We start from the raw sequence: 230,686 nt of genomic DNA, 5'->3' as shown, positions 1-230,686 counted from the left end.
TCGCCGATGTAGGGGACTGGCGGTCTCGGTCACCGGATCGCTTAGGTGCCAGGTCCCCGGATGGGGCTCCTAGCTATTCGATTAGTCACTCCGGGCCAGACAATCGTTCAGGTACTGGACAACCGAGGGGTTGGCGATCGCGTGTCTGCCGTCCTCGCCGACATGTAATTCCCACCGGGACTTCTCCCGCTCAACGACAACGGTATGTAACGGGTCGATGCCGATGAGCATGCCTCGAGTAAAGAGCAGGCGCCCGTGCTCACGTGCTTCCTGACGGGTTGGGGGCCGCATCGACGTGCACGCGTGGCAGAGATACGTTCCGCTTGAGGGTTCGCGAACGCATCGTCTGCAGATCGGCGCGGCGCAGCAGTCACACACCACCATCCCGTCATTGCACGCGCTGCAGCTGGTTTCGTTGCAGTAGCCACAGACAGCATGGGTGGTGCCGAAATGGCCTTCACGGTCGATTCCGCCCCAGTCTGCTAGCTGTCGAGTGACGTGATCGATGCGTCTCGCATCGGTGTCGCCAGGGGCCAGCGCCACCTCGTACCGCCATTCGTGGCCGTTGTGGACCGTCACGTTCTGTACAACCGACGCGCCGATTTCGAGCACTTGTCGCTGCGCCGGGGCAACCAGTTTCTGTAGCGCGATTCGCATCGCGTCTGGCAGCACACGGAGCGGAGGAACGGTCACGGTCGCATCGGAGGACCATGCTTTGAAGGCCGCTTCTGTGGAGTGATCAGCCCGTCCCGAGGCGGCCGGCTTGAGTTCCCCGCGGGGCGTGACGGTGTGGGGAGCGTTCGTCGCATTCGCGACCGCCGACAGTCGGATTTCTCCCGGGTCGGTGAACGTACCGACTTCATCAGCGTCGCCGAGACCCATGGACCGAGCTAGCAGCGTCGCCGCAGGTGCATGCTCTGACGCCGCGATGACGTACCAAGCGGTGTCGTCCGACGTATGAACGCCAAGTGCGACCAACCCGGCCATGCTGACCAGTGCTGCTTCGACGCCGCCACCGTCGGTCGTCATGCGGACCGCTGGAACGGGATTCCAGCACTGTGACACCCAGTCCAGCGAATGGTCTCCATTGCGCCATTCGGTGATCGTTTCCTGCTCGCTGGCACCATCGATCGTCACCACACTGATACCAGCGGGGACTATCGCGACGTCCGAACCCACACGTTCCCACCTCATCAGGATCGGCGTCGTCGAAGGCTGGTCAAGAGACACGAGTAGCGGCCTGAGCCGAGCGGGCGCTTTCAAGGTCCCCTCGGGATAACGAGAGGGAACCGGGAACTCACGAGCGAGCAGCGTCGGTAGGTCCTCGTCAGGAGTCGGCTGTCCGTCGACACTTCGGGCCGCTGCGTTCAACGCCGGAGCCGTCCACGCGGGATGGAATCTTCGGTCAGAGCGGAGGGTGACTCTTGGAGCGGTGCGCGGTGCTTCAGCTTCGAGGGCTTCAGGCATCGGTACCACTTGAGCTTTCAGTGCCCGGCTGGCAGCCAACCTGAGCCGGTAGCGGCTGTCTATTGGCGTTCTATCGAATGCACGCCATCGAACTACCGACCCACCGCGAACGATTGCCTGTTCGTAGGCGTTGCCGCGGTTGATGAGTGCAACTGTCGCATCCTTGTCGCTCGCGATGAGGACGGAAGCGCCGTCGGTCGCGAGATCGCGCGGCAGCGCGCGTGTTTGATCGTCGGTCGCTGGAGAGTATTGATTGCAGGCAGGGCACAGATCTTCAACTCGGCATGAACCACACATGGTTCGCTCACACATCGCGCAGCCGGCGACGTCAGGATCTCGGCCGCAATCGACGCAGGCGTGGTCTCCGCACAGGCGGCACGACGTATCTGGCACCGAGTGGGTAGCGGAAACACATCGCCGGCACACTGCATGAGCGCATCCCGGGCAGTCGACCGAAGCCCGATGCTCGACGTCGTCGCAGGAAGGACATGCCCACGAGTCACATGCTGGGCAGAAGGCGGCGGTACCAGCCGTGTAGAAGTGCCCGTCGCGGCACACTCCGAAATCGCTTGACCGTGTGCCAGTGTCGTCGAGCAGCGGGCTCATCGGTTGGCCGTCGAAGGTGCGGTAGATATGCGTTGCGGTGCCGTATCCGTGCCACACCTCCCTGACTTCCAGACCGTTTCGGAGGGCTGCGGTGAAGGGTCTGGTCGCGCGTGCGAGCACGCTTCGAGTAAGGCCCGGAGGCGCCAACGGTATCGAAGCTGCCTCTCGGTTCTCTGGAATCTCGATCGCCGCGAGCGACTCACTGGTGGCAGGGACGACCTCTGTGTCGCTGATGGTCTCGACAAGGCCTACGACTGAGCGGAAATCGCGTTCGGTTGCGGAGCACTCGGAAGGTGATGGGAAGCTGCCGACCATGCCTTCGATCGAGTGAACCTGCTGTCCCAGTCGTCCGCCCGGCGCGCCCAGAGACCTCAGGTGCTCATAGCACCCCACCTGCTCTGCAGCCGACATCCCGTCGGGGCACGCGATCCACTGGCCGACTGGTTTGTCTGCCCTGTAGGCATCGATCAAAACGGCTTCGTTTCGGCGTAGCAGGGTGACTCGTAGATCAGAGATGCCGGCTTCAGCGATCGTTTCATCTTCGAGGGACGGCCTCCGCCAGCAGAGGTCAACTGTCTGGGAATCATGGGTCAGCAAAGAGCCGTCGTCTTGAACGAGATTCTCCTCCCGCACCAGCCGCTCGGCTTCGAGGAGAAAATCGACGAACTCTGAGCGGTGAGTGACCAGCACTGCAGGACGCGGCGGTGGAGGGACCTCACTCCGGAGCTTTTGCAGAGTGAGGTCGAGCCCGAACTGATCCTCACGCGACACGTCGACATCTGGATGTTGGGGCACATCCGAGATGGCATCGGCAACGATCGCCGCGCCCGCTGCTGGTTCTACCGACAGTCGTACGAGAACAGTTTCGTCGCTGGTCAAGCGGACACGCGCGTTGTCGTTCTGTTCCTGACGCGCGGTCAAGTCGCGCAGCGTCAGCCCACAGTCCAGGGGGAGGTTGTTCTCGCGTGCGTACGCTCGCAGCCTTGCTCGCCTCGAATCGTTGTAGTCCTCGGTGCTGACAAGGAAGGCTGGAGGAGAGCCATCGGGCCGGATGAGCTCTGCGACTCGCTCACCGACCCGAATGACGTTGCCCCCGCCGAGTGTCCAGGCGATGAAGAACTCGTCGTCGAGTTGTGGTGCTCGCTGCGGTGATGCGCAGGTGCGACAAAGCCCTCCGGTTTCACGGCGACACCTGCCACAGCTCCACTGTCCGCACACCGCACAAGCGGAAAAGACAGCGTCGTCGCCACAGGCTTCGCACAACGACCGGTCGCAGGAGCCGCAATGGGTCACTTCGGACTCGTCGATCCAATGCATATCGGAGCACAAGGCAAGTACGCCAATGGCGCGTCCCGAGACCGCGCTGTCGACGACTGGCGGCTCGACGCCCCATTCGTAGGTCAACGTGATTTCGTCACCACTCGGGCCTGCCCAGGTTTCCTCGATCAGCCAATCGTCTTCATCAAGCGTCACCGCCAACACCTTCGCGCGGGCGCGGACATCGGGTCGTCTGGTCAGGCGGCGTTCCTCGGTACGCAAGGCGCGGTCCAGCCGCGCCCGGTCCTCGCCCGTGGCTTCAGCGATCTGTGCGCGGTAGCCGCTCGTCACTCGTTCCAGTTCCAGTGCTTGTTGCCGCTCAACAGATTCGAGGCGTTGGCGTCGAAGGGACTCGAGCTGGGGGATCGCGGCACGCTCGAACTGTGCGATCACTTGCGGCGGAGTTCCGAAGGCAGGCGGCAAGGATTCGCCATCGTCCAGAGGGCGGCGCGGCAATCGCTGCTCACGATGTCCATCGATCTCAGCGGTTATGAGGTGCTCGGCAGTCTCTGCCTCGCCAACCGTCGCCCGGAAGGTCGCTTGGCCGCTCCAGGACCCGGAGGGCACCAGTCGGCGGCGGACCAGCCGGATGGACTCCGCGTGCCGGTACGGCGTGGGCCCGATGTCATCGGGGATGACCGGGATGGTGGCGTGCATGTCGCCGCGGACCCGCAGCAACCCGAGTAGCTCGTCGAAAACAGGGGACCCCACGGCGCATAGCTCGGCCTCTGGATGGTGTTCGAGGCCGAAGCGGTCGAACGCCAGGTGCATGGTGGTCCGACCACCCAGCTCCTGTTCGAACTCCTCGTTGAACACCGCAGTGATGAATGCCCCGTCACCGTTACCGGTGTCATGAATGATGTCAGCGTCCAATGCCTTCAGGACCTTTCGGACCCACGTCTGGACTCGACGTTGCCGCATGCGCGCACGCCGGCTCGCTGCGGGCGCCAGGTCGCTGCTCCCGGCCTTGGTGAGACCCTTTCGGTGATCGAACGCCGCAGCCATCCAACTGCTCATGTTGCTGTCTGCTGCGATCAGCTCCGATGCTTTCTCGCGTGCATGGACCAGCTCGGTGCCGAGTTGGTTCAGAAGCCTGTTCATCTTCGTGTCGCTTTCGGCGAACAGTGCCTCCATGACGCGTGTCTCGAAGCTCGCCGCCTTGGACTCGTCGAGCTCGCCCAGGATTGTCGTGACTTGTCCGAACAACAACTCGAACATGCGGAGTTTCTCGGCGAGCAGCCAAAAGACCTTCTCGTCGATCGTGTTCTGGGCGTAGAGGTTGGCGACGAACACTTCGTCCTTGGGCTGAGTCAGCCGGTCGACGCGGCCGATCCGCTGTTCGATGCGCATCGGGTTCCACGGCAGGTCGTAGTTCAACACGCAGTTGCAGAACTGAAGGTTCTGGCCTTCGGCGCCCGCATCTGTTGAGATCATGATCGGCGCTTCTCCGGACCGGAACGCTGCGATGGTCTTTGCGCGCTCCGTCGGTGACATCGAACCATGAAAAGATCTCGCGGTCAGGCCTTCGAGCTCCATGCGGCGGAGAAGGCCGGTGACTGTGTCGGTGTGTTGGGTGAAGATGAGTACTCGCCCGTGCTCACGCAACCACCCCTGAGTGATCTGCAGCGCGCGGTCCTCGCGGGCAGATGCGGTGATGTCCATGGCGAGGTGGCCGACCTCATGGAGGACCTCACGTACCCGAGGATCGGGATGGCGGTCTGCCATACGCAATGCGGTAGTGCCCATCGAGAACGGGCTGGCAGTGAGCCGCAATGCAAGACTGCGTCGCCGCATCGCATCGCCGGGGTCGCGCATCACATTGCGAAGCAGTTCGGTTGCCAGTGCGTACAGTTCGTGTTCGCGGTTACCCAGCGTGATAGGTACGTCGACGGCGCGCCGTACGACTCGGTCGACGCCGGCCTGTGCTCTGGTGGTCCGAACCATGACGCTGCTGATGAGTCGGCGCAGCGCAGCAGGATCATTTGGCGTGCGTGGATCGTAGCCCGACATGAATTGTCGTCTGAAGTCGGTGACAGAGGTGAAGGTTCCCGGCCGGAGCAGCTCGACGAGTCGGTACAGCTCGAGTAGATCGTTCTGCACAGGTGTCGCAGTCAGGAAGAATGCGTAGCGGCACGCCGTGGTCAAGGAGGTAATGAGATCGCGAGTTTTGTGTGACTTGTAGCCCGCAGCCCGGTGCGCCTCATCAAGAATGACAATGTCCCAGGGCTTTTCCGTGAGTTTGTCCGCGTTGCTGCGGGCGAGATGCAGGCTGAGGATCAGCTTGTCTTGCTTCTGGACCTCTGGGCCGCGGGTGGCAACCTCGAAATTGAGGTCGAACTTGTGGCGCATCTCCTCGCGCCACTGTTCGCGCAGGGGAGCGGGGCACAGAATCAGCACACGCTTGGCCAGACCACGAAGTGTGAGTTCTTTTACGGCGAGTCCGGCTTCGATGGTCTTGCCGAGACCGACCTCGTCGGCCAGGACAGCGCGTCCGCGCAATCGCGACAAGGCATGCCGGGCTACCGCCTCCTGATGGGGCATCTTGTCGACATTGGAAACGTCTACTGCGAGCAGTTCTTCGAAGTCGTCGAGCGTCGCCAACTCCTCCCCCTGTAGGCGAAGCTCGACGAGTTCCCGGGCATCGAACCCGGCGGCCTTCAGTTGTTCGGCGAGTAACTCTCGTGCTTGGCTGAGGAATCCGATCGTCTGAGAGGAGCGCTTGCCCCAGTCGTATTCAGAATCGGCATGGAACTGGCGATCGACAGTGGAGCGGCGACGCTTCGCCTTGGCCCCTTTGGTCCTGTCGACGGGCGGCGGCGGCTTCGCAATCGTGATCTTGCTGGGTGTTCCGGGCGGCAGTAGCTGCACTCGGTACACCTGCTCGACGAGCCGCAAGCGGAGCAGTCCGCCGACCTGGCCGTAGTCCTGCAGTCTTTCGGTCAGGAACTCGCCGCTGAGCTGCCGGCCGCGGCCGTTCCACTGCGCCGTGAACGCTTCTCCGTCGAGCTCCAGCTCAACAGCGGAACTGTGCTCTGGGAGAGCGAGCGCTGCGGATTCTCGTTCAGTGAGTGCGAGCTCACCATTTTCCAGAAGCTGTTCAGTGAGTCGTTTTTCGATCATTGCGGCTCCGTGATGCCAAGTGTTTGCGCACCGAGTGCGGTCAGGGCCAGTGACTGATAGGGGATCTGGGTGTTTTCTCGAACGACCGTGCGACGTTCGACGAGGCCCTGGGCGATGATTTTGTTGACGGCATCGTCCCAGCGTCTCTCTCCGCCGCGGACGTGACGGAGAGCGCCGAACTGTGGACAGCTGAGCACGCCCGCACCCAAGGGGCGGTTGTCGCCCAAGGACTCGCGGCCCAGGACGGCTGCTTTCAGGCTGGCCTCTCCGTAAGCGCCGCGACGGAAGGACGAGGCCCACGCGATTGCCTGCAGCGCAGTGAGTTCGGCGTTGACGAGCAATTCCGGGTCAGCCACCACGTGGTCCGGCAGTGCCTCCCAAGGGGTGGGCTCACGGCTGCAGACGTCGCATGGTTCGACGTCGCGGCTCTTGCAGTCGGCGACAACGTCACCGAAGTGGTTCCCGATGACGGTGCGCCGGCATTGTGAGTCGTCGGTGGCGTAGTCGATCATCGCTTGCAGCCGCCGCTTCTGCCACCACTTCCAGCGCGCCGACTCGCCTTCTAGTGCGTCGCGCGGTGCGTGACGGGTGAGGAGGCAGACACGGCGCAGGCGCCGAGAGCTGGAGAAGGTGATGAGGCGGTCCAGCGACCAGTCGATGAGCTGCTGCTCCAGCTCGTCAGGATCGTAACGACGCTCGTCCTTGAGCTGCTGGAAGTCCAATTGGATACGGACGTTGGGTCGGGCTTTGTGGTCCTTGTAGAAAAGCTGCCGGAACAATCGACGTTCGTCTTCGTCCTGTGGTTCGCGGAAGCCGACGTCCACGGTCCCTCGGGCTGAGCAGTCCAGTCCCTGCTTGATCGAGTTGACGCGCTCGAGTTGAGCAAGGTGAACGTTGATCTCGTCATCGTCGATTCCCAGCTTGTCTGCCATCTCGTCGATGTCGAAGACGCGGTAGATGCCCCGCTCTGGGCATTCCCATAGTGCGGTCAGGAGTTGTTGGGTGACCTCCGCGTCAGCCTTGGTGTTGTGGGTATCTATCAGTTTCCGGCGGCGGGCGATGTCGGCGTTTGTATAAAGGAGCAGACACTCGCCGGTGAGATCGCGGGAGCGCGCAGCGCGACCGGATTCCTGGGCGTAGCCGTCAAGGGAATCGGGTAGGTCATAGTGCACGACCCACCCGATGTTGGGTTTGTTGATGCCCATGCCGAAGGCTTTGGTGGCCACGATGATTCTCGTGGTGTCGGAGTCAAAGTCTTCTTGGACGGCGTCGCGCTGTTCGGGCACCATGCCGGCGTGATATGCCCGGGCCGCGTGACCGGCGCGACGTAGGAGGGCCGCAATCTCCTCGGCCAGGGCGCGTTTGGTGACGTAGACGATCCCAGGTCTGTCAGCAGCCCACGTCGCAAAGCGAAGTAATTCCCGGGCGCGATCCCGCTCATCAGCTCTCTTGACTACCCGGAGCCGGAGGTTGGGCCGGTCACTCGGTTCCCGGATGGCGGTCGGGTCCTGCATATCCATCGCCCGGGTGATGTCGGTCTCGACCTCTGGTGTCGCTGTCGCGGTGAGGCCCGCGCGTGGAGGGCGGGTGTCGAAGGTCGCAACCGATGCTGGAACCTGTCGAAATTCCGGCCGAAAATCGTGTCCCCACACTGAGATACAGTGCGCTTCGTCGACGATGACTCGATTGAGTTGCTGTCGGCCAAGCGCGCCGCGGAGCACGGGGTCGCGTGCCAGACGCTCCGGTGAGACGTAGAGCAAACGCACGTGACCGTTGGCGGTGTCACGGAGAATCTCTGTCTGTACGACACGGGACGTAGTGCCGGTGATGCCGTGCACGGGCCGGATTCCGCGGCGGCCGCGAAGGTCGTTGACTTGATCTTTGATCAGCGCGATCAAGGGCGAAACGACGACGGTGGCGCGTGCCTGCGGCGCGAGTAGCGCGGGTAGTTGGAAGCACACCGATTTCCCGAAGCCGGTGGGAAGAACGGCCACGACATCTTTGCCGTCGACGATCGCGCGCATGACCTCGAGTTGTTTGGGATGCAGCTTCGTGATGCCGAACAGCTTCTCGGCGGCTTCGGTGAGTTTGGCGGTGGGGTCTTCACCTTCGATGAGTCGGAGTTCCTCGAGGAGTTCTGAGACGTCATCGCGGCCGAAGGAAATTGCGTCGTAGAGATCAGGTGGGTTGCCCGTGACGAATTCGATGGCCCGGATCCAAGCGTCGTCGCGGTCGACTGCCTCATGGATTGCCGGTCCTGGGAGCGAGTTCAGGATCACCCGTTGCGCCTGGGTAGGTGAGTGCAACCGACGGTCGCAGACGAAGGCTGCGCCCCTGTCGGTTTCGGACCGAATGAGCCGCCCGAAGCCCTGGGTGAAGAGCATGGCGGTCATCGGTAGGACATAGTCGAGAAAGGGATCACCACCGCGTTCGGCGATGGCGCGCTGCCGCGCGGAAACGAGCGGGTCGTCGGGATGGGGGTATGGCGGCTTCTCGAGAAACAGATAGGACAGCGTTTCGCCGGGGGCGTCGAAACCCTCCCAATACGACTTGAGCCCGTACAGCACGGTTCCCGGTTCGGTGTTGAACCGGTGCGAGATCTGCGAGCGGCCGAGTTCGCCCTGAACCAGGAGCTCAACACCGCGGGCTGCGAGTTCGGCCGCCTTCGTGCGGACACCTTCGGCCACCGCCTCCATGCGCTTTCGGGCAGCGAAAAGCGTGAGTGTCTTGCCGCCGGACAGCGACAGGAATCCGGCCTGGTCTGCGGCCATCTCCTCGCAGAACTCACGCTCGTTCACCGGGATTGGGATGGGCAGGTGGTTGGTGAGGACGACGAGCGACTGATTCTGATAGTCGAACGGGGAGTTCAACCGCAGCGGCCGGAAAGCGTCGTCGTCCGGAATGTCGTCGACGCGAATCCCCAGGCGGGAAGCCAGGTAGTCGAAGCGGTGCTCGACGGTGAGGGTGGCCGAGCACAGCACGGTCGAGTGGGTGCGGTCGACGACGTGTTGTTTGAATTCGGGGAAGACATGAATCGGTAGGCGTTCGTAGGTCCACGCCGCGGGGTCGTCTTCCTCAGCGGCGAGCCGGTACACCCAAAGTGGGTGTCCGGGAGCGTTCCGAGGGTCTCGAGGAGGTCGACGGCGTTGTCCAGCCGTTCGATGTAGCCGCGCAGACGCTGTATCGCAGATCCGAGACCTTTGATACCGGTCAGCGAGTTGCGCAACGCATTAACGGCTTTGGCAAGTTGGATCAGCCAGTACCGCACGGCCGATGCGGTTTGACGAAGGGTCCGAAATTCGGGTCGGTTGTCCACGACGCCCGACTGCAGGACCACCGCATCGGCTTGGCCGGCGTACTCATGCAGATACGTCATGATCGCTTCGGTGAGTTCGCCTCCGGCTGAGCGAACTTGGGGCAGCGCGGCGGCAAGTGCCTGCATGGCTTCTGTCGTGGCCGGATCTGTGGAGGCCCGCCGCTGTATATCGCGCATCAACCGGGATCGCCGGGACAAACTGTTGACGAGAATCTCCAACTCAAGCGCATCGATCTGCTCAGTCCAGGCTGCCGTCAGGGAATCCTCGAGCGCGTGGGCCTCGTCGAAGACAAGGTCGGCACGGCCTTGGGCGAGGACGTCACCCGGGGCCGCCACGCCCTGCTGTTGGAGCTTGATCCAGCTGGCGATCAGGGCGTGGTTCACCGACACGACACCGGGCGTCTTGTCGAGGCCCTCCAACTGTTGCATCAGAGGGCAGACGGACGCCCATGTGCAGTTCCTGCGATCGCAGCCGCCGGAGTTGGTGCGTAGCCGGGCGCGAGTCTGGGCGTATCGGGCGTCGGCGCTGCGCAGCGTGTAGTCGGTTACGTCATCCCAGGTGCCCGACGGCGATGCGGCCAAGGCGCGGATCGCGACCGCGATTGCGAATCCAGAGGCGTCGGAGTCCGACAGGACGCTTTCGAGTTCGCGGGCACAAACGTAGTTGCCGACGCCTTGAAGCTGTCGAAACGGCGCCCGAAGGAGCCCGTCCTCGTGGAGGCGTGTCGCGTCTCCGCGCAGCTGGTTCTGGAGAGCTTTGGTCGCGGTGGCGACCAGCACGGATCGACCGGCCTGGGATGCGCGGCCGAGCGCTGGTAAGAGATAGGCGAGAGATTTGCCGGTACCGGTGGGTGCTTCTATGGCGAGCCGACCACCGCCGTCGAACACACCTGCAACGGCGTGCGCCATCTCCTGCTGAGCTGGCCGGGGCCGCAGTCCGCGCTGCTGGTGGAGGACGGGGAAGTCGTCGCGAGTGGCCGACCACGCATCGGGAGCGGGGGATCCAGTTGCCGTGAGCAACGGATCGGCCGGCCTGCCGAGCGCCGCCAGGTCTGGTGGCTCGGTCAACGAGGGGAACAGCTTGGCCAAGGGGTGATCGAAGGTCTCGAGAGCAGCGATCGCCAGTTGCCAGCTGGGCTCAGCCATATCGACATTGGCGAGCATTTCTGAAACAACCGCTGCCGTTGCCGTCGCATCCGGTAACGCGCGGTGCGGCTGATCGTTGCTGAGCCCGTAGGCCATGACTAGGTCGGCGAGCTGGCGGTTCGGGATCGCGACGTCGACCAGCAACGACAAATGGATGCTGTCGCAGGCCGTCGGCATCTCTAGTGCCGGCACCTCGGCGCGCGTAGCGACTTCCCGTAGAAACGGTAGATCGAAGCTGAGCAAGTTGTGGCCGACGAGTAGATCGACGTCCGCCAATGCCTCGGTCAGAGCTCGTAGCGCGTCGTCGAGGGCGACGGGCTCACCGCCGGCGGGGGTCGGCCGTTCAACTCCGTCAGGCAGACGAACAGTCAGATTTAGAAGTGGAGTGCCGTCCAAGCGGACTAGCGCAATCTCGGTGACGAAGTCCGCAGCACGGTTCAAACCGGTGGTTTCAAGATCCAGCACAGCCACCCGGTCGAGCGCGACGCGACCGAGGCGTGGGACGTACCAATCGGGCTCATCCGAGTCGAGTTCGTCCTGGTCACGTAGGTTCTCGGTTTGCGCGGTGGCGATAGTGAGTCGCCCATCGGTGGAGATCTGAAAGCGGTGCGGAAATCGGTCGGGCAACTGGAGTAGGCGCTCGAGGCTTTGAGTCCAACCGGCTGGTCGGAGGCGTTCCCGCAGCTCGGACGCCGACAAAGGGCCCTGGTCAGCGAGGATGCGGTGGGCGGCTTCCGCTGCAGGGGGCAACGGCCGATTCGCGGTACTCACCGCCAGTCCGCGGGCGTCGGCCCTGACGCCCCGCAGGCGGGCACAGATTGCCTAGCGAGTAGCTCCAAGAACACACCCCCACGGCCCGCCAGCAATCTATCGCACAGGTTAATACTTCCCGGTTGATTAGATGATGCAAATGGCTGAGCAAATGTGCCAGCGGCCCGGTTGACCGCAGCCTCGCCGAAGCGACCTTTTCCTTGAATCGCCGCAGCTAATTAACTGGGCCAGGAAGCAGTGTGATGGGCCCGGGGAGTTGAGCCGGTGGCTGAAGGGTGGACGACCAAGCTTGCCGGCGATAAGTCCGCCTGCGACGCCATAAGCGTGCGTGAGACGCCTCGGCTCGGCTGGCGACAGAGTCCTGCGCCGAGGTGAAGCTCGCCGGCATGTTTGGTCGCACCCGCGATGTGCGAATCTGGGTCATGTGACTGGCCGCCAAGCTGCACCGATCGAGAGACGGCCTGGTGCTTCATCTGCGTCTGTGCGAGCCCGAATGGCGAAACAGCGACGTCGCGATACGGACCCGGAGCTTCGTATCAGGCAGTTACTCCACGCTCGAGGTATCCGCTACCGCGTTGACGCGAAGCCGGAGCCAGACCTGAGATGTAAAGCGGACATACTGTGGCGTACGCTCCGGCTCGCTGTCTTCGTCGATGGGTGTTTCTGGCACGGATGTCCCGAACACGCCACCTCTCCGAAGGCAAACGCGGACTGGTGGGCTGAGAAGTTGGATGGCAATATTCGGCGTGACCGCCGCACAGATACAGAGCTTGTCGCCCGCGGCTGGACGGTACTGCGGTTCTGGGAGCACGAAGAGCCAGAGGCAGTCGCGGACGTCATATGTACGCGATTGGGCGAACTCCGGTGCGCACCCAGGTCAGCTCGCTAGTTCAGCGTCTCTACCGGTTGTGGCCGAAGGCGTCCGCTCGCCCATCCTGATTGGGTTTCGAGACGAATCGCTCCACGTAGCTTTCACGACCCGGTCGAGTTCTGCTTCATCGATTCCAATCGAAAGAGTATGGGCGATAATGTGCACCGCGAGGCGCGGCGGTATCGCGTTTCCGATCTGCTGGCCGATGTCACCGCCTGACCACGGGAAGTCGTGAGGGAAGGTCTGCAGAGCACCGGCTTCGTTGTGGGTGAAGCGGCTCCATTGCCCGTCGGGAAGGTGTATTCGGTTGCGCGTTATTTTCCCGGTAACAGTGGCCGCCGGCTCGTCGGACGTACGGCGTCCTCGATTGCGGGGGTCGCCGCCGCTGCCGTAATTGGACACCACCGTGAAGCTCGTGTCGCGTCGGAGCGCATCCCCCATCGAGACCCATGGCCTCCGTCCCATCGACTGTTGGCGCACGGCACCTTTACGGAAGGCGTCATGGGTTGGCGTCGGAAGCGAGGCAGCCGCTCGACCGCGTCGCGCGATGAGGATCGCTCGACGTCGAGTTTGAGGGACGCCGAACTCTTCAGATCGCACAATGCCGACTGCGCACCGGTACCGGTGTTCCTCGAGAACCGTTGCGAACGCCTGCCATACCGGCAAGACTGCGGGCACCTGCTCCAGAATAATCGCCTCAAACGGCTTGTTCTTCCTCAACGCCAGTAGAGCCCACCGCAACGGCTCAAGGATGAGCTCGGTGCGTTCGTCGCTGGACCAACCCCTGACCGGGTCAGCCTCTGGATGGTCCACCATGTCGGCGATGCTTCCGATTACCTTCTCCAGCGCACGCCGACCAGTTCCAGTGCCCGCGACTGTGAACGTCTGGCATGGCGGTCCTCCGGTAAGGATCGTCGCTTCTGGGAAGTTGGCCGGTTGGAAGTCGCGAACGTCGCCGCGAACAGTGTCGAGTTCGGCGGCTTCGCGTGTGAAGCACGCGTCGCGGTCGAGTTCGACGCCGGTCACAGGAATCCCCAGCCACGTTGCCCCTACGTCCAAGCCGCCCGGGCCGGCAAAGAGATCGACGATTCGGTGTTCAGGTTCTCGCGATCGATCTACCAGCGGCATGGCAGTGATGCTAGCCGGCCGCGACGACCCTAACCAGTAGTTGGGGGCCGAGTTGTGGAGGGGCTTGGATGTCCACCTCCCGCCCAGCGATTCTCCTCGCGGTCTGCAGTCATCCTCTCCGATTTACGCATAGCGCTGACGTCGTCCGTAGTCCGTGTGACGATCGGCCCAGAAAATTGTCGGTAGCGGATGATAATACTCTCTAAGGAGTTCACGGCAACCCAAATCTGGTTTGCTGGGGGTAGTACCGCGGAGGGGAGACGGTGGTGTATCGGGTCTGGACGGAAGCTGATCCTGCTTTGGAGGGGTTGGTCGACAAGTTCCACGACCAGTGCGTCCGGGTCTACAAGGAGGATCCCAACCGAGTTGAAGAGGACGCCGGCAAGGAGCGCGGCATTGCCGAGGGTGGTTACGGCAGAAAGCAGATACAAGAGCTCGTACAGAATGCTGCGGATGCGCTCCAAGGTTCTCCCGGACGTATACAGGTCAATTTGACTGAAGACGCCCTCTACGTCGCTAACGAAGGGCGGCCTTTCGAGGACTCGGGTGTACGTGCTCTCCTGTACACCCATCTGTCCAACAAAACCGGGGCAGAAATCGGTCGCTTTGGACTCGGCTTCAAATCGATCAGCGGCATTTCTGAAGGTCCCCAGATTTTCAGCCGCTCCGTGTCGTTCGAGTTCAGTCGCCAGCAATCCGCGGCTGAGTTGTCAACGGAGTTGAATCGTCACTTCGAACCATCGGAAGTTCCGTCCCTGCGCCTTGCATGGCCGGTCAACCCGACTGTGGAGTTCCGTTCCGACCCTTTGCTGGCGGATCTCGCGTCCTGGGCGACGACCATCGTCAAGGTGCCTCTCAAGATGGGCGCAGCAACACACCTCTCTGAGGAGATCAAAGAATTCGACGAGTCTTTCAACCTCTTCGCGTCACACGTGCGCATCCTCGACCTGGTCGATGGGGTTTCCGGGCGTGAACGGCATTTCAAAGCGGCGAAGAAGGGCAATCGTGTCGTCCTCACCACCGAAGATGGTGAGCGGGAGTGGCTGGTCGTATCCGCTGAGCACAAGCCGTCGAACAAGGCTCTCACATCTGCTGGACATGCCGCTCGACGCGAATCGGTGACTGTGAGCTGGGCGCTGCCATTGACGGGCCGCGTCGAACTCGGCCAGCTCTCTGCGTTTTTCCCGGTCAAGTCGGATCTGACCCTGAGCGGCAGGATCAATGCCCCGTGGAAGCTGTCCGATGATCGCATCAACGTGATCGAGTGCGAATTCAACTACGAGATCCTGACAGAAGTGGTTCCTAAGCTCGTTGTCGCTGCCCGTAGAGACTTGATTGCGGACGGAGCCTTCAGTCGGTACATCGATGTCCTACCGGCCCGCGGCAAAGAGTCCCGCAGCTGGGCCGACAAAGTTTTGAATGACCCTGTGTTCATAGCACTTCGAGAATCGCGATGCCTGCCGGACCTCGACGGTGAGTTGCGCGCACCCAGCGCGCTGCAACGTATTCCGGACGATGCCGCGGAACTCGCGGGCAGGTGGTTGGCCGTAACGGGGAACCGAGCGGCCTGGGTACACCCCGACTGCACAAACAGCACTGAGCGCCGGTCCAAGGTCGACCGCCTATTGCAGGACGATGATCGGCTCAAACCGCCGGGCCGGGTCCTGCACTGGCTCCAGTCGGTTGTGGCGGATCCGCAACCCGGACAGTCGGCTGCCGCTATCGAACTCGCAGCCGAACTGGTACGCAAAGGTGGCAACACAGAGAAGGACGTTCGTGATGCACGGATTGTGCTGTTGGAGAATGGGTCGCTGGCACAACCCGTACGCGGCCGGTGCTTCCTACGCACCGGCCCGGAACAGAGTGGAACCTCGTTCGTCGACGGAACCGTAGCTGGCAGCCTGTCAACCGCGGAAGCGCTGAAGTACCTCGGGATCACCGCGTTTGAAGACGGCGGTGAGATGCTGCAGCTACTTACGGAACTGAGACGTACCGGAAAAGTCGACTGGGACGCACTCTGGATCGCGATGCGCGGCTCGGGGGTGCAGCTCGTACACGAGGCTTTCGACGGTGTGCTCGATGGCCACGCGGCGAAGGTGGTTCGCGTTCGAGATGGTCACGGCCGCTGGGTACTGCCAGAGGGTCTGTACTTCGCGGGTGAATGTCTCAAACCGCTGAAGGAAGATGGCGCCTACCTGGTCGACGTCGACTATCACGCAGCAGACCACCAGATCCTGTACCTCCTGGGCGTGAGGTCTCGCCCATCGAGATCGGCGGTGAACTCGAACGAGAAATGGGTGACGAAATACCTGAGCGCGGTTCGCGAAAATCTGGGCGATGAAATGGGGTTGGGTCTGCAGGCGCGACACGGCATCGAGGTCGACGGCATCGGATCTGTCCTCGGACCTCTGGAATGCTTGCCGAACCTCAGCGTTACGAACAATCTGGCGCTGAGTGCTGCCGTCATCAACGACGTCGATGTCCCGCGCGTCCGTGTCAGTCACCCCAACGCGCCCAGGACGGGTCGCTATACAGCGCCAGAGCTTTGGTGGGTTCGAAAGCACGGATTGTTGCAAACCACGTTGGGGGCCGTGCCCGTCACCGATGCGTTCATCGCAGAGGTACCGGGGGTGCCAGAGGGGCTCGTCCCGAGTGTGAGTCACATGGTGCTCAGTTCCCAAGCCGAAGTGGTGTTGGGGCTGAAGCGGGAGATGGCAGACCTCGATCCCTCCGGATTCACTTCGCTTGTGATGAACCACGTCAAACGCGATGACATGCTGCGGGTGGGCCAGGCCTACGCCTGGTGGTGTTGGACGCACCAGGAGGCCGAGCCACCCGATCGCCTGTGGGTCTATCGCGACGGTGAATGGACCGAGGAGGAGCGGAAGGCTGTGGCGGTGGTCCACCGCAAAGAGGCCTATGACGAACTCGGCGAGTTCGGTGTCCCGTGTGTGCTCGTCGACAGCATCGACGATGTCCACACCTTGAGTGAACTTTGGGGTTGTTTGGAAGGGCGCGACCTCCCGGTCGCATACTCGTACGAGACGAGTGCGGAGCCAGAGCTCCTCATTGACGTGTTCCCGGTGCTGGCTTCTCTTCCCGGCGCGGACGACCTCGAGGGCCTGATCCTCCAGAAGTGTCTGTCCATCAGCAAGGTTGCCGCGGTGCCTGGCCAGCCGGCAGTACAGGTGGTCTGCGACGCCGGACGCGAATCCAACAGGATTCTGGTGACGGGTACCACGGACCGAGAGGTCTTGAGGCAAGCACTCGAGTGTTTGCTCTACGAAAGTTCTGACCGACATGTTGACTTGCTTCTCAAAAATATGGAGCGACGTCGTAATTCGGAACGCATCCGAGCGATCAGGAAGGCTTCCAACGATGCTGAACGTCTGCTCATGTACGCGGGTGAGGAGCGTCTGAGAACCTTGGTGCCGAAGGATGCGCTTACATATCTGGTCAACGAAGGCATGGTCGAACCGCATGGGCTCGATCTCGCCAACCTTTGTGTGACGATGCTGGGGGTCCGCGCGCTGGAACGCGCTTGCAAGGTCGATCCGCTCGGGCTGCCTGTTCCCCCTCCATCGACGTGGGCTGGGTCCTTCAACACGCGAGATTGGGTAAAGCGCCTCGGATTCGGTGATGAGTGGGCGGGGCAGAAGGCAAGGCGACGGAACAAGCCGACGGAGTACATCGATGGTCCCACCCAGCTCGATGAACTTCACGACTACCAGAAGGTGGTTTCGCAACGCCTCGCGAACTTGTTGCGTGGTGTCGGCCCGAGGAGAGGGATCGTTTCGTTGCCTACCGGCGCCGGAAAGACCAGGGTCGCAGTACAAACCGTCATCCAGTCCATCCGCGACGGCAGCCTCGACGAGTTGGCGCATGGAACGTCGTTCTCCGGGCCCATCTTGTGGCTGGCCGACGGAGAAGAACTATGTGAGCAGGCCATCGACGCGTGGTCGTATCTGTGGCGAGCACTCGGTCGGCAGGACACGCAGCTGATCCTCAGCCGGTTCTGGGCAAATTACGAGATGGAAGAGGAGGCGGCCGGAGTTCAAGTCGTCGTGGCAACGTGGCAGAAGATTCTCGCCCGTGCTGTCGACAATGATTCTTTCGCATGGTTGGCTGAGGCGCCGGTAGTCATCATCGATGAGGCACACGGCGCCTACACCCCGTCGTACACCACGATCCTGGAATGGCTGGGGCGCGGTACGAGACAACGGGACAAGCCTCTGATCGGGTTGACCGCTACACCCTTTCGGGGGCGTCGCGACAGGGCGGAAACGGAACGCCTGCTTGCGCGGTTCGACGACAACCGACTCGACGAGGGTGTCTTCGGTGATGAGCACCCACAGGTGAGATTACAGCGGGACAGAGTCCTAGCCCGGGCGCGCTTGGAGATTCTCGACGGTGTGTCCATCGATCTTTCAGCGAAAGAAGTCGACGAGTTCAGGTCGATGGGATGGCTGTCCAAGAGCGCAGAGATTCGGCTCGGTCGAGACGAGGACCGCACACGCACGATTGTGGACTCGATCATGAGTAAGCCGGATAGTTGGCAGATTGTAGTTTTTGCTGCGTCGGTTGAGAACGCTCAGACGCTGGCAACATTGCTGACGCTCCATGGTCGGCCGGCCGCGTCCATCGACCAGGACACCAGTCCGGAAGATCGCCGTGTGGCGATCGAACGCTTCAAGTCGGGTGACCTGAAGGTCTTGACGAATTACGCGGTGTTGTCCCAGGGCTTCGATGCACCGAAGACCGACGCCGTGTACATCACTCGTCCGACGAGCAGTGAGGTTCGTTATCAACAGATGGTCGGACGGGGGCTCCGCGGGCCGAAGAACGGCGGTACCGAAGAAGTCTTGATCGTGAACATGCTCGACAATCTTCTGGAATTCGGTGACAGCATCGTGTACCAGAGTGTCAAAGACATCGTGGAGCCAGAGGGCGCCGCCGAGAGCGAGCGGCTCGACGGATTGGCCGTCGGTTAGTCACTATGCCAGATCGCAGACAAGCACCGCACGACTGCGGCGGTGCTCCGTTGCAGAGACAGAGGCCGCGGGGATGAGCGATCGAAAAGAGGATCCGTTCATGGCGGTCGACGGACAACGGTGTGATAGCCGCAAAAGTAAGCCCGAGTCGAATGGTTACGGCTCGGAGACCGACAGGGGCACGCGGATGGGTCGGGTCGGACAAATCGGACCACCCCTGAACGCTGATCAGTTGATCGAACGGGGGTTGTCTGGCCCGGAAGGCGGCCGCTACAGGGAGGTGTCGTTCGCGAATGCCCGAGAACGCAGTGACGCGCTTAAGGCGCAGCATGAACTCCCTGCTGTCGACGGTCTTTCGGCGGAGAGCCGATAGCGTGACCGCCGTAGATATAACGCTCAACGATGCCCAACGAGATGTGGTAGAGGCACCGATAGACGAACGTCTGCTCGTGATTGCTGGTGCTGGGCAGGGAAAAACTGAGGTCGTCGCTCTTCGTATCGATCACCTCGTGAAGGAAGAAGATCTCTCCGCCTCGGCTCAAGTCCTCGTGTTGAGCTTCTCCCGCGCAGCAGTCACAGCTGTCAAGACCCGACTGAGTGCACGAGAGGTGCCGGCGGCTAACGTCCGGACATTCGACTCGTTCGCAGGCCAGATCATCCTGGACGCCGAAGAAGAGCCGACGGGCAGCTTTGAGGCCCGAATCCGCAGGGCTACACAACTGATCCGCGAATCAGACGACGCCCGTGATTCGATAGCCGACCTCCGGCACATCGTGATCGACGAGGTCCAGGATTTGGTAGGAGACCGGGCCGACCTCGTGCTCGAGATCTTGCGTGCAGCAAGCGGTGACGTCGGGATCACCGCACTAGGCGATCCGTTACAAGGTATATACGACTTCCAGTTGGCCGAGTCGCGCAGCAAGACGGCATCGACCGCGGTCATCGATGCTCTCAAGGGCGAGTTTGGTTGCACTGAAGTCCAGCTCGGCCAGAATTACCGCGCCAGAGGGAAAGGCCCGAAGAAAGTCGTCAAGCTGGGTGAGCGACTACGAGCGACTGACGATCTGCGAACTGCTGAAAATCTCATCTCTGAGCTGCAAACCACGCTGTTGGATCTCGGGGAAATCGACGAGTGGGTCGACACGGTCTCGAAGCACGGAGTAACGACAGCGATCTTGTGCGCCACGAACTCTGATGTCCTGCGGGTCTCGCGCCATCTCAGCGGCTACGACATTCGCCATGCCGTACGCCGGCAGGCCCAAGACTTTGGCGCAGCCAACTGGATCGGCAGAACACTTACATCTGTGTCAGGCCAGACCGTCGACCGATCGGAGGTTGAAGAGGCACTGGCCCGATTGCTCGATCAGGCTCAGATCGATCAGGCGTGGTACCTGCTCAAGTCCGTTGCCGCCGACAGACGCGGCAGGGATGCCCTGAACTTGGGGCGATTGCGCCACTCGATTCGAGCGAACATGTTGCCGCTCACGCTAACTGAGCCAGATTCCGCGAACGTCATAGTGTCGACCGTCCATCGCGCGAAGGGCCTTGAGTTTGACCGTGTGTTTCTGGTTGCTCCCAACTACGAACACGAGGACGAAGACGAATGGGCGATTATCCGGCGTGAGTACGTAGCACTGAGTCGTGCCAGGGACGACATTTATATCTGCTGGTTGCCGCAGCCCCGCTCGTCGTTCGAAAGGATGCGATGGCTACCGGGACGTCGAGTTGAAAGAGTGTTCAACCGAAAGACCGGCAAGAAGCGTGTCAAGGCATTCGAATTTCTGTATGACGATGTAGACGTCAGTGAGCCGGCTGCTGGTGGCGGACTCGACGCCGCCGATGTCCAGGAAAACCTTCGACGCGACGATCTCGTGGGTGCCAAGGTCGAAGCCGTCCTGGATCACGAGTTTAGCGCTCCGGATCTTCCGTCCTACCTGCTGACCACCGAAGAGGGCTACCTCTTGGGTCGCACGAGTGAGAGTTTCAATACGGCATTCAACACGGTATTCGGTCGTAGAGACGGGGCGGTTTTTCCCGGACGCTTGTTCGGACTGACGCTCGTTTCAGTTGAGACCGTCGCCGGTGAGCCTCGGAGGACCGAGCGTCTCGACATCGGCCGCTCTGGGTTGTGGCTGGCACCCCGCATAACAGGACTAGTGGAACCAGATTGGAAGACGATGGAGGAAGTCGAATGATCACTGCGAGTGATCCGCTGAGTCTTAAGTATGCCTTTCGTGACGGAATGGTCGGTGAGCTTCGTCGTGACCTGATCGGGCCGGATGATAACAGCGAGGACGCACATGAAGTAATCACGGAGTTGCCGCTCGATCGCTACGTGGTGGGCGTATTGTGGCCTGCGAACGAGGATTTGCAGGAAGCGCCGGACCCTGACAGCGATGACTCGGGAGACTCTGAGGGGTTCGACGACACACCCGTTTCTCAGGCACTGATGCGGTATCCGAGTTCGGTGGGTATCACCTTTACAGTCGACCTAGGGCGAACCAACGAGGTCAACGTTCGTTTGAGTGCGGCCCGCTATATCCCATCTGACGCCGAAGCTGAAGTCGAGGAATCTGGCCGGTCGTCGAAGCGTCGCCAGAAGTCGCGTCCCGCCGAGTGGCTCCGTGTTCCGTCGGTGATCGACCCCATAGCCCTGAATGTAAGCGAAAGCCGTACCGAGTACCTCCCGGTGGCGCCCGACCTCCAGCTCTATGTGTATGTACGGCAACCCAAAGATGGTGCAGTCACGGTCTCGCTCGCACTCAGGAACACCAAGGTCGCGAAACAGAAGGATGGGCTACGCGACGCCTTTGCCTGGTTTCAGGTTGGAATAGCCGTTTCGACTGTCCAGCCGGCAATCATGGATCGAACACAGCCGCAACTGTCGAGTACCGATCGAGATTTGAATTCGGCCGCACTTCTGTATCGCAATGCGAGGGTATTTGCGATCGGTCACGGATGCGCCGCGACATGGGATCCGACGACGGAACCCCACGTGGCCGCCATCGCCAGCACATTCCTTCCCGAGGTCGAGGTTCACCGTGCACGGCCGGCCCAACTAACCGATATCGACCTCCGAATGTCGACCCTCTCAGAGGGTCCTGATGCCACGGTGCTGCGGAACCTCCGGGCGATGGTCGCCGCGTATCGGGAATGGATTGATTCACTCGATCGGTCAGTAGTCGATGGTCAGACCGACGTACCGCCGAGACTCCGTGATGTCGCAGCAGAGCATATGAATGACGCTCGATCAGCCGCCACCAGGATTGAGGCCGGAATTGACCTGTTGGCGAGTGATCCTCAAGTGTTCAAGGCATTTCGTCTCGCGAACCGCGCGATGCAGATCCAGCGAGCGCGGCAGGATTGGGTGCGTAAGGGACATCAGGGTGCCATAGATCCAGGTATGGAACAATCCTGGTACCCCTTCCAGATCGCATACATCCTGCTCAACCTTCCGGGGTTGGCTGACCGTACGCATCAAGACCGTGACATCGCGGATCTGTTGTGGTTCCCGACCGGCGGCGGCAAGACTGAGGCGTACCTCGGTCTGATCGCGTTCACCATCATCCTTCGCCGACTGCGAGACATCTCCGTAACAGGCGTCGCAGTCATCATGCGCTATACCCTGCGGCTGTTGACCATTCAGCAGTTCGAACGCGCTACGACGCTTCTGTGTGCGCTGGAGCGTCTACGCCGAGACGGTCATGAACTTGGAACCAAGTCATTCTCGATTGGCTTGTGGGTCGGCTCCAAAGCCACACCCAACAACCTCGATGACGCTCGGCGAGCGCTGAACAGTCTTCGGGCGAACCAGGAACTCACCGAAAACAATCCTGTTCAGCTGACGCAATGTCCTTGGTGTGGTGAAGATCTGGACTACTCCAATTATTCGGTGGTGAAGCTGCCCGAGCGCCATCTCGTAGTTGCCTGCGGGACTCCCTCCTGCGATTTCCGAGATGGTCTGCCCGTCCACGTGGTGGATGAGGACATCTACCGCGAGCGTCCCGAACTCGTGCTGGGCACGGTCGACAAATTTGCGATGATGGCCTGGAACGAGCAGGTGCGCGCACTGTTTTCTCGAGACGAGCTGGGCGATGCGCCGGACCTGATTATCCAAGACGAGTTGCACTTGATCTCAGGTCCGCTCGGATCGATCGTCGGGCTTTATGAGATCGCAGTTGATGCCGCATGTGGTGTTCGACTAAGTGTTGCGGGGCCTGCCACGAGCCGACCCAAGGTGATTGCCTCGACCGCGACGATCCGGCGCGCAGATCGACAGATCGAGGCTGTTTTCGACAGAGATGCACGTCAGTTCCCGCCGCCTGGCATAGATCCCGACGTTTCGTTCTTCTCAGAGCCGGCACCACGAGACACGCTCGGCACACGTTCCTACGTCGGTGTGATGACCGCCGGAGCAAGCCACGCAACGCTCATGGTTCGTACATACGGTGCGCTGTTGCAAGCTGCCCAGGATCTCAAGGGCGACGACCAGAGTCGCGATCCGTACTGGACCTTGTTGGGATACTTCAACAGCCTGCGCGTCTTGGGAAGTGCAACGCTCCAAGTGGACGCTGACGTACGTGACCGGTTGAAGGTGGTGGCGGGGCGAAACGAGACGTCACCGAGGAAGATCACGAAGGTTACTGAGCTGACAAGCCGTGTTCCGTCCTCGGAGATACCAGACGCTCTCAAAGGTTTGGAAATCGCCCTGCCGGACGGAGACGTCGATGACGTTGTTCTTGCCACAAACATGATCTCGGTCGGACTGGACATCGACAGATTGGGTCTCATGGCGGTGATGGGACAACCCCAGTCGAGCGCTGAATACATCCAGGCGACGAGCCGGGTCGGGCGTAAGCACCCAGGACTCGTGGTCACTATCTTCAACTCGGCCCGTTCGCGAGACCGCTCCCATTACGAGAGCTTCCTTCCTTTCCACCAAGCGCTCTACCGTGCCGTGGAAGCGACGAGCGCAACACCTTTCGCCGCACGTGCACGAGATAGAGGCCTGCAGGGCGTGCTCGTTGCCCTCGCGCGATTGCTCATCGACGAACTTGCTCCTGACACCGCGGCACATCTCGCGGACGCCAACTACGACTCGCTCACCGAACTGGTGAGGATCATCGATCAGCGGGTGCGAAGCACGGCTCCAGAAGAAGCGGACGCGACACTTGACCAGATCGACGCTCTGATCGATGTATGGAGCAGAGAAGCGGCCGCAAAGCCGAACATGCGATACAACAATTCCCAAAATGTTGAGGCCTCACTCTTGGTCGAAGCCGGTAAGGCTTTGGTGGACGAGTACACCCAAGAAGCCGCGCCCTGGCCGACTCTGCAGAGTATGAGAGATGTGGACGCTGAAAGCAGCCTCTACCCGATTGCCTTCTTGAGGAAGACGAAGTGAACAATCCCAAGGCGCGCCGCAGCCAGTTGATCAGTACTTACGGAATCGGAGGTCTGTTCCCAGCGTCGACGACCAGCTTCATGATCGCTGGTCTACATGAGTGGAAGGAAGATCGTGCCGAGCCGGTGAGTGAACCCAGGTTGGCGCGTTCCCTGAAGGTGAGTGCGCTAAAGCAACCGCCGGCCGGTGGACGCAAAGATGTTCCGGTCATCCGATTCCCGTACACCCAGGTATGCCCGACTTGTCGTCGCATCGGTCGGCTCCACGATCTGTCCAAAGATTGGAACGTGGCCGAATGCAGCAAGTGCAAACAACCACTGAATCCCTTCCGGTTGATTGTCGCCTGCAAGCGGGGTCACATCGACGAATTCCCGTACTTCCAATGGCTCCATCGCGGCCAGGGAAAATCCGGTTCCGACCATCTCATGAAACTCGAAGCGCGGGGGCGGACGTCGTCGCTTGCCGACTTGGTGTTGACATGTACGTGCGGAGTCGAGAAACGCAATCTCGACGGCGCGATCGGTCCTCTCGCGGAATTCGGTTCGTGCAGAGGAGCCCGCCCGTGGCTCGGGAGCGAGTTGGAGCAATGCGAGGAGATTCCCCGCGTGCTCCAGCGCGGCGCCTCGAACGTCTGGTACCCGGCGGTTCGGTCATCCATTTCAATCCCGCCGTACTCAGAAGCGCTTTCGAAGCATGTCGACAAGTATTGGGCACTTATCGAAGATCCGGACGTCACCACGCCCGCACTGCTGGCCAAGGTTGCGGATCTCTCGAATGGCAAGTACACCGTGGATCAGGTCATGGCAGAGGTCGAACGGCGCCGTGGGGAGGAAGAAGGAAACGAGGACCTCTCTGAGGCAAGACTGCGTTCGGGTGAATACGGTGCTCTCATCGAGGGGCGTGATGAGGACGATCCGAACGCTGACTTCGTTGCGCTGCACCGAGACGTCCCAGACGCGTTCGAAGGCGTGATCACGGATGTTCGTAAGGTGACCAGGTTGCGTGAAGTGCGTGCGCTGTACGGATTTTCAAGACTTGACGGGGGAGGAGGAAGTTCGGAGAGCCTTTGCCAGCTTGCGCCCACCCGAACGAACTGGCTGCCCGCCATCCAGGTGATCGGTGAAGGTATCTTCATGGCATTCAATCGAGACGCCCTCTCACCATGGGCTGAGAAGCCTTTCGCCCGGGAACGTGCTCGAATGCTGAAGATCGCCGCTGACCGGAACGCAGAAGAATATGGTCACGCTCCTGCCCACGTCGACATCGTCGAGGTGGCCTTGCACACCCTCGCCCATGTCATCATCGACCAGTTGTCGCTCGATGCAGGTTATCCAGCAGCGGCACTTCGCGAGCGGCTTTATGTCGACGAAGACATGGCTGGGTTGTTGGTCTACACCGCGAGTTCCGATTCTGCCGGGAGCCTCGGCGGCGTTGCGGCGATGGCTGAATCGGACCAGCTCGGTCGAGCGCTATCCGAAGGCTTGGTGCGCCTCTCGTGGTGCTCGTCTGACCCGGTCTGCATCGAATCACGAGGCGCAGGGAGCGATGCGATGAACCTTGCAGCGTGTCACGCATGTGTGCTCGTGCCGGAAACATCATGCGAGAAGAACAATTCTTTCCTTGATCGCGCGCTGCTGTTCGGTACCCGCGAGGGAGGTAATGAAGCCGAAGGGATCTTCAGCGAGTTCGTCGCGAACGCCGTTGGCGCATGAAAACTGGGATTGGAATCGGGTGTCTGAAGTAGCCGCCGGCGAGCGCTTCGTCGTCCGCGACGAAGAGTGGCTCGTCCGCACCGTTCGGAACACGGAGCGAGACGGGGTGCGCGTCGAGGTGACCGGTGTCAGCCCCTTGGTCCGTGATCAGGACGCAGTGTTCTTCGGCTCGTTCGACACCACCGACCGCCTCGACCCGCGAGACGGCAATCTGGTCGCGGATGACTCTGCCGGCTTTCGAAGCTCGCGACTCTGGCTGGAATCGATCCGTCGCAGTAGCCCCGGTCCAGCAAGCGAAAGTCGGATCACTGTGGGCCATCGCGGGCTGCTCGGTCGTATGGACTACCGACTCCGTCCGGCGTCGCAGGCCCTGCTGAATCTCAGACCGCGCATCCTGATCGGCGACGCACTCGGACTGGGCAAGACCCTGGAGATCGGAATCCTGCTGTCGGAGTTGATCCGCCGCGTTCGCGGCGAGCGGATCCTCGTTGTCATTCCGCGCGCGGTGCTGGAGCAGTTCCAACGTGAGTTGTGGACGCGGTTCGCGATCCCACTCATCCGGCTGGACTCGAGCGGCATCCTGAAGGTCGGTCAGACCCTGCCCAGTTCGCGCAACCTGTTCAGCAGCTACAAGCGGGTTATCGCATCAATCGACAGCTTGAAAAGCCCAGCTCGCTGCAAGCATCACCTCAAGATTCAGAAGTGGGACGCCGTCGTCATCGACGAGTGCCACAACCTGATCAACCGGGGTACGCAAAACAACGAGCTGGCCAGGCTCCTCGCCGCGCAGACCGATTCACTCATTCTCGCCAGCGCGACGCCGTACAACGGCAAGCCTGGAAAGTGGTCTACGCAGGCCGCGCGAATGAGTCCGAGTCGCTGGCGGACCTCTTGTCCCAGCACGTTGGAGGTAACTGATGAAAGCCACCGTCCTCATGCACGATCTGTTCGAGAACTCGTACAACGACCTCGATGGAAGCGTGAAGGGCCGCGTGCTCTCGTTCATGGTGAAGCTGCAACAGGACCCCAACGGGACCGGTCTGGACTTCAAGCATCCGAAGGGTGCCGCCAACAAGCACGTACGAACGGCACGGGTGAACGATCAATACCGCGCTGTCCTGGTCAACGCGGGCGCTGATGACGACAACAGCACGCTCTGGCTTGTCGCCGTCAAGAAGCACGACGATGCATACAAATTTGCCGAGACCCTGACCCTCCAGGTCAACCAGAAGACCGGTGCTGCAGAGCTTTTCGATCCGATAGCGCTCGGTGAAGCTCTGGACCACGCACGTGTCGAGCCGCCGTCGAGCAGCGGCGCGGAGCCTGTCATGCCGTCCGCCGTCAGCCAAGCAGACCTCGAACGGTTCGGCGTGGCGCCTGAGGTAGCTGTCGAGCTCAAGCAGGTCACGACCGAGGATGCGCTTCAGAAGATCGTCGAAGCGCTTCCGGCATCGCAGGGCAACGCCGTGCTCGACCTCGCGTTCGGTAAGGATCCCCAAGACGTTTGGAATGACCTCGTCATCGACGAGCCCGGTCCGATCGATCCGAGCGATATCGAGACCGCACTGAAGAGGCCGCTGTCGCGCTTGAGCTTCACTGCCGCCGACGGCGACAACGAAGAGGAATTACGGGCTGTTTTGGAAGGAGACTTCGCCAAGTGGCGGGTATGGCTGCACCCGCTACAGCGGAAGCTCGCAACCCACAGTGGTTGGAACGGCCCGTTCCGGGTGACCGGCGGTGCCGGCACCGGCAAGACGGTCACGGCCATCCATCGGGCGCGCTTCCTCGCCAGGCGATTGGATTCGAATGGAGCCGATCCAAAGGTGAAAGTGTTGTTCACCACCTTCACTCGCAATTTGGCTCAAACCATCGAGGGCCAGCTAATCAAGCTGGCAGGCCCATCGATCACCGACAGAGTCCATATCATCAATCTGGATGCGCTGGCTCGCGCAGTTGTTGCGGCGACCGACAGCGGGCGGAAATTCGTGAACTCTTCGAAGGTCACTCCTGAGTACCAGTTGGAGCCGCTTTGGCGCACCGCAGCCCAGTCCTCGAAGGGCAGTTGGGACCCGGGATTCCTCAACGACGAATGGTCGGAAGTGATCCTCGGTAACGGAATCGTAGACGAAGCCGAGTACCTTCGAGTCGCACGTAGCGGCCGGTCCCAACCGTTGACTCGTCCGCAACGGGGTGATGTGTGGCTGGCAATGGAACAGTTTCAGTTGCTTCTGCGTGCGCAGGGAAAGACGACGTTCAGAGAGCTGGCTTCGCGGGCTGCGATGGCACTCGAAGCCGACCCGTCGCTGCGCGATCAGTTCGGATACCACCATGCGGTGATCGACGAGGCACAGGATCTGCATCCTGCACACTGGAAACTGTTGCGTGCGTTGGTGCCGGTGGGCACCGACGATCTTTTCATCGTGGGGGACGCGCATCAACGGATATACGGTCGACCGGCGCCCTTATCCCGATTCGGTATCGAGACGCGGGGACGGGCCCGACGACTGACAGTCAACTACCGCACGAGCCGCGAGATCCTTAGTTGGTCTCTATCGATCGCCGACGCAGATGCTGACGACCTCGACACGTCGTCCGACACCCTTGCCGGTGCTCGGTCCGTGTTCCGGGGACCCGAGCCGGAATCACTCGGCTTCAAGTCGAAGTCCGAAGAGGACCAGGGACTTGTGGTCAAGATCGGCCAGTGGACAGCCGACGGCTTTTCGAAGTCGGACATTGCAGTGTTCGTCTACGAGAAGAACGACGTTCGCAAAATAGTCGACACCCTGGAAGCGGGCGGAGTCGCTGCCGAGGTGGTCAACGAGAGCACCAAGGAAGAGAAACTTGGTGACGTCGTTCGCGTCATGACAATGCACCGGGCCAAAGGTCTTGAGTATCGCGCTGTGGCGATAGCGCGGCTCGGATCGAAATCTTTCCCGCCGTACTTCGTGCAGCAGAAGCACGGTGACGAACGCGACCAAGAGGATAAAAGGCTACTTCGGGTGTTGTACGTGGCCGGCACGCGGGCGCGGGAGCGGTTGGCCCTCTTCTGGACAGGCGAACCATCAGCGATCCTAACGTAAGGGCTATCCACCACGCTATCCCAAGCGAGTAACCACCGGCCAGCACTCTTTCCCTGAATCATGGCCGCTATCCTTCATGTCAGATTCATCCGCACGGGTACTGGAGAATTGATGACCCCCGAAGCGGTGCGCATCCTCGAGGTCTTCCGCTCACGCAATGTCCGAGTAGGGCAGATAAGCCATCCGGCAGATTGTGGCGACGCCATCGTCTGGAAAGACGGCTTTGTGCGCGATGAGCCGGTTCAGAACGCCCCCTGCAATCTTTCGACAAGGGTTACTTGATGGAACTCAACAAGCGGCTTCGAGCTGACGGTGACCGGCGAACCCGAGGCTTACGGTGACCGATGAGCTCCAGCGCTTTCGGCATCGAACTCCCTCAGCCTGCGGCGCATGCAATTGGCCGCTCACTTGAGTGAGCCCAATAAGCATCACGGTGGAACAACCGGCCCGACATCCTTACCAGCCGTCGTGTTCTTTAATCTCCCGCCGTGGACTGCGGCACGGAGGTCTATGTCGTCATCCGTGATCCGTCCTTTGCGTTTGATCAACTTTCCGGTACCTGCTTGTATGTCCAGCGCATAAAACACCCACAGTGAATACGATGCAGCATGCGCTGACGCGTAGGCGACCTCGCCCTCCGATAGATGAATGCGTGGTTCGTCCTCTTCGGTCGACTTCACGGATACATGGTGCTTATCGCCATTCGGGTGGCGCACGATGAGTGAGAAGTACTGCCCCGGAGGGGCTCGGAAGATTGTGGCCGAAGGCCACTGGTCCTTCACTTCGGATATTGCGAGTGCAATCGCGAGAGCATCCATGCTGTCATGTGTATTCACCGGTAGGGATACCTTCGTCACTCGCTTTGCGGTGACCTTGTTTTTGATCTGATGTTCGATGCCTGCGGCATCGAGGATCTCGTTGAAAGCATCTTGATCGATCGTGCGCACCCCCGTGCGAAAGTGCAGGCCGACCTCCTTCGGGGACCGCCCATTGGCGCCGGGTTCGAAGTAGCGACTTTCGCGCTTGAAGGGCACGGTGAGGCTGAAAGCGCGGTATTTTAGGATGTTGCAACGCAATCGCCCGTCGCCGGTAGGAGAAACGGCTCCAACTATGCCTGTTCCGAAATAGTGCGGAATCTGAATAGCGCCAGAAGCGGATCGTTTACCGCGGTAGTAGACAAAGGCCTCGCCGGGCACAACAAGCTTCTTGTACCTCGTCGGAAACTCGTAACTGGTGCCGAGTTGGTCGTCGTAGCTTATTGCTGCAGCACTCTTCTCGTTCTGCGTCAACACGAGCGGCATATACCCTCCGACTGATTTGATCGGGCTGAGTTAGCCTACGTCCACCCACGTCCTACCGGGAGGCGTCGCCAGCCCTGGTTCCCGCGTCGCCAGCGACGCGTAGAAATGCTCACTCACCGATTGGACCTCACCACTCAGAAAATGAGGGTGGCCGGCGGTCGGGGAATTTCTCTCGCTCAACACAGGAATGGGCCGGAAGTTCTCTCGTGCTAATCACAGCTGCTGCATGCTCCGGTCAGGGACAGTTCCATACCGCAATCGCAGAACCCGGCCTTACGACGGACATCCCGCGAACGCTCACCGCCAACACGAGCCTGATTCAAGGGGTGTAACACATACCAGGTCCCCTTTCGCGAGCTGGGACCTCGGCCGACCGCGTCAGGTGCGATTCTGATCGTCTCTTCTTCTGACGCGAATCCGTTCGTGGCGCCATAGTAGATGTGGAGATCGCGGGATCCATCGTGTCGCGTGGCTGCTACGTACGGTTTGCCGGCTTGGTCAACGACGCGGTAGCTGTCGACGCCGGCGGCTTGGGTCATCGCGCGAATGAAGCTATGGTTCTCCGTCGGTATACGTGCTTCGGTCAAAGCGGAGATGAGCGAGTCGGATATGTGATTCGGTGTGCCCACAAGTTCCCTATCGTGAGGTGTCGTGAGTTATTTTCAACGGTAGAAGACGACGCCGCTCGTGTGAGCGAGACAGAAACCTCATTTTTCCAGACCGGCATAGTCCCAAGCGCGTTCGACAATTCGTGATGCGCCTTGTATCGAGTCGCTGTTGGTGTCGATGGCCTGCGGCCCTGGCGGCAAATCGTCCCAGCTAGCTGGAAGTGCCGGTGCTGAGCTGCACCAGTTGTCGTAGGCATCGAAATCATCTGACTGGTAACCAGTCTCGACCTCGGGAGGGGTACCGACTGTGGCCAGATTCAGGACCCGAGCCAGATCATTTACCTGATCTGAACTTGGCGTTCCCGACTTGTCGATTCGATCGACAATCGCGATCGCCAGCGACCGACACCTGACTATCGGCCGGTGTAGATAGCTATTCGGTAGATCCTGGAACCTGAATGCTTTCTCGACGGGCCGGTAGTCCGCACCATCACGAAAGATCTCGGTCCCCCACCACAATCGGGCGAAGACCTGTTTGTGAATAGGACCCCACCAGCGATCATCTGCGACAGTCCCGTCTGCGCCGGCCCACCGCCACTCGACGTACCAGGCAAAGCGCAGTGCGAGCCACTGCCAGACTCCGCGGTCGGCGGCCTCCGAGCGCAACAGTCGAAGGGCGTAATGCACCCGAGGGGCGAGCCATCGGTCGCTGTGAGTCCTGTCCTCCCAGAAGTCCTCGGTTGTTCGTGTCTTGACCTCGGCCATCAGGGCGTCTAGCACGTCGAGCGAGACCGAGCTGCCGTCCGGCCGCCGTAGTTCTGTGGCTCGTGAATCCTGCTTGTCTTCGAACTGGTGGCGTTGGACTGCGTCGAGGCGTATAGCGAGCGTGTGCAGTGCATCAGACATGTTTGACGTCCTTGCATACGTTCATGACCGTGTCTGACAGGCCGGTCATTCGGTCCAGCACTAGATCTGCCTCGGCCCAGAACTGAGCTGTGGCCGTAAGATTGCCGTCCAACGCGGCGACCTTCTCATAGAGGTCTTCCGCGGTGTTCGTGTCTGGTAGCTCCCGTGCGAGCGCCTCACAGGTGTTCTGGAGGATGCGTGTCGCCGGCCCGGTGGCCGGTGCGCCGTGCTCACCGGGAGTGATCTCCTCGACCGCGGCACGCAGCAGCGAGTTCGTGACCTGGCGGGCGATCATCGCACCCATGAGGTCGCGATGTCGGCGACGCTCCAGCTTCGCATTCTCAGCTTTGATCAGCGTCTCGAATCCGTCTATGCCGCTGTTCAGATACAGCAGCGGCGGCGCTTCGTTGATGTCGAGGTAGCAGTAACTCATCGGACTGCGTCGAGCCTCCGGCGGAGCGTCATCACTCTTGAAGTCGAGCCAGGCACTGCTTATGGGAGGGGCCCCTGCAGGTCGCGGGGCTTCACCAGGATCCACGACCAGCGTCCATTCGACGCCGGTGCCGATTATCCGCTGCCGTTCACCGTGCGTGGCGACCAACTCGACCGACAGCGATGCTTTCTGCGTCAGGGCCGACCGTGGGATGGAGATCTGGGCGTCGAACCGAGAGCCATCTGGGTGCTCGACCATAGGGTATGCGCGACGCAGTTGCGTTGTCGCGCACGCAAGCAGAACATGGGCCGTCAAAACGCTCAACCCGGTGGGGAGGGGCTCATCCGTGGTGGCCGAGAGTTCGATGTCGGCGGTCGCCCACACCCGCTCCGGGGTTTTCAGTCGTAGGTAGTCCGAATCGATGGCATCGTCGTCGGGTTCGCCATCGAGCTTGAACCCTGTTACCTGGCAATCCCATTGATCTCGGTAGGTGGGCCAGGCGAACCGCGGGGTCACTGGATGTCCTTCGCTTCTGCTTGTGCGGAGGCCGGGGCGACATCGGCACGACCGATACGTATGTCCACTGCAGACTCCGCCGCTGGTATGGGAAGCGTCGTCGTGCTCACTCCACGGACAGTGGTTGTCAGAAGCCGCCCGCGGGGCTTGTGGAGCAGGACCACTGTCATTCCGAACTGCTCGGCCGGCGGGTCGGCATCCAGTTGCTCCCATGCGATGTCCTGATGGCCGCCATCGAGCCCGACCAAAGCCAGGCGCGGCTCCACCGACCATCCTTCAGGACGGTTGCGGGCGCGGATCTCGAAGTCGAGATGCCAGGCCCCGTCGATGACCGTGGCATTGTGGATCCGTATCTCCGGCTTGCGGGCCGGCGCGATCCCACGCCCCCCACCTCCGCCTGGCTCGCCCTGCAGGAAACCCAGATTCTTGAAGATCGACTTCGGCGGCTTGTCCCCGGATGGCGGTGGGGCACCGAAAATGTCGGACAGTTGATCCAGGATCGCCTGGCGAATGTTCTTGAGATTCGGTACCCACGGGGCCTTGTAGTGAGCGGTGAGGTTGGCCTGCGAGGTCTTCGTGCGGCCGGACCCAGGGATCCACTGGTCGTGTGCGGGCGGCTCGGCGAATCGGAGGAAGTCGTCCGCCCGTTCCTCCTCCAAAGACGGTGACTCCGGGTTGACGGCTGCACCCGCCATCAAGAACGCATGGTAGGTGCGGCCCTCGAACTCCTTGTCGACGGTCTGCACGACCATCTCGGGGCGCCGGAAGAGGCAGACCTTGTTCTCGAGAGAATCCTTCTGGTCATCGGAGAGGGTGACGACCAGCTTCGCGGTGTGCTGAAAAGCGATGTGCCGCTCGTTGACATCGGTGCGTGCAGAGATCGCAATCGGCACGTCCCTGACGACGACATCACCTAGTTCATTCAACTCATCATCGATCTGGCCCGAATCGACCTTCCGTAGGGCGCGGACGAGTTCGGTGTATTGCTCTTCGGGGTCGACGGTGTGTTGGTAGATGATCCGGTCACCATCGAGGACTTCCACGCGCACCCGCAGACGATTTCGTGTGAGCAGCGGCCAGAATTCCTCTTCGATCGCGGCTTCCAGACTCTTGGCGAACTCGTTGACCTGCCCGATGTCGCCAAGTCCCTTGTCTGGTTCGTCCGGATCGTAGAAACCGAGCAATAGCGCGGAGGTCCCGGGACGGTGGTCTTCGCGGCGGAGCCAGAGGCGATCCGCCAGGTCGGTGTCTTCCCAAACAGAAGCAACGTCACCGTTGCGTTCCTGAACGCCGAAGAAACCCCGGCCCTGAAAGTTCTTACCGGAGAGTTGATGCACGACACCCTGATTGACCCCGATGATCCTGTTGTGCCAGTAACCGTTCACGGCGTCGGAGGCCTGCAGTGTCGAGTTGAACAGTACCGTCTGGAGCCGTGAGAACCGCCAATAGACGGCCTTGCCCAGGCCGAACGAGCCGCCAGAAGTCTTGTCCTTACCGCTGTACAGATCCAAACGACACAGTTTGACGAAGTTGCCGTAGGCATCGGCGTCGCCCTCGGCGAACTCGGGGCCGGTGAGCCCTTTGGCGCCATAGTCGGCAATCCGTAGCAAGGTGAGGGAGTCCGCGGATTTGAGTGCTGCGAGCCCTGAATGAAGCTGGCCGGCGGTCACGGCGCCTGTCGCCGCGCAGGCCATCGCTGCGAGGTGTGGCTCCAGCTGGTCATGCCAGGCGACCGCGTCTTCGAAGCGTTTCCGGTCTTCGCCTGTCAGAACGATGAACGAGTACACGAGGTCGGCCCCGGACCCCGGCAGCCGTGCATCATTGCTGTTCTGTGCGCTCTCGCGGGCGAGCGACGACAGGCCGGCGTTCACCGTCCACTGGTTGGCGTTCCCGTAATTCGCGTAGTTGCGGCTCTGTTCTTCCCATCGCCAGGTAACGGTCAACACTCTCCCTCAACGCTGTACATCGGTTGTCACTCATCTTGGGCTGTCCAGGGCGCGGATACGGTCATTTCGTGGCGGCGTGGCAGAGCTCACCTGGCATGCCGCATCTCCCGCTCAAGGGCAGAGTAATGAACTGTTGCCGGCAGACTGCGCCATTGGATGTTGTCTTCGACATCGATTATCAAGCACTTTTCAGTGCCGCCGAATGCGGGACCACGCATCCCGCGACCGACCATCTGCTCATACAGCACATTGCTCGTCGTCGGGCGCGCGACCACCACGCAACGCACGGACGGGGCATCGAAGCCCGTGGTGAGCACACCGTAGTTGCAGAGCACGGAAAGTTCGTTGTTGCGGAACTGTTCGACGATGGCTCGCCGTGTTGCGGGTCTGGTCGTGCCGAGGACGCACGCGGAGGATCTGCCGCGGCGTCGCAGCAGACTGGACAAGGCCTGGGCGTGCTGAACGGAACAGGCGAACACGAGCACCGGCCACGTCGGATCTAGGTCGAGGAGTCGCTCGATCAACCGCCGATTACGTCGGTGCTCTTCGCCGAGTCTCGTGAGCACATCTGGGTGCACATCGTCGAACGCCTCGTAATGTTCGGCATACGCCGTAGTCGTTGACAGTTCGACTCGGTCGGCGTCGTAATCGAGGCACTCCTCCTCGATCCGGGCAAGGACGCCTCGGCCGCGTAGCGTCTGCACGGGGTCGGCCCCGAGGCTGGGTGCGGTGAGGATGTTGTTGTGGAAACGCCGGCGTAGTCGTGCGGTCTCGTCCTGGCTGCTGCGACGGGGGGTTGCGGTGAGACCGATCAGAGCCGTAGGTCCATGTTTCTGACGGAAGTTGAACCCGAGTGCGCTGAGGACATCACCGTAACTGGGTGCGAGGGCGCGGTGGGCTTCGTCCACTACGACGACTCCCACAGTCTCTTGCAGACTCTCAAGTTGTTCCCCTGTGAAGGTTCCGCGACCTGCAGCTGCAGCACTGAGCTTCTGGATGCTGGACACGACGACGCCGCATCCCGATGGTTCCGCGTTCTTGTCACCCCACAGCCGACCGATCGTCAATGTTTCCCGGAATGACCGGTCGCCGTGGCCGAGGTCGAACCATACTTCACGAAACGCTTGTACTGCCTGCTCGCATAGCTCGTCGCTCTGTGCGATCCAAAGGATGAGCGGTCGATCGTCGCGTGACTGTCGCCACTTCAGGAGCGCTTCCACAGCGGTCCTCGTTTTCCCGGCACCGGTCGGAAGCGAGAGTATCGCTCGGTTGGCATCGTCGGGACCGACCAGCACTTCCACGAGTCTCTCGAAGAGTTCCAGCTGGAAGTCGGCCAGACCCGGCAACTTGACGCACGGCTCGACGTCGAGTGTGTCGGGCAGGTTCGTGCTGCCTCTTGAACCCGCGAAGGACAGCGGCATATTGATGGTTCGAACAAAGTGCACAGCCCAGGATTTTCCTGGGTGCCACTTACGTTGCGCGACGGCGTTTGCCTTGGAACCGTCACCTCCACGGCCGCGCGTCGCGGAGGGGTACTCGTGGAGCTTGTCGAGTATGCGGGGATGACTGTTGCGAGCGATCAGCCGCCGCAGCTCACGGTCTGCGAGCAAGTCGGGTCCGGCGAGTTCGACGAGCAACTCGTAAACGCCGTCGTCTGACAGTCGGAGAGTCTTGGGTGGTGGGGTCTTTCGCTCTGCGGCCGCCACTATCCACTCGATCGATCTGCCGCGGCTGTCGGTGGAGAATCGTGCCAATGCCGCACGCGCCTCGCGAGGGGCGAGGGTGCGTTGCAGGAACCGCACCATCTTGGCTTGTTCACGGCGGCGCAAGTCGCTCAGGTTCGAAGTCGCGTTTACCTGCGATTCCGTCGTCACCATTCCGGTCCCGTCTCTGTGGTGAGCTGTGGTGGGGTAAAGGCGAGTGGCCGTTCAGTGAGTCAGCCGTCGGCCTGAGATGACGTGTGATCATCTCTGAGGGCATCCACACACGTGACCTGTTTGTCCGACCGAACGGTGCGATCCGTAAGTCCACGTGCGGATCCACGCCGCCCTCCCCGGTCAGTGCACTTCGACTGGCCGCAGTTTGCGGTGATCCGTCGTCGCAAGTACATATGGGGAGGATGCCATGCGCCCGGACCCTCGGTCGGCAGATCGCCGAAGGTGCAGGGTGACGGCGTGGTTGTGGTCGCCCTAGCAGGCAGAGTTGAGTCGTTTCCAAGGCGTTGAGCCTTTTGCTGACTCGAAGTGGATGCCGCTTAACGGATTCGAACTCTCACCGGTGGTCCACGTTTCTGTTGATCAAATCCACGGCGGGGGAAAGCCGATATCGAGTCGCTCACGCTTTTTGTAGCCCGACCACGTCGGCACACCTGCGGGCTGGCGCGATAAACCCCCCGTGCGGCGGCGACCACCCTCTCATGCTGAGTGGGCCACTGCAGGGTAGATGCGATCTGCTCCAACGCCTTTCGATTGCGCTGCAACACTCGCTCGACGATGCTCAACGCCAGCAGAGCTCCGCTCTTATTGCCATTGCAACGAGCGCACGCCAGCACCAAGTTCGACAACCCGTCGATGCCCACAAGCGACCACGGCAGAACATGATCGATCGGGTTGTTGGCCGGCAGATGCGTTCCGCAATAGAAGTAGTGCGCTCCGAACGCGTCTTTGAAGGGCTCACGGACCGAGGCCAGGGCCGCGCGCTCACGCCAGAACAGGTGCCCGGCCACGTCGGGGACCTCCGCATCGAGGAACTTATTCATTCGTCGCACATCCTCAACCCACATGATCTCCAGGGTGGGCTTCAACAGTCCGGCCAGTCGCGCCAGACCGGCCGCAACGCCGGGCTTGAGCTCGATGCCGTCGCCATGGGACCGCAGGGTCCAACGTGACACCTGGTCATGCAGAAACGAGTCGTCGTACAGGAACGGGTCACCGGCGGAAGACCCTGGGAGTCGCTGAAGCTGATGCAATGGCTGCTGTGCCAGGCACAACGCGACCTCGTCTATCGCCTTCTGGTAGGCGTCGGGCGCACGCAGGCGAGCGACGTCCACCGATTCGGCGCACCTGAAGGCTGCCGCGCGAAGCTCATTCGTCGCGATCAGTATCGCGCTCGGGGCTGGGTTGACTGCCGGAGTTCGCGACCGTCGAACGGCCTGACCTGACGCCAGTAGGTCTCGAGTACACGGTGCGCCAGCTCAGGTAGCGGGACATGAAGGCCGTCGCCCGGCTCGGTCGGTAGGTTCTCGATGCAGTGTTCGACAAGCGCCGTCAGCGTCGCCAACTTGTATGTTGCCGGCCGAAGGCCGGTCTCCAGGATCGCGACCACGCGTTGGCCGAGAAGCAGCGGATCGACGGGCTCAGCGGGCATCCAACCCCCTCGATGTCACCCGGTACCGGTACAACTGCACTATCGCGATATGCCGAGACCGGGGAGATCGCGTGGGCAAACTCGTTCGAGACAGAATTCCGGAGCTCATCCGAGAGTCGGGCCGAACGCCCCACGTTGTGACGTTGTCTCCGAACGCCTATCGCCGCGCCCTGCTCGACAAGCTGCGCGAAGAGGCCATGGAGCTCTCAGCTGTGCAAACAACAGAACCGATGCTGGAGGAGGCGGCGGACGTTCTCGAAGTCCTCGCTGCGATCGCCGTCGAACACGGCGTCACCCTCGATACCATCGGCGAGGTCGCACGAACGAAGCGTGAGAAGCGGGGAGGCTTTGCGATGCGCCTGTGGCTGGAAGCGATCGATCCAGGTCCCGAGGCCCGATGACGTCGACGACTACCGACGAGGCCGGCGCCGTCTCCGACGCCCGCCTGAAGAACTACGTCCTCGCCCGCGCCGATGACGACCCCGACCTCAGCGAGGAAGCTCGACTCGTCGTCCTGGCCGCCCTTGAGGGCTCGAGCGATCTGTCCGAAGTGCTCGGCGACCAGACCACACGAACCGAACTCGTCGAATCGCTCACCACACCCGCGGCCACCACGACCGAGCCGACCGGCGCCTATCTGACCTCGATCACCGTCGAGGGTTTCCGCGGCATCGGCCCGGAGGTGACGTTGCCGCTCAAGCCCGGTCCGGGCCTGACCGTCGTCGCCGGCCGCAACGGCTCCGGCAAGTCGACCTTGGCCGAGGGGCTGGAGCTGGCCCTCACCGGCACCAACTCGCGCTGGAAGAACAAGCCCGCGATCTGGTCGCAGGACTGGCGCAACCTGCACGCCGGCCAGACGTCCAGGATTCGCGTCGGGCTGGCAGAGGAGGGTTCCGGCACCGCGGTCATCGGTGTCGACTGGCCCTCTGGCGACGTCCCGGTCGGCGACTGCAAGACCTGGGTCCAACGCGCCGGCAAGAAGCAGGAAGACATCGCGACGCTGGGCTGGGAGACAGCGTTGGAGATGTACCGTCCGCTTCTGAGCTACGACGAGTTGAGCGGCATCCTCGAAGGCACCCCCAGCGCCTTCTACGACCAGCTCTACAAGCTCCTCGGCCTCGAACAGCTCAACGGCGCCATCACGCTTCTCGATGTCGAGGTCAAGCAGCTGCGCCAGCCCGCCGCCGACCTGCGCAAGACCCGTGATGCACTTAAACCGATCCTGGAGTCTCACGACGACCCCCGCGCCGCCACGGCGCTGGCGCAGCTCCGCAAGACCAAACCGGACCTGAACGCCGTGCGCCCCTTGATCACCGACGGCACAGACGGGGCTGTCCCGCAGGCATGGCTGCGCGCCGAGCGACTGTCCGCCCCTGATCCGGACGATCTCGCCCTCAAATGCGAGGCACTGCGGTCCGCCGCCGAGAGTCAACAGCAGGAAGCGCAGCGATCTGACGCGCTGGCGGCCGAGCGCGCTCAGCTGCTGGAGCGGGGACTCGACTTTCACGAGCACTTCGGCGACCAGAAGTGCCCGGTCTGCGCACACGGGACTCTCGACGAGACGTGGGCCGTCGCCGCCCGCGCCGCACTCGAGCAGGATCAAGAGGCAGCGCAGGCCCTCACCGCCGCCCGCGCCGCGACCGCCCAGGCGCGTTCAGCGGTCATGACCGCGGTGCGGGAAGTCGCCGCGCCTCCTCCACCTGATCCTGAACTGACGACGCTCACCGCTGCGCGCGAGGCATACGACGCCTTTGTGAAGTTACCTGCGGACGGCGAAATCGCACTCGTAGAACACATCTCAGAAACTCTCGGCACGCTGCGCGAGACCTACGCGAGCCTTCGTCAGGAAGCTGCACAACTGATCCAGCTCCGCGCCGATGCTTGGGGGCCGGTTGCTCTCGAGCTCGCCGAGTGGGTTCGCAAGGCGGAACTGGCCGCCGAAGCCGCACCCAAGCTCAAGGTCGCCGACGAGGCGCTCAAGTGGCTGCAGAGAAACGCCGGCGAACTCCGCAATCAACGGATCGCCCCGCTCGCCGAGGAGGCCAAGGGCATCTGGGCGGCCCTGCGTCAGGAGAGCAACGTCGACCTCGGGGAAATCCGCCTCGAGGGTCAGAAGACGTCGCGCCGCGTGGTGCTGAAGGCTGATGTCGACGGCTCCGGCACCGACGCGTTCGGGGTGATGAGTCAAGGTGAGCTGCAGGCGCTTTCGCTGGCGATCTTCATCCCTCGCGCGACATCCCCGTCGAGTCCCTTCCGGTTTCTGGTCCTCGACGATCCGATCCAAGCCATGGACCCGTCCAAGATCGACGGCTTCCTCGAGGTGCTCGTCCGACTCGCCGAGACCCGCCAGGTCATCGTCTTCACGCATGACGATCGACTGCCCTCGGCCATCCGCGTCTCGCGAGCTCCGGCGCGGATCGTCGAGCTGACACGCGCTCCCAACTCCGTTGTCTCGGTGACGGAGTCGACACACCCTGCTGATCGATTGTTGGACGACGCCTATGCGATCGCCGTCGACGACGCGGTGCCCGACGACATCAAGAAGAAAGCCGTCCCGGTACTCTGCCGCGAGGCGATGGAGGCCACCGCATGGGACGTGTATTCGTCACGCCTGCTGACGGCGGGCCGGACACGTGCTGATCTCGAGGAGGCGTGGGAGAACGCGACGACGACCAGACTGCGCGTCGCGCTCGCCGTTGATCCAGCCAACGACAACGCTATTGAGAAGTGGCTCGCAGGCGGATCAGCGCGCCGCGCCGCGATGCTGGTAACCACCAAGGGTGCACACAAAGGCGTGCAGGACTACACCGAGGCGGTCAGACAGACGCGCCTGGCGACTGACGACCTGCGGAAGCTCTCGCCGTGACATCACGCGCCGCGTTCCTCGACTACGCCGACCGACTCCTCGATGGCCAGTTCGGTCTCGGTGCACGTGGTCCGCGTACCGCTGCGCTGCTGGCCCGCTCGGTTCTGGAAGAGTGGATAGAAGAACAGAGTGCGTCGTGGTTGTCGCCGACGCTGGGCTATCCGACCATGAGATCGAAAATTGTTGCGCTGGGCGCGGTTCGAGGTGCCGAGGCCGGTGAGCGGACGCGACGGGTGTGGCACCGACTCAGTCGAGCGGTGCACCACCACGCTTACGAGCTTCAGCCCACCGTCTCGGAAATCCGGCAGTTGATCGGGGCGTACGGGATTTACAGCAGAAGTGACAACGTGTCTGTGTCGGAACATCGGTTGGCAAAAAACTAGGAAGCCGATTGCCAACATGAACGATGATCGTCGCGATCAGCCCTGAGACGCCTCGTCCCCGGCGTCGTCTGCCTGAGGTTCGGGCGCTGGTTGACGTGTCCGACGCATCACGAAGTTCCCCACCCGGGAGATGCCGCCCCCCGCGGCATTGAGTGCCCGACCAGCAGTGTCCGCCGCTGCGCCAAGTACTGCCGAGGCAGCCTCCAAGAAGTGCGGAGCGTGGAAGTCTCTCCAGTCCTCCGCCTGCGTCCTCCGGGCGCGCGCGAAGTTGTCCAAATCCGCGCGCAGAAAGGGAAGGTCACGACTCAATCCGGCCACCGCCCAGAACGCTAAGCCATCGGTGGTCTTGGTAGTTGCGACACCGTCGAGGACATCGCGAGCGCGGCGGTAGAGTGCCCCGTCCTCGGCCATTTGGTGAGCGATGAGTTCACGCGCGTCGTCTAGGACTTTCGGCAGGTGCTCGGGTTGTGTCGATTCCACCCGGGCGATGCGGAGTCGCTGCCACTTGAAGAGCGCGTCTTGTGCGACAACGAGGAGGCTCAGAGTCTCACCCAGCTGGTCGTTGGCCACAGCGCGGTTGATGAGTCCGGCACGTTCTCGGATCGGAAGATTTGCGTCAAACGCCTTCAGGGTGCGAACCGCGTGATTCCTCAACTGTTCAACAGTCCGGCTCAGGGCCGCTCCGACGGCGGCAATGGACTCCCAGTCGGCGTCGGACAAGGACCCGTGCTTCTCGAGGTAGGCGATCATTCGGTCTACCGATGCTCGGTCGCCCAGCACATCGCCGGAGCGGTTGGCCTGGGCCAGTTGGAGCACTTGCTCGACTTTGCCCTCCACGCGTAGCACGGCAACTTCGACCTCATGAATAGCAGCCTTGAGTGCGAACTGAACAGCCATCATCTGTGCAGGCACCAGCTGCGACGGATTGACGCTTACAGGCTTCCACTGCAACTGTTGTAAGAACTTGCCGTCGGCGCCGCGCGTCATCATCCGGTAGTAATCCGAGCTGTCACCCGGGACGAGGTTTTGGGTTCGGATGGCCTTGAAACTGTCGGGATGCAGTTGAACAAACTTGCCCGACTGACCCAACAGAGAAGTCACGCCGGCGAGTAGACCGGTTGCGTTACCAACCGAGGCACGGTTCACACCGACCACATCGACGGCGTTACTCGTCGCTTCCTTGATCCGCTGAAGGTAGGAACCGACTGCTTCAGGATCGCCACCGACCAGTAGGCCTTCTGATTGGAGCAAGACAACGACTTCCCCCCGCTCACCATCGGTATTGGAGTGCGGTGTCGCGGATGTTTCGTCACTGAAGCCCTCGTGTTTGCCGGTCGACGCGTCGTTACCCATGTTCTCCTCCCCTAAGTGGCTCCGCAGAAGTGTAGAAACTCCTTGCGACGTATGTGTCACCTCCGGTCGAAAAGTGAGCAGGTAGTTCCGGTGTCGATGTCTGAGGTGGCGCGGGTGATGGGGGTGGCTCGCAACACGGTGAAGGCGGCGTCGGCCAACGACCGGCCGCTTAAGTATGAGCGGGCGTCGACGGATGCGGTAGCTGATGCGGCCGAGCCGCTGATCCGGGAGCTGCTTGCGGCGTATCCGCGGATGCCGGCGACGGTGATCGGGTGCGGATCGGCTGGCAGTATCCGATCCGCACCCTCAGTGAGCGGGTTCGTGACTTGCGGCGGCTGTATCTGCCGCCTGATCCGGCCTCGCGCACGACGTATCAGGCCGGGGAGATCGCGCAATGCGACCTGTGGTTTCCCGACGTTGAGATCCCGGTCGGGTATGGCGAGGTGCGTACTGCTGCATCGTTGCCGGTGATGACGATGGTGTGCGGGTATACCCGTTGGACTCAGCGGTGCTGATCCCGTCGCGCGGTAGCGTGTTCTGCTAGAAATAGGGCTCGAGAACTTAATGACAAGCGCACTCGCGCACCTTGTGTCCGTAGGAGGTTGGGCCAATGGCAACTCATTTTGCGGCCTGCTTCGCCGGCGAATGCACGTGAGTGCCGTGGAACTCGACGACGAGCTTTACGATCGGATCGCATCGGTCGTAGAAGCCGGGGGCGAGATAGCGACGCTCAGTATCAAGCGTCCCAATTGGATTTCCTCATGCGATCGCTCCGGGGTTCGGGTAGAGACTGAACGTTCCCGCGCTAAAGGATCGGGTCCACAACTCGTTCCTGCGTGGATGATTTCGATCGCGTGGGAGCGTCTGTCTCGACGGGGTGTTCTCAGCCATGCGGAGTTACTCGAGGAGATGAATGTCAAAAGGTCGGCCTTCGTATGCGCGTTGCTTGCCCAGTTCCCAGACGTTGTCGTGCGGCAGGACCGGCCGACTGTGCTTGAGCTGGCTACCAAACCCAGCCCCTGAAACAGCGGAGCAGACGGCTAACAGCGACCGGAATGAATGATCCCAACCGCGGCGCAGTCGGGGCAGGGATCGGTGATCGTCGCCGACGGTCGTTTCCGTTTCCCGACGCGGTACTGATGAGTCCGCGTCTTGAGCGGGGCGGAGCTGACTTCCGGATTGACCTCCTTGAGCTTCTGAAGTTGTGCTCCGACGTAGCGGCTGAGAGCAGTTGATAGCGGATGGTTGAGCAATTCGCGGTAGACATATGAGTTGCGTAGCGCTGCAGACTTGGTGGTCGGGATAGCGCCGTCGAGGAGCGCCTCCAGGCTCTTGAGGAATTCGCGGGTGGAACTGACGCTTACCCCGCGCTCGGCTGCGATCTCGGTGAGGCCGAGGCCCTTCTCGCGGAGCCGGAAGACCGCGCCGTGAGTGAGACCCTCACTGCTTCGGCGCAGAATGTCTTCGATCTCGGCTCGTAGCTCAGGTGTTAGGCCACCGTCCCATCGTCGGGGCTTCTCCGAGCACGAGGCGCCGTCATCGTGGGTGCCGACGACGTCTCTCTCTTCAGAACAGGGTGTGCGTGATGTCGATTTTGCACGTGTAGACGATGTCGAGGGACCGGAGTAAGACAGACGGCAGACTACGCCAGCGTGGTCGCTGAGCCGGCCGCATTGATCCGAGCTCGGCCAATCATCGACCCACCTGAGAACCAGGCGGTGATCGGTGGCGATGTGGTCGATGTGTGGGCCGTTGGGGAGCGCGCCGGCCGTGTGGATCGTCCAGCCGGTGAGAGCCTCGGCGAGTCTGGTGGCGACGTGGATCGGTTGACGCTTGCGCGGGACACGTTGATTGAAATCGCCGGCGATGATCGTGGGGGTTCCGTCATCCACTGTGGGCAGCCATCGTTCGAAGCGGTCGAGGTAGTCCAGATGCTCTGACCACCTCTGGGCGTCGCCGCGTCCGGTTCGCACATGTGCGTCCGGCCAGGGAACGCAGACACCGACGATGCGCACAGGACCGTGTGGGAATGCCGCCGTCGCGGCCACGAGCCGCCCGCGGGTCGCTCCCGCCTCACCGGTGTGTTCCGGTGTCAACGGGTGGCGGGACCACACGATCACCTTGCGGCGGGCTGGCTCCTGGGAGTATCCCCAGTAAGGCCCGGCATCAACGGTGTATCCGTCGGCCGGCAACAGCTCGGAGACAGCCTCAGTAACAACAATGACATCGGCGCCAGTCGCCTCGAGAATGGACGCGATCCGGCGACCGGGCCCACTGGACGGGGTCCTCCATGCGGTGTTCCAGGTCGCAACTGTTATGTCCATTGCTGTTCTGCCATCAAGGAATTCCTTCTTCTGCGGTAGCCAGCGTGCTGGTTCGCGGAACCGGCTTTCCGGCTTTCCGCCAGGAACTAGTTCGAGGCGCCGAGATCTCTGAGGAATCTTTCGACCATATGGCTCACGCTGTCGACGGGACTGCCGGCGGTCTTGGTGGCCAGCGTGGCCAGTGCATCGCGTAGCTCCGCTTCGTTGTCCGACAGATCGCTGTAACTCTCGTCGAGGAAGAAGCTGGCGGATGTGGTGGAGAGGTACCCGACGAGGTCGAGGAAGAGTTCCAGCTCTCGGGCGGCTTCCGGGATCTTGATCCCGGGGTCGGTGACCATCGGCACGATGTCCAAATCCTTCGCCCATAGTTGACGATCCAGTGGATTCTCGCAGAGTGTCAATGCGACACCTCTGCCGATCTCCATGGTGTCTCCCCGCGCGGCGCGCACCTCATCGATGAGTTCGTGGAAGTCCTCGTCCTCCAACGAGTACCCGACGAACACCATGCGGCGCATCAGCAGCAGGCCTTGCACCAGTCCCATCAAGGCGCCGTACTGCCGCGGCATGTTCAGGTAGTCCGAACGGGTAAGGGTGATCGTCTCCGGAGCATCAACAGTGCCGTGCAACTTCAGCAGCCAATGCCCGTCGGTGGTGCGAGGGTTATTCGGTAGGACCGCGACTTCGCGGCCGCGGGTCTCGTATGCCGTTTCGAAGAGCTTGTCGTAGTTGGTGGTCACTGCTTCGCTGCTCGGCAGCGACGCAAGCAGCCCATGGGTCAGCGAGAAGCGCTGATAATTGCCTAGCCTCTCAGCGACACTGCGCTTCAGGTTACCGCCTCTGCGCTTGAGTTCTCGTTCGATCAAGGTGGCCTGGTCGCGAAGGTCTCGCTCCGCCAGTCGCTTTCGCATCTCATCATCGAAGCCCGCCTCGATCGCGAGGTCGTCAAGCAGTTTCTTCCAGGTAGGTAGACCGGCACCCGCGCTGGCACCCGCACCGACAAACAGCACCAGGTGCCGGTCAATCGCGTCATTCGCGAGTCGGTGCGCTTCTTCGATGAGAGGCGAGTTGGACTGGATGAACCCCCAAGTCTCGCTCTCTTTCTGGACGACCTGACGTCGGGCCCGTTGCGCCGCCGCATACGATTTCGGTCCGAATGTGACCAACACGATGTCGGCGTCGTATTCTGCGGCCAGTTCTGTCAGCGTCTTCACCAGGCCGCGGATCAGGTTGCCCTTCTTCTGAGAGCCTCCGCCTTGTCCAGAGCCCACCACATTCACGGCCAGCCTGGGCTTCGGCCACGCGTAGATGCGATCGGTGTCGTCATTTCGTCTGGCTTCTGCGGCGGCCTCGACGACGAAGTCGCGGACGATCGGTTCGAATGCTGAAAAGTCGGAGCTGTGACCGACCTGGCCGACATTCCCCAACCAGATGCGTGGTTCCTTGCTCCGCGGTGGAAGCGCGATGACTCGTCGGCCTCTCCAGCTGTCGGGTCGTTCGTCCTTCCGGCCTGCGAGGAGTCGATCCCAGGGTGCTTCGATCGTGAACGCCGAGTCCGTCGGCACCAGAATCGCATCGCACGCAATCTTGGTGAGGTCGCCGTTGATGATGAAGAGGTGCCCGCCCATGCGCGATAGGTTAGCCAATTTGCTGCGCGTTCGGAGGCAACTCGTGAGTGTTTTCAGTCGCAATTTGTTTGTCGGCCTGCCGTAGTCAAGTGCCGACCGTCCCATCGCGACGCCCATCCTACGGCCCGGCGCAGCACAGTCTGGGCTGACCTAGGCCTTTAAAAATGCGTTCCGTGGGTGCGGAGCCTTGGCCCGTGTTCCTCTTGAGGGGCCTACGGTGGAATGTCCACCATCGGATGAAAGGTGGAGTCTCCCCTTAGGTCGAGGATGCAGCGCACGTGAGACAACTCCCTAAGATTTGCCGGCACGGTCACAGGTGCTGGCTGAGCGGCCGTCCAGTCCCGCTGCTGACCCCGCAGAGATACTCGCGTGCCGAGTGGGACGAACCTGACCTCTGGGGGTGCCGGTACGACCCCCATGCGCGGAACTCACACCCGAGTTTCGCCAGTAGCGCTCCGAGCCGGGTGGCGCATCCGTGCACATCCCCCATGGCACCGGAAGCGGACGGCTCGCGATCTCGATGCGTGCCAAGCACATCTTGATTCCCCTCGTGCCTATCTGTGCACCTCAGTCCGGGGTCACATAGTTCTCAGCGTTGATCGTGGTTTCGCCGGACCATCGGTACGCGGTCAGCTTTCCGCCCTTGACGGCACTGAAGTCGACGCATGCCGTGTAGTCGGTCCAGTCATGTCGGTGCTTGGGTGAGCCTTGCCGCCAGTAGTGCCCATAGAAGACGGGAACTTCGGCGGTGTAGACGTAAGACCGTTCCGTACCGGAAAGCTCCAGTTCGGGCAGCGGCGAATACGGTTCACCATCGGAAGTCGTGAATCCACCGCCCATCTCGGCGATGTCGCGAAGCGTTCGTGCTTCACTGTGCCACCACTGAACGCGCGCGCTGTCTCGCGCAATGCCGTCCTTGTCGAGGTACTCCCGCTGACCATGCGCGACCAGGCTGATCTCGGGTCCCTTCAGCAGGGTTTCGACAGCCTCATACAGCGGGTCATCTTCGGTGCTGGCCGCTACCAGATGCGCCAGCTCGGCGAAAGGCGCACTCGAACCGCAACGGCTTTCGACGAGCTTGATTGAGTCGTCGTGCCAGCACGCGTGCACAACCCGCAGCCCGCCGAGATCCAGCCACAGGGGGAGTGTCGCGAACCAGTCCAGATACCGACGGCGATAATCGCCCTGGACCTGCTCAAGGAACGCGGCATGCTGTCTCGTGTTCTTCGCTGACCAGGGGTTGTCGGGATCGTCGTGCGGGCGTAGGTACTTGCCGCTACCGGAGGGCCATTCCGTGTGATAGGCCAGCGCGTTGAACTCGTGGTTGCCCATCACGATTTGGGCGCTGCCGGCGTCGACCATCGCCTTGACGATCTCGAGCACCCGAAGCTGTTCGTCTCCCCGGTCGATGAGGTCACCGACGAAGATCGCCTGTCGAGTCGGGTGTCGGTAAGCCGAATCGCCGATCTGATACCCGAGCGTGTGCAGCAGCGCCTCGAGTTGCGTTCCGCATCCGTGCACATCGCCGATGACGTCGTACCCGCTCATTCCAGGATCTTGCACCCGTCGCTCCCTTCTACGCCCACCGACGACTTCACGGCACTGCCAAGCATCCAACTCGTCGCAACGCTTCTCGAAACGCCGGGTTCGGATAGGCGCCCGGCAGCACCGCCGTCACGTCCCGTACCGCGTCGTCCACGCCGACACCTCTAAGTCGTGCGCCGTACAGCGCGCCGACAGTCGGTGTGCGGCTGTAGGCGGCGACGCAGTGCACCAGCACCGTGCGCCCCTCGCGCCGCAACTGCTCGATCACCCGCACCGCATCCAGCAGCACGAAATCCAGGTGCGGGTTCTCATCCCGATCCACCCGGTCGATCAACCGCACCTCGACATGCGGCATATCCCGACGCATGTCCTCGTCGCGAATCCGGCACAGCGACACCACCGCATCCACGTCAGACGGCAAGTCCCGCAACACCCCAACGCCGCCGAGAACCACCCCGTCGTCGTACGGATGCGGCGCGCAGGTGTCTACCGCCGAGCCCGCATACGAGAAGTCGAACAGATCCGGCTTACCCCCGCGCTCGATCGCCGACGCCAGCGCCGCCAAGTCGTGCGCCGTGTACCCGGGCCAGCCATGCAGCACCTGCCGCCACTCACCCGGAATCGCCGACGCCCCATACGCCGCGCCCAGCAGACCGCCTGCGATCGCCGCCACCGTGTCCGTGTCGTACCCCGCGCGCACCGCCGCATCCAACGCCAACCGCAAATGGTCCGCCCGGAACACGCCCGCCTGCGGATCATCCGCCGGTATCGGCGTCGTCGCAATCGCCGACCACGCCGCCTGCATCGCCGTCACCACCCAGCCGTTGTTCGGAAACGACGCCGGCGCCGCCGACTCCGCGTCCGCCAGACGCTTCACCCACAGCTCGCGTCGGTAGGCAGCGATGTGCGTCAGGCCCACTCGTGCATCGAGCTCACCGGTCAGCACCGCGTGCCGGATCGTGCAGCACCACAGCATGCACGCGTCGCCGGCGTCGTCGTCGTAATGGGTCAGCTCGCTGATCGAGCGTGCCGCCTCCACCAGGGCGTCCTCGTCGTCGAGATAGGCCAGCGCCACCGGAGCGGTGCGCATCAGCGAACCGTTGCCCGCGGTGCGACCGGTCTGCCGATGCAACGCTTCCGATGCCCGCCGGGCGTCGGCCGCCGTGATGTTGCCGCCGCGCGACGCGGACCGCAGCACGGAGCCCGTCTGTATCCCAACATCTTTGGCTGTCCGTGACCACTCCAGCCAGCGGCGCACGATCGCGTCCTGCGCGGAATCGTCCCGCAGGTCCGCGCCGGTCGCCGCGACCCCTGCGATCGCGATCGCCATCGCCGTGTCGTCGGTCCACTCGCCGCGCTCCCACGGTCCGCCGCCGACCATCGCCACCTCGAGCTCAGGCCCGCGCGGCGGCGCGAACTCGTACGGCGCCCCCAGCGCATCTCCTGCAGCGGTGCCCAACAGCACACCCTCGACACGATCGTTGTAAGACGCCATTTCCGCCTCCTCCCGGAGATAGTTTGCGCAAAACTGCGCTAATTGTCAATCGGCGGTAAGCTGTGCCCTCGAGATGGCCGACAACGCGTACCGAGACACCAGCGGGCGGAAGCTGACCGACTACCCGCGGCCCTCTGTTGCCGTCGACACCGCTGTGCTCACGCTCGACCCGGACCAGGGACTGGTCGTACTCGAAGCGCGTCGTCAGAACGGAACCGGCTGGGCCCTTCCCGGCACCTTCATCCACGAAGGGGAGACCCTCGCCCAGGCGGTCGACCGGTCACTGCGCGTCAAAGCCAATGTGCGCGGGCTGCATCCGCGTCAGCTCTATGTCTTCGACGACCCGACACGCGATGACCGCGGGTGGGTGCTGTCGGTGGCCCACGTGCAGGTGGTCCGTCTCGACCAGTTGGCCGACCGCTTTACTGACACCACCCGGCTCGTGTCGGTCGACACGCCCGGACGGCTGCCCTACGACCACGCCGATATCATCGATCTCGCGGTCGCATACGTTCGTGCCCATTATGTGGACAGGCCCGATCCGGACCGGCTGCTCGGCGACGAGTTCACCCTCCGCGAGTTGCGCATCGCCCACGAGGCGATCGCGGGGCACCCGCTGCAACGCGACACGTTCCGTCGGGCGATGGAGCCGCATCTCGTCGCCACCGGTGCGATCAGCGCCAGGGGGCGGGGCCGGCCCGCGGAGCTGTTCCGTCGCCGCGACTGACCGACCACCCGCCGATGAGCGTCGAGCACCTACAGCGGCTGGGCGTAGCCGATCTCGCGGGCCCACTCGACGACCGCCGGCTTGGCATCAAGACACATCGTGTTGACCGCCGACAGCAGCACGATCGCCGATTCCGCCGGCGCGAACCCTGAATTGTTCAGCTTGCCGAGCACCGCCGGCGGCGGCACCCCGAAGCGCAGCTCGTGGCAGAGCTCCTTACCGATGTCGATCATGTCGAGCATCGAGCTGTAGTACACCCCCATGCCGTCGAGCTGCGAGATGAAGTCGTACTCGTCAGCCGCGGCCGGACCCGCCAACGCCACCGCTCCGCACACCGCCAGCGCACCGGCGATCACCCCACGTCCGCGCATCATCCCCCCTCGAAGTCGCGCTTCCTCTGCGACCGTAACCCCACCCACCGACATCGAGGTCCGTGGCGATCGACACGGAACCGACGGGCTCTCGCTAGCATCCGGTGAGAAGGCGAGGGGAGGGCCGAGCATGCGGCTCAGGTTTCGGCAGGGGGATACGGCGTCATGAGCATCACGCCCGACGAGCATCCGCGGCTCAACGCGTCGGAGCGCAGCACCTACCAGGCGCTGATCGACCAGCTCGAGCCCAACGACCTCGTCGTGCCGGGTCAGCGGGTCACCGATCACCTCAAGGACCACGAAGTCGACTTCGTCGTCGCCATCGAGGGCGCGGGCATCGTGTGCATCGAGGTCAAGGGCGGCGAGGTCTGGCACGACGGCGACGCGTGGCGGCAGATCCGCGGCGGGCGCACCCACACCATCGAACCGGTGCGTCAGGCGCGCGAAGCCTGTTATGCGCTACGCGATTTCGTCGAGAAGGATCCCCGCTGGACGCAGAACCGACTGCGCTGGGATCACGTCGTCGTGCTGCCGAATACCGAGCTGCCGGCCGACTTCGGGCTGCCGGACTGTCCGCGGTGGAAGGTCGTCGACCGCACCGACCTGCCCAAGCTCGTCGCCAAGCTGCGCGAGGTGCTGATCAAGCAGGAGCTGGACCGGCCGCTGCTGAGCAGGGAGGGCATCGAGCAGCTGGGCACGGCGCTGTCCGGTCGCGGTCTGCCGCAGCGTGATGTGGTGGCCCGCGCGCTGGCCAACGAGGACGCCGCCGACGCGCTGACCGAACACCAGGCTGTGATCCTCGACGCGATCCGGCTGCTCAACCGCGTCGAGGTCCGCGGCGGCGCCGGTAGCGGCAAGACGTTCCTGGCGATGGAGCAGGCCCGACGGCTGGCGCAGCGGGGTCAACGCGTCGCGCTGGTCTGCTACTCGCACGGCCTGGCGTCGTACCTCGAACGGATCGCCGCGACCTGGCCGCGTCGCCAACAACCGGCCTACGTCGGCGAGTTCCATGCCCTCGGCGTGCAGTGGGGTGCGCCCGAGGGGCCCGACGAGGCGGAACGCAGCGAGGAGACCGTGCAGTTCTGGGAGCACGACCTGCCGCTGCAGATGGCCGATCTGGCAGCACAACTCGAGCCCGGGCACCGGTTCGACTCGATTGTCGTCGACGAGGCCCAGGACTTCGCCGACGCGTGGTGGGACCCGCTGCTGGCTGCACTGAAGGATCCGGTCGAGGGCGGTCTGTACGTGTTCACCGACGAGGGGCAGCGGGTGTTCGACCGCTACGGTGCTCCGCCGGTTCCGTTGGTGCCGTTGATCCTTGACCACAACGTGCGCAACACCCGTCAGATCGCCAATGCGTTCCAGCCGTTGGTCGACCATCCGATGCGCTACCTGGGCGGGGAGGGTCCGGCCGTGAAGTTCGTCGCGTGCGCGCGTGAGGATGCGCTGGAGGCTGGCGATGACCAGATCGACGCCCTGCTCGAAGAGGGTTGGCGGCCCGAGGATGTCGCGCTGCTGACGACCGGCAGCCGCCATCCCGAGCAGGCAGAACGCCAGAAGGACGGGCACAAGGCTTATTGGGACACGTTCTGGGACACCGATCAGGTGTTCTACGGTCACGTGCTCGGGTTCAAGGGCCTCGAGCGCCGATGCGTCGTGCTGGTGGTCAACGAGACGAGCATGTTCGAGCGCTCGCGTGAACGTCTCTACGTCGGGTTGTCGCGTGCCCGCGACCAACTCGTCGTCTGCGGCGATCCGGAATTCATCCGTGAGGTCGGCGGACCGGATCTCGCGCGACGGTTGAACGTGCCGCAGAGCTAATTGGTGCAAGGAACCCCTGTCGCGGCCGCTTAACCTGGGTTCGTGACGGCGCTCGACGCGTTCTTGGCGACGTGGTCTCAGGCTCGAGCTACCTTCGGCGCAGGCATGCCGCGAGGCGGCGAGTGGCTCGACGGCCACCGACTCCAGCAGTTGCAGGAATTTGTCCACAGCGCGCGGCCGGGGGAAAAGTGGAGGGGCGCAGCGGCCGACGCTTATGGCCGTAAGAATATCTACCAGGCACGCCGCCTCGGACAACTCGCCTCGTTGGACCAGCAACTCGGCTCGCACGTGACAGCGTCGTCGCAAGCCGTACTTGCGGGGCGGCAGAACCTCGAAGAAATCAGGCACTGGGCGTTGAGTGCCGCACAGTCCGTCCCGCCCGGCATTCATCGCGATCGCGTCCTGGCCTCGATCGCGCTGCATGGCTTGACGCAGGTTCAGCGGGTCGTGACGGCTTCAACGTCCGAGCTCCGCGACATCGCAAGCAAGATCCGACTACTGGGCGATGATTACGCCGCGTTGCGGGGTAGCGAGGACGGCCGCGCAGAAAAACAAGATGATGAGACGCCGATCATTCAATCGGTCGACTTCAAACACGGAACCGGCGACGGTGATGACACGGAACGCCGCAAAAATGAGACGGCCGCGTTCCGCGAACTCTTCGGCCGAGATCCGATGTCGGCAGCAGAGTGGACGACAGCGGCTGCCCTCGATCCACATACCTATGACCCCGACGCAGACGGGGTGCCACCGGAGGTCCGTGTCGCGAGGATCGTTCCAGTCCCCGGCCAAGGAGTCGTCCGGGTGGGCCAATGGATCGAACAACGCGATGTCATCAGCGGTCCGTTCAAGCGAGACTTCGGAAACATCAGAGCACCGGACCCGCAATTCGACCCAGCCAATACCAAGGTGACGACGTACATCGACTACGAGAATGGGCTTGTGGTGATGCGCCAGAATCCATCGGTGGAATTGAACACGGACGGCGGCCCGGGTCAGGTCAAAGTGGGTGTCCCGGAGGCGGCGATCCAACAATTGCCGGACGGCTCAGTCCGAATCCAGTACGACGCCGCCAATCCGTTCGCGCCCGACATCGCGAAGAACCCGCCGTGGCCTCTGCAGGACAATCCTTGGACGGTCAACGGTGATTTGGTCTTTACCCCAACGCAGAACGGTGTCCATGTCGACGGGACTCGCACCGACTATCCCTCGATGGAGGTCTACCAAGACCTTCCCGACGGTACGACTCGCACGGTACTGGTCGACCACGCAGCTGCCGGCAACTCCACCGGACCGATGGTCAATCTGCCGCAGCACCACGACATCGGCGAGGGTGGCAGGGCGTTCACTCCGTTCGATACTGGTGCGTGGAACCCGGATTATGACGTGCGAGTAGCGCTTCCCTGGACAGAGTTTGGGCTGATCGCAGATCCGCCCCGCGTTCCCTCGCCGCAGACTCCCGGAGTGGAGCACGTCTGATGTCGGCATCAGCAGCGACCTCTGGGCAGTCCACGGTCTGGCGCATCGCGACCTGGGCGGCACCCGTTCTCACTCAACTGATCCTGGGTTTCGTCCTCGCCGTCGCCTGGCTCGTCGGAAAGTGGCTTCCCGGTACTAGCGGTCTCGTTCTCTTTCTTATAGGCGCTGGCGTAACGTTCCTTGTCTCCGCCGCGGTGTCCAGTCTATTGATACGGTCCGCTGCGGCGCGAGAGCGGGGCTTGGCTTACGCCGTTCTCGGTTCGTACGCTGTCGTCCTCATCGGTGGGGCCATCTACGGATTCTGGATCCTGCAATGGTGAAAGACGTTTCGGGTCAGCAGCATCGAGAACCGTATGGCCCACCGACCTTGGTGGCAGCGCTGGTGAACATACTCGTCGTGGAGCTGGCGGTATGGACGACGGTGCCGTACGTGCCGCTCGCCATCTACGTCGTGCCGCTGATCATCGTTGATCTCATCGCGGCCGTGGCCCTCAACTCTCAGGCTGGCAATCCCAGGCAGGTCGGCCGAGGGATGTTGATCGGATTGCTCTGTGTACCAGCAGGTTTTCTCGTTCTGCTGCCTGCATTTCTCATCGTGCAGGCAGCCGGCCTCGTGTAGTCAAACCGAGAGCGTTGCGTACCCTGGCTCGAGTGAGCGAGCAGGATCGCGTCCGCTGGGATGAGTGCTACCTAAACCAGGCGCCGCCGGACGTCTCGGCAGTCAGGCGCCCGCAGGTATTCGCCCCGTTCGAGGCCGAATTTCCCGCTGAGGGGCGCGCACTCGACATTGCGTGCGGGCTGGGTGCCGCCAGTGTGTGGCTGGCCCGCCGTGGACTCGACGTCTGGGGCGTCGACATCTCGAGGAAAGCCATCGATCACGCGCGCGAACTGGCGAACCGCGTCGGGGTCGGGAAGCGGTGTCGATTCGTTGTCGTCGATCTCGACGACGGCCTGCCAGTAGGCCCGCCCGTCGACGTTGTTCTCTGTAACCGGTTTCGCGACTCTCGACTTTACGCGCCGATCATCGACCGGTTGGCGCCAGGCGGACTGCTAGCGATCTCGGTACTGAGCTCCGTCGGCGTCAAACCCGGACGCTTCCAGGCCGCACCCGGCGAATTAACCACCGCTTTCGCGCAATTGGAAGTGATCGCTGCAGGCGAGGGTGACGGCGAAGCATGGTTGATGGCGCGAAAGCCTAATCACGAACTGTAGTCGGCTGAGTCAACGGCGCGGATCCAAGTAGGGGCGAAGGCGATGTCGAGTCTTACGGTGCTCTTGTACCCCGTCCACGTCGGTACACCTTTAGGCTGGCCGAGATAGATTCCGCGCGCTGCGGCGGCCACCCGTTCATGCTGTGAAGGCCATTGAATCGCGGCTGCAATCTCCTCCAGTGCATCTCGGTCTCGCGACAGGACGCGATCCACGATCCCGAGCGATGGCAGCGCGCCACCCTTGTCACCGTTGCACCTCGCACAGGCCAGCACGAGGTTGGACAGTCCGTCGATGCCGACCAACGACCATGGAAGCACGTGATCGATCGGGTTGTTGTCAGGCAGATCCCTACCGCAGTAGAAGCAGTACGGCCCGAACACGTCCTTGAACGGGCCCCGCACCGCGGCCAGGGCCGTACGCTCGCGCCCGAACAGATGTCCCGCCACGTCGGGCACCTCCGTGTCGAGGAATTTGTTCATCCGTCGCACGTCCTCGACCCACATGATCTCCAGCGCCGGACGCAGCAGACCGGCGAGTCGTGCGAGGCCGTGCGCAACCCCGGGACTGAGCACGATCGTGTCGCCGTTTTCGCGCAGCGTCCGACGAGAAACGTTCTCGCCCAGAAAGGAGTCGTCGTATAGGAACGGGTCGCTGTTCGCCGATCCCGGCAGCTTCTGCAGCCTCGGAAGTGGTTGCTTGGCCAGCGCCAGCACAATCTTGTCGATTGCCCGCCGATAGGCCTCCGGTGCCCGCAGCATCGCTACCTCGAATGACAGCGCGGAATGACCGGTGCGCACCACCTCACGTAATTCCTTGGTCGCATCGGTGATTCGGGTGTTCTTCCCGGTCCTGCGCTGGACGAGTTCACGACCCTCGAATGGGCGGACCTGACGCCAGTAAATCGCGAGAACTCGGTGGGCCAACTCGGGGATGGGCACCCTGAGTGAGTCAGCGGGATGGTCGGGCAGGTTCTCGATGCAGTGCTCGATGAGCGTCATCAGTGTCGCGAGCTTGTAGGTGGCATCGCGCTGACCGGTCTCCAGGATCGCCACGATCCGTTGACCGAGTAACAGCGGGTCGGCCGGCTCAGCGATCATGGACGGACAATAGCTATGTTGGCCTGCGTCAGAAGAGTATTTCGCTATGCGCCAGGCACGTCGCGTAAGACGATGAGGTCGCGTTATCTTGGTGTAGCGGGCGGCAACCTGTCGAGGGAGTCACTGGCAAGATTCCAGCTCGGAGGTGAGGCATGCCGGCGCAGCCGCGTTCAGCGGAGCTTGACGACGACCTGCTGGAGCGCATCCGAGCCGTCTTCGAGAGTCACCCCGAGATCGAAACCCTCTCCAACAAGCGGCTCAACCGGATCGTCCGATATGACGCCAGGGGCGTCTGGGTCGAGACGTCACGGTCGGAGCGGCTCGGAACCGGTCCGCAGCTTGTGCCAGCGTGGATGATCGTGGTTGCCTGGAAACGGTTGAACGACGCAGGCCATTTGAGCCACGACGAGCTCCTCAACGAGTTGAACGTCAAACGCTCTGCCTTCGTCATGGCATTGCTCGCCCGATTCCGTGACGTCGTAATCCGATCCAGCTATCCGATCGTCATCGGGTTGACCAAGCGGCCGCAGTGAGAGGTGTGAATCCTCAACTCGACGGCATGATCACGACCGGCTGCTCGCTCAGCGGTTCGATGACCACCCCGGCATTCTTCAGGAAATCGATTGTGCGATTCGTTTCCAGCACGGTCTGCACGCCACCCTCGATTATCACGAACGCCGCCCGATTCATCCGCTCGTAGAACGCTTTCATCGACTCCACGCTGCGGAAGGCCGGTACGTATTGAACACCGTCGCGTTGCAGTAAGAACAGTTGTTGTCGACCGTCTTTCGTGTCACCGAACGGCGTGGAGTAATAGACCTTGCCATCGGCGGTGGTGCTGCCCCGCGCATCGGCAGTCGTCCGGTTCGATTGATCATTCGGATGCGACACCGTGCCCCCTCTGCACTACTAGTCGCACATTAACACCGCTTCCGAGTCGACCCACGCGGCAGTTTTGAGGGGCGGACCACGCGCGACCACCCGCCCGGCCGCGCGTATCCGTTTGGCGCCGTTAGGCCGCCCGACGCTCCATCAGCTTTGTCGCGTCACCGCCCGGGGTTCCCGCGACCTCGAGCAACTGCTCGTGGTTGTCCCGGACCCCGCGGTACATCTCCATGTAGCGATCGATCTGCTCGCGTCGCAGCGGTGTCGCCAGGATGTTCTCACCCGGGATGTCGATACCACTGTCGTTGGACTCCGCGCGGATCCGCGCACCGGCGCGGAAGCCGAAGATCGACACTGCCATCAGAATCACCATGCTGACCGCGATCATGCCGGCTACGGCGCTTCCTGCCGCCAGGGCGTAGATCGATGTCCCTAAAGCGAAGAACGCCAATAGCAAACTCACGAACCCCAACAACGTCAGAGGAACCCGCTTGAGCAGGCTTCTCATGTCACTCACCTCTCAAAAGCTCGATTACAAAACGCTACGCGTAGCGTAGCGCTACAGTTAGTGTAGCGTTTTTCCGGCCGTTTGTATTCCCGCAGCTCAGAGGAGCCCCGATGCCGCAACGGGCCGAGATCGACGCCGGTATCGCCGACGCCACCCTGGCGCTGCTGCGCAGCCGCGGGCCTCGGGCCGTGACCGTCGAGGCGGTGGCCGCGACCTCCGGCATCGCGAAGACCACCATCTACCGGCGCTACCGCGACCGCCGCGACATGCTCGCCGTCACACTGTCGCGGGTCACCACTTCTGAACCTCTAGGCCCCGACGCCGACCCGCCCGACCGGCTGCGCTGGCTCATCAGCGAGGCGGTCAAGGCCATCGACGCCGGCATCGGCTTCGGCGGCTTCGCGGCGATGCTCACCGACGAAGACCCCGAATTCACCAAGCTGTTCCGCCGCATCCTCGACGACCAGCGTGCCGAACTCGAGTCGGTCATCGAGGCGTCCAAGGCCGACGGATCCTTTCGCGCCGACCTCGACGGCGAGACCTTCGTCGACGCCGTGGTCGGCGCCCACATCGCTGAACGCGCCCGCACCGGCCGCCTCGCGCCGAAATGGGAAGCGCGACTGTTCGACCTCTTCTGGCCGATCGTCAAGCCGTAAGTGCCCGGGGTTGCGTCGAAACCTGCAGCAGAGCAGTGATTTCGCCAAAACAACGACCCTCGTGCAGAAGTCGCGATCGTCGAGGCCTCGAGTGCTACCGGTGCTGGTGAATCCCCGTCGTCCGAAACCTGCTGCGATAGGTGCTCGGTGACACCCCGAGCGCGCGGCGAAACGTCCGTCGCATCGTGTCCGCCGACCCGAACCCGGCCCGCCGCGCCACCGCCTCCTGGCCGTGATCACCGGTCGCCAGAAGCACTTTCGCCGCTTCCAACCTCGCCTGCTCCACATACCGCGCCGGTGTCATCCCCACCTGCATCCGGAACATGCGCACCAGATGCCGCTCGCTGACCGCCGCTCGCGCCGCCATCGCCGCCAACGAGTGGTCGGCCCCCGGATCGGCCACCACCGCGTCCAGGATCTCCCGCAGCCCCCGCGACACCGGCGCATCCGACTCCGTCCACACACTGAACTGCGCCTGCCCGCCGGGTCGCTGCAGGAACACCACCAGCCACCGCGCCACCCGTCGCGCCACGTCCGGACCGTAGTCGCTCTCGACCATCGCCAGCGCCAGGTCGGTGCCGGCGCTGATACCCGCGCCCGTGATGAACGGGCCGTCCTGCACGAACAGCGAATCCGGGTCCACCTCGATCTCCGGATACGCCCGCGCCAACTCCGCGCAGTGCGCCCAGTGCGTCGTCGCGCGCCGCCCATCGAGCAACCCCAGCGCCGCCAGGACAAACGCTCCGGTGCACACCGACGCCACCCGACGCGCCCGCGGCGCCAGGTCGTCGACCATCTTCAGCGCCGCCGCCACGACGTCAGGCGTCTGCTCCTCGGGGATGTCGTGCTCGCCGGGAGTGAAATCGAAGTCCGGCGGCACCCCACCCGGCACGACCAGCGTGTCGATGCGATCCGGCACCTCGGCCAAGGCCATGTCCACCTTCATCGTCACGAACGACGTCGTGTCCACCGCCTCACCGTCCAGCGACGCCAGGATCACCCGGTAGTGCGCGCCGAAGTCGTTGGCCCGCGCGAAGATCTCCAGCGGCGCCGCCACATCCTGCAGCGTCACCTTGTTGTAGAGCGCGAAGACGACGGTCTTGGGTTGCCGCCGTGCGCCGCTGTTTCCCTCGGACATATCGCTGCCCCTTCGTGAGACCAGCAAATTAGCGCCCGTGTGTTACGTCCGCGTTGCGGCTTAGCTGTGGTCCGGATCTGCGTGGTTCGTGTCCGCTCGCGACGGTCGCCGACATCCAGCCGTTACGCAGGCGAAACTTCCTGCCGCGAACCTGAATCCACTGTGTTTCAGCCGTTCTCCTCAAGGAAGTGAGCCCATGGATTCTCGGACAGCCCTGACGCTGAGCATCGGCGTCCTCGGCGGGCTGGCGGTCGCACTGACCGCCGAAGTCATCACGGTGCCCATCTGGGTGGTGTTCCTGGCATGGGCGTCGTTCTTCTTCGTCGGCGGCGGCACCGCCGGCTGGGTGCGGTCGGTGTCGTCGAACCTCGTCGGCGTGGTCATCGCTTCGGCGAGCCTGTACGCCGCGCACCTGATGGGCGGCAGCCTGCTGGTCACCGCGATCGCCGTCGGGGTCGGCAGCGCGCTGATGGTGCAGGCGTCGTGGGTGCCGCTGCTGTCGACCACCCCGGCCGTCGTCGTCGGATTCGCCTCCACCGTCTCGACAGTGGCGGGCACCGGCAACACCATCACCGTCACCAGCATTTCGCACCCCGGCTTGGTCGCCGCGGTCGCCTGCATCCTCGGAGCCTCCTTCGGGATCCTCTCCGAGTACGTGGCCACCGCGACGACGAAGAAACCCGTCGCCACCGAAGCCCCGGAAGGAACCCCGGCCTGATGAAACTGCAGCACTATCTCGGCGGCCTCGAAGGTCTGCCCGAACCGCTGACGCTGGAAAGGCGTGTGTTCGTGGAGGATTGGGAGAAACGCATATTCGGCATCCACGTCGCGATGATGGGCCTGTCCAACCACCTCGGCTCGGCGCTGCCCGCCTATCCCATCGACGAGGTGCCGACCGCGTTCAAGGATGAGTGGACGTGGGCCGACCTGCGCACCGGCGCCGAGGCGATGAACCCGTTCGACTACTTCAAGTTCCGCTACTACGAGAAGTGGCTCGGCGGCATCACCCAGTTCTTCCTCGACAAGGGCTACGTCACCGAGGAGGAGCTCGCCGAACGGATGGCCTCGCTGTCGCCCGCCGACGCCGACGGGCCACCGGAGATCGACGACCAGGTGATCGCGTATCTGCGCTACGGCGACAGCCCGCGCCGCGACGTCGCGCACCCCAAGTTCGCCGTCGGCTCCGCGGTGCGGATCACCAACGTGCCCGCCGACGCGCACAGCCGCCTGCCCGGCTACCTGCGCGGGCGCACCGGCACCGTGGAACGCGTCTTCGAAGGCGACTACGCCTACTTCTGCCACACCGGCGACGGCATCGGCGACCCCATGCCGATCTACATCGTCGAGTTCGACCCGGCCGAGATCTGGGGCCCGCGCGCCGAGGGCGGCCCGCTGTCCCTGTACGCCGAGTTGTTCGAGGCCTATCTGGAACCGATCGAGGAGGAGTCATGACCGACCAGTTCGCCTACCCACGCGACCGGGAGGAAGCCAGCGCGAAAAAGGTTGCCGCGCTGGAATCCCTGCTGATCGAGAAGGGCGTCATCACCCCGCAGACCGTCGACAAGGTGCTCGCCTACTTCGAGACCGAGATGACCCCGCTCAACGGCAAGAAGATCGTCGTGAAGGCCTGGACCGACCCGGAGTTCGCCGAGAAGGTCGTCACCGACACCCCGGCGGCCATCGCCGAACTCGACTTCCCCGACGGCATGGCCGGCGCCGAAGGCGAGCACCTGCAGGCCGTCGCCAACACCCCCGGCGTGCACAACCTGGTGATCTGCACGCTGTGCTCGTGCTTCCCGTGGCCGGTGCTCGGGCTGCCGCCGTACTGGTACAAGGACCCGACGTTCCGGTCACGCGCCGCGCGTGAACCGCGCAAGGTGCTCGCCGAAGTCGGTCTGGAACTGCCCGCCGACACCGAGATCAAGGTGTGGGACTCCAGCGGACACTCCCGCTGGTTCGTCATCCCCGAACGGCCCGCCGGCACCGAGGATTTCACCGACGAGATGCTGATGGACCTGGTGACCACCGAGTCGATGATCGGTGTGGCGGCGGCGGGGCCGGCGTCATGAAGCTGCACGAGACCTGCACCACGGATCAGGCCGCGCCGCAGTTCGACCATGAGTGGCAACGCCGCGCGTTCGGGCTGGCGCTGGCGCTCTCGGAGTTCCGGCACTACGACTGGAGCGAGTTCCAGCAGGAGCTGATCGCCACGATCGGGGACTGGGAGAGCAAGCCGGAAAGCGAACGCGGACAGTGGGAGTACTACGACCACTGGGTCGCCGCGCTCGACAAGCTCGTCGACCGTCACCAACTGCTGACCGCGCCGGTGCTCACCGACGCCAACGACCACGCCCTCGCGCACGACCACGACCACTAGGAGAACCCGTCGATGACCACCCTCAGTATTCCGCGCGTCAACGTGCGCGGCGCCGCCCTGGCGAGCGCGTTCCGGCTGGCGGCGATCACCATGCTCGCGCTGATCGCCTACTACTTCGTCGGATTCGACCAGGGCGCGGTGTCGGTGTTCGGTGCGGACACCCACATCCACGAGTTCCTGCACGACGGCCGTCACCTGCTGGGCTTCCCATGCCACTGAACTCGGTGGTCCGCTATCTGCTGCCCGGCTTCGTCGCCGGCGTGGTGGCGTTCGTGTTCAGCCGGGTGATGATCGCGCCGCTGATCGCCGCCGCGATCGATTACGAAGGTGAACGTGAGCACGCCGAAGAGCATCTCGGCGGCGGGCACGCGCACGGCCACGAGCTGTTCACCTGCTCGGTGCAGGAGAACCTCGGCGCGGCAACGGGAATCATCGCGTTCGGCGTCATCATGGGAGTGTTGTTCGCCGTCGTGCACGGCGTCCTGCCCACGGTGCTGGAACGACGCGGGTTCCGGCCCGACCCGGCCGCTCTGGCGCTGCTGAGCGCGGCGGGGATGTTCGTGACCGTCGCGCTGATGCCAGGTCTGAAGTACCCGGCCAACCCGCCGAGCGTCGGGCTGGACGAGACGGTGCCGGAACGCAGTTCGGCGTTCCTGACGATCACGGCGCTGTCCGTCGTCGGCGCCGCGGTGGCGGTTGGGGTGGGGTTGGCGTGGGCGCGGCGATGGGGCGCCTGGCGGGCCGGCGCGGCAGCGGTCGGCGGCTATCTCGTCGTGATGGTGGGCGCGATGGCGCTGCTGCCGAGCTTCCACGAGGTGCCCGGACCGGTCAGTGGGCCGGCCGGACTGCTGCTCGACGGCTTCCCGGCCGAGGTGCTCGCGGACTTCCGGGTCTACTCGCTGGTGAACCAGGCGATCGTATGGGCGGTGATCGGCGTCATCACGGCCGTCATCGTGTCTCGTCGAGGCGCCCGGGAGCACGAACTCGAACGCGTCGGCTGAGCCGCGACCGGTGCCGGGGACGAAAGTGGTACTGGAGTCGGTACTGAGTTCGGTACCGTCGAAGAATGCCGGCCTTGAACATCAGCTTCAGTGACGAAGAGATGGAGCAGTTGCGCACCGCGGCCGCCGCGGGCGAGTTGTCGCTGCGCGCGTTCGTGCACCGCGCCGCTCTCGATGCCGCGAGCGATCACAAGCGCCGCGTGCGTGAAGGGGCGCGAATCGTCGCAGAACGCAGCGCAGAGCTCAATCGCCGCCTGGCGTGACCGAGTACCTGGACCGCGACGACGTTCTGGTCGCCGGCGCTGCAGCCGTGGGAGTCGAGCTGAGGGTGTCCGACTATGGCTTGCTCGACGCTGCGGTGGCCCGGCCACAAGCCACCGCTTTCGGAGTTGATGCCTACCCCGGCCTGTTCACCAAGGCGGCGGCCCTGTTGCAGTCCCTGGCGCGCAATTACGCGTTGGTCGATGGCAACAAGCGCATTGCGTGGGCCGCCACGTGGACGTTCCTGTACATAAACGGTGTGGAGTTGAACCCCGGTTTCGACGTCGACGACGCCGAGAACTTCATGAATGCCGTCGCTGTTGAGGGAGATCTCGAGCTGACAGAACTCGCGGAGAAACTGCAGGCATTCGCATCCGGGTGACCCGCCTCAGTCCGCCCGGCATAGAGCTGCGTCGAAATCTGCACCAGGGCAGTGATTTCGCCCGAACAACGACCGCAGTGCAGAATTCGCGGATGCCGAGCTAGGGCGATAAGGCCTTAACGGGTTGATCGCACGCAAATAAACGAGTGCGTTCGATCGGGTGCTTTCGCCCCTGCCCGTACGATGAGGTCGCATCGACGGGAGCAAAGGGGCTTCGTATGGCATTCGAACGGATCGACGAACTGCTGAACGGCGTGACCGCCGACGGCTCGCTGCACGGCCTAGCCGCCACGGTGGTCGGGCGCGACGGCGTTCTGTACGAGGGCGCGGCCGGCGACGCGCGACCCGACTCGCTGTTCCGGAACGCGTCGATGACCAAGGCGGTGGCGACCACCGGAGCGCTGCAACTCGTCGAGCAGGGACGCGTCGACCTCGACGCACCCGTGGCGTCGATCGTGCCCGAGTTCGGCGAGCTTCAGGTGCTCGACGGCTTCGACGGCGACCAACCGGTTCTGCGCGCACCCAAGACGCAGGCAACCGTGCGGCAACTGATGAACCACACCTCGGGCTGCGGCTACCACTTCCTCAACGAGAAGCTCTACCGCTTCTGCACCGAAAACGACTTCCCCGACCCGTTTTCCGGACAGAAGAAGAGCATCAGCGCGCCGCTTGTCCACGACCCCGGCACGGTCTGGGAGTACGGCGTCAGCACGGACTGGGTCGGCATGGTCGTCGAGGCGGTCAGCGGTCAGACGCTGGGTGAGTACCTCGCCGAGCATGTCTACGGCCCGCTCGGCATGACCGAGTCGAGCTTCGCGCCCAACGACGAGCAGCGCTCGCGGCTGCTGCCCGTCCGCTTCCGGGCGCCGGACGGCAGCCTCGTGGAGACCGATCTCGACCTGCCGGCGGAGCCGGAGTGGGACGCGGCCGGCCACGGCTCGTACGGGACGATCGCCGACTACGGCCGCTTCGTGCGGGCCTGGCTCAACGGTGGCGAGCTCGACGGCACGCGCATCCTCAAAGAGGAGACCGTCGAACTCGCGCTGCAGGATCACCTCAACGGCGCGCCGCTCCCGAAGAAGATGGAACCGACCATGCCTGAGCTCGCGAAAGCCGTTGAGCTGCTGCCTGTTCCGCAGGGATGGGGCCTCGGCTTCCACGTCTACCAGGTCGACCTGCCCGGTATGCGCAGCGCCGGATCCGGCGACTGGTCGGGGCTGTTCAACAGCTACTTCTGGATCGACCGCAAGGCGGGTATTGCCGCCGTCATCGCGACGCAGCTGCTGCCGTTCTTCGACGACAAAATGGTCGAGACGATCCTCGGTTTCGAAGCCGCGGTCTACGCGTCGCTCTGAACGCGCGGCGCCCAAACGAGCTAGGCAGCGACCAGTGACCCGAGCTTGATGTCCGGGTTGTCGCGCTGGAAACCCTCCAGCCGCCACGGCGTCGAGAACAGCACCAGCATGACGCCGTCGCTGCGGGTCAGCACCTCCGCGGAAACCTGCCTGTCCATGAACTCCGCGTCGGCCGGATCGACGACGCGCGCCACCTGATACGGCAGCGATTCCAACGCGATCGGTGTGCCGAACTCCGCGGCCATCCGGTGTACGGCCACCTCGAACTGCATCGGGCCGACCGCGGCGAACACCGGCGCCTGCTCGCCGCGCTTGTCCGAGCGCAGCACCTGCACAACGCCCTCCTGCTCGAGCTGTTCGATGCCGCGCCGGAACTGCTTGTGCTTGCTCGGGTCGGTGCCACGCGCGACCGCGAAGTGCTCGGGCGAGAAGCTCGGGATCGGCGGAAACTTCACGGGCACATCGCGATACAGCGTGTCGCCGGGACGCAGCGCCTGAGCGTTGGCCAGGCCGATGACATCACCCGGCCAGGCGTCGTCGAGCGTGGACCGCTGCTGACCGAACACCGACTGCGCGTACTTGGTGACGAACGGCTTGCCGGTGGCCGCGTGGGTGAGCACGTCGCCGCGCTCGAATGTTCCTGAGACGACGCGCGCGTAGGCGATGCGGTCGCGGTGCGCGGAGTCCATACCGGCCTGCACCTTGAACACGAACGCGCTGAACGGGGCGTCCGGGGTGCGTCGCTGACCGTCGACGTCGACCGCTCCGCTGGGCGACGGCGCCAACTCGACGAGCACGTCGAGCAACTGGTTCACACCGAAGTTCAGTGCGGCCGAGGTGAACAGCGTCGGCGAGGCCGTCCCGGCGAGGAACTCCTCGCGGTCGTAGTCGCCGCCGTCGGCGCTCAACAGCTCGGACTCCTCGACCGCGGTGTCCCAGTCGTCACCGGCAGCCCCATGCGCGTCCTCGGCCGCGATGTGCTCCTCGGGCGCAGCGGTCGCCCCGCCCGCGGTGCGGGTGAACCGGATGAACTGGCCGCCGCGGCGGTCCAGCACGCCCTTGAAGTCGCCGGCGATGCCGACCGGCCAGGTCAGGGGAGTGGGACGCAACCCGATGCGGGTCTGGATCTCGTCGACGAGCTCGAGGGCGTAGCGGCCGGGGCGGTCCCACTTGTTGATCACCGTGATGATCGGAATGCCGCGGTGCTTACACACCTGAAAGAGCTTGAGCGTCTGCGGCTCAAGGCCTTTGGCGGCGTCGATGAGCATCACCGCGCAGTCGACCGCGGTGAGCACCCGGTAGGTGTCCTCGGAGAAGTCGGCGTGGCCGGGGGTGTCGAGCAGGTTGATCACGCAGTCGCGGTACGGGAACTGCAGCACCGTCGACGTGATCGAGATGCCCCTGGCCTTCTCCATTTCCATCCAGTCCGACACCGTCGCCCGCCGACCGGCCTTGCCATGCACGGCGCCGGCCTCGGTGATGACGCGCGCGTGCAGCGCCAGCGCCTCGGTCAGCGTCGACTTGCCGGCGTCGGGGTGGCTGATCACGGCGAAGGTGCGGCGGCGCGCCGCCTCGGCGGAGGTACGGGCAGGTGGAGCGGCGGGGGCGATGTCGGTCATGCTTCCTGCGATGGTATTGGCCGCGGCGTTCAAACCAGTAATCGACGCCCGCCAGCCCTGTGAGCGATGTCACACCCCCTCCGTAGCCTCGGCGGCATGGGAGACAAGCGACGAGCACGCAAGGCCAAACAAGCCCGACGGGATCTGCGACGGGCCAGGAAGCGAGACCCCGTCGAACGTTCAGTGAGACGCCTGATCCGCGACGCGATGAAGGGCGGGCATCCGCTCGGCCTGCTCACTCTCGCGAGCGTCCTGATCAACCTCGTGAAGTCGCGATCCGACAACTGCGTGAGCTGGCTTCTCCGTACCCGCACGCACGAGACGACGGCTCTGCTCGCGGTCGCCGCGGAGCTTCTCGTCGACGAGCCGTCGCTCCAACAGCGATGCCGCCGCGAACTGGCCGCACGCGACCGGCACCTGGCGCGATGGATCAGCGCTCTTCCGGACGTCGACGTGTACCGCGCCGTGCACAGAACCGATGTCCTCGGTGACTTCGACGAACTGTGGATGGGCGCGCGTATCGGCGACCGGCATGAGATCACCCTTATTGTTCGCGTCGGGCACGTCGCACTGCCGGGCGTCAGGGATGCGGTTGCGCTGGGCGCGCCGATCGATGAGATCGTCGCGCGGGGTGCCGCGAAGTGGCCCGACGACGTCTTCGTAGACATGTCCTTGGCCGATGCCCGGGCATGGACCGAGGATGCGCTGGCGGGATACGCGTTCAGACGCGAGTCAGACCGCGTGCCGCACTACCGTGCGCTCGTGAAGTGGTGGGTCAATGCGATGCCCGAGGGCGGCCGAGAGCGGTCGCTGACCATGTACAGCAAGGACGCGGAGCGCGTCTGCGACGAGTTCTTCGCAACCGAGCTTGCGGCGCCATTCACGCACGAACGCCACCCGGAGTTACTGGTTGACCTCGTCATGGGCTTTCAGAATCCGTTGCGGTGGAGCGAGACTCGCGTTCGGTTCGCGCTGCGGTGCCCGGATCTCGAGGAGGGTTACCACGACTACCCGCTGGAGGTCGCGCTCGACGCACCGGATCCGTTGCGGGCGTTCATCCCCTACGCGCACGCGCGGGTCGGGATTCGCGAGGAGTTGACGCTAGACACGATCGCGATGGTCGACGCGTTGCGGTCGGGCTACAAGCGCGGATTACTCGAGCAGGTCACGGGGTGGGACTTGGACGACGCGGTCTAGTTGCCGGCGTCCGGTTTCCAGTGCGCCAACTCGCCGCCCGGCGTGCAGACGATCAACGCGCCGTTCGGCTTCGCGAGGTTCCACGACTCGTAATGGGCGTCCGGCTCGACGACCAACTGTGTTCCGTTGCGGAAAGCCACGCGCAGCGTACCGGTGTCTGCGGCGGTCGCGGTCTCGATCGTCTGCCCCACCAACTGTCGTACCGGGGTGAACGCCTCGACGGGATCAGTCTCTGGCGAGAGCGCGAGATCATCGAGGGTGAACGGTGATTCGACGGAAACGAAGTGACCGCCCGTCAACTTCATGCGCACCGTGTAGTCATTTGCGACCGACACCACGGCTCGTCCGTCCAAGCCCAGGTTCACGGCCACGCCCTCATCGCCAGATCCGCGACGGCGTGCAGCTCGGCGCGGGTAGCTCCGCTGCGCGCCTGGATCGCGATCCCCTGGCACACCGCAGCGACCCACCGCGCCACCACCACCGTGTCGACCCCTGACGGCACGTCGTCGGCCGCATCGAAGCGCTCCGCCAAACGATGCACCGTCTCGTCCCGCCACTCCGCCAGACCCGGCGCCTCGCCGACAGTCAGGCAGCCGGGCACCTCACCGCTGACCGTGTCGGCCGCGCCGTGCATCATCGCCTCGGCCACCTCGCGAGCCGTCGACCGGGTCAGCGCCTCGGCCGTATAGCTGCTCGGGCCGGCGAGGTAGCGCTGGAAGGCCCGCTCGAAAAGCCTTTCCTTCGAACCGAACTCGGCGTAGATGCTGCGCCGGTTCACCCCGGTAGCCCCGGTCACGTCGGAGATCGAGACTCCGTCGAACCCGCGCTCCCAGAACAGCCTCATCGCGGCATCCTCGACCTCGATCGGGTCGAACTCGCGCGGACGTCCGACGGCCACCACCCCACCAACCCTTCCTGTGATGCCGGTCACACACGGGAATGTCCCGCGTCGTGACGAGCTTGACCTCAGCGTACTAAGTAACACGTCGGTTCGTAATTACAGAGAGGCCTGGACCATGAGCTCAGCACCGCTGACCGGACGTCGCGCATTCGTCACCGGAGGATCGCGCGGCATCGGCGCCGAAATCGTGCGGCGACTGGCCGCGGAGGGCGCCGCCGTGGCATTCACGTACTCGGCCTCGAGCGCGCACGCCGACAAACTCGTCGGCGAGCTGACCTCCAACGGCGCCACCGTGCTGGCCATTCAGGCCGACGCCGCCGACCGCGAGCAGAGCATCGCCGCCGTCGAGCGCGCCGCCGCCGAACTCGGCGGGCTGGACATCGTCGTCAACAACGCCGCCGTCGCGCACATCGCGCCGATCGACGACTTCCCAGCCGAGGAGTTCGACCGCCTCGTGAACATCAACATCGGCAGCATGTACTGGACGACACGCACCGCCGTCAAACACCTCGGCGACGGGGCCCGGATCATCAACATCGGCAGCATCAACGCCGACCGCATCCCCGGCCCGGGACTGTCTGTCTACGGCATGACCAAAGGCGCGGTCGCGTCGTTCACCCGCGGGCTCGCCCGTGACCTCGGCGACCGCGGCATCACCGTCAACAACGTGCAGCCGGGACCGATCGACACCGACGCCAACCCGGACCAGGGCGACTTTGCAGAGAGCCTCAAAGCCGTTACAACACAGGGACGTTACGGCCACACCACCGATGTCGCCTCGTTCGTCAGCTTCCTGGCCGGCCCGGAGTCCGGATACATCACCGGCGCGAATCTCAACGTCGACGGCGGCTTCACCGTCTGACCGACGGGTGAGCGTCGACGCGGTACCCGTGTCGCAGCGCCCCGACGGACAACGCCGGCGTCAGGACGGTCGCCCTCTCGATACCGGCGTCCGCGTCGACGTAACCCTCGGGGGTCCAACGGTGCAGGGCGCCGGCCCATTTGAGGCAGCAGTCGTCGCCGAGGCGGACGAACACGCCGTCGGGTAGGTCCACGATCGGGGCAACCGCGTGTGGGGCCCGCCGCGAGGCGTGGAGCCGGCGGTCCAGTTCTGTTGCGCTGGCGATGGATAGGGCCTCACCGCGATTGAGGGCGTCGACGAACGAGCGGTAGATGAGCCACGCGCGGTTGCGCGCCTGACGGACGATCCGTTGATTACCGTCGTGCAGGATCCCGCGGTTGCCCATGTACGTGCCGCGAGCGGCTGTCGGATGATCTCCCCGGTTGGCGCGACCCGGTTTCGCAGCGGCATCCGCCGAGATTAAACCGGGAATCCGACAGATCCGCGCTAAGCTCGGCCCATGGAGCTACTACGCAACGTAGTTGTATTGCTGCACATCGTCGGCTTCGCGATCACGTTCGGCGGTTGGGCCGCCGAGGCCCTGGCTCAGCGCTTCCGCACCACCCGCGCCATGGACTACGGCCTGCTGCTCTCCCTGCTGACCGGCCTCGCCCTCGCGGCGCCGTGGCCCGCCGGGGTCGAACTGAACTATCCGAAGATCGGCGTCAAGCTCGTCATCCTCATCGTGCTCGGCGGCGTCCTCGGCATGGGCAGCGCCCGTCAGAAGCGCACCGGTAACCCGATCCCGCGCCCGATGTTCTGGACGATCGGCGTGCTGTCGTTCACTGCCGCCGCGATCGCTGTGCTCTGGTGATCTAGCAAACCTCCAGGGCGGTGAATTGTCGTACCCGCCTGGAATAATGGCGTAGTGACGCAAACGGAAATCGAACGTCTGCACATCGTCGTCGGCAGCGACTGGAAAGACGCGGTCATCACGCTGCTCGAGGACCGGTCGTCCTACCGGCCGTGGCGCAGTGGCTTCGGGGAGGCCCACATCGGCGACCCGGTGGCCATCGTGTTGAACACCGATCCGCCGTCGGTCATGACGCGCCTCGGCCGCATCGGCTCCGACGGCTGCTTCAACCGCGCCGAGATCACCTGGGGCCTGCCGAGCCCTGGCCTGGTAGACCTCGGCACCCTGGCGAAGGTCGTCGGGTTGGCCCGCGAGCAGGACCCGCGCCACGCCTGGCAGCTGCGCGGGGACGCCGCGACCCGCATGCGGCTTGCGCTCACCGATTGCGACGGCGGCTCCGCCCGCGACGCACGCCTGGGTCACTCCACCACGGCTGCCGCGGCGACGTTGCTGCATTCGCGCGGCCGCTGCACCGGGTGCGGCGCGGTCCTCGACCTGATCGGCGACGACGCGCGCAACGCCTTTCGCATCCGCACCGTCGACTACCCGGAGCGCGAGCGGCCGGAAGTGGTGATCATGGAGCCGACGAACGTGCCCAGCTACTACTTCGGGCCGATTCCCGACAAGTGTTGGCTGCCCAAGCTTCCCGCGGACTGGCCGGGGGTGCTGTGCCCGCGGTGCGACACGGCCATGGCCGACGGCGGCTTCACCAGCCTGATCGACTACGTGTTCTCCCAACATCCGCGCTGTCCGTTCTGCGGCGCCCAGCGGACGCAGAGCGCGCAGTTCGGCCACACGTTCCACCTGGACTTCCCGCCGTGGGACAACTACCGCGGCTGCGCCCGCGGCCGAGGCGACGACTGGACCTGCACGGTGTGCGGATCCCAGTGGTGATCAGCTGCGCCTGAGGCCTTCGAAGACGTTCCACGACCGGTCGCCCTTGACGGCGTGGAGGTAGTAGGCGTAGTTCGCGGTCGTCATCGCGAACACCGGCACGATCAGCGACAGCGCGCGGTCGATGATGTCCGGCACGTCGAGCCCGATGGCGATCGTCGCCAACACGACCACAGCGCCCAACAGCACCAGGCCTTTTCGCCACATGCCCTTCACGAAGAAGTAGATCGGCCCGAACAGCAGACCCCAGATGTTGTTGGTCAGCCGCAGCTTGTCCATGAAAGACAGTTGCTTGTAGGCCTCCCGGCTCTCCGGTGAGGTATTCGGCACCCCGTAGTGGTCGTAGAACGTGAACCGCTGCTGCCAAGACCGCGCGAAATCCTCGTAATTCTGCGACATGCGGCAGAGTCTAGGGCTCGCGCTTCGGCGCACCGGAATAAACCGCCCAACGCTGAACTTGAAGCCCTCATGACCCTTTCCGGCAAGACCGCACTCGTCACCGGCGCCACCGCGGGCATCGGCTACGCCGTCGCCGTACAACTGGCTGCGGCCGGGGCCGAAGTCGTCGTGCACGGCCGCAACGCCGAGCGCGGCGCCAAAACCGTCCAGGACGTCGAAAACGCTGGCGGTAGCGCATGTTTCGTCGCCGCCGATCTCTCCGATGCCGACGACGTGCGCCGGCTCGCCGACGAGGCGGGTGAGGTCGACGTTCTCGTCAACAACGCAGGCATCTATCCCGTCATCGCCACCTTCGACGCCACCGACGCCGACTTCGACGAGCAGATCAACACCAATCTGCGCGCGCCGTTCGTGCTGGTGCAGAAGTTGGTGCCGGGCATGCTCTCGCGCGGCGACGGTGCCGTCGTCAACGTGTCTTCGGTCGCGGCCAGCCGGCCGGCCGCCGACGCCGGAATCTACGGTGCCAGCAAGGCGGGCCTCGAACTGCTCACCAAGCTCTGGGCTGATGAGTTCGGCGCCCGGGGCGTGCGGGTCAACGGGGTTTCGCCCGGCCCGACACGGACGGCGGGCACCGCCGACTTCGGTCCCGACGGTATCGAGGGGATGGGCCGCACGACGGCGCTGGCCCGCGCAGCCGACGCCGACGAGATCGCCAGTGCTGTCACGTTTCTCGCGTCGCCGGCGGCCAGCTACGTCAACGGCACCATCCTCGATGTCGACGGTGGCAGGCCCGCGATCCGTCCCGTCGCCTGACTAGCGGGTTCGGATGCGCTGCGCCACTTCGCCGTAACGCTCGAAGCGGTCGGGATCGGAAAGCGCGTTGTAGAGCACGATGCGCGTCGCGGTGTCGCCGTACCGGTCGATCAGCGCGTCGGCCAACCCGTCCCACGTCGACTCGGTGACGAACGTCGCGATGTGCTCGTCGGTGATCTGCCCGGCCATCGCCTTGAAGTCGCCGGCCTTCTGCTTCTCGCGGATCCGCGCCGTCGTCCCCTCGAAGCCGGCCTCGTCCCAGATGAACGCGTAGTTCGGGGTGCTGCCGTAGAAGCTCATGCTGGCGCGCACCAGTTCGCGTTCACGCTGACGTTCCTCGTCGGTGTCACCGACGATCGTCATCACCGGCACGATCACCGCGATGTCGTCGAGCGACCGCCCCGACTTCGCCGCTCCCGCAGCGACGTTGGGCACCACATGGCGTGCGATGTAACCCGGCTCGCCGAGGGGGTGGACGTGGACACCGTCGGCGACCTCGCCGGCCATCCGTAGCATCCACGGGTTCACCGCTGCGACATCGACTTTGGGATCCGGCGCGTCGATCGGGCCCGCGCTCCACTGCGGGGTGATGAAGTCGAGGTTGTAGAACTCGCCGTGGTGGTCGAGCGTGTTGGTCCGGAACGCCGCGAAGCACGCCTTGACGGCCAACACGTAGTCGCGCAGCCGCGGGCCCGGGTGTTCGAAGTCGACGCCGTAGCGGCGCACGACGTGGGTGCGCACCTGCGTGCCGAGGCCGAGCCGGAACTTGCCGCCCGTCGCCTCCTGCAGCTCCCACGCCGTCGCGGCCGTGATGAACGGGCTGCGCGGAAACGCCACCGCCACGCCCGTCGACAATTCCAGGTCCGGCGCCGCCTGCGCCGCGAGTGCGGCGTTCATGTACGGCGTGCGGCCGGTCTCGGTGAACAGCATCCCCGAGAAGCCTGCGTCGTGCGTCCGGCGGGCGAGGCCGCCGATGTCCTGGAGTGGCTGCGGGGTGGTCATCACGTCGACGTGCACGGCTCGCACCCTACGCCGCCTATCCCCGCGGCGAGTGTGGGCTCGTGTCACGCCGATGCGCCGATTGGCGTGCGGGTAACCCACGTTCGGCGCAGATTTAGGTGATGTTGAGGAACGGGCTCATCGCGTCGCGCGCGAACTGCGCGACGTTCACCGACGGGTTGCCGTCCGGGTAGCTCACCGTGGCCAGCACGTTGCCGCCCGCGTCCGCGAAGTTGCCGTCGGCGCGGTCCTGATGCGTCGACGACGTCACCAGGATGATCCCCGACGCGCCCGCCTTCTTCGCCAGCGGCACCGAGAACCGCGCGTTCTGCACGGTGCTGTTCGCCTTGTCCTCCACGATGATTCGATTGTCCGGAAAGCCGAGCATCATCAGCATCTTGCGCATCTGCCCCGCTTCGGTGTTACCGCCGCGCGGGTTGCCGCCCGTCACGATGATCGGCGACTGCGGGAAGAACTGCGCGACGGTCAGCCCGGTCAGCACCCGTCGCCGCAGCACCGGGCGCATCGTCCCGTTGTCGATGAGGCCATAACCCAGGATGACGATCGCCGGCTTCGAGAAGTCCTTCGCCGCGACGATCGGTGGCTGCGCGCTTGCAACCCCCACGTCGGCGAGCACCGCGGCCACCGCCACGATCACCGCACCGAGCATCGTCTTCCACTGCCGTCGCATGCGACCTCCCCGACTGAGGTTCATGAGGTTGATGTTGCTGCCGGTGTTATCGGGACCTCTGCGCCGATCGTTACGCTCGTGTCGATTTGCGTCGGCGGAGTCGTTAACTTGGCAAGGGTGGGTGTCGCACCGTCTGACCTGACCGGAACCGAACGAGCCGTCCTTCTCGTGCTGATGGCCCGGTCCCGGCCCGTTCCCAACCCCGACCTCGTCGCGCTCGGGCCCAAGCTCGACAAGCCCGGCCGCGACAAGCTCAACCGCCTCGGCCTGATCGAGTCGACCCGCCAGGGCAACCGCCTCGTGCACGAGCTGACCGACAAGGGCTGGCGCACCTGCCGCGACCTCGTCACCGCCGGCCCGCCGCCGCGCGCCGCCGGCGCCGCCAAGACGCTCTACACCGTGCTCGGCGCGCTCGGCCGCTACCTCGACGGCGCCGACCTCAGCCTGGCCGACGTATTCGGGTACACCGACGACGTGCTCACGCTCGACGACCGCATCCGCCGCGCTTACGTCGACCTCGCACCGCGCCCCGGCGGCTGGGTCAGCCTGACCACGCTGCGGTCCGCCGTGCCCGACGCCGACCGCGCCGACGTCGACGCCGCGCTGCGCACGCTGTACCGCCAACCTGGGGTCAGCCTGATCCCCGAGGAGAACCAGAAGGTGCTCACCGCCGCCGACCGCGACGCCGCCGTCGACATCGGCGGTCAGCCCAAACACCTCATCGCGATCGAGGGCTGATGCGCGACGCGGAACGGGAAGCGCTCGCCTCGCTTCGGCTGACCTGGGCTCCGACCACCGACGACCTCTGGCGCCCGCAGGCCCGCACGCACGTGCCGGGGCTCAACGAGTACGCCGTCGACGACGTGATGGACGCGTTCGGCGACGCTGCCAAGGATCCGGTCTCCGCGCCGCTCGGCGTCGTCGTGCGCGGCTCGGCCGGGTCCGGCAAGACGCATCTGCTCGGGCAGGTCCGCGAACGCGTGCAGGCCGAGGGCGGGTTCTTCTTCGTCGTCGAACTGCTCGACGCCGCCAGCTTCTGGGAGTCGGTGCGCAGCGGTGTGCTGGAAAGCCTCGGCCGCCCGGGCGCGGCGCGCGAGACCCAGCTCAAGGATCTGCTGTGGGAGCTGTCGTCGATCGCGCATGTCAGCCGCGCCGAGCGCCGCGCGATCATCGGCGACGACGACCTCGAGCCCGAGACGCTGACGAAGTTCGTCAACGCGCTCGCCAAGGCCCGTCGCGACCCCGTGCGCGACTGCCACCAGACGCTGCGCGCGCTGGTGCTGCTGGCCGCCACCGACCTCAGCGTGCACGACATCGGTGAGGCCTGGCTGCAGGCCAGCGACGAGTTCGGCGGCGACGACCGCAGCACCTGGGGTCTGCGCGCGTCACCGGAGTCGGCGCAGGAGTGCGTGCGCGACGTGTCCCGGCTGGTCGCACTCGCCGGGCCCTCGGTGCTGGCGCTCGACCAGATCGACACGCTTCTGGCGCAATCGGTTTCGCGTACCGACGCTCCGGGTGAGCACGACGACGACGTGTTGCACCAGGTCGCCGACGGGTTGATGTCGGTGCGGCAGACGATGCGGCGCACGGTCGGCGTGGTGGCGTGCCTGCCCGCGGTGTGGGAGCGGATCCGCCGCGACGCGACGGCCAGCGTCGCCGACCGCTTCCGCGAGCCCACCCCGCTCAAGGGCCTGCCCAGCGCCGACCTCGGCCGCGCCATCCTGGAGCGACGGTTCGCCGCCGCCTACGCCGAGGTCGGCTTCATTCCGCCGTATCCGAGTTGGCCGATCCGGCCGGAGGCGTTCGCCGACGCGCCCGACCAGACGCCGCGGCACCTGCTCAAGATCGCCGACGCGCATGTGCGGTTGTGCCTCAAGCGCGGTGCGGTGACCGAACTCGACCGTCTCAGCATCGAACCGGTCGATCCGCCCGACCCGGAGCCCGGGCCGGTCTCTTCCGCGCTGGACCGCCGCTTCGCCGACTACCGGCAGCGCGCGGTCCCGGCGGCGGCCCTCGACGCCGAGGGCGAGGACACCGCGATGCCCGAACTGCTGTCCGCCGCGCTTACGGCGTGGATCGCCGAGCGCGACGAGGACTACCAGTCGTACTCGTGCGACCCGCCGCCGGGCAGCCACGTCGTGCTGCACGCGCGGCTGCGCCAGAGCCTGGACCCCACCACCGAGGACGAGCGGCACTGGGCGTTCCGCGCGATCGCCGCCACCAACGCGTTGGCCGCGCAGAACCGGATCAAGAAGACTTGGAGCGCAACGGGAATGGGGGAGGGATCCAACCGCCGCCGACTCTTCCTGCTGCGCAACACGCCGTGGCCGACGGGCCCGAAGACCGCCGCGCTGGTCGAGGAGTTCCACCGCGCCGGCGGGCGCACCGTCGCGCTCACCGACGACGACCTGCGGTCGATGATCGCGCTGCGCGACCTGATCGCCGAGGACGACCCGGACCTGCCCGGCTGGCTGCGCGCGCGTCGTCCCGCGCACGGTCTGGCGCTGCTGCAGCAGGTGCTCGGCGACGACGGCCGGGTCGCGCCTCCGCCGCCGGCTGAACCCGAACCGGTGGCGCCCGTCGTCATCGACGACACCCCGGACTTCGTGCCCGACGACGAACTGCCGCTGGGCGCCGATCTGCGCAGCGACGCGACCGTGTCGGTGGAGCTGTCGACGTTGCGTAAGCACGTCGCGGTGTTCGCCGGATCGGGGTCGGGCAAGACGGTGCTGATCCGGCGGCTGGTGGAGGAGTGCGCGCTGCGCGGGGTGTCGTCGATCGTGTTGGACCCCAACAACGACCTGGCCCGGCTGGGCACCGCGTGGCCCGAACCGCCGAACGGGTGGCGGCGCTCCGACGGCGAGCGCGCGGAGGCGTACCTGGCCAACACCGAGGTGGTGGTGTGGACACCGCGGCGAAACAGCGGGCGGCCGTTGGCGTTTCAGCCGCTGCCCGACTTCGCCAGCGTGCTCGACGACGACGACGAGTTCAACGACGCGGTCGAGTCGGCGGCGGCGGCGCTGGAACCGCGGGCGTCGATCACCGGGCAGACGCAGAAGGGCCACCGCGCCCGAGCCGTGCTGCGAGAGGCGTTGCAGCACTACGGAAGACAACCGGATCCCACGTTGGCCGGATTCATCGGTGTGCTCAACGACCTGCCCGACGACGCCAGCGGCCTGGCCGACGCGCGGAAGATCGCCTCCGATCTCGGGCAGAACCTTCGCGCGTCGATGGTCAACGACCCGCTGTTCGGCGGAGCAGGCACACCCGTCGACCCGGCTGTGCTGCTCACCCCGTCGCCGGGTTACCGGGCGCGGGTGTCGGTGATCAGCATGATCGGGTTGCCGTCCGATGAGCAGCGCCAGGGGTTCGTCAACCAGCTGCAGATGGCGTTGTTCGCGTGGATCAAGCGCAACCCGGCGGGTGACCGACCGCTGGGCGGGCTGCTGGTGATGGACGAAGCGCAGACGCTGGCGCCGTCGAAGGGCTACACCGCGTGCACCCGCAGCACGCTGGCGCTGGCGTCGCAGGCCCGCAAGTACGGGCTGGGCCTGGTGTTCGCGACGCAGGCGCCCAAGTCGCTGCACAACCAGATCCCGGGCAACGCGACCACGCAGTTCTACGGGTTGCTCAACGCGCCGGCGCAGATCGAGTCCGCCAAGGAAATGGCAAGAGCGAAAGGCGGTTTGGTGTCCGACATCAGCCGGTTGCGCTCGGGCAACTTCTACGTCGCCACCGAAGGACAGGCCTTCCACCGCATCGTCGCGCCGTGGTGTCTGACCTACCATCCGCCCAGTCCGCTGTCGCCGGAGGAAGTGCTCGCGCTGGCGTCGGGTCAGGTGCGTTGATGCCAGTAGGCATATAACAGTTCTGTTATAGTGGGCCAATGTCCTATGGCGGCGATCTGATCCGCGAGGCCCGCAAACGCGCAGGTCTGACACAGGCAGAGCTCGCGGACCGCGCTGGCACCGCGCAGCCGGCGATTGCGCGGTGGGAGTCTGGCCGTACGGCAGTGAGCCTCGACGACGTCATACGGCTTGTCCGCCTGTGCCACCTCGATTTGGAACTCCACCTCGTCGAGCGCGACGACAGTGATCTCGCCCAGGCGGCACGGCTCGCTCGATTGTCCGGGCAGCAACGGCTTGACCGGCACGCTCGAACAGCCCGCCAGCTCAGCGATTTACGTGCAGCCGGCGAACGAGGATGATGTGGAGCTCGATCTTCCGCGGCTTCTAGCCACACTCGACCGCCATGGTGTGACCTATGTACTCATCGGTGGCCTCGCCGCGGTCTACCACGGTTCGCCATTTCCCACCGAAGATGCCGATATCACCCCGGATACTGACCCTGTGAACCTCGGCCGGCTCGCCTCCGCGCTACGCGAACTCAAGGCCCGGATCAGGGTTGACGGTATGCCGGAAGGGCTCGAGTTTGCCTGTGACGTGGAAGCATTGGCGGCTGCGCAGACCTGGAACCTCGTCACCGATGCCGGCGACATCGATATCGCGTTCCGGCCATCCGGAACCCGCGGATACGCGGATCTACGCCGCGATGCCATAGCAGCGGAAATCTACGACGTCACCGTCGAGATCGCGTCGCTGGCCGACGTGATTCGTTCTAAGCAGGCCGCCAACCGACCGAAAGATCTACGGGTGTTGCCGACGCTCCGAGAGATTCTCGCCCGCAACAGCTGACGGATCAGCACCTAGTCGAGGCCCAACGCTGACCGCAACCGCTCGGGGCTCATGCGCCCGGGTGTGCCGTCGTCGGCAGGAAAGCTGTCCAGGAGTTTGATCAGGTCACCGCGACGAGTCGGGTCGTCCGCTGCTTCGCGCGGCGTGTGACCGTCGAGGGCGGGGATGTTTTGGTCGAGCCACTTCGCCTCGTATTCGCGAATGTACGCGTTGAGCATCGCCGCGACTTCCGGGTCGTCCGGCTCAAGTGCCCCCGGGTTTTGGGCTAGCTCGGCGGCATCTTTCGGGTCGGGCATTGCGCGGCGCGACTCATCGATGACCCGCATCGTCGGATCGATCTTCAGAAGTGTGCTCAGAACCCGGTCCATCCGCGGTTCGCTGTTGGTCTCCACCTGCAGTGTGTCGCCCTCGCGCACCAGCGTCGCACGGACGTGCGGCATGCCCTTGGTTTCGATCTGCTCATGCCATCGCGGCGGCTCCGCGCCCGTGGCCCGTTCGTACACGTCGTCCAACGCGGCGTCGACGGCGACCGGATCACTGACGCGCAGCGTGGTTTCGCAGGCGGTCAGCGGCTCCCCTTCGGTGTTGGTCAGCGTCGGCGGGGCGAACCGTCGGCTCAGTGCCGCCACCAACTCGACCGGGTCCGGATCGACATCGAGAAGGTCCATCAACGCGTCACGTTCGTGGAGGGGGACCATTTCGATGCCGCCATAGAACTGCGGGGAATCAGCGGTTGGAAGCACCCGCGCGCAGATCAACTGCCCGGGTTTGAGTTGGCGACTGGCGATCCGCTCGCGCACCTCGTGCGTGTCCCCGGTCCGCAGGTCGCGAACGGTCACGCCGGCCCCGGGCTCCACCGCCTCCACCTCGAACACCGAGCGGTCGGTGAGCAGCCACTGCTCGGCCAACAGCCGTTCGTCGTCGGGCAGCAACGAGCCGCGCGTGTCCAGGAAGTCGGCGAACGCGCCGCCCTCGAACAGCACGACGTCGTGGATGAGCGGGTCAGCCATCCCCAGTTCGAACACTTCCGTGAGCTCGTGTGTGTGACGGTATCGCTCGTACGACGCTTCTGCGTACACATCCCGCCATCCGCCGCCGAGTGCGTGGTGAATTGCCTTCTCGTACAACCAATTGACTCGCTCCGCCAGCGCCAGCTGCTCCCGGCCCAGGTGGCACTTCTTGAACTTGCGACCGGACCCGCACCAGCACGGTTCGTTGCGGCCGAGGTCGGTGCGCGGCGGGATGCGATGATCCTGCAACAGGAGCATCAGCGGATGGTCCGACTCGACGCCCGCGCGGCGCAGGAGGCTCAACCCCCGCTCAGCGTCGCCGCGGTCGGACGCGATGCGAGCCAGCTCGAGCAACGGCAGCGGCCATTCGGGGTCCAAGGATTCGGCGGCGTCCAGTTCCTGCTCGGCCTCGGCGATGTCACCGATCCGCTGCAGGATCACCGCGCGTATCCACTTGCACGCCACCCGGGCAGTACGCGGCACCCCGCGCTCGAGTGTGGTGGCCAGCACCTGCAGCGCATCCGGACCGCTGGAGTCGGTATCAATGGTTTCGGCGACCAGTATCTGAGCCAGGTGGGGGTCGGCGAGCACGGCGCCGAGTTCCGCGAGCGGACCGAAAACCTGCTCGAAGGAATCGAATTCGGCGTTGACCGCACTCACCGGATCGTCCGATTCGGCCAGTTGCAACTCTATCCGGTCGTGCAGCTGGACAAGTGCGTTGATCGCGAACGCGTCATCGGCATCGATGCCGTGCCGCTCCGCGAGCAGCTCGCATCGAAGCTCGAACTGCCAGCGATCGATGTCGAATCCGCTCGGGGCGACCCATTCGTCGCGGCGCGGGAGGCCAGCGGCATCGACGATCTCAGCCAACGGCGGCAGCGGCTTTGTGAACAGGTCCGGGTCGGTGGCGCATGCGGTCCACACTGCCGCGTCGAGGAGAGTTGTTTGGTGCGGGCGGAGAACTGCGGCCAACCGCTGCCCTGCGGTGTGCTCGGCGGTCACCTCGACTCTGTCCAGCACGAATCCGTCGGCGGTCAACCGCAGGCCCACGAGGTTGCCGGTTTGCGCGTTCAGTCCCGACAGCGTGCCGGGATCGAGCAGCAACACAGTTGAACTGAGGACCTCCGGCGGAATGCCGCGCTCGTCGAGCAGCTCGTCGTCGTAGCCGAGGACGGCGATCTGTGCGCGCGATCCATCGGCGAACCGCTGATAGTCCGCGCGCTCACACAGCGTGGCGATCGGGCTCAGGTCGGGTACCACTGTGAGCATGTCGTGGCGTGCTTCTGGGGCCGTCAGCCGGTGGGTGAAGACCCGCCCGGTCAGCAGCGCAGGCAGCCACACCCACCGGTCATCGACCAGCTGCGCCGCCGGACTGTCCATGTCGATCAGGTTCCACGGCACTACGGAATCGTCGATACTGTCGGCCCGCAGGCGCGCGATGATCTGGTCCTTGTCCAGAGGACTGTCTTGCGCGAGTATCCGCGTGATCGCCTCAATCGCGTGTTGCGCCGCCGTCACGGCGATCACCCTACGCGGGCCGACGCGTCACGGGTCGAGCATCGCGACCCCGTCGCGCCAGGCGCTCAGGATCGCCGCGACGCGGTCGGCCACCTGCGCCCGCGCCTCGTCGCGGTCGGCCCCGGACATCAGCAGGTCGTCGTAACCGGTGTCGACATGCAGCACCGACGCCTCGACCGCCTCACAGACCTCGTCGGGTGCGACTTTCACGACGAACCTCCGCTGTCGCCCGCGTCCACCCAACCGGGCGGCGGTATGCAGGGCGATCGCCTCCGCGCGCTCGACCGGACAGCCCGGGAACTGCTCCCGAATCACCGCGGCGACCTCGTCGCGCCCCGGCACGTCGGCATCGACGAGGCTGTCCCGTGCCGCCGCCTCGATCACCGCCGGTTCGGCCAGAACGCCCTGCCGTTCGTAGCGACTCCACCGGGTGTTCCACCGCATCACGACGACAGGCTCTTGGCTGGCTCTCACCGCGCGACGTGTCAGCGGTGCGCTGGCGGCAGGCAGGAACTGCAGGTGACCGATCCCGAGGCAGTCGAGGCACATCGACTGGCTGCCACGGGTCTGCAGCAGCATCTCAGCCGTGCGGTGACACTCGGCGCACTCGAACGTGTGCGGTGATTCCCTGGCGTGCTTGACCCCCATGACCCGACGTTACTTCCGCGGTCCGACACGTTGCGCGAGCCAGCCGAAGAACTCCTCGGCGGTGAACACCGGCTTGCCGTACTCCTGCGCCTTGCGGGCCTTGCCCGACTGCGTGCCCGCCTCCGCGGTCACCAGCACCTCGCACCGCGTCTTGGTCACCGAGCGCACGGGTGTGAGCCCCGCCGACTCGGCCATCCGCTCGATCTCGTCGCGCTCGACCACCCGGCCCGACGGGTCCAAAGCCGTTCCGGTGAAACAGATCCGCGCGCCGGGCACCAACGTCTCGGCGATATCGTGGCGCGCGACGGTCGCGATGTCACTCATCACGTCGGCACCGAGCAGCGCCGACGCCTCGTGCAACCGCGCCACCACGTCGTCGGGCAGCAGCGCCCGGCTCGCGGCCGCCCGCAACTGATCGGCCACCGCTGTGCGCGCCGCCGCGTCCCACGACGAGTCGAGATCCCGGCGCACCGACGCGCCCAACAGCACCGCCCCGACGTCGCGGCTGATCCGCAGCAGCGCCGACAGCCCGGGCAGATGCTCGGCGCTCGGCGTCGGCACCTCCGGGTCGCGGCTCACCAGCAGTCCCGAAACCGATTCCGCCGGTTCGGGTTCCTCGAACGGCGACGACCCCTCCTCGACCTGCGCCGACCCCATCGCCGCCAGCGCCGACTGTGCCCGCTCCAACGCCGTGCGCCCGAACACCGGAGCCCGCCGCAACTCGACACCCAGCGGCATCGGCGTGACGTGACCGAGGCGTTTGAGCTCGAAATCGATCAGCCCCAGCGTCTCGTCCACCCCGGGACCCACCGGCGTGCAACCCGCGAGCATCGGCGCGATCACCGCCCACGCCTCCCGCAGCGTCGGCGCCAACAGCACGTCGGACACGCTGATGCCGTACGCATTTCGCGCGTCGGCCAGATCCCGCTGCGGGTTGATCAACGTCGACACCGCGGTGCCGTCGTCGAACGCCACCGCCAGCTCCACCGGCCGCGGCCGCGACATCCGGCCCTCGTCGCCGACGGTCAGCATGCCGATCGCGCAGTACCTGCGGGCGCGCGCATCGCTGGTCGACGTGCGCAGGAACCGCGCGATCCGCCGGTCGGTCTTCAGATCCTTCGGCAGCACAGGGCGTTTGAGTACCAGCCCCGCCAGCGACGTGCACCGGCTCAACGCCACGTACAGCTGGCCGGTCGAGAACATGCCGCCGGTCAGGTCGACCACCACCCGGTCCAGCGTCTGGCCCTGGCTCTTGTGGATCGTGATCGCCCACGCCAGCTTGAACGGCAGCTGCGTGAACGTCCCGATCACCTCGCGCCGCAGCGACCCGCCGTCGACCACCGGTCGGGTCGCCTCCCACGTGAACGGTGTCACCTCCGCACAGGTGCCGTCGGCGAACTCGACCTCCACTACCACGCCGTAACGGTCGTAGCCGACGCCGACCACGCGGCCGATCGAGCCGTTGACCCAGCGGTCGCCCTGGTCGTTGTTGAGCATCATCACCTGCGCGCCGACCTTGAACCGCAGCTCGTCCTCGATCGGCTTGTCGAACAGCGACAGGTCACCGGATTCGCGGGCGCGATGCAGCAGCTCGTCGCCGTCGAGCCGCTCGAGGGCCTGCCGGTTGCGCGCGGTCACCAACCGATTGGTCGGCGCCAGCGTCAGCCACAGCTCGTCGTCCGGTGGCACGAAGTCCTTGTCCGCGCGGGCGTTGAGCTGTTCCTGCGCGTGACCCAGCAGCACACCCTCGCGGATCTCGTTGAGAATGGCGGTCATTCGGTCGTCCCCGAGCTGGCGGAACACCGTCGTCAGCGAGATCGTCGGGAAGTCGTCACGGTCGAAGTGGCGCGCGGAGAAGAAGTACGGCGTCTCGTAGACGCTGGCGAAGTAGGACTCCTCGCCGTCGCCGACCACCGGTGGCAGCTGGTACAGGTCGCCCACCAGCACGATCTGCACCCCGCCGAACGGCTCACCCGGTTGCGGGCCGAACCGCTGCAGCGCGGTGGCCACCATGTCGAAGACGTCGGCGCGCACCATCGACGCTTCGTCGATGATCAACGTCTGCAGCGACGCCAGCGTCTTGGCGAACCGGCCCGGCCGGTACTCGCCGCCGGTCACGTCGCTCAGCGTCGTCGTCGTGCGGAACCCGAACAGCCGGTGGATGGTGTAGCCGTCGACGTTGAGCGCCGCGATCCCCGTCGGCGCCACCACCACGACATTGCGGTCGGTCTCGGCCATGAACCGCCGGATCAGCGTCGACTTGCCGGTCCCGGCCTTACCCGTCAGGAACAGGTGCCGACCGCCGGCCAGCAGCGCCAACGCCTCCCGGAACTCGTCGGTGAGGATCAACTCGCTCACGAGGTGCACGTTACCGGGCCGCCGAGTGTGAAACTGTTGCGATTTTCCGGCCGAATTTTCGCTGTGGTTTCACAGTCGGCGCGCAACTAGACGCCCGCCGGCACCTTCTCCCGCATCTCGCGGCGCAGCGCGCTGAACTCCGAGATGGTCCGGGTGGCGACGGTCGCGACGGGTCGCGCATTGCGGCCCGTCGGCTCCGTCTTGGACACCATCACCACGCTGTCGATGTAGGGCTGGATCGTCGTCGCGTTCTGCACCGTCGCCACGATCACCAACTGGAACCCGAACTTGCGGAACGCCGACAGCGCCTGCTGCGCGAACTGCGGGTCGGACTTGGAGAACGCCTCGTCGAGCATCAACTGCGCGAAAACCGGTCGGTTGTCGTCGCTTTCGGGGCTGGCCAGGTTGAAGCTCAGCGCGCCCGCCAGGCAGAACGCCATCAGCTTCTCCTGCTCGCCGCCGGAATTGTCACCCGCGTTGGAGTGCGTGCGGATCAGCTCGTCGGTCGCGACATCCCATTCGGCGCAGTCGAACGTGAACCGGTTCCGCACATCCAGCGCGTCGCGCGTCCACGCCTTGTCCTCGGGCGTCGTCGACGCCAACCGGTTGCGCAGCCGCAGGATGTCGGCGTACTGATCGAGGATCGCCTGCTTGTCGCCCAGGCCCACCTCGGCGATGCGCCGCGAGATCGCGCGCACGATCTCGGTCAACTCCGACACCGCCGTCAGCGACCGCGGGGTGGCCCGCAGCGTCAGCCGGGTGCCGCGGTTGAACTCCACCGCGCCGAGCCCCGTGTTGACCCGCTCGATCTGCTCGGCGATCCGCCGCGCCTCCTGCTCGGCGACCCGGTGCAGCGTGAGGATCGCGTCGGGCGCCTGCTCGGTCACCAGCCGCATCATCCGCTCGTAGGCCTCGGGCAGCTCGCGTTCGTCGATGTGGCGGCACAGCGCGACGTAGTCGTGCACCCGCTCGTCGAAGTTGTCGCTGTCGTTGGGGATCGAGTCGGGGAACGCGGTGTCGAAGGTGTTGAGGATGCGCGCCAGCTCGTCGTAGGAGCGACGGCGGCTCTCCCGCAGCTGTTCTCGTTCCTTCTTGATCGCGGTGAACAACGCGTCGCGGTGCGGTTCGGGGTCGAGCAGCTCCAGCGACACCGGCAGCTGCGCCGCGTACCGCGTCAACAGCTCGGTCAGCGGCTCGGACACGAACGCCGGCGACAGCCGCTCCGACAGCTCGAGAACCGCGGTGCGTCGCGCGTCGAGGTCGTCGCGGCGGGTCTGGATCGCGCCCCGCCGGGTCATCAATGTCTGGATCTGCGCCCAGCATTCGTCAGCGCGCGCGTTGAGTGCCTCGATGTCGGGGTGGTCGGCCATCAGCAGCTCGTACTGCTCGCGCAGCCGGTCGGCGTGCCCGTCGGCGGTCTCGATGTCGATCTGGCTCCACTGCGGGAACTGCTCGCAGATCGCCTTGCACGCCGCCGCCCGGTCGCGCCACTGCTGACGCTGCGCGGCGATGTCGTCGGCGACGCGACGGGCCTTCTGGTAGGCCTCCTCGGCGGCGGCCAAGTCGATGGTGAGCGCGTTGATCTTCGCCGACACGTCACCCTGGTACAGGTAGTCGGACTGCTTGAGCGGACGACGGTCGTCCTTGACCGCCAGCCGGTCGCTGTCCTTGTACAGGCCGGTGTCGGTGACCGCGCGCCGGAACCGCGCGAACACGTCGGGGGTGTCGACGCAGATGTGGTCACCGGCGGCCGTGATGACGTCGACGGCCTCGGCCGCACACGGATGTCTCGGGTCCACCGCGAACAGCTTGCCCGCCAACGTGTTCGGCTCGGGGTCGACCGGCTCGGCGCCGAGGAACCGGGCGCGGACGTGATGCAGCTGCAGCCGTCCGCGCATATTGGTCTCGTTGACGAACCGCAGCACCGCGTCCCAGTGCTGATCGGGCACCAGCAGCCGCAGCCCCGCGCCGCGCAACACCTTCTCCACCGCGGTGCGCCAGCGGGTCTGGTCGGGCCGCAGGTCCAGCAGCTCGGCGATGTACGGCAGCTCTCCGGTGTCGACACCGACGGCGGCGCTGATCTGTTCGCGCATCGCCAGCGCGAACTCCGGCAGCGCGGAGCCGACGTGCTCGACGCGCTTGAGTTCCTTGGCGGCGTCGTCGCGGGCGATCCGCGCGGCCTTCTGCGCATACTCGGCGTCGGTCGAGGCCTCCCGGTTACGTTCCACCTTGGCCAGCAGCTCGGTGGCCTCAGCGAGCAGTTCCTCGCGCAGGTTCCAGAAGTCCTCGGCGGTCTCGGGGGTGTCGAGGCCCTGCGCGGTCAGCATGTCCTCGTAGGCGCCGCGGCGGCGCGACACCTGCTCGGCCTCGGTCTCGGCGGCCGTCACCTGCGACTGCAGCGGCCCGATGCTCGAGCTGGCCCCGCTGATCTGCGCATTGAGCGAATCCGCCTCGGCCTTCGCCAGATTCAGCGACCGGGTGACATCCTCGTACTCGTTGTCGAGCTGCTCGATCGTGGTGTCGAGCTGGGAGATCTGCGCCGGGCACTGCGCCAGCCGGACATGGTCGGTGTAGGCGCGCACCATCGGCAAATCGACCAGGTCGATGATGCCCAGGTCGGTCGACTCCGAGGCGTAGCGCTGCTGGATCTTGTCGATGTCGCCGAGGATCTTGCGTTTGCGCTGCGCGACGGCCAGCAGCTCGCGGGCCTCCACCAGCGGGTCGATCTGCTTGAGCGCCTCAGGCAGCCGGGCCAGGCTCTCGGGCTCGTCGAGCATGAAGTCGCGGACGAATTGCTCCAGCCCGCCAACGCTTTTCAGCGACTTCGCCTTGCCGAGCAGCTGCTGGGCGGCGTCGGACGCGCGGATGCCGATCGTCGCGTACAGCTGCGCGAGGTACTGCGACTCCACCTTCGTGGTGAACCGCCAGCCGCCATCCTTGAACACCCCGGTGTCGAAACGCCCCGCCGCCCAGCGGTTGCAGACCTCCTCGATGTCGAGGTCACCGTCGCCGATGACGAACCGGCTCGACGAGTCGTTGCGCGACTCCCCGGTCAGCCACTTGAGCACCAGGCCCGTCACGGTGCGCCCGCTGTCGCCGGTGTAGGTCACGGCGACCGCCGACCATGCGGTGCCGTCGCCGCGCAGATACATCACCCGGCTGGTGCCGCCGTCGCTGCGCTGGCCCCACGCGCCGCGCACGTACTTGTCGACGGTGCGCCGGCCCGCGCTCGACCCGGCCGCGGTGTTGTCGCCCGAGGCGTTGAAGTTACGTCGGTTGAACGGCAGGAAGCCCAGCGAGATCGCATCCAGCAGAGACGATTTACCGCTGCCCGACGCGCCGGCGATCAGCGCGCCGCCTGCGCTGATCGGGATCGAGTGGTAGCCGTCGAACACGCCCCAGTTGATGACCTGCAGCCGGGACAGGTGGAACTGTTCAGGCACTGTCGACCTCCTCGGCGGGCACTCCGCCTGTGAGCAGCTGCTCGAACTGCTGCTGCAATTCGGTGATCACCGACGCCGTCATGATCGCGGTGATCACCGGGCTGATCGTGTAGCTGTCCTCGTCGTCGCGGCTGCGGCGCAGGATCTCCAGCCCGGCCAGCCGCGCGATCGCGCCGTCGATGCGGGCGGCGAACGTCACCGTGTCGCGGTCGGTGTCGTTGAGCACACCGGAGAACAGCCCGTGCATCTCCTCGCGGCTGATCAGTACCGCCTGCCCACCCGATGCCCGCATCATCTGCGCCAGGTGCAGCGCCAGGATCGAGTCGTAGGTGCCCAGCGGTTCGCGGCGCAGAAGCTTGATGCCCCTGGCGGATTCGTAGCGGGCCTGCTCGACGAACGCCACGTCGGTGCCGTCGACGATGCGCAGGATCAGGTCCAGCTCGGAGAGCCGCACACTGAGCTGGTCGCGGTACTCCAGCACCCAGGAGTAGATGTCGCTGTCGGCGTCGGCGCTGATGTAGCGCCGCGTCAACAGGTGCTGCAGCGCCCAGCAGGCGCGGTCGGGCAGTTCGGAGACATCGCCGTCGAAGCGGGGCCGACGCTGGTGCGGGGGACGGGCGTTCTGGTCGACCTCGGGCAGCGAGCTGAAGTCGACCTCGGGTTCAGCGGTCACTGCGTGACTCCTGCCAGGGTGGTGATCGGTTCGGTGAACAGTAGGTCGGGCACGTCGATCTCGCGGTCGGGGCCGTCGAGGGACCGGAACCGCACGGTGGTGGAGCGGGCTGCGGCGTCAGAGTCGTTGGGCTGCTTGAGCGCCCACGACCACAGCACGATGACGTGACCGAGATAGGCCCCTTGTCCTGAACGGCCGAGCATGGCGACCGCGTCGGGCAGCGACACCGGCCCGGCACTGACCGCGGCGTTGAGCATCTCCGACATCGCGGGCGCGTCGACCTGGGTGGTCAGCGCCGCGAAGCTGGTCAGGTCGACGTCGCCGTCGGCGGCGACGGCCGGTTTCGGGTTGGACAGATCGCCGATCTTGAAGCTCAGCGCGCCCACGGAACTGATCGCGTGCCGGGCCAGCGGCACGTCGATGTCGAGCCGCGAGTCGGTCAGGCTCGACTTGAGCAGGGTCCGTGCCGCCCCGATCGCCTCGTTGAGCTGGCGGGCCACCCCGCGGCTCTGCTCGAGGGTGCCGAACGCGGTGAACCGCTTGACCCGCTGGGCGCAGCGCTGCTGGATTCGCTCGACCTCGTCGATCTGGTGGCCGACCAGTTCGAAGAAGCCGGCCATCACCTTGCGGAGCGCCGGGTCCAGCGCGGGCAGCGCCTCGGCGACCGCGGCCACGTCGGCCTCGAACTCGGCGCGCTGGTCGGGGTCGTTGATCATCCGCAGGAACGCGCGGTGGCTGTCGCGGCCCTGTGAGTCCCACGCCGCCTGGTAGTCGGCGTACATCTGGCGCTGACGGTCGCGGTAGGCCTCGTTACTGTCGATCGGCTCGTCGAGGGCCGCGGTGGCCTGCTCGATCATCGTCCCGTACTGGCCGATGTCGGTGATCAGCCGTTCCATCTGTAGCGCGATCGCGCGGGCCTCGTCGTAGGCGTCGGTGACGTCGGGCTGGGGGCGCTCGCCGGCGTCGAGTTCGTCGAGTTCGGCTTGCAGCGCGGCGATCTCGGCCTCGATGTGCTTGCGCACCCGCGCCGGGTCGCTGCCGACGCGGATCGCGACCTGCTTGAGCCGAGACGCGATGCCCTGGATGGAGCCGCCGGTGGCGATGGTGTCCTGGCGGCGCATCCCGCGCAGGAAGTCCAAAGCGCGGCGGGCCTCCTGGGTCAGGTAGCAGACGTTCTGGTCGGTGCGTGGGTCCACGATGCGGTGCAGCCAGCCCTGGCTGGCCCACGACTTGATCAGCGCCAGCCCGGACTGCCCGTCGGGATGCTCGAGGTCGCCGAGGTCGCGCTCCAGGCGCACGACCAGTTCGGTCTCGGTGGTCACGCCGTCGGACAGGTGGCGCTCCATCAGCGTGGCGTACGAGCTCAGGTTGGTGGTGGCCAGCAGCCGAATGGTCGGGCTGGACTGCAGGTCGCGGTTGAGTTCGAGCAGGTCAGCTGCCGCAAGCCCCCCGATGTCGGCGGTGTCGTCCACCTGGTGTCCTCGATGCCCCTCAATTGTCTCCACGCGATGGTCCAACATAAGGCACGGCGCCGACCGCCGCGCGAGGCGGGGCGGGGGCTGTGGACAACCTCCGGGTTATCCCCAGGCCGGGTTCGGCAGGCGTGATTTTGTCGCGGTCGCATCCGACACTCGCAGAAGCGACGCACCCGATGGGGAGAAGATATGGGGAACCGAGCAAACGTTGTCGTGGTCGAGGACGGTGACTGGCGGCTGTACTACTCGCACTGGGGTGGGTGTCGTCTGCTCGACGCGTTGATCGGCGGCCCGGATCTCGCGCGTCGGTACGTCAATTCGCTCCGTAGGTGCCCGAAACACGAATGGACCGACGCCGCCTGGGCCGACGGCGGCGCTCTCATCGATTTCGACGAGCCCCGAGTGCTGTTCTTCGGTGACGGACTCATGGTGGAGATGCCGATGCGCCGCGCGATGCTGGCCGTACTGGCCGAGCTGTGGCCGGGGTTCGACGTCCGATGGGCCTACGACGGAACCTCGGAGCTCGCAAAGTATGTCGGTGCGAAGTTGCGGCCGTCGCAGTGGGGTATGAAGCCGACGTTGCGGTTGGCGCGCGGGCGAAATCACCTGTGTCACTTGATCTCTGTGGTCGATAGCGACGGTCGACTGCGGTTCTGGCCGTTGTGGTGGCATCTCAGCAAGTCCTGGCATGGTCCGGCGCTTCTGGACAGGCTGCCCGGTCCAGGGATCAGCCGAATCCGGCTGAAGAAAATCCCGGAGGGCGGTGCACACATCGATGTGCCCGCCCAATCGATCGGCGCGTGGCAGACCGCCGACACGATGGGCTTCTTCGAGGCGCTGCCGGAGCTGTGGCCGGGCTGGCGCACAGAGCGATGGGACGATCGCTACGAGAACCACGTTGCCGCGTGCGGACCTGCATTGGGCGTGCCGGGTCTGGATCTTGTCGAGGGCGTGGACGTCGCCGAAGCCTGGATCCGGGAGCGGGTGTTCGAGAGTTATGCGGACAGTCCCGCCGGGCAGCTCGCCAACCTGGCAGGGATGCTGGCGCCGCTAGCGCCGGGACTGGAGGTGGGCGCGGACGCGTTGACCGACTTCGCTGTGAGACCGACGACCGCTGAGTGGGCGCGATTCGAAGAGGCGTGCGCGCGGTTGCGGGACTCCCGTGCAGCCTGAGCGCTTCCGCATCATCGCATCATGATGCGGCGATGCTACGGTGGAGCCATGCGTACCACCATCGATCTGCCGGAGGACCTGCATAAACAGGCGCTCGCGATCGCCCGCGACACCGGTCGGTCGTTGAGTCAAACCGTGGCTGACCTGATGCGTCGCGGTCTTTCGTCGGGGGACGCGACGTCGGTTTCGCGTGACCCGCGGACGGGGTTGCCGCTCGTCACCGTCGGAACGGTGGTGACCTCCGAGGATGTTCGCTCTTTGGAGGACGAGTGACCACGCTGCTCGACGCGAACGTGCTCATTGCGCTCGTCGTCGCTGACCACGTGCACCACGACCGGGCCGTGGAGTGGTTGGCCGCAGGCGATTTCGCCTTTGCAACCTGCCCGATCACCGAGGGAAGTCTGACTCGGTTTCTGGTACGCGCCGGCCAACCGGTGACTGCGGCCCGCGAGGTCATCAAGACTTTGGCCGCTGCAGAACGGCACGCCTTCTGGCCAGATTCACTGTCCTACTCCGACCTTGACCCCACCGGGGTCGTCGGGCACCGCCAGGTGACAGACGCTTACTTGGCCGCGCTGGCGCGGAGTCGCAAGGGCCAACTCGCCACCTTCGACGAAGGGCTCGCCCAGCTACACCGCGATGTCGCAGTCCTCGTAAGGCCGTGATCAGGCGGATTTGCGGCGGTTGAACTCCGCTGCGAAGGTCTCAGCGAGATCGTCCGCGCGACAGCGGTATTCGGTGCCGTCGAGGCCGCTGTCGCCCAGTACGTACCGCGACGCCAGCCGAGCCAGCGCGTCGGCGCCCTCATTGAGCGGCTCTCCGGCGTGCGCCTTGACCCACACCGGGTGGATCCGGTCGCGCTCGGCGAAGATCATCCGCTGGGCGGTCACCAGCCCGGGGGTCCTGCCGTTGTCGCGGACGCGGCTGTAGCCGTCGGGCAGCACGTCGTCGCCGGCCATCCAGCGCTGCACCATCGCGACGGCCAGCTTGCTGTCGCTGAGCACCGTGATGTCGCGTCCGCGCAGATACTGCACTGCCTTGGCGATCGCGCGCAGCTCGGCGACCAGCACCACGTTCGGCCCGATCTGCTTGCGCGAGTGACGAAATCCCATCAGCCCGTACTCGCCCGTCGACGCCAACCAGCCGTAGCCGGTCACCTTGCCGCGCACGGAACCGTCCGTCGCCACCCACACCGGCTCCTGCGTGACCGGCCTGCGCAGCAGACCCCGGCGGGCGGCCGTCATCAGCGGCTCGTCGACCAGCGTCGGCCGCTCCACGAACACCCCGGGCATCAGCACCGGGATCTCGTCGCGCAGCGCCCACAGCGTGCTGCGCGGCGGCAGCTGCACGACGAACCGCAGCCGCGGCGCGTCGGACTGCGCGCGCACCCGTTTGATCACGTCGAGGATCGCGGTCTCGGCGGAGTCTGCCGTCACCGTGCCGGTCCAGTTCTGATCCGCCGAGCAGGCCGAATAGCGGAACGCGGTGTCGCCGGGCCCCGCGACGACGATCGCCACCGTCGTCACCGGGCGCGGCCGCGCCGGCACGACGTCGGCCGGGCGAGGCCTGGCCACCGGCTTGGCTGCAGTCTTCTCGATGGTGTCCATGTCCGGGACTGTAAGGACCGGGTCCGACATGTCATCCGGTCTTTGCGGCGAGCGTGGGGTTGTGTCACGCCGTCGGGCACTTTCGCGTGTCCCAATCCCACACTCGCGGCCTGGTCGGGGCACACTGGGCTTCGTGGCCGAACTGCTGATCGCGGTCAATCCGCAGCGGGACTCGCGGCTGCCCTACCTGGTACGGCTGCCGCAACCCGGCGGTGACCTGCTGTTTCGGACCTCAGGCACGTGGCCGCGAGTCAAGGCGCTGTACTGCCATCCGATGAGCCTCGACGAGTGGCCGGCCGACCCTGAGATCGTCGAGCGGCTCCCGCTGCAGTCGTGCCAGCGCCGCGGTGCCGCGATCGACGTGATCCTCACGCGCGGGCGGGAGAACCGCTCGCAGATCGTGTTCACCACCACGCGGGGACGCGAGACGGTGTTCTGGCAGTCGCCGCGCACGCGTAAGCAGGCGCGACCCAATGTGCGCACGCCGACCGCCCGCGCGCAGGGCATCGAGCGGTTGCAGATCCTCGTCGACGCGCATGAGCGGTACGCGTACACGTTCAACACGCAGCAGGTCGACCTCGTCAAACAGGCGCTGCCGTGCGGCGACTACGCGGTCGCCGTCGACGGAACCCTGGTCGCGAGCGTCGAACGCAAGTCGATGTCGGATCTGACGTCGAGCCTGACCAGCGGCAAGTTGCGGTATCAGGTCGGGCATCTGGCGTCGCTGCCGCGGGCGGCGGTGGTGGTGGAGGACCGTTACTCGCAGCTGTTCCGCAACACGTTCATCCGGCCGGCGATCGCCGCCGACAACCTCGCCGAGTTGCAGATCCGTTGGCCCACAGTGCCGATCGTGTTCTGCGAGACACGTCAACTCGCCGAGGAGTGGACCTACCGGTTCCTGGCGGCCGCGCATACCTGGGCGGTCTCCGAAGAGGCGGCGCTGCAGCGTATCTCGCCGGTCCCGGTCGCGGCTCCTGCGATCGACACCGGGCCCAGCACCGCCGACGTGCGAGCCTGGGCACGCGACGCCGGGCTGCCGGTACCGGATCGCGGCCGGCTGCGGCCGGAGATCTGGCAGGCCTGGCGTGAGGCCAACGACGCCGAGTAGACGGAGTGAGCGGGCGCGATCTGCCACGATGTAGCGATGTCCGACGACATGGCCGCCGAGCGCGACTTCAACCAACGCAACATCGAGGAGTTCCGCCGCAATGGCGGCAAGGTCGGCGGGCCGTTCGAAGGCTTCCCGCTATTGCTGCTCACCTCGACCGGCGCCAAGAGCGGGGAGCAACGCGTCAGCCCGGTGGGGTACTTCGACATCGACGGCCGCATCTACATCGTCGGCTCGGCAGCCGGGCGCGAATCCAGTCCCGGGTGGGTCTTCAACCTGCGGGCCAATCCGACTGCGTCGGTGGAGATCGGCGCCGACCCGCCGCGTGCCGTCACGGCCCGGGAGCTGCCGCGCGACGAGCGCGACCGGATCTACGCGACCGTCGTCGAACGTGCCCCCGGCTTCGGTGAGTACCAGCAGCGCACCGACCGCGTCATCCCGGTCTTCGAACTGGTCTGAGCGCGGCGACTGCACCACCGCCGATTTCTACGCCAGGGTCGCGATTCCTCGAGAATCGCGACCCTCGCGCAGATCTCGGCGAAACTACGGCGAAACTGTGGCGAAAGACGCACCTACAGCGGCAGCAGGATCCCCTTGACGCTCGGATCGGTGGCCAGGAACTGCTGCACCGCCGGGTCTTTGAACGCCGCGACGAGCTTCCTGATGTTGTCGGCATCGGCCCAGCGGCTGCCGATCGTGAGCTGTCCGGCGAACTCGTCAGGCGCCGGCGGCGCGAAGATCTGATGCTCCAGCGGCACCTTCGCCGCCAGGTAGTACTCCGTGTACCCGACCGCGGCGTCCAGGTCGGGCAGCGACCGCGACTGCGCCGCGAAGTCCAGCAGCGTGAACTTCAGGTTCTTCGGATTCGCGACGATGTCCTTCTGCGTGGCCGTCCACTTGTCGACCGCCGGGTCCAGCGTGATCAACCCCGCGCGCTCCAGCAGCCACAACCCCTGCGCCTCGTTCGCCGGATCCGAATACAGCGACACCGTCGCACCATCCGGCAGCTGCGCGGGATCCTTGTACTTGTCCGACCAGATGCCGAAGCCCCACCGGAACACCGGGGTGGCGGCCTCCTCGCGGAAGTCGGGATTCGCCTCGAGCACCTGCCCCAGCCACAGCTTGTGCTGATAGATCGTGCCCGCAACCTCGCCGTCGCTGACCGCGCGGTTGATCGTATTGCTGTCGGCCAGCCCGCGGAACGCCACCGTGATCCCGTGCCGCGGCGCCACTTCCCGCGCGATGAACTCGATCAGAGCCTGCTCGGCGGTGTTGCCCTCATTGGTCGCGACCACCAGCGTCGCACCCGGAATCTCGTTCGCCGACTGCGCCTTATCGAAGAACACGAATCGTGCCGCCACCACCAGCGCCACCACCACGAGCAGGCTCAGCGCGATCCACACCCATTTCGGGCGCCGCTTGAGCTCGAATCCGTGATCACCGTCGACCGGCGTCGTTGTCGTTGTCATGACTACCTCTTTCAGGCCGCCGCTGCGCGGATCCGCGCACGGGGAGTGGTGAATCGGACCAGCGCGTCGCCGCTGAGCTGAACGACCGCGACGGTGACGACGAGGATGACGATGGTGGCCAGCATGACGCCCTGGTCGAACCGCTGATATCCGTATGTCACTGCGACGTAGCCGATCCCACCCGCGCCGATGGTGCCGGCGATGGCGGAGTACTCGATCATCGCGATGACGTTGATGGTCAGGCCGCCCAGGATCGACGGCACGGCCTCGCTGACCTGCGCGGTGCGGATGATCTGCAACCGCGACCCGCCCGAGGCGCGCGCCACCTGCACCACCGACGGCGGGACCGACCGCAGCGAGTTCTCCACGATCCTGGTGAAGAACGCGATACCCGCCAGCGACATCGGCACCACCGCCGCGGCGATGCCGATGTTGGTTCCGGTGATGAACCGGGTGAACGGCATGATCGACGCCATCAGGATCAGGAACGGCAGCGACCGCCCGATGCTGATGATCCAACTCAGAATTGTGTGCAGTGTCGGGTTCTCGAACAGTCCACCCGGGGCGAGGTTGTGGATCAGTGCGCCGAGCGGGACACCCACGAGCACGACGATCGTCATCACGATGCCGACCATGATCAGCGTGTCCAGCAGCGCGGGGAACAGCAGAGCGGGCAGCTCGTTGGCCGGAACCTTGGCGTTGGCCAGGACGGTCTCGGTCATGCCACGCCTTCCAGTTCCTGCGCGGCTCTCGCTCCGACGGTGGCAAGGCCGTAGCGCCGCAACACCTCCGGCACCCGTGCGCTCAACGCCTCGGTAATACCGAGCGTCGCGCTGCCGACCGTCACCCCGCCGACCGACTGCACCGAGGCGCCCAGCACCGCCACTGGGGCGCCGAGATCGGTCGACGCGCGAGAGATCCAGTCCGACGGCACATCCGGCGCGTCGTACACCACCTGCCAGATCCGTTGCCCGTCAGCAGCATCGGCGGCGACGCCTTGCGGGCGCAGCTCGGCGCCCAACGACGACGCCGGGTCGGTCAACAGGTCGACCACCCGGCCCGATTCGACGATGCTGCCGTGGTCCAGCCGCGCGACCGAGTCGGCGATCTTGAGCACGGTGTCCATCTCGTGGGTGATGAACACGATAGACAGGTTCAGATCGTCACGCAGTTCGCGCAGCAGGTCCACCACCGACGACGTCGTCGTCGGGTCCAGGCCTGCGGTGGCCTCGTCGCTCAGCAGCACCGACGGCCGCAGCGCCAGCGCCCGCGCGATCCCGACCCGCTGCCGCTGACCCCCCGACAGCTGAAACGGGTAGTGGTTCGCGCGCGACGTCAAGCCGACCCGGTCGAGCAGTTCGGCGACCCGCCTGCGCGACTCGTCGGCGGTCACCCCGAGGTAATCCAGTGGCAGCGCGACATTCTCGGCCGCCGTGCGCCGTTCGAACAGCCCCGACGACTGGAACACCGTGCCGATCCGCCGACGCGCGACGCGCAGCTTCTGCGACGACAACGTCGTCAGGTCCTCGCCGTTGACGACGACCGACCCCGCGGTCGGCAACGTCAGCAGATTGATGCACTGCGCCAGCGTGCTCTTGCCGGCGCCGCTGGGGCCGACGACGGCGAGGATCTCGCCCTGCTCGACGCGGAAGTTGATCCGGTCGAGCACCACCGTGCGGTCGTCGCCGCGTCCGTAGACCTTGGTCAGGTCGGTCAGTTCGATCATGGGGAAGGAAAGTCCTTGCGGGAAGGGTTCGGCGCGCAGGGAGCATCGCCGCCACGACCGTGCCAAACGGCGGTCCCCGTCAATACCTTTGCGCTCAGCATGAATCAATGACCGACGATTCACCCTGATTCAAACCGTGGTCTGCGAAGGGGTCGGACCGCACGCTTGCGCCATGAGCATCGACGAGTCTGTCTCGGTCAGCGGTGAACCCCACGGCTTCACGATCGGCAAGCGGCGCAAGTGGCCCTACCTGGTGATCGGTGCGATCGTGGTGGTGGCCGTCGTCGCCGCATTCGTCGTCGCGCGCATCGGCAACAGCACGTCACCGATCGAAACCGCAGGCGCCACACTCGACGTCGTCTACCTCGACTCCAACCCCGCCGAGAAGCTGATCATCGAGTACATCGCCGAAAACATCGCCCCCGACTACGGCGTCAAGGTCGGTGCTGTCGGACTCGGTGACAGCACCCAGATCAACCAGGCCGTCAGCGACGGTCGCTACGCCGGAACGATCTTCCAGCACCGGCACTGGCTGCAGCAGGTGCTCGACGCCAATCCGGGCTTCCGCGAAGAAGCCGTCACCGGGCCGTTCTTCCACTGGGTGTTCGGCATCTGGTCCGACAAGTACAAGACGCCGCAGGACCTTCCGGACGGCGCGAGCGTGTCGCTGCCGTCGGACCCCGCCAACAACGCGCAGGCGCTGTGGTATCTCAGTCAGGCCGGGCTGATCACGCTGCGACCGGACGCCGACATCACGGCGCTGACGACGAAAGACATCGTCGACAACCCCAAGAACCTGACATTCACGCTGCTGGACCTGGCGGCCCAACCGCGCGCGCTGCGCGATCTCGACGCGATCGTCGGCTACGCCGAATCGTTCCTGGCCGCCGGGGTGCCCGAGGACAAGCTGATCTTCGCGCCGACCTCGCCCGACGAGTTCGCCTCGGTGCTGACCGTCGGCAGCGACTACGTCGACTCCGAGAACGTCCAGAACCTGATCAAGGCGTTCACCGACCCCCGCGTGCAGATCTACATCGCCGAGGACCCCGAGGTGAAAAAGCTCGCGCTGCCGGGCGATCCGACATGACCGAACGCGAGCTGCATCTCGGCGTCAACGTGCTCTCCGACGGGATGCACCCGGCGGCGTGGCAGCACCCCGACGCCGACCCGAACTGGTTCACCGATCCCGCCTACTGGATCGAGTTGGCCCGCATCGCCGAACGCGGCACGCTCGACGCGCTGTTCCTGGCCGACAGCCCCTCGCTGTTCCAGCCGCCGGACGCGCCGCTGACCGCGCCGCCGCTGGCGCTGGATCCGATCGTGCTGCTGTCCACGCTGGCCTCGGTGACCACACATCTCGGGCTGATCGGCACGGTGTCGACGTCGTTCGAGCAGCCCTACAACCTGGCGCGACGGTTCGCGACGCTGGACCATCTGAGCCGCGGCCGGGTGGCGTGGAACGTCGTCACCAGCAGCGACCCATACGCGTGGAACAACTTCGGCGGCTCCGGGCAGCCCGACCGGCGCGACCGGTACCGTCAGGCCGCCGAGTTCATCGATGTGGTTCGCGCGCTGTGGGATTCATGGGACGACGACGCCGTGCTCGCCGACAAGGCCAGCGGCGCGTTCAGCCGGATCGGCGCGATCCACACCATCGACCACCGCGGCGAGTTCTACCGCGTCGACGGGCCGCTGACCCTGCCGCGGCCCCCGCAGGGGCATCCGGTGCTGTTCCAGGCCGGCGGGTCCGCCGGCGGGCTGGACCTGGCGGCCAAGTACGCCGACGGCGTCTTCGCCGCGCAGGCGTCGCTGCCGGACGCGCTGCGGAACGCCGAGGAAATCCGCACGCGGACAGCGGCATACGGACGGCCGCGGGACGCCGTGCGGATCATGCCGGGACTGTCGTTCGTGCTCGGCAGCACCGAGGAGGAGGCCCGCCGGCGCAACGACGAACTCAACGACCTGGCAGGCGAGCGCCGGCTGGCGCACCTCGCGGGGCAGATCTCGGTGGACCCGTCGGAGCTGTCGTGGGACAAACCGCTGCCGCGGTATCTGCTCGACGGCGCGGTGACCGACACCGGATCACAGGGCGCCCGCGACATCGTGGTGAACCTGGCGCGGCGGGAGAACCTGACCGTGCGCCAACTGCTCGACCGCGTCATCACCTGGCACCGGCTGGTGATCGGCGGCCCCGAACAGATCGCCGACGCGATCGAGGAGTGGTTCGTCGCGGGGGCGGTCGACGGGTTCAACCTGATGCCCGACGTGTTCCCGTCGGGACTCGAGTTGTTCGTCGACCACGTGGTGCCGATCCTGCGCGAGCGCGGGCTGTTCCGTCGCGAATACCGGCACACCACGCTGCGCGGTCACCTGGGACTTTCGCGGGTACCGGACCGGCGCGGGAATGTGACCGGCGTCGCAGCGGTTGGCTGAGTCATGGCCAAGATGAGCAAGGACGACCGGGAAAAGTTCCTCGCCGACGTGCACGTGGGCGTGATCGCGGTGGAACGGCCCGACCGGGCGCCGTTGAGCGTGCCGATCTGGTACGGCTACGAGCCCGGCGGCGAGGTGCTGCTGTGGACCGAGGAGGCCACGGTCAAGCATCGGCTCATCCGGGACGCCGGCCGGTTCGCGATCACCGCGCAGGACGAGGCGCCGCCGTACCGTTACGTCACCGCCGAGGGCGATGTCACCAGCATCGGCCCGGCGGTCGACGCCGACGTGCGCGGACTGGCGATCCGGTACCTCGGCGAGGAAGAGGGCAACACGTTCACCGACGAGAACCTCACGCCGACCTCGATCGCGATCCGGATGCGACCGCTGCGCTGGCTCAGCGCCGACTACACCGACGGATAACCCGCCCCGCACGGCCAATTTCCGCGAAGCGACCCTCCGCCGTGGCAGAATCTGCGACGGTGTCAATTAAGTAGGGAAGCTAGGGAGTGGTCATGCGTCGTGGCATTGTGTCGGTGGGAGCGCTCGCGCTGGTGGTCGCCGGATGTGCGGGCCCGCAACAGCAGCCGCCGGCCTCGCCATCTCCCCAGGCGCAAGTCACCGAGGAGGAGGTCGCCGGCATCGAGGACGCCGACGTCGAGGACGGCGGCACCATGATCGTGACCTACGAGGATGCGCAGAGCCCCGAAGCGGTGCGAGGTCGAGAACTGGTGCAGGACAACACGCTGCTCGAAGACCTCGCCGCCGGCATCAACGAGTCGCTGATCCTGCCGCGCGACGTCGCGCTGCTCGGCTCGGAATGCGGTGAGGCCAATGCGTTCTGGGACTCCTCGGAGGACAGCGTCACCATCTGCTACGAGGACGCCGACGAGGCGCTGCGGACCTTCACCGACGACGGTGTGGCCGACCCCACCACCGCGATGCTCAACGCCGAGACCGCGACCTTCTACCACGAGGTCGGGCACATGGTGATCAGCCTCTACGACCTTCCGGCCACCGGCCGCGAAGAGGACGTCGCCGACCAGCTCGCCGCCTACGTGCTGCTGCAGCCCGGCGACGACGGCAAGCCCGACCCCGAATCTGTCCAAGCGGTCAAGGATTTCGCCCGCACCTTCCAGGCGCTCGGAGAACAACGCGGCGAGCTGGGCGCCGAGGACTTCGCCGACCCGCACTCACTCGACGAGACCAGGGTCTACAACCTGCAGTGCTGGATCTACGGCGCCGATCCGGACGGCAGCGCCGAGCTCGTCGGCGAAGGCGGGCTGCCGCAGGACCGCGCCGACGGCTGCGAGCACGAATGGGAGCGGCTCGACAACGCGTGGTCTCAGCTGCTCGACCCGTACCTGCGGTCCTAGAGCTGGCCGTGGCGCGGCGGCGGAGTACCCGAGAGTGTGTAGCGGCCGATGTGCTGCACCTTCCACCGCGTCGGGTCGTGCAGCGTGTGTGTGCGGGCGTCACGCCAGTAGCGCGACAGATTGGCTGACGCCGAAGCGCTTCTCGTACCGCCCAATTCGAACAACACGTTCGATGCCTCCAGCGACGCCCGCACCGCCGCGACCTTCGCCGCGGCGACGGCGATCGACGCCTCGGCCGCCGACTCGGCGGTCAGGTTCGCCGACGCGTGATCGACTGCCCTCGCCGCCGACTCCAGCAGCGCCTGCGCACCGCGCACGGTGATCGCCAACTCCCCGGCGACGGTGATCAGCGTCGGGTCCTCGACCGCGGTCGCGACCCCGGCCTCGAAGTGTGGCCGCGCCCGCTCGGCCTGGCGGATCCCTGCCGCGAGCGCACCGGTGGCGATGCCGACGTCGATCGCGCTGTGCAGCAACTGCGCTCGCGCGCCGTACACCGACGGCCCGTCGAAGATCGGGGAGAACGGCACGACGTGCTCGACGGGCACCGCGACGCCGTCGAGGGTGACGGTTCCTGACGCGGTGGTCCGCTGGCCCATACCGTCCCAGTCGTCGACCACCTCGACGCCGTCGGCGCCGCGCGCCACGAACGCGACGGCCTTGGGCGTCGTCGCGGTCGGGACGGTCGCGCCGTCGGTGAGGGAGGCCCGCACCAGCACCCAGTCGGCGAACAGCGCTCCGGTCGAATAGAACTTGCGGCCGGTGAGTAGGTAGTCGCCCGACGGTTGGGGGACCAGCGTGGTGGTGTCGACGTCGATGGTGTGCGGCCCGCGCTCGGACTGTGCATTGGCCAGCAACGCGCCGCCGAGCACCTGACCGTAGAAGTACGCCCTCTGAGTGTCGGTGCCCTGCAGCCGCAGCGCTTCGAGAAACACGAAGTGCGAGTGCGGAATCTGGCTCAGCGACGGGTCGGCGTGCGCGATCAGCCGGAACACCTCGGCCAGGACCGTGGCCGGTGCTTCGATCCCGCCGTACGCGACGGGCACGGTCAGCGCCAGAAGCCCCGACTCCTTGAGCGCGGCGACCTGCTCGTGCGGCAGGCGCCGTTCGGCGTCGCGGGTGGAGGCTTCGGCGTCGAACTCGGCCGACAGCTTGGCCGCGACGTCGAGCGCCTCGTCGGCCGTCGTGATCACCGCGAGCCGCTCACGAACGGGATCGACGCCGGAGTGGCCGTCGTCGCCGCACCCTTGTACAGGCCGCGTTCGCGCAGGATCGGCACGACTCCCTCGCCGAACCAGTAGAGCTCCTCCAGGTGCGGGTAGCCCGAGAAGATGAACTCGTCGATGCCGATGTCGGCGTACTCCGCGATGCGTTCGGCGACGTCGGCGTGGCTGCCGACCAGCGCCGTGCCTGCGCCGCCGCGGACCAGTCCGACACCGGCCCACAGGTTCGGCGCGATCTCCAGGGACCGGGCGTCGTGCCAGCTGCCGTCGCTGCGGGCCTGCTCGTGCAGCGCCAGCATCCGCTTCTGCCCCTCGGACTGGCTGCGGTGCAGGCCCTTCTGCGCGTTGGCGACCGTCTCGTCGTCCAAGGCGGCGACCAGTTTGTCGGCCTGCGCCCACGCCTCGTCGGCGGTGTCACGCGAAATCGTGTGCAGGCGAATGCCGAACCGCACCTCGCGGCCCTGTTCGGCGGCAAGACCCCGGATCCAGTCGATCTTCTCGCGCACCGCGGCCGGCGGCTCACCCCACGTCAGGTACACGTCGGCGTGCCGGGCCGCGACCGGACCCGCGGCCGCCGAGCTGCCGCCGAAGTACAACGGCGGCACCGGGTTCGGCAGCGTCGGAATCGTGGCGTCCTCGACGCTGATGTGCTCGCCGTTCACCGTCACCTTCTCGCCGGCCCACAGCCGGCGGACCACCTCGAGGAACTCGTCGCAGCGGTGGTAGCGGCCGTCCTTGTCGAGGTGGTCGCCGAACGCGCGCTGCTCGTGCGCCTCACCGCCGACCACCACGTTGAGCAGGATGCGGCCCGGCGCGTGCCGCGCGAACGTCGCGGCCATCTGCGCCGACAGCGTCGGGCTGACCAGACCGGGACGGAAGGCGACGAGGAACGCCAACGACGTTGTCTCGCGGGCCAACAGCGCGGCGGTGATGAACGCATCCTCGCACCAGGCGCCGGTCGGGATCAGCGCCCCGGTGAACCCGAAGCTCTCGGCGGCGCGCACGATCGAACCGAGGTAGTCGATCGACGCGTCGCGGTCACCGTGTGCGGCGCCGATCGGCGTTCCGTGACCGCCGCCGACGATGAGCCGGCTGTCGCCGTACGTGGGCAGGAACCAGTGCAGTTGGATCGTCATGTCAGCGCCCTCCGGTCGGCTGCGAAGCGGTCGATGCCGAGGACGACGGCACCGTGGATGGCCGGTCGATGATCGTCGAGCGATGCCCGCCGACCCGATAGCCGGAACCGCGGTGGTCCTCGGGTAGGCGGTCGCCGTTGCCGAGCAGCTTGTGGCGCAACGTGCCCGGCGTGTACGACGACTGGTAGGCGCCGCGCTCGGTCAGCACCGGCACGACATGGTCGACGAACTCGGCGAACGAACCCGGTGTGATCGCGTACGCCAGGTTGAAACCGTCGACGTCGGTCTCCTCGACCCACTCCTGCAGCGAATCCGCCACGCTGACACCGGAACCCACGAACCGCGGGCCCATCCCGCCGATCTTGCCCCACTCGGCGATGTCCCGCACCGCCCATTCGCGCCCGTCGGGATCGGCGGACTGGAAGGCCTTGACCGCCGACAGGATCGCATTCGAGTCGACGTTGCCGACCGGTTCGTCGAGCCCGTAGCGCGACAGGTCGACACCCATCCACCCGGACATGAACGTCAACGCGCCCTCGGGATCGCCGTAGGACAGGTACTCGGCGAGCCTGGCGTGCGCCTCCTCGTCGGTGGCGGCGGTGACGATCGTCGAGAGGTTGAAGATCTTCACCGAATACGGGTCACGGCCGGCGATCTCGAGTTCCTGGCGGATGGTGCTGACCGTCTGGCGCAGAATGGCTTTCGTCGGCGACGCGGTGAAGATCGCCTCGGCGCTCTCGGCGGCGAACCGCACACCGCGCGGGGACGAGCCGGCCTGGTAGATGACCGGGGTGCGCTGCGGCGACGGCTCGGACAGGTGTACACCCGGCACGCTGAAATGCGTTCCCTGGTGGCCGATGTGGTGCACCTTGGCCGGATCGGTGAACACCCCGCCGGCGGCGTCGCGCACGACGGCGTCGTCCTCCCACGACCCCTCCCACAGCTTGTAGAGCACCTCGAGGTACTCGTCGGCGTGGTCGTAGCGGGCGTCGTGTGCGGGCTGGTCGGTCTGGCCCATGTTGCGTGCCGCGGCGGGCAGGTATCCGGTGACGACGTTCCAGCCGATGCGGCCCTTGGTGAGGTGGTCGAGCGTCGACATCCGGCGGGCGAACGGGTACGGGTGCTCGAAGCCGGTGCCGGTGGTGACGCCGAAGCCGAGGTGTTCGGTCACCAGCGCCATCGCCGACACCAGCAGCATCGGATCGTTGACCGGGATCTGGGCGGCCTGGCGGATGGCGGCTTCGTCGCCGGCGCCGTAGACGTCGTAGGTGCCGAGCACGTCGGCGATGAACAGCCCGTCGAAGCGGCCGCGCTCGAGCAGCTTGGCCAGTTCGGTCCAGTACTCCAGGTCCTTATAGCGCCACGACTGGTCGTCCGGGTGCTTCCACAGACCGGGGGACTGATGGGCGACGCAGTTCATGTCGAAGGCGTTGAAGCGGATCACACGAGTCACCCGGAAAGGCTGCCCGGCGATCGCGGCGGCGTCACCGGTTAGGTTCAGCGCGATTCGAAGCGCGTGCACAAGCGGTGGAAACACCGCGGCGCACGCTCGCGGCCCCGACTGGGGGTTAGCTGGTGGGCTCGGGTTGGCCGGCGCAGACCGCGCGGGCGGCCTCCACGATGTCGAACGCCGCCAGATAGCGCGCCGAGTCGTAGTGGCGGCTGTCGACGGGCAGGCCGGCGGCATGCCGCAGCACCATCACCGCCAGCGCCGGGGTGGTGTGGCACGGCACGACCAACAGCTTGGCCCGCGCCTCCTCACCGACCACACACATCACCCGCTGCGGGCGGTCCTTCCACCCGGGAAGCGCGCCGATACCGCGGCGGGTCAGCATGTCGAGATCGGGAACGGCGTTGGCCGACGACCAGTTGATGTTGATGTCGACGACCTGTCCCAGCGAGGCGCGCAGCGCGTCGATCAGCTGGGGGAGTTCGCGGGCGATCGACGGGGTCCGCGGCCACCAGGCACCGTCCAGGCCCTCGCCCGGAGCGCTGACCATGGTGAGCCGGATCGGACTGGCGCTACGCCGCTGGGTCGCCTGTTTCACTGAAATTTCCTTCGTTGCAAGACGAATCGGATCGCTCGGTGATCAGGTCAGCCCTGCCGGGGCGGGAACACCTCGACAAACGAAACGGTTCATTGCTGACACTACACCGGCATTTCCGGCCGGCCGTGCTAGCCTTCAACGGGATGTTCTTCGACATCCAGTCAAGATGAAAGAAGTTGGAAAAGTATGGCACAGGGAACTGTGAAGTGGTTCAACGGCGAAAAGGGCTTCGGCTTCATCGCTCCTGACGGCGGCGACAAGGACGTTTTCGTCCACTACTCCGAGATTCAGGGTGGCGGTTTCCGCTCGTTGGAGGAGAACCAGCGCGTCGAGTTCACGATTGAACAGGGCGCTAAAGGACCTCAGGCAGTCGGCGTAAGCGCCGTCTAGTCACGATCGAACATTTGTGGGCTGGTGGGTTTACCCACCGGCCCACATTTCGTTTTGCGGGTACGTATTCAGAAGCGCCGTAACGGAAATGCCGTCCGGTGATCTGTGCCGTAGGCTGGACGTATCGGCGGCTCCTCGTATACGGCCATCTGGGATCGTGTCGTCGCCGATTCGATTGATGAGCCGCGCGTCGGCTCAGGCGGGATCAACCCCATGGCACGACAACAAACTTCCACCGACTCCGGGCACCGCCACGACGGCCCCCACGACGGGCCGGACAACACCCCGCGGCTTCGGCTCAAGCGCAAAGCGCCCGCCAACGGGCACGTCGACGGCGCGTGGTGGCCGCACAGCGAGGATCTGCCTGTCGAGCTGCCCGATCTGCTGAGCGTCCTGTCAATCCGCCTCGGCGGGGTGGCCCGGGTGACCTACAACCTCAACGAGTGGACCGAAGCGCCACGAAAGATGCTGGTCAACGAGCGCTTCGTCAAACTCGACGGATATCAGCGGCAGCCGGCCAACACGATCGGCGTCCTCGACAACCTGGGCAACCAGTTGCTTCTGCTCGTGGTGCCGTCGCGCACCGACGCCGACCTCGCACACGCCATCACGATGGCCGCGGCCGCCCCCGACAACACCTCGACCGTCGACTCGCTGCTGTCGACAGGCAGCTGATCCTCCAACGATGAGACGAGAGGTCGGCGTCGAGCTGCAGGTCGAGATCACCGAGCCGACGCACCTGGAACTGCAGATCGCGGTCGCGCAGCAGCCCGGCGTCGAGGTCACCGAACAGCTGTCGGTCGCCCTGAACGGCCAACAGGTCGAGCCCGTCGAGATCGCCGGTCCGCACGGCACCCGCATCCACACGCTGCCCGCCGGTGGCGGCACACTGTCGGTCCAGTACACCGCGACGATCCTCGGCCGGGCCGAGCCGCCGCCGGTCACCGCATACGACCTGCTCGCCTACCTGCGGCCCAGCCGCTACGCCGAAGCCGACAAGTTCTACGGTTTCGCCGCAACGGAATTCGGCATCTTCGCCGACTCCGCCACGCTGTTGGAGCGGGTGTCGTCCTGGGTCGGCACGCGGCTCAACTACGTGCCCGGGTCCAGTGATCCGATCGACGGGGCGGTCGACACCCTGCTCTCCGGTGCGGGCGTGTGCCGCGACTTCGCCCATCTGGTGGTCGCGCTGCTGCGCGCGGTCACCGTGCCCGCCCGGATGGTGTCGGTGTACGCCCCGGGCCTGTATCCGATGGATTTCCATGCGGTGGTCGAGGCATTCGTCGAGGGCCAGTGGCGGGTGGTCGACGGCACCCTGCTGGCGCCGCGCTCGTCGCTGGTGCGCATCGCCACCGGACGCGACGCCGCCGACACCGCGTTCCTGTCCAACCACAGCGGCACCATCGCGCTGGACAAGCTGGCGGTGACCGCGGTCGTCGACGGTGAGCTACCCGGTGACTCGGTCGACGAACTGGTGTCGATCGGCTGAACAGGTCCGTCCGCCACATCGACACCGGCGCGGTACCTCATTACAGTGGTGGTACGCCGAGCGCTGCCGTCATTTTCGGCCGGTGGTCCGCCCTACCCGGTTTGCACACAAGCCCCACCCGCACCATCCGCGCGACGACACAGGGAATCCATTGGCAATCACCGATATCGGTGCCTACACCCATCTCACCCAGGCCGACATCGAGGCGATGGGCGCAGAGTTGGACGCCATCCGCGCCGACATCGAGGAGTCGCTGGGCGAGAAGGACGCCGCCTACATCCGGCGCACGATCGTCTTCCAGCGTGCGCTCGAGGTCGCCGCGCGTCTGCTCATCGCCGGCACCCGGTCGAGGGCGGGCTGGCTCGCCGGCACCGCGGCGCTGGCCTACGCCAAAAGCGTCGAGAACATGGAGATCGGGCACAACGTCGGCCACGGTCAGTGGGACTGGATGAACGATCCCGAGATCCACTCCAGCACCTGGGAGTGGGACATGGTCGCGGTCTCGGCGCAGTGGCGGTACTCGCACAACTACCGCCACCACGTGTTCAGCAACGTGGTCGGAGTCGACGACGACCTCGGCTTCGGGATCATGCGGATATCGCGCGACATCCCCTGGCAGCCGGTACACCTGCTGCAGCCGGTTCGAAATATGTTGCTGGCATTGATCTTCGAGTGGGGTATCGCGCTGCACGGGGTGCACTCCGAACGCGACCGGGCCGAGGGTGACACCGAGCGCATCACCCGCGAACGGCGGCGGCTGGTCGGCAAGATCGCCCGCCAGGCGGTCAAGGACTACGTCGTCGTCCCGGCGCTGACCGGTCGACGGTGGCGGCGCACCCTGGGCGCAAACGTCGTCGCGAACCTGCTGCGCAACCTGTGGGCGTACGTGGTGATCTTCTGCGGGCACTTCCCCGACGGCGCCGAGAAATTCACCGCCGATGTGCTCAAAGAAGAATCCCGCCCCGAGTGGTATCTCCGTCAGATGTTGGGCGCGGCCAACTTTCACGCCGGGCCGGTGATGGCGTTCTCGAGCGGCAACCTGTGCTACCAGATCGAGCACCACCTGTTTCCCGACCTGCCGAGCAACCGCTACGCCGAGATCGCGGTGCGGGTGCGGGCGATCTGCGACAAGTACGGCCTGCCCTACACGACGGGTCCGCTTGCGCGCCAGTACCTTCTGACGCTGCGCACGATCCACAAACTCGCGCTTCCCGACAGCCTCTTGATCGCGACGAGCGACGACGCGCCGGAAACCGCGTCGGAGCGCAAGTTCGCGGCGGGCTGACGCCTCAGCGCTTGTTGCGCTCCATGGTCGACTCGACGGCCGACAGCTTGGCTGCGGCTTTCGCGTGCTTATCGGCCCGTTTCTCCTTGAGCGACTTACCCGATTTCTTGGTCATGGACTGGCGAGGAGACTTGTCAGACACGGCTGGCCCCTTGATCAGATCGTGGGGGCCTGAATGGTCCCGATGCCACGACCCTACCCCGGGTGTCGGAGTGAAGAGGGTGTACCGTCGCAGATGTTGGAAACCCAGCTAATCCGCAGATGATCAGCCGAACATCCGTTGATCTCGCCGAGCATCCGCTCACGCCGGACACGCCGGAAACCAACCTTCAGTTGGGACAGCATTGAACGCGATGCCCACGATCCAGGCCGTCAAGCCCGTTGCCCGGCAACGCGTTCGCCGCTTGAGCATCCTCGACACACCGACCCCGGACGCATGTGCGCTGGCACGGTTCGGCGCCGGGCTGTCGCGCGCGATGGAACGTGCGCATGTGGACACCCGCGTCGTCGACGCCTCGCTGCTCGGCCATGCCGACGTCGCGATCGTCCAGCACGACTGCGATGCCGCGTCCGGTGAGCTCGCCGACCACGTCGGCCGCTTATCCGTGCCGTCGATCGCCGTGCTGCATTCCGTGCCGAAAAGCCCGACCGCACAACAACGCTCGAGTGTGCACGCGATCGCCGCAGCGGCCGACCGGCTCGTCGTCATGTCGCGGGCCGCGTACGCGTGCCTGAGCCGCGAGTACGCGGTGGACCGCGGCAGAATCGCCGTCGTCCCCTACGGCGCCACGATTCCCGGTCCCATGCGGATGAAGCGGCCCAGCAGGCCCACCATCCTGACCTGGGGGTGGCTCGCTCCCGGCGACGGCGTCGAACGGGTCATCGACGCGATGGCCTCGCTGAAGGACGTTCCCGGTCAGCCCCGGTACGTGGTCGCCGGACCCACCCATCCGCGGGTGCTCGCCGTCGACGGTGACAGCTACCGCGACGCCCGGATCGAACAGGCGCGCCGCACCGGCGTCACCGGGTCGGTGTCGTTGGACGCGCGCCACTACGACGGGGTGATGCTGTCGACGCTGCTGCAGCAGGCCGCGGTGATCGTACTGCCCTACGACACCACCGAGCAGACCGCGTCCGCGGTGCTCGTCGAGGCGATCGCGCACGGTCGGCCGGTCGTGGCCACGGCGTTCCCGCACGCGGTGGAACTGCTCAGCAACGGCGCGGGCGCGGTGGTCGACCACGACGACGCAGATGGCCTCGCCGCGGTGTTACGCCAGGTCGTGACGCAGCCGCGGCTCTCGGGCGCGATGGCCGCCGAGGCGCGGCGGCTGGCACCTGACATGGCGTGGTCGGCGGTGGCCGCGGAGTACCTGCGGTTGGCGAACGAGCTCGTCGCGCAGCTGGCGGGGGCGTCGGCGGCGCCCGACTGATCATGGTGATCCGCGAGCAGCTCCTGTCGGCCGTCGACGGCCTACACGGGGTGGCCGCCGCGGACCGGCTCTGTGAAGCGTGCGTGAGCGCGTTCGACGTCGACGCCGCAGCGATCTCGCTGGTCTTCGACGGCGTGAACACCGGCACGCTGGGGTGCAGCGACGCGGCGGCGCGCAGGTACGACGAGATGCAGTTCAGCCTCGGCGAAGGACCCTGTCTGGACGCCGTCACCGAGCAGATGCACATCCTGGTCAACGACCTCGCCGACCTCGAAGAGCGACGGTGGCCGATGTACGCGTTGGCGATGGTCGACCTCTTCGTCCGCGGGGTGTTCGCGCTGCCCGTCGCGGTCGGCGGTGAATCGGTCGGCGCACTGGACCTGTTCCGGGCCCGGCCCGGCCCGCTGAGCCGAGACGATCACGCGGGTGCCGTCGTGGCCGCTGAGATCGCCGGTGCCGCTCTGCTGGACCTGCTCGACAGCGATCTCGCGGCCGCCGTCGCCAACCCCGACAGCAGCGCCTGGGCCGACCTGCACGCGGTCTCGCGTGCCGACGTCAGCCAGGCCACCGGGATGCTCGTCGCGCAGCTGGGGATCGAGCCGGCCGCCGCACTGGCGCGGCTCCGCGCCCACGCGTACTCGAGCGGGCGCAGCGGCAGCGAGGTCGCCCGCGACATCCTCGGCGGACAGCTGACGCTGGAGCCCTGATCACGGCTGCTGACGGGCCCGGGCGCGGCGAACGGCCTCGTCCACCAACCGCTCGGCGACCACGTAGAGCTTGATGTTCTCGGCCTGGCTCAACCGGGTCAGCCGGTCGAACGCCTCCTCGGCCGTCACGCCCGACCGGCTGCGGATGATCCCGATCGCCTGGTCGATCACCGCGCGACTGGCCAGCGCCCGCTGCAGCTGCGCCGTCCGTTCCCGGGCGTGCGCGAGCAGTTGGCCGTGGTACACCGACACCGCCGCCGGCCCCGCGAACTGGGTGCCCAGCTGCACGGCGTGCTCGCCGAACGCGTCGCGCTGTCTGGCGTAGGCGTTGATGACGCCGATCACCCGGTCGTCGACGACCAGTGGCAGTGACAGCGCCGAATGGACATCCATGCGCGCCACCCGCCCACCGAAGTGCGGCCACCGCTGATCGCTGCCCAGCGAGCCGCTGACCGTCGGCCGTGCGGTCTGCATGGCCGTCAGACACGGTCCTTCGTTCAACTCGTCGTACTGGACGCCGTCGATCTCCCACACGAAATCGGCTGTGGCGGCGCGGGTCTCCAGGTTTCCGCGACCGTCGAGTGATGCGAGCGCGACACCGGCACCGTCGACGTCCGGTATGGCGCGTGCGGCGAACCCGGCCACGTCGCCGAGGAGATCGACCACCGGGCGGGCGCCGGCCACCAGCCCCGCCACACCCGCGAGCCCGGCATGCAGATCGGCCTCGTCGGCGTCGCGTTGCGCGCTGGACAGATCCGTGTCCGGGACCGACTCGCGACCCGTTTGGGCGTCGTAATCAGCCATGCTGTGCCCGAATGTACCCGGCGTGCGGCGCCGACAGTCAGCTCACGAGCGACAACGCGTGCGCGCGCCGCAACTTGCCCGACGGAGTCTTGGGGATCATGCCCGGTTCGAGCACCACGACGTTGCGCGGCCGCACGTCGACCTCGCTGAAGACCTCGTGCGCGACCTGCCGCTCTATGCGGCGGACTTCGTCGCTGTCGGCGTAGTTCTTGCATTCCACCGCAACCGCGAACGTCTCGCGTGACAGCCCGGCGTCCAGGCGCACCGCGACCGCGCAGCCGGGCCGCACGCCGTCGACGCGGCCTGCCGCCCGCTCGATGTCGGTGGGGTAGATGTTGCGCCCGGCCATGATGATCACGTCCTTGAGGCGCCCGCACACCACCACCTCGCCGGTCTCGGTGAGGTATCCCAGGTCGCCGGTGTCGTACCAGCCACGCTCGTCCTGGGCGGGGATGAACCCGGCCACCGTGATGTAACCCCTGGTCACCGGGTCGCCGCGGACCTCGATGACACCGACGCCGCGAGGCGGCATCTCTGCACCGTCCTCGTCGACCACCCGCACCTCGAGGCCCTCCAGCGGGCGGCCGAGCTTGACGAGGCGACGGGTGTGCCCCTTGACCGCGGGCACGGCGCGATGCAGGACAGCCAGCAGGTCGGCGTCGACCTCGTCGACGGCCATTCCGCGCCCGCATTCGGAAAAGGACACGGCCACCGTCGTCTCGGCCATCCCGTAGGCGGGAACGATGGCCTCGGGCCGCAGCCCGAACGGTGCGCCGGCTTCGCAGAGGTCTTCGACGTCGAGCGGGTCGACCTGTTCGGCGCCGGACAGCGCCCACCGCAGCGACGACAGGTCGTACTCACCCGGGGTGGCCTGACGGCGCAGCCGCTTGGCGAACAGCGTGTACGCGAAGTTCGGCGCGGCCGTCATGGTGCCCTTGTACTTGTCGATCAGCTTGGCCCACAACAACGTATCGCTGAGGAAGTCGACCGGCGTCACCTTCACCAGCTCGGCGCCGAAGAACATCGGCACGGTCAGGTAGCCGGTCATGCCCATATCGTGGAAGCACGGCAACCAGCTGACGATCACGTCGGTGTTGATGTCGAAATCGCAACCGACGGTCATCGCCTCGGCGTTGGCGACGATGTTGGCGTGCGTGATCTGAACGGCCTTGGGGGAACCCGTCGATCCGGACGTGAGCTGCATCAGCGCGACGTCGTCGTCGGTGGTGTTGACCGGATCGATGGACGGACCGGTCAGCAGTGATTCGATGGTCAGCACGGTCATTCCGAGATCGGCCAACACGGGCGCGGCGGCCATGAACGGATCGGAGATGACGACGGCCTTCGCCGCGATCATCGTGATCACCGCGGTGGTCTCGGCGGCCCAGCGCACCAGGTCGGTGCGAGGAGTCGGTTGGTGCAGCATCGTCAGGCTCGCGCCGCGCATCCAAATGCCTTGTGCGGTAGGCGCAATCTCGACCGGTGCACCGGCGAGCACGGCGATCGCGTCACCGTGCCCGATACCCGCGGCGGCCAGCCCGCCGGCGATGCGGCTGGCGCGTTCGTTGACCTCGGCCCAGGTGTGTTTGACGGGGGCGCCCGGCTCACCGGTCACCATCCCGTTGGTGCTCCACCGGGCATTGCGATACATGGTCTCGGTAAATTCGCTCACTACAGTCCTTCAGCGGTACGTGTCACACGACGACGCGCAGTGGGTTGTCCGGCGGGGCTTTCGCCGCCGCCGGAGATGATGCGTCGCTTCGGCCGAAACGAGCTGTAGTGCTGATCGAGCATCCCGACTGTACCCACCCGGCGCCGCTGGATCGTGGCAGCGCGCCGGGCAGATGCCCTCAAGCGGATTCCCGGACATCAACCCCCAACACGTCAACCAGTGGTCGGTCGGCTGACGTCGAGGTCCGGTGTCCTCCGGCGGGGAGTCAGATCGCCGCCGTGACGTTTCCGCGAGGCTGGGGAATCAACCTGGTCGAACCGTACCGCGTTTGGCGGTCAGGGATCAAAGTTTGGCGCGCGACACGTACGGCCACGGATGGTGGCGTTCGGGCACTGAGGCCGCCCGCACCTGCTTGAGCTGCATACGAAGGTGCTGACGAAGCTCGTGCAGATCCGGATCGGCCCAGCGGTTGGTGCTCTCGGCGGGATCGTCGGTCAGGTCGTAGAGCTCCCACTGGTCGTCGAGCGGCGACGACCGGTAGGCGTCGCCGCCGAGACCGTTGGCCGCGTGGTGCCGGACCCCGGGTTCGGTCCACGTCGCCGGGTCGTCGAAGGTGCGCACCAGCTTCCACAGATGCCCGTCGACCTGCACCACCAAGCCCTCGAAGTTCGACGCCACATGCGCCGGGATCCGAATCCTCAGGGGCGCAGGCGGATTCGTACCCCGCTTGAGCTTGCGCGCCAGACCGGAGGCGCCGGTGTCGCCCTCGAGCACATTGTCGCGGGTCATCAGGTAGACCGCGCGCGACTCGTCGGCCGGTGCGCCGTCGACCACCGGCATCAGATCCTGCCCCGGGAGTTCGTGCACCTCGGTGAACTCCTCGGCCAGCTTGGCGGCCGTCGCCTCGACGTCGACGCCGGCCGCGTCCAGCAGCGTCGGGACGATGTCGATGTGCGAGGTGGGTGCGGTCACGGTGCGCGGTTCGGTCTGGCGGGCGCCGATGCGGACGACGACGAACGGCACCCGGGTGGCCTCGTCGTAGAGGTTGAACCACTTCTGGTGCAGGCCGCCGTGCGCGCCGAGCAGATCCCCGTGATCGGCCGTGCGCACCAGCACCGCGTCCGTCGACCCGTCGGTGACCGCCCGCCGCACCCGGTCCAGCGGCCCGTCGACCTCCGCGTGCAACCGGTAATAGAGGTCGCGGTACTGCTGGGCCTTGCGGGTGTAGGTGCGGTCGACCGCGGGGGCCGGGCCGTAGCCGGAGTAGTAGGCCTCGCGGTAGGCGATCTGCGCGGCGGGTTTGGTGGACAGGTCCTCGTCGGCGGTCGGTGCCGGCGGCACGTGCGGCGGGTCCAGCGGCGACGGCCGCACCGGGCTGCGGCGCTGCCAGGCCGGGAACAGCACGATGTCGTGGGGGTTGACGAAGCTGGCGACCAGCAGGAAGGGGCGCATCGCCTCGGGGTCGCCGGCGCGGCGGCGCGCGTAGCGGTCGGTCAGCCAGGCGACGACGCGGTCGGCGATCAGGCGGTCGCGTCGCATCCCGGAGTTGGCCAGCAACGCGCCGTGCGGCTCCGGTCCGACCCATCCGGAGAAGCCGTACGGGTCAAGGGGATTCGCGTCGAGGTAGCGTTGCACCGCGTCGGGGTCGACGACGCCGTCGTCGTCGTTGGTGGCCAGCGGCCGGCCGGTGGCGGGGTCGGTGAGGTCGGCGTGGGAGATGTGCCACTTGCCGTCGTAGTGGGTGTCATAGCCGGCCGCGCGGAACCAGTTGCCCAGCGTCGGCACCTCGCCGGCCCGCAGCCAGCGCATGCGGGAGTCGTCGGCGGACTTGCCGAGCCCGTCGGTCTGGGTGACGCCGTGCAGGTCGGGGTAGTGGCCGGTGAAGATCGTCGGGCGGCTGGGCACACACGCCAGCGATCCGGTGTAGTGCCTGACGAAGCTGACGCCGTGGTCGTCGAACCACTTGCGGCCGCTGAGCGTGTAGTTGCGCCAGGCCAGGACCTCGGGTGCCTCGTACGGCGGGATCGCCCGCTCCTCGTCGGTCATCACGATCACGATGTCGGGGCGGTCGGTCACGGGTTCTCCAATCGCTGAGCGAGCCCGGCCAGCATGGCGTCGGACTCGCGGGCCACCAGCCGGCAGGCCAGGCGCTCGACGAGTCGCTGGGTCTTGCCGGCGCCGAGGCGGGCGCTGCTGGTGATGGTCACGACGGTCTCGCCGGCGCCGGTGGCCTCCAGGGTCCAGCGGTTGCCGAGCCGGCCGAGGAACTTCGGCAGCCCCTCGATGTCGTAGGCGAGCACGAACTGCGGGTCGCACTCGGTGACGCGTTCGACCACGGTGTTGCGGCCCATCTGCACGCGGCGCGTGGTGCCGACCATCTCGCCGTCGGGGCCGCGGGTCAGGATCGACGAGTGGTCGATCTTGTCGACCCACCCGCTGAGCCCACCGAAATCGGACAGGACGGCCCAGATCTGGGTGGGAGTTGCGGCGATGGTACGGCTGCGGTCGATTTCGGCCACGCGCCCACGATAGGTGAAAATGACGTCGCCGTCAGGCGGTTGGGCTCTCGGTGTTCGCGGCATCGGTGTGCAAGGCGCGGCGGTGCGCCGAGTGTGAATCCTTGGCGAGAATCAGCGGGATTTCTCGCCGTCATTTCACACTCGGCGCGCTTCGCGGCCTAGGAGAGATGCGCGACGAGCGCGTCGGTCACCTGGGTCGTCTTCGCGCGGCCACCGAGGTCGCCGGTGCGGGTCTCGGGGTCGGCCAGCGTGGCCTCGATCGCGGCCATCACCTCGGCGGCGGCCTGCGGGTGCCCGAGGTGGTCGAGCATCAGCGCCGCCGACCACACGGCGCCGATCGGGTTGGCGATACCCTGGTCGGCGATGTCGGGCGCCGACCCGTGCACCGGTTCGAACATCGACGGGTACTGCTTGGTCGGGTCGAGGTTCGCCGACGGTGCGATCCCGATGGACCCGGCGACCGCGGCCGCGAGGTCGGACAGGATGTCGCCGAACAGGTTCGAGCCCACGACGACGTCGAAGCGCTGCGGCTGCAGCACGAATTTCGCTGCGAGCGCGTCGATGTGCTCACTGTCGAACCGGACGTCGGGGAACGCCGCGGCCCGCTCGGCGACCACCTCGTCCCAGAACGGCAGCGTGTGCACGATGCCGTTCGACTTCGTCGCCGAGGTCACGTAGCCGCGCCGGCTGCGGGCGAGCTCGAACGCGAAGTCCGCGATGCGGCTCACCCCGACGCGGGTGAACACCGACTCCTGCACCGCCATCTCGTCGGGGAAGCCGCGGTTGAGCCGTCCACCGATCTCGCTGTACTCGCCCTCGACGTTCTCCCGGACGACGACGAAGTCGACCTCACCCGGTGTGCGCAAAGGGCTTTCGACGCCGTCGTACACCCGGATCGGCCGCAGGTTGACGTACTGGCGGAAGGCCCGGCGGATCGGGATCAACAGTCCCCACAGCGACACGTGGTCCGGCACCCCCGGCCAGCCGACCGCGCCGAGGAGGATCGCGTCGAACCCGCTCAGCGTCTCGATCCCGTCGGCGGGCATCATCGCGCCCTCTTGCTGGTATCGCTGGCACGACCAGTCGAACTCGGTGTAGGACAACGAGATACCGTGCTTGCGCGCGACCGCGTCGAGCACCGCGCGCGCCGACGTGATGACCTCGGTGCCGATACCGTCGCCGGGGATGACCGCGATTGACGATGAGCCGCTTGCGCGAAGAGCATCGGGCACCGTCATGCGCCCAACCCGAGCAGGCTGATCATCATCGGCAGCAGAATGATGATGAGGATGGCGCCGGCGATGTCGAAGCTGATACCGGAACGGATCATCTTGGTGATCGGTACCACGCCTGAACCGTAGACGATCGCGTTCTGCGGTGTGGACACCGGCAGCATGAACCCGAACGACGCGGCGAACGTCGCCGCCAGCGCGGGCACGAACGGGTTGACGCCCGCGGCCACGGCCACCGGGATCACGATCGGGACGACGACGGCCGCCGACGCGGTGTTGCTCGTCGTCTCGGACACGACGATGGCCAGGATCACCGCGAAGATCGTGATCGGGATGACGCTGGAGAGGCCTAGCGCGTCGTTGACCGAGGTGCCGATGGTCTCGGCCAGCCCGGTCGACGAGATCAGCGACCCGAAGATGATGCCGGTGCCGAACAGAATGATGGTGCCCCAGTCGATTTCGGCGGCGTCCTTCCAACGCAGGGTGAACTCGCGGGACTTCCAGTCGGTGGGCAGCAGGAACAGCAGGGACGCGCCGAACACCGCGACCACGCCCTCGTCCAACCGGTCGCTGACGAACTCGTAGGTGCTCGACTCGGTGCCGGTGATCAGCGCGAAGATGCCGGGCAGGATCCACAGAGCCACGGTGATGCCGAACGCGATCAGCGTGTTCTTCTCGGCGCGGGAGAGGTTTCCGAGTTTCTCGCGTTCGCTGGCGACGTACTCGGTGACGCCTTCGATCTGCTTGATCTCGGGCCGGTTGAGCCGCAGGAGGATGAGCGTGAGCAGTGCGAACATCACCGCGCAGATCGGGACCGCCATCACCATCCACTGGCCGAAGCTGATCCGCTCGCCGGTGGCCTCTTCGATCAGGCCGCGGCCGATCAGGTTCGGCGGGCTGCCCACCGGGGTCAGTAGGCCGCCGACGCTGGCGCCGTAGGCGAGCATCAGCATCAGTGCGGTGCCGACGCGCAGGCGTCGCGGGTCGAAGTCGGGTTCGACGTCGCCGCGCTGCTGCAGCAGTTTGGCGACGACGGACAGGATGCCGATGGCCGTCGGCAACAGCATGGCGACGGTCGCGGTGTTGGAGACGAACGCCGACAGCAGGCAGGTGATCGCGCCGAACGCGATGATGACGCCGGTGGTGGAGCGGCCGACGCGCGGCAGCGAGAGGATCCGGAACGCGAAGCGGCGGGCCAGGCCGTGTTTGAGCATTGCCTGGGCGAGGATGAACGCGCCGATGAAGGTGAAGACCGTCGACGAGCCGAACGGGCCGAGCACGTCGTCGACCGGGGCCACCCCGAGGAAGACCGCGATCGCGACGCCGAGCAGGCCGCCGATCGGGATCGGCACCGCTTCGCTGATCCACAGCGCGATCACGCCGAGCAGTACGGCGGCCAGCACCTGCTGTTCGCGGGGGATGTCGATCGGCAGGACCAGGAACACGACGGTCAGCAGCGGGGCGAGGAACAGGCCGATGGTGCGGCGGCCCTTCTCGAAGCGTTCCTCCTGCGGCGAGAGTTTCTGCTCGCCGAGACTTCGGTATGTGGCGCTGCCGAGCAGGGCCTTGTCGACGTCGGTCGGTTTGACCCGGTTCTCCGTGCTCATTGCTCGCTCCGTCCACCCGGTGGTGTGTACTGCGCCACAATCGCCGCACGAGAGTGCCCGGTCCCCACGTGGGCTTAAACATCGCCTGAGTCCCCGCCGAACGTGGATTACCCGCACGCAAAAGTCGCCGAAGACGTGCGGGTAACCCACGTTCGCGCGGCTAGGAAAGGCGGAGGCGGCGGGCCAGGCCCGAGGCCCTCACCACCCGGCGGGCGACCGCCGCACGCACCGACGCCTCCGGGCCGACCACCCGGATGCGGCGCTTGGCGCGGGTGACCGCCGTGTAGAACAGCTCCCGCGAGAGCAGTCGCGAATCCTCGGGCGGCAGCAGCACGGTCACCTCGTCGGCCTGGCTGCCTTGGGACTTGTGGATCGTCATCGCGTGCATGGTGTCGACATCGGCGAGCCTGCTGGTCGCGAACTCGTAGCGCTGCGTGCCGGCGATCACCGCGCGCAGCACGCCGCCGCGCACCACGGTCACCCCGGTGTCGCCGTTGTACAGTCCGAGCCCATAGTCGTTGGCGGTCACCAGGATCGGACGCCCGGCGTACCAGGCCGACCAGATCGGCTCGCCGGTCGCCTCGGCCAGCCACCGCTCGACCTGATGGTTCCAGTACCGCACCCCGAACGGGCCGCGCCGGTGCGCGCACAGCAGCCGATGTTCGGCCAGCATCGCCAGCGCCGCCTCGTGGTCGCCGAGCAGCGCCGCCTGCCGCAACCCGACCGCCTGCGGCAGCACCACCTTGCGCAGCTCCTCGGCCGGCGTCTCGGTGTCGATCCACGAGATGTGCTCACCGCCGGCGCGCAGCACCTCGACCACCCCGTCCGCATCACCCGAGCGGATCGCGGTGGCCAGCGCGCCGATCGACTCGCCGAACCGGTGCGACGTCGTCAGCTGCGCGATCCGGTCGGCGCCCAGCCCGTCGACCAGATCTGCCAGGACCGCGCCGGCCTCCACCGACGCCAACTGGTCCGGGTCGCCGACCAGCACCAGCCGGGCGTCGGGGCGCACCGCTTCGAGCAGTCGCGCCATCATCGTCAGCGACACCATCGACGTCTCGTCGACGACGATCACGTCGTGCGGCAACCGGTTTCCCCGGTGGTGCCGGAACCGCGCGGACGTTTCCGGCAGGCTGCCCAGCAGCCGGTGCATCGTCGTCGCGTGCATCCCGGACAACGCCTCCCGGTCGGCCGCGCCGAGCTTGTCGACCTCCAGTTGCACCGCCTCCTGCAGCCGCGCCGCCGCCTTGCCGGTCGGCGCCGCCAGCGCGATCCGCAACTGGGTCCCGCTGGCCAGCAACGCCAACAGTCGCGCCACCGTCGTCGTCTTACCGGTGCCGGGTCCGCCGGTGAGCACCGTCAAACCCTGCGCCAGCGCGCGTTCCGCCGCCGCCCGCTGCTCCTCGAAGCCCGGCGGGAACAACCGGTCGACGTCCGGGGCCGCCGCGACGGGCCTGGCCGCCACCATCGCCAGGATGTCGTCGCACACCTGCTGTTCCTCGAGCCAGTACCGGTCGAGGTACAGCAGGTCCCCGTCGAGGCGCAGCGCAGGCGGCGTACCCGACAACGGATGCGCGACGACGGCCGCCCGCCACTCGTCCAGCGCCGGCCACGGCAACCCCTCGACTGCGACCTGCTCCTCGATCGCCGCGAGGTCCACGCACACCGACCCGTTGCGCAGCGCTCGCACCGTCAACGCCACCGCCAACGCGACGACATCGTCGGGTGCCTTCGCCATCTCGCAGAGCCGTTGCGCGACATGCACATCGGCGGCATCGAGCACCTCGGCGTCGGTGAACGTCCGCAGCAGACCCGTCGCGCTGACCGACCGCCGCCACTCCAGGCTCGTCATGCCGCCGCCCGTCCCGCGTCGAGCAGATCCGACAGCGCGGTGATCAACGCCGCGGGCGGCCGCCAACTGAACACCCCCGCCGGATCGCCGTCGACCACCGGAGTGTCCGCACCGCACATGCCGCGCAAATACAGGTACAGCACCCCACCCAGATGCTGCGACGGGTCATAGCCCGGCAGCCGCCAGCGCAAGAACCGGTGCAGCACAACGCTGTACAGCAGGGCCTGCAGCGGGTAGTCCGAGTGCAGCATCGCCTCGACGAGCCGCGGCCGCGCGTAGTCGGCGGCGGTCAGCGGCCGCGCCGGGTCACCCAGCCAGTTGGTCTTGTAGTCGACGACGAGATAGCGCCCGCCAGAATCATCGGGGACGCGCAGCACCGCGTCCACCGATCCCGACAGGTAGCCCTTCAGCGACTGCGTTCCCAGGCCCGCCTCGGCCAACCGGTCGGCGTACACCCGCATCGGGTCCCCGACATCGAGGTGCTCACGCAGCAGCGCCCCGACGTGCGCCAGCCGGATGTCGGGCGCCGAAGTCCGCAGATCCCCACCGGCCAGCGGGAACTCGAACTCCATCTCCCGCATCCGGTCCTCCAGCCCGATCTGCCGCAGCGTCACCCCGTCGGCCAGCGGCCCGAGGGGCGTGTCGTGCAACGGCACGAGCGCCGCCGCCAACTCCTCCGCTGAGACGTCGACGGGCCACCACACGGCGTGCTCACGGATCCGGGCCTCCAGTTCGGCGGCCAGGTCGGTGGCGAACGGGTCGGCGTCCTCGAGCACCGCGTGCACCAGCGTGCCGAACTTCGCCCCGGTGGGCAGGTCGGCCATCGGCGAGGGCACATCGGCGCCGGCGGTCTGCGAGGTCAACGCGATCTCGGCGACCTCGTCGTCGAGTTCGACCACCTCGGGTTCGCTGCTGACCGGTGTCGCCTCGACGGCGCGGATCAGCCCGCTGTACGACGTGCGCCGCCAGGCCGCGTCGATGGGCCGGTGGAAGTGCCGGACGTCGAAGTCCCCGGACTCGGACACCCGCGGGCGCGCGGGTATCGGTCGCGGCACCGAGTCCTCGAGCGACGGGCCACCGATCGCCGCCCACTCCTGTAGCCGTGCCATCGCGTCGTCGTCGGAAACCCGCAACGGCGCAACGGTATCGGGCACCATCGCCTCACCGGGCCGTCGACCGCGCAGCAGCCGCGACAGGCCGCCGTGGGGTTCGCCGTGGGCGGGCGCCCACCACGTCACCAGTTGCGACTGTGCGCGCGTCATCGCCACGTACATCAGCCGACTGTCGTCGCTGGCGTCCTCCTGGCGGCCGAGTTTGGACACCGCGTGGAAGTCCGGGCTGTCGTTGCCGCCGATGTGCAAACAGCGGGTCTCGCCCTCGTGGTACAGCACGATCTCGGGTTCGCGGACGTGCCGGTTGAACGCGAACGGCAGGTAGACCACCGGGAACTGCAGGCCCTTGGCGACGAACACCGTCATCACCTGCACCGCGGCGGCGTCGTTGTCGAGGCGGCGGAACCGTTCGGCGGTGCCGCTGCCCTCCTCACACTGGGCGCGCAGCCAGTCGCGTAGCGCGGGCAACGTGAAGTGCTCGCGGTGTGCGGCCTCCTGCAACAGCTGGGTCATGTGCGCGAGGTCGGTCATCTGCCGCTCCCCGTTCTGCCAGCCCAGCACGCGGTCGCTCATGCCGGCCAGCTGCGCGGCCTCGAAGATCGCCGCGACACCGCGCTCGCGGGCGTGACTGGCCCACTCGCGCAACGTCTCCGCGATGCGGTCGGTCAGCTCGTCACCGCCGGCGACCAGCGTTGCGGCGGTCTCACCGAAGAACATCGTCGCGGCGGCCGCGCGCACCACGCCGGGCCGGTGCGGCTGGTCGAAAGCCTCGAGCAGCGCCAGCCAGTCCTTGGCGGCGTCGGAGGTGAACACGTCCGAGTCGCCGGTGTAGACGGCGGGGATCCCGGCGTCGCACAGCGCGCGGTAGCAGGCGCGGGCATCCTTGTGGGTCTCCACGATCACCGCGATGTCGCCCGCCCCGAGCGGCCGGCCGTCGAACGTGGCGTCAGAATCCAGCAGTAACGCGACGTCGGCGGCCAGGTCACGCGGAATGTGGGTGCGCAGCTGGTCGATCGGGATGACACCGGTTCCGCTGCGCCCCAACGTCTCCCGGCGCACCACCCGCAGGCGGAACGGATCGGTGCACGGGGCGCCGGCCAGCCGGGAGCCGGTGTGCTTGGCGGCGACATCGTGCACGACGATCTTCGAGTGACCCAGTTGCGCGCCGCGCAGCACCGCCTGCAGCCGGTTGACCAGCGCCGCGTCGCTGCGCCAGTTGGTCGCCAGCGTCTTCTGCACGTCGGCCTTGGACGCCGCGCTCAGATACGTGACGATGTCGCCGCCGCGGAACGCGTAGATCGCCTGTTTGGGGTCGCCGATCAGGATCAGCGTGGAGCGCCCGGTGAACGCGCGGTCGATCACCTGCCACTGCACGGGATCGGTGTCCTGGAACTCGTCGACCATCACGATCGGCCAGCGCTGCGGCATCCGCACCTGCGCTGCCGAGCCGTCGGCGGCCAGCGCGTCGGCCAGTCGGCTCAGCAGATCGTCGTAGCCCAGAATTCCCCGCTGGCGTTTGCGCTTCTCCAGTTCGGCGAGAACGTCTTTGGCGAACCGGAGGCACACGGCGGCGCGTGACTCCGGTTCTGGGTCGGCGGGCCGCAGCTCGGTGGCCGGGTTCTTCACGACCTCTTTGGCGAGCCGCAGCGCGTCGGGATAGGTCAGCAGCGGGTCGTCGCGCTGGCGGCCGAAGTGGTGCAGGTACAGGTCGTCGACGATCTCGGTGACCAGCTCGTCGAGGCTCTCGACCAGCGTGACCCCGGAGTCGCTGTCGCCGGCCACGCCCAGTGACCGCAGCACCAGCTGGCAGAACTGGTGGGTGGTGGCGATCGTGGCGGCGTCGAACGCGGCCAGCGCGTCGCGCAGGTTGCGTTCGCGCACCTCGATCTCCTCGGGGGAACCGCGGCGCAGGTAGTCGATGATCTCGTTGGTCTCGACGCCGGCCGGGTCTCCGAATGCCTGTACGGCGTCGACGATCTGGCGGCGCACGCGGTCGCGCAGCTCCTGGCTGGCGGCGCGGCTGAACGTGATCAGCAGCATCTGGTCGAGCGTCGCGACGCCCTCCGCGAGGTAGCGGGTGACCAGACCCGCCAGCGCGAACGTCTTTCCGGTGCCCGCGCTGGCCTCCAGCACCGTGGTGGTGCGGGGCGCGGGCAGATCCCCCGACAGATCGAACGGTTCCATCAGCTCTCCAGCGCCCGCAGCATCGGCAGCCACAACCGGCCTGCGTAGGTGTCCAGTCCGCGGTCGACGAGGTGCTTGAGCCACGTGCGTTCGCCGAAGGCCTGCCGGTACGCCGGTTCTTCCTCTTCGCCGGGGTAGTTGCCGGAGCGCCACCGGTATCCGGCGCGCTGTTCGGGATCGCCGTGACCGTGCACGGCCTCGGCCCAGGCGTACGACGTCTTGACCGGCAGCGGCAGCGGATGACGGCGGCCCTCGTCGTACATTGCGACCAGGTCGGCGAGCAGCGCGCGGGCCTGTTCGTGCGGGCGGCCGATCACCTCGACACGCGGATCGTTGCCGCGGCGCGGGCGCCCGATGCAGACCGCCTTCCACAGTCGGCCCGGGTCGTGAGCGTGCAACGCCAGCAACGGAATCCACGGCTGCAGCAGATGACGGCCGTCGAGCTTGGAGTAGGTGACCGACATCAACCGGTCCCCGTAGACCGGGCCGACGGTTCCGGTGACGCGACGGCCACCGCCGATCTCGACGTCGACGTCGACCGCGCCCGCACGCTCACCTCGGTACGGCCGGGCGGCCTCGGCGATCAGCGTGGCCCGCTCGCAGATGTCCTTGGCCCGCCGCCACCCGAGGTTGCCCGGCGGCAGGGTGCCTCGGCGCCACTCGGCGTTCCGGGCCTCCTCGGAGGACATGCCGCGCAACATGTCCCCGAGCATGCGGTCACCGACCGTCCACTCCTCGAGCGCGTCGATCTCCACCGGCATCGCGTCGTCGACGCCGTCGACCTCCCACGGCAGCGTGTACTCGAGCGCCCGGAAGAACCCCTTGACCGGATCGCGGAAGAACGAGACGAGGTCGGCGAGCACCACGTCGTCGGGCGGGGGAGCGGGCAGCATGCCCGACACGAAGCCGGGCCGCGGGCCGCGGTCACCGGCGCGGGCCCGGGCGGCGTGCACGACGGTCGAGTCGAAGGTGAACGGTTTGTCGGGAATCAGCTTGCCGGGCAGCACATTGCGGTCGTCGAACGGTTGCAGCGGGTGTTCGACGACGACGTCGTCACGCACCGGCGCGTCGGTCGTCCGGTCGAGGGTGTCGAGCAGTTCGGCCAGCGGCACCGCGGGCGGGCGCTCCTGGCCGGTGTACTCGTTGGCGCCGGTGTAGGTGATCACCAGCGTCTCGGTCGCGGCGCCGATCGCGTCGAGCAGCAACTGCCGGTCCTCGGAACGGATGTCGCGCTCGCCGGTCATCGGTTCGCGGGCCAGCGCGTCGTCACCGTCGACGATCCCGATGCGCGGGAACACACCGTCGTCGAGGCCGACGAGGCACACCACCCGGTGCGGCACCGACCGCATCGGCACCATCGTGCAGACGGTCAGCGTGCCGGTGCGGAAATTGGCCCGCGTCGGGCGGCCCGCGAGGTGGCGGTCCAGCAGGGCGCGCACATCGGACAGCCGCATCAGCGTGTCGGCGCGCGGGCCGGCGGTGGCGAGCACCTCGGCGAACTCGCGTTCCAGTTGCGCGCGCTGCCAGACGTCGTCGTCATCCACCCGGGTCAGCAGCGCGACGCTGTCGGTCAGCGCCGCCAGCCAGTCTGCGAGAGGCTTTGCGCCGGTGAGGGATTCGACCGAGCGCCGCAGCCGTTCGACGTACTCGGCGAGCTGACCGGCCAGGTCCACCCGGTTGCTGCTGACGTCGTCGAGGGGCAGCGTGGTGTCGATCCAGGCGTGCGAGTCGTCGGACATGGCCACCCCGGCCAGCACCCGGTCGATGCCGAACCGCCACGTGTTCTGGATGAAGTCGACGCCGTAGGGCCGGCGGTGCTCGGTGTCGAAGCCCCAGCGGATGTTGGCCTGGCGCACCCAGCGGGTGATGTCTTCGAGGTTGTCGTCGGTGAACCCGAACCGGGCGCGCACCGGCGCGGCCTGCGCGAGGTTGAGCACCTCGCTGGCGGTGGCGCGCCCGCCGGCCAGCGTGAGCAGTTGCGCCGCGACGCCGAGCAGCGGGTTGGTCTGCACCAGCGAGCGGTCGGCGAGACGCACCCGCAACTGGTGCGCCGGGTGCACGCCGTTGATCATGTCGCCGAGACCGAAACCCGCGACGATCAGCGGTGCGTAGGTCTCGATATCGGGGCACATGACGAGGATGTCGCGCGGTTCGAGGGTGGGGTCGTCGGCGAGCAGGCCGAGCAGGACCTCACGCAGCACGTCGATCTGGCGGGCCGGCCCGTGGCAGCAGTGCACCTGCACCGAGCGGTCTTTCCGGTCGTGGACCCGGCCTTCGCGGCGGACCTCGTTGGCGGTGATGTCGGACTGCAACCAGCCGAGCAGGGTGTCCGGGTGGTCGCGGCCGCCGAGATACTCATCGGTCCGCGCGTCGGCGGGAAGGGTGCGCTGCAGTTCGCGAAGGTCGCGGCCGAGCGTGGCCAGCAGCGGGTGGCCGACCTCGCGGTGGCTGGTGTCGGTGCGGCGCGGGATCTGGCCGTGGGTGTCCGCGAGCTTTCGCCACAGGTCGTCGCTGGGGTGCGGCAGCCACAGGTGCAGGTCGTGGTGGGTGGCCAGCGCGTCGAGCAGTTCGACCTCGGTGCTGGGCAGTCGCGTGTAGCCGAAAAGCGACAGCCGCTGCGGCAGGTTTGTCGGCGACTCGGCAAGTCTGGTAAGGGTTTTGGCGTGGCGGATGTGCGGGGTGTCGGCGTCGATACGCTCGATCAGCGCACGCCACAGCGGCGGCTGCCAGTTCAGGTCGGGAGCAACGTCGCCGTCGTCGCCGTTCTCCCAGTCGATCAGCAGACCGGGCCGTTGACGCGCATAGGAGGCGAACAATCCGGCCAGCCTCCGAGCCACCGCGTAGCGCCTGCCCTGCCGCAGTTCCTTCTCGTCGCCGGCCTCGAAGTGGCCGAGATGAACCGCCAGCGGCGTGCACCACGGCTGCGAACAGTGCGCGTCGATGACCTCCATCAGCGGCCACACCATCGCGTCGGGCGACCACGGGTCGTCACGCTCGGTTCCGGTGAGTTCGGCGATCAGCGAGCGCGGGTTGCGGAACGCGATCCCCGCGCACACCCCGTCGGCGCCGGTGCCGCGGCCCAGGACGTGGCTCAGGCGCTGGCTCAACCACCGCTCGACGCCCTTGGCCGGCACGATGACCAGTTCCTCGGCGAACGGGTCGGCCAGCGGGCTCGCGAGCAGCGCACCCAGGCCGTCGGCCAGCAGGTCGGTGCGCTCCGCGCGATGAATATGAAGCGCCATCACCGTTCACCATAGGAGGTCGGTCCGACGTGAGGGACGTTTGTCCAGCACCCGCCGCGGGAAGCCGGGACACATGAACCGATGGTTCGCCGCGACGACCGCTGCCGCGCTGACCGGCCTGTCGGTGATCGCGAGCCCGGCCGCCGCCGCGCAGAACTGCGGCGGTCCCGACGAGCCCGCCGCCATCCGGTTCGCGTTCGCCCAGCTGCCGTTCGAACCGCTGACCGGCGCCAAGTGGGACCCGACGCCGGTCGCGAGCAACTACGACCCGTGCGCGACGCTGTCGACGATCCTGGTGACCGTCGAGGGCGCGACCGGCAGCTCCCCGGTCCAGGCGCTGATGTTCCACCACGGCGAGTTCGTCGGCACCGGCACGGCCAAGGCGCACGGTTTCACGTCGCTGGACGCCGACGCCAGCAGCGACGACACCGTCGTGCTCACGTACAAGACGCCTGACGAGTCGACCGTGCGCTACCGGTGGCACGACGACCGCGTCGTGATGCTCGATCCCGCGCCGTCGGCGGAGTAGGCAGGTGAGATGACGACACCGCGACTGGGCCCGAAGTTTCAGGAGGCGCTCGGCTACGCCGCCGAACTGCACCGCACCCAGACCCGCAAGGCCAGCGACGTGCCCTACATCGGGCACCTGCTGTCGGTCGCCGGGCTGGTGATCGAGGCCGACGGCACCGAGACCGAGGCGATCGCGGCGCTTCTGCACGACGCCGCCGAGGACCAGGGCGGCGAGGCGACGCTGGCCGACATCGACGACCGCTTCGGCGCCGAGGTGGCGGGCATCGTCGAGGAGTGCAGCGACACCGTCATCACCCCCAAGCCGCCGTGGCGGGAGCGCAAAGAGAACTACATCGCGCACCTGAACACGGTTTCCGACAGCGCGATTCGCGTGTCGATGGCCGACAAGCTCGACAACGCCCGCGCCATCCTGCGTGACTACCGGCGCTACGGCGACCCGGTGTGGCAGCGCTTCAGCACCGACGACCCGCACGAACACCTCTGGCACTACCGGTCGCTGCTCGAGGTGTACCGGCGGCGCAGCGACAGTTGGATCGTCGACGAGCTGGCCCGGGTGATCGACACCCTCACCGATGAGATCGGCCCGCCGGTCGCCGCCACCGTCTGATTTTCCGAATCCCTTGCCTGCTGTGAGTGTCACACACATACTGTGTAAGTGACACCTACAGCGGCGCCCTGAGTGTCCGCGTGAGAGAACGGTGGTCGGATGCGGACACGAGGCGCCATCCTGCACGGAGTCGGTAAGCCCTGGTCAGTCGAGGAATTCGAGCTGGACTCACCGCGGGCCGGTGAGGTGCTCGTCCGCAACGCCGCCGCCGGGATGTGCCACTCCGACGAGCACATTCTCACCGGTGACCTCTCGGCGCCCAACGACGTCATGAAGGCGATGGGCATGCCGGAGATGTTCCCGCTCATCGGCGGTCACGAGGGTTCGGGTGTCGTGGTCGAAGTCGGGGACGGCGTCACGGATCTCGAGCCCGGCGACCACGTCGTGATGTCGTTTGTCTCCACCTGCGGGCGGTGCCGCTGGTGCGCGTCGGGCGCACAGTATCTGTGCGACAGCGGTTCGTTGACGATGGTGCCGGGCATGCCGACCGACGGCACATTCCGCCACCACACGCTGTCCGGTCAGGGGCTCGGACATCTGTCCAAGGTCGGCGCGTTCGCCGAGCACACCGTGGTGGCCGAGACGTCGCTGGTGAAGATCGATCCCGACATCCCGTTGCGCGCGGCCGCGCTGGTGGCCTGCGCGGTGCCGACCGGTTTCGGGTCGATGGCCAACCGGGCGAACGTGCGCGGCGGGGACACCGCGGTGGTGATCGGATGCGGCGGCATCGGGATGTGCGCGGTGCAGGCCGCCCGGATCCGCGGTGCGGCGCAGATCGTCGCCGTCGACCCCAGCGAGTTCAAACGGCAATCGGCACTCGAGTTCGGCGCCACCCACACCGCGGCGTCCGCGGACGAGGCCGTCGAACTGGTGCGCGACCTCACCCGCGGGGTGATGGCCGACGCCGTCGTCCTGGCGCCGTCGCTGGTGCAGCACGACACCCCGGCCGCCGGACTGGCGTTGACGCGCAAGGGCGGAACGTGCGTGATCACCGGGATGTCGTCGCAGACGCTGACGTCGATCGACTTCAACGTGCAGGACTTCACGCTGATGAACAAGACCCTGGCGGGCACGATCCTCGGGTCGATGAACCCGCGCTCGGACGTCCCGATGCTGTTGGAGCTCTACGGGTCCGGCCAGCTCAAGCTCGACGAGATGATCACCACCACCTACTCCCTCGACCAGATCAACGAGGGCTACGAGGATCTGCGCCGGGACCGCAACGTTCGCGGCGTCATCGTGTTCGACGAGGAGGTCAGCGCATGACGACCGCGACTGTCGACCTGTCCGATCCGGCGCTGTGGGCCAACGGATTCCCGCACGAGCTGTTCACCCGGCTGCGTCGGGAAACGCCGGTGTTCCACCACCCGTCCAACGACCGGGTGGCCGAGCAGGTCAAGCGCGAGTTCTGGGTCACCACCAAACACGAGCACTGCCTGCGGCTGCACCGCGACACCGAGAGCTTCACCGCCTCGGAAGGCCCGCTCATCCAGCCGCTGGAGACCTTCTCCGCGTTCCCGAGCATCATCAACATGGACCCGCCCGACGTGAACCGGCGGCGCAAGATCCTCAGCGGTGCGTTCACCCCGCGGGCCGTCGCCAAGCTGGAGGAAGGCATCCGGCGGCGGGCCAAGAAGATGGTCGACGAACTGTACGACGCCGGCGGCGGGGACTGGGTCACCCAGGTGGCCGGTCTGTTGCCGATGACGGTGATCGGCGACATCGTCGGCATCCCCCAGGAGGACCGGCCGCGGATCTTCACACTGCTCGACGACATCCTCATGACCAAGGCGCCCAACTCCGGCGTCGCGCCCGAGGACGAGCCCGCGATCTACATGCAGATCTTCGAGTACGCCATGAATCTCACGGCCGAGAAACGCAAGAACCCCACCGACGACATCTGGAGCGCGCTGACCACGGCGACCGCCACCGACGATGATGGCACCAGATATGCGCTCGAGGAGAACGAGCTCGAAATCTTCTTCTTCATCCTCGGTTTGGCCGGCGCCGACACCACGAAGAACGCGCTGACGGCCTGCCTGCGCGCGTTCGAGGACAACCCGGACCAGCTGGCGCGCTACCGCGAGGACGAGTCGGTGCGCTCCTCGGCCGTCGAGGAGGTGCTGCGGTGGACCTCGCCGGTGGCGTTCTGGGTGCGCGGGGCCAAAACCGACATCGAGATCGACGGCGAGCCGATCCCCGCCGGGGCGCGGGTGATGTCGATCCTGGCGTCGGCCAATCGTGACGAGGACGTGTTCGCCGACCCGTTCCGGTTCGACATCACGAGGTCGGACAACCCCCACGTGACGTTCGGCGGCGGCGGCCCGCACTATTGTCTGGGCGCGATGCTGGCCCGGGCCGAGATCCGTGCCGCCCTCGATGAGATCCTCACCCGGCCGGCGTCATTCACGGTCGGTGAGCCGACGGTCACCCACCCGAACCTGACGCTGAACATGAACGTCTTCGAGCACCTTCCCATCGAGTTCACGGGGTAGCCGACCGTGCCGATGACAACCCCGCCCGTCGATGTCCTGCCCGACCCGGCGCTGCTGATCGGCGAAGACCGCTTGACGACCAGTTCCGGCGGCACCCTGCAGCACCGCTACGCGGCCACCGGTCAGACCACCCGGGAGTTCCCGCTGGCCGGCGCGCAGGAGGTCGACCGCGCCGTGCAGGCCGCGCGCGCCGCCGTGCCGGTGTGGACGGCGCTGCCGCGCGATCAGCGGCGACGGCTGTTGTGGCGGGTCGCCGAACTCCTGCGCGAGAACGCCGAGGAACTGGCGCTGATGAGCGTCGTCGAGAACGGCATGCCACTCATGCTCGCCACGCACAACCCGGCGGTCACCGCGGACCTGTTCGAGTACAACGCGGGCTGGGCGGACAAGGTCGGCGGCGCGGTGGAGCCCAGCTGGCCGGTGCCCGCGCTGGACTACAGCACCGAAGAGCCGTACGGCGTTGTCGGCGTGATCATTCCGTGGAACGGGCCGCTGGCGTCGATCGGCATGGTGGTGGCGCCTGCGCTGACCGCGGGCAACTGCGTGGTGCTCAAACCGCCCGAGTTGACGCCGTGGACCAGCCTGCGGTTCGGGGAACTGGTGGCGCAGGCCGGATTTCCGCCGGGGGTCCTCAACGTGGTGCCCGGCGGGCCGGAGGCCGGCGAGGCGTTGACCCGGCACCCAGGCATCGACAAGCTGCACTTCACCGGCAGCGGTCTCACCGCGCGCCACGTGCTGGCCGGCGCACAGCAGAACCTGACCCCGGTGTCGCTGGAGCTGGGCGGCAAGAGCGCGAACCTGGTGTTCGCCGACGCCGATCTGCCCGCCGCCGTGCAGCAGGCAGTCGGGGGACTGGTCCAGCTGTCCGGCCAGACATGTCTGTGCGGAACGCGGTTGATCGTCGAAGACTCCGTGTACGACGACGTCGTGCAGATGACCGCGAGCTTCCTCGACCATGTCCAGGTGGGCGATCCGCTGGACCCGCAGACCGTGATGGGCCCGGTGGTCAGCGCGACGGCCGCCGACCGGATCATGGGCGTGGTCGAGCGGGCGCGCGGCGAGTCGCGGCTGGTCACCGGCGGCACGCGACTGGACGGTGACTACGCAGACGGCTACTTCATCGCGCCGACGGTGTTCGCCGACGTCGACAACGGTTCGCATCTGGCGCAGAACGAGGTGTTCGGACCGGTGCTGTCGATCATGCGGTTCTCCGACACCGAGGACGCGGTGCGGCTGGCCAACGACACCCCCTACGGCCTGGCCGCCTACATCTGGAGTTCGGATCTGCAGCGCACCCACCGGGTGGCCGCACAGCTGCAGGCCGGAAATATCTGGGTGAACGGGTTTTTCGGGATACCGCCGTCGATGCCGTTCGGCGGGGTCAAGCAGAGCGGCTTCGGCCGGATCGGCGGCCGCGACGGCATCCGCGAGTTCACCCGCCCGAAGAACGTCTGGATCGCCCTGTAACGGAAGGTGGGTCATGCACGACGAGCTCGCGGTGCGCCGCGTCATCGAGGGATACGCCGACGCGGTCACCCGTCGGGACTCCGCGGCGTACGGGGCGATGTACGCCCCCGACGCGGTGTGGATCGTCGGGCCGCCGATCGACCGCCGCGTCTCCGGACGCGACGCGATCGTCGCCGAATTGAGCGGTGAAATCGCGCGATTGGACTTCTTCGTGTTCACCGCCGCGAACATCGTGGTGCACGTCGACGGCGATACGGCGACGAGCCGGTCGACGGTCCACGAGGTGGGCCGCGCCGCCGAGGGCGCACCGCCCGGGATCCCGGCGATGGAGGTGCGCGCGCTCTACGAGGACGAGCTGCGCCGCGACGGCGACGGCTGGGTGTTCACCACGCGGCGATACTCGGTCCTGTACCTGGACACGACAGTTCCTGTCGGACAGGCATTTCCGCTCACGATGTCATAGGAACGACGACTCGGCGTCCATCCCGAGGCCGGCCGGTGCGCCGATCACCATCGTCTGGGCGTTGCCGCGGCCGCGCGCGCCCGTGGCGTGGTCGACGACCTCGACCACGCAGTCGCGGAGTTGATGGATGCGGCGCGCCACCGCGGGGTCGTCGCAGTCGGCGATGTGCTCGCCGGTGACGTGCAGCGGTCCGTGCCACACCCCGTGGATGTCGCCCTCGAATCCGAAGTACAGCCCGGTGCCGAGATGAAAACCGGTGTCCGACATCGGCTTGACGGTGATCTCGCGAGTCTCACCGCCGGCCAGCGTCAGCGTGATGGTGCCGCCGAGGAGGCGGCGGTTGTCGGGTTGGTACGTCAGGTCGGGGACGGCGCCGATCACGGCGTCGCGCCGGCCGTCGGGGTATTCGATCCCACCCTGCACCTGCAGCGAGGACCCCACCGCCTCCGACGTGCTGGCCTGGTAGTACAGGTGCAAACCGTACTGCGACCCGTCGCTGTTGCGCATCAGCGCAGGCATCCAGATCATGTGGTTCGCCGCGTCGCCGGGGTGCGGTGGCGGCGGGATGTCGGTGAGGGGCTGGCCGACGAAATACCGCACCCCCCAGGAGTGGTCGCGGGTGGACACCCACGTCCGGTCGTCGAACTCGGTGCGGTGGCCGTCGACCTCGACCCAGCCGGTGGCCGTACCGATCTGGTGGTAGCGGACCAAGTCGGCGTCCAGCCGGGTGCCGCCGAGCGACCGGTGTTGCTCCCGGTTCTCCATCACCGGCGGGACCACCTTGGTGAAGGTCCACTCGAAGCTGATCGGCACGATGTCGTTCTCGTCGAGCGCGAACCGGACCTGCTTCATCGGTTCGACGATCTCGTAGTGCAGCGGCCCGACCGACACCGAGTCGACCACCGGGGACAGCTCCCGGCTCGCGCGTACCGTCCACTGGTCGGTGCCGCGGCTGACCCCGCCGAACGCGTCGATCACCCCGCGGTTGGTGTACTTGCCGCACCCGAAGAACATGTGCAGGTCACCGTCGGTGCTGTAGGCCGAAGCGGCGACCTTCTCGGTCCACGCCCGGTCGGTCTGCGCGACGGTCGCGAATGTGTCGGCGATCTGGTGGTTGAGGTGATCGTCGGCGGGCACCAGCGGTCCGGTGTAGGTCACGTGCGCCCTTCCATCAGGTCGTAGATCCAGTCCTGCAGCGGCGGGATGGTGTGGACGATGTGGTCGGTGATGCCGCGCTCGGTCAGCAGCCGCGACAGCGACTTGAGCACCGCGCCCATCCGCAGCATCGCGAAAACCTCGTACCAGTCCAGGGATTGGAGTGGACGCCCGAGGCGCTGCGCGTAGCGGTCGAGGGTCTGAGCGCGGTCGGGGAAGCCGGGGAGTTCGGCGTCGAGCGGCAAGCCGTTGCCCAGCTGGATCGAGCGGCGGATCGCGAACGACCAGCCGAGGTCGACTTCCGCCGGGCCGACGCCGGCCATCTCCCAGTCCAGGACCGCCCGCACATGGAAGTCGTCGTCGACGATCATGTTGCCGAAGCGGGCGTCGCCCCAGATGAGCGCGTCGGGTGCGGCGGGCGCCGGCAGGTGGCCGCGCAGCCAGTCGGCCACCTCGGCCATCTCGGCGGGCGGCGAACCGTCGGTGGCCCAGTCGAGGTAGTCGAGCCACCAGGCGAGTTCACCGGCCAGTCCCGGACCCTGGGGTCGGTGCAGGAAGTCCAGGGCGCCGTCGGTGTCGGCGACGGCGCCGATGTCGGCGAGCCGGTCGTGGAAGTCAAGGTAGAACTCGCGCTGCCGGTCCGGGCCGGCCTCGTACAGCCAGCCCGCGACGCAGTACTGCGGCGCCTCGTCGGCGGGGATGCGACCCGGCACCAGGTCCATGGCGAGAAACGGTGCGCCGACGTACGACGGATCCTCCTCGACGGCGAAGACCTCGGGGGCGGGGATGCCGTGCTTGCGGGCCAGCTCCATGGTGCGGGCCTGGCGAACGAGGTCGTAGGTGGGGAACACGCCCGCGCCGGCGGGCGGCAGTCGCAGGACGGCGCCCTGGGAGTGCTCGCCCTCAGAAGTGCGCCAGGAGACCTCGATCAGCGCGCTCTCGCTGGAGAAGCCGTTGGTGCGGACGGCATCGGTCTCTGAGGCCATGCGGACCACGACGTCGTGCGCGCCGGGCCAGCGCTGGTAGTGCCAGCGCTCGAAGCCGCGAAGAACGTTGTCCCAGTCACGATCCGCGCTGCTGACGGTTGACATTCGGCCTGCCTCCGCATCGGCGCGTCGAACCCGATGGTAGGCAGGCCGGCTCGCCGATTGCAATAGAACGGCCGCTTCGATGTCAGTGTCACTCACTTCTACGGTAAGTGACACTCACGTCCGAGTCAGGGCTTCTCGCGGTGGGTGGTGCCGTCGATGATGAGGCGGATGAGCTCCTTTACCATCCGCTCGCGGCCGGGGATGCGACGTTGGGCGGGGTACACCCAGTCCTCGAGCACCACCGATCCGATGACCATCGCCGCGACCGCGCCGATGGTGGCCGGCTTGTCGTCGCCGGGAATGCCGTACTTGTTGGCCACGTCGAACGACGCGTCGTGCACCGCGCGCAGACCCTTGCGTAGTTCGGCGCTGACCGAGACCGCGGCCGGGTAGAGGTCGCTGCGGGGGTCCGAACGCGCGGCGATGAGCTCCTGGAAGATCCGGTGGTCTTGGCGGATCAGCGGGTAGAGCCCCTCGACCAGACGGGTCGCCATCTCCTCGAGCGACGCCTCGGTGGAGAAGTCGACCCAGGAGCGGCTCCACTGCTCGATGTAGGACTTCAGCGGCGCGAGGACGCTGGCCTCGAACACCTCGACCTTCGAACCGAAGTGGCGGAACAGGGTCAGTTCGGCGACCTGCGCCCGGGCGGCGATCTCCTTGGTGGTGGTCGCCCGGTAACCGAGGTCGGTGAACAGTTCGTGGGCCGCTTTGAGTAACCGGTCCCGGACACCCTCACGCTCGGGCCCCACCTGCTGGATGCGTGCGGCGCGGGTCGGCATGGCGACAGTCTACTGAACGCGGACACCATGCACAGTGTCCTGTCGGCGATCACGGGATTTCCGATGCGACAAGCCACGATTCGACTCGGGCCGTTTCCGTTGTGTTTGTGGCACTTACATGGTAGGAAAGCATCACTAACATCCGGGACGGAGGGCCGATGACGCAGACACACCCGGAACCCGCCGTGGACCCGTCCGATCGCGAGTTCGGATCCGGCATCACGCTGTCGACGTACCGGTTCCCGACCGGCTGGTTCATCGTCGGGTTCGACTCCGACGTCGCGCCCGGCGATGTCAAGCGACTGCACTACTTCGGTGAGGAACTCGTGCTGTTCCGGACCCGGTCGGGCCGGCTGCAGGTGCTCGACGCGTACTGCCAGCACCTGGGCGCGAACATGGCCGTCGGCGGCACCGTCGAGGATGAGCACCTGGTGTGCCCCTGGCACGGGTGGCACTGGAACGGCGACGGGGCCAATGTGCTGATCCCGTACAGCAAGATCGGCTGCAAGCAGAATGTGCGCGTGCGGGCCTACCCGTGCATGCAGTGGTACGGCTTCATCCTGGTGTGGCACGAGCGCCACGGCCGGCCGCCCTACTGGCATCCGCCGGCGATCCCCGAACTCGAGACCGACGAGTACTACCCGCTGCACCCGCACAGCCGGATGGTCAACCGGGTCAAGGTGCACGCGCAGATGATCATCGAGAACGCCGCCGACCCGTACCACGTGCAGTACGTGCACAAGGCCGACCGGGCGGCCCACACCGCCGACTTCGAGGTGAACGGCTACCGGCTGCACGCCACGGTCAACGCGAACTTCGGCGGCGGGCGGCCCAAGACCTGGCTGACGCCGAACGGGCCGGTCGACGCCAAGATCATCTACGACAACTTCTCGCTGGGGCTCGGCTTCGTCCGGTTCCCGTCCGAGCTGCTGGCCACCGTCCAGGTCACCGGGCAGACCCCGGTCGACGAGGACTACACCGACTACTTCTACACCCAGGCCTCGATCCGTGAGCCCGGCGACACCGGCGACGTCCCGAGCGGGCGCGCGGCGCGGTTCATCCAGCTGCAGCAGGAGGTCATCAAGCAGGACTTCTTCACCTGGGAGAACATGAAGTACCTGGAGAAGCCGAACCTGGCGCCCGAGGAGGCCCGCGACTACGCCGCGCTGCGCCGGTGGGCGCACCGCTTCTATCCCGGTGCCGAGCCGCGGCCCGACGACTTCGGCTACACCGAGGGACCCGAAAACGGGGTCTGATGGTCGAGACAGCCGACGTCGCAACGCTTCTCGACCGACGTGCGGCCGAGCATCCCGATCGGGTGATGATGGTCGTCGACCAGACCCCGGTGACATTCGCGCAGATGCGCGACCGCGCGGGGGCGGCCGCTGCCACGCTCGTCGAGTTGGGTGTGCAGCGCGGCGAGACGGTGGCGTTGTTCGCGCGGACCTGCCCGGAGTGGGTGTACTTCTGGCTGGGCGCCGCGCACATCGGCGCGATCAGTGCCGCGGTCAACGTCGCCAACAAAGGGGAGTTCCTGTCGCACGCACTGCGGGTGGCGCGGGCCAAGGTGGTGCTGACCGACGCCGAGCACGAACCGCGGGTCGCCGACATCGCCGCGGACGTGGACACGTTGGACACGGTGGTGACCCTCGACGGTTCGCCCGGTGCGCAGCGCTTTTCGAGGCCGCTCGACCCGCCCGGCGCCGATCAGGTCGGCGTGCTGTTCTTCACGTCGGGCACCACCGGCCCGTCGAAAGCCGTGGCCACGACGTGGCGGTACCTGTTCTCGGCGGCCGACGCGGTCGCCGATGCGTGGCAGCTGGCGGCGGGGGAGGTGTTGTGGTCGGCGATGCCGCTGTTCCATCTGAGCGCGGCGCCGATGGTGCTCACGCCGCTGCTGCTGGGTTCGACGACCGTGCTGCGGGCGTCGTTTCACCCGGGGGAGGTGCTCGACGACATCCGGTCCTGTGGCGCAGCGGGTTTCGCGGGGGCAGGTGCGATGGTGTCGATGCTCGCCAACCAGCCGGCGGATTCGGCGGACAGCGACAACCCGCTGCGGTTCATCTCGGCGGCGCCGATCGACGCGGCGATGTACCGCGGCATCGAACAGCGGTACGCCGTGCGGGTGGTGACCATGTACGGGCTGACCGAGGCGTTTCCGATCGCGTACAAGGGAGTTCGCGAGCCGGGTGTGCCGGGCGCCTCGGGCCGGGTGAACCCCGCGTTCGAGGTGTGGATCGTCGACGCTGACGGTCGGCCGGTGCCGGCGGGGGTGGTCGGTGAGATCTGTTGCCGGGCAATGCGCCCCGGGGTGATCAGCGATGGCTACGTGCGTGTGGACCCGGCCGCTCTGCGGGTGGAGCCACACCCGGAGTGGTTCCGGACCGGCGACATGGGGGTCCTCGGCGCGGACGGTCAGCTGTCCTACGTCGACCGGGTGAAGGACTCGCTGCGGCGGCGCGGCGAGAACGTGTCGTCGGTCGAGGTCGAGACGACGGTGATGAAGCACCCGGCGATCCTGGAGGCCGCCGCGGTCGGGGTGCCCAGCGATCTCGGCGAGGACGACATCCTGGTGGTCGTCGCGTTGCGGCCCGGCCTGACAATGGATTTCGCAGATCTTCTGGACTTCTGCTCGGCGCGGATGCCGTACTTCTGTGTGCCGCGGTATGTGGAGGTCGTCGACGAACTGCCCAAGAACGCGGTCGGTCGGGTCCGCAAGGATCTGCTGCGGGCGAAGGGTTTGACGCCCGGCGCGTGGGACCGGGAAGCGCACGGCTACGAAGTGGTTCGGTGAAGGAGGGTCATGACGCTGACGTATCAGCAGCAGTACGTGCTCGACGGGTTGCAGGCCAGGGCGGAGATCCTGAACCTGACGGCTCGGCACAACCGGTTGTACGCGGCGGGCGACCTGGCCGGTTGGATCGCCACGTTCCGGCACTCCGGAGCCACCTACCGGCGAGACGGTCAGGAGTTCAGCGATCTGCGGGCGGCGTTCGACGGCGGTGACGCGCGACGGTTGGTGACCGCGGACAACGAGATCGTCGTCGACGGTGTGCACGCCACCCAGCGCTGCGTGGCACTGTTGTTCGTCGACGGTCAGCCACGGTCCACCGGCGTCTTCGACGACCGGCTGATCTACGAGCGGGGCGGCTGGTACTTCACGTCGCGGGAGCTGACGTGGGATCCGGTGCCGGTCGCGCTACCGTCGGAGGGATGACACGCTCCAACGTCTTCGTCACCGCCGCGGAGTTGGCCCGGATGCTCGACGCCGGTGAGCCGGTGACACTGCTGGATGTCCGCTGGCAACTCGCCGAGCCCGACGGTCGGCCCGTCTACGAGCAGGGGCATCTGCCCGGGGCGGTGTACGTCTCGCTCGACGACGAGCTCAGCGACCACAGCGTGACCGGTCGCGGCCGGCATCCGCTGCCGTCGGGTGCGGCGCTGCAGGAGGCGGCGCGGCGGTGGGGTGTGCGCACGGGTGTGCCGGTCGTGGTCTACGACGACTGGAACCGGGCGGGCTCGGCGCGGGCGTGGTGGGTGCTGACCGCCGCGGGCATCCCCGACGTGCGCATCCTCGACGGCGGGTTGGCGGCCTGGCGCGGTGAGCTGGAGTCCGGAGCCGTCACGCCGGTGCCGGGTGATGTGACCGTTGCGCACGACGACCTGTACGCCGGCGCGCTGCCGACCGTGACCGCGGAGTCCTTATCGGAGAAGGTGCTGATCGACGCGCGGGCGCCGGAGCGGTTTCGCGGTGACGTCGAACCGGTCGACCCGGTCGCCGGGCACATCCCAGGCGCGGTCAACGTGCCGAGCACCAGCCTGCTGGCTGACGACGGCACCCTGCGCGCCGACATCGAGGTGCCCGGCTCAGACGTCGCGGTGTACTGCGGGTCCGGGGTGACGGCGGCGGTGGTGGTCGCGGCGCTGATGGCCGACGGTGTGGACGCCGCGCTGTTTCCCGGCTCGTGGTCGGAGTGGAGCGCGGACCCGTCGCGCCCGGTGGAGCGCGGTTCTGCGCCGAGTTCTGCGCCAGGGTCGTAGATTTCGCGATTTCACGACCCTCGTGCAGATTTCGGCGGGTTCCAGCCGCGCCGGGCGAACGCTTCATAGACCCGATGCAAGATGTATGCGCGGCTGTGCTCCTTGACCACGTGGATGTCGATCCAGCCCTGGCGCTCGACGAACGCGTCCCGTCCGATGTCGTAGACGTATTGCCGTCGGTCCTCGCTGTGGTGCAGCCCGTCGTAGTCCAGCCCGACCATCGGTTCGTCGTAGCCCATGTCGAGGAAGGCCTCGTCGCGGCCGTCGCTGACCCTGATCTGTGTACGCGGTCTGGGGAGTCCGGCGTCGATGAGGATCAACCGGACGCGGGTTTCCTCGTGTGACTGCGCTCCGCCGTCCATCAGGTCGAGCGCGGTGCGGGCGCGTCGGACTCCGCGCGCTCCGCGATAGCGGTCGATCAGGCTGAGGGCGTCATCGGCGGTCACGCCCGTCGCCCGTGAAAGGGCATCGAGATGCGCGACGGCCGCACCGCGAGGCAGGTGTCGTCCCAGGTCGAGCGCGGTGCGGGCGACGGCGGTCACGGGTAGACCGTTGACATGGGTGATCTCGTCGTCGGCGATGCGTTCCTCGTGCACGATGATGCCCGAGCGGCGGCGGGTGTGGGTTGTGATGATCTCGACCGGCGTGGACGCGTCGACCCATTTGGCGCCGTGCAGGGAGGCTGCCACTCTGCCTGCGATGATGCCTTTGCGCCCGGTGTGCAGCCAGGCTGCGACGGCATTGGTGTAGACCGTCGGTTTGGCGTCGTTGGGAGCGTAGACCCGCGGCAGGATCGCGGTGTTGTTCCAGCGGAGTTGGCCGCGGGTGAGTCTGCCATCGGCGATCGCCTCGGGGCCGAGAAATGGTTGCCACATGGCCGGAGCGTCACTGCGACGACCGACAGATAAGCACTCGGTCGGCGGTTTCCACGCCAGGGTTGTGGATAACTCGACTGCGGGGTGGGGAGGGCCGCGGGTGGGGGCCCGTCGCGCGCCGATTTCTGCGCCAGGGTCGTCGATCGCGTGAAATCGCGACCCTCTCGCAGAAGTCGGCGATTGTGGGGCGGCGACGACGACGGCGCGAGCAACGAAGCGAGGCCCTCCCCGAATACGCCACCCGGGGAGGGCCTCTATGTGGAGGGTTCTACGGCAGCAGGCCCAGGTCCTGGACGTGGAAGTAGCCGTGACGGTGATGCGTCGTACCGGGGCCGACCGGCTGGGCGTGGGTGTCGGGCGTCGCGACGATGCCCGGCCGCGGGGTGTGGTCCGGCGAGTAGGTGCCGGCGTGCGCTGCGGCGGAGAAGCAGAACGCGCCGGCGAGCAGTCCGGCGGCGACGAAGGGGACGGCGAAGATGCGGGCGATGCGGCTGGTGGTGGTGGTGGTGGTGGTGTTCATGTCGTTAGCTCCTCGGTGAGTTCGTGCTCCGGTGATGACTCAACGATGCGGCACCGCGGCGACGAAATCTGTCGGGCAACCGGTGGATCAGGGGGAGGAATCCGATGTCCTCCGATCGGGGGACCCGCAGGTCTACGCTGCAGACACATGGACGTGCTGCGCACCCCCGACTCCCGGTTCGACAACCTCGCGGGCTACCCGTTCGCGCCGCACTACGTCGACGTCGCCGCGACAGACACCCAAGACGTGCGCATGCACTACGTCGACGAAGGCCCCGCCGACGGCCCGCCCGTCGTCCTTCTGCACGGTGAACCGACGTGGAGTTACCTGTACCGCACCATGATTCCGCCGCTGGCCGCCGCCGGTCACCGCGTGCTGGCGCCCGACCTGATCGGCTTCGGCCGCTCCGACAAGCCCACTCGCACAGCGGATTACACCTATCTGCGCCATGTCGAGTGGGTGACCGCGTGGTTCGAGGCGCTCGATCTGCGCGAGACGACGATCGTCGTGCAGGACTGGGGATCGCTGATCGGCCTGCGGATCGCCGCCGAACAGGACCACCGCGTCGCCCGCATCGTGGTGGCCAACGGATTCCTGCCGGCCGGCCAGATGGAGGCGAACCTGCCGTTCCGCATCTGGCGCGCGTTCGCCCGCCACACCCCGGTTTTTCCGGCCGGGCGGATCGTCGCGTTCGGCACCGTCACCGACGTCCCCGCCCGCATCCGCGCCGGATACGACGCCCCGTTTCCCGACAAGCGATTTCAGGCCGGCACCCGCGCGTTCCCCGCACTGGTGCCGACCGATCAGGACGACCCCGCGCTACCCGCCAACCGCGCCGCGTGGGATGCGTTGGGGCGCTGGGAGAAACCGTTCCTGTGCATCTTCGGCGCCAAGGACCCGATTCTCGGCCGCGCCGACCGCCCGCTGATCGCGCACGTCCCCGGCGCGGCCGGCCAGCCGCACGCCCGCATCAACGGCAGCCACTTCGTCCAGGAGGACTGCGGCCCGGAGCTGGCGGCGCGGATCCGCGACTGGCGGACCTAACCTTTCGCGACGATATTGCGCGACGTCGCGGCGACCTCGGGCTCGCCGCTGTGGTAGATCACCTCGTTGTCGAAGCCCGACGCGCTGATCCGGTCGGCGCTGTCGAGCTCGACGTTGTTCTCGACACCCGAGACGTTCACGCTCAGGCAGTGGCCGAGCAGCGTCACGGTGTTGTTGACCCCGCTGATGCTGATCTCGCTGCCGTTGCATTCGACGGTCTCCACGTTGTCGACGCCGGAGATGCTGTAATTCTCGCCCGCCGGGGCCACCGCCACCTGCGGAGGCTGCTCGGTCGGCACCACCACCGACGGGAAACTCGGCGGCACCCACGTCGGCACGTCGTCGAACGACCCGCTGCCGACCGGCCGCGCGCTGGTCCCGGGGTTCGACGACGACACCATCCAGACGACGGCGCCGATGCCCGCGACGATCAGAACGGCGACCACGCCGATCATCGCCAGGACGAGCCCGACCGGCACACCGGACTTCGCTACCTGCGGATAGGCGACACCGAACGGCGGCGCCGCGTAGGGCGACTGGTCGTAGGGCGGCTGATACGGGCCGGCGTAGACCGGTGGCGGCAGCGGCGACGTCGGCGGTGTCGCGGCCGGGTCGGTGGTGCCGAGTTCGACGCCCGAGTTGGCCAGCGGTTGCTCGAGCTGGCGGATCCGGGCCTCCGGGTCGTCCTCCGGGTTCATGGGCAGATGCTGCCACAGCACAACGCCCCAGCTCAATGCCCACCTCGAGGCGATGTCAGTCGAACGGTCGATACCCAGGGCCCGCCGTGTCGGCGACGATGAGATGTTCCGTGTAAGCGGAGCGGTCGATAACTGGGAGCACTCGCCGCGATGAGCATCAGCACCAAGAATCTGGGAACTGACGCCGACGCGATCGGCCCGTTCGTCAGCGGCCTGGTCACCGCGGTGGCTTTCGGCGCCATGGTGTCGTCGGCCGGCTCGACCGACAGCGGTGTGCTGATGGTGGCGATCGGCATCGGCATCGCTTCGGCGGTGTTCGCGATCTCCAACTTCCTGCGCGGCCCGGCGATGTGGCTCTACGACGGCATGGCGATCTTGCTGGTCTTCCCCGCCGCGCTGGCATTCGCCACCGGGGTGTGCGGCAACGGAGTCGCGACACCGCTGCGGTGGGCCGCGTTGATCCTCGTGCTGGCGGTCGCTTCAGTCGCCGCGTTCGCCTCGTTCGTCACGCTGCACAAGCCGTTCCGGCGCGGTCTCGGCGTGGCGCTGCTCGGATCGGTGGAGACGCTCCTGACCGTCACGTCGTTTCTGACCTACGGCACCACCTCGGATCTGGTGGTGCTCGCCGTGCTGGTGCCGACCGCATTCGCGTTGGGGCTCCTGGTTGTCCGGTTACCGATCGTGGTGACCAGCCTGGCGGCCGTGGCGCTCGGCGCGCACGCGGTGTTCGTCTCCACGGTCGACGGCGGCACGTGCGGCGGCAACGCGGCCGGTCTGACGGTGATCCTGCTGTACTGCGGTGCCTACTTCGCCACCCGCGCTGTGACCGCGGCCTTCGGTGGGCGGGGCCGGCTGTGAGTGGACCCAAGGGCGGCGCCTACCACGTCGAGACCGCCGAACAACGCGAAGCCCGGATGCTGCGCGACGCCAAGGCCGCTTACGCGGGGGCCGAATCGCGTTGGCAGGACGTCGTTTCCCGCCGGGCGGTGCTGCTGCAGGTGGCCGGCAGCGCCCCGGCGTGCGAACGGCCCGCCCCACCGTCGGCGCACGCGGACTCGACGGCGTACACCGCCGCCGCGCAGGCCCTGCAGGCCGCGACCGAACAGGCGGCCACCGCGCTTTCGGCGGCCCGCGAGGAGGCCGCGCAGAGCGCACACGCCGCCCAGGTCGCCGGCCTCGTGGAAAGCGTTCAGGCACAAGCACAACCGACGACGACGCACCGCGCGTCACGATGGGAATCGACACGCCCCCAAACGCCTGAACCGGCGGCCGTCGACCGGGACCGCGTCAACGAGCGTCTCGGCCGTCGCATCCGTGACCTCGCGACCCTCGACCACGACCCGACCCGGGTGCAGGAACTCGTCGCCGACATCAAGCGCGCCGGGTCGGAGACGCGAATCGACCTGTTGCTCAACGAACTCGACCTGGTCATCACCGGGAGCCGCGCCGCCACCGCGCGCCGGGAGGCGGTCGCGGCGACCCGCGCCGAGTTGACCGCCATGCGGGCCCGCCTCGCGGAGGTACCCGCCGCCGACGCATTGCGTGACCGCATCTCCGCACTGATCGCCGCCGACGCGACCGCGGTGCCCGACGACCTCATCGCCGCCGTCGACGCCGCGGTCGCACAGGCCGACGCCGAGGCCGACCGCCAGCACGTCGTGCGCGTCATGCACCGGGCGCTGCAGGAGCTGGGTTACGTGGTGGGACCGCAGTTCTCGACCGACCTGTCGGGCGCAAACGCGGCGCTCGCGCGCAACGGCTCGTCGCACTACGGGGTCAAGGTGCGGCTGGAGCCGGGATCCAACCGGTTCACCGCGCAGGCGGTGCGCTCCGACGCCGTGATCACCACCGCCGACGAGGACGCCGCGGCCGAACGGGTGTTCTGCGACGCGCTGGACAAGATGGTGGAGCTGGCCAAGCGCGACGGCGTCGACCTCGACGTCGATCTGCGGCACGCCCCGGGCGCCTACGCCGTGCAGAAGGTCGCCGACGACAAACTCGTGAAACCCTCGGCCGCCAGGGCTGCCAAGCCCGCCGAGAAGAGGCGGACGCTGTGACCGCGCCGCAGCAGCGGCCGGCCTGGATCCGCGAGATCGACCTCGCCACCCGCATGCACCCGCAGCTCATCCTGACCGGGAACCTGCGCGACATGTATCTGCTCGACGACCCGGCCGGGCGGCGGTGGCCGATGTCGATGACCGACGCGCTGTGGTTCGTGCTGCGCGAGCAGGGTTTCGCGGCGATGCTGACCTACACGCATTCGGCCGGGCTCGCCGTCGTCGCCGACAAGACCGGTTCCTTCACCCCCGACGCCAGCCGGATCCTCGGCGCGGTCAACAACCTCGAACTCGGGGCCCGGCTGTCGTGGGACATGCTGCGGCAGGTGCTCGAGGCGCTCACCGCCGTGCAGCCCGGCGTCGACCCCGGCGCACCGATCGCGCTGATGTTCCCCGACGCCGGACGGTTGTTCGACGATCCGCTGACCGAGGAGCAGCGCACGTTTCTGGCGGCGGCCAACCAATTGGCTTACGACGCTGTGCGTTTCGGTGGCAGTTATCCGGTGATCGTCTGGCTGATCGACCAGCCCGGCGACCTGCCGGCCTGGTTCAGCTCCGGCAACCACGCGATCCGCACCACCGTGGTGCCCACACCGGATCTGGGTGCGCGGTTGCAGATGTGCGACCTGATGCTGCGCCGGGTGCCGGGCTTCCCGGCCGACGACGGCGACGCCCTGGTCGAGACGTTCGCCGAGTTGACCCACGGGCTGCACTGCCGCGCGATCCGCGACATCTGCGCGCTGGCCGCCGCCAGCGAGGTGCCCGCCACCGAGATCGCCGACGCCGTCCGCGCGTACCGCATCGGTGTGCCGGACAACCCGTGGGTGAAACCCGAACTGCGCGAACGTATCGCGGGTGCCGACGTCGAGCTCGCCGAACGGGTGCTCGGGCAGCCGCACGCGGTGATCCGCACCCTCGACATCCTCAAACGCGCGGCGATCGGCCTCGGTGGCGCACACATGCGCGGTCAGCCGAGCCGGCCGCGCGGGGTGCTGTTCTTCGCCGGTCCGACCGGTGTCGGCAAGACCGAGCTGGCCAAGGCGATCGCCGAGATCGTGTTCGGCGACGAGAAGGCCTACCTGCGTTTCGACATGAGCGAATTCGCCGCCGAGCAGAACGAGGCCAGGCTGATCGGCGCGCCGCCGGGTTACGTCGGGTTCGACGCCGGCGGTGAGCTCACCAACGGAGTGCGGGCGCGGCCGTTCCAGGTGATCCTGTTCGACGAGATCGAGAAGGCCCACCCGCGGATCCTCGACAAGTTCCTGCAGATCCTCGACGATGGCCGGCTCACCGATGGCCGCGGCGCCACCGTGCATTTCACCGAGTCGATCATCGTGTTCACCACCAACCTCGGCATCGTGATCCCCGGGCCCGACGGCCGGCCGGTCAACAACGTGACGATCGCCGACCCGCCCGATGCCATCGACACCAAGGTGCGCGACTACATCGAGATCCACTTCCGCGAGACCCTCGGCCGCCCCGAGCTGTACAACCGCCTGCGCGAAGGTGTCGTGGTGTTCAACTTCCTGCCGACCGAGGTGCTCGCCGACATCGCCGAGGGGTCGATCTCGCGGGCCCTGGACACCGCGTCCACCCGGTTCGGGGTGCCGATCACGATGTCCGACGAGGCGCGCACCACGATCCGGGCCGCGGCCACCGCCGACTCCAACAACGGCGGACGCGGCGTCGTGTCGGCGATCGAGACCATTTTGATCAACCCGCTGTCACGCGCGCTGTTCGCGATGCCCGACATCGTCCCCGTCGAGATCGCGCAGGCCACCAAGCTCGGGCAGAACTGGGAACTCGAACTGCGATGAGGATCAATATCTCCCGGCTGCACCACCCGGTCACCGCGCTCGGACCGGGCACCAGGGCGGGGCTGTGGGTGCAGGGCTGCTCGATCGGCTGCCCGGGCTGCGTGTCCCGCGACACCTGGGCACCGGGGGACGGCACCGCGCTCGACGTCGACGACGTGCTGGCGTGGCTCACCGGACTCGGCGACGTCGACGGGCTGACGATCTCCGGCGGCGAACCGACCGAACAGCCCGTCGCCCTACGAGCCCTGCTCGAAGGTGTCGACGCCCTGCGCCGCGACGGGGTCTTCACCGGCGACGTGCTGTGCTACACCGGCCGCGACGAAGCCGACTTCCACGCGGTCCTCCCCTGGGCGGGCGACCTGATCGACGCGGTGATCGTCGGGCCCTTCGCCGTCGCCGAACCCACCGACTTGCTGTGGCGCGGTTCGGCCAACCAGCGGCTGATCCCGCTGAGCGAGCGTGGGCGGCAGCGCTACGCGCCGTACCTCGATGCCCGCCCCGAACAACCACCCCTGCAGGTCACCGTCGAGGACGGGCAGGTGTGGATGATCGGCGTCCCGCGCCGCGGCGATCTGCGCCGCCTGGAAACCGCCCTGGCCGGCGCCGGCGTCGCGCTCGCGGAGGTGTCATGGCGACCCCGATGAGGTGCCGCGCCCACGGCCGGCTCTCCGGTGACGTGTGCGAGCAGCCCGGCTGCTTCGAACCCGTCGAGCCCGACGTGGACAGCGGTGACCCGCAGACTGATTCGTGCGCCGAACCCGGATGCGACATGCCGGTCCCGTGCCCTCTGCACTCGACCGGAGCCCGGCGCGACGCCGCCGAGGCCGCCGCCTACATCGCGACGAACCAGCCCGCATCGGGTGTGGAGCTGCGGTTCCCGTGGGGGCCGGTCACCGTCGACGCCGGTGAACTGACCATCGGGCGCGACTACGTCGAGCGCTGCGGCGCGGCGATCGAGGACTTCACCAACGTGTCCCGGCTGCACGCCAAGGTGACCCTGCGCGACGGGCAACTGTTCGTCGAGGACCAGGCGTCGACCAACGGGACGACGGTCAACGGCGAGAAGATCGACGAATACCGGCCTGCCGCACTGGCCGACGGCGACGTCGTGGGTTTCGGCGCCCACCTGCGCGCCGTCGTATCGATCGGGGGGACCGGTCAGTGAGCCGCATCGCCGCCACCGCATTCACCGACACCGGCCTGGTCCGCACCCGCAACGAGGACGCCCTGCTGCTCGGCGGCTGGACCTGCCAGGCCGCGGTGGGAACCGTTGTCAGCATGGAGTTCTCGGACGATGTGCCGTTCGTCGCGGCGGTCGCCGACGGGATGGGCGGACACGCCGGCGGAGATCTGGCCAGCCGGGTGGCGCTCGGCGTGATCGCCGACGTGTCGACCACGTGGCGCACACCCGAGGACGTGGTGGCCGGGCTGCACCAGGCCAACGAGCGGGTGTTCCAGGTCGGGCAGAACCCGGACCTGCGCGGAATGGGCACGACGATCGCGGGCATCTGCGTGCTCGACCGCGAGGTGGCGGTGTTCAACGTCGGCGACAGCCGCATCTACAGCGTGAACAGCGGCTTCCTGCAGCAGGTTTCGACCGACGACGCGATTATCGACGCCGAGGGTCGCCCGACGAGCACGATCACCCAGTCGCTCGGCCAGCGGCTGCCGGTCGAACCGCACGTGACGCTGTGCCCCCGCGACGGCACGAGCTATCTGCTGTGCTCGGATGGGGTGAGCGGCGTGATGACCGCGGCCGGTCTGCGCGCCGCGGTGATGAAGGCCGACTTCGCCGAGGTCGCCGAATCGATCGTCGACGCCACCCGCCAGGGCGGCGCCCACGACAACTTCTCGTTCGCGTTGATCTCTGTGGGGGCAGTGCATGACTGAACCACCTCCCTGGCGTCCGCCGACGTCGCGCGACCAGCGTCCGCCCACCGCGCGCGACCAACGCCCGCCCACCGCGCGCGATGCGCGCCCCGCCACCGTCCGCGACGCGCGGTACGCCGCCCCGCCGCGCAGCGCCCTGCGGCTGCCGGACTACCTGGAGGCCGACTTCGACCTCGTCGAGGACCTCGACTCCGGCGGCGAGGCCAACGTCGCGGTCATCCAGCGCCGCCGCGACGGGGCGCGCAAAGTCGTGAAGATCTACCACCGCGGCATCACGCTGTCGCAGGCGTTCGTCGACCGCCTCGCCGCGGCCGACCCCGCGCACGTCCTGCCCGTCACCCGGTCGACCTACCACGGTTGGGGCGCACCGCGATTCATCGAGGTGATGGACTACCTGCCCGAGGGCTCACTGGAGACGCTGCTGGCGAATTCGGGTGGGCGGGCCCCGCAACTCGCGCTCGACATCCTCGTCGAGATGACCGACGCGCTGCAGTACATCCACCAGCACATGGGCATCGTGCACCGCGACATCAAACCCGCCAACATCCTGATCCGGCGGCGCCAACCGCTCGACCTCGTGCTCGCCGACCTCGGGATCGCGGCCGAACTGGCCGCCACCCGGCAGTCGCGACGCGACACCAGCGGCGGGATCAAGGGCACCCTGGTGTACCAGTCGCCCGAAACCCTCAACACGCCGAACGCCGGCCGCAGCCGCGACTGGTGGGCAGTCGGCATGATGATGTGCGAGGTCCTGACCGGACAGCACCCGTTCAAGGACGGCAGGGGCCGGCCGCTGCGTGACGAGAACGCCATCCGGCACGCGATCACGATGGGCGACATCGACCTGTCGGCGGTCGCCGACCCGCGCTGGAACCTGTTGTGCCGCGGGCTGTTGGTGCACAATCCGGCCGACCGGTGGAGCGCCCCGCAGATCCACGCGTGGCTCGACGGCGACACCCCGCCCGTCGCGGCGGCACGGGCGACGCCGATCCGCGCGGGCGGGCCGATCGCCGCGTTCCGGTTCGACGGGCGCCGCTTCACCGATCCGGTCGCACTGGCCGCCCACATGGTGACGAACTGGGACGCGGCGGTGTCGCTGTTCACCTCCAAAGAGCAGTGCGACGCGCTGCGCGCCTGGATCCGCGAGGACGTCCGCGACACCCACATCGAGACCAACCTGCTGACCCCGATCGGCGGCCGGCGGTCCCAGATCGACGCGCGCATCCTGGAGTTCGCCGCGCACTACCGCGGCAGCGACGTGATCTACCGCGGTTCCCGGATCAACTCGCGCGACCTGGCCGTGCGCTACCTGCAGGCCGGTGACACGTGGCCGCGCGATCCGCTGCTGCACACGCTGGAACCCGACGTGATCGCGGCGCTCGTCGCGACCCAGTTCGACGAGAACGCCGGACCGGCCGGCCAGTCCGGGGAGTACTACGCGCTGGCCCGGTTGTCGCGGTACGCGAAGGACATCGACCAGCGCATCGACACCGCCGCGGCCGCGATCGTGCAGGCCGCGGCCACGCGGGTGGCCGGCGTCGACGTGGGTGTCGATGTGCGCGAGGCGATGGCGCGGCGCATCATCCGCGCTCAGGGCGTCGCGCGCGCGGCGCTGCTGTCACCGGCTGTGCTGGCCGATCTGCGCCGCGACCTCAACCAACTCGACCGCAGCGGCCCGCACTGGTTCGCCGCGCTGTGCACGCAGGCCAGACCGGGCGCACGCCAGACCCCGCCGGACAGCGCCGACGCCGATCCCGGCCAGATCGCCGCGACCGCGCTGGCCACCGGCGTCGTCGACCTCGCCCGGCACTACGACCAGGCCTGCGCCACCGCCGAAGCCGCCGAACACGAACGGCAGCTCGCCGCCGAAGCCGCCGCCGCCGAAGCCGCGCGGGCGCGTCAGCGGGAGATCAAGAACGGTTTGACGTTGCGCGCGCTCGGCGCGGCCGCCATCGCCGTCGCGGCGCTGATCGCGCACATCATGCTGACCCCGAAGGTGCCCAAGACCCGCGAGTGGCCGTTCAGCTGGGTCTACGAGATCCTCAACTTCCCGAGCGCGACGTTCCAGCAGGTCGCCCTGGTGTTGGCGATCGCCGCGCTGGTGCTGATGGTGGTCATCGTCAACTTCGCGGAGATGGATTCGCGGCTGGCGGACACCGCGACCAAGTCCGCGATCGGTTTCGGCGGGCTGTGTCTGGTGCCGCTGGCGCTCTCGGCGCTGTGCTTCGTGCTGCTGATCGCGCTGGGCATCGTCGCGGTGGCGGTGGTGGTCCTGATCGTCATCGGGATCGCGGCGGCGGCGAACTGACTGACGGGTCTAGAGGTCGTCGACGTTGACGATGCCGTCCTGGATGGCCCGGGCGATCAGCGACGCCTTGGTCGGGGCCGGCCGGCCGACGGCCGCGTACTTCGCGCGGACCCGCTGCAAGTGCGTGCGCACTGTCGAGGGTTCGACGAACAGCCGCCGCGCGACCCGGTCCTTGTTCTCGGTCTGACACCAGGCGACCAGAACCTCGCGCTCGCGGGTGCTCAGCCGTGGCCGGCCCAGCACCTCACCGTTGCGCAGGGCCTGCGCCATGCACGGCGCGACGTACGGCGTGTCGGTGGTGGCCGCGTAGATCGCGTCCGCGAGGTGCTGCCCGCTCTCGGATTTCAGCACGTAGGTGACCGCGCCGGCGTCAAGGCTGGTGAGGATGATCTCGTCACCGCTGAGGTAGGAGTACACGACGACGCGGAACCCGCGGGCGCACAGCTCCCGCAGCGCGTCGAACTCCGGGCCGGCGCCCTCGTATTTGAGGCCGAACAGCACGACGTCGATTGCCGGGGTGGCGGCGGGGTGGTGATCGATGAACTCCCGCGGATGCGAGTAGTGCCCGACCACCTTCATCCGGGGTCGGCTTCCCGTCGCCCACGCCTCGATGCCGGCGTGCACCACGTCGTGGCCGTCGATTACCGCGACCGAAACGTCGGCTTGCGTGTCCGTAGCCCCCGGCACGATCCGAACCCCCCACTCTCAGCTAATTCAGTGCTTTGTCGATTAGATCAACCAATCGTTGACTCCGCAATATTTACCTGGTGCCGGGCTGCATGAACGGCGTTGACGGATTGTCGCATGCGTCAAATCCTTCAGCTATTACACAACTGTTCAGCTACCGCGTGCGACCGGCCATGACCGCAGGTCAGGTGTGGCGCTCGCTAACGCGATAGCCTTCGGCCGCCGAAGACTACCACCCCGGCCGATACTGGCGTATCGGTACCGACGAAACTGTGTCGGTCAAACGGCGTATATGCCTGATCTTGGAAGACGAGCAAAATATTGATGCCCGTAAGCGCGGGCGCCTGCCCGCAGGAAGGACCCGCCATGGCGGACTGCCCCAAACGTCACCGCCCACTGCAGAAGCGCGCCACGTGCGGCAGCAACCGGAGATAGGCCTCGACATACCAATTCGCTTGCTGTTGCACACTATTGAGGTGATGTGAAATGGACGCCGCGGCTGCACTGATCTTCGTGCTGTTCGGCATTCTGGTCACGATGTGGATTCTGTCGCTGCTGGCGCGGCGACAGCTCACGATCGCGACCACGCTCGAGCCCGAGCGCGCGATGGAGGTCTGCGACAGTCGGTTCTCGCGCGTGGGCTGGCGCCGCGTGGACGGGGACGGCACGCTGAACTACTCGCCTCGCGGCTTCGAGTTCCGCGGCGCCAAGCCGCCGATCCTGTCGATCAACGTCTTCGAGCCCGAGGGCGATGACCTCACCACCATCGGAATGTGGTTGTCGGAGTGGCACACCCAGTTCGGGATGATCAGCCACGTCGAGAAGGTCTTCTGGAAGCGCTGGACGATACCGCGGGCGCTGCGCGCCGCCGAGCAGGCCGCCAACGGCGGGACCCTGCCGTCAGCACCGCCGGCCGCCGCGGCTGCACCGCTCGCCGGGCCGAATGCCCTGACCGTGCAGGCGTCGTCGGGCGCCGCCAAGCCGGCCTCGACCGACCCGCAGGTCCCGCTGGCCGATCCCGGTCTGGCCGAGGAGGATCCAAAACAGCTGGCGTACGGGATGTTCAACGCGTGCGGCCTGATCATCCTGTCGTGGGGGCCGCGGTCGCTCGATCAGCACGTGCAGGCATTCCTCACGGCTGCGCCGAGGTTCCGCGACACCGAGGTGGCCGACGGCGGAGGTGCGGGCCCTCTGCCGGACCTCGAAGGCATGTGGATGGGCTTCGAGGGCCCCACCGGTTCGTTGCTCGCGTTCTTCGTGATCGGCGGCGACGGACAGACCGTCATCGAGACGCTCCTCACCCCGGTCCAGCAGATGCCTGCGGAGTGGGCCTGGGCCATCGGCACGCGCGGCGACGTGCCCGCGGGTGTGGCCACGATCTTCGCCAACGCGCGGATGGTGCCGCTGTGGGAGCTGTCGTCGTTCTCCGGGCAGGCACCCGCATCCGCCGACGTGCCCCCGGAGCTGGCCGCCCGGCTGCGCGAGATGGGGTGGGACCATGTCGGCGACAACGCTTTTCGCCAGGACTTCACGGTGCCCGGCGGTGGTCTGCAGACCATGATCTTCGGTGCCCACAGCGCCGACACCCTGGCGTTGATGGCGCCGATCGGCACCAGCGAGGACGGCACCGTCCCGCCGCAGTACCGCGGACGGTCGTTCGGCCGGTATCCGCTGGAGATGATCGCCGGAATGGCGACGCTGTGCCTGCGGTTTCCCGTCGGGCCGCCGGCGCCCACCGCGCAGACCATCGCCGCCGAGGCGCGTGAACTCGCCGCGTACGCCTTCCGGCAGGCCGAGGAGGCGGCCACCTCTGGCCCGACAACCGCGTTCGAACACCCAGCCTTCGAACCTCCGACGACGGCGATCCCGACCGAGGCGCTCGCCGCGACCCCACCGCCGGTGTCGCCGTTCGCGGCCACGCAATCGGCGCCCGTCCCGCCGGTGTCCCGCCCGGTCGGCGGTGCCGCCCCGCCGACGAGTGCGCCGCCGTCCCGCCAGGCGTCGCGGAATCCGGTGATGATCGCCGGGGCCATCGTCGCCGTCGGCATCGTCGCGGCGGCCGCGATCTTCGCACTGACCCGGTCCGACGACACCCCGAGCTCCACCTCGGCCTCCGGGGGAGGTGGCTCGGCGGCCCCGCCGCCCGCGGTCGACGAGGTCACCCCCTGCGACGTCGCACCGCTGCTGCAGCCAGAGACCGTGCGGTTCACCAACCGCGGCCTGACGATCACCACCCACATCACCCCCGGCTGCGACAACGGCGACCTGCTGGTCAACCGCGGGTTCCGCGTCACCGCGGTCGACGACGCCGGAAACGAAGTCGCCTCAGGTGTTTTCGACCTCGGCAAGACACCCATCGCGGTCGGCGGCGGCGGCACCACCGTCGACTTCACCTATCCGGCGGGCACCTACTGGCGCACCGCCGACGCGATCAGCGGGAACCTGGAACTGACCGCGCACCGCGACGCGTACGACGCCAAACCCAGTTCGACGGCGAGCTCGGCGACCGAGGTGACCGCCGACAAGGCCGGTGCGCCCGAATACGGGAACCTCGAGGACGCGGTGCAGTCCGCGCTCGTCGACATCGCCGCCGCCGACCGGTCGGTCCTCGACGCGACGCTGCTCAACGTGTGGCAGCCGCAGCTCAGCTCGAAGCGGCCCGGGCTGTTCGCCGACGGCATCACCTGGACCAACCCCGAGATCCTGCGCGAGCACCTGGCCATGCGCCAGCAGTTCCCCAACGCGAGGCTGCTGTGGTCGGGCGACTGGCCGGTTTACAGTGACCGGACCTGGTGGGTCACGGTGTCGGGGGTACCGTTCAACTCCGGCGAACAGGCACTGGGCTGGTGCGCCGACCACAACTTCGACTGGGAGCACTGCTTCGCCAAGATGTTGAGCCACACCAGGGGCAGCGACGGCACCACGATGCTGCAGAAGCGATAGGCCGCGTGGCCCTGAGCAACGGCGCGGTGTTCGCCGGTCACACGATCGTGAACCGGCTCGGCTCCGGCCGCACCGGTACCGTATACCTCGCTGAGCGGCAACAGGATTCACGACAGGTCGCGCTGAAGATCCTCAACGCCGACGTCTGCGCCGACCCGCAGTTCCGCGCCCAGTTCGGCCGGGAGGTCGAGGCCGCGGCCGGACTCGACCACCCGAACATCACCCGGGTGCTCGGCCACGGAGAGGCCGAGGGTCGGCTGTGGGTGGCCACCGAGTACGTCGACGGTCCCGACGCGGCCCGCCTGATGCGCGACCGGTACCCCGACGGGATGCCGGTCGAGGGGGTGACGACGATCGTCGACGGCGTCGCCGCGGCGCTCGACCACGCACACGAACGCGGACTCGTGCACCGGCACGTCAAACCGTCGAACATCATGGTCGCCGACCCGTTCTCGGGTGCCTACCGAATCCTGTTGACCGACTTCGCCACCGGTCGCCCGCGGCAGAACTTCAGCCGTCGCACCGACCAGTACGCACTGGCCGCCACCGCGATCAACCTGCTCACCGGCAGCGCACCGGGCAGCTTTATCGAGTCCGGGTTCGCCGACCGGCGACCGGACCTGGCGCCGCTCGATCCGGTGATCGCCCGCGCGGTGTCCAGGAACGTCGCCGACCGGCACCGGTCGTGTCGTGAGTTCGCCGCGGAACTCAAGCGGGCGGGTGCAGCGGTCACACCACCGCCGCCGCGCGAGCCCGAACCACCCCGGCCCACGACGCGCCGCTGGGTGCCGGTCGCGCTGGCCGCGGTCGTCGTGGCGGTGCTGGCGGTGACCGGGTGGATCGTCGTCAAGCCGCGGCTGGAGTCCAACACCCCTGCGGCGCAACCGCCGTCGGCCGCGCCGCAACCCGCCCCGCCGCCACCGGCGCCGGTACCCGGCTGCGAGGACCCCGCCGTCGCGGCCACCGCGCTGCCGCTGCGCGACAAGCTCGCCCAGCTTCTGATGGTCGGCGTCACCGGCGCCGACGACGCCCGCGCCGTGGTCACCGACCACCGCGTCGGGGGCATCTTCATCGGCAGCTGGACCGACCGGTCGATGCTGCAGAACGGTGAACTGAAGGCGATCGCGGACTCCGCGGCCCCGCTGCCGCTGGCGGTCAGCGTCGACGAGGAAGGTGGTCGCGTGCAACGGTTGTCGAGCCTGATCGGCTCGCAGCCCGCCCCGCGGGAGCTGGCCGCCACCATGACCCCTGAGCAGGTGTACGCGATCGCGCTCGACCGCGGCCGCCAAATGCGCGACATGGGCATCACGATCGACTTCGCGCCCGTCGTCGACGTCACCGACGCCCCGGACAACACGGTCATCGGCGACCGCTCGTTCGGCTCGGACCCGCAGCAGGTCACGGCGTTCGCCGGCGCCTACGCCCAGGGGCTGCGCGAGGCGGGGCTGCTGCCGGTGCTCAAGCACTTCCCCGGACACGGGCACGGGTCGGGCGATTCGCACACGGGTTTCGTCAGCACCCCGGCGATCGACCAGTTGATGAACGACGATTTGATCCCGTACCGCACGCTGACCGACGACGTGCCGGTCGCGGTGATGCTCGGCCACCTCGAGGTGCCGGGCCTGACGGGTTCGGACCCGGCGAGCCTGTCGAAGCCCGCCTACGACCTGCTGCGCTCGGGCGGGTACGGCGGACCCGCGTTCACCGGGCCGGTGTTCACCGACGACCTGTCCAGCATGGCCGCGATCAACCAGCGCTACGGCGTCGCCGAGGCGGTGCTGCGGGCGCTGCAGGCCGGCGCGGACGTCGCGCTGTGGATCACCACCGACGAGGTGCCCGCGGTGCTCGACGCGCTCGAGCAGGCCGTCACCGCAGGTCAGCTGGGTACCGAGCGGGTCGACGCGGCGGTGAGCAACGTCGCGCGGATGAAGTCACCGCGGCCGGCCCACTGCGGAGGCTGACCCCCGCAAAATTTGTGCACGGACCATACCCATGCCGCCTTTAGGATTTTTGTGGCCTCTGTTCCGCTCGGGGGCCACTGTTCGTGTAGAGCGCATGTGCGCATGACCGTCGGGGGTTTTCCGATGCGAGTGTTCTTCGGCGGTCCGTGCCGATGAGCGAGGGCCACAACTTCGGCGGGCCCAACCCGATCGGTGGACCGGCCGGTCAGCCGCCACCGTCACCTCCTCCGCCTGCGCCGCTCCCACCGCCGCCCCCGCCGCCCCCGCAGGCTCCGCCGCCCCCGCCGCAGACACCGTGGCAGCAGCCGTATCCGGACTACCCGCAGGGACCCGAGCAGTTCGCCGGGCCGCCGCAGTACCAGTACGCGAACCAGTTCGGGCCCGGTCAGATCCAGCCGCGCCCGCCCAAGCGCCGCAAAGGTCTGCTGATCGGTGTCGGCGCCGCCGCCGCGGTCGTCGTCCTCGTCGTCGCGGGCGTGCTGATCTTCAACGCCGGCGGCGGAGGCGGGGGAGGGGCCGAGACCCCGGGCCAGGCCGTGCAGGGCTACCTCGACGCGTTGGCCCGCGGGGACGCCGAAGCGGCGTTGTCGTTCGTCGCGCAGGTCCCGCCGGACAAGACGTTCCTCACCGACGAGATCCTCAAGAAGCAGATCGAGAAATACCCGATCACCAACATCACGATCCTCGGCGAGAACCCCAGCGCCAAGGGCGCGACGGTCGCGGTGCGCGCCGACTTCGGCGGCAAGACCTCCGATCAGCAGATCACCCTGCCCGCCGCGACCGACGGCGACTGGAAACTGCAGCACGGCGTGACCTCGGTCGACGCCAACATCGCCAACATGACCAGCAAGAAACTCGTCGAGATGGTGACGATCTTCGGCAAGCCGATCCCGAAAACCGGTAAGGCATACCTGTTTCCCGGCTGGGTCGAGTTCGGCTCGTCCAATCCGAACATAGAGATCGCCGCCTACAAGGACGAACCGCCCACGCTGCAGGAAATCTGGCTCGGCCACTCGATGAACCGCCCCGAGTTCGGGATCTCCGAAGCCGGCCAGAAGGCCATCCGCGACCAACTGAAGAAGATGTCGGACGAATGCGCGCGCTCCACCCAACTGGAGCCGCCGGACTGCCCGAACGACTTCAAGATCAGCGGCGTCACCGAAGGCACCGCGAAGTGGACGGCGCCAACGTCTTTCGACGGAATCGAGGCTGACTTCCTCGACCCGCGCACCGCGACCGTGCGGCTGTACGGGTCCACCGAGTGGGGCATCACGGTGCAGACCGACCGCGGGCCCTACAGCACCACGACCACGGCGTACCTCATGGGCGAGGCCGACATGACGCAGGACCCGCCCAAGATCACGCTGGAAAGGTGACGCGACGCCGGTGAGCAACCAGACGCCGCCCTGGCCGCCGGGACCCGGCCCGCAGCCGCAATGGGGCCCTCAGCAGCCGTGGGGTCCGCCGCCCGGTTATCCCGGTGCGCCACAGGGGCATCCGCAGTTCGGTGCACCGCCGCCGAAGAACCGCAAGCCGCTGCTGATCACCATCGGCGCGTCGGCGGCGGTGCTGGTGGTGATCGCGGCGGTCGTCATCGCGCTGTTCGCCTCGGGCGGCGGCGGTGACGACAGCGCAGGCTCGGCCGCCGGCAGCGCGAAAACCAGCGGCGACGCCAGCGAGGTGGTCAGGTCGTATCTGGAGGCTCTCGCCGACGGTGACGCCGAAACGGCGCTGGGGATGAGCTCGACGAAACCCGGGTCCGACGACCTTCTGAACGACGAGGTCCTCCGGAAGCAGATCGACACAATGCCGATCACCGACATCGAGATCCTCGGCGAGACCGCCGGCGAGGACGCCGATCACGTCAGCGTCCGCGCCGCGGCACGGTTCGGCGATCGCCGCTCCGAAGGCGACATCCGGATGGTCCGCGACGACAACGGCTGGAAGCTCGAGAACGGCTTCGTCAACGTCGGGACGCTGGCCGAGAAGAACGAGTTGAGTCCCGACGCCACGCTGCTGATCTTCGGCAAGCCGCTCGACAGCGCGGGCCACTTCTACGCGTTCCCCGGCTATCTCGAGGCCAGCACGTCGACCCCGTTCCTCGCGGTCACGCCGCCCGGACCGCTGGGCCTCGACCAGCTCGGCGGGTTCGCGTTCATCACGTTCAAGTACTCGATGACCGAGGCGGGTCGCAAGGGCGCCGAAGACGCCGTGCGGACCTGGCTGACCAAGTGCTACAGCCCCGGCCAGAAACCCGGCTACTGCACCAGCGTCGTCGGCGGCGAGAAGTGGGCCGACTACGACACCTCCACGGTTCAGCTGACCGGCCCGCTGGACCTCAGCGGGCTCAAGTACACCTTCGACGGTGTGCTGCGCACCGTGATGGTGATGGGCGACATCAAGAACGTGCCGGTGACCGTACGACGCAAGGACGGCCCGACCGTCCCGCTGACCGCCGAGGTGTGGTTCACCCAGCAGGTCGACCTCGGCCAGGACCCGGCGACCGTTGTGGAGTCGCGATGACGAACTACGGCGGCCCCAACCCGATCGGCGGCCCGCAATGGCAACCGCCACAACAGCCACCGCAGCCGCAGCAGCCACCACCCCCGCAGCCGCAGCAGCCATGGCCCCCGCAGCCGCAGCAGCAGTGGCAACCGCAGCCGCCGCCGGGACCCGGGTACCCGCCCGGCCCGTCGTTCGGCCCGCCGATCACCCCGCGTCCGCCGGCACGTAACCGCCGTCGCCTGATCATCGCCGGCGCGGGCGCCCTGATCGCGGTGATCGTGCTCGTCGCGGGGTTCGTCGTCTTCGGCGGCAGCGGCGACAGTTCGGGCGGCAACCGGACTCCCGTCGAGGCCATGCGCAGTTACCTCGAGGCGCTGGCCGCCGGTGACGCCGAGAAGGCGCTGTCGTTCGCGGTCAACGAGCCGGCGGAGAAATCGCTGCTGACCGACGAGATCCTGCAAAAGCAGCTGGAGAAGATGCCGATCACCGACATCACCGTCACCGAGACGAGCGGCACCGGCGGCGTGCAGGTGATGGCCACCTTCGGCGACATCGCGATCGACGAGACGGTGTACCTCAAGGAGAGCGCCGACGGCGGCAGCTGGAAACTCGAGAACGCCGCGCTGCCATTGGATTTCCGCAAAGACGGCGGTGACGAGTCGCCCGCGCTGATCGATCAGATCACACTGTTCGGCGAGAAGATGCCCGCGTCGGGGCGGCCGTACGTGTTCCCGGGCTGGGTCGACATCGCCAATTCCAACCCCAACGTCACGACGCTGATCGCGCCGGAGGAGCCGGTGTTCCTGCTCGACCGGCTCGATTACGGAGAGAACGTCAACTACGGGTTCGAGACCAGCGAGGCCGGGCAGGAGGCGGTGAAGAAGGCGATCATGGCGCTGCTGGTCGAATGCGCGAAATCGACTGAGCTGTCCCCGCCGAACTGCCCGCAGAACGCCGCATCGGCCCGCGTGCAGGGCACCGCGCGCTGGACCGCGCCGACCGACCTCGACGACCTGGACTTCACCGGCACCATCGACAACAAGGGCATGCAGGGCGTGATGGGGTCGGTCGAGTTCATGGTGACTCTGGACGCCACCGACCCGATCTTCAGCCGCGACAACTCCCCGGCGCCCTTCTGGTTCGAGGGCAAAGCCGACATGGCCCAGATCCCGCCGACGTTCACCATCCGCAAGACCAACTGACCTCCGACGACAGGACGACATGACCACCAGCGCCCGCGTGCAACCCAACGCCACCGACATGGAGAACGCGCAGCGGGTGGTCGACGCCATCGCACGTTCGTTCTCGGCCAAGGTGGTCGGGCAGGACAACCTGCGCGAGAGCCTGCTGATCGGATTGCTCACCGGCGGGCACATCCTGCTCGAAGGCGTTCCCGGACTGGCCAAGACGACGGCCGCGCGCGTCGTCGCTGAATCGATCTCCGGTGGCTTCAACCGCATCCAGTGCACCCCGGACCTTCTGCCCAGCGACATCCTCGGCACCCAGATCTACGACTCGACGTCGAATTCGTTTGTCACGCAGTTGGGCCCGGTGCACACCAATATCGTGCTGCTCGACGAGATCAACCGCTCCAGCGCCAAGACCCAGAGCGCGATGCTCGAGGCGATGGAGGAACGCCAGACCACCATCGCCGGGCAGACCTACCCGATGCCCGAACCGTTTCTGGTGATCGCCACCCAGAACCCCGTCGACCAGGAGGGCACCTATCCGCTGTCGGAGGCCCAGACCGACCGGTTCATGCTCAAGGAGGTGCTGCGGTACCCGTCGCCGCAGGAGGAGGCCGAGGTCATCTTCCGCATCGACGCCGGCGTCTACGACCGCGACGCGCCGACCCGGCCGGTGATCAGCCTCGACGACATGCGCCAGCTGCAGCGGATCTGCTCCAACATTCACCTGGACCCGGTTCTGGTGCACTACATCTCGCAGCTGGTATACGCGACCCGTAACCCGGCCGAGGTGCTGGCCCCGCAACTGGCCCGGCTCGTCGAGTACGGTGCCAGCCCGCGCGCCACGATCGCGTTCGCCAAGGCCGCCCGCGGCGCGGCGCTGCTGGTCGGGCGTAACCACGTGCTGCCCGACGACATCCGCAACGTCGCGCACCGCGTGTTGCGGCACCGGCTGATCCTGCGGTTCGAGGCGATCAGCGCCGGGGTCAGCGCCGAGACGATCATCGACGCGGTGCTGCAGTCGGTGCGGGTGCCCTAACCGCGCATGGGCAGACACCTCAACCGGGCCATCGCGCACTTCGGCACCGACACCCGTGGCATGCTCGAGGGCGGCCACTACGCGCTGTTGCACACGCGCAGCATGGAATTCGACGACCTGCGGCCGTACGTTCCCGGCGACGAGATCCGCGACATCGACTGGCGGGCGTCGGTGCGGACCGGCGAGACGATGGTCAAGCAGTTCGTCACCGAGAAGCACCACAAGATCCTGCTGGTCTGCGACGCCGGCCGCGACATGAGCGCGCTGGCCCCCAGCGGCGAGGTCAAACGCGACGTCGCCACGCTGGTGATGGGCGCCGTCGGGCTGATCAGCATGCGCCGCACCGACCAGATCGGCATGGTCTACGGCGACTCGCTGGGGTGCGCGAACGTGCGACCGCGCCGCGGCGAGAACCACATCGAGGGCATGCTCGACGGCTACTACGCGCACAGCCTCGGCGACGTCGGCACCAGCGACATCGTCACGCAACTCGACTACGTCGCGCACAGCCACCGCCGGCGGCTGCTGATCGTCGTGGTCAGCGACGAACCCGACATCACCGACCGCCTCGACGACGTCGTCACCCGGCTGACCGCCCGCCACGAACTGGTGTGGGTGGCGGTCGCCGACATGCCCGCCGTCGGCGCCGACGCCGGCGAGCAGGACGCCTACGACGTGGCCACCGGACGGTTCGTGCCCGACGGTGTCACCCTGGGGCCCGCCGTGGCGGCCGCCTACCGCAGAGCCGAGGCGCGTCGCGCCGCCGAACTCGACGAGTTCTTCCTCACCCGCGGCGTGCCGTTCGTGCGGATCAACAGCAGCGCCGAGATCCGTTCGCGGATGGTCGAACTGACGGAGGCCTACAGCCATGCCGGGCGATGACCTGCTGCGCTTCATCGGCGGGCCGCTGCCGCTGCCGGTGTGGTGGACGGTGCTGGCCGTCGTTCTGGTGCTGATCGCCGTCGGTTGGTGTGTGGGTGTGCTGCTGTGGACGCTGCCACCCGAGCGGCTGCGCAGGATCCCGGTGCTGCGCACCCTGCACGCCAAGCTGATCCGGCGCCGGTTCACCCGCGCGATCGCCGACACCACCGCGCTGTACCAGACCCGGGCGATGTCGGGGCCGCAGGCCAGCGCCGCCTACGGCCGCACCCTGCGCAGTTTCCTGTTCGTGGCCACCGGGATCCGCGCGCAGTATCTGCATCTGACCGAGCTGCGCGACGGTGAGCTGGCCAAGGCGGTGCCCGTGCTGACCTGGCTGCACGACGCGCAGTTCAACGCCGAATCGCGGGCCGACGTCACCGCGCTGGGCCGCTCGGCAGAGGAGTTGATCCGCACGTGGAGCTGAGATGGTGGGTGCTGATCGCGGCCGGTCTGCTGTGCCTGGCGGTCGGTGTCGCGGCGGCCTGGCTGACGCCGGTCGAGCGGGTCGCGCGCCGGCTGCGGCCCCTGGCCCACGTCAACCGGCTCACCCGGCTTCCCGAATTCGCCCGGGTGCAACGTATTTACCTGATCACGATGGCCGCCACCGCGGGGCTGCTGCTGATCGTGTTCCTGTCGGCGATCGTCGCCGCCGCACGCCCGGTCCAGCTGGCCTCCGCGAACGACGGCTACGACGCCGCGCACCCGCGCGACGTGATGTTGTGCGTCGGTCAACCGATCACCGACCCCACCACCGCCGACTTCCTCAATTACTATGCCGAACAGGCGAAGTCGTTCACCAACGAGCAGGTCGGTGTGACGTCGACCAGCCTGCGGGTGATGCCGATGACCCGCGACAACGTGTTCATCGAGCAGCGGCTGCGGTACTTCGCCTCGATGGCGCAGATCCAGCAGCAGATCGACACCCGCCGCGACGTCCCGCTCGAAGAGCGCCTGGAACTGGCCGGGGGTGTCGAGGAATTCGGCCGCACCGTGAACTACGTCGACTACGCCACCAGCCTCGAGGATGTTCTGGCGTTGTGCCTGAGCGGTTTCCCCGATCTGGACAAGGCCAGTGACCACCGCCGCCAGCTGGTCTATCTCGGCTACAGCCGCCTGCGCAGCGCTGAGGACACCCGGCCCGCGCTCTTCAGCGCGGATCAGGTGCAGGGCATGGCGCAGCGCGGCGGCGTGCAGATCAACGCGATTTCGCGCGCCGACGTTGCCGAGACCAGCGAGGAGGGCAACGACGACCTGCGCGCCCTCGCCGAGGCGACCGGCGGGCGGTTCACGCTCTACAACCCGGCGGGCACCGCGGGCGGCACCAGCCAGGTGCTGAGCGCCAGTCTCGACGAGATCACCGACAACTCGCCCGCGGCGGCGTCGCTCGGGGTCAGCGAGGACACCCCGCGGTACTTCGACAGGCCGCAGTTCCCGCTCGCCGTCGCGGTGATCGCGGCGGCGCTGCTGTCGGTGGCCCTGGTGGTGTTGCGGCGATGACGTTCCTTCCGGTGCTTCCCGTGTACGTGCTGGCGGTGTTCGCCGCGGTGATCGTGATCGTGCGGGTGGTCACGCTGTACCGGCTGCTGGTGCGCACCCCGGCGGGCCGCTACCGGACGGTGGTGCTGCGCTGGTCGGGGCTGACGTTCGCGGTGCTGCTGCTGGTGCTGGCCGCGCTGCGGCCCGGATACCCGCTGGACGGTGACCGCACCGCGTCGGCGACGGCGTCCTACGTGTCCGACGTCAACCTGATCCTCGTCGTCGACCGCTCGGTCACCTCGCGGGTCGCCGACTACGGCGACAAGCAGGCCCGGATGGTCGGCATCCGCGACGACATCACCGCGCTGCTCGACGAGTACCGCGGCGCCCGGGTGGCCATGATCGGCTTCGCGACCAAGGCTGCCGTCGACTGGCCGTTGTCGGCCGACGAGTTCGGCTTCCGCGCCTACGCCAAGAACCTGTCGGCGTACTCGCTGACCGCGTTCGACGCCGTCGACTACATCAACCCGACGTCGCCCAACGACCCGCTGCGCCAACAACTCGAGCAGACCCGGAAGGGTTATCCGCGCGCGCAGAACGTGGTGTTCTACTTCGGCGACGGCACGCTGGGCTCGAAGGTGCAGTACGAACCGTTCGATGTGCCGACGGATCTGATCACCGGCGGCGCCGTGTTCGGCTACGGCACCGCGAACGGCGGGCCGATCCCGGGCAGCTTCGCCGCGGGACGCAAGGCCTACCTGCCCGTCGCCGGGACGTCGACGCTGATGAACTCCTCGGTGGACGAGCAGCGGTTGGAGAGCATCGCCGACAGCCTGAAACTGCCCTACTTCCACCGCGAGGCCGGTCAGGACATCACCCCGGTGCTGCCCGCGGTCAACGCCGGCAGCATGCCGGACGTCGTCGACGCGGGCCGCGGCGATCCGATGGTCGGGCGCACCGAGTGGTACTGGGTGTTCGCGCTGCTGGCGTCGGCGCTGGTACTCGTCGAGATGATCCTGACCGTGCGCGAGTACCGGCGGAACAGGTTGTCGCGCAGCGACTTCACCGCAGCGGACGGGGGTCGCTGATGCTGCGACGGGTTCCCGAGAACCTGCTCCGCGAGGCCGGTCGGCGCTGGCGGGCGTGGTACCACCCGCCCCGTCACCGGCTGCGGGTGCGACGCCGGGTGCTGCTGTTCTCGGCGCCGGTGCTGCTGGCGCTGTTGGTCGCGGCCGCCGCGATCGCCAACATGGTGACCGTCGGCAACTCGGCGGTGTCGGCGTTCGCCAACCACGACACCGCGACGCTGCGCAGCGACGTCGAGCGGCTGCGCAGCTTCGGCGTGATCGACTCGGGCACACTCGGATTGGCTGAAGGCGACGTGCTGGTGCTGGAGGGCAAGCTGGTCGACGCGCAGGCTCGGTTCGCCGACGCGCTGGAGGCGACGGACCCCGAGGCGTCGTGTCCGGTGCGGATCAACCTCGAACTGGTCCGCGAGACACTCGGCGATCTCGCGGCCAACAGCGGCCGCATCGCCGACGCCGACAAGCTGTACAACGACGCGCTGACCGTCGTCGGCGAGGCGCCCGGCGGCTGCTTCGCCGACAACGCCGACCCGGTCGACGAGCGGCGCGCGGTGCTCGCCGACACCGCTGCCCGGCTCGAGCGCAAGATCGCGCACATCAACACACCCCCCGCGCAGCGTCCGCCGCCGACGCTGGCCACCGTCATACCGGAGCCGCCGCCACCAACCGGGTCGTCCGGCGGGCCCCCGGGACCGCCTCCGCCCGGTCTGCCGCCGATCGGGCAGGCTGACCAGGTGCCGGGTGCGGTCATGGGTCCGGGGTCGGAGTTGCCGGGCGAGAACCTGCCGGTGCCGCCGCCTCCGCCGCCGCCTCCGCCGCCCGAGCCGGGCGGGGGACCGGGTCCCGGGCCGGGCGACTTCCCGGTGGCCGACCCGAACGCGCCGAACCCGGCCCGCATCCTGGGTCAGGTGGGCGCCGACGGCCTGCCGGTCGGCGACCCCAACACCGCCGGCCCGCCGCTGAGCCTCTCACCCGGCGACGGTGAGCCGCGCGACCGGCTGCAGGAGATGCTGGAGAACGCCAACTCCTACGGCGGGCAACGCGAGTAGCACCGTTTGACCCGGACGCCCAGCGGTAACCCGGCGACCATGATCGGTGAACTGCGAACCGTCGTCCTCGACGCCCGCGATCCGCGGGAACTCGGGCGGTTCTACGCCGCGGTGATCGGCGGAGACCTCGACGACGCCGACGACACCTGGGTGGTGCTCACCGACCCGCAGGGCCGGCGGATCGCTTTCCAGCACTCACCCGAGCACGAGCCGCCGCAGTTCCCCGACCCGAAGGGCTCGCAGCAGCTGCACTTCGACATCCTCGTCGAGGACCCCGAGGCGGCCGAGCGCGAGGTGCTGGCGCTGGGTGCGACGCGGGTGACCGGTGTGCCCGAAACCGATTTCCGCGTGTTCCGCGACCCCGCCGGTCACACGTTCTGTCTGGTCTTCAACACCACGGGTTGAGTGTCGTGTCCGGGTTGGTGGTCGTCGGCAGTGGCGCAGCGGGAGTCAGCGCCGCCGAGACGTTCCGCGCCCGGCACCCCGGCATCCCGGTGCGGATCCTGACCACCGACCCGGCGCTGCCGTACGCCAAGCCGCCGCTGAGCAAGGACTTCCTGTGCGACCGAGACACCCGCCTGGACCTGCACAGCGCGCAGTGGTTCGACCGCAACCGCATCGAGCTGATCCGCGGGGTGACCGTGCGGGGCGTCGACGTCGACCGTCAGGAGGTGGTGACCGCCGGCGGGCGGCGCTACCCGTACTGGCATCTGGTTGTCGCGTCGGGTTCGGCGGCGGTGCGCCCGCCGATCAGCGGGATCGAGTCCGCGCTGACGCTGCGGTCGTTCGCCGACGCGGTGGCGCTGAAGATGGCGGCGCGCTATTCCGACTGCGCGGTGGTGATCGGCGGCGGGCTGATCGGTTGTGAGGCGGCGTCGTGTCTGGCCGAGCGGGGTGTCGCGACGATGATCGTCGCCGCAGAACACGTGCCGCTGCAGCGTCGGTTCGGAGTCGAGGCGGGCGAGCGGGTGGCGAAGATCCTGTCCGACAACGGGGTTCGGTTCGCGGGGGAGACCACCGTGGCCGCGATCGAGGGCGATCGGGTGGTGCTGGGCAGCGGCGAGACCGTCGACGCGGACCTGGTGGTCAGCGCGACCGGGGTGCGGCCCGACATCCGCCTGGCCGAGACCGCGGGCCTGACCATCCGCGACGGGCGCATCGTCGTCGACGAGCACATGCGCACCTCGGCGCGCAACGTCTACGCGGCCGGCGATGTGGCGTTGGCACACAACGTGACAGCGGGCCGGCCGATCCCCGCCGAGCACTGGCGCGACGCCGCCCATCAGGGCAGGGTGGCCGGGATGACCGCGGCGGGCTTCCCGGCGGTGTGGGACATCGTGCCGTCGTTCTCGTCGGTGATCGGCAACGCAGTGCTGCGCTACCGCGGTTGGGGCGCCGGCTATGAGCGTGCCCGGTTCGTCGATCACCACACCGGGTTCACCGTGTGGTACGAATCCGGCGACGGCGACGTGGTGGGGGTGCTGACGCACAACGCCGACGACGACTACCGCCGCGCCGAGGGCATCCTCCGAAAGCGTTGACTCACAACCAGTCCCGCTTCTTGAACATCACGTACAGCGTGACCACCAGGATGGAGATCAGCACCGTGCTGACAATGAAACCTTCCGCGCTGTCGATACCGGGGTAGAGGACGTTCTGACCGTAGAAACCGGTGATCGCGGTCGGCACCGCGATGATCGCGGCCCAGCCGGTGAGCTTCTTCATCACCATGTTCAGGCGGGCGTCCTGCAGCGACAGGTTGGTCTCGAAGACGGTGGTGATCATGTCGCGCAACGACTCTGTCCACTCCGAGGCCCGCAGCACGTGGTCGTAGAGGTCGGCGTAGAGCGGGTCGAGTTCGGGTGCGGTCTTGGCGTCGAGGCGGCGGTGCTGGGTGGAGTTGACGACCTCGCGCATCGGCAGCACGACGCGGCGAAGTTGGACGAGTTCCTTGCGCAGCGCGTACGTCCGGCGTTGCAGATCACCGCGCCGGGACCTGTCCTCGAACAGATCGTCCTCAAGGGATTCGATCTCGTCGTCGAGTTTCTGGACGGCGTCGAAGTGCCCGTCGACGACGACGTCGAGCAGACCGTGCACCAGCGAACCGACGCCGTACTCCTGGCCGCCGAGTTCGTCGAAGCGCTGCGAGACGGGTTCCATGTCGAACTCCGTCGACAGTCGCACGGTGATCAGCCCGCGCGGCAGCACGAAAGCGGAGATGCGGTGCGTCGACAGCGTCTCGTCGGCCGCGCCGTCGGTGACGGCGTAGACCGTGAAGAACGTGTGGGTGCGGTAGACAACCGCCTTGGTGCGCTCGGACTCGGCGAGCGCGTCCTCGACGGCCCAGGTGTTCAGGCCCAGTTCCTCGGCGAGCACCTCGAGCGTGTCGTGGACGGGGTCGTAGATGTCGCACCAGACCAGCGTGTCGTCGTCGGCGAGATAGTCCGAGATCGCGGAGAAGTCGAAATCGTCCTGCGGTTTGCCGCCGCGCCAGACCCGGCCCCGGATATGCGTCACGGCTTCATTGTGTCAGTGCGCGGGGAGTCCACGGCCGAACCGTCGTGTGTCGGCGAGATCGACGCTAGGGCTGTGGTTCGTGTGGATTTGCGACCCTGGTGTAGAACTCGCGGCACGCCAGGCGCTCGGGGGGAGTCGTGTCGGCGGTGATCAGTCGCGAGTCTGTTGCATGGTCTGGTGGGGATCGCAGAGGTCGACGACGCGGGACACGATCGAGCCGCACTGCAGAGTCCAGATGACGTTGGTGTCGCCGCAACGGATGTCGATGTTGCGCAAGGCCGCGAAACCTGCCGACGAGAAGAACGTCACCTCACGCAGATCCAGCACGAGATTGCGGCAATCCGTGGCGTGCCGGAACACGTACTCGCGCAGTTCCGCTGCGTTGGACGCATCGACTTCACCGTGAGCGGTGATGCGGACGACCGATGGTTCGGGCCGCTCGGTGGACAGGGTCAGTCGGGTGCGACGGGGTTGGTTCGACGTCGTGCGGATCATACGAAAGCTCCGAGCAATGGAAGAAAGTAGCGAGGAGGTTGCGTCCGAGTGCCAAGCGGGCGGAATCACACTTGCTGTCGTGACGTTCAACCTGCTCTCAGGCTACCCCGGCGATCGTGGATCACCTAGCCTTCCAGCGCCTTCTTACTCAATCGTCAGCTGGCGGCCAGACCGTGCTCGAGCGCGTACATGCTCGCGCCGATGCGGTTACCCGCGCCGATCTTGGCGTAGACCCGCTCGACGTGGTTGCGCACCGTCTTCTCGCTGAGCACCAGTCGCGCGGCGATCTCCTTGTTGCTGGCGCCCTGGGCGACCAGGCGCAGCACCTCGACCTCGCGCGCGGTGAGCCCGTCCGGTCGCGCGGAACGCTTACTCGAGGCGTGGCCGGCGGCGTGCAGGACCGCGTCGACGGCGGCCGGATCCAACTCGCCGTTGGTTGCCCGCTCCCGCAGTCGGCGCGCCGCACCGGCGGGTCCGAGTGCGTCGCGGTACGGCCGAGGCTCCAGCGCGCTCTGATAGCTCACCGCGCACGCCAGCACCCGGTCGGGCGTGCCCAGTTGCCGCGCCGAGAGCCCGCGCGGATACCCCGAACCGTCCAGGCACTCATGGTGGTTGGCCGCGACCGCGGCGATGTCCGTCAGCGCCGGCACCTGCGACAGGATCCGCCCGGTCAGATACGGGTGCAGCCGCATCCGTTCGAACTCTGCCATGCTGAGCCGGGCCGGCTTGGACCAGATCTGGTTGGACACCCCGATGCGGCCGATGTCGTGAACGTAGCCGGCGCGCCGCACGGTGGCCGCGTCCAGCCCGAGGGTCTCCGCCGCGGCCTGTGCCAGCGTCGCGGCCGCCTGCGAATGCCCCAGTGTGAACGGACATTTCAGGTCGACGAACTCGCCGAGCGCAACCAGCAGCGCGTCCAGGGACTCAGCGTCGAGGCGGGTGCCGCGGTCGGGGGCGTAGCGCAGCGCGGTGGTCCACACATCGCCGGTCGACGGCGCGACCCCGGCCGGGTCGGCGACGAACGCGTCGACCACTGCGGGGTCGAACTGCCCGCCGCGGCGGCTGCGCACCATCGCGACCGCGCCGTCGACGCCGAACTCGCGTTGATGGACCTCGGCCATGTCGGCGAGTTGGGCGATCCGCATCTCGATCGGAATCTGGTCACCCGAGGCCCCGGTGGGCAGCCCGCCGCCGTCGAACCGTTCGAACGTGAACCGCAGCGTGTCTTGTACGGCGGGGCTCAGGCCGATGCGGTCGGCGAGCAGTCCGGCTGACGTGCAGTGCGAGTGGATCAGCGCCGTGATGTTGCCGCGTGCGTTGGCATACAGCGTGGCCATCGTCTTCAGCCGGGTCAGCAGCGACTCGCCGCGGCCGATGTTGGCCAGCAGAAACCGTTGGTACGGCAGGCCGGACCAGTCCACCAGATACGAGCTGCGCCGCACCGCGATGTCGTCGCCGAACCAGCGGGCGTACTCGTGCGAGTCGGCATGACAGCCGATCCACATGATCAGCGTCGTGTAGTAGACGCAATCACGTTGCTGCTCAGTCAAACCCAGTCGATCGGCCAGTCGCAGCGCGATCAGTGCCGAACGCAGCATGTGTTCGGCGGGCTGACCGAGCCCGAGGTCGACGGCCACCGACAACGCGGCCAGCACCTCCGCCCGCGTCGGAAGCTCTTGCCGGGTGGAACTGCTGGCCACGTCCTGATTGTGCACCGCGGTGCCCGCCGGTCTACCGGGAAAGGTGAAGCCGGTCGGCGTCGCGGTGCTTGGCGACGTCGAACGCCTCGAACAGGCCATGCGCGACGACGCAGATCCCGCGCTGCGGCAGTTGGAAGTCGGCGAGAGTGCCCTGGGGTCGGTGCGGTCCGGTCGGGCCGAGGTCGACGCCGCGCAGCACCGCGGTGGAGTCGGCGACCGCCCACACCCGCCTGGGCGTGATGCGGAACTCCTGCCCGTTGGGCAAGTGGCCGGTCAGGCGCACCTTGCCGATCCGCATGATCGGGCCGACGAAGTGGCTCATGGTCCGCAGCAGGGTGCGGTTGCGGGCGGCTGCGGCGGGGATGCGCGACGCGATGACGCTCATCGCCGAGGTGGTAGCGGTAGTGGTGATGTCGACGCTCCAATCCAGCACTGCCGGAATCGAGATCGTCAGCGACCAGGGTGTGATCCATGTGGTGTCGATCGTGCAGACGACGGGTTCGACGGTGGTAGCCGAGCTGAAATAGCGGGAGCAGCTCTGCGGTCCGGGGGTCGTGGCGTAGAAGGTCCACACCCCGTCGGGGGTGCGATGCCAGACCGATTTGTAGGCGGGGGCGAACGACGTGTCGGGGAAGTCGCGGTAGGCGAGATAGTGCCCGTTGGCGAACGGCAGGCCCATGACGCCGAAGCCGATGACGCGCTCCTCGTCGCCGTCGGGAAGGGGTGTGGTTCTGGTGGCGGCTGCGGCCGCCTGCGGTGTGATTGTCATGGTCTGAGCGTGGCGCGGCGGCGCGTCGAGCACATGAGGCAATCGCCCCAATTGTGGCGGGTTGCGGCTCGGGCGTTCGTCGAGATCGACGCTAGGGCTGTTGTTCGGGCGGATTCGCGACCCTCGCGCAGAAATCGCGGGGAAGGGGCCGCCCGCGGCGGTTGGCGTTCGTCGAGATCGACACCAAGGCTGTTGTCCGAGTGAAATCGCGACCCTGGTGCAGAAATCGCGGCGCGGGGGGACGACGCGAGAGGGCAACCCCGCGAAACTAGAACAGCGTGAATTCCTCTGTCAGCGTGTCGATTCCAACCCGGATCGCCTTCAGCGCGGAATCGCGGGCCTTGAGCTTGGTGGCCAGGTGCGCGCCGGTATGCAGAGTCGACGCCGCCTCGGCCGCCAGCTCCTGGGTGCGGGCGACGACGCGCTCGGCCTCGACGATCTCGTCGAGCCAACCGGTCGCGATCGCCTCATCGCCGACGAACGTCGACGCCAGCGCCGCGCCCCGCTGATACGCCGCGGGCGTCAACCGGAACCGCATGATCTCCAGCGCGGCGTTGGGGATCGTCATGCCGATCGCCACCTCGATCGCCTGGCAGCGGGTCTTGGGCTGGCCCACCCGGTGGTCGCCGGACAGCAGCAGGAACGAGCCCATCGCGATGGCCGGGCCCGTCGCCGCCATGAACACCGGCACCGGGTACGTCATGCACCGCAGCGCCAGCTCGAACCCGCCGGACAGCATGCCGAGCGCGGCCTTGGCGTCACCGGACTGGAACACGGTCAGGTCGAACCCGCCGCTGAACACCCGGTTGTTGCCCGCGAGCACGACCGCCTTCGCGGCGTCCTTCTCGGCGCGGTCGAGCGCCTCGTTGATCGCGGCCTGCATGTCCGGGCCGAGCACGTTGACCTTGCCGTCGTCGAGCGTGATCGTCGCGACGGATTCGGTCAGGTCATAGCCAGCGGTCATCGCTTCTCCCTAGAACACGTAATTCGGGTCGATGCTACGAGACGTCGTCGTCGGGCCCGGCGGCGGATGACTTAGGGCACTACTCAGGGGGCGCGGTGACGCGGCGCGCGGCCGTTGAGGATCTGGGTGTGCGCCTCTTCGAACTCGGCGTCGATGTCGACCTCGCCGGCCCGGGCGGGCGCGGCGCCGTTGGCCGGAGCGTACTGATACGACTGCCGTTGTGGCGCTTCGATTTCGGTGCGGTAGCGCTCGCGCAGCTCGTCGGCGGCCGCCCGGACCTGGTTGATCTCCTTACGCAGCACCTCTTCGCGGCTTTCTTTGGCCGCGTAGTGGTAGTACGTCAGCAGGTGGCGCAGCAGTTCGAGTTTCTGCTTCTCCTGCCGGGCCATGTCGTGAGTGGTCAGCAGTTCGAGGCGCTCGACGGGATGCAGTGTCGACCAGTCCAGCACCGCGGTCGACTGGTACTGGGTGCGGCCGCGCTTCTTGCCGACGTCGGGCTTGTCGTAGTAGCGCAGCGCGCCGTCGAACCGCGATGCGATGCTCTCGCCCAGTTCCTTTCGGTCCAACGCGGAGTCCCAGACGATCCGCCACTCCTGGCTCGGGGCCAGGTAGGGGATCTCGGCGGGCAGGTTAAGGTGGACGATGTCGACGTAGCGGTCGTCGTAGACGTTCTCGTACTTGGCGACGGTGGGCGGGTTGGCGAAGTCGAACCGGATGTCGTAGGCCGGTGTGCGCCCGAAGTTCTTGACGACGAGTTCGATCAGGTGCCAGTCGTTGGCGGCCGGCTCCATGAACATCGCCACGTTGGGCTGCATGAGCTCGGCGCTCTGTTGTTTCGCCCGCCGGTACTGCCGCCACGCGTAGATGAGGGCGAAAACCCCGACGAGCACGGCGAGCCAGGCGGCCAGCGCCGTCCACATGCCGGCCGACAGGCCGAGCAGTTCTTGATCCGCGTCCACGCCCCGCTGTATATCACGCCGGGGCCGTTCGCACAGCCTTTGCTAACCCGGACCAGCCCGAATTTGCTGACTGACCGTGATCGGGCGATCAGTCGACGGTCATCCGCAAACTGGCGGCCCGGTGGCGTTCACCAGGTTCGGTACGCCGCTGTTGCTGACCGGGTTGTGAAGCACAGTTGCGCTCGGCCCGCGCCGCCCAGTCCAGGTCCGACCATGTCACCTCGCCGGGCAACCGCTTCCAGTACTGCGGATGCTCACGCAGGTACGGTTCGACGCTGCCGTGCACGGCAGCGGTGTCGGGCAGGCGGCGCAGCGCGATGGTCGGGGGTGTCTCGGTCAGCGCGGCGAGCTGGCCGGTCGCCGAGGTGCGGCGGGCCGCGGGGATCGCCAAGCCGGCGGCGACGGCCCCGTCGAGCATCCAGTCGAAGGTGATCTCGGCCAGCGGTGCGCAGGCGCCGCGTCCGCCCGCGATATCGCAGTGCGCCCCGCGGAACCACACCTCGTCAATGCGCTCGGACGCCGACCCGACCAGCTTCACGCCGGGCCGCCCGTCGATCGCCACTGCGTGGCGGCCGATCTCGACGTTCGACAGCGGCGCGGGCAACGAGCGGCGGGTGAAACCCGGGATAGTCATCGAATCCCACAGGCCCAGAAACCAGACCGGGATCCCCACACCGCGTTGCTCGAGCAGTTCCGAGGTGACCTCGCGGACCCGCGCCCAGTCCTGCGCGGTGCGGACGGTGCGCGGCAGCGTGTAGGCGGCCAGCGCGTAGTCCATCAGGTCGGGCAGCACGCCGACGATGTTGAGCAGGCGGGTCAGGGTCTGCGCGCAGTAGGCGCCGCGACCGACCCCGAACATGTAGATCCGGTCGCCGGGCTCCCACCGGTCGACGAGGAACTGGTAGGCCTCCGCGATCGCGGCGCGGGCGTCGTCGGCGGCGGTCTCGCGCCAGTTAAGCCGCGTCAGCGGGTGAGTCCCGACGCCGGGGTGATACCAGGTGAGCTGGTCTTTGCGGTCGTCGAGGAGGTGGAAGAGTCGGTGAGCGTTGGTCGCGTCGCCCGGAGTGGGATGACGACGTGCGCGGTCGAAGCACAACACCAGCTTCTTCACGAGGCCCCCGTCCCGTAAATTGACGCTCGCGTTACAGTGTGCCCAAGATCACTGATCTTGTCTCTGGATTCGGCAAACTAATTAGCGGCTTCTTCGCTGGATTCTCCTCCTCGCGAGCCGCGCGTCGGGCGGAACGCCGTTTTCAGCGGACGCGTCAATGCGGACCCCGCAGGCCCGGGCGAACTCCTCGGCGGTGTAGCCGTCGGCGGAGTTCATGTCGCAGTTACCGAACGGCGGCGCACCTTCTGGCAGGCCGCCGCCGTAGCCGGATCCGTCGGTGTACTGATGGGCGACTTTGCCGGGATACGGCGGGTTGTGCCCGTAGGCGGCGATCACCAACCGGATGCCCGGCGGTTTGTCCGGCCACAGCTTGTTCAGGTCGCCGACGTTGCCGTAGCCGATGACCCTGGCGGGACTGCCGACGTAGTCGCCGACGGCGCGGTGGGCGGCGTTGATGCCGGCCGACTGGTTGCCGCGGATCTGGCCGCCCCACGATTCGACGTCGAGCATCACCGCCATCTTCGGGTGCGGCGTGCCGAGCTGGCTGATGAAGGTGTCCACCGCCTGACGCCAGTTCGGCCGCCACACGAAGTACACGATGAAGAACGTCAGTCGGCCGCTGTCGGCGTTGCGCACGCACCAGTCATAGTTGTTGCGCCACCGGCGATCTCGATGAGTCCCGTCGTTGGACCGGATGCACAGCACCGGGTAGGGGTAGGTGTCGTCGACACCCACCTGCCATTCGGAGACGTCGGCATAGAGCGTGTCGGGCACGCCTGCCAGTCTGTCGGAGAACTACGACAGCGAGATCTGCACGCCCGGGCTCGCCGCGTCCGCGCGCAGTTCGATCACCTCGGGTGTGGTGCCGTGCGGAACGTCGAACGCGACACCGACCTGCGCCTCGGCGCCGGCCGGGATTTCGACGGACCCGCCGTCGACGTAGAACGTCGCCTCCTCGTCGACGGTGAACGAGGTGCCGTCGGCGACCAGCGTCTGCAACACGCCGAGGAACCGGGCGGGCGCATCGCTGACGTTCATCACCGACAGGCGCACCACGACGAACTCGCCGACCGCGTCCTTGCGCAGCGGCGCCTCGGTCGACGACACCATCGTGCCGACGTCCACGTCGGCGACCGTGAACGCCAGCGGCCCGTCGACGGCTGCGGCGCTGACCCCGACCGCCTCCGTTGTCGGATCCGCCGGGGGCTCACCCCACCCGCCGGCGGTAGCGGGTTTCGCGACCGCGGCGGTCTGGGAGGCCGGGGCGGGGTCGTTGATGAAGACGCCGTAGACGACGGCGCCGGCCAGCACCAGCAGCATCGCCGCGCAGGCGGCCAGATAGCGGTTGAGCAGCCTACGGTCGACGTCCGAGGGCAGGTCTAAAGCCGAAGACGGAGCATTGGATTCAGGATCGGGATACCAGCCGGGCGTCGGCGGTGTCGTCATCGCAAGCGGTCCTCCCAGGCAAGCGGAGCAAACTGGAGGATAGCGCAGACGCGCCCAGTGGTCGGACAATTGTGTCCGCCATCGCCGCTGATGGCGAAGTCAGCCGCCCATCAGCATGCGCCACTGGTCGAGGTTGCTCGCCCGGTAGACGTAGTTGGTGTTGCGCACCTCCGACAGCGACGCGCTGGGCTCCGCCGAGTACCAATGGCCGGGGAACACCGTCGGGTCGCCGGACAGTTTGGCCAGCGCCTGCAGGCTGCGGAACATGTCGTCGACGTTGCCGCCCGGGAAGTCGGTGCGCCCGCAGCCCTCCAGGAACAGGGTGTCGCCGGCGACGAGGCGCCCGTCGAGCAGGAAGCACTGGCTGCCCGGCGTGTGGCCGGGGGTGTGCAGCAGTTCGATGTCGATGTCGCCGACCGTGACGACGTCGCCGTGCTGGTGCTCGGTGAGCTCGCTGCGCGCGATGCCGGTGACTTTCGAAACCCAGTCGGCCTCAAGGCTGTTGACGTGCACGGGCACGCTGGTGCGTTCGAGCAGCTCGGCGAGGCCCTTGAGCTCGAAGCCCATCATCGAGCCGCCGACGTGGTCGGGGTGGTGGTGGGTGACCAGCACGCCCGACAGCCGCATGCCGTCGGCTTCGAGGGCGTCGACGAGTTCGCCTGCGGCGTAGGCGGGGTCGACGACGACGGTGTCGCCGGTCTCGCGGTCGCCGATCAGGTAGGCGAAGTTGCGCATCTGCTGGGCGATCATGTCGTCGGCGGCGAAGTCACGCCCGGACAGCAGCTGGCGGAAGTAGAGGCGGTCGGTGGCCATGCCCGCCAGCGTATCGACGGCTCAGTCGAGGTTGCGCAGCCGGACCATCCGGATGGTGCTGCTCTCGTCGAGCTCGACCAGGTCGGTGCGTGAGCGCAGGAAGTCGCTGAACGACTTGAACCCGAGCGACTTCTCCGAGAACGACGGGTCCATCCGCTTCATCTGCGCCTTGACCGCGGAGTTGTGCAGCCAGTCCGAGTCGTCCTTGCCGTGCGCGATCGACAGCGCGCGCTGCAGCAGCGCGGTCGCGCCGGCCTGCGGGTCGGGCTGCTCGGGTTCGGCCTCGGCGTCGGCCTTGGTGCGGCGCTTCTTGGGCGCCTCGGTCTTGACCTCGGGGACACCGGGCAACGCGTCGTAGGAGACGTACTCGTCGCAGGCCGCGGTCAGCGACTTGCTGATCGACCCGGTGATGCCGATGCCGACGACGTAGCGGCCGAGCCGCTTGCACCGCTGGGCCAGCGGGATGTAGTCGGAGTCGCCGGCGACGATCACCACGTGCGTCAGGTCGGGCAGCCGGAACATGTCCTCGACGGCGTCGACCGCCAGCCGGATGTCGGCGCCGTTCTTGCTGTAGGCGGCGGCGGGGAACAGCTGCACGAGGTCGACGGCGCGGCCGACGAGCTGGTCGCGGTAGTCGGCGTTGACGTCGGTGGACCAGTCGGCGTAGGCCTTGGTCAGCACCAGCGTGCCGAACGAGGAGGCGTAGTCGATGATCGCGCCGACGTCGACGACGGCCTGGGTCAGCCGCCCCGGGTGCTTGTGGAAGCCCGCGGTCTTGTCTCGTTGAAACGAGCTGCGACCGTGCACCTGGTCGTAGCGCGAGATCACGATGTTGTCGAAGTCGAGGTACACCGCGACGCGCGTGGGGTTGGGTTCGGTCACCGCTCCGTCCTATCACTGAAGGGCCCCTCCCCGCCGGGACTGCGCACGACCGAAGGGACTACAGTCGAGGAAGTGACCTGCGGTTTGGCGTGGCAAACCGCGAGACTGTACCCTCTTTAAGGCTCGCGCCGCAGTGCGCGGGACATGAAGTAGGCAGGCCCCCTTAGCTCAGTCGGCAGAGCGTTTCCATGGTAAGGAAAAGGTCAACGGTTCGATTCCGTTAGGGGGCTCGGTGAGCGGGCGTGAACGCCCGGATCCCGGGGCGGTGTAGCTCAGCTGGTTAGAGCGCACGACTCATAATCGTGAGGTCGGGGGATCGAGCCCCCCCACCGCTACAGGCAACTGAACGCGTAGACAAAGGACGAGCAACCGTGGCCTCCAGTACCGATGTACGGCCCAAGATCACCTTGGCGTGCGAGGTGTGCAAGCACCGCAACTACATCACCAAGAAGAACCGCCGCAACGATCCCGACCGCCTCGAGATCAAGAAGTTCTGCCCGAACTGCGGCAAGCACCAGCCTCACAAGGAATCGCGCTAAGACGCGCCCAACCCGTGGGCGATCGCCCGGGTTGACTAGGTAGGTTCACTAACTGTGTCGTTGTCCGAGCGGATCGTCGGGATGAGCTATCGCTACCCCGATCACTACGTCGTGGGCCGCGAGAAGATCCGCGAGTACGCCACCGCGGTCAAGAACGACGACCGGGTGTTCTTCGACGAGGACGCCGCGGCCGAACTGGGCCACCGGGCGCTGCCGGCGCCGCTGACGTTCACCAGCGTGCTGGGCTACAAGGCGCAGACGGGGTTCTTCCGGCACGCCGGCATCGGGCTCACCGACATGAAGATCGTCCAGGTCGACCAGGTGTTCAAGTACACCGCGCCGATCTTCGCCGGCGACAAGATCTACGCCGACGTGTCCGTCGACGCCGTGCGCCAGGCCCACGGCACCGACCTGGTCGTGCTCAAGACCATCGTCACCAACGAAGCCGGTGGCGTCCTGCAGGAGACATACACGACCCTGGCGGGTCGGACGGGCGACGGAGAAGAGGGCTTTTCTGATGGCACTGCGTGAGTTCGATTCGGTGAAGGTGGGTGACCTGCTTCCCGAGAAAGTCATCCCGCTGACACGCGCGGACCTCGTGAACTACGCGGGGGTCTCCGGTGACCTCAACCCGATCCACTGGGACGACGAAATCGCCAAGCAGGTCGGGCTGGACACCGCGATCGCGCACGGCATGCTGACCATGGGTCTGGGCGGCGGCTACGTGACGTCGTGGGTCGGCGACCCGGCCGCGGTCACCGAGTTCAACGTCCGCTTCACCGCGGTGGTGCCGGTGCCCAACGACGGGGTGGGCGCCGAGATCGTCTTCAACGGCCGCGTGAAAGCGGTTGAGCCGGAGACCAAGTCGGTCACCATCGCGTTGTCGGCGACGACCGGGGGGAAGAAGATCTTCGGCCGCGCCGTCGCTGTTGCGAAGTTGGCGTAGCCCATGGCGCTGAAAATCGACATCAGGGGCATGGTCTGGAAGTACCCCGAGCCCTACGTCGTGGGTACCGAGCAGATCCGCCAGTACGCCAACGCCGTCAAGGCCGACGACCCGACCAGTCACAGCCTGGAGGCCGCCAAGGCCGCCGGCCACGACGCGCTCATCGCACCGCCGACGTTCATGTCGATCTTCGCGGTGATGATTCAGCGGCACTTTTTCCAGCACAACGACATCGGCTTCGAGACGATGCAGATCGTGCAAGTGGACCAGAAGTTCAAGTTCCACCGGGCGATCAAGGCCGGCGACGAGCTGACCGGGACGCTGTATGTGCTGACCGTCGACGAGCGCTTCGGCGCCGACATCGTCACCACCCGCAACACGCTGGTCGACCAGCACGGCGAACTGGTGATGGAGTCGTTCACCACGTTGATGGGCCACGAGGGCGACAACTCGATCTCGGCGGGCTGGGATCCCAAGACCGGGCAGGTCACCCGCAAGCCGGTGATGCACGAGGCGTCGGACGCCGGCACCGAAACCGACCAGGCGGCGGATTAGTAACTCCGACGGAAGGCACGCTACACTCGGACCTCGGGGTTTTCCCAGTACAGCGCGCTTCCGTCGGTTTGAAGATCGACCGATCGGGGAGCGCGCGAATTGTGTGAGCCCCGAACAGGCGAGGGATATCGCAGTGCCAGCGGTGTCTTTCCCGAAGGGGCGTAGCTCAACTGGCAGAGCAGCGGTCTCCAAAACCGCAGGTTGCAGGTTCAAGTCCTGTCGCCCCTGCTGAAGGCGAATACTCGACAACGTGTGGACACTGGACAGTGACCCCACAAAATGACCAGACGAAAGGCATGCGGTGAGCGACGAGCGCGATGGTGCCGGCTCCGCAGGCACGGGCGGGACCGAGGACACCGGCAGCGGCGCGGTGGTGACCCGGCCGAACCGGCCGTCGGGTAAGCGGTCCCGACGCGCCGCGGTCGGCGAGGACGTCGGCTCCGCGATCGACCTGGACACCGGCACGGAGGCTTCGCCCACCAAGGACGGGCCCACCAAGAACGGTTCGGGCGGCGCGAAGAAGACCGCCAAGAAGCGCGGCGACGGCCCGTCCCGCAATCCGTTCCTGTTCGTCTGGAATTACCTGAAGCAGGTCGTCGCCGAGCTGCGCAAGGTGATCTGGCCGAACCGCAAGCAGATGGTCAGCTACACCATCGTGGTGCTGGTCTTCCTGGCGTTCATGGTCGCCCTGATCGCCGGTGTGGACTTCGGCTTGGCCAAGCTCGTGATGTGGGTCTTCGGGTGACGAGGGCGCACGGACGAAGTATTGAGAGGACTGACAAGTGACTAGCTTCGAGGGCGATACGCCTTCGGCCGAGAGTGTCGATCTGGTCGACGAGACGACCACCGATCCCGCGACCGAAGATGCCGACGTCGCCGGCGACGCCGTCAGCGACGAGGCGGCCACCGCCGCCGACGCTGCCGGTGAGGCTGAGGTGTCCGAGGAGGCCGCCGCCGACGGCGAGGCCGCCGAGGAAGAGGAAGAAGACCCGGCCGTCGCGCTGAAGAAGGAGCTGCGGCTCAAGCCCGGTGACTGGTACGTCATCCACAGCTACGCCGGTTACGAGAACAAGGTGAAGGCCAACCTCGAGACCCGCGTGCAGAACCTCGACGTCGGCGACTACATCTTCCAGGTCGAGGTGCCCACCGAAGAGGTCACCGAGATCAAGAACGGGCAGCGCAAGCAGGTCAACCGCAAGGTGCTGCCCGGTTACATCCTGGTCCGCATGGAACTCAACGACGAGTCCTGGGGCGCGGTGCGCAACACGCCGGGCGTGACCGGTTTCGTCGGGGCGACGTCGCGGCCGTCGCCGCTGAGCCTCGACGACGTGGTCAAGTTCCTGCTGCCGCCGGCCGCGGCCAAGAAGCCGGGCAAGGCCGCCTCGACGGCCGCCGGCGCCGCCTCGACGGACGCGACGCTGGAACGTCCGGAGATCCTGGTCGACTTCGAGGTCGGCGAGTCGGTCACCGTCATGGACGGTCCGTTCGCGACGCTGCCGGCCTCGATCAGCGAGGTCAACGCCGAACAGCAGAAGCTCAAGGTGCTGGTGTCCATCTTCGGCCGCGAGACGCCTGTCGAGCTGACGTTCAACCAGGTCGCCAAGATCTAGTTTCGGAGGGACGGGCCCTCCACTTTCGAATCAAGTAAAGGAAACACCACACCCATGGCCCCGAAGAAGAAAGTCATCGGGCTGATCAAGCTGCAGATCCAGGCCGGGCAGGCCAACCCCGCCCCGCCGGTGGGTCCGGCGCTCGGCCAGCACGGCGTCAACATCATGGAGTTCTGCAAGGCGTACAACGCCGCGACCGAGAACCAGCGCGGCAACGTCATCCCCGTGGAGATCACCGTCTACGAGGATCGCAGCTTCACGTTCAACCTGAAGACCCCGCCCGCCGCCAAGCTGCTGCTCAAGGCAGCCGGTGTGCAGAAGGGTTCCGGTGAGCCGCACAAGACCAAGGTCGCCAAGGTGAGCTGGGATCAGGTGCGCGAGATCGCCGAGACCAAGAAGGAAGACCTGAACGCCAACGACATCGATCAGGCCGCCAAGATCATCGCCGGCACCGCCCGGTCGATGGGGATCACGGTCGAATAATTCGGCCCACCCCGTGGGAGGGCCAGCTGCGGCCCGCCAACCACAACTTCTGAACTACAAGGAGACATCAATGAGCAAGAACAGCAAGGCCTACCGCGAAGCCGCCGAGAAGGTGGACCGCACCCGGCTGTACACGCCGCTGGAGGCGGCGAAGCTGGCCAAGGAGACCTCGTCGAAGAAGCAGGACGCGACCGTGGAGGTGGCGATCCGGCTGGGCGTGGATCCGCGTAAGGCCGATCAGATGGTGCGTGGCACCGTGAACCTGCCGAACGGCACCGGTAAGACCGCCCGCGTTGTGGTGTTCGCGGTCGGTGACAAGGCCGAGGCCGCCGAGGCGGCCGGCGCCGATGCGGTGGGCAGCGATGACCTGATCGAGCGGATCCAGGGCGGCTGGACCGACTTCGACGCCGCGATCGCGACGCCGGATCAGATGGCCAAGGTGGGTCGGATCGCGCGCATCCTGGGCCCGCGTGGTCTGATGCCGAACCCGAAGACCGGCACGGTGACCCCGGACGTGGCCAAGGCCGTGGCCGACATCAAGGGCGGCAAGATCAACTTCCGCGTCGACAAGCAGGCCAACCTGCACTTCGTGATCGGCAAGGCGTCGTTCGATGAGACGAAGCTGGCCGAGAACTATGGTGCGGCGATCGATGAGATCCTGCGGGCCAAGCCGTCCTCGTCGAAGGGCCGCTACCTGAAGAAGATCGTGATCTCGACGACCACCGGCCCGGGCATCCCGGTCGACCCGTCGGTGACGCGTAACTTCGCCGAGGCGTAACCACTCTCGATGACCCGATGCCCCGCCTGGTCAGGCGGGGCACCGCGAAGTTCGCGCGACGCGCCTGTCCGTTGCTCTAACTGCCGTCCCCGAACACCCGTCCCAACTCCGCGCGCGTTTTGATGCCAAGCTTGCGGTAGATCCGCGACAGGTTCGTCTCGACTGTCTTCGGGCTGATGAACAACGCGGCAGCCACATCTTTCGTCGTCATCCCGGTCGCCGCCAACTCGGCGACCCGCTGCTCGGACGCCGTCAGGCCCAGGCTCCCGCCCGACACGGTGCTCAGCCGCGCCAACTCCGCGCGCGCCCGCTTCGCCCACAACGGCGTGCCCAACGACTCAAACACCTCCAGCGCCTCGGTCAGCGTCACCCGCGCGACATCCTTCTGCCGTTGCCGGCGCTGCAACTGACCGAGCAGCAGAAGCGTGCGCGCCCGCTCGAACGGCATCGGTAACCACTCGTGATGGCCCAGCGCCTGCTGCGCCATGTCCACCGCCGCGGGTACGTCGCCGTGCGCGGCCAGCCACATACTGCGACCCCGCGCACCTATCGCCAGCATCCACGCCCGGTCCACCATCCGGCCGTTGGTCTCCAACGCCTCGATCATCTGCAGCGCGTCGTCGGCGCGGCCGAGCGCGATCATCGCCTCCACCGCGTCGGGAACGTAGCCGACAGTGATGATTTCGGTGCCCGGGATGAACGGGAACCGCTCGATCAGCGGCTGCAGCGTCTGCACCGCCTGCTCGTGACGACCCATCGACACCTCGAGGAAACCCAGGCTCACCGCCGCCCAGTCCGCCAGCCGCGGCGAACCGCAGGCATGCGCGAGGTCGATGGCTCTCTGCGCCATCTCACGAGTCTGCGCCTCGTCGCCGGCATACGACGCCACCGCCGACAGGATCACCTTGGCGATCACCCGCATGTGCTCACCGCCGAGCTGCTGCGCGCGCTCCACGGTCTCGGTCGCCACCCGGCGCGCCTCGTCGTAGCGGCCGCGCCACACCTCGATCAGCGCGGTGAACACCGCCACGAAGATCAGATCGGTCTCTGCGCCACGCTCCACGCACCGGTCCCGCACGACGGTCATCTGCTGGCTGGCCTCGTCCAGCCGGCCAGCCCACGCCAGCAGCAGCGCGTGATTCGCCCTGGGCCGGAACGCGATCGGCGCCTGACTGTGCGGATCCTGCAACACCAGGGCGCGTTGAACACTCGGCCAGTCGATGCCGCGGCCGCACATGCAGGCGATGGTGGCGCGCACCGCCAGCACCTGGGCGGTCAGGTCGTTGTGCCCGACGTCCTCGGCGTAGGCCGCGGCCCGCTCGACGTTCTGCAGGGCCTTACCGAACTCGCCCTCGTTGAGTTGGGCGTACGACAACAGCAGCAGTGTGCGAACCCGGACCTCGCGGTCGCCGCCGTCGTTCTTCAGCGCGTCCTCGAGCATCTCGACAGCCTGGGTGAAACTGTTGTTGTGAATCCGCATGGCGCCCAACAGGTTGAGCGCCATCGCGCGGTGCACTCCGCGCGCCACCCTGTCGGTCAGGCCCTCCAGCAGCTTCTCCGCGCGCGGCAGATCACCGGCGTGCAGATACTGGTCGGCTGCGTAGATCCGCCGCACCGGGGTGTCACCGCCCAGCCCGATCGCCAGTTCCAGTAATTCGGCCGCGGCGGCCGGGGCGCCGCGGGTCCACGCCGTGGCCGCGGCTTCGTCGAGTGCCTCCAACGTCGTCGCATCCGCACTCGACGCCGCCATCGCCATATGCCGGGCCCGCGACTCCGGGCTGTCGACCTCCTCGGCCAGCGCGCGGTGCATCGCGCGGCGCTCCCGTCGGCTCGCGTCGGTGTACACGCTTCGGGCCAGCAGGGGATGGGTGAACGCGACATCGTCGCCCTCAAACGTGATGATGCCCTTGGTCTTTGCCTCGTCAAGCAGTTCGACAGTCCGCTCGGGGGTGTTGCGGGTGACGCGCGCGAGCAGGTCGAGCGTCGGCGCCGCCGACGAGGCTGCCGCCAACAGCAGCACCTGCGTCTCGGGCTCCAGCCGGCCGATGCGCTGGCGCATCAGTTCGGCCAGCGTCGCCGGCAGCACCGACTGCGAACCGCCCGCTTCGATAGCGCGTGCCAATTCCAATGCGTAGAACGGGTTTCCGCCGGAGATCTCGGCGATGCGCACCATGGTCGGCCGCGGGAACGTCCGGCCCAGCCGCGCCGACACCAGCGCGTGCAGGCCGCCCAGGCTCAGCGGGCCGACGTGCACGCGGCCCGCGGCGTCGGTGGTGGACAGTTGCAGCCAGCCTGCGGCGCCCTCGCCTTCGTGCTCGCTGCGCTCGGTCAGCAGCAGACCCACGCGACCGGTCAGGCGTCGCGCCGCGAATGCCACCACCGCCTGGCTCGACGGGTCGAGCCACTGCACGTCGTCGAGGGCCAGCAGCAGCGGCGCGTCCTCGATGAGCCGTTGCAGCGCCGTGGTGAACGCGGCCGCCACCACACCCTGATCGGTGCCGGGCCCGGCGTCGTCGGCGCGCAGAAGCACCCGGTCCACCGCGATGCGCTGCACCTCGGGCAGGCCGTCGATCACCTCGTGGTCCACATCGCCCAACAGATCGGCGACCGTCGCGTAGGCCAGTGCCGTCTCCGCCTGCGCCGCGCGCGCTGAAAGCACGCGAAAACCGCGCTCACGCGCCGCTTCCACGCCCTCGAGCCACAGCGTGGTCTTGCCGACGCCGGCCTGCCCCTCGATGACGAGCGCACACGGACAGCGTTCGGCGCACGACAGTAACTCTGCCACCGCCCGGAATTCGGCCGGCCTTTCGATGACCCCTTTTACCAATGACCCCCACCCCTCGCAGCAACCGACGATACCGCGCTCGAGGAGGGCCGTGCAGGTTCGGTGACGCAGTTAGGCCATTCGGCGGACAGTTTTACTGGTCCGAGCCAGAAAGAATTGGCGAACGCAAGAACGTCAGTGGCGGCACTGCCGGATGCGGGTGCCCACGTGCGCGGAAAGCCGTTGATGCGGTGCCCCGGCGGCACGGCAGGTGCGCACGACGATCTCCGGGTTGTCGGCGCCGAACACTCCATAGAGCACTTCGTCGGACGGTACGGACAGCGTGACCAGCAGCCGCACGGGAGTGCCCTCGCCGGTGGCGGTCTCAGCGGCCTCGTCGAGGCGGGCGACGATGTCGTCGACCGACTGCTCGCTCAACTCCGGCAGATACCACTCCGCCAGATAGCACGCTTGACTGCTCTCCACATGACAGACGGTAGCCATTTGTCAACGAAACGGAATCCGGTGTTTCCCTACATTCCACGACCGACTTCTTCCCTATGCAAGAAGCTCGGGCAGGACGATCTCGGCGATCAGCGCGCGGTGATCCGATCCGGGAACGGCCACCGTGCGCACGGAAGTTGCCGTGGCGTCGCGGGTGAGGATGTGGTCGACGGCGAACACCGGCGGCACCGCTATGTCGGCGGGATGTGTACGGGTCAGGCCGGCACCGGCCTGCTCGGCCGCGTCGTGGTAGCCGTCGCGCAGCAGCGCGCGGAACTCGCGCATGTCCGGTGTGCTGTTCAGGTCGCCCGCCACCAGCACCGCGCCGGGGGCGTCGGCGGCGATCTGCTGCAGCACGGTCGGCAGCCGCGTCACGTCCTGCCGCCAGCCCTCGAACGGGTCGGGCCACGGCGCCGACAGGTGGGTGGTGACGACCGTCGTCTCCGCCGCCGCGCCCGGTATCCGCACCCGCGCGGTGAGCAGGCCGAGCCAGAACTCGTCGAAAGACGTGCCGGCCCGCATCGGGTAGCGGCTCCAGATGCCGACCCCGGCCGGCCCGTCGCGCGGCTGCAGAACCTGGAACGGGAAATCCGCGCCGAGTTCGGCAAGGTTCTCGGCCAACTGCGGGGTGAGCTCCTGCACCGCGAGCACGTCGACCTGCTCGCGGGCCAGGGTGACGACGGCCGTCGCATCCGCTTCGCCGTACCGCAGGTTCACCGACGCGAACCGCACCGTCACCCCGGCCGGTGCGTCGTCGGCGCTATATAAGGGCGCCTGGACGGCGACGACGGCGGCGGTCAGCGCGACCGCCAACAGCGTTGCGCCCCAACGTCGCAGCGCCGCGAACACCAGCACCGCGACCGGCGCGCCGAGCATCAGGTACGGCGCGAGCGCGGCGATCACCAGCAGCGGGCGGTTGACGATCGGCACGAACCGCACCGCGAACGCGACCGCCGCGAGGACCAGCGCCACCACCGCCAGCGTCGTCGCGATCCGTCGCGCCACTGCTTTGAATTCGGTCAGAATGACGCGTCCGATCTCGCTCGATGTGTGACAGTTGACCCATGCGTAAAGCGGGTCGCGTGATCGTACTTTTCTTCCTGAGCCTGCTGAGCACCGCGGTGCTGGGCGTCGTCGCGGCGCTGCTGTCGGCAGTGAGCCTGGCGGCCACCGCGCTGATCGTGCCCGGCACCGGAACCCCGGACGCGAACGTGGTCGACAAGTTCAAGCAGAACGCGCAGACCCGGTATATCGCACCGTTCTCCAACTGCGACGACGCGACGTGCGTGCTCGACGGAATCAACTATCCCGCATCGTTTTTCCCGCTGGTCATCTTCCCCGGCTGGTGCGAACCCGGGCGCTGCGAGACCTGGAACACCTCGGTGGGCATCGGCGTCGACCACCTCTACACCGCGCTGGACACCATGGAAGACCCCGAGGGGTTCACCCTCTTCGGCTACTCACAGGGCGGCGCGGTGGTGTCGAACACGCTGCGGCGCATCGCCAAGGACAACCCCGACCTGCTCGACAAGATCAACTCGGTGGTGATGATCGGCAACGCCTACAACCCCGACGGCGGGCTGTTCACCCGGCTGGGTTTCCTGCCGACGATCCCGTTCCTCAACATCACCTTCGGGCCCGCGACGCCGACCGACCTCGGTGTGGAGATGACGACCATCGGCTTCCAGTACGACCCGGTGATGTACGCGCCGCTGTACTGGGGCAACCCGCTGGCGTTGTTCAACGCGTTCGCGGCGTTCGACAACGTGCACGGCTACTACCTGACGCCGAACGGCAAAGGCCCCAACGATCCGATGGCCTACGGGTACGACGACACGGAGCTGGCCGACATCCTCGCCTCCGGGTGCCCCGGCGCGTACTGCCGCGTCGACGAATTCGACAACAAGTACTACATGATCCCGGCCAAGAGCCTGCCGATGATGAACCTGATCATGTCGGCGGTGCCCGAACCGCTGCGCCCGTTCGTCAAACCGCTCGTCGACCTGACCAGCCCGGCGGCCAAGGTGCTCATCGACCTGGCCTACAACTGGAGCGGCGACCCCGGCCAGACCCGCTGGCTGTCGATCTTGCCGTTCAGCCCGACCACCAACTGGCTCAAGGTCGGCGTCGACCTGGCTGTGGCTGTGGTGCAAGGCATTTCGGACGCCATCAACGGCGGCGCGACGATCGCCATTCCGGCCGAGGAGGTCGAGACGCTGGCGGCCACGTCGTCGCAGCGCTCCGGCCGCTCCGCCGAGATCACCGGCGAGCCGCCGAAGCCCGAACCCGTGCCGGAGAGCGTCGACGAGGGTACCGATGACGGCGTGAAGGACGACGGGCTGACCGGCGACGACGGCGCCAAGGACGACGACGTCGACGGTACTGAGGACGACGAGGCCGTGGACGACGAGGTCGTGGACGAGGAAGTCGGGGACGAGGAAGTCGGGGACGATGTCATCACCGATCCCGAGGGCGTCGAGGACGAGGACGTCACGGACAACGACACCGAAGACATCGGCGCCGAGGACGACGTCGACACGAACGACGTTGACACAAAGGCCGACGACGCCGGCGCTGACGACACCGCCGACACGGACCCCGCCGACAAAGCGGCGGCCTAACGTCAGGCGGCGATGGCCGGCTTCAGGTAGGTGACCAGGCTGACGTCGATGCCCTCGTCGATGAAGTAGTACTGGCAGCCCTTGAGGTACCGCATGTAGCGGTGGTAATTCTCCTCGTCGGTGGCCGCGATCGCGGCGTCCTTGTTGCGCTCGAGGCGGTCGGCCCAGATACCGAGCGTCTTGATGTAGTGGTTGCGCAGCGAGATCGCCTCGGGCACCTGGAAGCCGGCCTTCTCGCCGTGCTCGATCATCATCTGCGTGGTCGGCAGCCGCCCACCCGGGAAGATCTCGGTGATCATGAACTTGATGAAGCGGGCCATCTCGAAGGTCAGCTTCTTACCGCGCGCGGCCAGGTCGTACGGGTGGTAGCCGACGCTGCTCTGAATGGTCATCCGGCCGTCCTCGGGCAGGATGTCGTAGCAGGTCTTGAAGAAGTCGTCGTAGCGCTCGAAACCGAAGTGCTCGAACGCCTCGATCGACACAATGCGGTCGACGGGGGAGTGGAACTGCTCCCAACCCTCCAACCGGACGTCGAACGTGCGCTCGGTGTCGACCTTGCCCAGCAGCTCGTTGCAGTAGGCCTGCTGGTTCTTGCTCAGCGTCAGGCCGATGACGTTGACGTCGTACTTCTCCATCGCGCGCTGCAGCGTCAAACCCCAGCCGCAGCCGACCTCGAGCAGCGTCATGCCGGGCTTGAGGTCGAGCTTGTCGAGGTGCTGGTCGACGTTGGCGATCTGTGCCTCCGACAGCGTGACGTCCGGACCGGTGAAGTACGCGCAGCTGTACTTGCGAGTCGGATCCTGGAACACGCCGAAGAAGTCGTCGGAAAGGTCGTAGTGCGCCTGGATGTCCTCGAAGTGGGGCCGCAGGTCTTTCGTGCCGGTGGAGTTGTCAGACATATTTCCCCTGATTGGCCTTTCCCAATGACGCGAGCCGCTCACGGTTCGTCACCTGATGGTCTGGTCGTACACCCTAGCCGTCGCTCAGAGCTTGACCCTAATTCGCGGGTTCGCCACTCCGGCGGTCTTTACCCGACGCGTGTGCCTCGACTTCCAGTACGCCCCCGAAACGTGCGGACTTCCCCGGCCGGCCGCTGTTTGACCAGGCGGGGAATGGGCTGTCAACGCCTATTTCTGCAGCGTGAACTGGTTCACGTCAATGTAGCCGACGCGGAAACCGTTCGCGCATCCGGTCAGGTAGTGCATGTAGCGGTCGTAGACCTCTTCGGACTGCACGGCGATGGCCTCGTCGCGGTGCGCCTCGAGCGCCTCGGCCCAGCAGTCCAGCGTGCGCGCGTAGTGCGGTTGCAGCGACTGGCGGCGGGTCAACGTGAAACCGGCCTTCTCGGCGTGCTCACCGACCAGTTCGATCGTCGGCAGATATCCGCCGGGGAAGATCTCGGTGAGGATGAACTTCACGAACCGGGCCACCGAGAACGTCAGCGGCATCTTGCGCTCGGCCATCTGCGGCAGCGTCAGCGCGGTGATCGTGTGCAGCAGCATCACGCCGTCGTCGGGCAGCACCCGGTGCGCCATCGCGAAGAAATCGTCCCAGCGGTCCTTGCCGAAATGCTCGAACGCGCCGATCGACACGATCCGGTCGACCGGTTCGTCGAACTGCTCCCAGCCCTGCAGCAGCACCCGCTTCTCCCGCGGGCTGTCGTTGGCGGCGAACCGCTCCTGGACGTGCGCGAACTGGTTCTCGCTGAGCGTCAGGCCGATGACGTTGACGTCGTAGCGCTCCAGCGCCCGCAGCAGCGTCGAACCCCAGCCGCAGCCGATGTCGAGCAGCGTCATCCCCGGCTGCAGACCCAGCTTGCCGAGCGCCAGGTCGACCTTCGCCTGCTGCGCCTCCTCGAGCGTCATGTCGTCGCGCTCGAAGTACGCGCAGCTGTAGGTCTGCGACGGGTCGAGCCAGAGGCGGAAGAAGTCGTCGGACAGGTCGTAGTGGGCCTGTACGTCGTCGAAATGCGGTTTCAAATTGCGGCGGGAAGCCATGTCGGTGCCTTTCGTGGGCGGATCAGTAGCTCGGCGTCGCCAATGACAGCTGCAAGCCCTGAAGCACTCGGCTCGACGATACGCCCTACCCGGGCAGTCAGAAACCGGCGAAATTCTTACGCGATGGCGGAGAAGTTGCTCTTCAATTCGCCAATGACGTCGTCCCACAGCGATTCGGGCAGCTCGTGGCCCATGCCGTCGAACAGCGCCAACCGCGCGTTGGGGATTGCTTTGGCAATCGATATGCCGCCCGACGGGCGCATCAGCTTGTCGGCCTTGCCGTGGATCACCACCGTCGGCGCGGTGGTCTGCCGGTTGTAGTGCAGCAGGCTGCCGCTGCCGGTGATCGCGTTGAACTGCCGCGCGATGCCCTGCGGGTAGTAGGAGCGTTCGTAGAACGCGACGGCGTCCGCGCGCAGCGTCTCGTCGTCGACGGGAAAGCCCGGGCTGCCGATCAGCTTGCTGACCCGGATCGAGTTCTCGATGATCACCTCGCGCGGAGAGTCCGGCGCCGGCCCGGTGACCACGGCCAGCAGTTGGCGCGGGCCGGGCGGCGGCAGGAAGGCGCGGTTGTTCGACGAGAAGATGACGCCCAGCGTCTTGGTGCGACGCGCGTGGCGGGCGGCGAAGATCTGCGCGATCATCCCGCCCATCGACCCGCCGACGATGTGCGCGGTGTCGACGTTCAGGTGGTCGAGCACCGCGGCGGCGTCGTCGGCCATGTCTTCGAGCGTGTAGACCGCCGGGCTCTTGATGCCCAGCACCGAGCGCACCATGTTGCCGATCTGCGAGCCCTTGGTGCGCTGCCCGTCGAGGTGGCTGGACAGGCCGACGTCACGGTTGTCGAAGCGGATCACCCGGTAGCCCTGGTCGACGAGTTTCTGGCAGAAGCCGTCGCGCCAGTACACGAGCTGCGCGCCCAGACCCATGATCAGCAGGACCGCTGGGGCGTCGGGATCGCCGATGTCCTCGTAGTGGATGTTCAGATCTCCGGACGGGGCTTTACCTTCCCGCACATCCACTGCTCAGACCTCCAGTTCGTCCTTGTGTTCTCGGCTGACCTCGACCATGAAGTTGGCAAAGTACCCGGTCAGCTGCGGGTCGTTCATCATCTGCCACTTCGGCGCCAACAACTTCATGTAACGCTCGACGTAGAGGAACTGTTTCCCGATCAGGACAAGCTCACGCGGCAGCTTGACGTCGTAGGCCTCGGCCAGCGTCGACAGTTGCTTGCCGATCTCGGCGTAGCTCATGTCGCCCAGCGTCGACATGGTCAGCGGGGTGGCGAACTTCTCCAGGTCCTTGGCGGCCTCGTCCTCGGGCTTCATGGTGCCGACGGCGCCCATCAGCACGACGATCTTGCCCGCGGCGGCGTGGTCCTTCTTGACCAGCAGCGCATACACGAGTTCGCGCAGGAGCCAGCGGGTGCGCGGGTCGATGCGGCCCATGATGCCGAAGTCGAAGAACACGATCTTGCCGTCGTCGTCGACGTAGAGGTTGCCGGCGTGCAGGTCGCCGTGGAACAGGCCGTGGCGCAGACCGCCCTCGAAGACGCTGAACAGCAGGGCCTTGACCAGTTCGGTGCCGTCGAAGCCCTTCTTGCGGATCGCGGCGACGTCGTCGATGCGGGTGCCCTGGATGCGTTCCATCGTCAGGACCTTCTCGCTGGTGAGATCCCAGTAGACCTGCGGCACCCGGATGTTCTTGCCCAGCGGCGAGGCGTGCATGTGCGACACCCAGGCGTCCATCGACTGCGCCTCGAGCCGGAAGTCGAGTTCTTCGGCCAGGTTGTCGGCGAAGTCGGCGACGACGTCCTGGGCGGACAGGCGCTGGCCGAGCTTGGCGAATTCGACCAGGCGTGCGCCGCGTTTGAGGATCTGCAGGTCGGCGGCGACTCGTCTGCGGATGCCCGGACGCTGGATCTTGACGACGACCTCTTCGCCGCTGTGCAGCGTCGCGTAGTGCACCTGCGCGATCGACGCGCTGGCGAACGGCCTGGTGTCGAAGCTCTTGAACAGCTTCGAGGGCTCGTCACCGAGTTCCTCGAGGAACAGCTTGTGCACCTCTTTGGCGTCGGCCGGCGGCACCCGGTCGAGCAGTCCGCGGAACTCCTTGGACAGCTGCTCGCCGAACGCGCCGGGGCTCGACGCGATGATCTGGCCGAACTTGACGTAGGTGGGCCCCAGGTCGGCGAACGTCTGGGGGACCTGCTTGAGGATCTTCTGCTGCAGCGAACCGCGACCGGTGATGTTGCCCAGAACCCGCGCTCCGGTGCGGGTGACCTGCCAACCCGTCGCTCCGACGCGCGCGGCCTCGACCGGAAGCGGGACCCGGTCCAGCCTGGCGATGTCGCGGTGCTGCGTCTTTCGCGTGGCACTCATAGGTTGCAGTCTCTCAAAGTCGACGGTGTCGCGGCCAATCGCGGCGGTGCGCCGAAACTGTATTTCTGCAGGCTCAGGCGTCGGCGAACGCGCGCTCGACCTCGTCGCGGCTGCGCACGGGGTCGTCACCCAGACGGTACGCCGGCAGCGTGTGCTTGACCGTCGTGCCGGACTTCACCCGGGCCTGGGCCTGCCGGAACTCGGGGATCGGGCCCTGTGCGAGGTGCAGGCCGTTGATGACGCTCCACACGGCCGCGCGGCGGGCGGTGCGCTCGACGATGTTGGGGTCCTTGTGCTGGATCAACTGCTTGGCCCAGCGCGGCATGGTGTCGCGGATGGCCCAGTTGATCGCCGCCTGCGCCATCGGCAGCTCGGGTCCGGTGGCCACCGCGGTGCCGTGGGTGACGGCGAGCTTGGGTAGATACGACTCGAGGCACTCGGCGACCTCGGCCTTGGTCTCGGGCAGGTCGGTGCCGCCCAGGGCGTGGCCGACGCGGATGAACTCGCGGTAGTACTGATCGATCTTCTTGCCGCGCAACGGGTTCGGATGGTACAGCTCGTGGGCGGTGGCCAGGCCCCACACCACGGTGGCGTAGTTCCAGCGCAGCCAGTCGGGGTCGTCGGCGTCGTAGCGGGCGCCGTCGGGGCGGGTGCCCTTGATGGTGTGGTGCATGGAGCGGACGGTCAGCGCCAGGCGCTCGGCGGTCTCGGTGGACCCGTAGGCGGTACCGATGAAGAACGCGATCGAGTGGCCCAGGCGCACGACCGCGCCCTTGGGATCGATCTCCGGGACGGCGACGCCATTGTCGTCGCGCTTGACCAGCCGCGAGTGGTGCATGCCCATCCAGAAGATCGACGGGTCGAGGCGCTCCATGAACGCCGCGCACTGCAGACCGAAGATCAGCGACTGCATGTGCGAGTGCACGTGCCAGACCGCGCTGCCGGGCCCGAACCAGCCGGGGTCGCCGACCGGGGCGGCGAACTCCATGCCTTTGAAGTAGTTGCGCCGGACGTCCTTGTCGAAGCGCTGGTTGAGGAACTCGCCGATGAACTGATGCGGCAGCAGGATCACGGTCGCCCTTTCGCGAACTTTGGTCACGGTTGTCACCAGAATACATTTTGGTCACGTATGTGACCAGACTTGTCTACGCTGTGGGGGTGTCGAGTCCCACGCGCTGGGCCGGAGTGCCTTTGACGGATCGGCGCGCCGAGCGGCGCGCCCGGTTGATCGACGCGGCGTTCCAGTTGTTCGGCGACGGTGGGGAAGCGGCGCTGTCGGTGCGGTCGGTGTGCCGCGCGTGCGGGCTGAACACCCGCTACTTCTACGAGAGCTTCGCCGACACCGACGAATTACTCGGGGCGGTCTACGACGAGGTCAGTGCCGCGCTGGCCGCGGCGGTCGACGAGGCGATGACGTCGGCGCCGGATTCGCTGCGCGCGCGGACGCGGGCCGGGATCGCGGCGGTGCTGGGATTCAGTTCGGAGGATCCGCGTCGTGGGCGCGTGTTGTTCACCGACGCCCGGTCCAACCCGGTGCTGGCCGCGCGCCGAGCCGCGACGCAGGACCTGCTGCGTGAGAGCGTGTTGACCGAGGAGGGGCGGTTGCACCCGGACTCCGATCCGGTCGCGACGCAAGTCGGTGCGGCGATGTACACCGGCGCGATGGCCGAACTCGCCCAGCAGTGGCTGGCGGGGCGGTTGGGGACGGACTTGTCCGTCGTCGTTGACCACGCGGTGCGGCAGTGGCTGCGGTAGGCGTGTGCACCGGGGGTAGTACCTGTTTCTGTGCCAGCCTCTGCGCGACATTGTCGCTGAAGTTGCGACGGCCGGTAGTAGGTGAGCGACTTTGTCGCTCCGAGGCTGGCAGAGAGAGCACATACCTCCCGGAGGACGCGCGGGTGGCCGGTGGGGCGGGGTTGCCGGCGGGGCCGAGTTGTCCACAGGGCCGGCCCCGGCGACGCCGTTTGTGTCGGTCCGGGATGCGACCTTCGAGGTATGACGCAACGGAAGGTGTTGCGCGGCACCGAGCTACGCCATGTGTTGACGACGTATCTCGCGGTGCACGGGCCGAGCAGTGTCGACGCGCTGCTCGAGCTACTCGACTACCACTTGTTCACGGTCGCGGGCCGGCCCTCGAAGACGGTGTCCGACGCCCTGCGGTGGGAGGTCCGGCGCGGCCGGGTCCGTCGTCTCCGGCGCGGCCACTACGGGCCAGGCGCAATGCCGCGCTCCACCGAGCACTACATCCACCAGCACGCGCTCGACCTGCGCGAGGAGGCCGCCGCGATGGCGGTCGACGGCGACCTCCGCTCGTTCTGGGACCGACTGTGCGGCGACGAGCTATGACACCACAGCGGGGCGCCACCGCTTGATGAAGTCGGTCTCCGGCCACTCCTCGCTGGCGGCCATCAACTCGTACATCGTTGCGCGGTCGATGGATTCGCGGATGATGTCGGCGTGGCCGGCGTGCCGGCAGAGCTCCTCGATCAGATGCATCGCGGCCCATCGGACGTCCCAGTGGTCGATGTCGTGGGGGAACCACGGCACCTCGTGCGGCACCGGCACCGGCGTCGTGAGGTCGGCTTCGCGAAGCGTCTGCAGCGTCAGCTCGTTCTGTGCCCGCAGCGCGTCGAGCAGGCCGGCGAGGGTCTCGTCGTCGCGCATCACATACTGGTCGGCGTACTCGGCCATGATCTCGTCCATCGGGCGCTCGTCCTTGGGCGGGAAGTCCGGCGCCGCAGCCATCCGCTCGGTCCAGCCCTTCTGCACGCCGGCGGCGTGCTTGACCAACCCGCCGATCGACAGCGCGCTCACCGACGGCGTCGAGCGCGCCTGCTCGTCGGTCAACCCGTACGCCACCGAGAAGAACGCATTCTGCTGGAAAGCCAGAAACTCGATCAGCGTCTGGCGTTCGTCGGCGGCCGGCGGCGGCATTCCTGGCATGGTTAATGTCCCTCTCGGTTGGTGGTGTGGGTGTAAAGGTCTCGGATGCAAGCGATTTCGGCTCCGTGGTGAATGAACTCGCGGTTGATGTGCAGGACCAGCGCGATCATCGGATAGTCAGCGTAGGGGCCCTCGGCCGGTCCGCACGGCCGATTGAGATCATCGGCCGACAGTCCCCGCACGCCGTCGATCCAGGTCTGGTACTGCTCGTCGAGTTGGCGCAGCGCGGTCGCGGCGTCGGTGGCGTAGGACCAACTCTGGTAGTCGGCGGGCGGCGCGCCGAAATGGCTGTGGTTGCGCATCGCGAACACACCGACGATGAGGTGGGCCATGCGCCAGGCGATTGTGGTGAACGGCGGCGGCTGCGGTTCGGGGTCGGCGAAGTCGATCGACCCGTCGCGGTGCACGGTCCAGCAGTTCGGCACCGGCTCCCAGAAGTACTCGTCGTCGGTGAGCCCCTGGAACCGCGGCCGCAGGAACCTCGTCCAGTGGAAGTCGCTCTGCTCGGCGAGCTCGTTGGTGATTGTTGTGCTCATGCTCTGAGCTTCGCAGGGCTATAGGACAGTTTCGGTCCTATGACTAGATGGATGCATGACTCGCCGGTGGGCGCTGTACCGGCACGGCGCACGCCAGCTGGAAAAAGTCGCCAACAGCGGACAGAAACTGTCCTAAAACTGTGACACGCTGGGCGGATGTCGGAGACCACCAGCCGGGTGCTGCAGCTGCTCGGGCTGCTGCAGAGCCGCCGGGTGTGGACCAGCGACGAGCTCGCCGAGCGGCTCGTGGTGACCACCCGCAGCGTGCGCCGCGACGTCGAACGCCTGCGCGACCTCGGCTATCCCGTGCACGCCAGCAAGGGCCACGGCGGCGGCTACCAACTCGGCGCGGGCGCGGCACTGCCGCCGCTGCTGCTCGACCCCGACGAGGCCGTCGCGATGGCGGTCTGCCTGCGGCTGGCGGCGGGCGGGACGATCGCCGGGGTCGGCGAGTCGGCGCTGCGGGCGCTGAGCAAGCTCGACCAGGTGATGCCGTCGCGGCTGCGCTCACAGGTCGCCGCGGTGCACGACTCGACCGTCAGCCTCGCCTCGTCGTCGGACACCCCCGTCGCCCCCGATGTGCTGATGACCCTGGCCCGCGCGTGCCGCGACCACGAGCACGTCACCGCCGACTACGTCGACATCCGCGGCAACGCCACCCACCGTCGTCTCGAGCCGTACCAACTGGTCACCACCGGGCGGCGCTGGTACCTGCTGGCGTACGACCGCGACAAGTCCGACTGGCGCAGCCTGAGGCTGGACCGGATGGCCGACGTGCGCGCCGCCGGCAGCACGTTCACCCCGCGCGAGGCGCCCGACGCGGCCACCTACGTGCAGCGCGCGATCAGCAGCTCGCCGTACCCGTATGTCGCGCGGGTCCGATTCCACGCCCCGCAAAGTGTTGTTGCGCAACACTTCTCACCTGCATCGGTGAGCATCGAACCGGACGGCCCCGACGCGTGCGTCGTCACCACCGGCGCCGACGACCCCGAACGCATGGTGTTCTACTTCGCGACGGTCGGCTGCGACTTCGAGGTGCTCGAACCCGAGGACGTGGTGCGGGCGGTGGAGACGGTGTCGGTGCGGCTGCAGCGCAGCGTCAGCCGGTGAGTTCGAGGCGGTCGGCCAGCATCAGGAACGCCGCCGCGAACGGGTTGTCGGCGGTGGCTTCGCGGATGTGGTCCCAGTCCAGCTGTTCGCGCACCGCCCGCACACCGGGCAGCAGCGCCGCGAAGTCGCAGTGGTGTTCGTTGAGCGAGTTGAGCTTCTCGGTCAACACCTCGGTCGGCGGCAGCACCCGCATCCGGATCGCCATGACGTCGTGCTCCTCGGCGGCCAGGACCTTCTCCTTGTCGACCGGGACACCGTTGAGGCGATGCAGCACGTCGATGACGAAGTCGTCCTCGACACACGCCTTGAACAACCAGTCCTCCGGCGTGCGCTCGACGCGGAAGCCGGCTTCCTCCAGCGTCGCGGCGGCCTTCTCGGTGTCGGGTTCGGCGACGACGAAATCGACGTCGTGCACCGGTTCGGGCCCGCCGAACACCCACAGCGCGTAGCTGCCCGCCAACGCGAAGTCCGGGCCCGCAGCGCGCAGCGCGGACGCGGCGCGTTTGAGCGCGTCGCGCAGATCATCGTTTCTCGCAGCCACTACTCTCCCGGGGCCGACTGATCACCTAGCGGTCATTGTGGGTAGCTAGTACCCATGCAGATGCGGATGGCCACCTTCAACATCTTGCACGGCCGCACCGTCCGCGACGGCCTGGTTCACCGGGACCGGCTCGTGGAGGCGGTGCGCGAACTCGACGCCGACGTGCTGGCTCTGCAGGAGGTCGACCTGGATCAGCCGCGCTCGGGGATGGCCGACCTGACCGCGGTGGCCGCCGAGGCGATGGGCGCGGTCAGCCACCGGTTCGTCGCGGCGATCTCCGGGACACCGGGCGCCACCTGGATGGCCGCCACCGGCGACGAGCAGCCCGGCACCGCGGCCTACGGCATCGCGCTGCTGTCGCGGTTTCCCGCCGAGTCGTGGCAGGTGCTGCGGCTGCCGCGGATTCCGGTGCCGTTCCCGATGTATCTGCCGGGGCCCAACCGCGTGCAGATCGTCGACGAGGAACCGCGCGCGGCGATGGTCGGCTGCCTGGACACCCCGCTCGGGCCGATGACCGTCGCCAATACGCACCTGTCGTTCGTGCCGGGCTGGAACCGGATGCAGTTGCGCCGGCTGGTGCGCGACCTGCAGGGCTTCCCGGCGCCGCGGGTGCTGATGGGCGACCTGAACATGGTGCCGCAGGCGATCCAGCGGTGGACCCGGCTGCGGCCGCTGGCCTCGGGATGCACGTTTCCCGCCGACGCGCCCGACCGTCAGCTCGACCACATCCTGACCGACGACCGCTCGCTGCGCGTTTCGCGCTGCTGCACGCCCGAGCTGCCGATCAGCGATCACCGGGCGCTGGTCGTCGATGTGGTCCGGTGAGCTGGCGAGCAGACGCAAAGTGACCTACTTTTCGGCGGATTGGGGCATTTTGCGTCTTCTCACCATGAGTACGGCACGTAGGGTCGGGGCGTGCGGGTCACCTCGGCGGAGTCGACGGAACTGTTCGTCGGGCCGGCCGACGCGCCGCTGCAGATCGTGCGCGTCGCCTTCACCGGCGGCGGCGGCGAGGTCCGTGTCGACGGCGACGGGCTGAGCGGACATGCGCACGCGGCCGCGGGCTCCGAGGCGGTCGAGGTGCCGGTGGTGGTGGCCGGCGCGGTGGTCGGGCAGCGGCGGGCGGCGCGCGTCGTCACCAGCGACGACATCACGCCGTTCGAATTCACCGTCGCCGAGCCGGGCTGGACGATGTTCATGGTCAGCCACTTCCACTACGACCCGGTGTGGTGGAACACCCAGGCCGCGTACACCAGCGTGTGGAGCGAGGACCCGCCGGGCCGGTGCCGGCAGACCAACGGCTTCGACCTGGTCAGCGCGCACCTCGAAATGGCGCGTCGGGAACCGGAATACAAGTTCGTGCTCGCCGAGGTCGACTACCTCAAACCGTTCTGGGACACCCACCCCGAGGAGCGCGACGACCTGCGCCGCTTCATCGCCGAGGGCCGCGTCGAGATCATGGGCGGCACCTACAACGAGCCCAACACCAACCTGACCAGTCCCGAGACGACAATCCGGAACTTCGTGCACGGCTTCGGTTTTCAGCGCGACGTGCTCGGCGCTCTGCCCGCCACGGCGTGGCAGCTCGACGCGTTCGGCCACGACCCGCAGTTTCCGGGGATGGCCGCCGACGCCGGGCTGACCTCGAGTTCGTGGGCCCGCGGACCGCACCACCAGTGGGGCCCGATGGCCGGCGGCGGTGACCCGTCGCGGATGCAGTTCGCCAGCGAGTTCGAGTGGATCGCGCCGTCGGGGCGCGGGCTGCTCACGCACTACATGCCCGCGCACTACGCGGCGGGCTGGTGGATGGACTCGGCGCCGACGCTGGAGGACGCCTCAGCCGAAACCTACGGACTGTTCCTGTCACTGAAGAAGGTGGCGCTGACCCGAAACGTGCTACTGCCCGTCGGCACCGACTACACGCCACCGAACAAGTGGGTCACCGAGATTCACCGGTCGTGGCGTTACACGTGGCCGCGGTTCGTGTGCGCGCTGCCCAGCGAGTTCTTCGCCGCGGTGCGCGCGGAGATGGACTTGCGCGGTGTGGCGGCCTCGCCGCAGACCCGCGACATGAACCCGATCTACACCGGCAAGGACGTCTCCTATATCGACACCAAACAGGCCAACCGGGCGGCCGAGGACGCGGTGCTCGACGCCGAGAAGTTCGCGGTGTGCGCCGGACTGCTCGGCGGTGCGACCTATCCGCAGGCGGCGCTGGCCAAGGCGTGGGTACAGCTGATCTACGGCGCCCACCACGACGCGATCACCGGCAGCGAGTCCGATCAGGTGTACCTCGACCTGCTGACCGGTTGGCGCGATGCCTGGGAACTGGGCCGCACCGCTCGCGACAACGCGCTCGCCGTGATGTCCGGGGCCGTCGACGGTGACATCGTCGTGTGGAACTCGTTGGCACACTGGCGATCTGATGTAGTGACCGTCAGGATTCCGTCGGGCGGGGTCCGGGTGCTCGACGCCGAGGGCGCGGAGGTGCCCACGCACGTCGACGGACGCTCGGTGAGCTTCCTGGCGCGCAACATCCCGTCGCTGGGGTGGCGGTCGTACCGGATCGAGGAGTCGGGTAGCACGTCGGGATGGGAAACCGTGGATGGCAACGAGATCGCCAACTCGCGGTACCGGCTGCGGGTGGACCCGGACCGCGGCGGGGCGGTCGACTCGCTGGTCGACTCGGGCCGGGAGCTGTTGGCCGGCGGGCGGGTCGGCAACGAGTTGGCCGTCTACGACGAGTATCCCGCGCACCCGGAAGCGGGGGAGGGGCCATGGCATCTGCTGCCGCGCGGCCCCGTAGTGGTTTCGTCGTCGGCCCCGGCATCGGTGCAGGCGTACCGGGGGCCGCTGGGATCGAAGCTCGTCGTGCAGGGCCGCATCGGGAATCTGTTGCGCTACACGCAGACCCTGACCCTGTGGGACGAGGTGGCCCGGGTGGACTGCTCGACCAGGATCGACGAGTTCACCGGCGAGGACCGGCTGCTGCGGCTGCGGTGGCCCTGCCCGATCCCGGGCGCGCGGCCGGTCAGCGAGGTCGGCGACGCGGTGATCGGACGAGGATTCGCGCTGCTGCACGCGGGTGACTCGGCCGTCGACTCCGCCGAACACCCCTGGACACTGGACAATCCGGCCTACGGCTGGTTCGGGCTGTCGTCGCCGGCGCGGATCCGGGTGGGCGCGTCGACATGCGCGGTGTCGGTGGCCGAGGTCGTCGCGCCGGAGCCGCACCTGGCGCGTCCGCTGATCGTCGCGCTGGCCCGCGCCGGCGTCACCGCGACGTGCAGTTCGGCGACGGGCCCGCGCTACGGCGACCTGACCGTCGACTCGAACCTGCCCGACACCCGCATCGTGATCGGCGGGCCCACGGAGAACGCCTTTGCCGCAGCGGTTCTCGCCGAGGCCCCTCAGCTCTACACCGAGGAGCTGCACCGGCAGCTGCGCGAGACCGGGGCGGCGCGGGTGTGGGTGCCGCCGGCCGCTCCACTGGAATCGGTGTGGGTGCCCGGCGCCGATCTGCGCGGGGTGCGGGCGCTGCCGCTGCTGATCATCGCGGGCGAGGACGTGGTGACGGCGGTGGCTGAGGACCTCGAGGACTTCGAGATCACCGTTGATCAGCGTGCGCCGGCGGACATCGGCGGCTTCGAGGACCGCACCGTCGCGGTGCTCAACCGTGGTATCCCCGGCTTTGCGGTGGAATCCGATGGGACGATGCATCTTTCGCTGATGCGGTCGTGCACCGGATGGCCGTCGGGCACATGGATCGACCCGCCGCGACGCACCGCACCCGACGGGTCGAACTTCCAGCTGCAGCACTGGACGCACACCTTCGAGTACGCGGTGGTCAGCGGCGACGGGGACTGGCGGCGGATGCGTATGCCCGCGCTCAGCGCCGACTTCTCACGGCCGCTACTACCGGTGAGCGAGCGGCGCAACGTCGGCGGCAGCCTGCCGTTCGTGGGAACGCTTCTGGAGGTCGAGCCGCAGGGAGTGGTGCGGCTCGGCGCGCTCAAGGCGGCGGGAAATCCGCTGGCCCGCGGGCGCAGCCAGGCCGTCCACCCGTCCGACGGGGTGGCGATGCGCCTGGTCGAAACTCTGGGCGCGGAAACGGATGTGCTGGTCAGGTCGCGGTTGCGGGAGGTGCGGGCCGCGCGCGTCGATCTGCTCGAGCAACCGCGGGTGCAGGTCAGCAACGTGTTGGAGTTGCAGGGCTTCGAGGTGGCCACCACACTGACCCGGCTGGACCTGCCGCGGATGGTCGAGGCCGACCACGTCGTGCTGGCGCCGGACGCCGAACAGGCGCAGCCGCTGTACGCGCGGTACTGGCTGCACAACCGCGGACCGGCCCCGCTGGGTGGTCTGCCCGCGGTCGCGCACCTGCATCCGGTGCACGTGATCGCCGATGGCGCGGTTCGGCTTCGGCTCACCGTCGCCAGCGACTGCACCGACGAGGTGCTGCACGGCCGGGTGCGGATGCTGTGCCCGCGCGGGTGGACGGCCGAACCGAATGTGCTGCCGTTCATGTTGCCGCCCGGCGGATACGTCGACACGGCCGTCGTCGTCACACCACCGGACGGGGCTGAGCCCGGGCTGTATCCGGTGCGGGCCGAACTGGCGTTGACCGGTGCGCACGATCCGATCCCGCCGTCGTGGCGGCAGGTCGTCGAGGACGTGTGCGTCGTCGCGGTCGATGCGACGCCCGAGGACCGCATGCTGCGCCTGGTCTCCGGGCCGGAGGCGGTCGAGGTGGCCGCCGGTGAGACGGCGTCGCTGAGCGTGACCGTCGGCACCGACGCGCACGCCGACATCGCGGCTGAGGCGCACCTGATCACCCCGTGGGGCACCTGGGAGTGGATGGGACCGGCGGCGGTTGGTGCGGAAATCCCCGCGCGGGGGACGATTTCGCTTCAGTTTGACGTCGCGCCGCCGGAGTGGGTGGACCCCGGCGAGTGGTGGGCGCTGGTGCGGGTCGGCGCGGCGGGGCAGCTGGTGTACTCGCCGGCGGTGAAGGTGACCGTGCGATGAGCGTCGAGGTGGCCGCGACGGTGGCCGGGGTGCCCGTACCCATCGCCGAGATCGACGCCAGGGAGGCGCGGTTGCGGGCGTCGCGGATCGCGCCTTCGCTGCCGCGCCCGGGCACCAGCGAGGGCCGGCAGTTGCGGCGGTGGCTGACCCAGTTGGCGGTGACCGAACGGGTGCTCGCCGACGAGGCCGCGACGCGCGGACTGACCGCCGACGGTGCGCCGGACGAAGCCGACCTGTTGCCCGACATGACCGTGCGGATGGAGATCGGCAGTGTGGCGGCGTCGGTGCTGGCGGACCCGCTGGCGCGGGCGGTGTACGTCGACGTCACCACCGCGGTCGAGGTGACTGAGTCGCAGGTGGCGTCGTATCAGTCGCGAAACCCATTGCGGTTCAACAATTGTGAAGCCGCCGAGCATCTGCGTGCCGCCGCGCGTCGTCGGGAGTTCCGCCGCTGGCTCGACGCGCGGTGCGCGGCCGTCGTCGACCTGGCGCCGGGCTACGAGCACCCCGGTGACCCGCGCCAGCCCGACAACACGCACCGGCACTGACGGGTCACGCTTTGTTGCGCCCTTGTTGCGCGAGCAGACAGAGAATCGCACGCTCTAGGCGAATTCTGTGCGACTCTGTGTCTGCTCGCGAGAAGGGCGGAGGGCACGGTCGGAGGTATGGAAGCAACCGTCGCAGTGCTGGCCCTGCTCATCGTCGGACCGATGGTCGGCGTCGAGATCGCCGTCGCGGCGTTCCTCAACCCGGTGTTGGGCAGGCTGCCCGACGAGGCGTTCGCGCAGGCCCGCAGCGACAGCGGCCGAGTCCTGGGCAAGGTGATGCCGTTCTGGTACGCCGCGGCGCTGGTGGTGCTGATCGCGGCGGCCGTGCTGCTGCGGGCCGACTGGTTCTTCGTCACCGCGGCGCTGGCGATGGCCGTCGTCGTGATCGCGACCGTGACGCTGATGGTGCCGATCAACAACCGGATCGGGCGCTGGACCTCCGGCGCCGACGTCGACCGCGGGCTGGCGCGGCAGTGGGACCGGCTGCACTGGCGGCGGGTCGGACTGCTGGTCGCGGTGTTCGGGTTATTGGTGGTCGGGCTGGTGGTTGTCGCGCTCACGGCGGCGTGAGCGTGCATAAACTGCTGAAAATGCGCGGCGTGTCTTGCGCAGACGCGCACGCTCGCGCCAACGGGGGGCGCTCCGTTTTGGCTGATCGGGCCGGGGTCGGTTAGTCTGGGCGGCGTTCCACCGAAGACCGTCGGTCGCCGATGAGCGCTTGCGCGAAGAGTAAGAGCTCGAGCAATCGGTTGAAGGTCCCGGATCACTCCGGGCGGCCCACGCAGGAGGACGAGGCTAACGCTCAACCGTGCGCGCCCCGACCTGTCTGCGTCGGGGCGTTCGTCGTTTCCGGCCCCGAAACCACTGCTCAGCCGCCCGATGGTCACCCACCACGAGGAGGCATGCATGGCCAAGGCTGACAAGGCCACCGCGGTTGCCGACATCGCCGAGCAGTTCAAGGAGGCTTCGGCGACTCTCGTCACCGAGTACCGCGGGCTCTCGGTGGCCAACCTCCGGGACCTTCGCCGCTCGCTCGGTGACTCCGCCACCTACACGGTCGCCAAGAACACGCTGGTCAAGCGTGCCGCGGCGGAGGCGGGCATCGAGGGGCTCGACGACCTGTTCGTCGGCCCCACCGCGATCGCGTTCGTCTCGGGCGAGGCCGTCGACGCCGCCAAGGCGATCAAGAAGTTCGCCAAGGACAACAAGGCCCTCGTCATCAAGGGCGGCTACATGGATGGCCGCCCGCTCAGCGTCGCCGAGGTCGAGCAGATCGCCGACCTGGAGTCGCGCGAGGTGCTGCTGGCCAAGATGGCCGGCGCGATGAAGGCGAACCTGTCCAAGGCGGCCGGCCTGTTCAACGCTCCGGCGTCGCAGGTCGCCCGGCTGGCTGCTGCGCTGCAGGAGAAGAAGGCCGGCGAAGAAGCCGCGTAACCACCCCCACCAGACAAGAAGTAAGTAAGGAAAGGACCAACCATGGCCAAGCTGTCCACCGACGAGCTGCTCGACGCGTTCAAGGAACTGACGCTGCTGGAGCTCTCCGAGTTCGTCAAGAAGTTCGAGGAGACCTTCGAGGTCACCGCCGCTGCCCCGGTCGCCGTCGCGGCCGCCGGCCCCGCCGCCGGTGGTGCCCCCGCCGAGGCCGCCGAGGAGCAGTCGGAGTTCGACGTCATCCTCGAGGGTGCCGGCGACAAGAAGATCGGCGTCATCAAGGTCGTCCGCGAGATCGTCTCCGGCCTGGGCCTCAAGGAGGCCAAGGACCTCGTCGACGGCGCTCCCAAGCCGCTGCTGGAGAAGGTCGACAAGGCCGCTGCCGACGACGCCAAGGCCAAGCTCGAGGCCGCCGGCGCATCGGTCACCGTCAAGTAGCAGCAACACGCGTTACCACACCCGTGGGGTCGATCCAGCAAATGGGTCGGCCCCACGGCCATTTTCGCGATGGGTCACAATCTGAGTGCAGACAAGTGTCGTGGCCTGACTGCGTAAGCTACAGTGACTCAAGCCACAAGCGGTTGAGCATGTGGCCTGTGACGATGATTGGCGGAAGGATCTCGCGTGGGCATTGGTATCCAGATTGAGGGACTGACGAAGTCCTTCGGCCCCCAGCGAATCTGGGAGGACGTCACCTTCGACCTGCCTCCGGGTGAGGTGAGCGTTCTGCTCGGCCCCTCGGGTACCGGTAAGTCGGTGTTCTTGAAGTCGTTGATCGGTCTGCTGCGCCCTGAGCGCGGCAAGATCATCGTCGACGGCACCGATGTCATCCAGTGCACGGCCAAGGAGCTCTACGAGATCCGCACCCTGTTCGGGGTGATGTTCCAGGACGGCGCGTTGTTCGGGTCGATGAGCCTGTACGACAACACCGCGTTCCCGCTTCGTGAGCACACGAAGAAGAAGGAATCCGAGATCCGTCAGATCGTGATGGAAAAGCTCGAGCTGGTGGGTCTGGCCGGGGATGAGAACAAGTTCCCCGGTGAGATCTCCGGCGGTATGCGCAAGCGCGCCGGGCTGGCCCGCTCGCTGGTGCTCGACCCGCAGATCATTCTCTGCGACGAGCCCGACTCGGGTCTGGACCCGGTGCGTACCGCCTACCTGTCGCAGCTGCTGATCGACATCAACGCCCAGATCGACTGCACGATCCTGATCGTGACCCACAACATCAACATCGCGCGCACGGTGCCCGACAACATGGGCATGTTGTTCCGCAAGCATCTGGTGATGTTCGGCCCGCGTGAGGTGCTGTTGACCTCTGATGAGCCGGTGGTGCGCCAGTTCCTCAACGGTCGTCGTATCGGTCCGATCGGTATGTCGGAGGAGAAGGACGAGTCGACGATGGCCGAGGAGCAGGCCATGTTCGACGCCGGTCACCACGATGGTGGTGTCGAGGAGATCGAGGGCGTGCCCCCGCAGATCCAGGCCACCCCGGGTATGCCGGAGCGTCAAGGTGTGGCTCGTCGCCAGGCCCGGGTGCGCGAGATCATGCACACCCTGCCCCCGGCCGCCCAGGAAGCCATCCGCGCCGACCTCGAGGGCACCAACACCTACGCGGCGAGCTCGTTCCCCGAGGGCGAGACCTCTCGGCACCGCACCGTGGAGGACGACGCCCCCACCGGCGCCATCCCGCGCGCACAGCAGTAGGAGCACCTGACGGTCGAGCTGAAGGCTGCAGTCCAAAGACCTACGTTCTGCCGGATCTGCGAGCCGCTCTGCGGCATGATCGCGACCGTCGACGACGGCCGGCTGGTTTCGCTGCGACCCGATAAGGACCATCCGGTGTCGGCGGGCTTCGCCTGCCAGAAGGGCATCGCGTTCAGCGAGGTCGTCAACGACCCCGACCGCGTCACGACGCCGCTGCGCCGCACCGCGTCCGGGTTCGAACCGGTCAGCTGGGACTCGGCGATGGCCGACATCGCCTCGCGGCTGGCCGTGGTCCTGCGAGAACACGGCTCCGGCGGCGTCGGCTGGTACTTCGGCAACCCGGGTGCGTTCAACTACTCGTACACGATCGCGATGGCCCCGCTGATGCTCGGGCTGCCGCGGCTGCACCTGTTCACCGCGGGCTCCCAAGACGTCAACAACCGCTTCGTGGCCAGCCAGTTGTTGTACGGGTCGCCGCTGGCGCTGCCGGTGCCCGACGTGCTGCGCAGCGACCTGCTCGTCGTCATCGGCGCCAACCCCGTCATCTCGCACGGCAGCGTGCTGACCGCCCCGCGGATCCGCGACCGCCTGCACGACATCGTCAAGCGCGGCGGCCGCGTCCTGGTGATCGACCCGCGCAGGACCGAGACCGCCGCCCAGTTCGAATGGCTCGGCATCGTCCCCGACAGCGACGCGTTCCTGCTGCTGTCGCTGCTTCAGGTGATGTTCGACGAGAACCTCGCCGACCGCGACCGGATCGCACGCCAGGCCGACGGCCTCGGATGGCTCGAAGACCTGGCGCGACCGTTCCGCCCGGAAACCACCGAGGCGCACACCGGCATCGCCCCGGACACCGTGCGCGCGCTGGCCCGTGACCTGGTCCGCACCGAACGCGCCGCGGTGTACGGGCGCGTCGGCACCAGTATCGGTGAAAACGGCACTCTCACAACGTATCTGCTCGACGCGGTGAACCTGGTCGCGGGCAACCTCGACGTCCCCGGCGGCGCCATGTTCGGCCGGTTGGGCACCCCCGGGGAGCGGTGGCTGAACAAGGCCGGCGGGGCGCTGCTACGCGGGATCTACGCGCGGCGACGGTCGCGCATCGGCGGCTTCCCCGCCGTGCTCGGCTCCGAACCCGCCGCGGTGATGGCCAAGTCGATCACCACGCCGGGGCGCGGGCAGATCCGGGCGCTGTTCGTCGGCGCGGGCAACCCGGTGCTGTCGGTGCCCGACGGCGACGAACTCGAACGCGCGCTGCAGTCGCTGGACCTGATGGTCGGCATCGACCTGTACGTCAACGAGACGCTCGCGCACTGCGACTACGTGCTGCCCGCGACGTCGATGTACGAGCGCGACGACTTCCCGCTGCCGTTCCAGGCTCTGCAGCCCACACCGTTCCGACAGGCCACCGAGGCCGTCGCCGCCCCGGTCGGGCAGGCACGCGCCGAATGGGAAATCATCGACGACCTGACCGGCCGGCTGTGGCGGTCCTCGCCCGGCTTCGCGATACTGACCGCTGCCCGAAAAGTGCTGTCGCTGTTCGATGTTCGGATGCGGCCGCGGACGCTGGTCGACGCGGTGATCCGGCTCGCCGAAGGTGGGGACCGGTTCGGGCTGCGCCGCGGCCTGAGCTTCGCGAAGCTGACCCGCGACCACCCGCACGGCGTCGTGCTGGCCGAGAACCTGCGCGACGGCGTGCTGGCCGACACCGTCGTCTACCGATCCGGCCGGGTGCGGTTGCGCCACGCACAGATCGCCGCGGAGGTGGCCAAGTTGTCGCGGCGTCGTGTCCCCGACGGCTATCCGATGCGGCTGATCGGGATGCGCGAGGCACGCTCGGAGAACTCGTGGATGCACAACGCGCCGCTGCTGATGCGCGGCGGGCGGGCGCAGCACGCGCTGCTGCACGTCGACGATGCCGCGGCCGCCGACATCGTCGACGGCGACCTGGTGCGCATCGTGTCGCCTCACGGCGAGATCGAGGTGCCGGTCGTGGTGACCAAGGACATCGTGGCCGGGGTGGTCGCGGTGCCGCACGGCTGGGGCCACAAGGGCACCGCCGGGTGGCGGGTGGCCAACAGCGCCGGCGGGGCGAACGTCAACCGGCTGATGTCGAGCGCGGTCGACGACGTCGAAAGCCTGGCCGGGATGGCCCGGTTGACCGGGGTCCCGGTGCGGGTGTCGCGCGTCGAAACTGAGCTTGTGCGCGACGGACGGGGCAAATAGCGCACATAAGTTCAGTTTCGGCGGTTGGAAACGCCTCGCCGGGCTGAGAACGCGCGTTATCTTCCTGTCAAACCCCGTGGCTCGAAGGTGAATTTGCGCGCGAAAACTTTCACGTTCGGGCGCGCGGGAATCGTCGAACAGGAGGGGTCATGGTCGACCGGTGCGTGACGTGGTTAAGCGTCGGTGTGCTCACCGCGGGAATGTCGGCGGCGGTGCTTGCGGGGGCGGGCGCGGCGATCGCCGACGACACCGGCTCGACGGGCACCGGCGGTGCGAACACCTCCGAATCGGCGAAACCCGCTGACAGCGAGGATGATTCGGACACGGCGGAGACGGATGCGCCGGACTCGGAGGTCGACGACGTCGCAGAGGAGGAACCGGCCGAGGAAGAAGAGCCCGCGGAGGAGGAACCGGTCGAGGAGTCCGAAGAACCGGTCGTCGAGGAGGAGGAGCAGCCCGCGCCGGACAAGGACCCCCAGAAGGTCGCCGACAAGGGATCCGACCGCGACGACGACGCGGGGGATGCCGCGGAGGAGGAGACGGCTCCGGCCCCCGCCGTGAAGGCCGTCGTCGCCACCCAGACCCGCTCGAAGGAGCAGCCGGCGGTCAAGGTCGAGGACACCGTCGAGGCGGTCGTCGAAACCGCGGTCGAGCCGGTCGTCAAGGAGACGGCCGTCGACCTCGAGGAGCCCGTCGCCGAAGCGGTGGCGTTCGCGTCGGCGCCCGCGACGGCGGCCATCAGCGCCACCGCGATGGCGCCGCGGATACCCGGCATCATCCGCTTCATCGGCACGCTGGTGTTCAACCTGTACGGGGTGGCGACCCGGTTGTTCGGCGGGCCGCCGATCCTGCCCGCGAACAGCACTGTGACCGTGCGCAGTTCAACGCTGCGCATCGACTGTGCCTGCGAGGACGGCGAGGGCGTCGAGGTGCCGGCCGACTGGTACATCCCCCAAGGCGCCGAGGAGAACCCGCCCGAACGGATGATCTATCTGCAGCACGGTTTCCTGGCCGCGGGCCCCTGGTACAGCCACACCGCGGCCGCGCTCGCCGAGCAGACCAACAGCATCGTGGTGGCGCCGTCGATCACGTCGAACTTCTTCGCCGCCGACGCGTGCTGGCTGGGCGCGGCCCCGATGCACGAAGGCATGGCCAAACTGTTCGACGCCGACAACACCGCGCTGGTCGACAGCGCCGCGGCCGCCGGCTACGCCGGGCCGATCCCGGATCGCGTTGTGCTGATGGGGCATTCGCTCGGCGGCGGTGCGGTGTCGGGTGTCGCGGGCTACATGGTCCAGCGCGAGACGATTGACCGGCTGGCCGGGGTGGTGCTGCTCGACGGTGTCGGGCTCGACGACCCGGAGCGGATGACCGACGCGCTGCGGTTGGTGCCGGACGAGATCCCGATCTATCAACTCGCGGCGCCGGTGTACTTCTGGAACAACTTCGGGGTGGGCCTCGACGCGCTGGTCGAGGCGCGGCCGGACACGTTCGTGGGGGTCACGCTGGTCGGCGGCTCGCACGTCGACGCGATGCGCGGCGGCAACCCGATCATCCAGTTCGCGCAGGAGTTGGTGGCCGGGTTCTCGACGCCGCAGAACTCGGCGGCGGCGCGGATGCTGATGGTCGGCTGGGTCAACGACATGTTCGCCGGCAACCAGGACGAGGGGATCTACCTCGAGCCCGGTGAGGAGTTCAGCTTCGAGACGCCGCGGGGAGAGGCGTCGGTGGTGGCGCTGCCCAACTCGCTGACGAAGTGGTTCCCGTTCAACTTCCTCAAACCGCTGGTGCCGCTGATGGACGGGATCTTCACGTTCGATCCGCATTGTGTCGCCAGCTCGGTCGGATCGCGGACCGCGGGCTCGTGCCAGGCGTCGATCGCCGCCTGATGAAGCGCCCTAGGGGTCAGGTGGCGCAACGGTCCTGGTGTGGCTGAGTGCGGGCCTCCTCGTCGCGGGGGTCTCCGCGGGGACGCTCGTCGGCGCGGGCCTCGCGCTCGCCGACGACGGGACACCCGGATCGTCGGAGACGAAACCCGCTGACCCGGAGCAGGATTCGGATCCCGCCGAAAGCGTCTCGGACGCCGAGGACCCGGACACCACCGAGGAGCCCGACGTCGCCGAAGAAGTTCCCGCGGACGACGAGGTTCCCGCGGACGAGGAGGTTCCCGCGGACGAGGAAGTTCCTGAGGACCAGGAGGTTCCCGAGGACCAGGAATCTCCTGCGGACCAGGAATCTCCTGCGGACAAGGAAGTCCCCGAGGACAGCGACAGCTCCGACACGAACGAGACCGCGGTCGACACCACGGCGGCCGTGCGGTTCCAGAGCGCGCAACCCGACGTCGTCGACACCCCGGAAGCCGCGACACCGCCCGTCGTGACCCGCGAGCCCGAGACCACCCCCGAACAGCCCGCCGCCCCCGAGGCCGACGTGCCCGCCGAACCGGAACTCGCGACCCGGGCGGTGACACCCGAGCCGCCGCCGGCCACCGCGCGGGTGCTGATGACCGCGGCTGTCAACGAACCGGCGCGGCCGACGCTGATCAACGTGATCGGCACGCTGGCCTGGAGCGTGGCCGACTTCTTCATCAACCTCGTCGTGGGCCCGCCGGCGGTGCCGGCCGGTAGCTCGGTCACCACGGGCCGGTCGACGCTGAAGATCGACTGCGGCGACGGATACACCGCGACCGCCGACTGGTACTACCCGACCAGCGGCGAACCCGACAAGCTCATCTACTTCCAGCACGGGTTCATGTCGCCGGCCGCCGTCTACAACGTCACGCTCACCGAGTTGGCCGAGCGCAACAACGCGATCGTCGTCGCACCCACGATCACCTCGAACTACTTCGCCTGCGACGGGTGCAGCGTGACCGCCGACCCGATGCACGCCGCGGTGGCGCGCCTGTTCGAGGGCGACCGGGAGGCGCTGCTCGCCAGCGCCGGCGCCGCCGGGTTCGAGGGCACGCTGCCGACCGAGTTCGTCTTCGCCGGACAGTCGGCGGGCTCCATGCTCGCCGCGGGCGCGGGCGGCTACTACTACGACTCGGCGCCGGCGCAGCAGAAGGCGGACCTGGTCGGCGTGCTGCTCTACGACGGGTCCGCGGCCAACGGCGCACTGGCCCGCGCCCTCGACAAGTTGCCGACCGACGTGCCGGTGCTGCACGTCGCCGCCAACCCGCTGGTGATCAACAACGGCGGCGAGGCCAACCAGGTGCTGGGACAGAAACGGCCGGGCCAGTTCAACGGCGTGCAGTTGGTCGGTGGGGCGCACTCCGACGCCTTCCAGAGCAACACCTACGGCGGCCTGGTCCAGGCGTTCGTCGGGCTGGTGTTCGGGCAGTCCGCCCCGCAGAACGTCGAGGCCGTCCAGGTGCTGACCCAGGGCTGGCTGACCGACATGTACGCCGGGCGGGTGTACGACCCGGCCACCCGCACCGGGATCTACGGCGACGTCGGAGAACCGGGGCAGTCCATGGTCGACATCCCCACCGACGCCGGCCCGGCGCTCGGCTACGTGCTGCCCGGCCCGCCGTCGACCCTGTCACCGCTCGAGCGGTTCTTCGCCGAGCTGTTGCACTCGATCAACTCCAACGACTTCGTGACGTGCTCGCCCGGGCCGGCGGCGCAAAACTCCACACCAAACCCCGTGTTATCTCTTGACGGGAAGGCCGGGACGCGCCAATCTGTTGGGCAGCAATGTATGGATGGGTAAGCAGGACCGAGTCGCCAGCCAGCGCTTCGCTGTATGCCATACATGCCGATGGGCCGTGGATGTTGAGGAATACTCCGTCCTGCGGTACTGTTGGACGTTGCGCTGGCTGCATCCTGCCCACCTAAACCCGCACCTGACACCGAGGTCCTAGCCTGAGCCCCGCTCAGTGATCTAGTCGCGTGCCGTTTGTCCGGGAAGTTTGTGGTCGTGAGTGGCCAGCCGAACCGACGCAGATATCGCGGCAATGGAGGAAACCGGTCTCCGGGCTTCTCGATGGTCGCATGAGGTGCTGGAAGGATGCATCTTGGCAGGGTCCCGCCCAAGCAAGACAGCAGAAGCTACTAAAAACTCCGTCCCCGGAGCACCAAACCGAATTTCTTTTGCAAAGCTCCGCGAGCCCCTCGAGGTTCCCGGGCTTCTTGATGTTCAAACGGAATCTTTTGAGTGGCTGATCGGCTCCGAGTCCTGGAAGGAAAAGGCCAAGGAACGCGGCGACGCCAAGCCCGTCGGCGGCCTCGAAGAGGTGCTGACCGAACTCAGCCCGATCGAGGACTTCTCGGGTTCGATGTCGCTGTCCTTCTCCGATCCGCGCTTCGACGAGGTCAAGGCACCCGTCGACGAGTGCAAAGACAAGGACATGACGTACGCGGCCCCGCTGTTCGTCACGGCCGAGTTCATCAACAACAACACCGGTGAGATCAAGAGCCAGACGGTCTTCATGGGTGACTTCCCGATGATGACCGAGAAGGGCACCTTCATCATCAACGGCACCGAGCGTGTCGTGGTGTCCCAGCTGGTCCGCTCGCCGGGTGTGTACTTCGACGAGAACATCGACAAGTCCACCGAGAAGACGCTGCACAGCGTCAAGGTGATCCCCGGCCGCGGTGCGTGGCTGGAGTTCGACGTCGACAAGCGCGACACCGTCGGCGTGCGCATCGACCGCAAGCGCCGTCAGCCGGTCACCGTGCTGCTCAAGGCGCTCGGCTGGACCAATGAGCAGATCACCGAGCGGTTCGGCTTCTCCGAGATCATGATGTCGACGCTGGAGAAGGACAACACCGCAGGCACCGACGAGGCGCTGCTGGACATCTACCGCAAGCTGCGTCCGGGCGAGCCGCCGACCAAGGAGTCCGCGCAGACCCTGCTGGAGAACCTGTTCTTCAAGGAGAAGCGCTACGACCTGGCCCGCGTGGGTCGGTACAAGGTCAACAAGAAGCTGGGCATCACCGAGAACCCGGCCGACACGACCTCGACCACGCTGACCGAAGAGGACGTCGTCGCCACCATCGAGTACCTGGTGCGGCTGCATCAGGGCGACAAGACGATGACCGTCCCGGGTGGAGTCGAGGTGCCCGTCGAGGTCGACGACATCGACCACTTCGGTAACCGTCGTCTGCGCACCGTCGGCGAGCTGATCCAGAACCAGATCCGGGTCGGCCTGTCGCGGATGGAGCGCGTCGTCCGTGAGCGGATGACCACCCAGGACGTCGAGGCGATCACGCCGCAGACCCTGATCAACATCCGTCCCGTCGTGGCGGCGATCAAGGAGTTCTTCGGTACGTCGCAGCTGTCGCAGTTCATGGACCAGAACAACCCGCTGTCGGGTCTGACCCACAAGCGCCGCCTGTCGGCGCTGGGCCCCGGTGGTCTGTCCCGTGAGCGCGCCGGCCTCGAAGTCCGTGACGTGCACCCGTCGCACTACGGCCGCATGTGCCCGATCGAGACGCCGGAAGGCCCGAACATCGGCCTGATCGGTTCGCTGTCGGTGTACGCGCGGGTCAACCCGTTCGGCTTCATCGAGACGCCGTACCGCAAGGTCATCGACGGTGTGGTCACCGACCAGATCGACTATCTGACCGCGGACGAAGAGGACCGCTACATCGTCGCGCAGGCCAACTCGCCCACCGACGACCAGGGCCGCTTCGAAGAGGCCCGGGTGCTGGTCCGCCGTAAGGGCGGCGAGGTCGAGTACGTGTCGTCGGCCGAGGTGGACTACATGGACGTCTCGCCGCGCCAGATGGTGTCGGTCGCGACGGCGATGATCCCGTTCCTCGAGCACGACGACGCCAACCGCGCCCTGATGGGTGCCAACATGCAGCGCCAGGCGGTTCCGTTGGTGCGCAGCGAGGCCCCGCTGGTCGGCACCGGTATGGAGCTGCGTGCCGCGATCGACGCCGGCGACGTCGTCGTCAGCGACAAGGCCGGTGTGGTGGAAGAGGTTTCGGCCGACTACATCACCGTGATGGCCGACGACGGCACCCGCCAGACCTACCGGATGCGTAAGTTCGCCCGCTCCAACCACGGCACCTGCGCCAACCAGCGTCCGATCGTGGACGCCGGCCAGCGTGTCGAGGCCGGACAGGTCGTCGCCGACGGGCCGTGCACCGAGAACGGTGAGATGGCGCTGGGCAAGAACCTGCTCGTGGCGATCATGCCGTGGGAGGGCCACAACTACGAGGACGCGATCATCCTCTCCAACCGTCTGGTCGAAGAGGACGTGCTGACCTCGATCCACATCGAGGAGCACGAGATCGACGCCCGCGACACCAAGTTGGGCGCCGAGGAGATCACCCGGGACATCCCGAACGTCTCCGATGAGGTGCTGGCCGATCTCGACGAGCGCGGCATCGTCCGCATCGGCGCCGAGGTCCGCGACGGCGACATCCTGGTCGGCAAGGTCACCCCGAAGGGCGAAACCGAGCTGACCCCGGAGGAGCGGCTGCTGCGCGCGATCTTCGGTGAGAAGGCCCGCGAGGTCCGCGACACGTCGCTCAAGGTGCCGCACGGTGAGTCCGGCAAGGTCATCGGCATCCGCGTGTTCAGCCGCGAGGATGACGACGAACTGCCCGCCGGTGTCAACGAGCTGGTCCGCGTCTACGTGGCCCAGAAGCGCAAGATCTCCGACGGCGACAAGCTCGCCGGACGCCACGGCAACAAGGGCGTCATCGGCAAGATCCTGCCGGTCGAGGACATGCCGTTCCTGCCGGACGGCACGCCCGTGGACATCATCCTCAACACCCACGGTGTGCCGCGTCGTATGAACATCGGCCAGATCCTGGAAACCCACCTCGGGTGGGTGGCCAAGGCCGGCTGGAAGGTCGACGGCTCACCCGAGTGGGCCAACGGCCTGCCGGAGGAGCTGCTGGAGGCCGAGCCCGACAGCATCGTCTCCACGCCGGTGTTCGACGGCGCCCGCGAGAACGAGCTGCAGGGTCTGCTGTCGGCCACGCTGCCCAACCGCGACGGCGAGAAGCTCGTCAACGACGACGGCAAGGCGAACCTGTTCGACGGACGCAGTGGCGAACCGTTCCCGTACCCGGTGACGGTCGGCTACATGTACATCCTCAAGCTGCACCACCTGGTCGACGACAAGATCCACGCGCGTTCGACCGGGCCGTACTCGATGATCACCCAGCAGCCGCTGGGCGGTAAGGCGCAGTTCGGTGGTCAGCGCTTCGGTGAGATGGAATGTTGGGCCATGCAGGCCTACGGCGCGGCATACACGCTGCAGGAACTGCTGACCATCAAGTCCGACGACACCGTGGGCCGCGTCAAGGTCTACGAGGCGATCGTCAAGGGCGAGAACATCCCCGAGCCGGGCATTCCGGAGTCGTTCAAGGTGCTGCTCAAGGAACTGCAGTCGCTGTGCCTGAACGTCGAGGTGCTGTCTAGCGACGGTGCGGCAATCGAGATGCGTGACGGCGACGACGAGGACCTGGAGCGCGCTGCGGCGAACCTGGGAATCAACCTGTCGCGCAACGAATCTGCCTCTGTCGAGGATTTGGCCTAATAGTTTTCTAGTCCCGAAAGGGGAAAGGGAGTTACGTGTTAGACGTCAACTTCTTCGATGAACTCCGTATCGGTCTCGCGACCGCGGACGACATCCGCAACTGGTCCTACGGCGAGGTCAAGAAGCCGGAGACCATCAACTACCGCACGCTCAAGCCCGAGAAGGACGGCCTGTTCTGCGAGAAGATCTTCGGACCGACTCGCGACTGGGAGTGCTACTGCGGCAAGTACAAGCGCGTCCGCTTCAAGGGCATCATCTGTGAGCGCTGCGGCGTCGAGGTGACCCGCGCCAAGGTGCGTCGTGAGCGGATGGGCCACATCGAGCTGGCCGCACCCGTCACGCACATCTGGTACTTCAAGGGTGTGCCGTCGCGGTTGGGCTACCTGCTCGACCTGGCGCCGAAGGATCTCGAGAAGATCATCTACTTCGCCGCCTACGTCATCACCGCTGTCGACGACGAGATGCGCCACAACGAGCTGTCCACGCTCGAGGCGGAGATGGTCGTCGAGCGTAAAGCCGTTGAGGACCAGCGTGATCTGGACTTGGCCGAGCGGTCGCAGAAGCTCGAGGCCGACCTGGCCGAGCTGGAGAAGGAAGGCGCCAAGAGCGACGTGCGCCGCAAGGTGCGCGACGGCGGCGAGCGTGAGATGCGCCAGATCCGTGACCGGGCCCAGCGTGAGCTGGACCGGCTCGAGGAGATCTGGACCACCTTCACCAAGCTGGCGCCCAAGCAGCTGATCGTCGACGAGGTGCTCTACCGCGAGCTGCAGGACCGCTACGGCGAGTACTTCACCGGCGCCATGGGTGCCGAGGCCATCAAGAAGCTCATCGAGAGCTTCGACATCGAGGCCGAGGCCGAGGAACTGCGCGACGTCATCAAGAACGGCAAGGGGCAGAAGAAGCTTCGCGCCCTCAAGCGGCTCAAGGTGGTCGCGGCGTTCCAGCAGTCGAGCAACTCGCCGATGGGGATGGTGCTCGACGCGGTTCCGGTGATCCCGCCGGAGCTGCGCCCGATGGTGCAGCTCGACGGTGGCCGCTTCGCCACCTCGGACCTCAACGACCTGTACCGCCGCGTCATCAACCGCAACAACCGGTTGAAGCGACTCATCGACCTCGGCGCGCCCGAGATCATCGTGAACAACGAGAAGCGCATGCTTCAGGAGTCGGTGGACGCGCTGTTCGACAACGGCCGCCGCGGCCGCCCGGTCACCGGGCCGGGCAACCGGCCGCTGAAGTCGCTGTCGGATCTACTCAAGGGCAAGCAGGGCCGGTTCCGCCAGAACCTGCTCGGTAAGCGCGTCGACTACTCGGGCCGTTCGGTCATCGTGGTCGGCCCGCAGCTCAAGCTGCACCAGTGCGGTCTGCCCAAGCTGATGGCGCTCGAGCTGTTCAAGCCGTTCGTGATGAAGCGTCTGGTCGACCTGAACCACGCGCAGAACATCAAGAGCGCCAAGCGCATGGTGGAGCGGCAGCGCCCGCAGGTGTGGGATGTCCTCGAAGAGGTCATCGCCGAGCACCCGGTGCTGCTCAACCGCGCACCGACGCTGCACCGCCTCGGTATCCAGGCCTTCGAGCCGCAGCTGGTGGAGGGCAAGGCCATTCAGCTGCACCCGCTGGTCTGCGAGGCGTTCAACGCCGACTTCGACGGTGACCAGATGGCCGTGCACCTTCCGCTGAGCGCGGAGGCGCAGGCCGAGGCGCGCATCCTGATGCTGTCGTCGAACAACATCCTGTCGCCGGCGTCGGGCCGCCCGTTGGCCATGCCGCGTCTGGACATGGTGACCGGCCTGTACTTCCTGACCACGATGATCGAGGGCGATCCCGGCGAGTACACGCCGGCCGCCAAGGATCAGCCGGAGTCCGGTGTGTACAGCAGCCCGGCCGAGGCGATCATGGCGATGGACCGCGGCGCGCTGTCGGTGCGGGCCAAGATCCGGGTGCGGTTGACGCAGCTGCGTCCGCCCGCCGACATCGAGGCCGAGCTGTTCGAGGACGGCTGGAAGCCCGGCGATGCCTGGACCGCCGAGACGACCCTGGGTCGGGTGCTCTTCAACGAGCTTCTGCCGCTTGGGTATCCGTTCGTCAACGAGCAGATGCACAAGAAGGTGCAGGCGCGGATCGTCAACGATCTGGCCGAGCGCTACCCGATGATCGTCGTTGCGCAGACCGTGGACAAGCTCAAGGACGCCGGCTTCTACTGGGCCACCCGTTCGGGTGTCACCGTGTCGATGGCCGACGTGCTGGTGCCGCCGCAGAAGCAGGAGATCCTGGACCGCTACGAGAAGGAAGCGGACCAGATCGAGAAGAAGTACCAGCGCGGTGCCCTCAACCACGACGAGCGCAACGACGCCCTGGTCAAGATCTGGCAGGACGCGACCGAAGAGGTCGGCGAGGCGCTGCGTGCGCACTACCCGAAGGACAACCCGATCATCACGATCGTCGACTCGGGTGCCACGGGTAACTTCACGCAGACCAGGACGCTGGCCGGCATGAAGGGTCTGGTGACCAACCCGAAGGGTGAGTTCATCCCGCGGCCGATCAAGTCCTCGTTCCGCGAGGGCCTGACGGTGCTGGAGTACTTCATCAACACCCACGGCGCCCGAAAGGGTCTGGCGGACACCGCTCTTCGTACCGCCGACTCGGGCTACCTGACCCGTCGTCTGGTCGACGTGTCGCAGGACGTCATCGTTCGCGAGACCGACTGTGAGACCGAGCGCGGCATCAATGTCACGCTGGCCGAGCTGGCTGGTTCCGGAAAAGACGCAGCCTTGGTGCGCGATCAGCACATCGAGACTTCGGCGTATGCCCGCACGCTGGCCACCGACGCGGTCGACAAGGACGGCAACGTCGTCGTCGAGCGCGGCCACGACCTGGGCGACCCGGCGATCGAGGCACTGCTGGCCGCCGGCATCACCGAGGTGAAGGTCCGCTCCGTGCTGACCTGCGCGACCGGTACCGGCGTGTGTGCGATGTGCTACGGCCGCTCGATGGCGACCGGCAAGCTCGTCGACATCGGTGAGGCGGTCGGTATCGTCGCCGCGCAGTCGATCGGTGAGCCCGGCACGCAGCTGACCATGCGCACGTTCCACCAGGGCGGCGTCGGTGAGGACATCACCGGTGGTCTGCCTCGTGTGCAGGAGCTGTTCGAGGCCCGCATCCCGCGGAACAAGGCCCCGATCGCCGACGTCAGCGGACGCGTGCAGCTCGAGGAAGGCGACCGCTTCTACAAGATCACCATCATCCCGGATGACGGTGGCGAAGAAGTGGTGTACGACAAGCTGTCTCGTCGTCAGCGCCTGAAGGTGTTCAAGCACGACGACGGCACCGAGCGGCTGCTCACCGACGGCGACCACGTCGAGGTCGGCCAGCAGCTGATGGAAGGTGCGGCCGACCCGCACGAGGTGCTGCGTGTCCAGGGCCCCCGCGAGGTGCAGATCCACCTCGTCAAGGAGGTCCAGGAGGTCTACCGGGCCCAGGGTGTGTCGATCCACGACAAGCACATCGAGGTCATCGTGCGGCAGATGCTGCGCCGCGTGACGATCATCGACTCGGGTTCCACGGAGTTCCTGCCCGGTTCGCTCACCGAGCGGTCCGAGTTCGAGTCCGAGAACCGTCGCGTGGTCGCCGAGGGTGGCGAGCCCGCGGCCGGGCGTCCGGTGCTGATGGGTATCACCAAGGCGTCGCTGGCCACCGATTCGTGGCTGTCGGCGGCGTCGTTCCAGGAGACCACTCGCGTGCTGACCGATGCGGCGATCAACTGCCGCAGCGACAAGCTGATGGGTCTGAAGGAGAACGTGATCATCGGCAAGCTGATCCCGGCCGGTACGGGTATCAACCGCTACCGCAACATCCAGGTGCAGCCGACCGAAGAAGCCCGCGCTGCGGCGTACACGATCCCGTCCTACGAGGATCAGTACTACAGCCCGGACTTCGGCCAGGCCACCGGTGCCGCGGTGCCGTTGGACGACTACGGCTACAGCGATTACCGCTAGCAGTACACGGAAAGGCCTCCGGGTTTCGACCCGGGGGCTTTTTCGTGCCCGGAGTTGGACTCAGGCTGCTGGGGCTGGGGGTGGGGCTGGGGCTGGGGCTGGGGGTGGGCCGAACGTGGGTTACCCGCACGCGGTATACGTGTTTGGCGTGACACGATCCCACACTCGGCGGTTGATCGACTGATGCTGGCGAACACAATCTGGTTCGTCGCCGGCCTGGCGCTGCTGATCGTCGGCGCCGAAGTGATGGTCCGCGGCGGCGCCGGAGTAGCGGTCCGACTTGGGATCAGCCCCATCGTCATCGGGCTGACCGTGGTGTCGATCGGCACGAGCATGCCCGAACTCGCGGTCGGCGTGGTGGCAGCCGGTGAGGGCAGTGGCGCGTTGGCGGTCGGCAATATCGCCGGCACCAACGTCGTCAACGTGCTGCTCATCCTCGGCCTGAGCGCGGCGCTGCTGCCGTTGGCGTTGCAGACGCGGACCATCCGCTTCGAATTGCCGATGATGGCCGCCGCGGCGCTGCTGCTGCTGGTGCTGGCGGCCGACGGGGTGCTGACGCGGATCGACGGCGCGATACTGGTCAGTCTCGCGGTGGTCTACACCGTCGCGGTCATCTGGTCGGCGCGCCGCGAGTCCCGGGCAGTGGCACAGGAATTCGCCGCCGAACTGGCCAGCGAGTTCACCACCGAGGAACCGGGTTCGGTGAAGACCCGCACCACGGTCAACGTCGCGATGACAATCGGCGGGATCGCGGTCGTCGTGGTCGGGGCGGACTGGCTGGTCGACGGCGCGGTCGGGATGGCCCGTCAGTTCGGCGTCTCCGACGCGCTGATCGGGCTGACCGTCGTCGCGATCGGCACGTCGGCGCCCGAACTGGTCACCACCTTGATCTCCACCGTGCGCGGCGACCGCGACATCGCGATCGGCAACCTGATCGGCAGCAGCATCTACAACATCCTGCTGATCCTCGGGATCACCTGCCTGGTGCCCGCGCAGGGGTTGGTGCTGCCGTCCAGCCTGGTCACGATCGACCTGCCGATCATGGTGGCCGTCGCGCTGCTGTGCATCCCGATCTTCATCTCCGGCCGACGCGTCAGCCGCATCGAGGGCGGGTTGATGGTCTCGGCGTACGTGGCGTACCTGACCTACCTGCTCATCGCGCAAACGTGAACAGCACCGTGCCGGTGAACGCCTACAGGTAAGTACACCGATCGGTGTTCTGCGCGCCAGGTGGCATCACCGGCTGAACGAGTCCTTGTAGTAGACGGTCTGGTTGGAGCTGGCGAGCAGAACCCCACCGCGGGACCACAGTTGGGCGGTCTGGTCGAAATACCCCCGCGCGAACTGGTGTCCCCGCGCGGTCGCCAGCACGAAGTCGTCGCCCACCTCGGCCAGTTCGGCACCGTCGACGTGGAAGTACGTCGTCATCGAGATGGTCCCGGCCGGCACCGGCCTGCCACGGCGCAGGAACACGCGCGGGTAGAAGACGTCCGCCAGGGCGGCCAGTGCGGTGAAGTCGATGACGCGCGCCGGGTCGTGGCGCACCCACAGTGTCGAGGTCGACGATTCGTGGGCGACGCCGTCGACGGGCGGAAGCCCCTTGACGAAGCGCATATCGTAGTTCTGCATCCACGTGATTCCCTCGGGGCCGTGCCTCCGTTCGACCGCGTCGGGTTGCGGCGCGTCGGGCGGCCATGCCTCGGTCGCCGACCAGGCGTCCCGGCGGGTTCCAAAAACCGCGGTCGCCGTGGACATCACGCCGTCATCCTGGCTCAGAGTGGCCGTCCAGTGCTGGTTCGTCCGGTTGGCGCGCACGAGCGTGGTGTCGATGGTGAACTCGCCGTCGGCGACCGGTGCGGCGAAGTTCACCGTCAGCGCGATCGGGTCGCCGGCGCGGTCGGGGTGCTGTTCGACCGCGTGCAGCAGGGCCGCGGCCGTGGCGCCGCCGAAGGGGCCGACCATGTTGGCGTATTCAGGGACGGTGCGGCCCACCAGGCGGTGATCGGGGCGCGGGGTGAGATCGATCGCCGCGTCGAACGGGTGGGTCATCGTGCCTCCTGAAACGTGTACCAGCTTTAGGGTACCGATCGGTATACTCGCCGATGTGACCGCCCAGACGCCCGCGCGCGGCGGGGGCCGGGGCGCGCGGGAGCGTCTCGCCGCCACCGCCGCCAAGCTGTTCTACCGCAACGGCATCCACGCGACCGGCGTGGAAGCGGTCATCCGACACGCCAAGGTGTCCAAACGCACGCTCTATCAACACTTCTCGAGCAAGACCGAGCTGGTGGAGAACTACCTGCGCACGCTCGACGAGTCGGGAACGCCGATGGAGCGGCTTCTGGAGCGCACCGACCTCGCTCCGCGGGAGCGGCTGCTGGCGATGTTCGACGCGTCGCCGGTCGAGCGCTTCCGCGGGTGCCCGTTCCACAACGCCGCGGTCGAGTCGGCAGGGACGTGGCCGACGGTCGACGAGCTGATCCGCGCGCACAAGCGCCGCTTCGCCGAGCGGCTCGTCGCCTTGGCAGCGGAGGCGGGCGCCGCCGACCCGTACGCGCTGGGCCACCAACTGCTGGTGCTGTTCGAGGGCGCGGCGGCCCTGGCGACGACGCTCAACGACACCGCGGCGCTGTTGCACGCGCGCTCGGCGGCCGCCCACCTGATCGACGGCGCCACTGTCAGAGCGCCCGCCTAGGTTTGATGGGCGGCTCCTCAACGCGGCTCGTTCCTCGCCGCTTGATCGTCGCCCGCCTAGGATTGGGGCCGTGCTCATTGGTTCGCACGTCCACGGTGACGACCCCCTCGCTGCTGCCCAGGCCGACGGCGCCGACGTCGTGCAGTTCTTCCTCGGCAACCCGCAGAGCTGGAAGAAGCCGAAACCGCGCGATGACGCCGAGACGCTGAAGGCCTCGCCGATACCGATCTACGTACACGCCCCGTACCTGATCAACGTGGCCTCGGCCAACAACCGGGTGCGTATCCCGTCGCGCAAGATCCTGCAGGACACCTGCGATGCGGCCGCCGACGTCGGCGCGGCCGCGGTGATCGTGCACGGCGGGCACGCCGACGACAAGGACTGGGACGCCGGCTTCGAACGCTGGGTCAAGGCGCTCGACTACCTCGAGACCGACGTGCCGGTCTACCTCGAGAACACCGCCGGCGGTGACCACGCGATGGCGCGACACTTCGACACCATCGCCCGGCTGTGGGACCACATCGGCGACAAGGGCATCGGGTTCTGCCTCGACACCTGCCACGCGTGGGCGGCCGGCGAGGCACTGATCGACGCCGTCGAGCGGATCAAGTCGATCACCGGGCGCATCGACCTGGTGCACTGCAACGACTCGCGCGACGCTGCCGGTTCGGGCGCCGACCGGCACGCGAACTTCGGCACCGGACAGATCGACCCGCAGCTGCTGGTGGCCGTCGTCAAGGCGGCCGACGCGCCCGTGATCTGCGAGACCTCCGACGAAGGCCGCAAGGACGACATCGCCTTCCTCCGCGAGAACCTCGATTAGCGAGAGTTCGGTCACGAAACGCTAACCGAACGGCCCGGTAACTAACGGTGACCTCCCGGTGAACTAGATTCGTCCGGGTGGCCGCGGTGGACGAGTCATCGATCGTGCGGCCCCGTGCTGCCGTCGAGCAGCCGCTCCTGACCGACCTCGAGCCGCGACCGATTCACCCGCCCGAACCCGCTGACCAGCCGAGACCTGACAGCGCGTGGCCGCGCCGGCTGACGGTCATCCGCCGCATCGCCGTCGTGACCTGGGCGGCGGTGATCATCTACCGCACCATCACAACGGGATTCGCGTTCAACCGCGAACTGGTGCTGCTCTACATCGCCACCGGGTTGCTGGCCGCCAGCATCGGCCAGGGCCGCCGGATGCTCTACGTCATCCGCGACTGGCTGCCGTTCGCGTTGGTGCTGCTCGCCTACGACCTGAGCCGCGGCGCGGCCGACATGATCGGACGACCGACGCTGTGGGAGTGGCCGGCCGAGGTCGACCGCTGGATGTTCTCCGGCATCGTGCCGACCGTCTGGCTGCAGGAGCAGCTCAAACAGGGCCAGCCGCCGTGGTGGGAAGTGGTCTTGAGCTGCGTCTACATGTCGTTCTTCATCCTGCCGTACGCGGTGGCCGGGGTGCTGTGGCTGCGTGATCGCGCGGAGTGGAAAGCGTTCGTGCGGCTGTTCGTCGGCCTGAACTTCGTGGGCCTGGCCATCTATGCCCTGGTGCCGGCCGCACCGCCGTGGGCCGCGGCCCGGTGCACGCCGGCCGAGGTCGCAAGCGGACCGGCCGACGCCCGCTGCATGTTCCGTTCGGCGCGCGGGGTGCCCGACGGCGGTGTCCTCGGGGCGATGCAGTCCAGTCAGGACGGCGCGAACGCGTGGATCGAGCGGATCGTCGGCCGCGGCTGGGGCAACCTGAACATGCACACCGCCAGCGCGTTGCTGGACGCCGGTCAGGCCAGCGTCAACCTGGTGGCGGCGATACCGTCGCTGCACGCGGGCATGACGGCGGCCGTCGCAGCGTTCCTGTGGCGGCGTGTGCACGGAGCGTGGCGCCCGCTGCTCGTGGCCTACGTGTTGCTGATGGCGTTCACATTGGTCTACACCGCCGAGCACTACGTCATCGACATCCTGCTCGGCTGGGCGCTGGCCGCGGTCGTCGTCGTCGCACTCAACCGGTACGAAGCGCGTAAACGCGCCAGGGCGTCGCGCAGGGAACTAGTGGTCCCGCTCGATGACCGGCCGGTCGTCGCACCGGAGCCCGCGAGCTGACCACCGCTGTTACGACTCTTGTGCAACTGTCGGCCAGAGTGTAATAGTGGCGTCATGTCGGACACACACGTCGTCACCAATCAGGTCCCGCCCTTGGAGGACTACAACCCGGCCACCTCGCCGGTACTGACCGAGGCGCTGATCCGCGAGGGCGGCGAATGGGGCCTCGACGAGGTCACCGAACTCGGCGCGCTGTCGGGCTCGCGGCAGGCCCAGCGGTGGGGCGAACTGGCCGACCGCAACCAGCCGATCCTGCACACACACGACCGGTACGGCCACCGCATCGACGAGGTCGAGTACGACCCGGCCTACCACTCGCTGATGAGCGTGGCGGTCGGGCACGGGTTGCACGCCGCGCCGTGGGCCGACGACCGGCCCGGAGCCCACGTCGTGCGCGCGGCCAAGACCTCGGTGTGGACGCCCGAACCCGGACACATCTGCCCGATCTCGATGACCTACGCCGTCGTCCCCGCGTTGCGGCACAACCCGGAACTGGCTGCGGTGTACGAACCGCTGCTCGTCAGCCGCGTCTACGATCCCGAGCTGAAGGTGGCGACGACGAAAGCCGGCATCACCGCGGGCATGTCGATGACCGAGAAGCAGGGTGGCTCCGACGTGCGCGCGGGCACCACCGAAGCCGTGCCCAACGGCGACGGGACGTACTCGTTGCGCGGGCACAAGTGGTTCACCTCCGCGCCGATGTGCGACATCTTCCTGGTGTTGGCCCAGGCGCCGGGCGGGCTGTCGTGTTTCCTGCTGCCGCGGGTGCTGCCGGACGGCACCCGCAACCGGATGTTCCTGCAGCGGCTCAAGGACAAGCTCGGCAACCACGCCAACGCGTCGTCGGAGGTCGAGTACGACGGGGCGGTGGCCTGGCTGGTCGGCGAAGAGGGCCGCGGTGTGCCGACGATCATCGAGATGGTCAACCTGACCCGGCTGGACTGCACGCTGGGCAGCGCGACGAGTATGCGCAACGGCCTGGCCCGCGCGATCCATCACGTGCAGCATCGAAAAGCGTTCGGCGAGTACCTGATCGACCAGCCGCTGATGCGTAACGTGCTGGCTGACCTCGCGGTGGAGGCGGAGGCGGCGACGATGGTCGCGATGCGGATGGCCGGTGCGACCGACGCGGCGGTGCGCGGGGACGCGCGCGAGACGCTGCTGCGGCGGATCGGGTTGGCCGCGGCCAAGTACTGGGTGTGCAAGCGCGCGACGCCGCACGCGGCCGAGGCGATGGAATGCCTGGGCGGCAACGGCTATGTCGAGGAGTCGGGCATGCCGCGGCTGTACCGCGAAGCCCCGCTGATGGGCATCTGGGAGGGGTCGGGCAACGTCAGCGCGCTGGACACGTTGCGGGCTATGGCAACTCGACCGGAATGCGTCGACGTGCTGTTCGACGAGTTGGGTCTCTGCGCCGGATCAGACGCCCGACTGGACGCCTTTGTGAATGGGCTGCGCGTCTCGCTGGGCGATCTGGAGACCATCCAGTACCGCGGCCGCAAAGTCGCCGAGGACATCTCGCTGGCGCTGCAGGGGTCGCTGTTGGTGCGTCACGGCCACCCGGCGGTCGCCGAGGCGTTCCTGGCCACGCGGCTGGGCGGGGCCTGGGGCGGCGCGTTCGGCACGCTGCCGACGGGGCTGGACCTGGCGCCGATCATCGAGCGCGCGTTGGTCAAGGCGTGACCACTGTTGGCGAGCAGACGCAGAATCGCACGGAATTGTCGCCAGGAGTGCGATTCTATGTCTGCTCGCGGGAGAAGGTGACCCGCTCATGACGCACGCGATCAGGCCCGTCGACTTCGACAACCTCAAGACCATGACCTACGAGGTCACCGACCGGGTCGCCCGGATCACGTTCAACCGCCCGGAGAAGGGCAACGCGATCGTCGCGGACACGCCGCTGGAACTGTCCGCGCTGGTGGAACGCGCCGACCTCGACCCGAGCGTGCATGTCATCCTGGTTTCCGGTCGGGGAGAAGGGTTTTGCGCGGGCTTCGACCTGTCGGCATACGCCGAGGGGTCCTCGTCCGCCGGCGGCGGCAGCCCCTACCGCGACACCGTGCTGTCCGGCAGGACACAGGCCGTCAACCATCTGCCGGATCAGCCGTGGGACCCGATGATCGACTACCAGATGATGAGCCGGTTCGTCCGCGGCTTCTCCAGCCTGATGCACTGCGACAAACCGACCGTCGTCAAGATCCACGGCTACTGCGTGGCCGGCGGCACCGACATCGCACTGCACGCCGACCAGGTGATCGCGGCAGCCGACGCGAAGATCGGCTACCCGCCGACGCGGGTGTGGGGTGTGCCGGCCGCCGGGATGTGGGCGCACCGCCTCGGCGACCAGCGCGCCAAACGCCTTCTGCTGACCGGTGATTCGATCACCGGAGCGCAAGCGGCCGAGTGGGGACTGGCGATCGAGGCGCCGGCACCCGAGGAACTCGACGAGCGCACCGAGCGGCTGGTCTCCCGGATCGCCCAGGTCCCGATCAACCAGCTGATCATGGTCAAGCTCGCGATGAACTCCGCGCTGTACAACCAGGGCACCGCCAACAGCGCGATGGTCTCCACGGTGTTCGACGGGATCGCCCGCCACACGCCCGAGGGGCACGCGTTCGTCGCGCAGTCCCGCGAGCACGGCTTCCGCGAGGCGGTCCGTCAGCGCGACGAACCGTTCGGCGATCACGGCCGCACCACGTCCGGGGTCTGATGCCGAAGTCGATGACGGCCCGCTCGGTGGTGCTGAGCGTGCTGCTCGGCGCGCACCCGGCGTGGGCCACGGCCGGCGAACTCATCCGGCTGACAGCCGATTTCGGCATCCGAGAGCCGACGGTGCGGGTTGCGCTGACGCGGATGGTCAGCGCGGGCGACCTGGTGCGCTCCGAGGACGGCTACCGGCTGTCGGACCGGCTGCTGACGCGACAACGGCGGCAGGACGACGCTCTGGACCCTCCCCTGCGCAGCTGGGACGGCGACTGGACGATGCTGGCGGTCACCAGCGTCGGCGACGACGCACGGACCCGCGCATCGCTGCGAAACACGCTGCAGGACAACCGGTTCGCCGAGCTGCGCGAAGGGGTGTGGCTGCGCCCGCATAACCTCGACCTCGCGCTGCCCGCCGATGTGCTGCGGCGCGGGCGACTGCTGCAGGTGCGCGACAGGGAGCCCGCTGAACTCGCGGGCCGGCTGTGGGATCTGGCCGGCTGGGCGCGCACGGGTCATCGCCTGCTGAGCGAGATATCCGCGGCCGCCGACGTTCCAGCGCGGTTCGTCGTCGCCGCGGCGATCGTGCGGCACCTGCTCACCGATCCGGTGCTGCCCGCAGAACTGCTACCACCGAACTGGCCCGGTGCGGCGCTGCGAAGCGCCTACCACGACTTCGCCGCGGAGCTGTCGACGCGGCGCGACGGTAATCGACTGATGGAGGCGACGTGACGGCTGGTGGAGTGCGGGTCGAAAAGAGCGGCCCGGTGACGACGGTGATCATGGACCGGGCCGCGGCGCGCAACGCGGTCAACGGTCCCGCGGCCGCAGAGCTGTTCGCGGCGTTCGACGAGTTCGACAAGGACGACGACGCGGCCGTCGCCGTGCTGTGGGGGGACAACGAAACCTTCTGCGCCGGAGCTGATCTCAAGGCGTTCGGCACGCCGGACGCCAACCCCGTGCACCGCACCGGACCCGGGCCGATGGGGCCGAGCCGGATGACGCTGTCCAAGCCGGTCATCGCGGCGGTCAGCGGATACGGTCGCCGGCGGACTGGAACTGGCGCTGTGGTGCGATCTGCGCGTCGTCGAAGAGGACGCGGTCATGGGCGTGTTCTGCCGCCGGTGGGGGGTGCCGCTGATCGACGGCGGCACCGTTCGCCTGCCGCGGTTGATCGGGCACAGCCGCGCGATGGACCTGATCCTGACCGGCCGAGCGGTCGACGCGACCGAAGCGCTGGCGATCGGGCTGGCGAACCGGGTGGTGCCGAAGGGGCAGGCCCGTCAGCGCGCCGAGGAACTCGCCGCCGAACTGGCCGAGCTGCCGCAACAGTGCATGCGCGCCGACCGGTTGTCGGCGCTCAACCAGTGGGGCCGCCCGGAACCCGAGGCGATGGACTTCGAGTTCGGCAGCATGTCGCGCGTCGCCGCCGAATCCCTGGCGGGCGCAGCGCGATTCGCATCCGGGGCGGGGCGGCACGGCGCGAAAGCGTGAGCGCACGCTCGCCGAAACGGGGGCTAGCCCTTGGTGATTGTGTTGTTGTTGCCGGTGTCGTTGACGTTCGGGTCGCCGTCCTTGTAAGTCACCGTGTTGTTGAGCCCGACGACGCTGATCTCCTTGTCGATCCGGTCGAACATCACCTTGTTGTCCGCGCCGCCGATGTTGACGTTCGCGCAGGTGCCCTTCACCGTCAGCGTGTTGTTGGACCCGCCGATGTTCAGCGATTTGCCGTCCGCACAGTCGATCTCGGCGGTGGTGCCGAACGACCCGTAGTTGATCGTGTTGCCGACCTCGACCTGCGCGCCCGACGAGCCCGCCGTCGCCGTCGGGGTGTTGGTGTCGCTGCTCTCGGCGCCGCAGCCGGCCAACATCAGCGCCACGACGGCCCCGGCGACCGCAAGCCGCGCGCTCATGCGGGCACCCGATCGATGCGGTTGGTCATCCCGAGTTCTCGACCCCGGTCCACGACGGCTGGGTTGCCGTTCTTGTAGAGCACCTGCTGGTCCCAGCCGTACACCGTGACGTCGTTGATCACGTTGTCGGCGACGACGATGTTGCCGTTGCCCTGCATCGTCACCGCCCAGCACGTGCCCAGCGCGGTGATCTGATTGTTGGCGCCGTTGACCAGAAGCGTCGAGTTCTTGCAGTCGATCGTATCGACGATGCCGATGCCGGTGATGTGGGTGTCGGTGCCCCGCTCGCTCCCGACGACGCTGTTGTCGGCGCACTGACGCAGCACCGGGTTGCAGATCACCGGCTCCGCCTGCGCGCTGGGCGCGACCCCCGCCAGCGGGATCACGATGGCCGACGCCGCGAGTGAGCGGGCTACAACAGTCCACGTCATGGCAGAAAGGGTACGTCGCACGGTGCGGGTCGTTGCAAGGTTCACCCGAGTCGCTATTAACGGTTGCGCTGGGTACCGTGAGCGGCGATGCGTTGGCGGGTCGGCCGGATTTTCGTCGCGGCGGTCGGAACAATGTTGACGGTGGCAGGGTGTGCTCAGACCGTCGACGGAAACGCGCAACGCGCGCTGGCCGGCGTCCCCGATCCCGACCGCAACTACGGCTACGTCGACGACCGCTGCGGCCTGCTCTCCGACGACACCATCCGCGTGACCCTGGCCGCCGAGAACATCAGCCGCCCCTACAGCGGCGCCGTCTGCCAGTACGTGCTGTTCCGCGGCGAGCAGACCATCGACCTGACCTTCTCCTGGTTCGCGACCGGCAGCCTCGACCGCGAGCGCAGCCTGGCCGCCGAACGCGGCGCCGAAGTCACCGAACTCGTCGTCGAACGCCACCCGGCGTTCACCGCGCGCCGCGACGTCACCGGCGCGGCCTGCTCGGCCACCGCGGCCGCCGGCAGCGGCGTGCTCAGCTGGTGGGTGCAGATGCGCGACGAGTCCGGCGGCAACCCGTGCGTCGACGCCGAAAAACTGCTGTCGGCGACCCTGCAGTCGGACCTGTGACCATGGCTTCCCGGCACCTGAAAATCTGGGCGGTCGCGGCCTGCGTGGCGGCGCTGGCCGGGTGCGGCTCCGCCGGCGAGGAACCGGCGCAGCCGCCGTCGTCGACCGCCGCCGGGTTCAACAGCGTCGACTGCAACGGCATCACCGATGCCGACATCGCCGCGGCCGTCGGCTCGGCGAAGTTCACCAAGGCCGTCGTCAGCGACGCGGGCTGCTTCTGGCAGGAGGACACCCTGTTCGGCACCGTCGGCGCCGGCATGGGCATCTCGACGTGGTGGTACCGCGGCAGCGACATGGACACCGAGCGCAAGCTCGAACAGCAGGCCGGCCGCACGCTGACCGAGCTGTCGCTGGACGGCAACAAGGGCTTCAAGGCGTAC

The 230,686-nt window shown here is 67.1% G+C and carries 197 protein-coding genes, 3 tRNA genes and 5 pseudogenes (2 of these 205 cut by a window edge); 122 read left to right on the top strand and 83 right to left on the bottom strand.

Annotated features, from left to right (window positions below; all coding sequences use genetic code 11):
* Nucleotides 1-12 carry the 3' portion of an Ig-like domain-containing protein gene (locus BHQ18_RS09485; RefSeq protein WP_084293972.1) on the top strand. It extends 5,091 nt beyond the left edge of the window, so only the last 12 of its 5,103 coding nucleotides appear in the window; its start codon lies off the left edge, out of view; it ends in the stop codon at nt 10-12.
* Between the two features lie 69 nt (nt 13-81).
* Here the strand turns inward: BHQ18_RS09485 and BHQ18_RS09480 are convergent, their stop codons facing one another.
* The 3 genes from BHQ18_RS09480 to BHQ18_RS30490 all read right to left on the bottom strand — a co-directional run bounded on the left by BHQ18_RS09480 (nt 82) and on the right by BHQ18_RS30490 (nt 11,599).
* A complete protein-coding gene (locus BHQ18_RS09480; protein WP_069413313.1) occupies nt 82-6,510 on the bottom strand; it encodes an SNF2-related protein in 6,429 nt (2,142 codons plus the stop codon).
* Complete coding sequence (locus BHQ18_RS30495; RefSeq protein WP_234794135.1) at nt 6,507-9,206, bottom strand: RecQ family ATP-dependent DNA helicase; 2,700 nt, start codon at nt 9,204-9,206, stop codon at nt 6,507-6,509. Before BHQ18_RS30495 ends, BHQ18_RS09480 begins: the two co-directional genes overlap by 4 nt.
* A 170-nt stretch (nt 9,207-9,376) precedes the next feature.
* The gene (locus BHQ18_RS30490; RefSeq protein ID WP_234794129.1) at nt 9,377-11,599 is read right to left on the bottom strand and encodes an exonuclease domain-containing protein; all 2,223 of its coding nucleotides are present in this window, start codon (nt 11,597-11,599) and stop codon (nt 9,377-9,379) included.
* 637 nt (nt 11,600-12,236) lie between these two features.
* Here BHQ18_RS30490 and BHQ18_RS29065 point away from each other — a divergent pair.
* Nucleotides 12,237-12,632 carry a very short patch repair endonuclease gene (locus tag BHQ18_RS29065; protein ID WP_084293971.1) on the top strand — a complete coding sequence of 132 codons (396 nt, stop codon included), beginning with the start codon at nt 12,237-12,239 and terminating at the stop codon, nt 12,630-12,632.
* On the opposite strand, the gene BHQ18_RS29060 is transcribed toward BHQ18_RS29065, so the two are convergent.
* Nucleotides 12,621-13,742: a DNA cytosine methyltransferase gene (locus BHQ18_RS29060; protein WP_084293970.1), complete on the bottom strand. Its 1,122-nt coding sequence runs from the start codon at nt 13,740-13,742 to the stop codon at nt 12,621-12,623. The two genes, BHQ18_RS29065 and BHQ18_RS29060, sit on opposite strands and share 12 nt — an antisense overlap.
* Nucleotides 13,743-14,008: 266 nt before the next feature.
* Here BHQ18_RS29060 and BHQ18_RS09465 point away from each other — a divergent pair, with 266 nt between their 5' ends.
* From BHQ18_RS09465 to BHQ18_RS30090, 7 genes and pseudogenes are all read left to right on the top strand, one after another.
* The gene (locus tag BHQ18_RS09465) at nt 14,009-18,733 is read left to right on the top strand and encodes a DEAD/DEAH box helicase (protein WP_234794128.1); all 4,725 of its coding nucleotides are present in this window, start codon (nt 14,009-14,011) and stop codon (nt 18,731-18,733) included.
* Nucleotides 18,734-19,062: 329 nt separating this feature from the next.
* A complete protein-coding gene (locus BHQ18_RS09460) occupies nt 19,063-20,928 on the top strand; it encodes a UvrD-helicase domain-containing protein (protein WP_069413358.1) in 1,866 nt (621 codons plus the stop codon).
* Nucleotides 20,925-24,137 (top strand): helicase-related protein, encoded by a 3,213-nt coding sequence (locus tag BHQ18_RS09455; protein WP_069413311.1) that lies wholly within the window; start codon nt 20,925-20,927, stop codon nt 24,135-24,137. Before BHQ18_RS09460 ends, BHQ18_RS09455 begins: the two co-directional genes overlap by 4 nt.
* The gene (gene drmB / locus BHQ18_RS29055) at nt 24,134-25,849 is read left to right on the top strand and encodes an MrfA Zn-binding domain-containing protein (RefSeq protein WP_084293969.1); all 1,716 of its coding nucleotides are present in this window, start codon (nt 24,134-24,136) and stop codon (nt 25,847-25,849) included. Before BHQ18_RS09455 ends, drmB begins: the two co-directional genes overlap by 4 nt.
* A pseudogene (locus BHQ18_RS30845) lies at nt 25,797-26,663 on the top strand (SNF2-related protein); the annotation flags it as partial. The gene drmB and the pseudogene BHQ18_RS30845, both read left to right, overlap by 53 nt.
* 103 nt (nt 26,664-26,766) lie before the next feature.
* Entirely contained in the window at nt 26,767-28,929 is a 2,163-nt protein-coding gene (locus BHQ18_RS09440; RefSeq protein WP_069413308.1) for a UvrD-helicase domain-containing protein, read from the top strand.
* A 111-nt stretch (nt 28,930-29,040) separates the two neighbouring features.
* Nucleotides 29,041-29,211 (top strand): hypothetical protein, encoded by a 171-nt coding sequence (locus BHQ18_RS30090; protein WP_165614545.1) that lies wholly within the window; start codon nt 29,041-29,043, stop codon nt 29,209-29,211.
* A 146-nt stretch (nt 29,212-29,357) separates the two neighbouring features.
* Here BHQ18_RS30090 and BHQ18_RS29865 read toward each other — a convergent pair whose 3' ends face one another.
* The 6 genes and pseudogenes from BHQ18_RS29865 to BHQ18_RS09415 form a co-directional block, all read right to left on the bottom strand.
* Entirely contained in the window at nt 29,358-30,218 is an 861-nt protein-coding gene (locus BHQ18_RS29865; RefSeq protein WP_205866071.1) for a hypothetical protein, read from the bottom strand.
* Between the two features lie 719 nt (nt 30,219-30,937).
* Nucleotides 30,938-31,744 carry a DUF6339 family protein gene (locus BHQ18_RS29860; protein WP_131815665.1) on the bottom strand — a complete coding sequence of 269 codons (807 nt, stop codon included), beginning with the start codon at nt 31,742-31,744 and terminating at the stop codon, nt 30,938-30,940.
* Complete coding sequence (locus tag BHQ18_RS09435) at nt 31,737-32,693, bottom strand: hypothetical protein (RefSeq protein WP_069413307.1); 957 nt, start codon at nt 32,691-32,693, stop codon at nt 31,737-31,739. Before BHQ18_RS09435 ends, BHQ18_RS29860 begins: the two co-directional genes overlap by 8 nt.
* Complete coding sequence (locus tag BHQ18_RS09430; protein WP_131815664.1) at nt 32,690-34,636, bottom strand: hypothetical protein; 1,947 nt, start codon at nt 34,634-34,636, stop codon at nt 32,690-32,692. Before BHQ18_RS09430 ends, BHQ18_RS09435 begins: the two co-directional genes overlap by 4 nt.
* 89 nt (nt 34,637-34,725) lie before the next feature.
* Nucleotides 34,726-36,513: a DEAD/DEAH box helicase gene (locus BHQ18_RS09425; protein ID WP_205866070.1), complete on the bottom strand. Its 1,788-nt coding sequence runs from the start codon at nt 36,511-36,513 to the stop codon at nt 34,726-34,728.
* 423 nt (nt 36,514-36,936) lie between these two features.
* Nucleotides 36,937-38,005 (bottom strand): annotated as a pseudogene (locus BHQ18_RS09415) (HNH endonuclease).
* 71 nt (nt 38,006-38,076) lie between these two features.
* Between BHQ18_RS09415 and BHQ18_RS09410 the strand changes: the two are divergent.
* From BHQ18_RS09410 to BHQ18_RS29040, 3 genes are read left to right on the top strand one after another with little or no spacing between them, the layout of a single operon-like run.
* Entirely contained in the window at nt 38,077-38,406 is a 330-nt protein-coding gene (locus BHQ18_RS09410) for a nucleoside triphosphate pyrophosphohydrolase (protein ID WP_069413303.1), read from the top strand.
* Complete coding sequence (locus BHQ18_RS09405; protein WP_069413302.1) at nt 38,403-40,871, top strand: AAA family ATPase; 2,469 nt, start codon at nt 38,403-38,405, stop codon at nt 40,869-40,871. The genes BHQ18_RS09410 and BHQ18_RS09405 overlap by 4 nt, the downstream gene beginning before the upstream one ends.
* Nucleotides 40,868-41,254 carry a hypothetical protein gene (locus BHQ18_RS29040; protein WP_084293966.1) on the top strand — a complete coding sequence of 129 codons (387 nt, stop codon included), beginning with the start codon at nt 40,868-40,870 and terminating at the stop codon, nt 41,252-41,254. Before BHQ18_RS09405 ends, BHQ18_RS29040 begins: the two co-directional genes overlap by 4 nt.
* A 36-nt stretch (nt 41,255-41,290) precedes the next feature.
* Here the strand turns inward: BHQ18_RS29040 and BHQ18_RS09400 are convergent, their stop codons facing one another.
* Nucleotides 41,291-42,607, bottom strand: a complete 1,317-nt coding sequence (locus tag BHQ18_RS09400) for a hypothetical protein (RefSeq protein WP_131815663.1) — start codon at nt 42,605-42,607, stop codon at nt 41,291-41,293.
* A gap of 51 nt (nt 42,608-42,658) precedes the next feature.
* Between BHQ18_RS09400 and BHQ18_RS29035 the strand changes: the two are divergent.
* Nucleotides 42,659-43,133, top strand: a pseudogene (locus BHQ18_RS29035) (IS21 family transposase); the annotation flags it as partial.
* 514 nt (nt 43,134-43,647) lie between these two features.
* Here the strand turns inward: BHQ18_RS29035 and BHQ18_RS29030 are convergent.
* The 4 genes from BHQ18_RS29030 to BHQ18_RS09370 all read right to left on the bottom strand — a co-directional run bounded on the left by BHQ18_RS29030 (nt 43,648) and on the right by BHQ18_RS09370 (nt 49,596).
* On the bottom strand, nt 43,648-44,931 hold the full coding sequence (locus BHQ18_RS29030; protein ID WP_084293965.1) for an endonuclease/exonuclease/phosphatase family protein: 1,284 nt from the start codon (nt 44,929-44,931) through the stop codon (nt 43,648-43,650).
* Nucleotides 44,932-45,017: 86 nt separating this feature from the next.
* The gene (locus BHQ18_RS09380) at nt 45,018-46,556 is read right to left on the bottom strand and encodes an SIR2 family NAD-dependent protein deacylase (RefSeq protein ID WP_069413298.1); all 1,539 of its coding nucleotides are present in this window, start codon (nt 46,554-46,556) and stop codon (nt 45,018-45,020) included.
* A gap of 567 nt (nt 46,557-47,123) precedes the next feature.
* Nucleotides 47,124-48,104, bottom strand: coding sequence for a metallophosphoesterase (locus BHQ18_RS09375; protein WP_069413297.1), 981 nt, complete (start codon nt 48,102-48,104; stop codon nt 47,124-47,126).
* Nucleotides 48,105-48,150: 46 nt separating this feature from the next.
* On the bottom strand, nt 48,151-49,596 hold the full coding sequence (locus BHQ18_RS09370) for an ADP-ribosylglycohydrolase family protein (RefSeq protein ID WP_069413296.1): 1,446 nt from the start codon (nt 49,594-49,596) through the stop codon (nt 48,151-48,153).
* Between the two features lie 73 nt (nt 49,597-49,669).
* Between BHQ18_RS09370 and BHQ18_RS09365 the strand changes: the two genes are divergently transcribed.
* Nucleotides 49,670-50,323 (top strand): NUDIX hydrolase, encoded by a 654-nt coding sequence (locus BHQ18_RS09365; protein WP_069413295.1) that lies wholly within the window; start codon nt 49,670-49,672, stop codon nt 50,321-50,323.
* 29 nt (nt 50,324-50,352) lie between these two features.
* On the opposite strand, the gene BHQ18_RS09360 is transcribed toward BHQ18_RS09365, so the two are convergent.
* Entirely contained in the window at nt 50,353-50,694 is a 342-nt protein-coding gene (locus BHQ18_RS09360) for a DUF732 domain-containing protein (protein WP_069413356.1), read from the bottom strand.
* 165 nt (nt 50,695-50,859) lie between these two features.
* Here BHQ18_RS09360 and BHQ18_RS09355 point away from each other — a divergent pair, with 165 nt between their 5' ends.
* From BHQ18_RS09355 to BHQ18_RS09335, 4 genes are all read left to right on the top strand, one after another.
* A complete protein-coding gene (locus tag BHQ18_RS09355) occupies nt 50,860-52,515 on the top strand; it encodes an NERD domain-containing protein (protein ID WP_069413294.1) in 1,656 nt (551 codons plus the stop codon).
* Nucleotides 52,516-52,557: 42 nt separating this feature from the next.
* Nucleotides 52,558-53,994: an EspA/EspE family type VII secretion system effector gene (locus BHQ18_RS09350; RefSeq protein ID WP_069413293.1), complete on the top strand. Its 1,437-nt coding sequence runs from the start codon at nt 52,558-52,560 to the stop codon at nt 53,992-53,994.
* A gap of 316 nt (nt 53,995-54,310) precedes the next feature.
* Nucleotides 54,311-54,613: a hypothetical protein gene (locus tag BHQ18_RS09340; RefSeq protein WP_131815662.1), complete on the top strand. Its 303-nt coding sequence runs from the start codon at nt 54,311-54,313 to the stop codon at nt 54,611-54,613.
* A 32-nt stretch (nt 54,614-54,645) separates the two neighbouring features.
* Nucleotides 54,646-55,206, top strand: a complete 561-nt coding sequence (locus BHQ18_RS09335) for a class I SAM-dependent methyltransferase (protein ID WP_069413290.1) — start codon at nt 54,646-54,648, stop codon at nt 55,204-55,206.
* Here the strand turns inward: BHQ18_RS09335 and BHQ18_RS09330 are convergent.
* Nucleotides 55,194-56,303 (bottom strand): DUF8808 domain-containing protein, encoded by a 1,110-nt coding sequence (locus tag BHQ18_RS09330; protein WP_069413289.1) that lies wholly within the window; start codon nt 56,301-56,303, stop codon nt 55,194-55,196. The two genes, BHQ18_RS09335 and BHQ18_RS09330, sit on opposite strands and share 13 nt — an antisense overlap.
* 152 nt (nt 56,304-56,455) lie before the next feature.
* Between BHQ18_RS09330 and BHQ18_RS09325 the strand changes: the two genes are divergently transcribed.
* The gene (locus BHQ18_RS09325) at nt 56,456-56,836 is read left to right on the top strand and encodes a hypothetical protein (RefSeq protein WP_069413288.1); all 381 of its coding nucleotides are present in this window, start codon (nt 56,456-56,458) and stop codon (nt 56,834-56,836) included.
* 13 nt (nt 56,837-56,849) lie between these two features.
* Here BHQ18_RS09325 and BHQ18_RS09320 read toward each other — a convergent pair whose 3' ends face one another.
* Nucleotides 56,850-57,194 carry a hypothetical protein gene (locus BHQ18_RS09320; RefSeq protein ID WP_069413287.1) on the bottom strand — a complete coding sequence of 115 codons (345 nt, stop codon included), beginning with the start codon at nt 57,192-57,194 and terminating at the stop codon, nt 56,850-56,852.
* A gap of 121 nt (nt 57,195-57,315) precedes the next feature.
* Nucleotides 57,316-57,696: a hypothetical protein gene (locus tag BHQ18_RS09315; protein ID WP_069413355.1), complete on the bottom strand. Its 381-nt coding sequence runs from the start codon at nt 57,694-57,696 to the stop codon at nt 57,316-57,318.
* A gap of 110 nt (nt 57,697-57,806) precedes the next feature.
* On the opposite strand from BHQ18_RS09315, the gene BHQ18_RS09310 reads away from it, so the two are divergent.
* A complete protein-coding gene (locus tag BHQ18_RS09310) occupies nt 57,807-58,352 on the top strand; it encodes a TetR/AcrR family transcriptional regulator (protein ID WP_069413286.1) in 546 nt (181 codons plus the stop codon).
* Between the two features lie 94 nt (nt 58,353-58,446).
* Here the strand turns inward: BHQ18_RS09310 and BHQ18_RS09305 are convergent, their stop codons facing one another.
* Nucleotides 58,447-59,490 (bottom strand): GlxA family transcriptional regulator, encoded by a 1,044-nt coding sequence (locus tag BHQ18_RS09305; protein WP_069413285.1) that lies wholly within the window; start codon nt 59,488-59,490, stop codon nt 58,447-58,449.
* Nucleotides 59,491-59,686: 196 nt separating this feature from the next.
* On the opposite strand from BHQ18_RS09305, the gene BHQ18_RS09300 reads away from it, so the two are divergent.
* The 9 genes from BHQ18_RS09300 (at nt 59,687) to BHQ18_RS09260 (ending at nt 64,866) form a co-directional block, all read left to right on the top strand.
* Entirely contained in the window at nt 59,687-60,208 is a 522-nt protein-coding gene (locus BHQ18_RS09300; RefSeq protein ID WP_069413284.1) for a DUF1097 domain-containing protein, read from the top strand.
* Entirely contained in the window at nt 60,208-60,942 is a 735-nt protein-coding gene (gene nthB / locus BHQ18_RS09295; protein WP_069413283.1) for a nitrile hydratase subunit beta, read from the top strand. Before BHQ18_RS09300 ends, nthB begins: the two co-directional genes overlap by 1 nt.
* Nucleotides 60,939-61,559, top strand: a complete 621-nt coding sequence (nthA, locus tag BHQ18_RS09290; protein ID WP_069413282.1) for a nitrile hydratase subunit alpha — start codon at nt 60,939-60,941, stop codon at nt 61,557-61,559. Before nthB ends, nthA begins: the two co-directional genes overlap by 4 nt.
* The gene (locus BHQ18_RS09285; protein ID WP_069413281.1) at nt 61,556-61,867 is read left to right on the top strand and encodes a nitrile hydratase accessory protein; all 312 of its coding nucleotides are present in this window, start codon (nt 61,556-61,558) and stop codon (nt 61,865-61,867) included. The genes nthA and BHQ18_RS09285 overlap by 4 nt, the downstream gene beginning before the upstream one ends.
* 12 nt (nt 61,868-61,879) lie before the next feature.
* Nucleotides 61,880-62,086, top strand: coding sequence for a CbtB domain-containing protein (locus BHQ18_RS09280; protein WP_069413280.1), 207 nt, complete (start codon nt 61,880-61,882; stop codon nt 62,084-62,086).
* Nucleotides 62,077-62,868, top strand: a complete 792-nt coding sequence (locus BHQ18_RS09275; protein ID WP_069413279.1) for a CbtA family protein — start codon at nt 62,077-62,079, stop codon at nt 62,866-62,868. The genes BHQ18_RS09280 and BHQ18_RS09275 overlap by 10 nt, the downstream gene beginning before the upstream one ends.
* A gap of 65 nt (nt 62,869-62,933) precedes the next feature.
* The gene (locus tag BHQ18_RS09270) at nt 62,934-63,131 is read left to right on the top strand and encodes an antitoxin Phd (RefSeq protein ID WP_069413278.1); all 198 of its coding nucleotides are present in this window, start codon (nt 62,934-62,936) and stop codon (nt 63,129-63,131) included.
* Nucleotides 63,128-63,511 carry a type II toxin-antitoxin system death-on-curing family toxin gene (locus BHQ18_RS09265; RefSeq protein WP_069413277.1) on the top strand — a complete coding sequence of 128 codons (384 nt, stop codon included), beginning with the start codon at nt 63,128-63,130 and terminating at the stop codon, nt 63,509-63,511. The genes BHQ18_RS09270 and BHQ18_RS09265 overlap by 4 nt, the downstream gene beginning before the upstream one ends.
* A gap of 218 nt (nt 63,512-63,729) precedes the next feature.
* Nucleotides 63,730-64,866 carry a serine hydrolase domain-containing protein gene (locus tag BHQ18_RS09260; protein WP_069413276.1) on the top strand — a complete coding sequence of 379 codons (1,137 nt, stop codon included), beginning with the start codon at nt 63,730-63,732 and terminating at the stop codon, nt 64,864-64,866.
* Between the two features lie 20 nt (nt 64,867-64,886).
* Here the strand turns inward: BHQ18_RS09260 and BHQ18_RS09255 are convergent, their stop codons facing one another.
* Both BHQ18_RS09255 and BHQ18_RS30475 read right to left on the bottom strand, forming a co-directional pair.
* A complete protein-coding gene (locus BHQ18_RS09255) occupies nt 64,887-66,485 on the bottom strand; it encodes a peptide chain release factor 3 (protein ID WP_069413275.1) in 1,599 nt (532 codons plus the stop codon).
* A 180-nt stretch (nt 66,486-66,665) separates the two neighbouring features.
* Nucleotides 66,666-67,019 (bottom strand): hypothetical protein, encoded by a 354-nt coding sequence (locus BHQ18_RS30475; RefSeq protein WP_234794125.1) that lies wholly within the window; start codon nt 67,017-67,019, stop codon nt 66,666-66,668.
* Between BHQ18_RS30475 and BHQ18_RS30470 the strand changes: the two genes are divergently transcribed.
* Nucleotides 66,993-67,682: a hypothetical protein gene (locus tag BHQ18_RS30470; protein WP_234794124.1), complete on the top strand. Its 690-nt coding sequence runs from the start codon at nt 66,993-66,995 to the stop codon at nt 67,680-67,682. The genes BHQ18_RS30475 and BHQ18_RS30470 overlap by 27 nt on opposite strands.
* Here BHQ18_RS30470 and BHQ18_RS09245 read toward each other — a convergent pair.
* Together BHQ18_RS09245 and BHQ18_RS09240 are read right to left on the bottom strand one after the other, a co-directional pair.
* A complete protein-coding gene (locus tag BHQ18_RS09245) occupies nt 67,679-68,053 on the bottom strand; it encodes a DUF6188 family protein (RefSeq protein WP_234794123.1) in 375 nt (124 codons plus the stop codon). The genes BHQ18_RS30470 and BHQ18_RS09245 overlap by 4 nt on opposite strands.
* The gene (locus tag BHQ18_RS09240; protein WP_069413353.1) at nt 68,044-68,580 is read right to left on the bottom strand and encodes a TetR/AcrR family transcriptional regulator; all 537 of its coding nucleotides are present in this window, start codon (nt 68,578-68,580) and stop codon (nt 68,044-68,046) included. The genes BHQ18_RS09245 and BHQ18_RS09240 overlap by 10 nt, the downstream gene beginning before the upstream one ends.
* 118 nt (nt 68,581-68,698) lie before the next feature.
* On the opposite strand from BHQ18_RS09240, the gene BHQ18_RS09235 reads away from it, so the two are divergent.
* Nucleotides 68,699-69,445, top strand: coding sequence for a 3-oxoacyl-ACP reductase family protein (locus tag BHQ18_RS09235; protein WP_069413273.1), 747 nt, complete (start codon nt 68,699-68,701; stop codon nt 69,443-69,445).
* Here BHQ18_RS09235 and BHQ18_RS09230 read toward each other — a convergent pair.
* Complete coding sequence (locus tag BHQ18_RS09230; protein WP_234794122.1) at nt 69,435-69,830, bottom strand: hypothetical protein; 396 nt, start codon at nt 69,828-69,830, stop codon at nt 69,435-69,437. The two genes, BHQ18_RS09235 and BHQ18_RS09230, sit on opposite strands and share 11 nt — an antisense overlap.
* Before the next feature lie 114 nt (nt 69,831-69,944).
* Between BHQ18_RS09230 and BHQ18_RS09225 the strand changes: the two genes are divergently transcribed.
* Together BHQ18_RS09225 and BHQ18_RS09220 are read left to right on the top strand one after the other, a co-directional pair.
* Nucleotides 69,945-70,298 carry a Fe-S protein gene (locus BHQ18_RS09225; RefSeq protein WP_069413272.1) on the top strand — a complete coding sequence of 118 codons (354 nt, stop codon included), beginning with the start codon at nt 69,945-69,947 and terminating at the stop codon, nt 70,296-70,298.
* Between the two features lie 54 nt (nt 70,299-70,352).
* On the top strand, nt 70,353-71,231 hold the full coding sequence (locus tag BHQ18_RS09220; RefSeq protein WP_069413271.1) for a hypothetical protein: 879 nt from the start codon (nt 70,353-70,355) through the stop codon (nt 71,229-71,231).
* Here the strand turns inward: BHQ18_RS09220 and BHQ18_RS09215 are convergent, their stop codons facing one another.
* Nucleotides 71,232-71,630, bottom strand: a complete 399-nt coding sequence (locus BHQ18_RS09215) for a DUF2628 domain-containing protein (RefSeq protein WP_069413270.1) — start codon at nt 71,628-71,630, stop codon at nt 71,232-71,234.
* A gap of 69 nt (nt 71,631-71,699) precedes the next feature.
* Here BHQ18_RS09215 and BHQ18_RS09210 point away from each other — a divergent pair, with 69 nt between their 5' ends.
* Nucleotides 71,700-72,443, top strand: coding sequence for an SDR family NAD(P)-dependent oxidoreductase (locus BHQ18_RS09210; RefSeq protein ID WP_069413269.1), 744 nt, complete (start codon nt 71,700-71,702; stop codon nt 72,441-72,443).
* Here the strand turns inward: BHQ18_RS09210 and BHQ18_RS09205 are convergent, their stop codons facing one another.
* Together BHQ18_RS09205 and BHQ18_RS09200 are read right to left on the bottom strand one after the other, a co-directional pair.
* Complete coding sequence (locus BHQ18_RS09205) at nt 72,444-73,460, bottom strand: TIGR03617 family F420-dependent LLM class oxidoreductase (protein ID WP_069413268.1); 1,017 nt, start codon at nt 73,458-73,460, stop codon at nt 72,444-72,446.
* 97 nt (nt 73,461-73,557) lie between these two features.
* Nucleotides 73,558-74,133, bottom strand: a complete 576-nt coding sequence (locus tag BHQ18_RS09200) for a YdcF family protein (RefSeq protein WP_069413267.1) — start codon at nt 74,131-74,133, stop codon at nt 73,558-73,560.
* 117 nt (nt 74,134-74,250) lie between these two features.
* Here BHQ18_RS09200 and BHQ18_RS09195 point away from each other — a divergent pair, with 117 nt between their 5' ends.
* From BHQ18_RS09195 to BHQ18_RS09180, 4 genes are read left to right on the top strand one after another with little or no spacing between them, the layout of a single operon-like run.
* On the top strand, nt 74,251-74,871 hold the full coding sequence (locus BHQ18_RS09195) for a hypothetical protein (RefSeq protein WP_109789231.1): 621 nt from the start codon (nt 74,251-74,253) through the stop codon (nt 74,869-74,871).
* Nucleotides 74,871-77,981: a helicase HerA domain-containing protein gene (locus tag BHQ18_RS09190; protein WP_069413266.1), complete on the top strand. Its 3,111-nt coding sequence runs from the start codon at nt 74,871-74,873 to the stop codon at nt 77,979-77,981. The genes BHQ18_RS09195 and BHQ18_RS09190 overlap by 1 nt, the downstream gene beginning before the upstream one ends.
* A gap of 38 nt (nt 77,982-78,019) precedes the next feature.
* Nucleotides 78,020-78,340, top strand: coding sequence for a type II toxin-antitoxin system RelB family anti-toxin (locus tag BHQ18_RS29025; protein WP_084293964.1), 321 nt, complete (start codon nt 78,020-78,022; stop codon nt 78,338-78,340).
* Entirely contained in the window at nt 78,276-78,827 is a 552-nt protein-coding gene (locus tag BHQ18_RS09180; RefSeq protein WP_069413264.1) for a hypothetical protein, read from the top strand. The genes BHQ18_RS29025 and BHQ18_RS09180 overlap by 65 nt, the downstream gene beginning before the upstream one ends.
* 11 nt (nt 78,828-78,838) lie before the next feature.
* On the opposite strand, the gene BHQ18_RS09175 is transcribed toward BHQ18_RS09180, so the two are convergent.
* The 6 genes from BHQ18_RS09175 to BHQ18_RS09150 all read right to left on the bottom strand — a co-directional run bounded on the left by BHQ18_RS09175 (nt 78,839) and on the right by BHQ18_RS09150 (nt 89,949).
* Nucleotides 78,839-81,355 carry an SEC-C metal-binding domain-containing protein gene (locus BHQ18_RS09175; protein WP_069413351.1) on the bottom strand — a complete coding sequence of 839 codons (2,517 nt, stop codon included), beginning with the start codon at nt 81,353-81,355 and terminating at the stop codon, nt 78,839-78,841.
* Nucleotides 81,356-81,382: 27 nt separating this feature from the next.
* Nucleotides 81,383-82,003, bottom strand: coding sequence for a DUF2293 domain-containing protein (locus BHQ18_RS09170; protein ID WP_069413263.1), 621 nt, complete (start codon nt 82,001-82,003; stop codon nt 81,383-81,385).
* A gap of 9 nt (nt 82,004-82,012) precedes the next feature.
* A complete protein-coding gene (locus BHQ18_RS09165; RefSeq protein ID WP_205866069.1) occupies nt 82,013-84,361 on the bottom strand; it encodes an AAA family ATPase in 2,349 nt (782 codons plus the stop codon).
* An 86-nt stretch (nt 84,362-84,447) separates the two neighbouring features.
* Nucleotides 84,448-87,804 carry an ATP-binding protein gene (locus BHQ18_RS09160; protein WP_069413262.1) on the bottom strand — a complete coding sequence of 1,119 codons (3,357 nt, stop codon included), beginning with the start codon at nt 87,802-87,804 and terminating at the stop codon, nt 84,448-84,450.
* Nucleotides 87,797-88,477 (bottom strand): DUF4194 domain-containing protein, encoded by a 681-nt coding sequence (locus tag BHQ18_RS09155; protein WP_069413261.1) that lies wholly within the window; start codon nt 88,475-88,477, stop codon nt 87,797-87,799. Before BHQ18_RS09155 ends, BHQ18_RS09160 begins: the two co-directional genes overlap by 8 nt.
* Nucleotides 88,474-89,949: a DUF3375 domain-containing protein gene (locus BHQ18_RS09150; RefSeq protein ID WP_234794121.1), complete on the bottom strand. Its 1,476-nt coding sequence runs from the start codon at nt 89,947-89,949 to the stop codon at nt 88,474-88,476. Before BHQ18_RS09150 ends, BHQ18_RS09155 begins: the two co-directional genes overlap by 4 nt.
* A 192-nt stretch (nt 89,950-90,141) precedes the next feature.
* On the opposite strand from BHQ18_RS09150, the gene BHQ18_RS30465 reads away from it, so the two are divergent.
* Genes BHQ18_RS30465 through BHQ18_RS09135 form a run of 3 tightly spaced genes read left to right on the top strand, consistent with a single transcriptional unit; the run spans nt 90,142 to nt 91,790 of the window.
* Nucleotides 90,142-91,125: a hypothetical protein gene (locus tag BHQ18_RS30465; protein WP_109789230.1), complete on the top strand. Its 984-nt coding sequence runs from the start codon at nt 90,142-90,144 to the stop codon at nt 91,123-91,125.
* A 48-nt stretch (nt 91,126-91,173) separates the two neighbouring features.
* The gene (locus BHQ18_RS09140) at nt 91,174-91,398 is read left to right on the top strand and encodes an antitoxin (RefSeq protein ID WP_069413259.1); all 225 of its coding nucleotides are present in this window, start codon (nt 91,174-91,176) and stop codon (nt 91,396-91,398) included.
* Nucleotides 91,395-91,790, top strand: coding sequence for a TA system VapC family ribonuclease toxin (locus tag BHQ18_RS09135; protein ID WP_069413258.1), 396 nt, complete (start codon nt 91,395-91,397; stop codon nt 91,788-91,790). Before BHQ18_RS09140 ends, BHQ18_RS09135 begins: the two co-directional genes overlap by 4 nt.
* Here the strand turns inward: BHQ18_RS09135 and BHQ18_RS09130 are convergent, their stop codons facing one another.
* Nucleotides 91,791-92,732 (bottom strand): ribonuclease HI, encoded by a 942-nt coding sequence (locus BHQ18_RS09130; RefSeq protein WP_069413257.1) that lies wholly within the window; start codon nt 92,730-92,732, stop codon nt 91,791-91,793.
* A 133-nt stretch (nt 92,733-92,865) separates the two neighbouring features.
* Here BHQ18_RS09130 and BHQ18_RS09125 point away from each other — a divergent pair, with 133 nt between their 5' ends.
* Nucleotides 92,866-93,840, top strand: a complete 975-nt coding sequence (locus tag BHQ18_RS09125) for an ERCC4 domain-containing protein (RefSeq protein WP_069413256.1) — start codon at nt 92,866-92,868, stop codon at nt 93,838-93,840.
* 36 nt (nt 93,841-93,876) lie between these two features.
* Nucleotides 93,877-94,299, top strand: a complete 423-nt coding sequence (locus BHQ18_RS09120; protein WP_069413255.1) for a nitroreductase family deazaflavin-dependent oxidoreductase — start codon at nt 93,877-93,879, stop codon at nt 94,297-94,299.
* Between the two features lie 113 nt (nt 94,300-94,412).
* Here BHQ18_RS09120 and BHQ18_RS09115 read toward each other — a convergent pair whose 3' ends face one another.
* Genes BHQ18_RS09115 through BHQ18_RS09105 form a run of 3 tightly spaced genes read right to left on the bottom strand, consistent with a single transcriptional unit; the run spans nt 94,413 to nt 97,035 of the window.
* A complete protein-coding gene (locus BHQ18_RS09115) occupies nt 94,413-95,309 on the bottom strand; it encodes a MetQ/NlpA family ABC transporter substrate-binding protein (protein WP_069413254.1) in 897 nt (298 codons plus the stop codon).
* 11 nt (nt 95,310-95,320) lie between these two features.
* Nucleotides 95,321-96,031 (bottom strand): methionine ABC transporter permease, encoded by a 711-nt coding sequence (locus BHQ18_RS09110; RefSeq protein ID WP_069413253.1) that lies wholly within the window; start codon nt 96,029-96,031, stop codon nt 95,321-95,323.
* Complete coding sequence (locus BHQ18_RS09105; RefSeq protein WP_069413252.1) at nt 96,028-97,035, bottom strand: methionine ABC transporter ATP-binding protein; 1,008 nt, start codon at nt 97,033-97,035, stop codon at nt 96,028-96,030. The genes BHQ18_RS09110 and BHQ18_RS09105 overlap by 4 nt, the downstream gene beginning before the upstream one ends.
* A gap of 172 nt (nt 97,036-97,207) precedes the next feature.
* Between BHQ18_RS09105 and BHQ18_RS09100 the strand changes: the two genes are divergently transcribed.
* From BHQ18_RS09100 to BHQ18_RS09085, 4 genes are all read left to right on the top strand, one after another.
* Entirely contained in the window at nt 97,208-98,122 is a 915-nt protein-coding gene (locus tag BHQ18_RS09100) for a MetQ/NlpA family ABC transporter substrate-binding protein (RefSeq protein ID WP_069413251.1), read from the top strand.
* Nucleotides 98,119-99,468: an LLM class flavin-dependent oxidoreductase gene (locus BHQ18_RS09095; protein WP_069413250.1), complete on the top strand. Its 1,350-nt coding sequence runs from the start codon at nt 98,119-98,121 to the stop codon at nt 99,466-99,468. Before BHQ18_RS09100 ends, BHQ18_RS09095 begins: the two co-directional genes overlap by 4 nt.
* 3 nt (nt 99,469-99,471) lie before the next feature.
* Nucleotides 99,472-99,891 carry a pyridoxamine 5'-phosphate oxidase family protein gene (locus tag BHQ18_RS09090; RefSeq protein ID WP_205866068.1) on the top strand — a complete coding sequence of 140 codons (420 nt, stop codon included), beginning with the start codon at nt 99,472-99,474 and terminating at the stop codon, nt 99,889-99,891.
* A gap of 92 nt (nt 99,892-99,983) precedes the next feature.
* Nucleotides 99,984-100,844: a DUF4344 domain-containing metallopeptidase gene (locus BHQ18_RS09085; protein ID WP_069413347.1), complete on the top strand. Its 861-nt coding sequence runs from the start codon at nt 99,984-99,986 to the stop codon at nt 100,842-100,844.
* Here the strand turns inward: BHQ18_RS09085 and BHQ18_RS09080 are convergent.
* From BHQ18_RS09080 to BHQ18_RS09065, 4 genes are all read right to left on the bottom strand, one after another.
* Nucleotides 100,841-102,034 carry an SfnB family sulfur acquisition oxidoreductase gene (locus BHQ18_RS09080; RefSeq protein ID WP_069413249.1) on the bottom strand — a complete coding sequence of 398 codons (1,194 nt, stop codon included), beginning with the start codon at nt 102,032-102,034 and terminating at the stop codon, nt 100,841-100,843. The two genes, BHQ18_RS09085 and BHQ18_RS09080, sit on opposite strands and share 4 nt — an antisense overlap.
* Entirely contained in the window at nt 102,031-103,200 is a 1,170-nt protein-coding gene (locus BHQ18_RS09075) for an LLM class flavin-dependent oxidoreductase (RefSeq protein ID WP_069413248.1), read from the bottom strand. The genes BHQ18_RS09080 and BHQ18_RS09075 overlap by 4 nt, the downstream gene beginning before the upstream one ends.
* A gap of 1 nt (nt 103,201) precedes the next feature.
* Nucleotides 103,202-104,653 carry an LLM class flavin-dependent oxidoreductase gene (locus BHQ18_RS09070; RefSeq protein ID WP_069413346.1) on the bottom strand — a complete coding sequence of 484 codons (1,452 nt, stop codon included), beginning with the start codon at nt 104,651-104,653 and terminating at the stop codon, nt 103,202-103,204.
* A 115-nt stretch (nt 104,654-104,768) separates the two neighbouring features.
* Entirely contained in the window at nt 104,769-105,248 is a 480-nt protein-coding gene (locus tag BHQ18_RS09065; RefSeq protein ID WP_084293962.1) for a DUF5994 family protein, read from the bottom strand.
* Between the two features lie 186 nt (nt 105,249-105,434).
* On the opposite strand from BHQ18_RS09065, the gene BHQ18_RS09060 reads away from it, so the two are divergent.
* The 6 genes from BHQ18_RS09060 (at nt 105,435) to BHQ18_RS09035 (ending at nt 110,549) form a co-directional block, all read left to right on the top strand.
* Nucleotides 105,435-105,638, top strand: a complete 204-nt coding sequence (locus BHQ18_RS09060) for a cold-shock protein (protein WP_069413247.1) — start codon at nt 105,435-105,437, stop codon at nt 105,636-105,638.
* Nucleotides 105,639-105,851: 213 nt separating this feature from the next.
* Nucleotides 105,852-106,313 carry a DUF5994 family protein gene (locus BHQ18_RS09055; RefSeq protein WP_069413246.1) on the top strand — a complete coding sequence of 154 codons (462 nt, stop codon included), beginning with the start codon at nt 105,852-105,854 and terminating at the stop codon, nt 106,311-106,313.
* 10 nt (nt 106,314-106,323) lie between these two features.
* The gene (locus BHQ18_RS09050) at nt 106,324-107,127 is read left to right on the top strand and encodes a transglutaminase-like domain-containing protein (RefSeq protein WP_069413245.1); all 804 of its coding nucleotides are present in this window, start codon (nt 106,324-106,326) and stop codon (nt 107,125-107,127) included.
* Between the two features lie 151 nt (nt 107,128-107,278).
* The gene (locus tag BHQ18_RS09045; RefSeq protein WP_069413244.1) at nt 107,279-108,412 is read left to right on the top strand and encodes a fatty acid desaturase family protein; all 1,134 of its coding nucleotides are present in this window, start codon (nt 107,279-107,281) and stop codon (nt 108,410-108,412) included.
* Between the two features lie 353 nt (nt 108,413-108,765).
* Nucleotides 108,766-109,842, top strand: a complete 1,077-nt coding sequence (locus BHQ18_RS09040; protein WP_069413243.1) for a glycosyltransferase — start codon at nt 108,766-108,768, stop codon at nt 109,840-109,842.
* 2 nt (nt 109,843-109,844) lie between these two features.
* Complete coding sequence (locus tag BHQ18_RS09035; protein ID WP_069413242.1) at nt 109,845-110,549, top strand: GAF domain-containing protein; 705 nt, start codon at nt 109,845-109,847, stop codon at nt 110,547-110,549.
* Here BHQ18_RS09035 and BHQ18_RS09030 read toward each other — a convergent pair whose 3' ends face one another.
* The 9 genes from BHQ18_RS09030 to recC all read right to left on the bottom strand — a co-directional run bounded on the left by BHQ18_RS09030 (nt 110,550) and on the right by recC (nt 126,773).
* Entirely contained in the window at nt 110,550-111,353 is an 804-nt protein-coding gene (locus BHQ18_RS09030) for a GAF and ANTAR domain-containing protein (protein ID WP_069413241.1), read from the bottom strand.
* Nucleotides 111,354-111,390: 37 nt separating this feature from the next.
* On the bottom strand, nt 111,391-113,025 hold the full coding sequence (locus BHQ18_RS09025; protein WP_069413240.1) for a fatty acyl-AMP ligase: 1,635 nt from the start codon (nt 113,023-113,025) through the stop codon (nt 111,391-111,393).
* A gap of 342 nt (nt 113,026-113,367) precedes the next feature.
* Nucleotides 113,368-115,101: a sulfatase-like hydrolase/transferase gene (locus tag BHQ18_RS09020; protein ID WP_084293961.1), complete on the bottom strand. Its 1,734-nt coding sequence runs from the start codon at nt 115,099-115,101 to the stop codon at nt 113,368-113,370.
* On the bottom strand, nt 115,098-115,607 hold the full coding sequence (locus tag BHQ18_RS09015; protein WP_084293960.1) for an SRPBCC family protein: 510 nt from the start codon (nt 115,605-115,607) through the stop codon (nt 115,098-115,100). Before BHQ18_RS09015 ends, BHQ18_RS09020 begins: the two co-directional genes overlap by 4 nt.
* Nucleotides 115,608-115,702: 95 nt before the next feature.
* The gene (locus tag BHQ18_RS09010) at nt 115,703-116,782 is read right to left on the bottom strand and encodes a tartrate dehydrogenase (RefSeq protein WP_069413238.1); all 1,080 of its coding nucleotides are present in this window, start codon (nt 116,780-116,782) and stop codon (nt 115,703-115,705) included.
* The gene (locus BHQ18_RS09005; RefSeq protein WP_069413237.1) at nt 116,779-118,383 is read right to left on the bottom strand and encodes an SLC13 family permease; all 1,605 of its coding nucleotides are present in this window, start codon (nt 118,381-118,383) and stop codon (nt 116,779-116,781) included. The genes BHQ18_RS09010 and BHQ18_RS09005 overlap by 4 nt, the downstream gene beginning before the upstream one ends.
* A 160-nt stretch (nt 118,384-118,543) precedes the next feature.
* Nucleotides 118,544-120,235 (bottom strand): exodeoxyribonuclease V subunit alpha, encoded by a 1,692-nt coding sequence (gene recD / locus BHQ18_RS09000; protein WP_069413236.1) that lies wholly within the window; start codon nt 120,233-120,235, stop codon nt 118,544-118,546.
* On the bottom strand, nt 120,232-123,531 hold the full coding sequence (gene recB, locus BHQ18_RS08995; protein WP_069413235.1) for an exodeoxyribonuclease V subunit beta: 3,300 nt from the start codon (nt 123,529-123,531) through the stop codon (nt 120,232-120,234). The genes recD and recB overlap by 4 nt, the downstream gene beginning before the upstream one ends.
* Nucleotides 123,531-126,773 carry an exodeoxyribonuclease V subunit gamma gene (recC, locus tag BHQ18_RS08990; RefSeq protein ID WP_069413234.1) on the bottom strand — a complete coding sequence of 1,081 codons (3,243 nt, stop codon included), beginning with the start codon at nt 126,771-126,773 and terminating at the stop codon, nt 123,531-123,533. Before recC ends, recB begins: the two co-directional genes overlap by 1 nt.
* 73 nt (nt 126,774-126,846) lie before the next feature.
* On the opposite strand from recC, the gene BHQ18_RS08985 reads away from it, so the two are divergent.
* From BHQ18_RS08985 to BHQ18_RS08960, 6 genes are all read left to right on the top strand, one after another.
* Complete coding sequence (locus BHQ18_RS08985) at nt 126,847-127,302, top strand: LppP/LprE family lipoprotein (RefSeq protein ID WP_069413233.1); 456 nt, start codon at nt 126,847-126,849, stop codon at nt 127,300-127,302.
* A gap of 9 nt (nt 127,303-127,311) precedes the next feature.
* On the top strand, nt 127,312-127,911 hold the full coding sequence (locus BHQ18_RS08980; RefSeq protein WP_069413232.1) for an HD domain-containing protein: 600 nt from the start codon (nt 127,312-127,314) through the stop codon (nt 127,909-127,911).
* A 99-nt stretch (nt 127,912-128,010) separates the two neighbouring features.
* Nucleotides 128,011-129,177, top strand: coding sequence for an NDMA-dependent alcohol dehydrogenase (locus BHQ18_RS08975; RefSeq protein ID WP_069413231.1), 1,167 nt, complete (start codon nt 128,011-128,013; stop codon nt 129,175-129,177).
* On the top strand, nt 129,174-130,406 hold the full coding sequence (locus tag BHQ18_RS08970; protein ID WP_069413230.1) for a cytochrome P450: 1,233 nt from the start codon (nt 129,174-129,176) through the stop codon (nt 130,404-130,406). The genes BHQ18_RS08975 and BHQ18_RS08970 overlap by 4 nt, the downstream gene beginning before the upstream one ends.
* A gap of 12 nt (nt 130,407-130,418) precedes the next feature.
* Nucleotides 130,419-131,873, top strand: a complete 1,455-nt coding sequence (locus BHQ18_RS08965) for an aldehyde dehydrogenase family protein (RefSeq protein ID WP_069413229.1) — start codon at nt 130,419-130,421, stop codon at nt 131,871-131,873.
* 13 nt (nt 131,874-131,886) lie between these two features.
* Complete coding sequence (locus tag BHQ18_RS08960; RefSeq protein ID WP_069413228.1) at nt 131,887-132,336, top strand: nuclear transport factor 2 family protein; 450 nt, start codon at nt 131,887-131,889, stop codon at nt 132,334-132,336.
* Here BHQ18_RS08960 and BHQ18_RS08955 read toward each other — a convergent pair.
* From BHQ18_RS08955 to BHQ18_RS08945, 3 genes are all read right to left on the bottom strand, one after another.
* Nucleotides 132,331-133,494: an Rv3169 family protein gene (locus BHQ18_RS08955; protein WP_069413227.1), complete on the bottom strand. Its 1,164-nt coding sequence runs from the start codon at nt 133,492-133,494 to the stop codon at nt 132,331-132,333. The genes BHQ18_RS08960 and BHQ18_RS08955 overlap by 6 nt on opposite strands.
* Nucleotides 133,491-134,582 (bottom strand): phosphotransferase family protein, encoded by a 1,092-nt coding sequence (locus BHQ18_RS08950; protein ID WP_069413226.1) that lies wholly within the window; start codon nt 134,580-134,582, stop codon nt 133,491-133,493. Before BHQ18_RS08950 ends, BHQ18_RS08955 begins: the two co-directional genes overlap by 4 nt.
* Nucleotides 134,583-134,707: 125 nt before the next feature.
* Nucleotides 134,708-135,361 carry a TetR/AcrR family transcriptional regulator gene (locus tag BHQ18_RS08945; RefSeq protein ID WP_084293959.1) on the bottom strand — a complete coding sequence of 218 codons (654 nt, stop codon included), beginning with the start codon at nt 135,359-135,361 and terminating at the stop codon, nt 134,708-134,710.
* Nucleotides 135,362-135,519: 158 nt separating this feature from the next.
* Here BHQ18_RS08945 and BHQ18_RS08940 point away from each other — a divergent pair, with 158 nt between their 5' ends.
* Genes BHQ18_RS08940 through BHQ18_RS08925 form a run of 4 tightly spaced genes read left to right on the top strand, consistent with a single transcriptional unit; the run spans nt 135,520 to nt 139,402 of the window.
* Nucleotides 135,520-136,617 carry a Rieske 2Fe-2S domain-containing protein gene (locus BHQ18_RS08940; RefSeq protein WP_069413225.1) on the top strand — a complete coding sequence of 366 codons (1,098 nt, stop codon included), beginning with the start codon at nt 135,520-135,522 and terminating at the stop codon, nt 136,615-136,617.
* Nucleotides 136,617-138,155, top strand: coding sequence for an AMP-binding protein (locus tag BHQ18_RS08935; protein WP_069413224.1), 1,539 nt, complete (start codon nt 136,617-136,619; stop codon nt 138,153-138,155). Before BHQ18_RS08940 ends, BHQ18_RS08935 begins: the two co-directional genes overlap by 1 nt.
* Before the next feature lie 9 nt (nt 138,156-138,164).
* Complete coding sequence (locus BHQ18_RS08930) at nt 138,165-138,578, top strand: nuclear transport factor 2 family protein (protein WP_069413223.1); 414 nt, start codon at nt 138,165-138,167, stop codon at nt 138,576-138,578.
* Nucleotides 138,575-139,402: a sulfurtransferase gene (locus BHQ18_RS08925; RefSeq protein WP_069413222.1), complete on the top strand. Its 828-nt coding sequence runs from the start codon at nt 138,575-138,577 to the stop codon at nt 139,400-139,402. The genes BHQ18_RS08930 and BHQ18_RS08925 overlap by 4 nt, the downstream gene beginning before the upstream one ends.
* Before the next feature lie 11 nt (nt 139,403-139,413).
* Here BHQ18_RS08925 and BHQ18_RS08920 read toward each other — a convergent pair whose 3' ends face one another.
* Both BHQ18_RS08920 and BHQ18_RS08915 read right to left on the bottom strand, forming a co-directional pair.
* Nucleotides 139,414-140,277, bottom strand: a complete 864-nt coding sequence (locus BHQ18_RS08920) for a type IV toxin-antitoxin system AbiEi family antitoxin (RefSeq protein ID WP_069413221.1) — start codon at nt 140,275-140,277, stop codon at nt 139,414-139,416.
* Between the two features lie 268 nt (nt 140,278-140,545).
* A complete protein-coding gene (locus BHQ18_RS08915; protein WP_069413220.1) occupies nt 140,546-140,797 on the bottom strand; it encodes a hypothetical protein in 252 nt (83 codons plus the stop codon).
* A 147-nt stretch (nt 140,798-140,944) separates the two neighbouring features.
* Between BHQ18_RS08915 and BHQ18_RS08910 the strand changes: the two genes are divergently transcribed.
* Nucleotides 140,945-141,841, top strand: a complete 897-nt coding sequence (locus BHQ18_RS08910) for a haloalkane dehalogenase (protein ID WP_069413219.1) — start codon at nt 140,945-140,947, stop codon at nt 141,839-141,841.
* Here the strand turns inward: BHQ18_RS08910 and BHQ18_RS08905 are convergent.
* Nucleotides 141,838-142,539, bottom strand: coding sequence for a DUF3060 domain-containing protein (locus BHQ18_RS08905; RefSeq protein WP_084293981.1), 702 nt, complete (start codon nt 142,537-142,539; stop codon nt 141,838-141,840). The two genes, BHQ18_RS08910 and BHQ18_RS08905, sit on opposite strands and share 4 nt — an antisense overlap.
* Nucleotides 142,540-142,689: 150 nt before the next feature.
* On the opposite strand from BHQ18_RS08905, the gene BHQ18_RS30080 reads away from it, so the two are divergent.
* Genes BHQ18_RS30080 through BHQ18_RS08870 form a run of 7 tightly spaced genes read left to right on the top strand, consistent with a single transcriptional unit; the run spans nt 142,690 to nt 150,611 of the window.
* Nucleotides 142,690-143,397: a hypothetical protein gene (locus BHQ18_RS30080; RefSeq protein WP_069413218.1), complete on the top strand. Its 708-nt coding sequence runs from the start codon at nt 142,690-142,692 to the stop codon at nt 143,395-143,397.
* Complete coding sequence (locus BHQ18_RS08895; protein WP_069413217.1) at nt 143,394-144,596, top strand: hypothetical protein; 1,203 nt, start codon at nt 143,394-143,396, stop codon at nt 144,594-144,596. Before BHQ18_RS30080 ends, BHQ18_RS08895 begins: the two co-directional genes overlap by 4 nt.
* Nucleotides 144,593-146,413, top strand: coding sequence for an AAA family ATPase (locus BHQ18_RS08890; protein WP_069413216.1), 1,821 nt, complete (start codon nt 144,593-144,595; stop codon nt 146,411-146,413). Before BHQ18_RS08895 ends, BHQ18_RS08890 begins: the two co-directional genes overlap by 4 nt.
* Nucleotides 146,410-147,057, top strand: coding sequence for a 4Fe-4S single cluster domain-containing protein (locus BHQ18_RS08885; protein ID WP_069413215.1), 648 nt, complete (start codon nt 146,410-146,412; stop codon nt 147,055-147,057). The genes BHQ18_RS08890 and BHQ18_RS08885 overlap by 4 nt, the downstream gene beginning before the upstream one ends.
* Nucleotides 147,042-147,578, top strand: coding sequence for an FHA domain-containing protein (locus BHQ18_RS08880; protein ID WP_069413214.1), 537 nt, complete (start codon nt 147,042-147,044; stop codon nt 147,576-147,578). Before BHQ18_RS08885 ends, BHQ18_RS08880 begins: the two co-directional genes overlap by 16 nt.
* Entirely contained in the window at nt 147,575-148,303 is a 729-nt protein-coding gene (locus tag BHQ18_RS08875; protein WP_234794120.1) for a PP2C family protein-serine/threonine phosphatase, read from the top strand. The genes BHQ18_RS08880 and BHQ18_RS08875 overlap by 4 nt, the downstream gene beginning before the upstream one ends.
* Nucleotides 148,296-150,611 (top strand): serine/threonine-protein kinase, encoded by a 2,316-nt coding sequence (locus tag BHQ18_RS08870; protein WP_069413213.1) that lies wholly within the window; start codon nt 148,296-148,298, stop codon nt 150,609-150,611. The genes BHQ18_RS08875 and BHQ18_RS08870 overlap by 8 nt, the downstream gene beginning before the upstream one ends.
* A 9-nt stretch (nt 150,612-150,620) precedes the next feature.
* Here BHQ18_RS08870 and BHQ18_RS08865 read toward each other — a convergent pair whose 3' ends face one another.
* Nucleotides 150,621-151,298, bottom strand: coding sequence for a response regulator transcription factor (locus tag BHQ18_RS08865; protein ID WP_069413212.1), 678 nt, complete (start codon nt 151,296-151,298; stop codon nt 150,621-150,623).
* 486 nt (nt 151,299-151,784) lie between these two features.
* On the opposite strand from BHQ18_RS08865, the gene BHQ18_RS08860 reads away from it, so the two are divergent.
* From BHQ18_RS08860 to BHQ18_RS08800, 14 genes and pseudogenes are all read left to right on the top strand, one after another.
* Nucleotides 151,785-154,241 (top strand): hypothetical protein, encoded by a 2,457-nt coding sequence (locus BHQ18_RS08860; RefSeq protein WP_069413211.1) that lies wholly within the window; start codon nt 151,785-151,787, stop codon nt 154,239-154,241.
* Nucleotides 154,145-154,723, top strand: a pseudogene (locus BHQ18_RS30460) (serine/threonine-protein kinase); the annotation flags it as partial. The gene BHQ18_RS08860 and the pseudogene BHQ18_RS30460, both read left to right, overlap by 97 nt.
* 330 nt (nt 154,724-155,053) lie before the next feature.
* The gene (locus BHQ18_RS08855; protein WP_372516655.1) at nt 155,054-156,202 is read left to right on the top strand and encodes a glycoside hydrolase family 3 N-terminal domain-containing protein; all 1,149 of its coding nucleotides are present in this window, start codon (nt 155,054-155,056) and stop codon (nt 156,200-156,202) included.
* Nucleotides 156,203-156,354: 152 nt separating this feature from the next.
* Complete coding sequence (locus tag BHQ18_RS08850) at nt 156,355-157,578, top strand: Rv0361 family membrane protein (RefSeq protein ID WP_069413210.1); 1,224 nt, start codon at nt 156,355-156,357, stop codon at nt 157,576-157,578.
* 10 nt (nt 157,579-157,588) lie between these two features.
* Nucleotides 157,589-158,725: a DUF4878 domain-containing protein gene (locus BHQ18_RS08845; protein WP_084293958.1), complete on the top strand. Its 1,137-nt coding sequence runs from the start codon at nt 157,589-157,591 to the stop codon at nt 158,723-158,725.
* On the top strand, nt 158,722-159,909 hold the full coding sequence (locus BHQ18_RS08840; protein ID WP_205866067.1) for a DUF4878 domain-containing protein: 1,188 nt from the start codon (nt 158,722-158,724) through the stop codon (nt 159,907-159,909). The genes BHQ18_RS08845 and BHQ18_RS08840 overlap by 4 nt, the downstream gene beginning before the upstream one ends.
* A 19-nt stretch (nt 159,910-159,928) precedes the next feature.
* Nucleotides 159,929-160,933 (top strand): AAA family ATPase, encoded by a 1,005-nt coding sequence (locus BHQ18_RS08835; RefSeq protein WP_069413209.1) that lies wholly within the window; start codon nt 159,929-159,931, stop codon nt 160,931-160,933.
* 6 nt (nt 160,934-160,939) lie between these two features.
* Entirely contained in the window at nt 160,940-161,815 is an 876-nt protein-coding gene (locus BHQ18_RS08830) for a DUF58 domain-containing protein (protein WP_069413208.1), read from the top strand.
* Entirely contained in the window at nt 161,802-162,278 is a 477-nt protein-coding gene (locus tag BHQ18_RS08825; RefSeq protein ID WP_069413207.1) for a hypothetical protein, read from the top strand. The genes BHQ18_RS08830 and BHQ18_RS08825 overlap by 14 nt, the downstream gene beginning before the upstream one ends.
* Nucleotides 162,269-163,351, top strand: a complete 1,083-nt coding sequence (locus tag BHQ18_RS08820) for a hypothetical protein (RefSeq protein ID WP_069413206.1) — start codon at nt 162,269-162,271, stop codon at nt 163,349-163,351. Before BHQ18_RS08825 ends, BHQ18_RS08820 begins: the two co-directional genes overlap by 10 nt.
* A complete protein-coding gene (locus BHQ18_RS08815) occupies nt 163,348-164,418 on the top strand; it encodes a vWA domain-containing protein (protein ID WP_069413205.1) in 1,071 nt (356 codons plus the stop codon). Before BHQ18_RS08820 ends, BHQ18_RS08815 begins: the two co-directional genes overlap by 4 nt.
* Nucleotides 164,418-165,464: a hypothetical protein gene (locus BHQ18_RS08810; protein ID WP_069413204.1), complete on the top strand. Its 1,047-nt coding sequence runs from the start codon at nt 164,418-164,420 to the stop codon at nt 165,462-165,464. Before BHQ18_RS08815 ends, BHQ18_RS08810 begins: the two co-directional genes overlap by 1 nt.
* Before the next feature lie 39 nt (nt 165,465-165,503).
* Nucleotides 165,504-165,869 (top strand): VOC family protein, encoded by a 366-nt coding sequence (locus BHQ18_RS08805; RefSeq protein WP_069413203.1) that lies wholly within the window; start codon nt 165,504-165,506, stop codon nt 165,867-165,869.
* Nucleotides 165,866-167,005: an NAD(P)/FAD-dependent oxidoreductase gene (locus BHQ18_RS08800; protein ID WP_069413202.1), complete on the top strand. Its 1,140-nt coding sequence runs from the start codon at nt 165,866-165,868 to the stop codon at nt 167,003-167,005. The genes BHQ18_RS08805 and BHQ18_RS08800 overlap by 4 nt, the downstream gene beginning before the upstream one ends.
* Nucleotide 167,006: 1 nt before the next feature.
* On the opposite strand, the gene BHQ18_RS08795 is transcribed toward BHQ18_RS08800, so the two are convergent.
* From BHQ18_RS08795 to BHQ18_RS08745, 11 genes are all read right to left on the bottom strand, one after another.
* On the bottom strand, nt 167,007-167,981 hold the full coding sequence (locus BHQ18_RS08795) for a magnesium transporter CorA family protein (RefSeq protein ID WP_069413201.1): 975 nt from the start codon (nt 167,979-167,981) through the stop codon (nt 167,007-167,009).
* A 150-nt stretch (nt 167,982-168,131) separates the two neighbouring features.
* Nucleotides 168,132-168,566, bottom strand: a complete 435-nt coding sequence (locus BHQ18_RS08790) for an STAS domain-containing protein (protein ID WP_234794119.1) — start codon at nt 168,564-168,566, stop codon at nt 168,132-168,134.
* Between the two features lie 65 nt (nt 168,567-168,631).
* A complete protein-coding gene (locus BHQ18_RS08785) occupies nt 168,632-170,275 on the bottom strand; it encodes an HD domain-containing phosphohydrolase (protein ID WP_084293956.1) in 1,644 nt (547 codons plus the stop codon).
* Complete coding sequence (locus BHQ18_RS08780) at nt 170,208-170,945, bottom strand: hypothetical protein (RefSeq protein WP_069413336.1); 738 nt, start codon at nt 170,943-170,945, stop codon at nt 170,208-170,210. The genes BHQ18_RS08785 and BHQ18_RS08780 overlap by 68 nt, the downstream gene beginning before the upstream one ends.
* 268 nt (nt 170,946-171,213) lie before the next feature.
* A complete protein-coding gene (locus tag BHQ18_RS08775; protein ID WP_069413199.1) occupies nt 171,214-171,909 on the bottom strand; it encodes a crotonase/enoyl-CoA hydratase family protein in 696 nt (231 codons plus the stop codon).
* 83 nt (nt 171,910-171,992) lie between these two features.
* Nucleotides 171,993-172,829: a DUF8453 domain-containing protein gene (locus BHQ18_RS08770; RefSeq protein WP_069413335.1), complete on the bottom strand. Its 837-nt coding sequence runs from the start codon at nt 172,827-172,829 to the stop codon at nt 171,993-171,995.
* A gap of 127 nt (nt 172,830-172,956) precedes the next feature.
* A complete protein-coding gene (locus BHQ18_RS08765; protein WP_069413198.1) occupies nt 172,957-173,979 on the bottom strand; it encodes a phospholipase effector Tle1 domain-containing protein in 1,023 nt (340 codons plus the stop codon).
* An 81-nt stretch (nt 173,980-174,060) separates the two neighbouring features.
* A complete protein-coding gene (locus BHQ18_RS08760) occupies nt 174,061-174,753 on the bottom strand; it encodes a glycoside hydrolase family 25 domain-containing protein (RefSeq protein ID WP_234794118.1) in 693 nt (230 codons plus the stop codon).
* A 21-nt stretch (nt 174,754-174,774) separates the two neighbouring features.
* Nucleotides 174,775-175,425, bottom strand: a complete 651-nt coding sequence (locus BHQ18_RS08755) for a DUF4352 domain-containing protein (protein WP_084293955.1) — start codon at nt 175,423-175,425, stop codon at nt 174,775-174,777.
* 99 nt (nt 175,426-175,524) lie between these two features.
* A complete protein-coding gene (locus BHQ18_RS08750; RefSeq protein ID WP_069413196.1) occupies nt 175,525-176,238 on the bottom strand; it encodes an MBL fold metallo-hydrolase in 714 nt (237 codons plus the stop codon).
* A gap of 21 nt (nt 176,239-176,259) precedes the next feature.
* Nucleotides 176,260-177,120, bottom strand: coding sequence for an NYN domain-containing protein (locus BHQ18_RS08745; protein WP_069413195.1), 861 nt, complete (start codon nt 177,118-177,120; stop codon nt 176,260-176,262).
* Between the two features lie 157 nt (nt 177,121-177,277).
* On the opposite strand from BHQ18_RS08745, the gene BHQ18_RS08740 reads away from it, so the two are divergent.
* The 11 genes from BHQ18_RS08740 (at nt 177,278) to rplA (ending at nt 182,031) form a co-directional block, all read left to right on the top strand.
* Nucleotides 177,278-177,350, top strand: a tRNA-Thr gene (locus BHQ18_RS08740).
* Between the two features lie 31 nt (nt 177,351-177,381).
* A tRNA-Met gene (locus BHQ18_RS08735) sits at nt 177,382-177,455 on the top strand.
* A 36-nt stretch (nt 177,456-177,491) separates the two neighbouring features.
* On the top strand, nt 177,492-177,659 hold the full coding sequence (gene rpmG, locus BHQ18_RS08730) for a 50S ribosomal protein L33 (protein ID WP_059101288.1): 168 nt from the start codon (nt 177,492-177,494) through the stop codon (nt 177,657-177,659).
* A gap of 81 nt (nt 177,660-177,740) precedes the next feature.
* Nucleotides 177,741-178,190 carry a (3R)-hydroxyacyl-ACP dehydratase subunit HadA gene (gene hadA, locus BHQ18_RS08725; protein WP_276045998.1) on the top strand — a complete coding sequence of 150 codons (450 nt, stop codon included), beginning with the start codon at nt 177,741-177,743 and terminating at the stop codon, nt 178,188-178,190.
* Nucleotides 178,177-178,605 (top strand): (3R)-hydroxyacyl-ACP dehydratase subunit HadB, encoded by a 429-nt coding sequence (hadB, locus tag BHQ18_RS08720; protein ID WP_069413193.1) that lies wholly within the window; start codon nt 178,177-178,179, stop codon nt 178,603-178,605. The genes hadA and hadB overlap by 14 nt, the downstream gene beginning before the upstream one ends.
* 3 nt (nt 178,606-178,608) lie before the next feature.
* Entirely contained in the window at nt 178,609-179,160 is a 552-nt protein-coding gene (gene hadC / locus BHQ18_RS08715) for a (3R)-hydroxyacyl-ACP dehydratase subunit HadC (protein ID WP_069413192.1), read from the top strand.
* 155 nt (nt 179,161-179,315) lie between these two features.
* A tRNA-Trp gene (locus tag BHQ18_RS08710) sits at nt 179,316-179,388 on the top strand.
* Nucleotides 179,389-179,461: 73 nt separating this feature from the next.
* Complete coding sequence (gene secE, locus BHQ18_RS08705) at nt 179,462-179,905, top strand: preprotein translocase subunit SecE (RefSeq protein ID WP_069413191.1); 444 nt, start codon at nt 179,462-179,464, stop codon at nt 179,903-179,905.
* Between the two features lie 37 nt (nt 179,906-179,942).
* Nucleotides 179,943-180,770, top strand: coding sequence for a transcription termination/antitermination protein NusG (gene nusG, locus BHQ18_RS08700; protein ID WP_069413190.1), 828 nt, complete (start codon nt 179,943-179,945; stop codon nt 180,768-180,770).
* A 54-nt stretch (nt 180,771-180,824) separates the two neighbouring features.
* Nucleotides 180,825-181,253, top strand: coding sequence for a 50S ribosomal protein L11 (gene rplK / locus BHQ18_RS08695; RefSeq protein ID WP_069413189.1), 429 nt, complete (start codon nt 180,825-180,827; stop codon nt 181,251-181,253).
* A 70-nt stretch (nt 181,254-181,323) separates the two neighbouring features.
* The gene (gene rplA / locus BHQ18_RS08690; protein ID WP_069413188.1) at nt 181,324-182,031 is read left to right on the top strand and encodes a 50S ribosomal protein L1; all 708 of its coding nucleotides are present in this window, start codon (nt 181,324-181,326) and stop codon (nt 182,029-182,031) included.
* A gap of 76 nt (nt 182,032-182,107) precedes the next feature.
* On the opposite strand, the gene BHQ18_RS08685 is transcribed toward rplA, so the two are convergent.
* The 3 genes from BHQ18_RS08685 to BHQ18_RS08675 form a co-directional block, all read right to left on the bottom strand.
* Complete coding sequence (locus BHQ18_RS08685; protein ID WP_069413187.1) at nt 182,108-184,858, bottom strand: helix-turn-helix transcriptional regulator; 2,751 nt, start codon at nt 184,856-184,858, stop codon at nt 182,108-182,110.
* A gap of 132 nt (nt 184,859-184,990) precedes the next feature.
* Nucleotides 184,991-185,281 carry a hypothetical protein gene (locus tag BHQ18_RS08680; protein WP_234794116.1) on the bottom strand — a complete coding sequence of 97 codons (291 nt, stop codon included), beginning with the start codon at nt 185,279-185,281 and terminating at the stop codon, nt 184,991-184,993.
* A 72-nt stretch (nt 185,282-185,353) separates the two neighbouring features.
* Complete coding sequence (locus tag BHQ18_RS08675) at nt 185,354-186,304, bottom strand: endonuclease/exonuclease/phosphatase family protein (protein WP_069413185.1); 951 nt, start codon at nt 186,302-186,304, stop codon at nt 185,354-185,356.
* Between the two features lie 77 nt (nt 186,305-186,381).
* Between BHQ18_RS08675 and BHQ18_RS30075 the strand changes: the two genes are divergently transcribed.
* Nucleotides 186,382-187,920, top strand: a complete 1,539-nt coding sequence (locus tag BHQ18_RS30075) for a PE-PPE domain-containing protein (protein ID WP_165614543.1) — start codon at nt 186,382-186,384, stop codon at nt 187,918-187,920.
* Between the two features lie 2 nt (nt 187,921-187,922).
* Here BHQ18_RS30075 and BHQ18_RS08665 read toward each other — a convergent pair whose 3' ends face one another.
* From BHQ18_RS08665 to BHQ18_RS08645, 5 genes are all read right to left on the bottom strand, one after another.
* Entirely contained in the window at nt 187,923-188,819 is an 897-nt protein-coding gene (locus BHQ18_RS08665; protein ID WP_069413183.1) for a cyclopropane mycolic acid synthase family methyltransferase, read from the bottom strand.
* A 228-nt stretch (nt 188,820-189,047) separates the two neighbouring features.
* Nucleotides 189,048-189,917: a cyclopropane mycolic acid synthase family methyltransferase gene (locus BHQ18_RS08660; protein ID WP_069413182.1), complete on the bottom strand. Its 870-nt coding sequence runs from the start codon at nt 189,915-189,917 to the stop codon at nt 189,048-189,050.
* Nucleotides 189,918-190,033: 116 nt separating this feature from the next.
* Nucleotides 190,034-190,939: an alpha/beta fold hydrolase gene (locus BHQ18_RS08655; protein ID WP_069413181.1), complete on the bottom strand. Its 906-nt coding sequence runs from the start codon at nt 190,937-190,939 to the stop codon at nt 190,034-190,036.
* 3 nt (nt 190,940-190,942) lie between these two features.
* Nucleotides 190,943-192,298, bottom strand: a complete 1,356-nt coding sequence (locus tag BHQ18_RS08650; protein ID WP_069413180.1) for an ABC1 kinase family protein — start codon at nt 192,296-192,298, stop codon at nt 190,943-190,945.
* A gap of 73 nt (nt 192,299-192,371) precedes the next feature.
* Nucleotides 192,372-193,367: an oxygenase MpaB family protein gene (locus BHQ18_RS08645; RefSeq protein ID WP_069413334.1), complete on the bottom strand. Its 996-nt coding sequence runs from the start codon at nt 193,365-193,367 to the stop codon at nt 192,372-192,374.
* An 89-nt stretch (nt 193,368-193,456) separates the two neighbouring features.
* Here BHQ18_RS08645 and BHQ18_RS08640 point away from each other — a divergent pair, with 89 nt between their 5' ends.
* Complete coding sequence (locus tag BHQ18_RS08640; protein ID WP_069413333.1) at nt 193,457-194,053, top strand: TetR/AcrR family transcriptional regulator; 597 nt, start codon at nt 193,457-193,459, stop codon at nt 194,051-194,053.
* Nucleotides 194,054-194,293: 240 nt separating this feature from the next.
* Nucleotides 194,294-194,644, top strand: a complete 351-nt coding sequence (locus tag BHQ18_RS08635; RefSeq protein ID WP_069413179.1) for a hypothetical protein — start codon at nt 194,294-194,296, stop codon at nt 194,642-194,644.
* On the opposite strand, the gene BHQ18_RS08630 is transcribed toward BHQ18_RS08635, so the two are convergent.
* A complete protein-coding gene (locus BHQ18_RS08630; RefSeq protein ID WP_069413178.1) occupies nt 194,639-195,241 on the bottom strand; it encodes a DinB family protein in 603 nt (200 codons plus the stop codon). The two genes, BHQ18_RS08635 and BHQ18_RS08630, sit on opposite strands and share 6 nt — an antisense overlap.
* Nucleotides 195,242-195,243: 2 nt before the next feature.
* Nucleotides 195,244-195,777: a DinB family protein gene (locus BHQ18_RS08625; protein WP_069413177.1), complete on the bottom strand. Its 534-nt coding sequence runs from the start codon at nt 195,775-195,777 to the stop codon at nt 195,244-195,246.
* Between the two features lie 156 nt (nt 195,778-195,933).
* On the opposite strand from BHQ18_RS08625, the gene BHQ18_RS08620 reads away from it, so the two are divergent.
* Nucleotides 195,934-196,887 carry a helix-turn-helix transcriptional regulator gene (locus BHQ18_RS08620; RefSeq protein ID WP_069413176.1) on the top strand — a complete coding sequence of 318 codons (954 nt, stop codon included), beginning with the start codon at nt 195,934-195,936 and terminating at the stop codon, nt 196,885-196,887.
* Here BHQ18_RS08620 and BHQ18_RS08615 read toward each other — a convergent pair.
* The gene (locus BHQ18_RS08615; protein ID WP_069413175.1) at nt 196,877-197,428 is read right to left on the bottom strand and encodes a nucleotidyltransferase family protein; all 552 of its coding nucleotides are present in this window, start codon (nt 197,426-197,428) and stop codon (nt 196,877-196,879) included. The genes BHQ18_RS08620 and BHQ18_RS08615 overlap by 11 nt on opposite strands.
* A gap of 60 nt (nt 197,429-197,488) precedes the next feature.
* On the opposite strand from BHQ18_RS08615, the gene BHQ18_RS08610 reads away from it, so the two are divergent.
* From BHQ18_RS08610 to BHQ18_RS08550, 13 genes are all read left to right on the top strand, one after another.
* Nucleotides 197,489-198,253, top strand: coding sequence for an endonuclease/exonuclease/phosphatase family protein (locus BHQ18_RS08610; protein WP_069413332.1), 765 nt, complete (start codon nt 197,489-197,491; stop codon nt 198,251-198,253).
* A 90-nt stretch (nt 198,254-198,343) separates the two neighbouring features.
* Entirely contained in the window at nt 198,344-202,456 is a 4,113-nt protein-coding gene (locus BHQ18_RS08605) for a glycoside hydrolase family 38 N-terminal domain-containing protein (protein WP_069413174.1), read from the top strand.
* Entirely contained in the window at nt 202,453-203,004 is a 552-nt protein-coding gene (locus tag BHQ18_RS08600) for a DUF7158 domain-containing protein (protein ID WP_069413173.1), read from the top strand. Before BHQ18_RS08605 ends, BHQ18_RS08600 begins: the two co-directional genes overlap by 4 nt.
* Before the next feature lie 117 nt (nt 203,005-203,121).
* Entirely contained in the window at nt 203,122-203,574 is a 453-nt protein-coding gene (locus BHQ18_RS08595; protein WP_069413172.1) for an anthrone oxygenase family protein, read from the top strand.
* Nucleotides 203,575-203,910: 336 nt separating this feature from the next.
* Nucleotides 203,911-204,438, top strand: a complete 528-nt coding sequence (rplJ, locus tag BHQ18_RS08590) for a 50S ribosomal protein L10 (protein ID WP_069413331.1) — start codon at nt 203,911-203,913, stop codon at nt 204,436-204,438.
* 42 nt (nt 204,439-204,480) lie between these two features.
* Nucleotides 204,481-204,873 (top strand): 50S ribosomal protein L7/L12, encoded by a 393-nt coding sequence (gene rplL, locus BHQ18_RS08585; protein WP_069413171.1) that lies wholly within the window; start codon nt 204,481-204,483, stop codon nt 204,871-204,873.
* Between the two features lie 186 nt (nt 204,874-205,059).
* Nucleotides 205,060-206,139, top strand: coding sequence for an ABC transporter ATP-binding protein (locus BHQ18_RS08580; protein WP_069413170.1), 1,080 nt, complete (start codon nt 205,060-205,062; stop codon nt 206,137-206,139).
* Between the two features lie 6 nt (nt 206,140-206,145).
* A complete protein-coding gene (locus BHQ18_RS08575) occupies nt 206,146-208,365 on the top strand; it encodes a molybdopterin-dependent oxidoreductase (protein ID WP_069413169.1) in 2,220 nt (739 codons plus the stop codon).
* Between the two features lie 149 nt (nt 208,366-208,514).
* Complete coding sequence (locus tag BHQ18_RS08570; RefSeq protein WP_069413168.1) at nt 208,515-210,254, top strand: alpha/beta hydrolase; 1,740 nt, start codon at nt 208,515-208,517, stop codon at nt 210,252-210,254.
* 37 nt (nt 210,255-210,291) lie between these two features.
* Entirely contained in the window at nt 210,292-212,076 is a 1,785-nt protein-coding gene (locus tag BHQ18_RS08565; RefSeq protein ID WP_069413167.1) for a hypothetical protein, read from the top strand.
* 286 nt (nt 212,077-212,362) lie between these two features.
* The gene (gene rpoB / locus BHQ18_RS08560; RefSeq protein WP_069413166.1) at nt 212,363-215,866 is read left to right on the top strand and encodes a DNA-directed RNA polymerase subunit beta; all 3,504 of its coding nucleotides are present in this window, start codon (nt 212,363-212,365) and stop codon (nt 215,864-215,866) included.
* 35 nt (nt 215,867-215,901) lie between these two features.
* A complete protein-coding gene (locus tag BHQ18_RS08555) occupies nt 215,902-219,858 on the top strand; it encodes a DNA-directed RNA polymerase subunit beta' (RefSeq protein ID WP_069413165.1) in 3,957 nt (1,318 codons plus the stop codon).
* A gap of 183 nt (nt 219,859-220,041) precedes the next feature.
* Nucleotides 220,042-221,028: a calcium/sodium antiporter gene (locus BHQ18_RS08550; RefSeq protein WP_069413164.1), complete on the top strand. Its 987-nt coding sequence runs from the start codon at nt 220,042-220,044 to the stop codon at nt 221,026-221,028.
* A gap of 66 nt (nt 221,029-221,094) precedes the next feature.
* Here BHQ18_RS08550 and BHQ18_RS08545 read toward each other — a convergent pair whose 3' ends face one another.
* The gene (locus BHQ18_RS08545; RefSeq protein ID WP_069413163.1) at nt 221,095-221,907 is read right to left on the bottom strand and encodes an acyl-CoA thioesterase; all 813 of its coding nucleotides are present in this window, start codon (nt 221,905-221,907) and stop codon (nt 221,095-221,097) included.
* A gap of 43 nt (nt 221,908-221,950) precedes the next feature.
* Here BHQ18_RS08545 and BHQ18_RS08540 point away from each other — a divergent pair, with 43 nt between their 5' ends.
* From BHQ18_RS08540 to BHQ18_RS08510, 7 genes and pseudogenes are all read left to right on the top strand, one after another.
* Nucleotides 221,951-222,550, top strand: a complete 600-nt coding sequence (locus BHQ18_RS08540) for a TetR/AcrR family transcriptional regulator (RefSeq protein ID WP_069413330.1) — start codon at nt 221,951-221,953, stop codon at nt 222,548-222,550.
* A 70-nt stretch (nt 222,551-222,620) separates the two neighbouring features.
* Nucleotides 222,621-223,373, top strand: a complete 753-nt coding sequence (locus BHQ18_RS08535) for a deoxyribonuclease IV (protein WP_069413162.1) — start codon at nt 222,621-222,623, stop codon at nt 223,371-223,373.
* Nucleotides 223,374-223,450: 77 nt separating this feature from the next.
* The gene (locus BHQ18_RS08530; protein WP_084293954.1) at nt 223,451-224,638 is read left to right on the top strand and encodes a phosphatase PAP2 family protein; all 1,188 of its coding nucleotides are present in this window, start codon (nt 223,451-223,453) and stop codon (nt 224,636-224,638) included.
* A gap of 54 nt (nt 224,639-224,692) precedes the next feature.
* Nucleotides 224,693-226,321: an acyl-CoA dehydrogenase family protein gene (locus BHQ18_RS08525; protein ID WP_069413161.1), complete on the top strand. Its 1,629-nt coding sequence runs from the start codon at nt 224,693-224,695 to the stop codon at nt 226,319-226,321.
* An 88-nt stretch (nt 226,322-226,409) separates the two neighbouring features.
* The gene (locus BHQ18_RS08520) at nt 226,410-227,348 is read left to right on the top strand and encodes a crotonase/enoyl-CoA hydratase family protein (RefSeq protein WP_069413160.1); all 939 of its coding nucleotides are present in this window, start codon (nt 226,410-226,412) and stop codon (nt 227,346-227,348) included.
* A gap of 11 nt (nt 227,349-227,359) precedes the next feature.
* Entirely contained in the window at nt 227,360-228,073 is a 714-nt protein-coding gene (locus BHQ18_RS08515) for a PaaX family transcriptional regulator C-terminal domain-containing protein (RefSeq protein WP_109789237.1), read from the top strand.
* Nucleotides 228,074-228,123: 50 nt separating this feature from the next.
* A pseudogene (locus tag BHQ18_RS08510) lies at nt 228,124-228,835 on the top strand (crotonase/enoyl-CoA hydratase family protein).
* Nucleotides 228,836-228,858: 23 nt separating this feature from the next.
* Here BHQ18_RS08510 and BHQ18_RS08505 read toward each other — a convergent pair.
* On the bottom strand, nt 228,859-229,254 hold the full coding sequence (locus BHQ18_RS08505) for a DUF3060 domain-containing protein (RefSeq protein WP_069413158.1): 396 nt from the start codon (nt 229,252-229,254) through the stop codon (nt 228,859-228,861).
* Nucleotides 229,251-229,685 (bottom strand): DUF3060 domain-containing protein, encoded by a 435-nt coding sequence (locus tag BHQ18_RS08500; protein WP_069413157.1) that lies wholly within the window; start codon nt 229,683-229,685, stop codon nt 229,251-229,253. Before BHQ18_RS08500 ends, BHQ18_RS08505 begins: the two co-directional genes overlap by 4 nt.
* An 87-nt stretch (nt 229,686-229,772) precedes the next feature.
* On the opposite strand from BHQ18_RS08500, the gene BHQ18_RS08495 reads away from it, so the two are divergent.
* Together BHQ18_RS08495 and BHQ18_RS08490 are read left to right on the top strand one after the other, a co-directional pair.
* Complete coding sequence (locus BHQ18_RS08495) at nt 229,773-230,306, top strand: DUF3558 domain-containing protein (RefSeq protein ID WP_069413156.1); 534 nt, start codon at nt 229,773-229,775, stop codon at nt 230,304-230,306.
* A 2-nt stretch (nt 230,307-230,308) separates the two neighbouring features.
* Nucleotides 230,309-230,686, top strand: the 5' portion of a protein-coding gene (locus BHQ18_RS08490) for a DUF3558 domain-containing protein (RefSeq protein ID WP_069413155.1). It continues 144 nt past the right edge of the window; only the first 378 of its 522 coding nucleotides appear in the window; its start codon is at nt 230,309-230,311; the stop codon falls past the right edge of the window.

Source organism: Mycolicibacterium flavescens, assembly GCF_001722335.1.
Classification (GTDB): domain Bacteria; phylum Actinomycetota; class Actinomycetes; order Mycobacteriales; family Mycobacteriaceae; genus Mycobacterium; species Mycobacterium flavescens.
Note: the sequence above shows the minus strand (reverse complement) of the source record. Positions and strands in the feature narration are given on the sequence as shown.

Excerpts from the sequence above, each read along its gene's own strand:
- BHQ18_RS08985 (WP_069413233.1), top strand. The coding sequence starts at position 126,847 with ATGAACCGATGGTTCGCCGCGACGACCGCTGCCGCGCTGACCGGCCTG.
- BHQ18_RS08925 (WP_069413222.1), top strand. The coding sequence starts at position 138,575 with ATGACACGCTCCAACGTCTTCGTCACCGCCGCGGAGTTGGCCCGGATG.
- BHQ18_RS30475 (WP_234794125.1), bottom strand. The coding sequence starts at position 67,019 with ATGCCGGTCGCCGATACGCGCGCCCATCCACAGTTCGTCGAAGTCACC.
- hadA (WP_276045998.1), top strand. The coding sequence starts at position 177,741 with ATGAGCTATCGCTACCCCGATCACTACGTCGTGGGCCGCGAGAAGATC.
- BHQ18_RS08525 (WP_069413161.1), top strand. The coding sequence starts at position 224,693 with ATGTCGGACACACACGTCGTCACCAATCAGGTCCCGCCCTTGGAGGAC.
- BHQ18_RS09235 (WP_069413273.1), top strand. The coding sequence starts at position 68,699 with ATGAGCTCAGCACCGCTGACCGGACGTCGCGCATTCGTCACCGGAGGA.
- BHQ18_RS08610 (WP_069413332.1), top strand. The coding sequence starts at position 197,489 with ATGCGGATGGCCACCTTCAACATCTTGCACGGCCGCACCGTCCGCGAC.
- BHQ18_RS09005 (WP_069413237.1), bottom strand. The coding sequence starts at position 118,383 with ATGAGCACGGAGAACCGGGTCAAACCGACCGACGTCGACAAGGCCCTG.
- BHQ18_RS08860 (WP_069413211.1), top strand. The coding sequence starts at position 151,785 with ATGGACGCCGCGGCTGCACTGATCTTCGTGCTGTTCGGCATTCTGGTC.
- BHQ18_RS09325 (WP_069413288.1), top strand. The coding sequence starts at position 56,456 with ATGCCGGCGCAGCCGCGTTCAGCGGAGCTTGACGACGACCTGCTGGAG.
- BHQ18_RS08495 (WP_069413156.1), top strand. The coding sequence starts at position 229,773 with ATGCGTTGGCGGGTCGGCCGGATTTTCGTCGCGGCGGTCGGAACAATG.
- BHQ18_RS08500 (WP_069413157.1), bottom strand. The coding sequence starts at position 229,685 with ATGACGTGGACTGTTGTAGCCCGCTCACTCGCGGCGTCGGCCATCGTG.
- BHQ18_RS09270 (WP_069413278.1), top strand. The coding sequence starts at position 62,934 with ATGCCGGCCTTGAACATCAGCTTCAGTGACGAAGAGATGGAGCAGTTG.
- BHQ18_RS08980 (WP_069413232.1), top strand. The coding sequence starts at position 127,312 with ATGACGACACCGCGACTGGGCCCGAAGTTTCAGGAGGCGCTCGGCTAC.
- BHQ18_RS09285 (WP_069413281.1), top strand. The coding sequence starts at position 61,556 with ATGAAGCTGCACGAGACCTGCACCACGGATCAGGCCGCGCCGCAGTTC.
- BHQ18_RS08815 (WP_069413205.1), top strand. The coding sequence starts at position 163,348 with ATGACGTTCCTTCCGGTGCTTCCCGTGTACGTGCTGGCGGTGTTCGCC.
- BHQ18_RS09300 (WP_069413284.1), top strand. The coding sequence starts at position 59,687 with ATGGATTCTCGGACAGCCCTGACGCTGAGCATCGGCGTCCTCGGCGGG.
- BHQ18_RS09040 (WP_069413243.1), top strand. The coding sequence starts at position 108,766 with ATGCCCACGATCCAGGCCGTCAAGCCCGTTGCCCGGCAACGCGTTCGC.
- BHQ18_RS08780 (WP_069413336.1), bottom strand. The coding sequence starts at position 170,945 with ATGACAATCACACCGCAGGCGGCCGCAGCCGCCACCAGAACCACACCC.
- BHQ18_RS08570 (WP_069413168.1), top strand. The coding sequence starts at position 208,515 with ATGGTCGACCGGTGCGTGACGTGGTTAAGCGTCGGTGTGCTCACCGCG.
- BHQ18_RS08870 (WP_069413213.1), top strand. The coding sequence starts at position 148,296 with ATGACTGAACCACCTCCCTGGCGTCCGCCGACGTCGCGCGACCAGCGT.
- recC (WP_069413234.1), bottom strand. The coding sequence starts at position 126,773 with ATGGCGCTTCATATTCATCGCGCGGAGCGCACCGACCTGCTGGCCGAC.
- BHQ18_RS29030 (WP_084293965.1), bottom strand. The coding sequence starts at position 44,931 with ATGGACATAACAGTTGCGACCTGGAACACCGCATGGAGGACCCCGTCC.
- BHQ18_RS08600 (WP_069413173.1), top strand. The coding sequence starts at position 202,453 with ATGAGCGTCGAGGTGGCCGCGACGGTGGCCGGGGTGCCCGTACCCATC.
- BHQ18_RS09100 (WP_069413251.1), top strand. The coding sequence starts at position 97,208 with ATGAGCATCGACGAGTCTGTCTCGGTCAGCGGTGAACCCCACGGCTTC.
- BHQ18_RS09380 (WP_069413298.1), bottom strand. The coding sequence starts at position 46,556 with ATGGGCGGGCACCTCTTCATCATCAACGGCGACCTCACCAAGATTGCG.
- rplK (WP_069413189.1), top strand. The coding sequence starts at position 180,825 with ATGGCCCCGAAGAAGAAAGTCATCGGGCTGATCAAGCTGCAGATCCAG.
- BHQ18_RS29065 (WP_084293971.1), top strand. The coding sequence starts at position 12,237 with ATGGCGAAACAGCGACGTCGCGATACGGACCCGGAGCTTCGTATCAGG.
- BHQ18_RS09200 (WP_069413267.1), bottom strand. The coding sequence starts at position 74,133 with ATGCGACGGCAGTGGAAGACGATGCTCGGTGCGGTGATCGTGGCGGTG.
- BHQ18_RS09360 (WP_069413356.1), bottom strand. The coding sequence starts at position 50,694 with ATGCGCGGACGTGGGGTGATCGCCGGTGCGCTGGCGGTGTGCGGAGCG.
- BHQ18_RS08910 (WP_069413219.1), top strand. The coding sequence starts at position 140,945 with ATGGACGTGCTGCGCACCCCCGACTCCCGGTTCGACAACCTCGCGGGC.
- BHQ18_RS08625 (WP_069413177.1), bottom strand. The coding sequence starts at position 195,777 with ATGAGCACAACAATCACCAACGAGCTCGCCGAGCAGAGCGACTTCCAC.
- BHQ18_RS08520 (WP_069413160.1), top strand. The coding sequence starts at position 226,410 with ATGACGCACGCGATCAGGCCCGTCGACTTCGACAACCTCAAGACCATG.
- BHQ18_RS30080 (WP_069413218.1), top strand. The coding sequence starts at position 142,690 with ATGAGCATCAGCACCAAGAATCTGGGAACTGACGCCGACGCGATCGGC.
- BHQ18_RS08660 (WP_069413182.1), bottom strand. The coding sequence starts at position 189,917 with ATGGCTTCCCGCCGCAATTTGAAACCGCATTTCGACGACGTACAGGCC.
- BHQ18_RS08770 (WP_069413335.1), bottom strand. The coding sequence starts at position 172,829 with ATGTGGACGGCGCTGGCCGCCTGGCTCGCCGTGCTCGTCGGGGTTTTC.
- BHQ18_RS08915 (WP_069413220.1), bottom strand. The coding sequence starts at position 140,797 with ATGAACACCACCACCACCACCACCACCAGCCGCATCGCCCGCATCTTC.
- BHQ18_RS08830 (WP_069413208.1), top strand. The coding sequence starts at position 160,940 with ATGGGCAGACACCTCAACCGGGCCATCGCGCACTTCGGCACCGACACC.
- BHQ18_RS09400 (WP_131815663.1), bottom strand. The coding sequence starts at position 42,607 with ATGGGTAACGACGCGTCGACCGGCAAACACGAGGGCTTCAGTGACGAA.
- recD (WP_069413236.1), bottom strand. The coding sequence starts at position 120,235 with ATGACGAGCCTGGAGTGGCGGCGGTCGGTCAGCGCGACGGGTCTGCTG.
- BHQ18_RS09060 (WP_069413247.1), top strand. The coding sequence starts at position 105,435 with ATGGCACAGGGAACTGTGAAGTGGTTCAACGGCGAAAAGGGCTTCGGC.
- BHQ18_RS09255 (WP_069413275.1), bottom strand. The coding sequence starts at position 66,485 with ATGACCGACATCGCCCCCGCCGCTCCACCTGCCCGTACCTCCGCCGAG.
- BHQ18_RS09120 (WP_069413255.1), top strand. The coding sequence starts at position 93,877 with ATGTCCGACGACATGGCCGCCGAGCGCGACTTCAACCAACGCAACATC.
- rplL (WP_069413171.1), top strand. The coding sequence starts at position 204,481 with ATGGCCAAGCTGTCCACCGACGAGCTGCTCGACGCGTTCAAGGAACTG.
- BHQ18_RS09315 (WP_069413355.1), bottom strand. The coding sequence starts at position 57,696 with ATGAGAAGCCTGCTCAAGCGGGTTCCTCTGACGTTGTTGGGGTTCGTG.
- BHQ18_RS08950 (WP_069413226.1), bottom strand. The coding sequence starts at position 134,582 with ATGTCAACCGTCAGCAGCGCGGATCGTGACTGGGACAACGTTCTTCGC.
- BHQ18_RS09170 (WP_069413263.1), bottom strand. The coding sequence starts at position 82,003 with ATGGGGGTCAAGCACGCCAGGGAATCACCGCACACGTTCGAGTGCGCC.
- BHQ18_RS09460 (WP_069413358.1), top strand. The coding sequence starts at position 19,063 with ATGAACTCCCTGCTGTCGACGGTCTTTCGGCGGAGAGCCGATAGCGTG.
- BHQ18_RS29860 (WP_131815665.1), bottom strand. The coding sequence starts at position 31,744 with ATGTCTGATGCACTGCACACGCTCGCTATACGCCTCGACGCAGTCCAA.
- BHQ18_RS09370 (WP_069413296.1), bottom strand. The coding sequence starts at position 49,596 with ATGGCGTCTTACAACGATCGTGTCGAGGGTGTGCTGTTGGGCACCGCT.
- BHQ18_RS09115 (WP_069413254.1), bottom strand. The coding sequence starts at position 95,309 with ATGACAACGACAACGACGCCGGTCGACGGTGATCACGGATTCGAGCTC.
- BHQ18_RS09310 (WP_069413286.1), top strand. The coding sequence starts at position 57,807 with ATGCCGCAACGGGCCGAGATCGACGCCGGTATCGCCGACGCCACCCTG.
- BHQ18_RS09105 (WP_069413252.1), bottom strand. The coding sequence starts at position 97,035 with ATGATCGAACTGACCGACCTGACCAAGGTCTACGGACGCGGCGACGAC.
- BHQ18_RS09085 (WP_069413347.1), top strand. The coding sequence starts at position 99,984 with ATGCGTCGTGGCATTGTGTCGGTGGGAGCGCTCGCGCTGGTGGTCGCC.
- recB (WP_069413235.1), bottom strand. The coding sequence starts at position 123,531 with ATGGAACCGTTCGATCTGTCGGGGGATCTGCCCGCGCCCCGCACCACC.
- BHQ18_RS08515 (WP_109789237.1), top strand. The coding sequence starts at position 227,360 with ATGACGGCCCGCTCGGTGGTGCTGAGCGTGCTGCTCGGCGCGCACCCG.
- BHQ18_RS08805 (WP_069413203.1), top strand. The coding sequence starts at position 165,504 with ATGATCGGTGAACTGCGAACCGTCGTCCTCGACGCCCGCGATCCGCGG.
- BHQ18_RS08595 (WP_069413172.1), top strand. The coding sequence starts at position 203,122 with ATGGAAGCAACCGTCGCAGTGCTGGCCCTGCTCATCGTCGGACCGATG.
- BHQ18_RS09055 (WP_069413246.1), top strand. The coding sequence starts at position 105,852 with ATGGCACGACAACAAACTTCCACCGACTCCGGGCACCGCCACGACGGC.
- BHQ18_RS09405 (WP_069413302.1), top strand. The coding sequence starts at position 38,403 with ATGACGTCGACGACTACCGACGAGGCCGGCGCCGTCTCCGACGCCCGC.
- BHQ18_RS08620 (WP_069413176.1), top strand. The coding sequence starts at position 195,934 with ATGTCGGAGACCACCAGCCGGGTGCTGCAGCTGCTCGGGCTGCTGCAG.
- BHQ18_RS08850 (WP_069413210.1), top strand. The coding sequence starts at position 156,355 with ATGAGCGAGGGCCACAACTTCGGCGGGCCCAACCCGATCGGTGGACCG.
- BHQ18_RS09330 (WP_069413289.1), bottom strand. The coding sequence starts at position 56,303 with ATGATCGCTGAGCCGGCCGACCCGCTGTTACTCGGTCAACGGATCGTG.
- BHQ18_RS09110 (WP_069413253.1), bottom strand. The coding sequence starts at position 96,031 with ATGACCGAGACCGTCCTGGCCAACGCCAAGGTTCCGGCCAACGAGCTG.
- BHQ18_RS29025 (WP_084293964.1), top strand. The coding sequence starts at position 78,020 with ATGTCCTATGGCGGCGATCTGATCCGCGAGGCCCGCAAACGCGCAGGT.
- nthA (WP_069413282.1), top strand. The coding sequence starts at position 60,939 with ATGACCGACCAGTTCGCCTACCCACGCGACCGGGAGGAAGCCAGCGCG.
- BHQ18_RS08905 (WP_084293981.1), bottom strand. The coding sequence starts at position 142,539 with ATGAACCCGGAGGACGACCCGGAGGCCCGGATCCGCCAGCTCGAGCAA.
- BHQ18_RS08775 (WP_069413199.1), bottom strand. The coding sequence starts at position 171,909 with ATGACCGCTGGCTATGACCTGACCGAATCCGTCGCGACGATCACGCTC.
- BHQ18_RS09440 (WP_069413308.1), top strand. The coding sequence starts at position 26,767 with ATGAAAGCCACCGTCCTCATGCACGATCTGTTCGAGAACTCGTACAAC.
- BHQ18_RS09480 (WP_069413313.1), bottom strand. The coding sequence starts at position 6,510 with ATGATCGAAAAACGACTCACTGAACAGCTTCTGGAAAATGGTGAGCTC.
- BHQ18_RS09095 (WP_069413250.1), top strand. The coding sequence starts at position 98,119 with ATGACCGAACGCGAGCTGCATCTCGGCGTCAACGTGCTCTCCGACGGG.
- BHQ18_RS09035 (WP_069413242.1), top strand. The coding sequence starts at position 109,845 with ATGGTGATCCGCGAGCAGCTCCTGTCGGCCGTCGACGGCCTACACGGG.
- BHQ18_RS09375 (WP_069413297.1), bottom strand. The coding sequence starts at position 48,104 with ATGAGCGGGTACGACGTCATCGGCGATGTGCACGGATGCGGAACGCAA.
- BHQ18_RS09090 (WP_205866068.1), top strand. The coding sequence starts at position 99,472 with ATGGCCAAGATGAGCAAGGACGACCGGGAAAAGTTCCTCGCCGACGTG.
- BHQ18_RS09210 (WP_069413269.1), top strand. The coding sequence starts at position 71,700 with ATGACCCTTTCCGGCAAGACCGCACTCGTCACCGGCGCCACCGCGGGC.
- BHQ18_RS08975 (WP_069413231.1), top strand. The coding sequence starts at position 128,011 with ATGCGGACACGAGGCGCCATCCTGCACGGAGTCGGTAAGCCCTGGTCA.
- BHQ18_RS08755 (WP_084293955.1), bottom strand. The coding sequence starts at position 175,425 with ATGACGACACCGCCGACGCCCGGCTGGTATCCCGATCCTGAATCCAAT.
- BHQ18_RS09455 (WP_069413311.1), top strand. The coding sequence starts at position 20,925 with ATGATCACTGCGAGTGATCCGCTGAGTCTTAAGTATGCCTTTCGTGAC.
- rplA (WP_069413188.1), top strand. The coding sequence starts at position 181,324 with ATGAGCAAGAACAGCAAGGCCTACCGCGAAGCCGCCGAGAAGGTGGAC.
- BHQ18_RS09260 (WP_069413276.1), top strand. The coding sequence starts at position 63,730 with ATGGCATTCGAACGGATCGACGAACTGCTGAACGGCGTGACCGCCGAC.
- BHQ18_RS09225 (WP_069413272.1), top strand. The coding sequence starts at position 69,945 with ATGGAGCTACTACGCAACGTAGTTGTATTGCTGCACATCGTCGGCTTC.
- BHQ18_RS08750 (WP_069413196.1), bottom strand. The coding sequence starts at position 176,238 with ATGGCCACCGACCGCCTCTACTTCCGCCAGCTGCTGTCCGGGCGTGAC.
- BHQ18_RS09275 (WP_069413279.1), top strand. The coding sequence starts at position 62,077 with ATGCCACTGAACTCGGTGGTCCGCTATCTGCTGCCCGGCTTCGTCGCC.
- BHQ18_RS08970 (WP_069413230.1), top strand. The coding sequence starts at position 129,174 with ATGACGACCGCGACTGTCGACCTGTCCGATCCGGCGCTGTGGGCCAAC.
- BHQ18_RS08835 (WP_069413209.1), top strand. The coding sequence starts at position 159,929 with ATGACCACCAGCGCCCGCGTGCAACCCAACGCCACCGACATGGAGAAC.
- BHQ18_RS09130 (WP_069413257.1), bottom strand. The coding sequence starts at position 92,732 with ATGGACACCATCGAGAAGACTGCAGCCAAGCCGGTGGCCAGGCCTCGC.
- BHQ18_RS09030 (WP_069413241.1), bottom strand. The coding sequence starts at position 111,353 with ATGGCTGATTACGACGCCCAAACGGGTCGCGAGTCGGTCCCGGACACG.
- BHQ18_RS08650 (WP_069413180.1), bottom strand. The coding sequence starts at position 192,298 with ATGAGTGCCACGCGAAAGACGCAGCACCGCGACATCGCCAGGCTGGAC.
- hadC (WP_069413192.1), top strand. The coding sequence starts at position 178,609 with ATGGCGCTGAAAATCGACATCAGGGGCATGGTCTGGAAGTACCCCGAG.
- BHQ18_RS09050 (WP_069413245.1), top strand. The coding sequence starts at position 106,324 with ATGAGACGAGAGGTCGGCGTCGAGCTGCAGGTCGAGATCACCGAGCCG.
- BHQ18_RS09305 (WP_069413285.1), bottom strand. The coding sequence starts at position 59,490 with ATGTCCGAGGGAAACAGCGGCGCACGGCGGCAACCCAAGACCGTCGTC.
- BHQ18_RS08665 (WP_069413183.1), bottom strand. The coding sequence starts at position 188,819 with ATGTCTGACAACTCCACCGGCACGAAAGACCTGCGGCCCCACTTCGAG.
- BHQ18_RS08630 (WP_069413178.1), bottom strand. The coding sequence starts at position 195,241 with ATGCCAGGAATGCCGCCGCCGGCCGCCGACGAACGCCAGACGCTGATC.
- BHQ18_RS30495 (WP_234794135.1), bottom strand. The coding sequence starts at position 9,206 with ATGGAGGCGGTGGCCGAAGGTGTCCGCACGAAGGCGGCCGAACTCGCA.
- BHQ18_RS09230 (WP_234794122.1), bottom strand. The coding sequence starts at position 69,830 with ATGGGCAACCGCGGGATCCTGCACGACGGTAATCAACGGATCGTCCGT.
- BHQ18_RS08635 (WP_069413179.1), top strand. The coding sequence starts at position 194,294 with ATGACGCAACGGAAGGTGTTGCGCGGCACCGAGCTACGCCATGTGTTG.
- BHQ18_RS08930 (WP_069413223.1), top strand. The coding sequence starts at position 138,165 with ATGACGCTGACGTATCAGCAGCAGTACGTGCTCGACGGGTTGCAGGCC.
- BHQ18_RS08920 (WP_069413221.1), bottom strand. The coding sequence starts at position 140,277 with ATGTGGCAACCATTTCTCGGCCCCGAGGCGATCGCCGATGGCAGACTC.
- BHQ18_RS08550 (WP_069413164.1), top strand. The coding sequence starts at position 220,042 with ATGCTGGCGAACACAATCTGGTTCGTCGCCGGCCTGGCGCTGCTGATC.
- BHQ18_RS08880 (WP_069413214.1), top strand. The coding sequence starts at position 147,042 with ATGGCGACCCCGATGAGGTGCCGCGCCCACGGCCGGCTCTCCGGTGAC.
- BHQ18_RS09365 (WP_069413295.1), top strand. The coding sequence starts at position 49,670 with ATGGCCGACAACGCGTACCGAGACACCAGCGGGCGGAAGCTGACCGAC.
- BHQ18_RS09215 (WP_069413270.1), bottom strand. The coding sequence starts at position 71,630 with ATGTCGCAGAATTACGAGGATTTCGCGCGGTCTTGGCAGCAGCGGTTC.
- BHQ18_RS09190 (WP_069413266.1), top strand. The coding sequence starts at position 74,871 with ATGCGCGACGCGGAACGGGAAGCGCTCGCCTCGCTTCGGCTGACCTGG.
- BHQ18_RS09140 (WP_069413259.1), top strand. The coding sequence starts at position 91,174 with ATGCGTACCACCATCGATCTGCCGGAGGACCTGCATAAACAGGCGCTC.
- hadB (WP_069413193.1), top strand. The coding sequence starts at position 178,177 with ATGGCACTGCGTGAGTTCGATTCGGTGAAGGTGGGTGACCTGCTTCCC.
- BHQ18_RS08945 (WP_084293959.1), bottom strand. The coding sequence starts at position 135,361 with ATGCCGACCCGCGCCGCACGCATCCAGCAGGTGGGGCCCGAGCGTGAG.
- BHQ18_RS08810 (WP_069413204.1), top strand. The coding sequence starts at position 164,418 with ATGCTGCGACGGGTTCCCGAGAACCTGCTCCGCGAGGCCGGTCGGCGC.
- nthB (WP_069413283.1), top strand. The coding sequence starts at position 60,208 with ATGAAACTGCAGCACTATCTCGGCGGCCTCGAAGGTCTGCCCGAACCG.
- BHQ18_RS09355 (WP_069413294.1), top strand. The coding sequence starts at position 50,860 with ATGAGCATCACGCCCGACGAGCATCCGCGGCTCAACGCGTCGGAGCGC.
- BHQ18_RS08545 (WP_069413163.1), bottom strand. The coding sequence starts at position 221,907 with ATGACCCACCCGTTCGACGCGGCGATCGATCTCACCCCGCGCCCCGAT.
- BHQ18_RS30470 (WP_234794124.1), top strand. The coding sequence starts at position 66,993 with ATGGGCGCGCGTATCGGCGACCGGCATGAGATCACCCTTATTGTTCGC.
- BHQ18_RS08940 (WP_069413225.1), top strand. The coding sequence starts at position 135,520 with ATGACGCAGACACACCCGGAACCCGCCGTGGACCCGTCCGATCGCGAG.
- BHQ18_RS30090 (WP_165614545.1), top strand. The coding sequence starts at position 29,041 with ATGACCCCCGAAGCGGTGCGCATCCTCGAGGTCTTCCGCTCACGCAAT.
- BHQ18_RS30465 (WP_109789230.1), top strand. The coding sequence starts at position 90,142 with ATGGGGAACCGAGCAAACGTTGTCGTGGTCGAGGACGGTGACTGGCGG.
- BHQ18_RS08960 (WP_069413228.1), top strand. The coding sequence starts at position 131,887 with ATGCACGACGAGCTCGCGGTGCGCCGCGTCATCGAGGGATACGCCGAC.
- BHQ18_RS08785 (WP_084293956.1), bottom strand. The coding sequence starts at position 170,275 with ATGGCCTGTTCGAGGCGTTCGACGTCGCCAAGCACCGCGACGCCGACC.
- BHQ18_RS09015 (WP_084293960.1), bottom strand. The coding sequence starts at position 115,607 with ATGCCGCGAACACCGAGAGCCCAACCGCCTGACGGCGACGTCATTTTC.
- BHQ18_RS29060 (WP_084293970.1), bottom strand. The coding sequence starts at position 13,742 with ATGCCGCTGGTAGATCGATCGCGAGAACCTGAACACCGAATCGTCGAT.
- BHQ18_RS08885 (WP_069413215.1), top strand. The coding sequence starts at position 146,410 with ATGAGGATCAATATCTCCCGGCTGCACCACCCGGTCACCGCGCTCGGA.
- BHQ18_RS09280 (WP_069413280.1), top strand. The coding sequence starts at position 61,880 with ATGACCACCCTCAGTATTCCGCGCGTCAACGTGCGCGGCGCCGCCCTG.
- BHQ18_RS08965 (WP_069413229.1), top strand. The coding sequence starts at position 130,419 with ATGACAACCCCGCCCGTCGATGTCCTGCCCGACCCGGCGCTGCTGATC.
- rplJ (WP_069413331.1), top strand. The coding sequence starts at position 203,911 with ATGGCCAAGGCTGACAAGGCCACCGCGGTTGCCGACATCGCCGAGCAG.
- BHQ18_RS08505 (WP_069413158.1), bottom strand. The coding sequence starts at position 229,254 with ATGAGCGCGCGGCTTGCGGTCGCCGGGGCCGTCGTGGCGCTGATGTTG.
- BHQ18_RS09075 (WP_069413248.1), bottom strand. The coding sequence starts at position 103,200 with ATGACGATCCAACTGCACTGGTTCCTGCCCACGTACGGCGACAGCCGG.
- BHQ18_RS08825 (WP_069413207.1), top strand. The coding sequence starts at position 161,802 with ATGCCGGGCGATGACCTGCTGCGCTTCATCGGCGGGCCGCTGCCGCTG.
- BHQ18_RS08840 (WP_205866067.1), top strand. The coding sequence starts at position 158,722 with ATGACGAACTACGGCGGCCCCAACCCGATCGGCGGCCCGCAATGGCAA.
- BHQ18_RS08935 (WP_069413224.1), top strand. The coding sequence starts at position 136,617 with ATGGTCGAGACAGCCGACGTCGCAACGCTTCTCGACCGACGTGCGGCC.
- BHQ18_RS09010 (WP_069413238.1), bottom strand. The coding sequence starts at position 116,782 with ATGACGGTGCCCGATGCTCTTCGCGCAAGCGGCTCATCGTCAATCGCG.